The sequence below is a fragment of the Pedobacter sp. genome (assembly GCF_046462515.1).
Classification (GTDB): Bacteria; Bacteroidota; Bacteroidia; order Sphingobacteriales; family Sphingobacteriaceae; genus Pedobacter.
Genome location: NZ_JBKGVD010000006.1, coordinates 115,343 through 346,028, shown reverse-complemented (window position 1 = coordinate 346,028; position 230,686 = coordinate 115,343). Strand labels below are relative to the sequence as shown.

The window sequence follows — 230,686 nt, the reverse complement described above, 5'->3', positions numbered from 1 at the left end:
GATCTGTATTGCTGCTGCCAATGCCGGAGCTACATCTCAAGATTTAAAAACCGGGTATATTGTAGGTGCCACGCCTAAATATCAGCAGTTGGCTTTGTTTATTGGAGCCATTGTTTCTTCCATTGTAATTGGCGTAACGGTAAGGATTTTAGACACCCCTACTACTGAAATGCTTAACCAGGGCATTACTCACGCTATAGGCACAGAAAAATATGCTGCCCCACAAGCTACTTTAATGGCTACTTTAATTAAAGGCATGCTTTCTTTTAACTTAGACTGGCAATATGTATTGGTCGGTGTTTTTATTGCTATTACTATAGAACTTTGTGGCATTAACGCTTTGTCATTTGCTGTTGGTGCCTACCTCCCTTTATCTACTACACTTCCTATTTTTGCCGGTGGTGCTGTTAAGGGAATTGTAAACTGGAGAGAGAAGAAAAAAAACAAATCTGCCGAAGAAGAAGAAATTGCGCCTGGTAATTTATTTGCCACGGGTCTAGTGGCGGGAGGTGCTATTGCAGGAGTTATAGTGGCTATTTTAACCGTTATTCCTTCTGTAAACGATAATTTAGGTAAGGTAAATACAGAAACTATCCTTACTCAAACTTTGGGAGATAACGGTTACCAGTTGCTGGGTGTTCTCTTCTTTCTGTTCATGGCTTTTGTCTTGTACAGGATTAGCATGAAAAAACAGGAAGAGTTATAAATATATAGGCTATTATATACTAAACATTCAAAAGGTACAGTAATTATACTGTGCCTTTTTTATTGTTATAAATGCTACACCTATACATAACTGTGATGCTGGGTTTATTCTGGTATCTTTAAATCAATTTGCTCCGCAGCTACTTCGTAATCAGGGTAACGTAAATGAATGTGATAATAGAATTCCTACCGTCATGCTGAACTGGTTTCAGCATCTATTAAGAATAACAGAAAATCCCAAACCAAGTTCGGAATGATATAAGAGGCTTAAAACAAAGTAATACCCGCATTCCACCCTATCCAACCTTTATGGCCTTTTATATTTTTACTGTTAGCAGGTTCAATTTGTTGCTTATAACCCGTAGGGCTTACATAATTTGCAGGAGCATCACTTATATAATAATTGGCCACAGGCCCGCCATATATGCTCAATCCTTTAAAAATGCGCAATTGCAGATTAAGCTGAAATTTATTTAAAATATTGGCATAGTCCCAACGTCCTAAATAAAGGTGTTGCGCACTTAATTCTGTTGCTACTGAAAATAGTTTTCCTCCAAAAAAATCATGGCCAAAACCTAAACCAAAGGTTTCTATATTTTCGTCTTTAACAAAATTCTTTCCTAACATGAATATTGTATACAAATTGGCATTACCACTTTTAAAAGCCACATTAGCATTGACCAATTCATTTGCTGAAATACTAATTTTATGGTACCCATGTTTAACAAAATTAAACAAGCCTAAACTAACCCCTAATGAAGAATCAGCAGCATTGACCAGTCCAATCTGTAAGCCTTTATTTGATCTGGCATAGTTAAATACAGCCGCGATCTGTATTCCTCGCATTTTTCCCGAAACGATATTACTCAGAGCAGATATCTGTATGCCCCTTACATTTTTGCTTACAATATTGCCCAAACCTGTAATCTGTATCCCCTCCAGATCATTGGTTATGATATTGCCCATTGCTGATATCTGTACTGCCTTTGCTGAACGCCTTACATAATTTAAACCTGATACCTGTACACCTTCCATATTCCGCTGCACATTGTTAAAAGCGCCAGATATCTGAACACCTTTAACATCTTGTCCGTTTACGTTTAATGCGCCAGCTACCTGTACACCTTTAGTCAAACCTCCTACCACGTTAAACGCACCTGCCACCTGTACATACTGTACATTTCCTTTGTCAAGATTAAAAACTCCCGCTATCTCCATACCATCAACTCCGGCTGTATAACCACCTACAAGATTTAACGAAAATTTATTGACTACACTTGTACTCATTTTACCCTGTGAGCTCAAACCCGGTGTTAAAGAGGCCTGTACAGGCATATTGGCTAAAAAATTGGGTATGTTAATATTTTGAATACGTTGCTTTGAAGAAGTAAACCAACGTCCTATTCTAAAGTTATCCAGCATATCCGAGAAAAGGGTTCCTTTTTCTTTATCGGGATCGTCATAGCCCTGAGGTTTTACATCTATACTGGATAAAAATACAAGAGATGTATCTCTATAATTTTCTTTGCTTGCTGTAAGTATAATAGCTTTATGCTCTCCCTTAAATTTGAGGTTAAACGTACCTTCTTCATCTGTAAGTGCCGATTGCAATAAGCGTTTTTCATAAACACTTACATTTTTTACTCTTTTACCTGTCTGTATATCTACCACATAACCTGTAATGGCATAAAGATTTTCTGCCGTAACAATACTTTCTGCCTCAATAGAAAACCGATTTGCAGCATACCTTAGAATAATATATTCCTCGTTTTCTTTATAAGCTACTTTGCCATCAAAAAGCTGATCTAATACATCCCGAACAGGTATATTCTTTACATTGAGGTTAACGATACTATCTTGTTTAAACAAAGCTCCATTATAAGCAAAATAAAATTTCCCTGCATTGCTTATTTTTTGCAATACATCGCTTATACGGTTAGATTTAAGGTCCAGGGTTACTCTTTTAGCTAGATTGCTCTGGTTGTAATTTACAGCGGTTTGCGCCTGTGCTAAAAAACAGATAAAAAATAAAGTTAAAATGAATAGTAGTCTGGTTCTCATTTACGTTTTTTAGACAACAGAATCTGGTTTTGGTTACGTTCCATTTGCAGATCTAAAGCTTCACATATGTTATTCAGGTTTTTATCAAGGTTATTGAACGGAAGAGTGGTATATATCCTTAACGCTTTAACATCATCCGCAGGTACAATTTGCACACCATAAGCTTCATTAAGTATATTTACCAATCTGTAAAGCGGTGTATTACGGGCTACAAAAAGTTGTGTACGGTAATAATTGTACAATTCATCCTCATTAGCCCGTTTTACAAGCTGCGCTTGACTATCGGCACTTATCATTACCCGCTCCCCTTTTATCAAACTGATCTCACTATTGTTTCTTTTAACCTTAACTACGCCACTTTCTACAATTATTTCAATATGATCAGTATTTCGTTTGATATTAAAGGAGGTTCCTACCACCATTACATTTACCTGATCCATTGCAATGGTAAACGGATGCTTGCGGTCATGTGCCACATCAAAAAACACTTCTCCTTTTAATAACAATACTTTTCGGTTTTGCTTAAAATCATTTGCATAGCTTAACGTAGTGTTTTTGTTTAGCACCAGCTGTGAGCCATCTGGTAATACTTTGTTTACAACCAAGGCCTTACTTGAAACTTCTGTATAAGCGTTACCTAACAAACTGTAAACTAACCATACACCAGCCACGATAAAAAACGTTGCAGCTATGCTCAACCATTTAAAATTGCCGTTGCTGCGTTTTGCTTTTAATTGAACGGATTGTATATTTTCTTCTTTTTGCGCTACTCTTGTTTTAAATTTTTGCCAGGCCAACTCTTCATTTACAGAAGACTGAGTTGCCAAACCAGCACTCTCATTCCAGATCTGTTCAAGCTGCTTAAAATATTTTTCATTTTCTCCATCAGCACTAATCCAGTCCTGTACTTCGGCATTTTCTTTTTCAGAGGTTTCTTTAAGCAGAAACTTTATCAATAATTCGTCATTCATATCGTTTTGCTTAATTTAAATAATCATGATAATTTCCTAATCCCAATAACAACAGCACCATAAAATCAACCAGTTTTGAACGTAGAATTTTAAGTGCTTTACTCATCTGGTTTTCTACTGTTTTAACTGAAATATTTAGTTGTTCAGCTATTTCTTTATATTTTAACTCTTCGAAACGGCTTAACTGAAATATAGTGCGACATTGCTCAGGCAGCTCATTTAATGCTTTTTTCAATTGGTTTTGCAATTCCGAAAGCTCTATTTTATGTGATGCAGAAAGGCTGTGCGTATCCATGGTATGTACTGTAAAATCCTGGTATTTTACTTTAACTTTTTCATGTTTCAAAAAGTTAAGGCTATCGTTATAGATACACCTGTACAAGTATGCTTTTACAGAATTCTGGGTTTCTAAAAGATATCGTTTTTCCCATAGTTTTAAGAACATGGATTGTACAATTTCTTCGGCAGTTTCTTCGTCTTTTAGTATCATATGCGCATAAGCATGCAAGGCCTTATAGTTGGCTTTAAATAATTGCTCAAATGCGCTATCGTTATATGTTCCTGTAGTGGTATTCACATTAATTACGGGTTCAAATATATAGGTTTGCGAACTTTAGTTAGCCTGTGCTATGTTAATTCTTTTTAATATTTCATGTCCATTATCGCTATCCACCGTAAACAAATCTATATATTGAACTCTGGGAAACATAAAAGTATTTTTTTCTACTTTAACAAAAACACGTTTCAGCAACAAGTCTTTTCCTTCTTCTTTAATGTAAAGTTTATGCTGCAAATCTTCTTTAGACTTGAGTAGGTACATGGGTAATTTTTTATATGATACTAACCTTACTTCATAGGCATCGTTGCCTATATATTTGCATTGTACACCATAGGCCAGTTTCTTTTCTATATTGGTCAGATCCTTGTAAATCCCGTTTTCCTCGTATCTGATCCACGAAGCTTTTATAGGAAATTTAGTATCTAAGGTTCCATATTGGTTGTAGTTAAGCTGGTAAACTACCGTATTGGCATCGGGTGTACGCTGCAGAAAGAATAACAGATTTTTCAATTTAGGTTCGGGTAGTTTATCCTGTGCAAAAGCACATTGTCCTATGATCAAAAGGGTAAGCACAACTATGGTGGCATACAAATAATTTAATTTATGTGTTTTGCTACTTAGCTTCCCCACTTCTGAGGATTTATAACGATATATTTTTGTTGGGCTTGCAAACAGGAAAAACAAGACTTCTCTTAAACTGTTACTTTGTCTGATATCTTTAACAATGTCTCGATATTCATGAAAATTAAGTACAAAAGGGTTGCCTTTCTCGGCAAGGGGTGTGGTAAGTCCATATCTGGGTTTTTCTTCTTCGTATTGAAATGTGCCAAACCAATGATCCCAAATCATAAACGTAGCACCGAAATTCTTATCTATATATTTTTCCTGGCTACCATGATGTACACGGTGATTAGACGGTGTGCCCAAATACTTTTCAATAAACGGATGGAGCTTACCTATAGTTTCTGTATGCACCCAAAACTGATACAATGTACTTAACTGGCTCACTAATAAAAATATAATAGGATGAAAGCCACATAAAGCTACCGGAATAAAGAAAACGATTTTTACATGTTGTACCCAGCTTTGCCTGAAAGCAACAGTAAGGTTATAATGTTCGGCAGAATGGTGTACCACATGTGATGCCCAGAAAAAACGGTTAAAATGCGATATACGGTGCGACCAGTAGCTGCAAAAATCGTAAATGATAAAACATGGAATAAGGCTTAACCAGCTAAAATGTATACGCCAGGGCAATAAATTGTACAACCATACTGCCCCCATTAACAAAGCTGATTTCAGCAGTAAATTAACGATTAAGTTTCCTAAACCAACAAATAATGAGCCTTTTAATTCTTGCGCATGAAAATCTTCATGTTTAAATATTTTTGACAGTACAAACTCAAGTAGGGTAAATACAACAACCAAAGGTAGCGCATAAACCATGAGATTGGGAACGTTATTCTGCATATGATACAGTTCGTCTATCGCAAGCTTTTCGGCTCCAAAAACAGAACCTAAAACCGGCCAATTAAGCTGAGCAGTCATAAATCTATTATTAATGTTTAAAATCTGATTACTTTTCCGCTACCACTGATGTATTGCTCAATAAGCGGATTTCCGGCATAATATATTTTCCCGCTGCCACTGATACGGGCTTTCAATTTTTCTTCTACTTGTATGAAGGCATTACCACTTCCAGATATAGTTACATCCGCATACTTTACATTTAGCTTCTTAAAATCTGCTTTACCTGATCCCGAGATTTCTATGTCAACTTCTTGGGCATTGAGAGAGTGGTTTAACAGCACATCTCCTGATCCACTTATATTTACATTTAGAAAGGGTAAAGCGTAAAAACCATCTTCTATTTCAACTTTTCCACTGCCGCTTAATAAAATTCTATTAAAAGTTGGCATGGTAATCACTACTTCAATATCATCATGCCTGATATTAGCGTACTCCGCAAAACCTATATTGAGTTTATTGTTTACTACACGCGTAGTGAAATAAGGAACGATGTTAGCTGATCCTTTTACGCTTATATTATATGATCTTCCGTATCTGATCTGCACAGGTGTATTTCCACCTGAACTGATACCTGTAAACTGACCTACATTTCTATCTTCTGTAATCACGCGCCCATTTGCGGTGATGAGTTCTTTTTTACATGAGGTAAAGGTTAAAATCAAACTTAATGCCAGTACTATATTTAGATATAATGTTCTTTTCATATGTTTATATTTATGTGTTAAAAATTCTTTTAAAAAACCACTTGTAAACCAGCTTGATATCCTATGTATAAAGTTTGTCTATGATCAGACCAGCGACTGTTCCAGGTATGGAGAACGTTTCTGTTGCCTTCGGGATGAAGCAATAAACCTTCCGTACTGTTCGTTGAAACAAAATTCAAAGAAGGTCCTGCAAAAATTTCAAATAATTTAGTAACCTTAAGTGCTGGAAGTATTCTCAGAGCACTTTTGATATACTCTCCTTTTTCAAAACTTTCTAACATCCCCTGCACCAGCTCTGTATTTAACCTGAAATGCTTTGACTGGAAAAAATGTGCGCCTAAACCAGCTTCAAAGGCATAGACTTCTTCTTTATTTTTAAAATTATAGCCCACACCTATAATACCATACAGATATTTTCCGCCCGACCTGAACGTTAGCATAGACGTTTGGTCATCATCAATGGTTGCAGCTATGCTTTTCTCTCCATTTTTAACCAGATTGATGATACCTATCGGGAAGTCGCTGTTTTCAGCAATATTGATAAACCCTGCAGCTTGTATGCCTTTTACGTTCTTTGCAACGTTGATAAAACCGGCAAACTGGTTACCTTCTACATTTTTGGAGACATTAATAAAACCAGCAAACTGACTGCCTTTCAGATCTTTTACCGTATTGATAAAGCCTGCAAACTGTGCTCCGGTTACATTATTTTGGGCTACATTGGCAAAACCTGCAAACTGTACACCTTTTGCTGAACGGTAAGTGTTCAAAAAACCGGCGAATAAAGCACCGTCTGCTTCAGTTCCGATATGATTTGAAAAGCCTGCAAATTGTGCGCCTTTGGTATAATGACGGACTACATTAGATAAGCCCGCAAAAGAGCTGCCTTTTTCTGCCGAGGAAACACCTGCTATTAAATTAAGGGAAAGGTTGTTGGTATCTAAAGGGGCATGGGTTCCGTTTGTGCTTAAAGGATATACCAACCCAATATTGGCCTTAAATATTTTGGTTTCTTGTGCGCTTACATTTTTAACAATGCCTGCAAACGATAAGATAAATACCGCTGCTGCTTTAAGGCATTGTTTTGACATTTGTGTGTAGTATGATTTCTTCATCTTGTATCTTATTTAAATACAAGACAACAAAGTGTACACCTACCCCTACGTCCCCTGAAAAATATTTTAACTTTTTCGATTAAAACAAAAAGGGACTATGTAATACATAATCCCTTTTATATTTTCTTTTATCAAGAATTATCTGCTATAATTTGGTGCTTCTTTGGTAATGGTAATATCATGTGGATGACTCTCACGCATACCGGCTGCAGTAATCTGTACAAACTGGGCTTCTTGTAGTTTTTCTATAGATGCAGCCCCTACATAACCCATACTTGCACGTAAACCACCTATATACTGGTACATTACCTCTGCTAAAGTTCCTTTATATGGTACACGACCTACAATACCTTCTGGTACAAGTTTCTTAATATCATCCTCTACATCCTGAAAATAACGGTCTTTAGAACCTTGTTCCATAGCTTCAATAGAACCCATGCCACGATATGATTTGAATTTACGTCCTTCGTAAATGATGGTTTCACCCGGACTTTCTTCTACTCCTGCAAATAAAGAACCTGCCATAACAGTACTTGCACCAGCTGCAATGGCCTTAGCTATATCACCAGTATGCTTGATACCACCATCGGCAATTACAGGGATACCCGTACCTTTTAAAGCTTTTGCACATTCGTAAACAGCATATAACTGCGGTACACCCACTCCGGCAATAATACGTGTGGTACAAATAGAGCCCGGCCCAATACCTACTTTTACGGCATCGGCTCCTGCATCTGCTAAAGCTTTTGCAGCAGCACCTGTGGCTATGTTTCCAGCTATCACCTGTAAATCAGGATATTTAGTTTTTACTTCTTTTAATTTGTCGATAACACCTTTTGAATGTCCGTGTGCAGTATCAATAGCTATGACATCTACACCTGCTTTTACCAATGCATCTACACGTTGCATAGTATCTGCAGTTACACCTACGGCAGCACCTACGCGTAAACGTCCCATTTCATCTTTACAGGCTGTTGGGTAATGTTTAACTTTCTGTATGTCTTTAAAGGTAATCAATCCATTAAGTGCACCATCTTTGGTTACTACCGGAAGTTTTTCAATTTTATGATTTTGTAAAATTTCTTCGGCTTCTTTTAGCGTTGTACCTACCGGTGCGGTAATCAGATTATCTTTTGTCATGATTTGCGCAATAGGCTTTTGCATATCTTTCTGGAAACGCAAATCTCTGTTGGTGATGATACCTACCAATTTATTATCTGCATTTACTACAGGAATACCACCAATTTTATGTTCTTTCATGATCTGAAAAGCATCAGCAACAACTGATGTTTCCAATAAAGTTACCGGATCTTGTATCATACCGCTTTCAGAACGTTTTACTTTACGTACTTCTTCGGCCTGTCTTTCTATAGACATGTTCTTATGCAACATACCTAAACCACCATTTTGCGCAATGGCAATAGCCAGTTCTGCTTCTGTAACCGTATCCATGGCCGCAGAAACCAATGGCACATTAAGTTTTATTTTCTTGGTTAAATAAGTGCTGGTGTTAACTTCACGAGGCAGAATTTCTGAATACGCAGGTACCAAAAGTACGTCATCGTATGTTAAACCTAAAGCAAGAAATTTGTGGGGATCAAGTTGCATAGCAAATAAATTAAGATTTATTATTTGCCGGGCAAATATACGGAGTTAGCATTTTAAATTAAAATTAAATTTGTTGATTTTTTGTAAATCAACAATACTGCTCAATTCAAAAAGCCATCACAAAACAACTAAAGGTTTATGAAAAATAGAATGTAAAACTCTCAATATGTTAACAGAAAAAACATTCTCAAGTGCTAACTTAGTTGCTCATTAAACAAAACATAACGTGAAAAAATTAGTTTTATCCCTTATTTTATGTAGTGTTGCCTATTTAACATTTGCACAAAACTTTAAATATGCACATGTTACAGATACGCACGTAGGCACAACTACAGGCGAAGAAGACCTGCGCAGAACAGTTGCTGATATTAATCAACAAAATGACATCAATTTTGTGATTATAACCGGCGATATTACTGAGATGGGAACAGATGAAGAACTTAAATTAGCTAAAACTATTCTTGCCGACCTGAACAAACCTTATTATATCATCCCGGGCAACCATGATACAGGCTGGTCTGAATCTGGTGGTGTATCTTTTATTAAAAATTTTGGGTACGATAAATTTACCTTCGACTATAATGGATATCGTTTCATAGCTTGTGCATCAGGCCCCTATGTAAGAATGAGTGACGGGCATATACCTCGTGATGCAACAGTATGGTTAGATAATTTATTAAAAAAAACACCTAAAACCATGCCTCTAATCTTTGTAAACCATTATCCTGTTGATAACAGTTTGGATAATTGGTATGAAATAACAGATCGATTAAAAAAATACAATATACAATATGCTATTTGTGGGCATGGCCACCAAAATAAAGCTTACGATTTTGAGGGCATACCTGCTACAATGGGTCGCTCTAACCTAAGAGCTAATGATGCGGTTGGAGGTTATAACATTGTAACAATGGCTAAAGATTCTGTTTTCTTTGCTACCAAAAAGCCTGCAGGAGAGTTAGCACCTACATGGCGTAAAATTGCTTTAAAACCATTTATTGATAATGGAAAAACATACGATAGGCCAAGTTATGCCATTAACCAGTCCTATCCCCAAACTAAAGCGGCATGGACATACCATAGCAATGCCAATGTAGTAAATACACCTACTTATACAAATAATCTGGTTATTTTTGGTAACAGTTTAGGATATGTAGAAGCATTGAACAGAAATAATGGCAAACTGGTATGGACTTTCAAAACCAAAGGTGCCATTTATTCCTCTCCTGCGGTTAGTGAAAATTTAGTTGTATTGGGTTCTGGAGATGGCAATATTTATGCGCTGAACACTGTGAATGGCAAACAGATTTGGAAAATTACTGCCCAAAAATCTGTTCTGGGCTCTCCTGTAATTCATGAGGGTAAAGTTTACATTGGGGCAAGCGACAATACTTTTCAATGCTTGGATCTTAAAACAGGCAAAAGCATCTGGAAATTTAGCGAAGTAGAAGGAACAATTGTTGGTAAACCACTCATTTACCAGAGCAAGATTATTTTTGGATCATGGGGACGTTATTTATATGCTTTAGACCTAAAAACAGGCAGTTTAGAATGGAAATGGACCAATGGCAGCGCCAATCGCATGTTCTCTCCTGCCATGTGCACTCCGGTAGCAGCTAAAGGCACTGTATATATTGCAGCTCCAGATCGTGTATTAACTGCTATCAATGCCAATAACGGTGAAACCTTATGGCGCAATAAAGAGGCTACTGTACGTGAGTCAATCGGTTTATCTGCCGATAGTGCATTAGTATATGGCAAAACCATGAATGATTACATTGTTGCCTACAAGACATCAGATACAGATAATGGAATAGCCGAAAAAATCAATGTAGGGTATGGTTATGAGCATACGCCTTCTGATCTGATAGAAAAAGATGGCATCCTCTTTTTTGGCACAAAAAATGGAATTATATATGCAATTAATCCTAAAACCAAAGAAACCATATGGGCGCATAAAATTGACAACGCCATGGTTAACAGCTTTAAAGTGATTGATAAAAATACCGTACTGGCAAGTACAATGGATGGTATAGTAACCTTATTAAAGGTTAAATAATAGACACCTCCTTTTCAAGCAGAAGAATTATATAGAAATTATATATATTGAGGTTTTAATAGATTCTAAAACATCTAATGAAAAAAGTATTATTATGGATGATGATAAATAATATAGAATATTATACCTAAAATTAACATCACGATTAAACGGATTATATATTAGCTACTTAAAAGAGTAAATTAAAATTAGATTTTAATTTACTCTTTTTTTGTTTTTCTTTATTATCATTGCGTTTTAAAAGAACCATGAAAATTAACCGCCTTATTTACATGTTGGGCATTGTATGCCTATCTGTAACCGCTTACGCTCAAAAAAAAGAATTCAAGTTTGGAAAAATTAATCCTGAAGATTTTAATATAAAACCTAGTGGGCAAGATTCAGCCGCTGCCGCTGTGAAAATTTTTGATGTAGGTGATTGTTATTTTCAATATAATGAAAGAACCGGTTTTAATTTCGTATTTGAAAGACATGTACGTTATAAGATCATTAACAAGAATGCATATGACTTAGCTGATTTTAAAATTTCATTATATAGAAGCAATAACAGTAACAGAGAGGATCTATTGAAAATGGATGCCGCAACCTATAATATGGAAGCTGGCAAAATAGCTGTTACTAAACTTAGCAAGGATTCAAAGTTTACTGAAGAATTCAATAAAAATTACCAAATCAAAAAATATACTTTAGGGAATGTTAAAGAAGGCTCGATCATAGAGTACAAATATGCTATTATCTCTCCTTTCATATTCAACTTAAGAGGATGGACTTTTCAATCGGACATTCCCACCCTCTATTCAGAATACAATGTAAGAATTCCAGAATATTTTGTTTATAAGCCTTCTTATCAAGGTTATTACAAAATCAACCAAACTAAAAATGAAACAGTAAGCGCTAACTACATTATCGGCATTAATTCCAATGCCACTGATACTCAATATATACTGGAGAATATCCCATCTCTAAAAAAGGAACCTTTCATTACTACTATAGATGATTACATGACATCCATTGATTTTGAATTGATGGGGACCCGTTATCCTAATGATACTTACAGAGATCTTACGGGCAATTGGCCTAAAATTATTAAAGGTTTGGTTAGCGAAGAAAATTTTGGCTTATTTGTTAAAAAAAATGCAGCTGCCAAATCTCTTCTTCCTAGTATTATTAAAACAGAAACAGATCCATTGAAAGTTACCACTTTGATCTACAATTATATTAAAAGTAATGTAAAATGGAATGACAGTTATAACTTATATACCAGTGAATCTAATCCAAAAACAGTATTAGAGAAAAGAACTGGCAATTCAGCCGATATCAATTTACTATTGTTAAGCTTTCTTAAGGAAGCTAAAATTGATGCAAACGCTCTTTTAGTTAGCACAAGAAGTAATGGTATGCACCCTGGCTTTCCGCAAATAACAAAATTTAATAGTGTATTGGTACATGTTAAAGGTTTAGAAAAAGATTTGATTTTAGATGCTACCAATAAAGATCATTTTTTAGGTATGGTTTCATTTGAAAACCTCAATCACCAAGGTTTTTCTGTAGATATTAAAACAGAAACCGGAGCTTGGATTAATACAGAACCTGAATTTGGAGATGAGAAAATATACAGTTATGCACTAACCCTTGATAAAGAAAACAAATTAAAGGGAAGTATTTTACAATATTATAAAGGCTATGGAGCACTTTCCAGAAGAAACAGTTATCGTTCAAACGCAAATGAAGCTGAATTTATAAAGAACATCAAAAAAGATAAACAGGGCTTAGAAATAGATAGTTACAAACTCAACAACCTAGATAATTTTGATGAGACCTTAAATGAAGAATTAGTAGTAACCATTGAAGAAAATGTGGAAGAAGCCGGTAATTTAGTTTACTTAAATCCCTTGTTATATGAAAGAACCAAAGAGAATTTCTTTAAACATGAGACCAGAAATTTTCCGGTAGATTTTGCTTATCCTATGAAAGAAAGCATCAGGGCTTTCATTAACTTCCCTGCAGAGTATGACATTGAAAAATTACCACAAGGAGGTGTATTTAAATTACCAGAAAACAAAGGTTCTTTTAGTATAAGTTTTGTAAGTCAAGACAAAACCGTATTGGTTAGAAGTACAATAGAAATCAATAAAACGCTTTTCAGACCAGAGGAATATTTTGATATCAAAGAATTATTTAAGACGATAGTTGAAAAGCAGGCAGAGCAAATTGTATTTAAAAAGAAATCTTAACATGCAAAAATATATTCTTTTTACCTTATTTATAGGCTTAATTTCATTAACAGTACAATCGCAAAATAATTATGATGCGAGTAAAATTCCTGACAATTTAAAACAAGATGCAGTAGCTGTAGTTAGAAACGAAGAACAAATTTATGAGTACAAAACAATAGGATCAGGAACAATTAAATATAAAATTGTGATCACTATTCTTAGCAAAGCTGGTGATACGTATGCAGAATTTGCAGAAGTTTATGATCGTTTTTCTAATATTTATAATTTAAAAGGGATACTTTACGATGCTACAGGCAAAAAAATAAAGGACTACAAATCATCTGATTTTCGTGATAACAGTTTAGTATCTAATTATACTATTTTTCAAGACGACCGTGTTAAGCTATTGAATATCTCAAATACGACTTATCCTTATACAGTTGAATACAGTTATTCACAAGACTTTAATGGAATTTTGATGCTTCCTTCATGGAAATCTTTGAAAGGCTATCACATTGCAACAGAAAAATCAAGCTATGTATTTCAAAAAAATGCGGGGTTAAATGTACGTTTTTTAACAAGCGAAGGTCTGAAAACAGATTCTATTACCACAAACAATAAGACTATCTATTCTTGGGTTGCAGATAATATTCCTGCGACCATTCATGAACCTTTAAGTGTGGGTACAGATCAATTAGCTGCATGGGTTAAAATTGCGCCAAATCAATTTGAATTTGATAGTTTTAAAGGCGATTTAAGTACTTGGAGTAATTTAGGGGCCTGGATTTCAAAACTCAATGAAAATGGAGATATTCTGCCCGCTGCAACAAAAACTATAGTACAAGGTTTAATTAAAGATGCTAAAACAGATCATGAAAAAATGCAAATCCTGTATAATTATTTACAGCAAAACACACGTTATGTAAGCGTTCAATTAGGTATTGGGGGGTTTAAGCCTATCCTTGCAGAAAAAGTAGCCCAAGTAAATTATGGAGATTGCAAAGCATTGTCAAATTATATGAAAGCATTGCTTAAAGAGGCTGGCATTCAATCTAATTTAATTCTGATAGGCAATGGCATGCCCGAACTAAATAAAACGTACTCAAGTATGGGTCAGGCCAATCATATGATTTTGGCTGTACCATCGGCTAAAGATACTACGTTTCTGGAATGCACCAGTCAAAATTACCCAATGGGCTATATTGGCTATAGTAATTCAGATAGAACTGTATTAATGGTTACAGAAAATGGTGGTAAGCTTATCAGAACTCCAAAATATCAAAGTAAAGATAATTACCAATTTAGCAAAACCTCTGTTTTACTTGCTGAAGACGGCACCGCCAATATTTCTACTAAATCAAGCTATGGCAATGCTCAATACGAAGATAACCTATCAAATCTTCTATCTGAACCAACAGAGGTTCGTAAGAGAATTCTGCAAGGTTTAGATTTTGCAGATGCCGAACTTCTACAGGTTAAATTTGAGCAAAATGATAAAAAACTTCCCATAGTTAATGGAGAAATTAGATACATAACTAAACAGTTATTAACCAAGGGCGGAGATAAAATGTTTTTAGTAGTCAATCAAATTAACCGAAAAGAAAGTGTTCCTGAGAAGATTACCAATAGAAAAACCTCTTTTGCCATTCCTTTTGATTACAACGACGAAGACGAAATTACTTATACGTTACCGACAGGCCTAAAAGTTGAGTTTTTGCCAAAAGATGTTAAGTTAGTCTCAGAATTTGGTGAGTATACTGCTTCGTTTATTGCTAATGGAAATACCATTACTTACAAACGTACTCAAACCATGAATTCGAAAACTTATCCTGCTTCTAAATACAATGAGTATGTAGATTTTTACAAAAAGATCTATCAGGCAGATAAGGTAAAAGCTGTACTTAGCAAATAAAGAATAAAGGCTGTTTCACAAAGAAAGATTATTTTTTGAAACAGCCTGATCATAAGATTTATTTTTTACCGATTACTACTTTGATCATCTGATCAGAATTTAGATATTTATTAGCAATATTCATTAATTGAGCCGGTGTAATGGTTTTTACCGTATCAATATATCTGCTATAATAATCATAATCCATACCAGAGAAATAGATATTCTTAAATTTATCGGCATGCGAAAAAGCATTTTCCAAGCTACCCAACATTGAACCTAACATATAATTTCTAACCAGGTCTAATTCTTCTTCGCTAATTGGTTCTGTTTTCAACAACGTGATCTCTTTCTCTATTTCCTTAAGCGCATCAGCACATACATCCGCCCCTACTTCGGTAGCAATAAAGAAATAACCAGCCTGTTTTAATGAAGCCACGGCAGAACCTATGCCATAAGTATAACCCTTATCTTCTCTTATATTAGCCATTAACCTTGAGCCAAAATAACCACCTAATACGCAATTAAGCACTTGTAACGATGGGAAGTCAGGATGTTTCCTATCTATAGCCAAATTTCCCATTCTAATGGCCGATTGCAAAGCGTCTGGTTTTTCAACATATATTTCCTGACCGTCCTGTGCTACAAACGACAACTTATTTTTCTCAAAAGGTCCTTCATTTTTCCATGACTTTCCAAAAATCTGATCCAGCACCTCAAAATCCTTATTCACGAATTTACCAGAAACAATAATCACACAGTTTTTAGGTTGATAAGCACTTTGGTAATGCGTCAATAACTCTTCTCTTTTTAACTCATCATAATCAGCCATTTCAACATTTATGCCGTAAGGTGTATTGCCAAAAATTGCATGAGCAAAAGTTTTACGACCTAAGAAATCATTTTTCTGAAGATTAACTTGTAAACGCTGCTTTTGGTTCTGCTTATAAATGTCCAGTTCTTCCTGAGGGAAAATACTGTTGTTCAAGATATCATAAACCACAGGCAAAACAGCGTTAAGGTGTTTTGTAAGCGTAAACAAGGTTACATTGGTATAATCTGAAGAGAAGTCTGTTTGCAGAAAAGCACCATAATAATCTATTTTATCTGCAATTTCCTTAGCACTTAAACTGGCTGTACCCGAATTAATCAGGCCATTTACAGCCATAGCCAATAAAGGTTTGCTTGCATCCCAGTTTACATTCTCGAATATAAACTCAATGCGTACCAAATCTTGTTCACCTATATTTAAAATAAAAACATCAATACCATTGGCCAATTGCTGTTTTACGGGAGGTATAAATTTAATATTGTTAACCTGCCTAAATGCAGGTGCCTGTGTTCTGTTAAGCATTTGCCAAGTAATATAATGTTGACGATTTTTCTTTTTTAAAAGTTTCGCGGGCTGCTTCTTGTATCTCTGCAGCAGTAATTTTTAAGTACTTATCAATTTCAGTATTTAAGTTTGCTGCATCGCCCAATAATTCATAGTAAGCTAAATTCATTGCTTTATCCAGTAAATTCATTTCAGAGAATACCATAATTGACTCAGATTTGTTTTTAACCTTGGTCAGTTCATTTTCAGTTACCGGTTCAGTGGTTAATTTTTCAAGTTCTTTCCAAATGGCATTTTCAGCTTCTTCCATTTTAACCTCTTTAACCAGTTTTCCTTCAACAATAAACAAGCCCTGATCTATACTGGCAGTGATATAAGCATTAATATCGCTAAATAACTTCTGTTCTTTTAGCAAACTATTAAATAAACGCGATGATTGTCCTTGAGATAAAATATCAGACATCAGATCATAAATCTGATAAGACTTATCTAAACGTGCCGGCATCTTAAAGGCGATGTATATCGCGTTTAAAGGTACATTTGCTTCAACCGTTAATTTTCTCATTTCGGTCTGTACAGGTTCTTTTGGTAAATTTCTGTGGTATTTCTCCCCTGCTGGTATATCACCAAACCATTTTTCGGCCAATTGTTTAACTTCTTCTGTTTTCACGTTTCCGCCTACTACCATAATTGCATTTTGTGGGTTGTAATGCTTTTTAAAGAAAGCTTTAACATCTTCCATTTTTGCATTTTCGATCTGTGCGAGATCTTGTCCAATGGTAGCCCATCTGTACGGATGCTCCTGATAAGCCAAAGGCCTTAACTTTAACCATACATCACCATACGGCTGGTTCAAATAACGCTGTTTAAACTCTTCACAAACCACATTCCGTTGTGTTTCTAAACTTTTTTCAGAAAAAGCAAGGCTCAACATCCGGTCACTTTCCAACCAGAAAGCAGTTTCTATATTTACTGCCGGTAAGGTAATATAATAATTGGTGATATCGTTACTGGTAAAAGCATTGTTCTCTCCTCCTACCCTTTGCAAAGGCTCATCATAACTTGGTATGTTAACAGAACCTCCAAACATCAAATGTTCAAACAAATGTGCAAATCCGGTCCTTCCTTCTTCCTCATCTCTAGCCCCCACATCATATAAAATATTTAAAACAGCCATAGGTGTAGTATCATCTTCGTGCACCAGAACTTTCAGCCCATTGGCCAGTATAAAACGATTGAAATGTATCATATAAATCTTTAGATGGGTAAAGATAATCGTTTAGCTTTAAAATAAGGGCACATCAGCAATCGGGTTTTTATCTTCATGTATTAAAATTACACCCCGCTAACGCGAATACCACTAAACGTTCTGTGCTTTTTCTTTATCTTTGTTTTCATGAATACAAGCGATTTACTGACCAGAGCATTAAATTTCGATTTCTTAACTCAGGAAGAGGGTGTTTTTTTATACCATAACGCTTCAACAGCCGAGCTGGCTTTTGTAGCTAATGAGCTTAGAAAAATCCAGGTACCAAGTGGTAAAGTAACCTGGCAAATCGATAGGAATGTAAATACCACCAACGTTTGTATTGCCAATTGCAAATTCTGTAACTTTTTTCGTAGACCTGGACATGAAGAAAGCTATATTACCGATATTGAAACCTATAAAGTAAAGATAGAGGAAACCTTTAAATACGGTGGAGATCAGTTACTGCTACAAGGTGGTCACCACCCTGATCTAGGATTAGAATTTTATACAACGCTGTTTAAACAACTTAAAGAGCTCTATCCGGACTTAAAGCTACATGCTTTAGGGCCTCCAGAAATAGCACACATTGCTAAATTAGAAGATATTTCCCACACCGAAGTACTTAAAGCGTTACAAGAAGCGGGTTTAGATAGTTTACCGGGTGCCGGTGCAGAAATTTTAAATGATCGTGTTCGCCGTTTAATCTCTAAAGGCAAATGTGGCGGACAGGAATGGCTGGATGTAATGCGTGCAGCTCACCAGTTAGATATCACCACTTCTGCCACCATGATGTTCGGACATATTGAAACTATTGAAGAACGTTTTGAGCATTTGGTATGGATACGAGAAGTACAAAGCGAGAAACCTGAAAATGCAAATGGTTTTCTTGCATTTATTCCTTGGCCTTTTCAAGATGATGGTACCTTACTTAAACGCTTACGAGGAATCAGTAATAATGTTACCGGCGATGAATATGTAAGAATGATTGCACTAAGCAGAATTATGCTTCCTAATGTTAAAAATATACAAGCTAGTTGGTTAACTGTAGGTAAAACCGTGGCGCAACTTTGCTTACATGCTGGAGCCAATGATTTTGGTTCAATCATGATCGAAGAAAACGTAGTATCGGCAGCAGGAGCTCCGCATCGTTTTACAGCCAAAGGCATCCAAACGGCAATAAGAGAAGCTGGGTTTGAGCCCCAGTTACGTGGACAGAAATATAATTACCGAGATCTGCCCGAACACATGGAAGAACAGGTTATTACCTATTAAAACAGTATTATGAAAAAGCTATCGACACGAAATATAGTCTTAATTTTAGTTTTTTTATGCTTAAGTTCAATTACGTATGCCCAAGATGGGTGGTTTAAACAAAAAATCAACAATAAGATTACTGTCAGCTTCCCAACTGAACCAAAAAAATTAAATGAAACTAGCTATGCCTTAAATCAAGATAATATAATTTATGCTGCCTATTTTGTTGATTTACTAAAAGTAACCTCTCTGTCGCTGGAGACATTTAACAAAAGCATAATTTCACAAGAATATGCAGATGAATTTCTAAAAGGCTTAGCTCCTTCTTTTCCAAAATATGTTTTCGAAAAACCAAAAATTTACAACTTTCAAAACTGCACCTCTTATGCAATTTACGGTAAAAACTCTGCAGACAAATTAACAATTCAAATGAATATTGTATTTGTTGATGGCATAGCTTATACAGCAGGTTGTATTTTACCTGACAATAAAGAGTCTAAGCTAAAAGATCTTTTTTTGGCTAATATTAATATATCGAAATAAGTATTTTTTAAATATAATTTGTTAGCTCTTTAGGCAAAAACATCAATAATTTTCTTTAAGCCCTATTTTTTTGATAAATTAACCGAAAAAACATTTGTGTTAAAAGCTATTATTGTTGACGACGAAGAGTTTGCCCGTTCATCACTGTACTTTTTGCTACAGGAGAATTGTCCGGATATCCATATTTCGGGTATTGCAAAATCTGTAAAAGAAGCACGTACCTTACTTGCAACGCACGCCGTAGATCTTATCTTTTTGGATATAGCCATGCCAGGTGAAAATGGTTTTGAATTGATACCTGATGTACAACAGAGTAACGCTACTGTTATTTTCACCACTGCTTATGATCAATACGCTTTAAAAGCTATTAAAGCCAATGCTATAGATTATCTACTTAAACCCATCGATATTGATGACCTTAAAGATGCCGTAAACAAAGCCTCTAAACACCACAAATTAAACCAGCTGGATAAGCAAAGCCGTACCGAAAGTTTAAAAAATCTTGAGCATGATCTGAATAATCAACAAAACATCAATAAGATCACATTACCAGCCAGTCAGGGTTATCGTGTAATAGAACTTGATGATATTTTACATATAGAAGCCGATAGCAATTATTCAGTCTTTAATCTTGTAAATAAAGAAAAAATAACCGTTTCTAAGGTTTTAAAAGATTTTGAAGAAATCTTACCCGAGAACCGTTTTCTACGTATTCATAAATCAAGCATTGTTAACCTCACGCATGTTAAAGAATATTACAATAAAAACGGATTAACGGTGGCCTTACAAAATGGAGAGACTATAGCTGTTTCAAGGCGGAGAGCAGGTGATTTCTATGAAAAAATAAAATCATATACCATTAAGAATAGTGACAAATAGAAAGTTTACATACTATTTACTTTGGTTGATTTTAGCGGTTTTACCTTTAAGCACGTTAAAAGCACAGAAAATTTATTTTCCCCACTATACCACTAAGCAGGGTTTGCCCAGCAACAACTGCTTTTTTTCTATACAAGATAAGAAAGGTTATTTATGGATAGCTACCGATGCGGGTGTAAGCCGTTTCGATGGTACTGTTTTCGAGAATTTTACAGTTAATAATGGCCTTCCAGACAACCAGATCTTACAGTTAAGAGAAGATAGCAAAGGCCGTATCTGGTTTTTGTCGTTAAATGGGCAGCTCAGTTATTTCTATAATGGTAAAATTTATAATCAGGATAACAATTCACAACTTAAGGAACTGAATTTCAATACCGTTATAGTTTCTTTTTTTGAAGACAGCAAAGGTCGCATTTGGTTTGGTACAAATACCAATTTAATTGGATTATGGGATGGCAAATCTTTATCCAGGCTAAGTGCCTTATCTCAGTACAATAAATTTCAAAATGCTTTTATATATGAAGATAAAAACGGAAATATCTGGGCTTACAATGAAAATTCAACATTTTTATATACCAGAGGAAATTTTCTGTTAGTTGGCGATCATATCTTTCCTCAATCTTACAAAACGGTACAATACCATAATCACCATACTTTTTTGGTAGATAACACAGGACTAAATCTTAAAGAAGGACCTAATAACACGCTTCTTTTCACCGTACCTAAAGAACTTACCACAAGCAAGTTAGGCTATATTTTTTATGATGGAAATGAACTTTGGTTAAGCAATAATCATGGAGCCTATAAGGTAAATCAGCAAGGCAATACAGAACATTTTTTAGACAACGAAGATGTAAACCAAATTCTAAAAGACAAAACAGGAAATGTATGGTTCATTACTAAGAATGGCATTTATAAAATGCCCAATAAAAATGAGCAGCTGTTTATTTTAGATAAAGAACATGGTTTAACTGAAAATAACTTAAAAAGTATTTATAAAGACAATCGCAACAGGTTATGGCTTGGTACAGGGAATGCACAGATTAACATTTTAAACCTTGATAATAAGAAGATTGAGAATTTTAGTATACCTGAAAAAGATAAATTCAATGCTATAAAGCAGCTAAATCTTAATAAACAGGAGAACAAAATGTATTTTGCCTCCGATTATGGTTTGGGTAGCATAAATGTAAATTACCCTGCTTCAAAAAATATCAGTTATTTAAGAGAAAAAGAAAACCTATTTTTTGTTGTTAAGAACTTCACGTTTAATGAATTTAATAATTTAAGCATTGCACTTTCATCAGGTGTATTTACTTTAAATGATAATAATCTTAGTTTCTCCACTCAAAAATCAGATTTTCAGAAAAGCCTTAAAGGCAGGGCCTACAGGGTTTTTTATGATCATAATAATAATCTATGGTTCTCTAATATCAATGGTTTAAATGAAGTCAGGAACAAGTCTGTTTATCCCCATTACCAAAATCATCCGCTCTTAAAAAAACGCATTAACGATATACAACAATTACCAGATCAAACCCTGGTTCTTGCTACCGATGGTTATGGAATCCTGTACTATAAAAACAATAAAATTCTTAACCAGATTACTACGGTTAATGGTTTAAGTAATAATATTGTAAACCGATTGTTTGTAAAAAACAATGCCATATGGGCCATCAGCAACACTGGTATTAACCGTATTACTTTACATAATAATGTACCTGGTATTACTTCTTTTGATTATTTGAATGAAGTTCTCTCTGACGATCTGAACGATTTGTATATCGATACAGATACCGCCTATTTTGCTACAAAGAACGGCCTCCTGTATTTCGCATATAAACAGAGTATTCAAAACAATCCTGCTCCGCAGGTATATATCTCTTCTGTAAGCAAAAACCATCAGGATTTGGACTTAGGTATACCTAACTCTATTTTGCAACCTGATGAGCAAAATATAACCATTAATTACAGTGCTATAGATTTCAAAAATCGCAATATTATTTACAGATATCGTTTAAAAGCCGATGCTACATGGATAGAAACCAAAAGCAGAAGATTAGACCTTACCTCTTTAGAGCCTGGATCTTATGTTTTTGAAGTTTGTGCTAAAAGTCAGGATAGCGAATGGAGTAAGGCCTCTGCCTTTAGCTTCACTTTAAAAAAGTATTTTTACCAGACCTGGTGGTTTATCTGTATTATTATTGTTTTAGCAGCATGTTTACTTTATCTCATTGCTTCAGATATTACCAAACGCAAGAAAAATAAAGAACAGGAACAACTCTTGTTAAGAAATAAAGTACTCATGCTTGAACAGAAAGCTTTACAAGCTATGATGAACCCGCATTTTGTATTTAATGTAATGAACTCCATACAGCATTACATCAATACAAAAAATACTTCTTCGGCCAATAAGGTCTTAACCGGTTTTGCCAAACTTATCCGTAAAAATCTTGAAATCTGTACCAAAAGTTATATCAATTTAGAAGAAGAAATTGAATACCTAAACCTCTATCTGAGCTTAGAGAAATACCGTTTCGGCAATAAATTTAATTACCACATCATCATTAACGATGAAATTGATAAAGATGAGACTTATATCCCTTCAATGCTGTTACAGCCTTTTATTGAAAACGCCATATGGCACGGTATAATGCCAAAAGAAGAAGGTGGTACGGTTACGATAGAAATTGGTTTACTTGAAAAAGAAAGCGATTGTTTACTGATCAAAATTATAGATGATGGCATTGGCATTGAAAATTCACTCAAGAATAAACAAAAAAGTCATCAGAGCAAAGGCATGAGCCTTACTCTTGAACGCATCAACTTACTTAATAAGATTGAAGCAAAATCTATACGTTTTAAGGTACAACAGAACGGAAATTGGGGCACTACAGTTACAATTAACATCCCAATGAACTAAAACTTTACCGTTAACTCAAAAAAACCTACCATTTACTAAATAAGAAACCCAAAGCCCTGAGTTTTGTATTAAACTTGTTTTAGAAAAATAAACAAATCCATTAGTGATATTGTTGAATATACGTTCTTAAAGGATTGGTAAGATATTTTTTAACCTAACCTAAAATTATATCTCAATTCAGGTTTCATTTGTGTGTTAAAAGCGTCCCGATTAAACAATCAGGACGCTTTTTTATTTTAGCTATATTACTGTGTAACAATACACTAAATTGATTTCCTTTTTTCCTAACTTCGTGCTAACATGCCAGAATTATATGTAGATAGTCTTTATCATTATTTTAAAGGCCAAAATGTGCTTAACGGCGTACATCTGCAATGCAGCACTGGCGATATAAAAGGAATACTGGGCAGAAATGGTTGCGGAAAATCAACCTTGCTAAAATGTATGTTTGGAAGCATCAAAGCAAATCATATTTACCTTAAATTAAATGGAAAGATCATTAAAAAACCTGCATATCTTACGCAACAGTTAGCCTACCTGCCCCAACATCCTTTCTTACCACAGCAATTAAAATTAGAAACCATTATCAATTTGCTGTGCAACAGGTACAAAAAAGAACTTCTAAGTATTAAACTTATACAACATTATCTCAAAAGTAAGATTACTACTTTGTCAGGTGGTACGGTACGTTTAGTTGAAGCAATTCTTACTATTTACAGCGATGCAGCCTTTGTTCTTTTAGACGAACCCTTCTCTCAATTGTCGCCAGTTATGATACAGGAAATCAAAAAACATATTTTATTGCTGAAGCAGCAGAAAGCATTTGTGATTACTGATCATTATTACCGTGATATTATAGATATTTCTACTGAAATCATTCTGCTTAAAAACGGGTCTAATTATACCATTAACAGTATGGAAGATTTAAGTTTACATAACTATATACCTTATCATTAAGCACATATAGAAAAAGATAATTCTTCTCCAATTTTAAAATCTTCTTTTTTATTTCCGGCTATAAAATATTCTACATGAAAACCCGTTTTTAATGACATTAAATACCCTTTTAAAAATTTGAAAAAAAATTTCACAGAAGCGGTTTTTATTATAATTTTGGCACCCGTAAACGAAACAGGAAAAGAACTTTCTACTTTAGAAAAGATTTTCTTAATTTTAACTAAGCATACAACTTTCGAATATTTTAACTATTTTTTTGTGTTATGAAAACGCCTAAAAAATCTATTCCGAACAAACCTACAAGTAAGCCTAAATCAAAAGAGGACTTAGACGACGATTTTGATGATGATGTGACTGCGGACAAAAGTTATGACGATGAAGACGAAGACGACTTTGACATGCCGCTTGATGATTTAGATACCTTCGAAAGTTTTGATGACGACGATGATGATTATTAATCTAAAATCAGCATAAAATAAAAAGCATCCCTTTCAGGATGCTTTTTATTTTATTAACTTTTGCCATTCTAAAGTTTAAAACCGGAGTAAATGAGAATTACTGAAGTAAAAGACAGATCAGCACAGCAACGTTTCTTAAATATAGTTGAAGAGTTGTACAAAAACGACCCAAACTATATAAGACCTTTAGATCAGGATATAGAAAAGGTTTTTGATCAACATGCCAATCCTTTTTTTAAACATGGCGAATGCACCAGATGGATATTGGAAGACGGACAAGGAAACACCATTGGTCGTATAGCTGCATTTATAAACCAGAAAAAAGCGCATCTTTATGAAAAAACCACAGGTGGCATAGGATTTTTTGAAAGCATAAATCAACAAGATACTGCCAATATGCTCTTTGATACAGCGAAAACATGGTTAAAAGAAAGAAACATTGAGGTAATGGAAGGACCTGTAAATTTTGGTGAGAATGATTCTTTCTGGGGTTTGCTCGTAGAGGGTTTTACACCTGCTTCATATGGCATGAACTACCATCTGCCCTACTACCATAACCTGTTTACTAATTATGGATTTAAAACAGCTTATGAGCAATTAACCAATATCATTGATATTAAAATACCTTTTCCTGAACGTTTTACTAAAATTGCGCAATGGGTTGCATCCAAACCGGCTTACAGCTTTGAACATTTCAAAAAATCAAATGCCAGTAAATACATTTCTGATTTAATGGAGATTTATAATGATGGCTGGAAAGATTTTGAAAACTTCGTTCCTATAAAAAGGGAAACTCTGGAAGAGAGTTTTAAGCAGATGGAAGTGATCATGGACGAGAAATTGATCTGGTTTGCTTATGCAGATGGGGAGCCGGCTTCTTTTGTTGTAATTATTCCGGATGCCAACCAGATGATCAAAGGTTTTAATGGCAAATTAGGCCTGTTGCAGAAGTTAAAATTCGCGTACAGACGCTGGAAAGGCATTAACCGTATGCGTGCCATTGTAATGGGTACTAAACAGGCTTATCAGAAACATGGTCTGGAATCAGCATTATTTATTAAGCTTAAAGAATATGTGATACCCAAAAATCAGTATGATGAGCTGGAGCTTTCATGGGTAGGTGATTTTAACGAAAAAATGCTGGCTATACATGAAGCAACAGGAGCCAGGTTTGGCAAAAAGCATTTAACCTTAAGGGTAGATATTTAAAAGAAGCTGTTCAACTATTTTAATTTGTCATTATGAAATCGTTTCTTGATTTTCATCCCTATTAAATATAGAATGACACATAATAGTTGAACAGCCTTTTTTGCTTACATGTTGATTGTTATTCCTAAAAGCTTGTAGAATTCTTTTAAGATAGCGGGATGTCCAGGCCATGCAGGCGAAGTCACTAAATTACCATCAACTACAGCCTGATCTGCAGGGATATTTTTCCATGTACCTCCGGCCAGTTTAATATCAGGCCCCACTGCAACATAGGCAGTCAATGTTCTTCCTTTTAAAACTTCTGCTGCAGTTAAAACCTGTATGCCATGGCAAATCGCTGCCACTGGTTTATTTTCATTAAAGAAATGACGGGTGTATTCCAATACTTTCTCATTTAAGCGGATATATTCTGGGGCTCTGCCTCCGCAAACATATAGACCATCATAATCTGCAAGATTTACTTCATCAAAGCTCTTGTTCAACATGAAATTATGGCCTCGAAGCTCACAATAAGTCTGATTGCCTACAAAATCATGAACGGCCGTTGGTACTGTCTCTCCTGCTTTCTTATCCGGACAAACTACATCAACACTTAAACCCACTGATAATAAAGCCTGAAAAGGAACCATCACTTCATAGTCTTCTACAAAGTCGCCGGCTAACATTAAAATTCTCTTACTCATAATAATTAATTTTTAGCTAAGTAAATTTAAGGCTTTAATGAGTGAGAATTGTTAAATCAATGTTAATTAAATACCCAGTTTTTCATATAAAGAAATTACTTTTTGCTGTAGTTTCATTACTTCTTTATCCTTATCAATCAGTTTATTTTTCAACTGAGATAGTTCTTCTATCAAGTCTTGAGAAGCCCCGCTTACAATATCCTTAGATATTATAGAAACAACAGACACCTTGAAATATTTAGCAATCTGCACTAAACGTGAGATATTAAGATCTGTTAATCCAGATTCGATCTTTGAAAGTGCCGCAACCGAAATACCTAAAGCTTTTGCAACTTCTGTCTGGCCTTTACCTGCCTCTAAACGCAGTTGCCTAATGTTTTTGCCAATCTCTTTGACTAAAGGTGTTTGCGGCATTTTAATTATGATTTGATTTCGGCAGCAAGCTTTGGCAAATCCATCCCCGCATAGTTTCCTGAACTCATCAGTAAAAGATTTTTGTTACGAAAATCAAAGTTTCTTAAATAAGTTTCTACTTTCACCGGATCATTAAAGAACATAATAGATTTGTCATTAAATGCTGTTTGGATTTCATCTTCTGTTAAAGGCTCCATTCTTTTGATCAAAAATGTTTTGTCATCTATATAAACAATAGCTACATCTGCATCTTTCATGGCATCTTTATATTCCTTTAAAAAGTTCTTATTTAAACTACTAAAAGTATGCAATTCTATCATAGCCACAAGTTGTCTATCTGGAAATTGAGCTTTTACAGCCTGTATAGTTGCTTTCAGTTTTGAGGGCGAATGCGCAAAGTCTTTATAAACATTGGTGTGATTTACAGCATTTAACAATTCCAAGCGTTTAGCGGCACCTGTAAAGGTTGAGATTGCAGCATCAAATTCAGTTTCACTAATACCTAATTCCTTGCAAGCCATACGTGCGGCATTGAGGTTCATCAGATTGTGATCACCAAATACCTTTAAAGGTGTATGCTCAGGTAAAAGATAGGTAATTCCGCTTTTTACTTCATGTAGGGGAATTTGGTAAGGTATTTTAACAATATCTGCAGCAGAAGCCTCAACGGTTTGTTTCAGCACTTCATCGGTTTCGCAATAAATTACTTTTCCTTTAGGCTCAATGGTTGTTAAAAAATTGGCAAACTGCTCAACATAATTCTCAAAAGTTGGAAAAACATTGATATGATCCCAGGCTATACCACTTAAGATCGCAATATTAGCCTTATATAGATGGAATTTAGGTCGTCTGTCTATAGGAGAAGCAAGGTACTCGTCTCCTTCTATGATGATAACCGGAGCGCTATCGGTAATCTTTACCATGGTATCGAAACCAGCAAGCTGCGCACCTACCAAATAATCAAAATCTTTCTGATAATAATTGAGTACGTGCAAAATCATTGAAGTAATGGTAGTTTTACCATGGCTACCTCCTATTACCACACGGGTTTTATTTTTCGATTGTTCATATATGTATTCGGGATAAGAGTAGATCTTTAATCCCAGAGCCTGTGCTTTAAGTAATTCAGGATTATCAATACGGGCATGCATACCTAAAATTACAGCATCAATATCAGCAGTAATATTTTCTTCATGCCAGCCCATTTCCATAGGTAATAGGCCATATTTAGCCAATCTGCTGTTTGAAGGTTCAAAGATTACATCATCTGAACCCGTAACCAAAAAACCTTTTTTATATAGGGCAATAGCTAAATTATGCATAGCTGCTCCGCCTATGGCTATAAAATGAACTCTCATTATTATCTCTTTTTAAACAGAAAATTAAACCTTAATTAGCTTTAACAAATTGGGCTGCTACCCAATTGTTTAAGTTCTTATGATCAACATAGGCAAGTCCTAACTTTTCGGCTGCTTGTTTGATCATATCCAGGTCTGTTTCTTCGTAAAAACCACTAAAGAATATTAAACCATTTTTTGCCAGTACATTTACATAGGCATCCATTTGGTCTAATAAAATATTTCTGTTGATATTGGCCAAAATAATATCGTATATGTGTTGAGGAATAACTTCTTTACTTCCGCAAAGCGAAGTTAAATTGGTTACCTCATTTAACGCTGCGTTTTCAATGGCGCTTTGATAGCAAACATCGTCATAGTCTATGGCAGTAATATGTTTAGCTCCTCTTTTTGCAGCTAAAATTCCCAGAATCCCTGTTCCCGCTCCCATATCTAGAACATCCTTATCTGTAAAATCGGTTTCCAGTATATATTGCATCATCATGGTTGTGGTTTGATGATGACCCGTACCAAAAGCCATTTTAGGATCTACCACAATCTCATATTTGTAATGGGGCTGTGCCTCATGAAAAGTTGCACGTACATAACATTCATCTGTTATGATCAAAGGGCTAAAGTTTTTTTCCCATTCTTCATTCCAGTTCTGCGAAACTACTTGTTCAATCTGATAAGTAGTCTGAATCTCATTCTCGCTGATTACTTCAGCTAATTGCTCTTCTTTAAAGAGATCATCTGCAATAAAAGCATCAAAACCTGATGAAGTATCTTCAAAGCTATCAAATCCTATATCAGCTAAATCGGCCATAAGCAAATCTTTCTGATACTCCTCTATATCCTTAAACGTAAAACTAACTTTAGTATAATTCATTAGGCATTAAATGTTTTAACAATATCTACAAAATCACGAGATTTTAATGATGCACCCCCAATCAAACCTCCATCGATATCCTTTTGCGCAAAAAGCTCTGCCGCATTTTTAGGGTTACAGCTTCCTCCATATAAAATAGAGGTATCATCTGCAATATTGAAGCCGTATTTCACGTCTACTTTATTTCTGATAAAAGCATGGATATCTTGAGCCTGCTCTGGGGTTGCCGTTAAGCCCGTTCCGATTGCCCAAACAGGTTCATAAGCTAAAACAACATGAGCAAACTGCTCTGGCGAAAGATGGAACAAACCTTCTTCGAGTTGTTTTTCTATAACGTGAAAATAACTACCATTTTCTCGTTCATCTAAAGTTTCTCCTATACAAAATATAGGCTTAAGTTGATGTTTAAGTGCTATATTGGTTTTTTCTGCTAAAACTGCATTGCTTTCTGCAAAGTATTGGCGACGTTCTGAATGTCCGATAATGACATATTCAGCCCCGGTTGAGCTGATCATTTTTGCAGAGATTTCACCGGTATAAGCACCACTCTCGCTCTGATGACAGTTTTGTGCGCCAATTTTTACCACACCTGATGAAAGTTGTGCCAAGCTGTTTATATGTATAAATGGTGCGCATATTACAGCAACCTGATCGCCTTTTCGCTCGTCTCTTACCATATTTATAATCTCTGAAAATAGCGATACCCCTTCCTGGTAATCTAAATTCATTTTCCAGTTACCTGCAACAATATTCTTTCTCATAATTTAAAAACGTCTGTACGGTTGTGTACTATCAAAAATGTGTATTAATATATTTATTTCTGTTTCGTCTAAAACAACATTTCTTCTTTCAAATACCAGTTTGGCTGTTTCGAGCATTTTGTGAATAGTATAAATATCAAAACCATGCGCTCCGCCCCATGCAAAATCAGGGATAAAATTACGCGGAAAACCCGGCCCGAAAACATTAGCGCTAACACCCACTACAGTACCGGTATTAAACATGGTATTGATGGCACATTTAGCATGATCAGCCATAATTAAACCGCAAAACTGCAAGCCTGTTTTCCTGAAACTTTCCGCTGTATAATCCCATAAACGAACTTCAGCATAATTATTTTTCAAATTAGAGTTATTGCTGTCTGCGCCAATGTTACACCACTGACCTAAAACCGCATTACCCAGGTAACCATCATGCCCTTTAGAAGAATATCCCCAAATTACAGCATTGTTAATCTCACCGCCCACACGGCTAAAAGGTCCTATAGTTGTTTTTCCATAAATTTTAGCTCCCATTTTCACTTGCGAATCATTACATAAAGCAAATGAGCCTCTAATATGACAACCTTCCCACACTTCGCTGTTTTTACCTAAATAAACAGGTCCCTGTAAAGTATTAAAGGTAGAACACTCTGCAACAGCTCCTTCTTCTGCGAAAAACTGTTCGCCAAGAATTGTATTTGTGCCACTTATAGCAACAGAAGTTCTGCCCCGGGCAAGCAGATTAAAATCATTTACCAGCTCCTTATCATTAAAGCCAAATATATGCTCAGGATATTCTATTTTAAGAAAGTTATTTTCTACGGTTACAGGTGTCAGTTTTTCTTTAACCAATTGGTAGGCAATATTTTCCTTACATTTATAAGCAATAACACATAGATTGTGTGAGAGATATTCGCCCTCTTTAAGATTGGAAATTTTATCTAAGAGATAACTGTTTGGACAAACCGATCCATTGATAAAAAGCTCAGCCTCTATTGATGGGTATTTGATACTTAGATAAGACTGGGTACAATAGCCGTAAGAGCTGGCATTAAGATGTTTAGACCATTTTTCGGCAATGGTCAAAATACCTACCCTTAGGTCGGCAACCGGCCGCGTAAAAGTAAGAGGCCTTAACCGTTCCCAAGATTGATCATCAAAAAAATTGATTTTCATAGGTTACAAAAATAAAAAAAGTCTCGAGAGTATATATACCCGAGACTTTAAATATCTATCAATTAACAGCTGACTATTTTTTTGCGTAACGATTTTTGAATTTATCAATACGTCCGGCTGTGTCAACCAATTTCATTTTACCAGTGTAAAAAGGGTGAGAAGTATGAGAAATCTCTAATTTATATAATGGATATTCATTTCCATCTTCCCATTTAATTGTTTCTTTAGTTTCTACGCAAGATTTAGTTAAAAAAGCATAGTCATTAGACATATCTTTAAAAACAACAAATCTGTAGCTTGATGGATGCAAATCTTTTTTCATTTTAATTCTGTGTTTAATATTTATTTGTTGAAACCCCAAAAACATTAAATTGCAATTTGCTGGCAATAATATTGATGATCAGTTTCTAATTAGCAATTTGTTTTTCCTCTATCTTCTTTTTAGAGGTTGCAAATATCTTAATTATTTTTTTTAGAAACAAGTGTACAAAGAATAATTTTTGATTAAAAGTTCGTTTTATCTATACCAAAACAGAAATTGTAAAGCTAATTCATAAAATCGACTATCTTTGCCATACTAACCAATTTTATTTAAAGCAAAAGTAATTTAAAACTATGAAAGATGTAGTAATTGTTTCAGCTACCCGCACACCTATTGGTAGCTTTGGTGGTTCTCTTTCCGCATTTTCGGCTACCCAATTGGGTGCCATTGTCATAAAATCAGCTATAGAAAAAGCAGGTATCAAGCCAGCGGATGTACAGGAAGTTTATATGGGAAATGTGTTATCTGCAAATTTAGGACAGGCTCCTGCTACACAAGCTGTTAGATTTGCCGGCCTTCCTGATATTCCGGCTACTACCATTAATAAAGTTTGCGCATCGGGCACTAAAGCCATCATGTTAGCTGCACAAGCTATTGCCCTTGGCGATAAAGATATTATTGTTGCAGGCGGCATGGAAAGTATGAGCAATGTTCCTTATTATTTAGATAAAGCCCGCAATGGTTACCGTTTAGGTCATGGACAGATTACAGACGGCCTGATAAAAGACGGCTTGTGGGATGTTTATAACGATTACCATATGGGCTCTGCTGCTGAACTTTGTGCAGAAACCTGTCATTTTAGCCGCGAAGAACAGGATAACTATGCGATACAATCTTACCAAAGAGCACAAAAAGCACAGCAGGAAGGTAAGTTCACGAGCGAAATCACACCTGTTGAGCTTAAAAATAAAAAAGGAGAAACAACCTTATTTGAAAGCGATGAAGAGCCTGCAGCTGTTAAATTTGACAAGATTCCCGGTTTAAAGCCTGTATTTAAAAAAGATGGCACAGTTACCGCTGCAAACGCATCGTCTTTAAATGACGGAGCTGCTGCATTAGTATTAATGAGCGCAGATAAAGCAAAAGAATTAGGCTTAAAACCACTGGCTAAAATTTTAGCGTACGCAGATGCGCAGCAAGCACCAGAATGGTTCACTACCGCCCCTGCCAAAGCCATTCCATTAGCTCTACATAAAGCAAATATTGATATTAAAAATGTAGATTATTTCGAGATTAATGAAGCTTTCTCTGTGGTATCCTTAGCGAACAACAAAGAATTAAATTTAAGCAGTGATAACGTAAACATCAATGGCGGTGCGGTAGCAATTGGTCATCCCCTTGGCGCATCGGGTGCTCGTATTGTGGTTACTCTTCTAGCTGTTCTTCAACAAAACAACGGAAAAATTGGTGTTGCCGGCATCTGTAACGGTGGTGGTGGTGCAAGTGCAATAGTGATAGAAAATCTGCGTTAAGGAATTTACGCTAATAACTATGCTTAAGAACTTTGCAAGAATTTTATATTTAACCGGGTTAATCTTGGTTTGGGGCTCTTTTGTAAAGGCTCAAAATCAGCTTACACCGGCCAATCTGGCCTTACTAAATAAACTGCAGATCAGCTTGGCAGATATCAGCGATTCTACCTTTAACATCGAAAGTGATGAAGGAAAAATTGCCCAAAATACACATTTTGTGAAAGAATTGGTGAAGGCCTTAAAAACGCCTCATTCTTATGCTTTTAATTTCGATTCTTTAAAAAACATTAGCATCTTAAAAGCGCCAAACAATTCTTTTAAAATTTTTACCTGGTCTTTAGCGCTCAGCAACGGAACTTATAAATTTTACGGGACTATTCAATTGCCTACCAAAGATGGGCAATTGAAGCTTGTTCCGCTAAACGATGCCACATCACAGATTTCTGATCCCGACGCTGTTACAAACGCCAAAAACTGGTACGGCGCACGCTACTATGAGATTATACCTGTAAGTAGCTACAATAACCAGCCTTCTTATTTTATTTTGCTGGGGTGGAAAGGATATACTGATAAAACCACTCAAAAAGTAATTGAGGTATTAACCTTAGATAAAGATGAAGCTATTTTTGGCAAAAAAATATTCGAAACCGCAGTTAACAGTAATACGCTTAAGAACCGGGTTATTTTTGAATACAGCAGCAAAAATAGCATGACACTTACTTATAACCGGTCTGTAAGCATGATTGTTTTTGATCATCTGGCTCCTTATGAACCTTCTATGAAAGACCAGTTTGAATATTATGTATCCGACTCAAGTTTTGATGGCTATACAATCAATTACAACCGTTTCAAACTCAAAGAAAACATTGCATTAAAGAACGATCCCTCTGTACAGGATGAACATTATAAACCGCCTGTTAAAGCTACTACTCTTCTAAAAAAAGCTAATTAAATAGCTATAAATAACAAAACTCTCATTACATTCAACTATATTGCGAGCTTTACCTTTTTAACACACATAAACTAAATTTATATCTGATTAAAAATTATGCAAGTTACTACTGCAGAAAATAACAATGATCTTTTTAAAGACAAAGTTATAGGTCACCCTGCGGGGCTTTTTGTGCTATTTTTTACCGAAATGTGGGAACGTTTCTCCTACTACGGAATGCGGGCACTATTGGTTCTTTTCTTAACCTCTTCTATAACGGGTATGAATCCGGGCTGGGGCTGGCCCAGAGAAACCGCTTTGGCTATTTATGGTTCATATACCTCATTAGCTTACCTTACACCTATTTTGGGTGGTTATATTGCCGATAAAATCATCGGTTACAGAGCTGCCGTTATTGTTGGCGCCTCATTAATGACCTTAGGCCACCTTTCTATGGCTATGGAGTTCGATCCTATTTTTATGTACCTGGGATTAGGCCTTTTGGTATTGGGTAATGGTTTCTTTAAACCCAACATGACCTCTATCCTTTCTCATATGTATAAAAAACATCCTGAGAAAAAAGATGGCGCTTATACCATTTTCTATATGGGTGTAAATTCAGGTGCTTTCTTAGGTATGCTTTTATGTGGTTATATAGGCGAAAGTCCTGATTGGGGCTGGAGCTATGGCTTTGGTTTGGCAGGTATATTTATGTTTATAGGTATGCTTCAATTCTATTTCACTAGAAATATTTTTGGTAATATAGGGGTTAAACCCGAGAAAAATGAAGAAGTAGTTGAAGAAAATGAATCGCCGGAAGAAGCCAAAAGAAATCCATTCTCAAAATTTGATATTTCTATCATTGCAATCATTTCTGTCGTAGGGCTTTTATGGACTATCAACGACCCTCTTTCAAAAATTACATCGGTTAACTTTTTCAATTTTGAAGTTGCTGGGTTAACAGGCAGTAATTTTGCCATTTTAGCAGCATTGGTACTTTTTGTATTCATCCTGATCAAGAGAATTAGCCAATACACACCTGTATTACGCGATAAGATGATTGCGGTAATCATACTGGCATTTATTACTATTTTCTTTTGGGCATCTTTTGAGCAGGCGGGTGGGTCCATGACTATTTTTGCTAAAGATTATACGGCCAGAGTTTTAGAAGGTAACCAAAAATTATTGTTCAACATTGCCAATACTTTAATCACAGTAACTCCGCTCTTAATTATTTCATTTGTACTGATTAAATTATTCTCTAAGACATTTAAGCGTTTTGCTTTAGGAAATATCATTTTAGCCACCGGATTTCTAATTATATGGGGCCTTGTAATTTATATGTTAAGCGCTCAGTATAAAGATGTTAAAGCAGAAGTTCCAGCCACTTGGTTTGGGGTATTGAACTCTTTATTCATTATATCATTGGCTCCGCTTGTATCCAAATTATGGGAGAGCAAATATTCTCCTTTTGCCACTATAAAGAACGGTATCGGAATGATCCTATTGGGTATAGGTTTTGCTGCTTTAGCTTATGGTTCGCTTTCTATTCCATCGGGTGCAAAAACGGCTTCTGTAAGTATGATATGGCTGATTTTAGCTTATCTTTTCCATACTTTGGGCGAATTGTTCATCTCTCCTGTAGGCCTATCTTATGTAAGTAAACTTGTACCAGGACGTATGATTGCCATCATGTTTGGTATATGGTATCTAGCTATTGCCATTGGAAATAAAATTGCAGGAAAAATGGGTGGAATGATTGATGAGATTACAGCACAGTATTCTATGAAAACCTTCTTCCTGATCTTTACACTGGTACCATTTGCATTGGGTATATTTATTATGTTGCTTACACCGGTGCTAAAAAAATTAATGCACGGTGTAAGGTAACACCAGCTTATAAAGCCTTTGATAATTCAAAGGCTTTTTTTATTTTCAAAACGTTAACAAATATTCAACTAAACTAAAAATAAACGTGTCAGATAATTTAAATCAACAAGATCAGGAATTAGATCTTTATTTAGAGCGGTCGGGTATTGAGCAAGCTAAGCTTATTCAGCACCCTGTAGGCCTTTTTGTATTGTTTTTTACCGAAATGTGGGAACGCTTTAGTTACTATGGCATGCGTGCTTTGCTCACACTGTTTTTGGTAAGCGAAATCAGCAAAGGCGGTTGGGGCTGGACACGTCCTGAGGCACTCAACCTGTATTCTTGGTACACTGGTCTTGTTTACCTCACCCCTATTTTAGGGGGGTATATTGCCGATAGGCTTACTGGTTATCGCAAAGCAATTATCTTAGGCGCATTAATCATGACTTTGGGTCATGCTTCTATGGCATTAGAAGGTATTAATTCTAACTTTTTCTATTTAGGCCTGTTTTTAATGATTACCGGTAATGGTTTGTTCAAACCGAATATTTCTTCAATGGTCGGACAATTATATCCTGCTTCTGGCGAAAAAAAGAAAGATGCTGCCTACACCATTTTTTATATGGGCATTAACTCAGGTGCGTTTTTAGGTATTTTAATGTGCGGATATGTAGGTGAAAAAATTGGCTGGCACTGGGGCTTTGGTTTAGCTGGTATTTTTATGTTCTTTGGTATGCTGCAATTCTATTTTGGACAAAAAATCTTTGGTAAAATAGGCATCAATGTAATAAAGAACAACAACAAAGAAACCGCTATTGATGGCAATCTACCAAGTAAGGTAGTGAACCAACGCATGTGGGTAATTGGGGTACTTTCTATTTTTACCATCTTTTTTTGGATGGTATTTGAACAGGCCGGAGGTTCTATGACTATCTTTGCCAAAGATTACACCTTGCGCAACCTTACAGGTTCTACCGCAACCCTGTTTAAATGGTCTGATTCGTTACTAACCATATTCCCGCTTATAGCCGTTACAGTAGTTTTACTGGGCTTAGGCAAGAAAATATTCAGCAAATACCCTGCTACCATTATTTTTACTGGCTTAAGCTTTCTCATTATATGGATCTTGGCCATCTGGAAAATACAGAAAGAGTTTAATGCCGTAAATACAGAAGTTCCTGCTTCATGGTTTGGTATACTGAACTCGTTCTTTATTGTTGCACTTGCGCCTGTTTTTTCTAAATTATGGGAAACTAAAATCAATCCAAGCGGCCCTATTAAATTTGCTTTCGGTTTAATTTTTGTTGGTCTGGGTTTTGCCGGGCTAGCTTATGGTGGTATGAACATCCCTAAAGGTGCCACCACTGCCGAGGTAAGTATGTTCTGGCTGATATTCGCTTATTTATTCCATACCATTGGAGAACTTTGTGTATCTCCTGTAGGTTTATCTTATGTAAGTAAACTGGCTCCTGCTAAATTTGTAGGCCTGATGTTCGGCTTCTGGTTTACCTGTACGGCAATTGGTAACTGGCTGGCCGGTAAAACCGGTGGTTTGATAGATTACATCAGTTCTACGTATTCTATTTCGATTTTCTTCTTGATCTTCACGTTTATTCCTGTGGTAGCGGGATTGATACTTTTCTTGCTTAACCCTTTATTGCGTAAATGGATGCATGGCATACATTAATAGATTTTAACATCATTTAACTAAAAGCCTCGAATATTTGTTTGGGGCTTTTAGTTTTTAATAACTAATTTCGTCGATCAGAAATATAAATAGATCCCGTGTCAGACAGCCTTGTAATCATACCTACTTATAACGAAAAAGAAAACATTGAACGTATCATAAGAAAAGTTTTCTCTTTAAATGCCGCTATAGATGTGCTGATCATTGACGACGGCTCTCCAGACGGTACAGCCGCCATTGTACAAAACCTACAAAAAGAATTTACAGGCTTACATTTAGAGCAACGTAACGGGAAATTGGGTTTAGGTACAGCTTACATCCATGGTTTTAAATGGGCGCTCAGTCACAATTACGAATATATTTTCGAAATGGATGCCGATTTTTCTCACAATCCGGATGATTTGGTAAGGTTAAGAGAAGCCTGCATAAACGGAGCAGATGTAGCCATAGGTTCAAGATATGTAAAAGGCGTTAATGTAGTAAACTGGCCTATGGGCAGGGTATTGATGTCTTATTTCGCCTCAATGTACGTGAGATTTATTACAGGCATACAAATACAAGACGCTACTGCTGGTTTTAAATGCTACAAGCGTATTGTACTAGAAACTATCCCTTTAGATAAAATCAGGTTTGTTGGTTATGCGTTCCAGATCGAAATGAAATTTACAGCTATTAAATACGGTTTTAATGTAGTTGAAGTTCCTATCATTTTTACCGACCGCACAGAAGGCACTTCAAAAATGAGCACAAAAATTTTCAGGGAAGCTTTTTTAGGCGTCATACAAATGAAAATAAACAGCTGGTTCAGATCTTATAAGAGATAAACATAATCACTGATGAAAAAGGCAGAAGATTTTCTGGTTAAAAAGTTAGAAGAACGTAAACAATCTAACAATTTACGCCTCTTACCTGCTGTTACACCTAACCTTATCGATTTCTGTTCTAATGATTATTTAGGTTTTACCAGATCATCTTTACTAAAAGATAAAATCAAAATCTTTGAACAACAAATCGGTATTACTGAAAATGGCTCTGGTGGCTCCAGGCTGTTAAGTGGAAACAGAAAGTTTACCGAAGAAACAGAAGATTTTATTGCCCGTTTTCATGAAACTGAAAGTGCCCTGCTATTCAATTCGGGTTATGATGCTAATTTGGGGCTACTTTCCTGTTTGGGTCAGCGGGGCGATATCATTATTTATGATGAACTTATACATGCCAGCCTAATTGATGGTGCCAGACTAAGTTTTGCCGACAGACTGAAATTTAAACATAACGATATACATGACCTTGAGTTAAAGCTTCAAAAAGCAAAAGGCATAATCTATGTAGTAATAGAAAGCGTGTATTCTATGGATGGCGATACAGCTCCTTTAAAGGATATTTATGACATCTGCGAAAAATACGGTGCCAATCTCATTGTTGACGAAGCGCATGCCATTGGTGTTTTTGGTGATCATGGAAAAGGTCTGGTTCATCAAAACGGATTAAATAACAGAATATTTGCCTGTGTAGTTACTTTTGGCAAGGCTTTGGGTTGCCATGGTGCCGCTGTTTTAGGTAGTCACAACCTACGAAATTACCTCATTAATTTTGCCCGTTCTTTTATTTATACTACCGCAATGCCTCTACATGGGATTATGAGCATAAGAGCCGCTTATACATTATTAACAGAACAAGACCATCAGCAAGACCTGCGCCAAAATATATCTTTATACAGAAATTTAGCTTTTACGCTTAAATGGCCTTGTATAAATAGCTTAAGTGCAATACAGACCATTATTTTAAGTAGCGCAGAAAAGGCTAAAGATATTGCTCTTTATCTACAGAAATCAGGCTATGATGTAAGGGCTATATTAAGCCCCACAGTGGCCAAAGGTGCGGAACGATTGAGAATTTGCCTGCACAGTTTCAACACGTCTGAAACTATTGAGGGGCTTATTTTAAAATTAAAAACACATGAATAACAACTATTTTGTTACCGGAATTGGAACCGGTATAGGTAAAACTATAGCCAGTGCTGTACTGGTAGAAAAATTAAATGCCGATTACTGGAAACCTATCCAATCGGGAGATTTAGACCAAAGCGATAGCTTAACGGTTGAAAGTCTAATTAGTAATACTAAAACTATTATCCATCCCGAAACTTACCGTCTTACACAACCCTTATCTCCTCATCTTTCAGCTAAATTAGATGGAACAGAAATCACTTTAAACTCGTTTACTTTGCCCGAAACAACCCGTTCTTTAATTGTTGAGGGTGCCGGTGGGCTGATGGTACCCTTAAATAATAAAGACCTAATCTTAGATCTCATTATCCATCTTAACTTGGAAACCATAGTGGTAAGCAGCAATTATTTGGGTAGCATCAACCACACCCTACTTACCATAAATGTACTTAAACAATATGGTATAAAAATCAAAGGCATTCTTTTTTGCGGAGAAGAAAATACAGAAAGCCAAAGTTATATTTTAAACTATACAGGTTTACCTTTTTTAGGACGTATCCCCCAACTGAAAAACCTTGATAAAAGCAGTATCAAAGAAGCTGCTCAATATATAAACCTTGCTTAAAAACAGTTCATTTTAATTTTAAACGATTATAAGTCAACTATTAAAAGAAAATATTACATTTTTTCTTGCATGTGTTTTCAATAAATTCTATATTTGCACCTCGTTAATCAAAAACGATGATTCCGTAGCTCAGCTGGTAGAGCATTACACTTTTAATGTAGTGGTCCTGGGTTCGAATCCCAGCGGGATCACAGATTGTCAGAAAAAGCACACATATAGTGTGCTTTTTCTCGTTTAAATACGTCTTAAAAGCATTTCCTAGTAAAAAGTAAATCAAAGGAAACCATATTAATTCACAAAAAATGGTTACCAATTCGGTTACCACTTTAGTTTTTTAAATTGGGTAACCGAATTTTCTTGAACTGATGTAATGTGGGGTTTTAAGGAATTTCAATTTGTTTCGGCATAGCCGCTAAAAATTAATTGATAACTTAAAAATGAAGGAGATGAAAAACAATCAAAAACTTTCGATTCTGTTTTGGCTTTTTAGAGCCAAGGCAGCAAAAAAAGACGGGAAAGCACCATTGTATGCCCGCGTAACAATTGACAGCTTATATGAAGAAATATCGCTTCAAGCTAAGGTTCATCCCGACGACTGGGATGTTGGCCTCAAAAGAGACATATCGAATACACCGGAGTCAAAAAGAATTAACCGAATAATTGATGAAGCCGAAGTTGATCTCGGACGCTTTTTTACCCGATTGCAAGCAACTCACGAAAATGTTCTTCCAATCATGCTCAAAAATGTTTATCAGGGAAAAGACCCAATGGCACATTTAACCATTGATGGTTCGAGTAAGACCAGTACGATACTTGAAGCATTCGACCAATACATAAAACTGTTTGGGCTAAAAGTAGCAAAGAAAAAAAGATCAGAAGGAACCTATCGGCATTGGAAAACAGCACGAAACAAAGTCGCTGAGTTTATCAGATTTAAATATGGACTTGAGGACTTTGACCTAAGAAGAATCACTTATGATTTTGCAGAAGCTTTCTTTAACTATCACACGCTTGAAGCAGATGTTATAATCTCTGAAAATACAGCGAAAGGGTATGTTAAAAAGACAAGGCAAATATTAAAACGCTGTAAAAAAAGTGAGTTGATCAAATCTAATCCCTTTCAAGATTTTATTTGTACTGGCGAAGACCCGGAGGTTATCCCTCTTGAACTACCTCAAATAAAAAATATCTTAGAAAAAAAGATGCCAGCACAAGTATTAGAGGAAATCCGGGATGTTTTTATTTTTCAATGCTTTACGGGCTTTTCATATAAAGATCTCTATGAATTAACTAGGGACTGCGTAAAAGAGGTGGGAATCTACAATGAAAAATGGCTTTCAAGACAGCGTGAGAAAACCGACGTAAACGAAATGGTGCCCCTCCTGCCTATTGCCCTCCGAATAATTGAAAAATATGAAAACCATATATATTGTACAAAAAATGATCGGTTGCTACCCGTAAACAGTAATAGTCGTTATAATCGATATTTGAAAGAAATTGCCAATATCTGTGGACTAAACAAACGCTTACACACTCATCTAGCCAGACACACTTTTGCCGACCTTATGTTAAATAGTGATATGCCCTTGGAGGATGTAAGTAAATTGCTCGGACATAGAAGTATCCGCACTACTCAAAAGTATGCAAAAATCAGAAAGACACGTATAAGCCGAAATTTAAACCGAGTAAAAGAAGAACTGTTTACTCAATCTGGTGAACTTATCGCTGTTTAATGAAATTAATCCTCAAAATTTAAAAGAGCCGTTAGTATTGTAACTACGGCTCTTGCATTATATTTTGTTCCATATCCAGAACCAAGCATGGACTTTCCAATCCCTTATTTGATTCCCCCTGCGATTTTTCCATTTTTTGTCTGCATAATGGTTATAAAACTCTATCGCAGTCTCTCTACTCTCATTTTTTTGAAGAAAGTATATAATAACATGATCAAGTAAAGGAGGAACCTCTTCTCCGAACCCATTAATGAGAGGAGTATTCTTATCCACGATTTTTTATTTTGACCCGATTCCGCTCAAACATATCAACAATATCTTGTCTGTCATAATATATTGAACCGCCAATTCGAGCGAATTTTATTATTCCGGTATTACGCATCGTTTGCAACTTACCATGCGATAAGCCTAAAAGCTTCCTAACTTCATCTGATTTCATCCATTTTTTTTCAAAAGGTCCTTTATTAGCGAGTGCTTTCACTTCATGTAATAATTCCGTTTTAAACTTATCTAAGCTCAATAACAGTTCCTTTTTTATTAGAATCGTTGCTTTCGCAATAATATCTACTTGTTCATCCATAATCACACGCCCGTTAAATATTAATAAATTTTCAAACTCTATTCCGGAAAAAAGATCTTACTTGGCTTGTTACTATTAAAAGAGGGCAAATACTTAATATAACCATACCTGCTCAGATCTCGAACACATCTATAATAGGTATTTGCAGCAGATATTTTTGCAACATTCATAATTTGATAGCTAAAAACCTCGACCGGATTGGCATAATTACATGTTCTACGATATTCTAGCAAAGACGCATATATCCCAATATGAGTTGTATTTATTCGTGCGTCATTTGAAATCGCCGCAAAAAAATCATACAGAAGTTTTAGATTTTCCATATTATCTAATCTTAATGCCATTGCGCCTACTTGCTCCCTGTTTTATTGATTGCTTCTCTTTTACAACTTGTTCTGCTTTCTTAACCGTTACTGGTAAATTTGCTTTTCGACCAGGCACTTCCCTTAAGTAAAAATCACCCGATGCAGTCTTATCGTTAAAATCCAGCATCAAGGTTTTATCTCCTTTTTTGATAGTCCGACCTGAAAGCAGTTCATAAGCTTCCCTGTTGTTTACTTCCCATTTGTCCTTAACACTAAAAAAACGTCCCTTGGCTTCAGTGGGCTTTCTTATGTCACTTAGAACTGCATGAAACCCCTCAAACTGATAATTCCCCATATCATTTTTCCGGAATTGTAGTTGATGCACTTGCCTTTCAAAATTGTTGACCTCGATTTCGTAAGGAACCTTAAATTTTTGTCCTCCTTCTTCGATCTTAAAGCCAAGGCGTTTTGCATCGATTTCAAATCCAGCTTTTCTTACCTGATCTTGCAATGAGCGGATCTGTTCCTGAGCTTGACGTTCTTCACGGTGCGCACCAATTCTCACCCAGATTGCCGCAATAATTAGCCGACGGAGCCAACGAAGTAATCTGTTGGGGTACAATTGACGCTCTAAATTCCGACGCTCCTCCCTTAGCATCCTCAATGAAAAACGTTCTTCTTTATTCTTAGTTCCCGCATACTTATTCGCAATTTTATCGTAGTAAAGCAGTTTATCACGTTTTAACATCGTATTTGTCGATAGACTAAACGAAAAAATATTGGAAACCCTCCCCTCCTTTTTACGCCATTTTTCAATGGCATTTTCTACCCTGTTTGCTCCCATGGCTATTAATCTAATTATGTTAAACCTTCGGTTTGATTTCAGACGTTCAAATTGAACCTGACAGTCTTACCTTTTAACAATTCTCTCGTGCCTTTCAGATTATTCTCGTAGATATGAACATTCCCCAAGAATAATGTGATCGATTTTAACGGTATATCAATCTGCTTACTGATAAGGTACAAATGATATAAATCTGATGGTAGCCCTAAACTTGCATCACTACTGCGCTGATATGCCGTTATTATCAAGTGAAGACCAACAAGTTGAAATTGTATCAGCGACAAACACGGTGGTTGACTGCTTTCAATGTTATTTGCCCCAAGAAATAGAAGGTAATTTTTAGAACTTCTTTTTTCTTTATTTATCTTCTCGATAAGTGCAGGCAACTTTTCAAAGTAGGTGGGATAACTGTTGATCAAAATCGGGCCACAGTAGTCCCACCAAGAAATGCCTACCTCTCGATATCGCTCTATCAGCCTCTCGCCGGTAATAAACAAGTTCAGTTCGTCCTTTAGCTTTTTCCTTGCAACAGCATGATCTTCAAAAATATCCAGTAAATCGCCCTTTGATAACCGCAAGCTTTGATTTACCAGATATTTTATTTTACCTTTCTTCCCTTTCTGAACCTTACCTTGCTTAAGTAGCTTGTCTAATATTAAATGGTATTTGTTCATCACTTTTCACTTTCCAACTTCGCATTAAACAGAGGGGGTTTTACCCTTTCTCGCTCTTTTTTTTTCAGGTACATCCGGGTCCTCGGCTTCTTCGGTTCCCGTTACTATTCTGTTACTCCTCCCGGCGGCTTGGCCACCGACGTTTTCTTCTACGGCTCCATTGTCCAGAACTGGCGCAGTATTGCCAATGTTGTTCCCGTTAGATACATCCTGGACTTCGACACCTTCGGCTTCTTCCTGTTTATTTGCCTTTTTCCTTCCGAGTGGCTGTTTTTCGAGGTCATAAAAATTGATTGATTTAAACTGTACATCGGCAGAGATATATCTTTTTTCTTCCTGATCTCCTTTTAGATAAGTTATCAGTGCTAGATTTCCTTTTTGGAGTGACTCGAGCAAATCTCTTTTATGGTCCTCTCTTTCTAATTCCTTGATAGGGTGCTGATTTAATTCAACGTTAAGATTAAATCCATAATTTTCATTGTACGGCCTAACCTTATAGTTACCAGATGTATCAGTATCTTTAAAGTCAACTTTTAACCAGGCCATATATTCGTCACCTGTTTTGGTCGATAACTTTTTATAAACAGACCTTCCAGACATAAGATTATATGCCTCTCGCAGGGTGATATTGTTGTTTTTGTTGATATAGAAAGTTTGTTTGATACCTTCCTTACCCTCCTTTTGCAGTTGAACATTATATTTATTGAAAAAATACATATCACTCTCTTTTGACTTGCTAAAATTCAGCTCAACCTCTACCGAATCCTTATCAAACGCTTTTGAAAATTCAATTTTGAATTTCTCTTCTCCTGTTTTAACACCATCGGCGATTTTATTACTTAACTCATCGCCAAAACCTGTAAACTTTACCTGATCTTGCAGATATTCCAAATTGCTCTCATTCATCTTTTTTCCCTTTCTTAATTTTGATTATACCTTAGTTATAAAATCTTAACAGGTAGATCAATAGATTTGGATGCTTCGTAACCAAACACGTCCCAACCTTTGAAATCTAATTGTGAACTCTCCCTTGCGAATAGTTCTATCCTTTTCACTTTCCCAAAAAGTCTTACTATTCTTTTGCGTATTTCATCCGGCTTTTCCGAATGCCTTCCCCTCTTACTGATAAGCACCTGCTGAACATCTCTGTTCACGCGTTTTAAAGGCTTCCCTTTAGTGAACAGTAACACTATCTCGGCATTGGCACGTGTATAATGTCCCATTCCGACGAAAAGCGTATCACTCTTTATATTTTTTTTAACCCATGTAAAAGCAACCGTTTTATAGGTAAATCCCCAAGTCTGGCCCAAAGCTAGCGCCTGCTCCAAGCACGGAAAGGTCGCCCACATCAATAAAGCACAATCATCCTGGCTTATTGCTGGAATATCTAATCTTTTTAAGTAGTCAAGGCTTTGTGTCTGATAATGACGTTCTGCACTACGTCCCAATCCCTTTTTACTCCAAACACGATATTGCCACGGCGGATCGGCATAAATGACCGCATACTTCACAATTCATAATGATTTGAAAGTTATTTAAGCGGCCAGGCACTAACGATCTTCTTATTTTTCAACTGGATTTCCATGTGCCTACCTCCATTCTTTTCCATCAATTGAATGGTCAGGTATTTTTTGTCCGGAATGGTAAATTTGGGAACAGCTATCACCATGATTTCAATCGTTTCGGCATTGATTTTCTGTACTTCATTATGCACATACACCGGCATTATCTCAACCTCTTGCGAAGCAGTACGCATTGACTTTTTTTGGTCACGGATTAAGAACCGTATTTGGTCAATATCATAGCTGATATTAGAACGGTTTTGAAGTTTTACCCTCAGATACATGATGTCATCATGGATAAAGATACCGGTAAGCTCAAAACCAATACTATTTTTAAAATCTTTCATTCCGGTACTCCTTTCCCTGGCATACAAAGCGTAATCCGCATACCTTTTCACTTCTGCTTCGTTTAATGCTTCGGGCGACAGGAAAATTGAATTGCTTTTATAGGGATTAAGTAGCGAAATATTCAAAACTGCTGGTTCTTTAACGTAGTTGACAATAAATGATGTCAGTTTACCATCTGCCGTTACAACGGATAGATTTGTTTCTGCTATACTTTCTTTTGCAGCTTTGACCTGCAAAATATTTTCTGCACCTTTCGCTTTTTGCGCAAGAACATCTTTGCTCCCGCGATCCACGCTTATGATCGCAAATGGAAAAATAATGTTGCTTGTTTTATTATACGATACCTCAATCCTATATGGAGGTATTTCTGTCGCCTTAATCAAGCTCCTGCTCTGACCAAAGGCAATAACGGTGTTAAACATGAAAATGAAAATTCCCACTATCATCATCCCAACATTTCTCTCTCTTTTCATTTTTATTGTGTTTTAAATTAATATTAGTTGGTTAGGTTCTGCTTTTGCTTTTCATCCCTTAACAAGACCTGATAGCCTGCCTTTACGGTGACTTTTACAAGCTTTACCTTTTTACTCAACAGGCTCTTTGCCGCTTCGATGCCTGCTCCGGCCGCCTGCATTTCCCAAGATGGATCAAGGGAAGTAAGCCCGACCGTTTGCAACGAGCGGTCGGCGGACTGTTTGGCGACATCCCTGGTTATCGCTCCCGGTATATAAATACCATCTAAGCCGTCTAAGTCAAAGACCGTCAACTCAACCGGAAAAATGGAATTTCCAAAACGTATGTTCTCAATAGATATTCCCAGGCGTTCGCCATTTAATGATGCAATACCAAATAGAAAATTTCCTTTGGGAATGGTAATACCATTGACTTGTACGTCATTGACAAGTCGCAGTTTGATTGTCGATCCATTGACCAACGTTTGATTTTCATGCACGACTGCTTTAATGGCATTCTGTGAATTATCCGCTTCGATTTCTTCTAATGAGAAGAAGGCACTACTAACGTTATTTTTGTTTCCCCTTGCTGACTCCAGTACCGAAGCCGTTACTGTTTGTTTGGGATTTACTACCGGATAGACTTGTCCTTTCTTGACCTCTTTATTTTTTCTTAGGCGATCCTGCACACGGTCTGGATGCTGAATATCCAATATCCTTTCAAGCATGCCATTTAGCTGTTGCATTTCGGGATCTTCACCATTCGACTGGTTCATCATCTGCATCATCTTTTCCAACCTGTCAACATCATCGGTATTAACGGGCGAAGCGACTACTTTTGCCGTATTATAACCAGAGAGGTTATTATGTTCCGGTAATGACGAACCTGTACTATTGAGTACGCCATTTAGTTCAGCAAGCTTCCTGTAAATTTGCTGTTCATTTGGATTATTACCATACCGTCCATTCAAAGAGGTATTCAATCCATTATAGTTCCTTTCGTTGCTGTAATAATCAAAATCGTTTTGACGGCCGCTAAATGGTGCTTCCCTGTAATTAGGATCATTTTTGATCAGCTCCTGAAACTTTAGTGAATCCTGTTTGGCTTTATCATAGTAACTCATCTTATCCATGATCTTATCCTCTTTTTCCGCAGCATCCGGAAGCTTTAAGTTGAAACCTATTGGCTCATCTTTACTTTTTTCAGCCGCCTCACTTTTTCCGCCTCCCAATGCCCAAAAGAAGGCTGTTAGGAATGGTAACACAAGAATTGGTAACACCAACAGAAACCTGCGCTGTCTAATTGTTTTTTTTTCTCTCTCCATAATCTTTCCTATTTAATTTTTGCTCTGTGTAGTTGGTATCGCTTTTTCGATATGGTTCGCCGTCACCTGTTTTGGTACTATTTTCCGGCAACTCAATTCGTTTTACTTTTAATAATTGTTTCTCGCCCCTACTATTTATAGCTTGAACAATTAGGCTGATGTTATAAACAGAACCTATTATGACCAATAACACCGTTAGAAATATCCAGTTCTTAGCAGTCATTTCAGCCGTGGCGATTTTCATCCATCGTACCCACCATTCTCTTAAATAACTATAAGCTCTGCTGAATATACCCGGTGTTTGCTGTACTGCACTTTTGCTTTTTCTTTTAAATAACCTTACCATACTATTGCTTTCTTAATTCGGTTTTCAAATCCCTGTTTTCAATCGTAGCCCATTTTTCAATCAAAAATCCGTGCGGATTGTTGTCGCTACGACCTACGTTTCGCAGCGCTCCTTCGGTTGTCAGGCTTCTGGTTGTTATACTTGTTGGCCTTATAATTTGTTGCGTGGCATAGCACCTGAACTGGTATGGGTAATCGGTAATATTCACGACTACGCTATCAATCGCAATGGTCTGATTGACATTGCCAGAAATCAAAGCGGAGTAATAGCCCGTTTCTTTTAGATCGTCGTAAATCCTTTTCACGCTCCCATCGGATAGATAAAGCGCCTTTTTGATAGTCGCCGTTATTGCCTTATCATCCGGATCGAGCGTAAAAAACAAGGTATGGAACGTTTTTATATGGTCCCGTGCTTCAACCGGGATATTCTCCTTTCTATCGGCTGCAAAAGCCTCCAAAGCCTTTCCGTTGGATAGGATATACACTTTTTGTTGCATTTCCTTCACAAGTCCAACACTTTTGTAGATACTAAAGCACGTGATTGATGCACAAGCAATGATCATTGTCAAAGTGAATGTTCGCACAGCACGAAAGGCCGTATCGATATTTTTCATTTTCCTGAACATATCCCCAATTTTAGTTTCCTTTTAGCCTGTCTTTGTTGTAACCTGACGAGTTATCCTTATCATTAAAATATGGCGAAGTAGCACCAAAAGTTGCCATGTCATTCTGCAACCTGTTAAAAGCATTTCCTAAAGCATCGCCGGCTATTCCTGCGGCTTGCTGTCCTGTGCTGACCGCAGTTCGTGATGAGCTATTGAACATAGATGTTATTTTTTGTGTCAGGGCACTTCCACCTGCATGTACGATATAATTAGCCACCGACGGTACTGTAAAGTACCCTATTATTCCAATGATCATAAATATCAGATACCCTATATCGGTCCTACTGAAAAATGTATCGCCATCCTGGGCAATCTGGCTTATATCCACTTTTAGCATATTCTCCTGGATCTTACCAATGATACTACCGAAAATATTTGCAACTGGCAGCCACAGATAAACATTGATGTATCGTGCCAGCCATACCGTTAAGGTGTGCTGAAAGCCATCAAAAACGGCAAGTCCGAACACAATCGGCCCAAGTATGGCCAGCACCACCAGTTGAAATGTCCTTAATGTATCTATGCACAATGCCGCAGCTTCAAACAGAACCCTCAATACTTCACTCATCCATTCTTTTACCGAGTTCCGGAAACCATACATCTGTTTGTCCATAAAGAACTGAAGGTCATGTGAAATCCCATCTAAAAACCCTTCGCTTTGACCGGCTTGTTCAGGAAAGGTATATTTGCGCCATTTTTCGCGATCACCTGAACCCGTTTCTCCCACATACATTTTCCATTTGTCGCTACTTTTTATCGCCCGCTCCTTTTCCAAAAGCAAGGTAGCAATGGCCTTGTTGGAACCGGTTACCATGGCAGCGGTTCCGGTAACTGTGGGTTTCATAACACCATTGATGATCGCCAGTACACCTGGGAAAATAGCGATACATAAACCGATGGCAAACGGTCTGAACAGTGGATAAAAATCAATTGGTTCGGCATTGGCCAAATGCCTCCAAACCCTGGTTGCGATATACCACAAAGCCGCAAAACCTGCCAAGCCCTGACCAACCCCAATAAGTTGGCTGCACAATGGTATCATATCATCATATAAATTTTCCAGTACTCCATGTAAACTACCTATCTCATTTGCAACTCCGGCAGCGTGGCTACTCAATGGCAAAATCAAACATATTGCACAGATCGCACCTTTAATCCCTCTCTCCATAATCTTTCTTAATTATTTAATCCGTATATGTTCTTCATTGACCTTGCATCTTTACTTTCCTTAGCGCGTTGCAAAGAGAGTACTGATGTTTTTTCGTTGAAAGCCCGAAGAAAATTCACTTTTTCTTCCATATCGCTAAAAATATTGTCAATGGCTCGCAGACGTTCGTCATCGCTCATCCTTAGCTTGCCTGCTGTAACTACCGTAGCAAGATCATCAAGATTGCGCAAACTCTCCTTAAACAGGTTATCGTACACCTGCGCCAAATAGTTCAGCTCCTGCGACGTAAAATTCTCATCAACCTTAAAACGGTTGAACGCACGCTTGTACTCCCTGACCAATACTATTTGGTAATTCATAACCTCAGCTACCTTACGGTAATTTCGAACTGCAGGGCTTACCTGCATCAATCCATCGAGAAAGACTTTATGGATGTTGAAATTCCCTTCCGAAATACCTTTAATCGTATTGTAGCCCCCAGAAAGCACCTGATAACCTTTTTTCATATCCGAAAGTATTTGCTTGAATTGTGCCAACTTTTCGATATTTAATGCCAACTGTGCGCTTTCCGCTACCTGTGCTTTGCCCTTAACCATAATCAGTATGGTTAAGCATATTATGAATAGGATCTTTTTCATTTTTATTGATTTAAACCATTTCTCAATCTGCTATCCTTAACTTGGTTCTCTTCTCTGGCCCTACTGGCTATGAGCATCTTTGTGTCTGCGGTAAAATTTTCATAGAAACTCATTTTATCAACCATATCACGATGGATAACATCAATTCGCTCAATACGCTCACTATCTGTCATTTCCATACTTTGATTGCTAACGACTGCAATGAGCTCTTCAAGCACGTTTTCGCAATCCGCTATTAGCTTTTGGTAAACCTTTATCAGATAATCTTTTTCCGATGCCGATAGATGATGGCTACTATTTACTTTTGACCTTAGGGCTTCCCATCCACTGACAATATGTACCTGGATCGAAATTATCTCACGAACACGCCCGTAATTTTTCACACTGGGGTTAACTATTTTCAAAGAGTTAAAAAATGAGTTGTGAAGGTCAAATTCGCCCTTTGAAAGCTTACCGATAGTACTCAGTCCTTCCTTTGCTATCTTATACCCCTCTTTAGCGTAATTGATATAAACCTGCAAGGCTATAATCTGCTGCTTCAGGTACTTTTTCTGTGTAGAACTTTGATTGAACCACTCATCCCATGTCTGTGCTTTCAGTCCGGGATTGGACAATAGCATTATCAGTAAAACAAAGACAGTTTTTTTCATTTTGTTAAAGATTAAGTTTTCGCTGAAATTTCTTTTTCCCTTTGGCCATATCCATGACGTCTTTAAAGGGCGGCAATGAAGCGGCCGCTTCTCCCTTTAAATTTATTTCCTTCAGATTAGTTCCGTATCTCGAGCTTCTACTGATCTTCATTTCCGTAATATTGAAAGCATGCCCGTTGTACTTTACCTTCATGTAAGCCTCTGTATACGGCCTATCTTCGCCATTATACTCTAGGTATGTTCGCAGAGAAATTTCGTTTGCCAAGCCCTGTTCAAGCCCCAATAGAGAGGCTTCGAGATACTTGTTTACACTATCCCGGAGGCTTCCACTAAATCCTCCATTGGTCTGGAACGACGAAACATCGTATCCCTTGCCTTTAAGTCTTTCTATCAGCATTTCCAATGCCCTTTGTATATTTCCCATGTTCTTTTATTCTAGTCCATATAGCCTTTTAACCTGCTCTTTTTCTGCCAAGGTTTTTGAGCGCTGAATACTGAGTAGGGCATTTTGTTGATTGAACAACCTCAGATCATTGTAGTTTTCTTCCACCCTGTCGGCAGCAGCATTGATAATCTCCAATCGTTTTGCATCACTCATCGTAGTGGTAAATGACTGCACTATCCCGGTAATCTGATTGATATTCTTTAAGCTTTCACTTAAAATACCCGAGTACACTTCACCCATATAGGTAATTTCTTCTACCGTAAAATTGCCGTCCTGATTGAGCAGTACCCATACCCTATTGTACTCCTGTACCATTTTGACCTGCTTTTGCATGATCTCCCGGATTCGCTGGTAATAGGTAATGATACTCTTTACCTTGTGCAGTTCTTCATAGTATACTTTATACTGTTCTTTCTGTCTTTCGGTCCAATAGGCAATCTCCCTTAACTTTAATTTGGAAAGGGTATTTTCAATCGTTTTCTGCGCATTCTGAAGCCAGATAACCTTATTCTGTTCCCTTTGTATTTTAAGATCGATCGCCTTGATCGCCTTGCTAACGGCTGCACCCAATAAACCGAAAAGACCGGGGGCAGCGTGAGCCGGCTGTACCGGTACTATTGTTGTTGCTATCATCATAGCTACCAACCAAATACTAATGATTTTTTTCATAGCTTTTCAATTTGATTATTATTCCGTTGTTCCTTTTGAAAGAAGTTCTTTTGATCTCCATATTGATCCCAGCCCTTCCTTTTTTCTCTACTGAAAACATCTATTCTTGTTGCATCCGGGTACAAATTTTCGATGATTTCATATGCTATATCTGGTTTACGGCTGTGTTCTCGTTTCCGTTCAGTGAATACGGTTCCATGTCTACCACGCTGATCTTTTGCTATAGGCAATAGAACAGGCTTGTAAAACCATAATAGATATTCGTGGCAAAAGCGTATGGTATATGCAGGGGCTATTCCATTCAATTTATTCCAAATAAACCGACAATGCATTTTGTACCCTCGTGCACGCATTTGAAATTCACAATCATTTAAAAACTTTTCAATAGCCCATACAAATACATTATGTATTACCTCCGTGCTAATTAATATTTCCTTGTCCAGAAGGGTAAATATTTGTTCTGTTGACATCGTTTTATATGAAAAATTGGCCAACTGATTTGGCCGCACTTTTCGCTTTCCACTATTACACTGGTTCCACGGAGGATCGACCATCAAAACATCGTAACCTTTGCCCATACTATGCATTCTGTAATTTAGTTCTCATCTCTTCCGCCATTGCCTTAATACCTTTTAAAAGATCGCCTCCAAATTTTTCGGCATGTTTAAACAGCCTTACTTTTTCAGTCTGTTCGGTAGTGTACGCTAAATATTCTTCAAGACTAACTTCGGTTCGATATACCTTGGATAGCACTCCACCGAGAGAGATAAAAACTTCCTTGTATTTTTTAGCAGGATCATTGGCCTTGTTTACCGAAAGTATCAGTGCCTTTTCTTTCTCCGTTAAACCAAGCAGTTCCTGTATCTGTTCAAACTTGTTTTGGAATTTTGATTGATCTAACAAGATTTTACAGTCGGAGTTATTTACGATAGCTTGTTTCACTACCGGTGAGGAAATAATATCTTCTATTTCCTGAGTCACAACGATCGCTTCTCCGAAGAACTTTCTAACGGTCTTAAATAGGTACTTGATGTACTCCGCAAACCCTTCTTTCATCAATGCTTTCCATGCCTCTTCAATTAAGATCATCTTACGAAACCCTTTCATTTTCCGCATCTTATTGATAAAAACTTCCATAATGATGATCGTCACTACTGGAAATAAAATCGGGTGATCCTTAATATTATCCAGCTCAAATACGATAAACCGTTCTTGCAAAAGGTTTAGATTATCAGTAGCGTTGAGCAGGTAATCAAATTCGCCTCCACGATAGTATGGTCGCAAAACATAAAGGAAATTATCAATATCGAAATCCTTTTCCTTAACCTTGTCGCCAGAAAGAACTTCCCGATATTGGTCACGTAAAAACTCATAATAGGTATCGAAGCAGGGAAATAAGTCATTATTATTTTCCAGATAAGTATAATAGCCACTTATCGCATTTGATAAGGCCACGTACTCCGACCTTTTAAATTCTTCGTCGTCCTTTTTCCAAAGGGCAAGAAGTAACGTTTTAATGCTTTCCTTTTTCTCGGTATCCAGACTATCGTCCTCGCCTATATAAAAGGGATTGAACCGAATTGGGCTTTCTTCACTATAAGTAAAATAATAGCCTTTAACCATATCACAAAGCCCTTTGTAACTATGGCCAACATCCACAAGCACGATGTGCGTGCCCTGTTCATAATAGCTCCTAACCATGTGATTGGTGAAGAAGGACTTACCGCTACCCGAAGGACCAAGGATAAACTTATTCCTGTTTGTGCAGATACCCATCTTCATCGGTTCATCCGAAATATCCACATGCACGGGCTTACCGGTCAGACGATCTCCAAGACGGATACCCATAGGGCTTAACGAACTGCGGTAGCCAGTCTCTAAGTTTAGAAAACATGCAGCTTGCTCTGCAAACGTATCGAAGGTATCGTTCATCGGAAAATCGGCAGCATTTCCGGGAATACCTGACCAGAAGATTTGAGGAGCTCCAACAGTTTCCATTTTGGCAACGGCATCCATCTGGGCAAGGCCAGCAGAAACCATGTTCTTTAAATCCTTTAGCTTTTCCTTTTCATCGGTCCATACCAGCACATTAAAGTGCGCTTTTACCGGAAGCCGCTGCTGACTGATCGCCTCGTTAAGGAAATCGTTAGTTGCATCTCTGGCTATCGAATTTTCTCGACTATAAGCTGATAGGGATTGCAGGCGAAGTCGCTTACTTTCCAGTTTTTGAAGTGTTTTCTGGCTATCCTCTATGAAAATATATTGGTTATAGATGTGGTTACAGGAAAGCAATTGCCCCAAGGTGCTTGCGAATCCCACACTGAATTTGGTTCTGTCGGTACTATACCTATCATAATTTATCCGGCTGCCGCATAAGGCCGGCAGATCAACGGCATCTGCCAATGTATATAGTTGACAATGTTGGTCGCCAACTTTTATCCCTTCAGAAAAGTCTATATCCTTGACCGAGAAATTCTTGCTTTTTTCAGACAGGCTGCAATACCTTTCGATCAATCCTATCTCACGGCGATGGCTGATAATTTCTTCCCTTTTCAGGCGTCGCATCTTTACAAAGCCACCCTCTTGCAAAATGTGGGCAAACTGGCCAGAAACATCTAAAAAATCATGTAAAGCCCCGATGTTTAGATTTTCTTCCGGAACAATGCTTTTCCGGATAAGGTTTGAAAAAAGCGAACTGCCTACTTTTCGATTTGCCGGCTTCCTGGTCAGGAAAATATAACAGCTATGATTTAAAAAAGGGCGCTCATTAAAAAATTGCTCACTCGCCCGTGATAGAAAACTGGCGTCTTCCTTTGTAAAATCCGCTTTATAAGTGCCCTCGATAAACCAATCCTGCTTATGTAGAACTGTAAATTTTGGCAGTACTTTTATAGCTTTGATCCACGTCTGATGAAATGATTCATAATCAGTATCGGACATGGTAAATATCTCCGGCAATTCTACCCGGTATGCAACCGTAAAATCCCCTTGCTTTGAAAGGATGCAGTCGTGTTCTACATCCATAATAGGAATTCTTTCATCCATCATCACTTTCATCTTTCTCTCTTCTATTATGGAATATCTTCCGCTAAAAACATCGTTCTATCTTCCCATTCTCTTTCCCTTTTTACGGGACGGTTCCCCTAAATCATCTGGGGTTTTGTTTTTTTCCTTTTGTTTTTCAATATGGTGCCGATCATCCATTTTTTCAACTTCAGAATTGCCGGAACCATACATTTCATTTTGCTTAGCCCTTAGTTGTGCTAAGGACTGGCCTTCGCGATAACCTTTTAACATCCGAAAAGCAATCTGTCGATAAAAGTTTTTCTTCTCCTGATTTGTTTCATTAAGAATGTGATGCCTAACAATTTGACCAGCTACAAGTTTAGCCTCATGCGTTTCTTCTAAACGGTATAAGCCGCCAGTAATGTTATCATTAAAAATCAAGGCGACGCAAAATTGACCGTCTGACCGCCTGATCACGGGCTTTTGCATTATGATACCTATTTTGAATTGGCTTTTCATATCTCCTTCTCCAAACAACTTATCTCTGACAGCTTTATCAATAGTAATATCTACTGTTCTGTCATGCGGTTCGATAATACGCCCAAATGGCAATCGATCTTCATCTGGGAAGGGAAAACGAAACATAAATCCCTGTTCTATCTGAAGATAAAAAGGGATGTATTCTAAATCAGAAGTCCCATACCTTTCCCTTGCATAAGTCAGGTATTTATCATAACTAACATAATACAAGCATTCACATGTTCCTATTTTTACATCTTTGCCTCTATATCTTACATACTCTCCCATTATTCCCCTTTCCAACCATTTGGCGTTACCTAATTCCGCTCTATCTCTTTATGCTTGGTGTATCCCTATTCATTTCAATCCTTTGCCTTTTTTCCTTCGGCATCATTTTGGTTATTGCTTTAAGATTAAATTCATTTACTTTTTCCCCTACTTTTCCTGCTCTTTTTTCCCTGAACCTTTTTGTTTGGTTCTTACACCATTACATACTAATACACTTTCTATATCAGACCATTTTTCAACCTTGGCCTTAATATGTAGATTAACATTAGTTCCTTTCAACAAACTTTGCACAGGATCTTCAACCAAGATGTTATATCCTATCGGATCCAAACGGTGATAAAAGGGAATGATCAATGCAATCGTATCTTTTGGTATTGCATTTGTCTCTTGTATTTCAAACATATTTACCGGTTCAATTTCTTCTTTAGCCGTATTATACCCAATCATATACATCGTTTCAGCGTAACCTTTAACATTTACTATATCTAAATCATCAAAAGAAATCTCTGGTCTTATATCATCATCTTTAGGCACTAAACAATCTCGTTCAATATCTACATAGTAGGTATATCCTTTAATATCTACGACCGGCAATTCTCCCGACAGACGTTTTTGATACGCCTTCTGATCAACCATTACCTCAAAGTCAGTTTTCTTTTTGATTTCAGATAGTTTCATGCCGTACTTTTTAGCCATACCTACGGGATCAAGATCGACCATCTCCGGTACCCTAACGATAACATCTCCATCTTTCATCACTCTTACTTGTGAGATGCTTCTATTCGTCTTATCATAAACAAACTTGTACCCCCTGGTATTAGTCATTTCATCCATGTAAAAAAATGAAATTACGTTGACCTCATTTCCTTTCTCCCGTAACTCGCATTTGGCAACATCTACAAGAAAAGCAGTTCCTTGAATATTAAAAATCGGCAATTCTCTACCTATCCCTTCAGCTTTCATATCTCACTATCTTTATTTACCTCTACCCTTTTTAAATTTTCTTGCCACTCTTGTTATCAGAGGCACTTTCCAGATTTTATTATTGATCATCCGTCGAATTTCATTTTTCGATACACGAAGAACCTCGGCTGAAAGCTTGGGTATGATTGGGTTACTTGCTATAAACAATCGCTCATTAAGCCCGCTTTCCCTTGCTACACCAACCGGATCAAGGACTAATCCGCCCGGCAACTTGATGATGACGATATTCGAACGAAGTTTAAAATCGTCAATCTCCACAAACTCTTTTTTTTCAGTATCATATAAAAAATGATAACCGTCAGCGTAAAAGCCCTTTCCCTTTTCTCCAAATTTTAACGGCATCAAATCCAACCTGTCTTTTGGTCTTAATACCCTTTCTTTCCAATCTACAACATAGACCTGCCCCGGAAGCTCGATCTCTGGCAATACGCCTTTTTGCCTTTGTTTTAATAATTCTTCCTGCTCATCGCTCAGTTCCACTTTTACCTCCCTTGTCCAACATAAAAACCTTCCTGCTCCGGACAACCACCACTTTAGGGATGCGTTTCCTTGCAAGTTCCTTCATTAGTCCGTGCTCGCCATATTTATGGCTCATCCGATATACTTTCATTACCAGCAATACTCCACTGATGCCGATAACCACGAGACAAACCACTGTCGGCAACCCTATGATATACATAAGCGAATACAGGATGAGCAAGCCGACAACACCACCGCCCAAATACCAGATGTACTGTGCCTTTAATCCCTTGAACTCTATGCTCTGGTTAATGCCCTTGTTAATTTTATATACGCTGTTTGCCATCTTGCTCTTACTTAAATTCTGATACCACTATGTTTTGGAACAACCTTGGTTAGCATAACTTTATCTGCTTCATCGACTTTATCTGGCTCATTTGCTAGCTCAATGCCCACCGGAATAGATTGGTCTAATAGACCTTGATCCTTTAATACCCGTTCTTGCAATTTGACTGCAATTTTCCTATCCAGACTATCCAGTTCAATTCTTAATGCCTTTAATTCCTTTTCTTGTAAAAATGGACGGCTACATAACTTATCTAACTTTGTTATTTCCAAATCATACTTCTTTATATCCGAAACATATTTGCTCTCCAAATTCTCAACACGCTCAATAGCATTTAAGAAATGCCGAGCGGCCAATTTTGGATTGTCAGTATTTGGACGCCCCTGATTATACGTGTACTTTACACCATCTTCGTGGCGTAGTGCATAAAAACTGTTCGTGGTATCGAAGAACCCTTCGTTAGATTGTATGTATAAATCAAATCCGTAGAGTGTGCCTACTTTTTTTTCATTTAACCCTTCCTGTGCCGGACGCCAATTTTTAAATAGGTCGATAATGTGATTTCCAATAATTTCGGGGTTGTTGCTTTTACAACCTATCAATTTTACCGCATTGCTTGTGATCCCATTTTTATCAAAATGCACATTCTTTTGAAATACTGCTAAATCATCTTTTAGCTTTTGATAGGTAATCTGACACCTATCTCGATCTTTGTTTTTTCTTTCCAAGATAGATCTGTTCCGTAAAAGTTCTTTAACATGGGCAGACATCAAACCTTCCATTGCCGTAATCTTCTTTTCTAGCCTGCTTCTTTCTAGAAGTGTCGTATCTCCAGAGAGTATTGCAACATATTCGGCATAGTTCATTCCGCTATGCTCATCCATTGCCCCCTCATCCAATGTTCGGACGTTCAACTCATTATTTCGTAACTGGTATGAGATTAAGAATTTAATCTTAAGCAAATTAAAATTGTATATATCGAGCGACTCCTCTGATGCGTAGATATAATGTTTTACCTTGTTTCCGTAATGTTCCTTTGCCAATATGTTTCCTTGTCTGGCGCCGCGGCCAGCTTGCTGCTCCAATTCCGTAGGCTTCCATGGCTGTACGATCGTATGCAATGCTATCAATTTTTCCTGTACATTTAATGCTGTTCCGGCTTTACCCGTACTTCCCACCAAAATGCGAATTTCACCCGCATTCATCTTTTTGAACAGTTCTAACCGGTTTAAGCTATTGGACCATTGGCTGTCATGGATAAAAGAAATTTCTTGTTCAGCAATGCCGTAGTCCCTTACCAATTTGGTTTTAATGTCGTCGTACATATTAAAGCCCTTTGTTCCGGGGGTTCCCAGATCACAAAAAATAATCTGCGTCCCCTTGTTGGCAGTACTTTCCTTATAATGCAGCGCTACCTGCCTCAGACATGTATTTATTTTATTGTCGGGATAATCACTATATAGCTCGGAGTCAATCAATCGCATATCAACTGCCATTTTACGCGCATAATTGGTCGCAATAAGCATTCTACCTTTTTCCTCTTTGGGTGAAAGGGATCTCCTTCCCAAAATTGTGGCATCACCGGTCCTGGCAAAATCTATCAATTTAGAGCTAAATTCTCGCTGTTCAGGTGATGGCTTTATATTAACCAATACCTCATCAATATCAGGCTTATCAAGGTTGATATGCTTCGCTGTTTTATAATCAGTAATCTCATTATAAAACAATGCCAATTCGGGAACTTTGATAAAATGCCTGAATCTCTCTTTGGCTATAATTTCGTTGGTTACAGAAAACTCAAAATCAACAGATTTCTTAGCGTAAACCGCAGCCCAAGCATCAAAGTTCTCCATTTGCAGACGTTTAAGTTCCCTCGGACGCATATACTTAAAAAGCAGGTACATTTCCGTAAGACTATTGGAAAGAAAAGTCCCTGAAAGAAAAGTAGCACATAAATCCGCATTGAACTTGTCCTGAAGCGTTCGCATTGCAAAAAGCATATTGAGTGCTTTCTGACTTCCCTTAGCATTTCCTAGCCCTGCAACATTCATATGCCTGGTTACAAATCCTAAGTTCTTAAATTTATGAGCCTCGTCCACAAAATAGTGATCCAACCCCATTGATACGGCATCTACCTCTTTGTCTTTTTTATCCTCTATTTTTTGTTTGATCACACTTAATTTTGCCAAATGGTTTTTCTTCTGGATTTCCATGCCCTTTAGCATTTTTTTTGAAATCTTGCCTCCCAATTCTTTTACCGTATCGAGATTTAATTCAATATCTTCAAGTTCGCGTTCCAAAATCTTACCTTGTATGGCCAAAGATTGTGGAATACGCAAGAACTGATCATGTGTGATGAGAATGCAATCCCAATTGTTATTTTTAATCTCATGGAATAGACGGAGCCTGTTTTTAGGTTCAAAATCCTCGTCTGTAGGAAACAACAACCTATTTTTAGGATAAGCTTTCTGATAGGTTTCAGCAATCTGCGGAAGGCTATCTTTCAAACCCAGGATAACAGGTTTTTGCACCAGTCCCAATCGCTTCATTTCATGCGAGGCACAGATCATAGTGAGGGTTTTGCCCAAACCGACCTCGTGATCAATAAGGCCACCTCTGTTCTGGATAAGCCGCCAAATTGCATTTTTTTGAGAAATATACAGATCGTCAATTCCTAGAGCGTGCAGGTCAAGACCTTCAAAGGTCAAATGTTGCCCATTGTACTCACGCAGTACATAACAGTTATATTGATCATTATATAAATCTTCAATCTCTTTTTTATCGGTATCAGGCAGCTCACTGAGCCAATTGACAAAATTGCTTCTGATAAGTTCGATTTTCTGATGCGCAAGTTGTATTGCCTCATTATCGGTAACCCTGTACGTTACGTCATTTTGGGTAAACTCATAGGTAAAATGAGGAGTTGTATTTTCAAGCGCATGTTCCACTAAGGTATAACCGTACATTTTTCGGTTATTTTTCGGTACGATTGCAAATTCATGGTCAACTTTTGTATTGTGGTTCAAAATTACCTTGAAACTATCAAGCGATGAGAAGTAATGTACTTCCGCATCCTGCTCAAACAGCTCGTCAATGTATTTCTTGTAGTATTGTATGGGAAACCATCTCTCGCCAAAGTTAAAATCAAGCAGGTCAAAAGGGATTCGTTGCGGTTGAATTGCATCGATAGCCTCAAAACTTCTTTTAAAGTTGGCATTATCAGGTTCACGGCTTAGCGCTTCCTTGGCCTGGTTAAGTTTTTCAACTACATTTCCACTCAGATACATATCGGCAGTTTCCCATGCCTCGGCTTTGGGATTAAAATAGATATGATGACCCAATCCAGCGATAACCTCCTGCTGTGTAACCTGCATGGCTTTACTGATAAAATCAAGATCAAGACGACCAAGGTCATTAAGGCTACGGGCCAAAGCTTCAAAAGGATCGCTCGTGCGGAAAACTTCGCTTTTCTTTACGATTGGCATTGTTAAAATATCCGCCTTTACAAATGTCTGCCCATTCCTGCGTTCGATTGACGAAGTAATCGTAAGGCCATGTGCGCGATCCTCACTGATCAGCTTACGATTTTTAGCTTTGTTAAGCTGTCCATATTTGCCAACAAAATCGTTATAGTTACGTTCTAAATTATACCTTTGATCGTGCGTGATTTCGGTACCGGATAACTCACGTTCTGAAAGTTCAAAGTAATTATCTCTTAACCGAATATAATCTTCATAAAATGAATGGTTGCCAACCAGGTACAGGTCTTTAAAACCTGCTCTGTTGTATTCGTGATCAACGTTTTCCAAAATGCCGATTGCTCCCTCGAAACTAACCAATGTACCCTCCTTATAAAAAAGTTTAAGCGGTGAATAGAATGAAGAACGGTCTTGTTGAACACCAAAAAATTGCACCAAGCTGTTATCCCCTTGATAAACATAGGAATGATCAAACTCTGCTAACTTCCTCGATAAACTCCGCAGTTCGTGCGGCACTAATCCGCCAACCATCCAGTTTGCCGAGAAACCGTCTAACTCCTTTGCATTGGAGTAAAGTTTAAAAAGATACCTCTTCCTATCGTCTTTAGCCGTAATCAGGACTGCTATTTCGTGCGTGGGATTATCACTTGTCCTGATGGTACAAACCAATCGTGCTGTCTGTTTATCAACAACAGTCTCATCCAATTTATTGATATACGCAACTGCCCTGTTGATATTATCAGCAGGTACCATATCAAACAATCCAAGTTGGCCAACAAACTGATTGTTCACACCCTCAGGTATCGGCAGATATGTCAGCTTCGGTAGTTCTTCGTTCTTCGCCGTTTCTTGCAAGTGTTCAAGGGATTTTTTAAATGCATCCGCTCCATTCCATCTTAAAATTCCAACATCAAGCGCGTTCTCTAAATTTTTGGCGATACCTTCAATATTCCCCGATTGCGTAAAGCATAAGGTAGCTTTTCCATATTGGTTTTTCCCGTCAAACATCTCATCACTAACACGCAATTCTTCAAGGTTCTCCGATATGAATGTGTTCTGGTAGTATTTACCAAACGAATTTTCATGTTTATCGCAAACAATCAATTGTTGCTCTTCTTGCGATAAGATTTTCTTTTTAGTGTTTTTTTGAACGATAAGTAGATGACTTGGAGCCTCCGTATTGCCCGTTTCCTTCATCAAATTATCAGGCATCACAGCAAGGGCTACAAAATCAGCCCTTTCAAATAGATACTTACGTGCATCATTATTCGATGGCGTGCGTAAGAAGGCATCCGTTGTGATATAGGCCAGCAGGCCACCATCGGCAAGCTTATCCAATCCTTTTGCAAAAAAGTAGTTGTGGATGCGCCCGGTCAGATCGGCATTTTTAATCTGCGGATCATAAACCTTAAAATTTCCGAAAGGGATATTGCTTACTACCAGATCATAGGTTCCATTTTCTTTATTCGACGTTTCTTCTAAACCTACGATATGTGTCGTTGTTGGAACGCTGTTGTGAAAATTAATCGCAGTTAAGATCTTGCCGGTAATTATATCCTTTTCAACCGCTGTGATAGCTTCGAGTTCCGGAAATGATTTAATGGCCTCCTGTATGAATATACCCGAACCGGCAGAAGGTTCATAGAGCCGTTTTGGATTTACGTTATTTAGTTTTAGCACCTCAAACAGCGTTCTTGGCACTACCTCCGGTGTATAGAACGCGGTAAGTACACTTTCTTTTACAGATGTTACCACGGTTTTATATTCCGCTTCTTCAAACCGTTCACGTAACAGATCATGTAAAGAGCAAATGGCATCAAAGTGTTTCAGATCGCTATTAGTGGCTCCCAGATTGCTCCACTCATCCTTTGTTGTTGGAGGGTAAAGAATTGTCTTTATACCTCCAAAACCCGCGTACAGTTTTAGTTGCTCAACTTCACTTTCCGGTAGCCTGCTTACCCCATCCCAGGATAAGGCAATCCTTATAGCCGAAATATTATCAGCAAGCTTTTTTGTAATATTGTAAGCCATCCTCTATCCATCTTTTCATCCTACATCATCACTTCAATACTACACGAGGTAATCGTGTACCTCCGCTATTATGGCGTACCTCAAATGCCGACTATCTTCATTCTCGACCGAAAAATCAAAAGCTTCAAAGATTTCCTTGCAAGCCTGCATCATATTGATCACTTCGTAAGTAAGGGTTCCTGCCTCACGCATTGTTTCAAAATCATCCGGAAATTCCTCTTCTACCACATTTTTTATGTATAAAAATCTCGAGGGCTTTAAAGGCGCTGTCAGTTGTTCCAAACATTGCTCCTGTATGATATATTCGGGAACCTGCGCTTCGATCTGTTGCTCGATGAAAAGCGCCAACATGCCTACTTGTTCTTCCAGAAATTTGGAAACCGAATACGTTTCCTGAAGATCAAACATGAGGTCGGGGTTATGGTCAATTATGTATTGCCAAAACTTTTCTTTAAGGGCGGAAACCATGGCCAGAAATTTAAACACCGAAGAATGATTGTATCACAGTAGCAACCACTACAAGGAATACGCAACTACCAAACCAAGCAGCCGCAACTTTTCCCGTATCCTGATCTCCGGCATTCCATTTCTGGTACACCTTGATTGCACCGATTAAACCAAGTAACGCTCCGACTGCGTACATCAAATTGGTGCCTGCGGCAAAATAACTTCGTACTTTCTGGTTGGCCTCGTTGATACCGGCAATACCGTCCTGCGCATAACCAGAAAAGGCTATTAGAATAAGTGCAACAGCCAAGACAAGGCCATTGCGATTTGCTTTCGTTTTCACTCTACACTTTTTCATCTCACACGAAATATTAATTGATTTAAAAATCTTTGAAAAAGAAGTGGTTGCGCCTGCTCAATCACCGCAATCCTGTCACACACATACCATACCGCACCGGGACGACAGGGGCAACCAACTTCTTGGGAACCGTTAACCTCGCTTACCTACCACAACATCGCAACCTCATTATCGCTAAGTTTCACAGCTCCGTTTTTTGCGCACTCCGAAACGATCAATTCATTAACTGATGTTTTGAGTGCCGAATTTTGTATAGAAGGATATTCTTTTAAGGTCAGGCTAAGGTATTGCTTGAAATCCTCTGGATCAAGATTGAGGTTTGCTGTATTGTTGATTACGCCTTTGATCCTTTGTATCAATTCTTCCACATCTGCAAAGTCCTCATCTGTGGTGTTTATAAATGAATTTTCATTCGGTTCTATGACCTCATCCATTTGTTGTTCCTCCTGATCATCATAAAGGAAATCGGCTCTCGATAGATGATCCCTTTTCGATTGAAAGGCATTAGCCAGGTCATCCCTGAAATATTTTAGTGCTATCACTATGTAGTAGATGATCATCGTTGCAACAACGTAAGTGATATAATCCAACCAACTGATGTTTGTAAACATAACTCTTCATTTTATCGTTCTACATTCGATCGGCAGCGCCGACCTTTCCTATTGTTCGATAACAAAGTTGCAAATAGAACAAAAGCAGGACAAGACCAATTTTTATTGGTCCTTTTTTGGTCCTTTGGTTAGTAGCGGGTTTTGGGAGATTATTAAAAACAAAAAAAGCAAAAGACATAAAAAAATCTTTTGCTTCTAACATATAAAAAATTAATCCTTATCAAATCAATTCTAAGGCTTAACCTTTGTCCTTCTTAATGCTATTATTCTATCAGTAAGGTCACCACTCTATTTAGTTTCAGTAACGGCTTCTTTAAGTAAAAATCCCTCTTTTAGACCTGCTCCCCCTTTCACTTTGATAAGTCTATAAAAATTTGAACGTTCTTCTCCAATAGTTACTTCAATACCTTGTTGAAGCGAATCGATGACCCTGCTTGTCAAATCCGGAGATTCATAAACTTTTGTATTTTTAAGGATCTGGGCATTGGGCGCAAGTCTAGCCTGTTTTGTTTTATGATCGCTTGATGCTAGACCGTAGATTATAAATGAGAACACAAAGGTTCCTACGATTAGAAAAATAATTTGTCTCTTGTTTTGCATAAATCCGATTTTATAATTAATTATACTCGTATTCAATTACATCTGAGTTCCTGATAAAATCAAAATGATCTTTATGAAAGCTTAGGCTTAAGAAATATGCAAAAAATGCAAAAATTACAGAAACAGAAACTCCATCTGTCTGTAACATGCCACCAATAGCATAAGCTAATAAACCATAGATCATGGAAAACATGATCGTAATTACGTAGCGTATTATTGCCCACCTAAAGAATGAAAATGAGATCAAGGCCGTCAAGACCGGAAAAGTAACCAATGTCAGTGCCCAATGGTGATCCAACTTCTTACATAAAACAATAGTCAGTACAACCCCTAACAAAAAAGTTTCAAAATAAATAATACGATTGGTACGTTGTACCACTCTATATCCTCTGCTCATAAAATGTAAGTTTAAGTTTGTTTTTTGAAAATCGGCAATAATAAAAATACAAAAAAAATAACATAACAAACTGATTATTAACAAGAAATAATTAACAAAACAGGTCTAGCAATATACTTATGCTTCTAAATATTATACTGTAACAGACTTCTTAATAATCCCTGATCTTCTTTATAATCTTCTCCAGAGCCTCAATTGCAATTTCTTTGTCCCGTTCTTCGGCAACGTATGATTTGCCACGCATGGCATCATAAGATAGGTGCATTCTATTTGGTGTCGATAGGTGTGGGATGATTGTCTTGAATACCTGGCTCATTGACTTGGCTATAAAAATTCTGGCTTCATCTGCACCACGCAGTATCAATGAAATCTGATCGGCACTTAGATTGATTAATACCTTGCTTATATCTCCTTTTCCAGCTAATAACCTATTTTCGGGCTGTTCGTCCATTTTACCATGATCACTGCTCAACTCTAAATGCCTTTCCCAATACCCGATCTCCTCATCAAACCAGTTATCCAATACCATATCAAGATCGTGATAGTTTGGGTTCAATATAAATCCCGGTTTTCGGTGTAACTGCTTAAAACTTTTTCTGTGATACAGTAATCGATCATGCTTCTCCCTGGCAGTAGATAACGTATTTACATCTCCAAAAATTCTGAAGGTCAGGTCGTCGATATAGGTCTTGCTGTTATAATTGAGGTAGATCAACAGCTTATCAACTTCGGTAAAAATGTTTTCACTATCTTTCCTCATAGCTTCAATACCCATTTCTTCCAATCCTTCTATCAATTCCTTTTTAAAAAGCAATGTTCGTAAGGTAACTTCAAAATCCTCTTCTGCACGTTTTATAAAACGTTGCAGTCTTTTGAACAATAGTGGGAGCGGCGACCGCTCGTTAAGGGAAGCACGGTTAAAGCGTTTTTGTAACTGTGCCAGTTTTTGCTTCAATCGCTCCTTTGCCATAAGCAAATAAGTATTTGCAACTTTCTCCTCTGCACTAAGGTACTTTCCAAAACGACTTTCGATAAAAACCAGCAGATCGTTAAGCAGGTTTAACAAGCTATCATAAATCTGCTCGAGGTCATTATTTGGCGGTAACTTTTCCCTATTATCCACTACGATGTCAATGATGTTTATCGTTGACGTATAATAATGCCGTACCAGCAATTCGACCTCTTTCTTTTTATTTACCGTAAAAATATGGTTCTTCATTGCCGACTGGATGCGACAATTCTCTTCCTGCAAATAGGAATTGATCTTTTTAATCTCATTTGGCGTTAATTTGTCCAAATTCACATTGTTAGGGCTAAGGGTGATTGTAGCCAACAAATCAATGTACTCAAGGGGATAGTTGTGGTTAGTTTGCATGATTTGAGGGTTATATTAGACAACAAAATTTGTAGGTTCGCGGGTTTGTACACCACCCCTGCTAAATGTTACAAAAAATTCGCACTAAAATTCTATTGCAGAATAATTGCTATAATTGCAGAAATAAATTATGACTTTGCTCAAAAATTTAGTAATTTAAGGCAAAGTTCTACTGACCAAATGCAGATTTTAACGGCCACCGATGAAAAGGAACTTCTATTGAGATTAGGAGCCGGGGAAGAAACTGCTTTTAATACGCTGTACAAGCTGTATAGTAATAAAATATATAACCGTCTGCTAAAGCTTACGCAATCCGAGCAGATTGCGGATGAACTACTGCAAGACACTTTTGTGATACTCTGGAACAAACGGCACACCATTAATCCCGATCTTTCGATTAAAGCATGGCTGGATAAGGTTGCGCGAAACGAAGTCTATCATTTGCACCGCAAACTGGCGCATGACAAAAAATTGCAGGAACATATCCTTTCAACATTTATCGAAACCTACTCACACACCGAAGAAAATATCTATTTTAAGGAGAGCCACGAACTGCTCGAAAAAGCGATGCAGGAGTTAAGCCCACAACGCAAACAGGCTTTTAGACTATGCAGGTTAGAAGGTTTAAGCTATCAGGAAGCCGCAGAACAGATGGGCGTATCGGTTTCTACCGTAAGCAACCATTTGGTACAGGCTACCAGCATTGTGCGCAGTTACATACTCCGATCTCGCGAGCGCATGGCGATACTTTTATCTATTCTTCTTGTCAAAAATTTTTAAAAATTAAACCGCCACTTAATAAAAGGGGCGGTTTAAATCAACTCTTTCTGAATAAAGGGAAGAGTTGGAGAGCCTTTCACGCTCCTCTAAAACATCTACCTCGGACTAATGATAGTACCATTATCTATTACCGTTTTACTTTCCAATTTTCCATCTAACCACCTGTAAGTAAAAATCATATCGTTATCTTGCGAGTACCGATCGATGTCTCTGGGATAGGCTTTTAAATGGTTCACATTTGTTATTTCCGAATATTTGTAAAACACCAGTAAATAAGTAATGCCTTTTTCGCTATTTTTAACTTGTTCCATAGCAAACGCATCAATGGCTTTTTTTGCTTCTTCGCTATTACTGTAATCTTTTACAATAAAATTCAACTGCTTCGTAATAAATGATCTTCCATTCTGTTGTATGGTATCAACACTGTTAAATTGGTTCAGTGATTCAAATTTCGGATATTTCTTTTCACAAGAAACAAGCAGGCACGATACAAGAATTATTATCCAACAAATGTTAACAGCACATTTTCTATAAAGAGCCATATATCCTCCTTTTTACTACTACTTTGGTTTCAAATGGTCTATGTCCACGTTTATGTTGAAGTACCCACCACGAGGCGAAACCTTTATTTTTGCTTTGATATACTAAAGCATCATTCTTATCCAACCCAAAATGATCTTTAATTACAACTTCTACATCGGCTATCCATTCCTGCGTTGCGGGATCCATCTGATAATTTACTAAATTGATCTCGGTAAATTCTGTATCATTGATAAGTATCTGAAAGCCGGTCGTTAAATTATAAAGTCCGTTAAATATAGGTCTATAGTTTAAATTAATTGAAACATTGTCAATATTTCCTCCTGTACTTCTAAGCTGTGTTTTTAAATCAGCTCCAAATCTTCTGATAAAATTTCTGAAGGTGGGGCTTTCTGCAACCATTTGATTTAAACTGGCACTTTCATAAGTAGCACCGGAGTTATACTTAAATCGATCCAACATTTCTAATGCAACAACCCTTAACGTAGGACTCAATTTTGTGCAATACATAAACAAGACCGTCATATCTGTAAATAGCTCTGGCGACGATGCCAAAACCCTTGACTTCAGTATGCCTGTATCATCCCCATCTATACCATAGGTCATATCTTCGGTATTGTTTCTATTAGTTGTTTGTGCTATTTTTCGAATAGGGGCGCTATTTACATTATTAGGCATTTCAATGTCCGAAATCCCATTATTTATTAGTGGATCGGGAACAGCGGTATTCGGTAAATCGTTAAGAGCCGAAAAATCATTTTGCGCAAAGAAAATACTACCGTCAAAACTTATGTTCTGCTGTAAAAATTCGATTGCCCAATTTGCAAATTCATAGCTGTCGGCAGAATAATTATTAATGTTCAGGTAATTGCTAATTTCTGCTACCAATAATCCATTATAAGGATCTTTAAGAAAATCAATCAGCCTGATGTCCGTAATCTGTAACAGATTGATCAGTTGCTGTGCCTGGGTAAGTGGGATAATAGGGGGCGGAGGTTGATTACCATTACAATCAGGTACTTGGTGTACCATTAACTTGGCCCCCGTGGCTCCACTGTGTACAGATACCGGACCGATAGGTGGCTGGCCATCACAAGGTTCGTAATCTGGAGGTGGGGTTGGACTTGTGCCACCGCCCCCACCGCCGCCGGCATCACCACCGCCTCCACCACCCCCAATCCCGTCGTCGTAACTGTAGCAATCTGTAATATCAATGGATTCAACGCTCCATCCTGGCGACAACGGAGATATATTATCCGCATAGTCGCAATCCGCTGCCTGCCAAGGCCAGTGATGGCCTAGCCCTCCACATTGATAGGGTGCAAAATAATAATAGGTGGTGGTAAAACATTCTGTTTGGCGTAGCATTACCTTGTTGGCAATTGAGTTCTGCTGCGCATTGCCCATGACCTTGGCCTGCGTATTTTTTGTGGCGGCAGCCTTATCGTTGGCATTGCCCACCATTTGCGGAACTGGAGTACCTCCATTAAGATACGTAACACTGATCTCTCCCTCAAACTTGCCCGGCCTGCCCTTTTTCCAGTCGGCTATCCATTTTTTTGTGGGCGTATAGGTATTGATGAACGTTAAGGTGCGCTCTGGCGAAACCTCTACTGTTAGGTTCTGGAAAACAATTGACCTTGGGTTAGATAGCTTAACAGAAAAGATATAGCTCGTTCGGTTGCCATTCGTAACCACCGTCACGCTATCGGTATTGACCGAAAAACCAGAATAGGTTTCAGGGGTGACAACAGACATGGTCTTGGCCTTTGAGCTTGCCGAACTGATCATCTGTCCGATGCTGCCCAATCGGTTAAGGTCTGTTTGTCCCTTAAACTTATCAAAGCTCAGCTTATTCATTTGGGGGCCTTGCAAGTACCCGGCAATTTTTTTTGCTTGCACAGGGTCAACTGGCTCTCGTTTAGCCGTTTCAAATAGCTCTTTTTTACAAGAAAGGATTGTGATTGCAATAATAATTGCAAGAAAGGCTAAAAAGAGGCTTCCTCTTTTTCGGCCTAAAAGCGTGATTTTAGTCATCGAGCAGGTTTAGTTAGATTTTTAAGTTAAACTTTAAGTTACCTATTAAAAATCTACCTGTCAATACTTTAGCGTAATAAATCTTTTGGTACTACAAACCAAAAGATTGGTAAAAAATCAAATATTTTTAGTTAAATCCTGCCCGCTCTCCAACAGGTCCCTTAATTCTATGAGCCTATCGTACATTGGCCTGATGATAGCATTGTACGGCGGTTGTGTACCTCTTAGTTTGATAAAATGGCTTTCTAAAAAAAGGTCAACATCCAAAATTTTATGCGAAGGATTGAGGTTAAAGGGTGTTTCCGGTAATTTGGCCGTTCTAAAGTAAGCCTCTAATTGTGCAACTGTCATTAGGTAAGGTTTTATTTTACAGTATATGAAAAAGTCCCACCAAAGGGGGACTAAAACTTTCTGGTATTGACCAAGAGTTTTTTCACTAACTTGTAGATCCAAACAGTAAATGCTTTGGGTTCTCCTGCTCAAAGATATTCAATTTCTTTTAGCCCTGTTCATTCTGTTAGATATTTAGCCTCCAAAATTCTTTTACTTAACTTGCAAAGAACCCGTCTTGTTAATTTGTAGCTAATTCGTAAAAATTCTCTAAAATTCGAGTTGTTACTGCTCTAGTTCTTTCAATTATCTTATTTGCCTCGTCAGGATTGAGTTCTTTCCACCTATTGAATAAATTTGCTCCATCTTGTCCCCAATATGGAAGTTGATCATTAAACCATCGCTTCATTGCATCTCTATCATCTCTAACTCCATTTATATTATTCAAAAAAACACGCTTGGTATATTGATAAGTATTATTCCAGAATGGATCTTCGGGAGGTAGGCTTCTAAGAAAATCTGCAATAACATTTTCTGGTCGTACTGCGCCAGGTAATAATACAATGCTATTCAAGTCTGTTTCTCCCATTGTAGTACTAAAATCGCCATCTAAAACAACTACACTCTTATAAAATTCTTCAAAACCATTATCAATTAAAGTTTTATAAGTTCCGCAACTAATACTCATATTTTTGAAATCATTTTCGCAGCTAAAATCTTCTCCTTCGATAATACCTTTGTAAAAGCACATTGCTTCATAATCTTCGAAATAATAATTTATCTTTTTTGGCCTTATTGTTCTTACTGCTGCATGATTGAGATCAGCCAGTAGATTAGTTAATTCCGAAAAGCCTTGCCTTGCAGTAACTGTTCCCGAAGAATTTGAGAGGCTGACAAAATTAGTATGATGCTTAAATGCTGATCCATTTCGTGAATTCAAAAAATTTAGAATATCTGATGAATGGGTAGTAAATACAATCTGTAAATCTAATTCACGTCCAAGACGTAATAAAATTTTCAGCAAATTTATTTGCGAAGCAGGGTATAATGTTGCATCTAGCTCATCTATCAGCAATAGTCCTCCGTTATAGTTACCAGGATCACTTTGCTTTAAATGTTTGAAAGAAAGCAAAGCCAGAATTAAATGACCAATATTATCTTGACCAGCCGAAATGCCGTGCGCATCAAAATTACCTGTTGTCGGAGAAAAAGAATTTTTATTATTCGACTTGGTATGAATAGGGCTAATTGTTTCTAATGATGAAAAGACCTCATTATATAGATCAGAGTATTCCTGCTCTTGAGTACTTGTCAAAGTTTGAAGACCTATTTTAATATTTTGTAAACTCTCTTGAGCTAAAGGCAAAAGTCTTTTCAAGCTTAGAAAAATAACGGGTTTTGTGATTTTTCCACCGTGCCTTACTCGCCCACCCACATCTATCCGATGCCTAATAGTACCATTAGTATTTGTTATAACTCGAAGCTTCGCTTCTTTTTCAGATCCATCTGCAAAAATTATTTTGTATTGATAGGAGCCAGTCAGATCATGAGCAACTGAAAATCTAAATACAGACGAATACTTAGTTTCATAGCGTTCATTAAAAAGATTTTTGGACAAATTACCATACCTAAATATATGTCCGATTAATCCCAATAATGAAGTTTTACCTGTTCCGTTGCCTCCCGCAATTACGGTTATAACTTTTCCAAAATCAAAATTTAGGTTTGTAAGATGTCTAAATTGTGTAATCTCTATTTTAGAAATTTTCATACTTTACTCAAATTGATAAGCGTTTCCTTCTATCCATTTCAAATTTTAGAAATTCTAAAATGTATAATGGAAAAAATATATTTAAGTATCCAATATACTACTTTCCCTCCATCCCCACCCTACGCATTCGCGTAAAATCACATTTTTAAATATTTTTTTTATTTTTTCTCATTTTGCACTAGTGCGTTTTTCTTTTTCAAGCATATATATAAGAAAAGGCACATGAAAGTATCGCGCGATATAGAAGAACTGTTCCAAAGATTTTTGGACAAGCAGAGCACAGCAGATGAGCTGCAACAGCTTTTTCGCTTTTTTGGCACGGCCAATGAAAGCGAACTGCGCCGCCTTATAGAACGGGCAGAGGTAGATGAAGATGAAAGGGCAGATGATCCTGCCCGGATCAAGAAGCTCGACAGCCTATACCAAAACATTAAAGAGCAGCTTTTTGTAGAAAAACAAAAACCTGCACTTTGGAAATACTACGTAGCAATTGCCGCCATACTGTTGGCAATAGCTACCCCTCTAGCCTACTGGCTAAGCACTAAAGAAGTTGTAAACAAAGAAAGTGTAGCAACCATTACAGAAGATATTAAGCCCGGCAGACATGCCGCAACCCTTACCCTATCCAACGGTAAGCAGATTGTACTGTCAGATCAGGCCAACGGCCAACTGGCGCAAGAGGCCGGCATAAAGATCAGCAAAGCTGCAAACGGGCAATTGGTTTATGAGGTACAGGCCGATCATACAGCACCGCACACAACAAACACGCTAACCACAACGCGTGGCGAAACCTACGAGGTAATATTACCCGACCAAACAAAAGTATGGCTAAACGCCGCATCAAGTCTTACCTATTCTGCTTCGTTGGGGCTGCGTGGCGAGGCACGCACGGTAAAACTAAGTGGCGAAGCCTACTTTGAGGTTGCGCATGATAAAACCCGGCCGTTTATAGTGCATACAGCTACACAAGAAGTAAAAGTACTCGGTACCCATTTCAACGTAAACAGCTACGGCGACAACGGGCAGACCGTTACCACCCTTGCCGAAGGTTCTGTTCAGGTACAGCCGGCTGTTAATTCGTTATCCGCAAAAGTCTTAAAGCCAGGACAAAAATCGGTACTAGGTAGATCAACTATCAACATTTCCGCCGCCAACCTCGAAACCGACCTGGCATGGAAAAACGGACTGTTTACTTTTGAAGATGCCACAGTTCCGGAAGTGATGCAACAAATATCAAGATGGTACAACATAGAAGTAGCCTACAACGGGGCAATACCCAATGAGCGCATAAGCGGTGGTATATCGCGCCAGTCAGAACTAAGATCGGTGCTAAAGATGTTAGAACTTATCAAGATCAGCTACAAGTTAGAGAACACGCCAACAGGCAAAAAGATAATCATAAACCCGTAACGCTCAACATAACTAACCAAAATGTTTAACCCTAACCGTAAAGTATGAAGTAAGAAAAAATGGAATTTAATTTAGGTTATTAATAGCACGGGCAAAAAAAACCGGCAGGGTTGCGCTCACAATCCCTGCCGCTAACGCCCGGTGTTGAAACCAAATACTCACACCCGATTATCAACTAAACCGAAACACCCAAAAGTATGAAATTTTTAACAAAGGAAAAAAGCCGCGAGCATGGTCTGTTTGCAGGCTTACATCCTACGCCGCAAAACAACAGGCAAATGCGGCTAAAGACGTTGACCTACCTGTTCTGCCTGCTCATGGCATTTACCGCTACGCAGCTAAAAGCGCAGAACATCACGGTTAAGTACAGCAATGCCAATATTGAAGATGTATTTAACGCCATAAAAAAACAAAGTGGGTACCAGTTCTTATATACCAAGAGTATGCTCAAAGGAGCAAAAAAGGTAACTATCGATGTAAAGGCCAAACCTTTACAGGCCACCCTGAACGACCTTTTTAAAGACCAGCCCTTTACCTACGAGATATTAGATAAAACCATAGTGGTAAAGGAGCGCAAAGCTGAAAACAAAAAGCAGGTTCAATCTTCAATTGATGTACGCGGAACCGTTCTGGACGACCATGACAAACCCCTTATTGGGGCAACCATAAGGGTTAAAAGCACAGACATTGGCACCCAGACCAATAACAATGGCGAGTTTACCCTAAAAAATGTAAATGCCGGTGAAACCGTACAGGTTGCCTATGTAGGCTATACCCCGGTACAACTACCGGCAACTGCCGAAATGGGCAATATAAAGATGTTTACTGCCGTAGGACAGCTAAACACGGTTGAAGTTAGCGTTTCTACCGGTTACCAGACCTTGCCAAAAGAACGCGCCACCGGCTCATTTACGCAGCTAGACAACAAAACACTAAACCGCAACGTAGGCATAAACATCATCGATAGGCTCGAAAGCCTTAGCAGTGGCCTGTTACTTAACAGAAGCTTACCAAATGGTGAGTTTGCCAATAGTTCAAAAATTGCTATACATGGTCGTAGCACGATTTTTGCCTCGGCAGAACCCCTCATCATATTAGATGGCTTCCCTTATGAGGGCAACCTGGATCAGATCAACCCGGCCGATATTGAAAGTATTACCTTGCTTAAAGATGCCTCAGCGGCTTCCATCTGGGGAACCCGTGCCGGTAATGGCGTTGTGGTCATTACCTCAAAAAACGGCAAGAAAGACCAACCATTATCAATAAACATCAATTCTACGCTAACGGTAGCTGGTAAGCCTAATCAGGATGATTTGCCACAGGTATCATCAAGCGATTACATAGACCTTGAAACTTTTCTGTTCTCAAAAGGTTACTATAATAGTTCAATAAATAGCCAATACTCTCCTATTTCTCCTGCGGTTGAACTTTTGAAACAAAGACGAAATAATCAAATCACGGATGCACAGCTAACCGAAAGACTTGATGAATTAAGGACACATAATGTTCGTGCCGATCTTGATAAATATTACTACCGCCCATCGGTGTACCAACAGTATCAGTTAAGTTTAAACGGCGGTACTTCAAACAACTGGTACTATCTTTCTGCCGGGTATGACAAAAACCTTCAGAACACAGTTCCGGATAGTTATGACAGGCTCACCATATCAGCCCGCAATACCTTTGCGCTATTTAACAACCGCTTAAAACTATCGGGCGATCTTGGCTACAATGTTAGTAATATTTATAGTCAACCATATAAGTACATTCCATACACCCCATACGACCGCCTCGCCGATAATAACGGAAATGCACTATCGGTAGTGACCTTAACTACGTTGAGCGAATCCTACACCAGTTCTGCAGCGGTGGCTCCATTATTGGACTGGAAATACCGCCCTTTGGATGAGTTTTCAAGCAATGCCGAACGAAAGATTACCCAGTTTCGCGTTAATACAAGTTTAGATTTTGAGATTATTAAGGGATTAAACCTGACCGGAAGCTACCAATACCTTAACGAAGCTAACGATACGCAAACTATCAATAGTGCCGATAGCTTCTACACAAGAAACCTGATCAATAGTTACAGTACCATATCTAACAATGAGGTCAATCGCGTGATTGCGCTTGGCGATATTTATAGCTTGGGAAATTCCAAGACCATTTCAAAAATTGCCCGTGCGCAGTTAAATTTCACAAAGACCATTTTCAACGACCACGAAATTAACGCTATTGCAGGTTTTGAAGGTAGTGACAGGACAACCAACGTATTTGGACAAACGATGTACGGGTATTCAGATGCGACCAGAACAAACAGGAATGACCTGATTGATCCCGGTAAGCAATACCCTATTTTTTATTCCGGGAGTTTGGCACAGATAAACACTACGCCCAGTGCTTTGCAACAGATCAATATCAACCAATCCCTTTACGCTAACGCCTCTTATACTTACAAACAGCGTTATATCCTTTCAGGTAGCGCCAGACAGGATAAATCAAATCTCTTTGGGGTAAACACCAACCAAAAGGGAGTTCCGCTTTGGTCGGCAGGCTTGGCTTGGGTAGTAAACCGTGAAAGTTTCTTTCATGCATCATGGCTCCCTTCACTTAAATTACGTACAACTTTTGGTTACAGTGGCAATGTAGACAAATCAATTAGTGGTATTCTTACCTCCAAAAAATGGTCAAACGCAGATGTTTGGGGTAACCAATTTGCAACCATAAGCAATCCGCCAAATCCCGATTTGAGATGGGAACAAATAAAAACGTATAATGCAGGAATAGACTTTGCCTTAAAAGATAATAGGATAAGCGGCAGTATTGATATTTACCAAAAATCGGCTTTTGACCTTATCGGCAACAGCCCTATTGCTATGCAAAGTGGCCTTACCCAATTTAGGGGCAACAGCGCAAATTTACGCACACGAGGCATAGATATACTTTTAAATTCCCGGAACTTAACCGGTAAATTAGGATGGAATACGACGCTACTTTTTAATTATAATAACGATAAAGTTACCTCATATAAGGTTAAGCAGAGCAGCAATAACAACATTGTAAGCTTTAATTATCAAAACCCTTTAGAGGGTTACCCCTATTACTCCATTTTTAGCTATCCATCGGCAGGTCTGGACAATACAGGCTCACCACAAGGTTACCTAAACGGGCAGGTCAGCAAAAACTATGGCAGTATTACCAATCTCCTAGATCCTACCCAACTGTTTTATCATGGCACAGCCTCCCCTAAATACTTTGGCAGCGTGCTTAATTCCTTTAACTATCAAAACTTTGAGCTATCAATAAACATTACGTACAAATTAGATTATTACTTCAGGAAAAAGAATGCCTTTCTGGGAGAATATAGTAACGTACTAACCTCTTATGTTGATTATGAAAAGAGATGGCAAAAACCCGGCGATGAACTGATAACCACCGTACCAGCTTTATTTTATCCTGCTCCGGGCGCAATGACTTCATTTTACCGTAACAGTACCAATCTGGTAGAACCTGGCGACCACATTAGGTTACAAGATGTGCGTTTAAGTTATACAGCTTCTAAAAAGCAATTAAGCAGGTTACCATTCAAAGGTATTTCGGCCTTTTTGTATGCTAAAAATCTGGGCATACTCTGGCGGAAGAACAATGCCGGAATTGATCCCGATTATGGCACCACCTCTTTACGTGATCCTTTAAGTTTTTCATTTGGTATGAACCTTAAACTTTAAAGCAATGAAAAAAACATACATTTTAATATTATTGATCTTTGTTTTGGGTTGCAATAAAAAGCTTGACCTAAAACCCAATAGTTCACTGGTTATACCAACTACGGTTGATGATTTCGAAAATCTATTAGATAATGCAGAGATTTTTAATCTTTCACCTGCTTTAGCGCAAATGTCGGCAGATGAATATTATATCCCAACACAGGCAGACTTTCAATCTATTGTGCTAATACCATCACGAACCTGCTATTTGTGGGAGAAGGATATTTTTCAGGGTTTAACACAGGTTGCTGATTGGAGAAAGCCATACGCACAAATTTACTATGCCAATAGCGTACTGGATGAATTGAAAAGGCAAGATCTTGAAAATACCGATGCCTTTAAGCGCATTAAGGGAAGGGCCTTATTTGCCAGAGCCTATGCTTTTTATGAGCTGGCAAGCACTTTTGCGAAAGCTTACAACGCATCAACTGCCAACAGTGACTTAGGCATTCCCTTAAAATTAAGTTCGGCAATTACACAGATAGTTCCCCGTAGCACGGTTCAACAAACCTACGATCAGATTATTGCTGATGCAAGCGAGGCTGCAAGTCTTTTACAAACCGATGTGGTGCTCAACAAACGTAATCGTTCTTCCAAAGTAGCCGCTTATGCTTTACTGGCAAGAGTTTATTTGAGTATGCGAAAATATACAGAGGCTGAAGACAATGCGGATAAGGCTTTATCTATCTTTTCCACGTTAACTAATTACAACGCTTTGCCCGTTGATCCAACTTTATCCTCATTTTCCTTAAATAGTACTGAGGTCATATATTTTTCCCGCATCACCGATTATTCCGAAACTACCTTATCAAGAGGTACACTCTTTGGCATATTACCTTCGATTGTTAATTCATTCGAAGCTAATGATCTAAGAAAAACAGTTTGGCTCGCGCAAAATGCAAATGGTAATTGGTATAGTAAAGGTATTAATAATAATGGAAGAACCCCTTTTACAGGTTTGGCAACAGATGAACTTTTACTGATAAAAGCTGAATGTCTGGCAAGGCGTAACCAAAGTCAGGATGCTATGGATATGGTTAACCGCCTTTTAATAACAAGATGGAACCCTAATGCCTCTAATCCGGCAAAGCCATATCAGCCAATTACTGCCAGCAGTCCAGCCGACGCACTTGATAAAGTTTTACAGGAACGTAGAAAATCGCTGCTTTGGCGTAGCGTAAGGTGGACTGATTTAAAACGCTTGAATTTGGAAGGGCGAAATATCGTATTAACCCGAAACCTGAACGGTACTACATATACCTTGGAACCAAATAGCCCACGCTATGTGATGCCCATTCCGGATGATGAAATAGGTTTTACCGGCATACAACAAAATATTAGATAATGAAATTTATTAGGGTAATAACAATAGTCCTATTCTGGGCAATTAGCGTATCTGCACAAAATTCTATCCGGATATCAGGTCGCATTGATACTCCAATTGCTCGAGAATACCAATCAAATGAATTACTGGTAAGTATAAAGCAAGACGGAAGTAGAAATTCAATAGGAACTTTATTTAAAGCCCCCCTGAATAATCTGGGGGAATTTAATTTAGAAATTCCTACGGATGATAATCAAGTATATCTTGCCTTTGAATTTGAAGATAAAAGACCAACAAGATGGAAAGGCATGTATCGTAACATTTCTGAACCGAGCCGAACCAATACGCTAAGAGAAATCTATTTATTTTCAAAGGGAGATGAGGTTACCATAAATGTTAATCGAGACAATTCAATAATTTTTAAAGGTAAAGGAAGTGAAAAACTCAATTATCAATACTTAGCCTATACTCTATTCACGTCAACAAAATCAATTGATGGAAGGATACTTGATTTAGAGAACAAGGGCGAACTACAAAAAGCTACGGAACTTGAAGTCGAAATTTTTCGTTTTCAAATTCAACAGTTACAAACTTTATTGAAATCTTATAAAGCTGAAATCAGTGAAGAAGTTTATCAACTTTTGTTACTTGATGGCATCTCGCAAATAAAGCATCGCATATTAGAAAAGCTTCCCTTTTATTTTCTTCGTTTTCCAAATCAAGAACAGCAGAAAACAATAGCACAATGCTTTACAACATTAGAGGGGATAGACACAAATGAGGATACTATAAGTTTTAGGGCAAAACTACAATCTGCTTTTTATACCTCAATGCTATTGGAAAAAGAAGTTGTAAAGCTGATCCTATCTGATGAAAACCGGAAGAGCTATAATTATTTCTCTTTTGAGGAGCTATTCAATGTTATTACCGCAAAATATTCAGGCCAATTGCGTGACACACTAATATTGCTGGCTTTTAAAAATTATATCGTTAGTAAATCAGATGAAACAAAAGCGCAATATATGGCTGCGCAAAATACTATAAAGGACAATGCTATTAAAATGCAACTTATAGACCTGATGTCAAAATATATCAAAGACGCATTCCCTTTTGTTTTTTACGATGCTGATAACACCCCTCATAAACTACAAGATTATAAAGGCAAAGTAATTGTTATGGATTTTTGGTTTAATGGCTGCGTACCTTGTACGATGGTAGCAAAAGCGATGCATCCCATTTTTGAAAAGTACAAGAACAGGAAAGATATTGTATTTATTACCGTTGGTACCGACCAAAAGGGAAAATGGAGTGAAGCGGTAGCCTCAGGTCTATATACATCCAAAGGAATGATAAACCTGCACACCAAGGGTAAAGGCTTTAAAGACCCTATGATTGTATATTACAATTTTATTGGACTTCCTAGACAACTTATCATAGATAAACGTGGTAAACTGGTTACGGCATCTCCTCCTCGACCTGATGTAGGAGAAGAAAACGTATTAGCTTTTGAAAAATTAATCGAGACCAATTTATAGTTGTAGATATTGGGGAACAATGTTTGTTCCCCAATAATTAAACCTTATGGTTATTGCCACGAACCGGCGTCATTACCAGGTGTCACTGTCAAATTTGCATCCGATGTAGGAATGGCATCTTCCGAGAATGATACGGGAAGTTTACTTTGCTCACCATCAATTCGTACGGTGCAAAAATAATCGTCTAACGTACATTCCAACCCAGAAGGAGGATTTGACATTGGCACATAATTACCGCCAATATGGTAATACGTTTGAGTTGCCAGTACTTTTTTTACGGGTTTTGGCTCTCCGTTGAAATAAGCAAATGCGCTGCCTGCAACCAATACAACGATAGCAACAGCTAAAAATTTAAAATTTTTCATACTAAAAATGTTTGTGGTTAAATAACATGCCTACTCTAATCGTATAGGTTTTCGGCTACCCCTATTTTATTTTTTGGCTAATACACGCCCTTTCGGTGAAGGCGGTGCCTCACCAATATTGTACTTTGAAATACTATAAATGATTTTTTTTTTGCCTTTAGGTTTGGGCAAAAGAAAGCAGGCTGCATTTAAAAAATGCAGTTCTAACGGTTAACTCGCAATTAACAATAAATGATAAACGGTTATTCTCCTTTTAGAGATCAGGATCGTTTCGCCTGGCTACTGCGCCATCGAGTTACTATTGTACCGGTTTTAAGCCCGGTTTTTACTTTTTTGGTTGTAGGTTAAAATTAAGCCAAATAAAAATACGCCGCAAGCACACATCTTTTAAAAGCAGGATAACACTTACAGAAACACGCGAAACATGCAAAAAAACTCGCGAAACATACAAAAAAACACGTGAAAAAACATTCGTTTTGTACCTATATCGCATCAAAAAACTGCTTAAACTGCTCAATTTTATCTTTGGTAACCACTAATTTTTCGTCAATTCCGTCAAATTCTTGGTATTGTGGTTTAATGATCAATTGCAGGGTGTTTCTTTTTTCTCCGTTCTGATAGCCTTTTACAGCCGTAAGGTTAACCACTGTTGATCGGTTTATTTGGCAAAAGCCTATTTGGCCATAAGCATCTGTTATCTGCGTAAGCGTATAGGGCAGTTGGTAACTGTTGCCATTAACAGTAAGCACCTTAACGATATGATTGTTTCTCGTAAAATATAGTATATCGCTCGCCAAGTTTAAATTTACCGCCGTACCATTATAATGTACACGCAATAGATCGCTACAGGTCAGCTCACTTTCATTTTCCTTTATTAATGTATTCTTCTGCTGTAAACTGATTTGATTATGCCCACTATCCATATAAAAACGGGTAATGTAATAGGCATTCAATACCAAAATAAAACAGCAAATGAGCGGAAAATCCTGATCAAAAAAACCACTTGTGGTTATTTCCTGCCCTATGGATTGGAAATGCACCGTAAAAACGAATATATCAAATGCTATGGGTAACTGCACGCAAAGGGTAAACTGCAAAATTGCCCTTTCAGGTTTTTTGTCCGTCCACGGATCACGCCTATCTAACCAGACTGTAAACTGGTGCACGGTTTCTATCATTATGAGACTGATCACGCTGCTCAACAAAAAAATGGGATAAAATTCAGGCATACCAAATGAGCCGATAATATCCAGTGGTCTTCCGTAAAATAAAATGAACAATGAAGCTGCCACCGCAAGAGTAATGCGCTGCCACACGCGAGGGTATTTAATGACCTTCATACAATGATATGCTTTAAAGTAGCACAGCTACTATCAAAATCTTAATAAACAATCAACTCAATTTTTCACTATTTAAACAACCATTGTTTTTATGACAAAACAACCGTTAACGCCTACTGGCGTACAAGACCTGCTAACCGAATTGTACGGGTTAACCCCAACCGCAATCCAGGTAGAAGCTTTGGCTATCCAAGCCGATTTTAAGGCATGGGTAAAAGCTAATTTTACGCTCTCTACCAAACAGGAAGATTACCTTGATGATCTGGCCAAGCAAACAACAGATTACTTTGGCTCGCAATGTTCGGTATGCTTTAGCAACAAACTACCGATAGACCTGATCTACCCGGCTCCACCTACCGGCGAATATTCAAAATGGACAGGAACGGCCAACACCATGGCGGTAAAATCTGATGGCGAGGGCAAGCCCGTAGCCACCGGTACACTAACTTTTGAGTTTTCTTATACCAAACCGTAAGTAGTACTCAAAAAACATCCCTACAAGCAACTTTTAGTGCTTGTAGGGAATTTTAGTTATTGGGAGGAAAGTTCCTAATGATAAAATTAAAAGTAATGATTATTCTTTAATAGTTTAAGCGTATAAACACGTGATATTTATCCTACAAAGCAGGTAACAAAAAAGGGGCTTATAGCCCCTAATTGTTTTGCAGTTTTATAAAGATTTCATTCTTTTACCTTTTCTTCTGCCATATGTTTACGAAGCTTGGTAACATCAACGTCAATCAGATCATAAATACCTGATGGAGCTGCTGCTTCAAGCTTTCCATCTGTAAATTTGTCATCAAATTGCTGTCCTTTATTGAAATTTTTCAAGATCTCTTTTTTAGTAAACCTTTTAAGCTTCATAAAGAGCACAACATCATTTGCCCAATCAACACTAAAAGCTTGTTTATCTTTCCACTTTACCTCAAAATTTGCATTTGCTTCCACATTTAATTCCGTCCCTTGTATCCCTATTTTCGGTACATTAACATCAACCACTAATTCGCCTCCTTTAGCGCTTGATTGAAAAACCAGTGCCTTATCGCAAGTATAAACAGATGTTACGATATAATGGTTATCCCAATCAAAATCATGTACAACATTCAAAAGATTATTCTTCAACGCTATAAGATTCTCAATCCTACTTTCGGTTGGTTTTACGGCAAATAATAAAATTGAACCTTCCTTAGCAAAATTGAACTGAACGGTACCTTTAGTTACATTTGGTACATTTGCATTTACTTTACTGGAAAGCGTCACCTGATTTTGTGAAACGAAGTTATACGATGCGCTTGATGGATAATCTTTAACTGTTAAGTCGAAGTTGAACATAGCATCGCCAATTAAATTACCGACGACCGTAAATGAACCAACAGGATCATTGATTCCCCAAAAATCTGATCCAAATGATAAAATAGCTCCCGGTCTTATCTTGGTGTCTGGCAGATAAACCGGAACATAATCAAACTTATTGATTATGGACTTTGAGTAATGTTTTCCTAAATTCATAGTACTTATATTTTGGTTAAATTTATGCACTTAACGAACTGAAAATCAAACAGCAATATACACTAAACTCCAAAATAAAAACACCGTAAAAATACCTGTTTATCAACAAGAAAAACACCCAACATAAAAAGAGCCGGATTTTAAACCCGGCTCCTTTAAACTACTTACTGGCTAATAGTTTTAATTTCTCGCTCAACTCGTTTAAGCCAGCTTTGCTTAAACAATCGTTGGCAAGCGTTTTAAGTTCTTCTAAGTCGCCATGGGATAAGCTGTCCAACAATCCCGTCTTATCTTCGGCCTTGGCCGCAATACCCAATTCTATAACTTGGTTTAACAGCAGTACATTCTTTCTGCTCATCCTTAAATCAATCTTCACGGCTTCGCCCATACCCGGTATGCTCAAAATCGTATCAAACACTTTTGCCACATCGTTCACGTTCATACTTCACTTGTTTTAATACATTTCACAATACCATAAAATTAAGCATTTAAAGCTTTGGCACCCTAATCAAAATTTGCGTAGGGTATTTATATATTTTTAATCTAACTCTCGTTGTTCGTTTACTCTCGCTTCTATAAACTCCGCTTTCTTGTTATTTTTGTTCACTAAACCAGTTAACCAATTTACTCCCTGTTTAAAATTACTCTCTTTAGCAAAATATTTTTCATAGATTAAATATGAACCAATCATTACAACTATTATATATCTTCCCCAATCATATTCACCTAACCATTGTTCCCATTTATCTTCAATTTTAAAAATTCCATAAGCCACGGCAATATACATACATGCACAAATAAATACAGCTAACAAAGCACATTTTCTGCCATGATTAAAATGGTGGTTCCATTCACTTTCAGCAATTTCAGTATAATGCTGTTTCTTCTCTTGAGCAAGCTGCAATTGTCTTTGCTCCTCCTCTTTACGCTTATATTCTGAAAGTTCTTTGCTAACATCTATAAACTCCGTTTCCTTACGTTCGTATTCTTCTAATTTAATGCTAAGTTCATTGATTACTCCATCCTTACGCTTATTTTCACTTTTAATATGATCACTTTCATTTTTAACATACTCAATAAATTTATCATCAGCCAAGAAACTTAACGTATCATCAATATTGTATTCCGTTACTAATTCTGGTGCATTAGTTTTAGATCGAAGCTCAATATTCAAATGAATCATTTCTGCTTTCGTCAACTTCCCTGATTTAAATTCACTAACTGCATCCTCATATCTCTTAGCTATGTTATTGTTTGTATATGCACTAATTACTATCCTTGCTTTATTAATCAAATCGAAAGATTTTGGAATACGGCTATCTTGATGTTTGAAACCCTTTTTTAACTTAAACCAAAACCTTGAAATAATGAAATCTATATCCTTTGCAAATGCAATATCTTTGCTTTGAAACTTTACAGAATGTCTATGAGCTAAATATTTTGAAGTTGAATTTTCGGTTAAGTAGATTACACTAATTTTTTCAAACGGAACATTGTTTACTCCTCTCCTTCTATAATTTATCTTACTAAAGATATTTAACTGTGAATAACAAAAGTTAGGTTCAAATGGACGTTTTGCTCTTTGAGCCTCTTTTTCCAACTCATTAATAATTTGTTGATCTACCACATTGTACTGACTGTGTTTAGCAGGATCATAATCAATATCAAACTCATGGATACCTAAACTTTCCAGATTTAAGAAAAACTTAATTTGTTTAGCTTTTACGTCACTTATACTCTTTGCATTCTTAACTATTTCCTCCATTGCATTTTTTGTAGGAAGTAAGGTTTCTTTTCCTGCAACAATGCTTTCAGCTTTATAAAACATCTTTTTAACATCGGATGCAGCTTCAGGCAAGTAATATAATTTGATTTTTTTATCGCGATTTTTACCTGTCGGTTTATTTGCTTGGTTAATTTCCTTTACAAGCGTATAGAAATCCAAAAAAATTTCCTTGAATAACTCGCCATTGTAACCAAGTGCATGAAATAAATGCTCCGGTGCAAGGAATATATCTAAATCCGTCTCCCATTTCCCTAACTCATTTAAATTTGCTGTATATGATACACCTTGATATAAAATAATACCTTCACGAATAGAATTTAAATTACAAGTAAAATCACTATTACCACTGTTACTGATAATGAAAGCGCTTATCAGATCCGAATACTCGTCCTGATGACCATTGTCCATTGTAAACTGACTGAAGTTTTCAAAAATCTTACTCTTCTCTTCTATATTTAATTCTTTACCTTTTTTTTCAGAGATGTAATTATAAAGACTATTAAGCAATGCATTATTTACTTGGTTAACTTCACGCAGTTCTTTTTCAACCTTTTCAAAATCTTCTCGCAGGGATTGATCAAATGTGAACGTATTATAATTCTTTATATACTTTCCTTCAAATTTCACTTTTATTGTGGTCTTGATTACCGAATCAAGAATTTCGAAATCATATACATTTTTTAAAATTTCCTTTAATTCTTGTGATGTATAAATAAGTTTACCTTCATAAATAATGGCCCCTCTAATGAAGTCAGCAAGAATATCGTACATGTTATTATAGCCTTCATGGTCGTAAAGGTGTCTAAAGAGTGCTACCGAGGCTAATAGGTTGTTTGTTTTCATTTAATTGAGCTTTAAAATAAATTATATGGAATAAAATTGAATGCGAATAAAAGTTAAGGGGCAGCAACCAAATAATTCGCATCCTGTAATCGCTAAAATATTAAAAAAAAAATTCGCACAACCATTTGCGATATTATTGTTAATAAATTACGCACATATCAACATTAAAAGTCATCTTCAACAAGATTTTTATCACAAATAGCCATCAATATTTATAGATCAAAAAATCTCGCTAAAAAAAGCACACATTTCTGTGTGCTTTTGACTTTTGAATTATTCAATCAATGCAAATAGTACCTAATATTTTATGCCAACTATTTATTTCTTTACCCATTATTTACCCATTGCCACTTCATTCTGTGGCATAAATTTTACCTTCTTTTTCTTTACGTGACCAAAGTTATCTTTTACCGAAACCTCAAAAAAATGTTCGGTATCACTGTATGAGGTGTACCTTAATGTAAAGTTTCTATCGTTAAGATGATAGCCGATATTTTGACCTAAAAAATTATCTTCCATATCTTGTAGGATTCCGGTTCCCATGTACTGGATATGACTTACCGTATATTGGGTACTTGGCTCCTGACCTTGCGGCACGATACGAAAGTGTAGGTCAACGGAACCATACTTAGCAATGATTGATGTTGTCCCTTCCAATATCAGTTCAAAATCAAACCCGGTAACAATTGGCGCCGTTTGCGGCTTATAGATGCTCAACTCGTTTTTGTTACAGCCCAAAATTGCAAAACTGATGAATAAGGCTAATCCAAATAGTAAATTTTTCATTGTTTTTATCCTCCTGCTATTTAATTAAAAATCTTGTTCCGATACCTACCTGTCCGTTGAACTTATCCAATGATCCGAACAGTATGCGCTCCCTGCCCGTGGCAAAGATGATCAGCTTATCGCTCGGGAAAAACTCCACTTCCAATGTTGCCGCGCCCCCATAAATAAAATGATCCTGGTTAAGAAGGATGGCTTTATCGTACAGTAAATGCCTGCCCCAATTTATGCGCTCGTAACCGGCCAGTGCGCTCGCTCCTGCCGAGATGACCAGGTTCTGCTTACAATCGAACACCAAAGGGAAATAATGGCCTACCTCCCCGGTAAACTGTGCCAGTTTTAGAGAACTGTCCTTGTAGTCGTATTTTTTATGGTAGTACTCGCCACCGGCCACCCATTTGCTATCGATACCAGTATAGAGGTTTGCGGTCAGTCCGGCAAAATAGGCCGAGTTCTGGTACTTGCTAAAGAAATACCCATTGGCCAGTCCACTCCTTAATTCAATGGCAAGTTGCCCCTTTTCAAAACGCTGCGCCCATGCAACGTTTACCACCAGCATAAATGCCAGCGTAACGTAAAACATCACTCTTTTCATTTGATTTTATTTAATAGTTAAATCTTTGAGGTTGTCTAACTTTGTTGTGGTCTCTGATTTTTAGGCACTCTATTTTGTACCAACTGAAACCGGCTTGCAGAAAATTCCGGTCGTAGATTTTTAAGCTCATCCCCTCCCTCCTTATTTTATCGTTTGCACTTTAGCTTTTGCAAAAAACAAAATTAGCTTTCCGTTTTGAAACTATCCTAATCAAAATTTGCGGAGGGTTCCCGTATAGGAATGAAAACGATAAATAGTTACTTTTGATAAAACCAAACGCTATGCCATGAATGCAGATCATATCCACGAAATTTTTGAAAACTATATAAAAACACCTGACACGCAGTACGCCTTACTTATAAATGGTGCTTGGGGAAGTGGTAAGACACATTTTTTAAAAGAAAATTTATTTCCTTTGATAAGATCAAATGAACTTAAACCTATCTACATTTCTTTAAATGGCATAAGCAAAATTGAAAATTTAGAATACCAGATGCTGTTAGGGCTCATACCCTATCTTTCTAATGAGAATAAAGCTATTAACTCTTTTACAAAAGTTTTTGGTAATGCCGCAAATGCAGTCACAAAATTCTTTACCAGAACAAGCATATCAGACGTTTTTAAGGGTATAGCAATCGATCATATCTCTTATAAGGATAAGGTAATCTGTTTCGATGATCTTGAACGCTGTCAGATACCCATTGTAGAGGTGTTAGGCTTTATCAATAACCTTGTTGAGCATAAGTCGTCAAAGGTTCTTTTTCTCGCAGATGAGAACAGACTGGAAAGTGATAGCTATAATAAATCAAAGGAAAAAGTAATCCGTCATACCTTAACATTTGAACCTTCACTGGCAGAGGTTTTTCCTGCCCTTGCTGCAAAGTACAAAAATATAAATGGGTATTATTATGATTTCTTAATTAGTGAACAGAACACGTTCATAAGCTTCTTTGAAGAATATAAGGAAAACAATTTCCGTAACATTTCTTTTATCCTTGATTGCTTGGAGCGGGCATTTCCGCATATCTCCAATACTGCCAGAGAATATCAGATAGAAACCGTTTTGCTCATGGTTATTCTAACCATAGAACTAAAAAATGGCAGGCTCACTTCTTCCGACTATAAGGATAAAAAAGACCTCGACAAGATTAATCACAGCTTTGACATTCTTTTAAAAGATAAGATATTTAAAAATAAAAAGGAAAAAAAAGAAACATTGGAACTGACTTATGCTGAAACAGTTGTAAATTTTTATCTTCAGGGAACAAGGCTTGGTCAATATTACTTTTATGATGCGATATATGTTTTCGTCCTTTCGGGCTACCTTGATGCAGGGCATTTCGATAGAGAACTTGAACAGAGAAGACAAAAAGCTGTTCCAAAGGAAGTACTGGACTTCCAGATGGTAGTCAATCACCAATTTAGGAGACTGCCCCAGGAGCTTTTTAATGAGCTATCTCACAAGGTCTGGAAAAATGCAGTAAAAGGAATCTATAATATCTATGACTATGTCCATCTGGCAAATTTTTACTATTTCTTTGCCAAATATTCCCTAATAGAACTAAGCCAGAAAGACGTTAAAAAAGGATTATTGGCCGGATTGGAAATTGCAAGCCAACGTCGAGAGTTCGACGATTACCAAATGTCCAATCATCTGGCTTTCGAAAGTGAGGAGTTAGTACAGGAATTCAAGATGGAAGTATCAAAAGTTCATCTTAAAATAAAGGTGAGTAACTATAAAACACTAAGCGACCAGATAATTTCTGCACTGGTAACCAATAACGAGAATTCGTTCAATAGGATTATAGCTCAACTCAAAAAACAGTTGGACATTCAACCCTTTGCCGCAATTGATAAACATAAGTTTGCAGATGCAATACTTGGAGCTTCAAACAATCTTCTGTATGAGTTCAGAATGTTTCTACCCAAACGTTATCATGTGACGGATGTGCATGAATATTTGTCGAACGAAAAAGAATGTTTTGAACATCTCAAAAATGAAATCAAGAAGTACCTGTCAAATCCCGATCAGCACCAGCAGACCAAAAATCTTCTTCTTAAAGAACTATTGATAGAAGTAAACAAAACGCTCAATAGCCTCGAAAATAAACGGATGGCAACGCCTAGATAACCATTGACCCTACTCAAAATTTGCGTAGGTAGTGCTTTTTATTTTCAACCTCCCTAACTTCGTAGTTCCGTAAATGTTGAACGATTAGATGAAGAAGGGTTATGGATTTACAAAACAACAGGGTAACGATTGCCCAGGCCAAGGAAATAGATATGGTTCAATATCTTGCCGCGCAGGGGCATGAACCAACTAAGATAAGAGGGAACGACCATTGGTACCTCTCTCCTTTACGCGATGAAAAATCAGCTTCCTTCAAGGTAAATGCGAAGCACAATATCTGGTATGATCACGGCATGGGCAAAGGCGGAAATCTCATCGATTTCGGAACCCTCTACTTCAACTGCTCAGTATCAGATTTTCTAAAAACTTTAGCAGGCTCTTTATCTTTTCAGCCGCTACCAAAGAGCAACAGAAAAGTCATGCCGGATGCCCCAAAGATTATCATCGAAAAGGTTGGCGAACTGACCTCCCCTGCCCTTTTAAAATACCTCCGTGAAAGAGGGATTGACACTGATATGGCAACCTTGTTTTGTAAACAGGTGGCATACAGTTTTGATGACAAAAAATATTACGGCATCGGCTTTAAAAACAACTCCGGTGGGTGGGAAATCCGCAACCGTTTTTATAAGACCAGCAGCACCCCAAAAGACTTTACGATAATCAAAAATGGGAGTGAAAATATTACCGTCTTTGAAGGCTACATGGACTTTCTTTCCTTCATCGGTAACAACTGGGATAGCCACCTGCAAAGCGACTACCTCGTATTAAATTCCCTGTCATTTTTCGACCGGGCTTTACCTGGTATGAAAGGCTATGCCACCAAGCATCTTTACCTCGATAACGATGATAGTGGCCGCAAGGCAACCGTACAAGCATTAGCCATTGATAAAACCTTTGTTGACAATAGCAACCTTTACAAAGGCTTTAAAGACTACAATGATTGGCATCTCCGTAGGGAAAATCCAACCCTTCAGAGCAAGCCAAAACCTCCAAAACACCGCCGAAGCCCGTAAAGCGCCCTTAACCTCAAAGCAATCTTTAAACTTTAAAGGAACTGTAAAATTTAGCAGAAAACCTCAGGAGTTTGCCACGTACCTGCAAACGGCAAGATGTCCGGTTGTATCACAACCGATTTTTTAAGCCCTTTTACTCGGAACTCGTGGGCTTTGCCGATTTAACCTAAAAATGATGTTTGAACGAACGAAATGAATTTGTGAAGATGGAAGTACAAACAAAAACAAGATGGCTTCATGTAAGGCTCTCCGCAGCAGAATATCAATTATTACATGATAACTTTAAGAAAACGACTTGCCGAAAATTAAGTGAGTATGCACGAAACATACTTTTTCAAAGGCCGATGATCAAAGCCTACCGAGATAGGTCGCTTGATGATTTTATGGGCGAAATGATGCGCCTGCGAACAGAACTTAACCATTTGGGAAACAACTTTAATCAGGCTGTAAAAAAGTTGCATACCGCTAATGTTGATGCCGATTACAGGAACTGGCTTCGGACCTTCGAGATAGAGAAGCATACCCTGAACAATAAGATCGAACAGATCAACGGGAACATTCAAAAATTTGCCGAAAGATGGTTGCAATAATCAAGACGGGACACTCGATCCATCGTATTTTCAATTACAATGAGAACAAGGTCAAGGAGGGCGTGGCCGAATGTATCGGTCATGGAAATTACCCTTTTGATGTCGCTAAGATGTCAGTGGATATGAAGCTCAACAGGCTGCTTAGACAAGTGGAATTGAACCCCAACTGCAAGCGGAACAGCGTGCACATTTCATTAAACTTTGATCCTTCGGAAAACCATCTGGACAATGAAAAACTAATGCAGATAGCAGATAGCTATATGGTTAAGATTGGTTTTGCAGATCAGCCTTATTTGGTGTACCGCCATTATGATGCAGGGCATCCGCATATACATATCGTTTCGATAAAAATTGAACCGAACGGTAAGCGGATAGATATGCAGAACATCGGTCGTAACCAATCCGAAACAGCAAGGAAAACTATTGAAAAAGAACACGGTCTGGTGGAGGCAGAACAGCAAAAAAAACTTCCGTTCCACTCGCTACGTCCGGTCGATGCAAAGGTCGTTGACTATGGCCAGACAGAAACAAAAAAGGCCATTCAGAACGTTCTGGAAAACGTCCTTGAAAAATACCGCTATGCGAGCCTGCCAGAACTTAATGCGATACTAAATCTGTACAATATTCACGCCGATAGAGGGGTTGAAAATTCAAAGATATTTGAACGAGGAGGGCTACTTTATAGGGTACTCGACAAGGAGCGCAAACCAATTGGAACGCCCATTAAGGCAAGCCTTTTTTACAACAGTCCAACCCTTGCATTTTTGGAGAAACGATTTGAGCAGAACCGGTACAAAAGCACTACCTCAAAGGTCAGAGTTAAGAACGTTCTGGATCGTATTTTATCCGGAAAGCCTAATACGATTGAAGGCTTTTGCAAGCTACTAAAAAAACAAGGGATTGATACTGTTCTGCGGCATAACGAACAGGGTATCCTATACGGAATTACCTATATAGACCACACCACAAAAACGGTTTTCAACGGTAGCCTGTTGGGTAAGGATTACTCCGCAAAAGCGATCTTGGAACATTGTCAGGATAAACAGTTGCAACCTCAATTATTACCCGAAATCGCAACCGAACCGCAACCGCAGCAACAGTTTCAGGTTAACACAGAGCACGGTGGTATAAAACCTGTGGCGTTCGCTGAAAGCGACATCAAGAATGAGGATAATACCGGCGATATAGTGCAAACACTCTTTGATACCGAACACACCTCCGATTATATACCGAACCAGCTTAAAAAGAAAAAAAGACGAAAAAAAAGAAAAGGAAACCAGAACACTAACAACAGTTAAGTTTTACGCCTACCAGGGTAACCTCCAAACATCGCAAAAAAAGAAGTTAAAGACGGGGATATAGCAGGATAGCTGATCCCGTCCATTTATCAACTTAAATCAAAACAGTCATGCAAAAAAAAATTACTGGAGTTATTCTCCGGCAGTCGATCTATGGCCATAACTGCCGAGAAGATTGGCTATGAAACTTTTTCTATCGATTGGGTAAACTTCAATGAAGAAATGGATCTGGTCATCGACATCGAGTACCTGAAAACAGAAGATGTTCCCTTTGTTCCTGATGTAGTATGGGCCTCGCCAGATTGCACCACGTACAGTATAGCCGCGATCAGCACCCATAGAAATGGAACGCTCCCAAAAAGTGATTATGCAAAGAAATGCGACCGCGTGAACATGCACGTACTCGAACTGATATCCCAGTGGCTCGTATTAAATCCGGAACTCAAATTCTTCATCGAAAACCCGCGCGGGATGCTGCGAAAGATGCCTTTCATGCAGGGGCTTGACAGGCACACCATCTGGTATTGCCAGTATGGGGATGACCGTGCAAAACCAACGGACATCTGGACCAATAGCAAAGATTGGATACCACGACCGGTATGCCGGAATGGAAACAGGGACTGCCACCACCAACCGGCTCCAAGAGGTTCAAAAACAGGTACGCAAGGGAGAAAGAACTCCTACCTGCGATCCGTAATTCCACAGGAACTATGCTATGAAATATTGAACACGATTAAATAAAAAACTATGGCACATCAAACAGGCGAAAACGAACAGGCATTACGGAAGATACTGGACATGACCAGGCTGATCAGCATCGTGATACTGGTTATACACTATTATTTTTTCTGCTACGCCGCTTTTCAGAAATGGGGACTTATCAGTCCCCTATCTGATAAGATACTCGGAAACATATTTAAGACGGGGCTGCTCGATAATTTTTATAAATCAAAACTGATCGCACTCGGTTTCCTTGCAATTTCCCTGCTTGGCGCACAGGGCAAAAAAGACCAGAAGCTCAACCACAAAACAGCTTTTGCATATCTATTCTGCGGATTGCTGGTTTACTTTATTAGTTACTTTTCATTGTATATAAGCACGGAGGTTATGCTAACGGCAGTGGTCTATATTATATTGACTACCACAGGTTATCTGCTTATCCTTTCGGGAGGCACGCTCCTATCAAGGATCATCAAGAGCCAGTTCAATAACGGTGATATTTTCAACGCCGAAGCCGAAACCTTCCCACAGGAAGAACGGCTGATTGAAAACGAGCTATCTATTAATCTACCTGCCCGGTACAGATTGAAGAACAAGTACCGCCCTTCGTGGGTTAATATAATTTCGCCCGTTCGCGCAACGATAGTATCAGGTAGCCCCGGAGCCGGAAAATCGGCATTTGTAATCCGGCACTTTATTACCCAGGCATTAGCGAAACCTGATCCCTACACCCTCTTTGTCTATGACTTTAAGTTTCCGGATCTATCGCTCATTGCGTACAATCATTGGTTAAAGAATAAACATAGGTACAAAAATAAATCGGAATGTATTTTCATCAATTTTGATGATCTTTCGCGCTCTCATAGAGGTAATGTTTTCGATCCGCTTGGTATGACTGACATCACTGATGCGACCGAAAGTGCGCGAACTATATTGCTCGGATTAAATCGTGAATGGCAGAAAAAGACCGGGGAATTTTTCGTTGAAAGTGCCATTAATTTTGTCACTGCGATTATCTGGTTTTTAAGAAAATATCAGGATGGTTTGTTCTGCACCCTTCCCCACGTAATCGAGTTAATTCAATTGCCCTATGACGACCTGTTTACGCTGCTCCGGACTGAAAAGGAAATCGAGGTATTGATCAACCCATTTGTAAACGCTTATCTCAATGATGTGATGGAGCAATTGGAAGGACAGATTGCTTCAGCTAAAATAGCACTTGCAAGACTGGCATCTCCCCAACTTTATTACGTACTATCGGGAAATGATTTTACCATCGACCTTAATAATCCGGAAAACCCGAAGGTCATCTGTATGGGAAATAATCCTCAAAAAATCCAGACCTACGGGGCGGTGCTCTCACTCTACGTCAACCGTATGCTAAAGGTTGTAAACCAGAAGAACAAATTGAAATGTATGCTCGTATTCGATGAATTTCCAACCTTAACGACAGACATCATTCCAACGATCGTGACCGGAAGAAGTAATTTGATTTCTGTTTGTCTTGGCATTCAGGATGCCAGTCAGTTGAGAAAGGATTACGGCCGGGAACAGGCTGATGTGATACTCAATACCGTGGGTAATATTGTATCAGGTCAGGTTACCGGGGATAGTGCCAAACAACTTTCGGAACGTATCGGTAAGATCATGCAGGAACGTGAAAGTTTATCGATCAATAGTGGCGATACTTCGATCAGTAAGAGCCTTCAGTTGGAATACGCCGTACCTTCTTCGAAAATCTCCGCATTGAGTTCCGGGGAGTTTGTGGGTATGGTAGCCGATACCCCAAGCCAGAAGATAGACCTGAAAGCTTTCCATTGTCAGATCCAAAATGATTTTGATGCTATACAGAAAGAGGAAAATAACTATGAGCCTATACCTGTTATCAGGCAGGTAGATATGAAGATGGTTCAACAGAATTATTTGCAGATAAAACAGGACGTACAGGACATCATTAACCACGAAATAAACAGGATGTCAAACGATCCCGCGCAGGTACATTTGATTATAAGGAAGTAGATAAAACTAAAAACAAAGTATTATGAAAAAAAGAACCACCCACAAAGTCGAGGAGTTGACCAAAAACAAAATCGAAACTATCGATCAGGCACGTAGGTTTATATCGGAATGCTTCCATGAACTGAAGCTGAATTTTCATCCCGATACACCCTTTGAAGATTATAGGACATCACAAGGTAAAGCTCGCTTTAACGAACAGGAACAGCAGCTGTTGGAACGTTCTTTAGATGATTGTTTAAACGTATGCGAACGCGAGAAAGCAGATATTTACAAAGTCTGCCTGGAAGAATGGCGAAAAAAACCACGGCAAAGGCTAAGGATGTAAAGTTGGTTAGCCGTAAAAGTAAAAAAGACAGGGCATTTCATGCCCTGTCCAAACCATTTTTGAGTAATAATACCTAAAAACTCTGAACTATTTACTGTATAGCTATAAAACATCTATTAACTATAACTAACAATAGACCATTTGTGAGGACTTAACAACCCGGTAGTTTTTAATAAAATCAGTTTTTTATTTTTTATCATTTAAATGATAAAAAGACATCTTACTTCTTTTCATGTCTTCAAAAAATAAAATTTTATCTCCCTCTATTTTATCCAAATAAATAAGATTTTTTATATCTCCAATCATTTCGATATTCAAGGTTTCTAGATTTATCTTACATAATCTAAACCCTGAAATACAGAATTTCCTTATAAAAAATGGTATATATAATTTTTTATTATCGTGTAATATTGGTCCTCCAAATTTATAAGAGGATATCTCCTTACCGTCTATAGAAATTGTACCAACTTCAGGTCCCCCCTGAGATATTTCTATTAAATTCGAATAGACAAGTCGATAATTTCCAATTATTTTATTAATTGAAAAATCAATAGGTGTTTCTGAATTTATCATCTCGAAAACGTTTTTGTTGTTATAATAAATCCGCGCTATCAAGAACTACTATATTAGATTTAAACTTTCCAAAATAGGGTGTATTGAATCCTCATTTAATTCAACACTCTTTAAAATAGATATAACTTTATCGATATCTTTTTCTTTTACTGCTTTATCAAATTCTTCAATTTGACCACTTACGTAAAGTCTTTCATTTACAGTCATTCCTAAATATTTATTTTCCATATTCTAAAATTGTGGATTTACTCCTGATACTCTATTTATTTTAACATTTTTAGGGTCTATTATTAATTCAGGTAGACCTCCTTTATTTCCATCTAATGGTAGAGCAGCACGTGTTTTGATAATATTTTTATTTTTCACAGTTCCTTCAAGCACAAATTGCCCTGTATTTGTAGCTCCACTAGCACCACCTGATGGTAAACCCGCTGCATCTCTAAAATTTCATTATCCAGTCCGCGATAATAAATCGATAGCGACTGTTGGAACTTTTCTTCCCTATAAAACTCCAATAATCTCTCTTGCACGGATCGGTTAGGCATAAAACATCTGTTGACATTATACAATAGTCATCCTATGGTCGTTCTGACCATATTCAATAATCATAAAATTTTGGAAAGATATTGCAGCATAGCACTCATGCTGCAATATCATAAGGGAGAAAACTAAGAAAACTAACTACGGAAAAATCCTAGGTAAATTCCGATTAATCAATATGTAAGTTGCGTTTTGTGTATTCGATATTTTTATTGAACAGATTTTCAAGCAACTCCTTATCAGCTATAATCGACTTTAAATATTCCATTTGTTCCAGAATTTTACCAATCCATGCTATTGATAAATTTTCCTTACGTAAAGTACTTATAAAATTGTCTATAATCATTTCAGCATCGACGTTCTGGCTATAGATAGCTGAATAGACTAGTGCCTCAATCATTCGTAAATTTTTACCAGAATTCTCGAAATGATCATAAAACTTCTTAACACTATCTACTTGTTCAAAAAAGTTATCATTTTCATTAACCATTAATGCATGTAATTCAGCGAGCTCTTCTTTCGACGAGTTAATCCCTTTCAATTTCCACAATTTATCATTTAACCTTCTTCCAAAGCTTAAACTAATACTATCATTAGGAACGTACAAAGGCTGAATAAAAGACCAAACATACAATGAATCGTTTTCATTTTTTGACTTCTCAAAACAAAATCCTATCAGAAAATCTAAGGCTGGTATTTTATAGAAAATACTCTCCTTAAGCTTGAAGTTATCACCAATATTTTTAAAATTGGTATTAACCGTTTTCTTTAAATCTGAGTTTGTCATCGCTGTGATTTTATCTCCTTAACAGGTGATTTTTTGTTTATCAATTATTCCTATTTCTAACTTAAGAACTCTTCCATTCATTGAATCGTTTTGTAATTATTGCTCTACCCTACTGTAGTTATCCCAGCTATCTTCAACATGAAATAATGTTTCATAGTTATCAAAAACTTCAGCATAATCGTCTATATATTGACCATAATTATCACCATTGGCATAATAGAAACTAGCAAATTTGTTGCCTTCTTCATTTAAATCCTCTGGCCAAAATTTACTATCACATTCTTTGATTAAAAAATCCAAACCAGTAATAGTCCTATTTTTAACCTTTTCTATGGCCTCTAATGAATTTACCAAATGAAATTCTCCGATAAGATTATTATTAATAATCCATGAAAGAAACATACCTATATGAGTACCCCCATTTTTATTTGGTAGTCCTTTAGGAAAGTTATTCGATGTGTGCCAGTCTATTCTGTCGTAAGTCATATAATAGAATTGTATTTGATTCTCAATTTTAAACAAAATGTCGAATTTTCATTTCTTATCCTAATAGGATTAAGGAACTACATTTCTAACAATGTTCTATCCTCCCACACATCAACATAATTACCATTCTCCGCAATTAAAATACGAGATGCTGGTGGAAGACCGAGGTAGGGCAATATCAAGGGGCACCAGCTATCTAAATGGACTACATGGAGAGGCTGAAAAAAATCATCTGCGTCTGAATACTCGCCAGCCCATATATACCATCCAGTAGTATCTTCAGTACCTTGGTATCTTAAAGCATGTATAGGCTGTACGTTATCCTTAACATTACTGGAAATCCCAACTTTAAGATTCAAATCGGATGCTTCAAACTCGAAGCCATACTTATCGCAGATTTCTCTTTGCTTTCTGATTAACTCTGTTTGTTGACCTTTCATTTATTTTTTAAACTTTTATACGTTAAAATAAATAATATTATTTACTTGTTCTTTCTTGAATTATTGCCTTCATTTCTTTCGAATACTTACTCATTTGCGCTCCTTGTTGTGCTGAACATGTAGTGCATTGAGGCTGAACTGCATCTAACGACCGCATGTGGTCTAAATCAATACCACCTGTTTCATAATGTTCTTTCACTAATGGAAGCTTATGATCGGCAACCATTGGAATCGTCGTTTCTCCACAATCAACACATGCTTTTCCCTGCACGTACTCCCTCTGTTTCACTGTTGTCGCATTGCTCGGACGTTTATAAATTTCATTAGTTATCGGAGCTTTTAAAGAGGATACTTCGCTAGTTTCTACTGTTGCAATTGCAGTTGCTCTTGGTGATCCTGGTTTAACCGCCATTTTAGCCGTCGCAGCAGATACTGCAACAACTGCTGTTAAACTACCAATAGCCTCCATATCACCCTTGGCCGCATTTTTAACCGTGCTCGCAATACCTGGCAAGCCAGACTCATTGAGCATAGCTCTCGCACCGCCTTTTACGCCACCTGTATATGTACTTACTCCAACTCTGTTAGCTACATCAAACAATTTACCTGTAGGACCTAATCGTAAGTCATTGGCTAATGCCCTACCCATACCGGATATAGTATTGGTAAATCCGTTTACAAAACGTTGGACTTTACCCATCCATGCAGGATAAGGCCACATTCCATCTGGGTCTACAAAATAAACAGGATTGTTAAAAGCGTACGAGTAAGGAGACCATCTACGACCTTGCTCTGCAAGTGGATCAATGTTCATCCATCGACCAATTGCTGGCTCATAATTCCTAGCACCAAAGTCATAAATATTAATACCTAAATCATCCTGTAACTCTTTACCATGGTGCTTATATTTATAGAAATTGGTTGGCGTCCTTGTACCCTCCTGAACCAATTCAGCACGATAATACGAAGGACCACTTTCACTAGGTACAAAAACGTAAGATTGGTTATTGTAGGATTTATGTGGCTCTCCGAAAGGATAAAAATGATTTTCAGTGATTGCCTGTACTATTCCTGCCTTATCATCCCATGCCCAGCTACTACGAATATTACCAACATTATCTACATAATTGAATACATAATTAAAGAACGTATTTTCGGTTACATTAACATAACCTTCCGCATGTGGGAAAAACTTTAAGGACTGCGCTACATATTGAAAGCCCTGTTGGTAATCCGTTAATGTAATATTACCAGACGTAACTACACTTTTCTGTACTTTACCACCTCCGGCATTGTAAAGATACATAATTTTGTTTCCATCACTGAAGATAATTTCTGTAGGTAAGTTTAAATGATTATAGACGATATTAGTTATCGATTTATTTTCATCTTTGATCATATTACCATTTGCATCATAGGTATAATCATCATAAGTGTTTCCATAACCATTATCCTTAAATCCTTCCGGATTGTTGGTTGCATCTTCTACTCGAAGTAGTTTATTCCCATTATAGGTGTAGGTTAGATCGTCGATTTCTATAGGAAACAATGGATTATCAAGATTTCCATTTCGTTTTAAACTTGTAATGTTTCCGTTTTTATCATATTTAACCTCTTCATCATAAGACCTTGGAACCGGAACATTACTGACCGGTTTTTGGTAGTATGCTTTTCGTAGTCTGTTTAAAGGATCGTATTTATAACCGTACTTTCTGATTTGATTATCTGTTGATGACAACCAATAGGTTTCTGCAATATTTCCATTGTACAACGGTTTGACTTCACCGTTTACACTCGATCCCGAATAAACAATGCGAGCTGTTTCAGTTTCCGTTACCTGATTGTAATTGATCTTAAAGCCGAACAAATCACCACTTTCTAATTGGAACTCGGCAGTTCCCAGTGGTGCATTGTTGTTAATATCGGTTAACCAGCCCCGGATGTTATAGCGATAATCTACTTTTTGTAATCCTACAGCTCCGGTTATATCATTTCCGCCAACATTTTTAGAGACAAGCTGTCCTAATTCATCATAGGTATTTTTAGCAAGCAATTGCTCGGCTCCGCCATTAATCTTATGCTTGTGTAACAGCAAGCGATCTTCTTCAGTATAACTGTAGGTATCTACTACATTTAGTTCCGTTGCACTGCTGTTTAGCTTATGATACGTTTGGGTATATTGCACCTTTCCGCTAAAATCCAGCTTACTATCCACTCGGTGATAGCCCCCCAGATGATTTGTTGTATACGCACGGATCGGACGGTATTTCGGATCGTATAGGGTATAGCTTTGCTCGTTTAAGGTTTCCGATGCAGTGGTTAAAACGCGTACCCAACTTCCGGTCGGTTGCCCGGTTACCGAAGTAGCTACCGTTTGCCCTTCGACAAGCGATGGCGGTGTAACTGCATTTACATACTTATAATCATCATAATAACTTACAGTAAGTAATTTCATCCCACTAGTCGGGATTACCCGGTTGGTATAACTAATCGCAACATTATCAACCGTTTCCGTAACATTCACTTTAAGTCGTTCTTCCGATAAATTAAAGGCCGTATTGTATTGCCCTTGCAGGCTTGCCCGTGTAGCATTGCTCTGTAACCATCCGGTATAAACAGCCCTGTCTAATGCATCGTATTTGGTGATCAAATAACCGGTTTGCGAACCACCAAAAGGCGATAATACTGGCCCGGTGGCCACCACACGGTCAATCTTATCATATACGATAAACTCCCATTGTTTACCCGGTAGCTTCTTTTCGACCATACGATTACGGGAATCGTATTTATACTGGTAACACAAATCGTCCAACTGTGAAACCGGATTGGTCACTAATGGCGGAATGACATAGGTCAGATTTCCGTAGATATCATAAACATAATAAGTATCATGTGCTTCATTATTATAGGTACGCTTTAAAACCACACGACCATTTTTATCGGTAAACTCCTCGGTCGTATTATTGGTTCCCGAAGTCCAGTTCTCATCCTTGGTTACTGTTTTATACAAACGGTTTGCGGCATAATAGCCCTTATCCTGTAACTGTATCGTGTAAACACCATTGGCATTATCCCAGGTAGTTGCGGCAAAATAGTTTTTGACTTCATTGGCACTATTGGTCTGATAGTCCATTTTTATGGTATGGTCGGTATCAGCATTCGGGTTGACCTGCCAATCCGTACCTGGTGCGCCTTGTTTTAAGGTACGCGCCAATGGCGAGAGTTCTACTATTTTTTCGCTAAACGGATATTGTCCGCTGTATTGCGAATAACTTAAAGTGGCCGACTGCGCTCCAGTCTGGTAACTCATATCGTTGGTCGTGGCCGGATACGGCAGGTATTCTTTTAACTGACGCCCTAAATCGTATTCGATATGGGTGATCAGATCTTTTCCAGATCCGGATTGTTTGTTTCTATTTTGCTGTACTGGTCGACCTAAACCATCGTAGTAGGTCACGGTCGAAGCCGGTCGGCCGCTATTGATTTCCCGATAGGTGGTTTTCTTAGTCCAGTTTTGCGTATTGGTTTGTGCCACCATTAAAACCGGCGCACACATCAAGGCTATAAGTAATTTTTTCATACTGCTGGTTTTAGTTGGTTCGGTAATTGTTGTCGTACTCTTCGATAGTATTGCCGTCATGGTCTTTTATGCGTTTTAAACGCATTAGACTATCATACTCATAATACGTATTCCGACAATTGGTGTCCAGTGTTCGCGTTAATAAAAAGGTCGTAGCATCATAGTAATAATACGTCACAATAGACCCGGGAAAGGTTTGACTTATGGTACAAGGACCTCCCGGTATTGGTTCCGGTAGCGTCACTTCCTCATTTCCGTCAACGGGATCAGCTGGGGCATAGTTTTCAATTGTAAGCGTTACCTGATTACGACTGTTGTATTGGTAATAGGTAGGGGCACCATCCTTAAGCCGTACTTGCACCATGTTTCCATACGCATCGTATTTTTCGATCAGGATACGGTCTTCCAAAGCGCCGCTTCCCTTTGAAAAACGCACTAGCTCCGGTAAAATCCGGTTCGGATTGTTGTTCCAGCTTTTATAATACGTTATTTTGGTTCCGGTCAATGGCGGAATTCCATTAGCAAGTCCGTAGAAAGTTCGAACCGTAATCGGCTCCGATACTTTATTTAATTCAACTAATTTGTTCAGGGCTGCGATCTGTGCAGGTGTAGCATCTGGTACCAAATTGGTCTGATCGGCATACGTGTAATGCACGCGGCTTACCATCCCGTCTTCACTTGTGGTGGTTACAATCATGGTCGGTAAACCGATCAGCCCATCATACCAATAGTCAGTTGTAGTGGACAAATAAGCATCCTGGGTATTGTCAGGATTCACTGTATACAATACCGGTGTGGTAAAGTCATAGGCTTTCTCTTTGACTAACTGTACTTTTCGAGATAACAGTTGGTATTTACGAAGGTCAAAGTTGGTAATTCCACTTTGTTTGAACAAACAGTTAAAGTAGGCATATCCTCCGATAACACCAGTGATGTTCGCCTGATCTTCATAACGGTATTGCCAGTTTTTTTGGCGAACCTTATACAAGATGCTGCCGCGTTTTGTCAGGTCAATCTCTTCCAGTAAGGTGCCCTGGTAAATATCCCCGGCATTTCCTTTATAGCTGGCGCGTTCCTGTTGAAAAACACTCTGATGTATCGGCCATATATCCTGATTGATTCCCAGAACGGAGTTATTAAAGCGTTTGTATTTTCCACCCAGTTCAAAGTTATCGCCACCATAGCTGATCAGTACGTGCTCGTAGTTACGCTCCAGTTCGCTAATTGGGGTAAGCGGATTGGACGAAAACGTTCTAAAGTTGATCTCAAACTGTTGCTTTTGTTCCAGTGGCGCTTCGCCACCTCCATTACAACATTTGGTCAATTGCCAATCGGTAATATACTCGTGGTTCTTTTTAAAGGTTACCAAATCCAATGGGTTTTTAAAATAATCTTCCATGGAAGTATAGTAGTACCGTTTTACAAAAGCCTGCTCACTTGCGGCTGTATAATCCGTTGTACGCTTAACCCGTAACTTTCCGTCGTCTATTAGTTTGGTTCCTTTGCGATAGGTAAAATAAAGTTGGGCATCAAACTGAGTCGTGGATAACTGGTAGTTGTTATATAACTGAAAAGCATATTGATGGTCTTTTACAATATCAAAAGTAAATTCCTTTGAAAAATCATACCTACCGGTTCCAATCTCCTGATTGCCATCCGGCATTCGGAAGGTAATCTCTTGTATAGTGTTTGCAGACAAATCCGAAATTTTCAACACAATAACATCGGTATGTCCCATCTGACTAGTCGAAAGGACATTGATAATCCCTTTAATCGTCTGGTTTTCAAAAGCACCGGTAAAGCCAAAGGTTCCATCTGGATTTTGGTATAAATCTCCTGTAATAGCACCGTTTACCGATGTTTTGTTTACCGGGTTTCTCGCGGTATTGTTACGCCAGATATCCATTGTAAGGCCATCCGTAACATAGTCTTTGGATTTTTCCATTTCGTATTCAAATTCCGAATACCCTCCGGTCGGATAAATAATTTTCTTTAGTGCTCCTTTTACCGCGCTGGCAAAATCGGAACTTCTATCGGCCAGATTCGGATAGTAATTATGGAAGTACAAATCGTTGTTTTGTGGCAAGGCTGTCGAATTAAACGTTTTACCGTTATAATATCCTAATGCATCGCGCGCCGAACTCGTCCGGGTTGGTAATGCTAACGGATCATCGTATTCCATAGTATATTGTTCGTATTTACGTCCGTGGCCATAGTTATTGTTTTTATTGAACTCGACTTTGGTCAGAAAAAAACGCTCTGAAAAGGTTGGTAAACCCGGAAACAGATAGGTTAAGTTGATCGTATTGACCACTGTGGCTCCCTGTTTGATCTCAATACTGTTTAACACTTTTCGATAATGTAATGAAGAACCATTGGTACTGTTAAACGTAATTTCGGAGCCAGCTCCTTTTATCTTGGTTAAAGTCTTTCCATTAGCGGTAATCGTATTATTAACGGTGGTAGTATGATCCTGTTCAACCGTTGGCGGTCGAACACAGTCGCGGGTACTGGTATCGAATTCATACACTTTAACAGTCAGGCTTTCCACCTGATCCATACGGATCGTTTTGTTTACCGAATCCGAGTCGTATTCCAACATAATGGTTCCACTTTCCGGATGATCAATTCGGGTCAGATAATAGGCCGTTGGCACATAGGGGTTATCCATACGCGTCCCAACAAAGGTGGTTTCGGTGGCAGTAGCACCTCCAAAATAATATTTGATGCCTTCCGGGGTGATCAGACGAAATTCCTGCGACTGGCGGAAACGAATCTTATTATCGGGATCACTTCCCATTATTTCAATTTTAAGGTTGCTATCCGCTTTAGTCAGACGTGGCACAAAATCCACATCAAAGAAGAAGCTACCGGAATAGCCCGGAAAATTAAAATAAAACTGATCAGGCTTCACATCCCATATCCTGCGTAGCTTCGCAAAAATCCGGTTTAACCATATGGCATGAGAGGAACCGTTATACAAACCGGCCGGATCAATCATTTCGGCCGTCAGCCTTCCTTCCAGATAATCGGCTTCATCGGGTTTATCGTTTACCGTTCGGGTGATCACCCCTCCGGCACTAAGTGTCCAGTTAATTCCCGTCCAGGTGGCCGGTTGGCTTACTTTAACACCCGCAGCATTATAATTTAAAGTTATCGGTAAAGACAGATGCCCGGATTGCAGGGTATACAGCGGAATCGAAGCATTGACCATCCCGGTGTATTCATTAATCGGGATATCCCCGAATTTGGTTAAGGCAAAGGCGTCCACCGAAGGTTTGGTAACCTCGGGTACGACCATTGCAGTAGGGCTTGGTGGAGGTGTTTCCTGAGCCATAGTTGTCCCATAAAGCCCTAAAAGCAGTAAGGTGAGTAGTATTTTTTTCATGTGATTTCTTATTTAGGTTGGATACCCTTAATGACTTTTACCGAGTTGTGTTGTACGTTGGTACGAATTTCCACGATATAGATACCTTCCGGGTACGGACTTAAGTCTACCGGTACGGTGCGACTGTCGATCGAAAACTGTTGCAGTTGTCGGCCGGAAAGGTCAAATACGGAGGCCGTTCCCGTTTGGAAATCGTAACCCACAATGATGTTCGTGAATTGTTGTGCCGGGTTCGGAAGGGCTTCAATGGCCGGTTTGTCCAGTTCTTTTTTATAACGGTCTTTGAGTTTTACCACCCAAAAATCGCTACCACCATTGCCGCCGTTTTTATCACGCGAGGGTTTTCCTTTGGAGGTTCCTGCCAGTAAATAACCGCCATCGCGGGTTTCAATCAAGCGGCCTAAGATGTCTTCACCATCACTTCCTACGGTTTTACTCCATACTTCTTCGCCTTTATCGTTGATTTTTACCGCAATATAGTCGTTGATGTCTTTTTTATCTTTTTTGCCTTCGCCGACTTCCGTATGGGCATACCCACCAATCAAAAAGGTATGATCGTCATTCTCAATAATCGAAGTTAACAGGTCGGTTTTACCATAATTATAAGTTTCCTGCCAGATGGTTTGCCCGTCGGTGTCCAAACGTACTACCCAGAAGTCAGTTCCTTTACCATTGGCCTTACTTTTATCGTTCGACGGGTTGGAGTTGGAACTTCCGCCCAATAAATAGCCACCGGTTTTACATTGGATCAGTGCCGTCAGGTTATCATCACCATCACCACCTATGGTACGTTGCCATTCGATTGCTCCCTGTTTGTCGGTTTTAAGGATCCAGTAATCACCCGCACCGATGTTATCATTAAGCTTGTTACCTGAAGCGGGTGAATTGGAATACCCCCCAATGATATAGCCGCCATCCGAGGTTTGCTCTACCGTTTTAAGTTGATCCAGGTGTTTTCCGCCGTAGGTTTTTTGCCATTCGATCGTACCTTCAGCACTCAATTTGACTACCCAGTAATCCAGATTGCCAAAGTTCGCTTCCGTTTTGTCTCCGGTTTTTCCCGATGCGGACGAACCGCCTACAATATAACCGCCATCTTTGGTACGACGGATACAAGCCAGTTGCTCCTGACCATTACCGCCAATGGTACGTTGCCATTGTTCGGCTCCTTTGGCGTCGAGTTTTACAATCCAGAAATCGTCATGCCCTTTGGAGTCGTCTTTTTTTCCGGCACTTTTCGGGGAATCCGATACTCCGGCCAGAATAAAACCGCCGTCGGTTGTGAGTTGTACACTTTGTAGAAAATCCATACCGGAGCCGCCATAGCTTTTTTGCCATTCGGCCGATCCGTGTTCATCCATCTTCCAAAGCCAGTAATCGAAATTACCGCTTGAAACCATTTCTTTGTTTCCGTTTTTCTCGGATAAGGAACTGCCTGCCAGTAAAAACCCATAGTCGGGTGTAGGCAGAGCATCTGCTAAAAATTCAGCATGTTTTCCGCCATAGGATTTTTCCCATTGTATATCTTGGGAAAATCCTAAAAAGGGGCATGCCAATAGCAGGGACAGGCTATAAAACCTGAACATAAATGAGTAAGACATGATAAATGCTTTTTGAGAGTTTATGAACTCCAAACATATACCAAACGCCTCATACAAAGCAAATATTGACTAAAAAAAGGGTGTTTTTCCCCTTTTTGAAAAGCATTTTTTATGTATAAATCACACACTTTATCATTTTGATTAAGGGTTAATACGGACAATGTGTAAGGCATTTTAAAACCTGTAAGAAAAAAAATTAGTCACAGTTTACCACAAAATCGCTGCGAAAGAAGCTAAACCTCCTACTCTACTTCGTCAATGCGAAAAAGGACAAAAAGGAAAGTAAAATTAGCGTGTGTCGGGAAAGCGGTCGCATAATGGGATTGCGCACAATCCCACCCCACAAGGGGGACTTATAGCCCGCCATTCCCGAACCCACACGCTGGAGGAAAGACTTTCTTTTTTTCCGTTTTTTCTTTTGAGAAGCAGCTTTCGAGCAGGCGGTTGAAAAAAAAGAAAAGCAACAATTAAACAAGTATTAACCTAATTCTTTTTATCATGGCACACAACCTAAATTACAACAGAGAAACTGGACTTTATTCTTTTTTCAGTGTACAACAAAAAGCATGGCACGGACTGGGACAGATCGTAAGCGAGTATCCGACAAGTAGCGAGGCAATCCGCTTTGCCGGGCTTGATTATGAAGTGGCAAAACTACCTAACACGCATATTCTACCTAGTGGAATACACATCCAATCTGATAGTAGCTTCTATACGTACAGAACCGATAACGAGCAGGTTTTGGGGAGTAGTGTAGGTAAAGACTATACCGTAGTACAGAACCTTGAAGCCTTTGAGTTTTTCGATGCTATCGTAGGTGGAGAAAGCGGGATCATGTACGAAACCGCAGGAGCATTGGGCAATGGAGAACGGATATTCATTACCGCAAAACTACCTGATTACATCCGGGTTGGAAATGGGGATGATGTTACCGAAAAGTACATATTCTTGACCACCAGCCATGACGGTAGCGGAAGTATAACCGCAGCTTTTACTCCCATCCGCATAGTTTGTATGAATACCTTAAACGCGGCTATGCGTAATATGACTAACGTTGTCCGTATTAAGCACACTTCAGGCGCAAAACAACGTTTAGAAAATGCGCACAAGGTAATGGGGATGGCAAACCTAATGAGTGTCCAATTGGAAGATATTTTCAACAACTGGACTAAGGTAAAAATTACCGACCACGAGGTTAAAAAACTCATTCAGTTAGCACTTTGCCCAAACAAGGAAAGCCTTGAACTATTGAAAAAGGGAGCCGAAGATGAACTTTCAACGCTGTTTAAAAATACCGTTGAAGATGCCTTTTCCTATGCTATGCTAAGTGACACCCAACGGATGGGAACAACAAAAGGGACTTTGTTCGGGGCTTATAATGCCGTAACAGGATACTATCAGAATGTTCGCAAGTACAAAAACAGCGAAGCTAAACTGGATAGTATCATCATGGGCGGTACAGCTCAGCAGAAATCACAAAAGGCATTTGATCTATGTACCGCATTTGCCTCTAATGGCGCTGAAATCCTAAACCTTAACTAATCTAAAACAGGCTACCATCATTAATGGTGGTAGCCTAAACTAAAACTTAAAATTAACGATCATGGAAAATTTACAGCATAAAAATTTGACTAGGGATATTCTTGATTTGAAGAACCTAAATCAGTATAACCAAAACTATGTTTTATACTATGGTGGTCCGGTAAATGATGAGTTAATAGAAATAGATTTTCTATTGTTAGAAAGCTATACCATCGCCTATCAAAACACATACAATATTGAAAAGCCTATCGTTGGCGATTGCCTGCTCTTACCCGATGGTCAATATGTGTATTTCTGTCATATACACGAAAAATATGCCCAAACCTGTGGGGGAGGTTCTTTTCATCTGTGCTCAAGTGGTTTTATCTCATATTCGGGGGGACTTGATAGCGGTATTCAAATTAGCGACATCGAACTGACCCAAGAAAAACACGTATTGCCTATATGGTTCAATCATCGTGGTTATCTGTGCGCGGGTTGTGGCGTAAATGCCCGTATAGAATGCCGTGTCTGGAAAACAAAAAGCGGAGCTGATACCTCAGGTATTCCGCAGATTGAACGGTTTAGAAAACAGAAACTGAAAGAAAAAAGCGAAACCATTACCAAAATTGATGGCAATGGCAGGGAATACCAAGAGCACCTGCCAGAGATAGTTATCAAAAAAATGGGGTTATCCGAAGAACTGTTAAACAAAATCGCAGAAACAACCGGATTGCTATTTGAAGATAGCCATTTTTTTGTGCCTGTATTTTGGAGCCAACCAATGAAGTTGGAACAGATCGAGAAACTCAAAAAATTCGATCAGCTTAAAATGACAGAATCGCGTTCCTTCAGTACAAGCGAACAGATACTGGTATTTAGCCGACCTGACAATCAATAATTCTAACCAAAATCAGTGGTAGCCGTCACTAACGGCGGCTGCCTTTTAACAACCTAAAGAAAGACAAAATGAAAACTTTAATCCACATGAACAATGTTGAGAAAGGTAAGCTGTTAGCCGACCTTTTTCCTAACGAGCTATTGGGTGTTATAAACTACATACGAAGCACTTACGAAAACCTGAAAGAGAATGAAGAAGAAATACGGGAAAATTGGGAAACCAATTTAATTACAGTTGACCTCTGGTTTACATTAGCCGACGACGTCAATAGTGCCGTAAAAACTAATGGTAAGAAACTATTAAAAAGCCGCTGCTTTTCTGATCAATTGTTCGATGGCTACTGCGCCATTTTCACGATTGACTGTATAGCCAAATACGCTGAAAAAGAACGTAAGAATAGTAGCTTTTACCATTTGGTTAATGCCTTGTTCAATCTTGACATTTAATAGATCCGCCATGAAAACAAAAGGAATAAACGAACTAAGAGAGCAGCTAATTGGCTTTGAAAACGATGTTGCAGAAGCAATAGCAGCCGAACTAAAACGATTGGGGCGAATTGTAACAGCCGAAGAATTTACATTTAACCCGTTTCGCGAGGATATACAACCCTACATTGATGCAATTAGGCTAGACAATGAGAAAATCATAGTCGATACTTCTTTTGCCGATACGACAACAAAATACTTCTGCGACCTGATGTCAGATAATGAAATCGATCATTGGGGTATGATTGCTCTATTAGGATTATTACGACAAAAAGAGAAATAATTAAACAATTTAAAATTATTAGAAACTTAAATTGTTAAACCGAAAGCTAAGGCAATCAGGGTAAGCCCCCCTGTTGCCTTAGCTTCTTTTCTTTTAAAAGAAAAGAAGCAAAAGAAACGCCTTTTTAAGGTTTGCGTAAAACAAAGAGGACATAAGCACGATCTCATTTACTCTGTAGATTTCTATAAATATATTTTTATCAAAATGACAAAATTTTAACTTTTTTCTTGTTTTTAATTTAATACCTCTATATTTAGGTAACGTTTTACATTAACCTATCCTAATGAATGCTCTAACCACAAAATCTTTCTATTCTATTTTGATTAAGCCAGTACTGGCTTTTAAGGAAATTTTTTCTTTTCAGGGAAAAAAAAGCATTAATTCACTAATCCTGATTGGTTGCATCTGGCAAGCAATATCAGTCACGCTATCCTATGGCAGAGATACTACCGTATGGTCATCCCTGATAGCACAGATTTTTCTTTCAGTTACTATTGGCTGGCTTTTCTTTTATCTGTTTGCTCAGATCATTTATAAATCGCTTAATTTCTTCGGTGGAAAAGGAACTTATGAGGACACCAAAATAATAAGCGCTTGGGCGTTCGCTCCTGGAATTTTTAGTATCGCTTTGTACATCACATTAATTGTCTTTGCCGGAAGCGATTTTATAAATGGAGGAACCGCAAAAAACATTTTTACCTATATCAACATAGCACTGGGGATATGGTCGTTTTATATCCTGGTGAATGGTGCCGTTTTTACCCACAAACTCTCCATTGCCAAATCCATCGCTGGTATTATTCTTCCTTTTTTTATTTTCTATTTAGTATTGTTCTCACTTACATTCTTCATCTAAACTAACTAAATCTTTAATATGAAAATTAACACTTTTAGCAGACTGCTAGTCTTAGCAGCACTGGTGGGGTGCCTTTTATCCTGTACGAAGGAAAAAGTAAGCACAGAACCCATTCAACGACCATCCTTAAAAACCTTTACTTCCGTCACTAATGTAAGTAATCTGGAAGCCCGAAAGGTGGCTTATTCAAGTTTAAACGGAAACGAAAGGTTCCAGTTCTGGCAGGGAAGATTTGAAGTTGCCATTTCCAGTGGGGAATACAATGAAATCCAGATCAGCAAGATAAGGGAGCTTGCGAATGCCCTCTCCCCGGAGTACTTTACAAATTCAGATAAAAAGGAAATATTTAAGGCCGTTCAACTTCCCAAATGGATTGAATCGTGCAAAAATATCTTGTCGGATTACCAAATTTTTGATTTGATCTTTAGCATTAAATATGAAGCTTCAAGCTTGCTGGTAATGAAGGCAAATCAAACCGCTTCCGGAACTACCAATCAGGTTAATCTTGTTGCCCCCGGCGACGGGGGAGGAAATTGCACTTGCGCTTTGGGCTCAAGCTATACCTGTCCTTATTATTCTTCGATACCTCCTTTTATCAGCTACCATCCATGTAGCAAGGCATCATCAGTTGCTTGCTCCGAATCAGTTCGCGGATGTGGCGCATTGTTAGATGACGCCTGCGATGGCAATGTTTGTCCTATGTATAACTCTTAAACCAAGAACTATGAAAAAGTATGTTTATTACCTTACCATTGCAGTACTCTCATTATTATTTTCTGCTTGTCAGAAAAATGACCAGATCAGTACTACCGATACATTAGCAAATGGTAAACAATTGTTGAGCAGATTGACTGCGATACAAGATATTCAGAATACCCGCTTAGCCTATTCAACTTTAACGGCGCAGGAAAGACACGATGTTTGGATTGCCCGCTTTGATGAGAAAATAAAATCCGGCGAATGGTCGTCTCAGCAAATTGAGAAAATCAAAGAGTTTGCAGATCATTTAGCACTAAATGTATTTGTTAAAGGCGATAAACGAGAAATATTTTTCACCTCATTTTTCCCTACATGGATGAAATCGGCCAGTAAGGTTTTTAATGATGTAGAAATTTACAATCTTGTTTTTGCACTTAAAGATATTCAACCAACAAATACCACTTCCAATGGTCAGGAAACAAACTTAGTCGCACCAGGTGATGGAGGCGGAGGTTCTTGCTTTTGCGCACTACATTCCGGATTTACCTGTCCGCATTGGAGTCTGTCGCCATATCCTAATTTAAGTTGGGGCACGTGCCTGAAAAGTGGTGCTTGTACTCAACCTGCGGGAAATGGTTGCGGAGCTTTGCTTGATCAGGAATGCGATGGTAACTCATGCCCAGAGGATAGGGCGTAAATCTCTTCAAATCTAATTAAACTGAACATGAAACAACTTTCAACATTATTCTTATTCATCTTTATTTTATCCGCCTGCAATAGCGAAATCAAAAAAAATAGCACGGCATCAAATGACAGTACTACAAAAGTTCAGATTGCAGAAGCAAGTTTTTCCTTTGGAACTTTAAAACAGACGGACTCCGTTGTTCATGTTTTTAAACTAAAAAATGTTGGTGCTATTCCCCTACTTATCAAATCTGCCAAAGCTTCATGTGGATGTACTGTACCGGAATATTCACAAAAACCAATCCCTCCAAATGAAACAGCCTCAATAACTGTAAAATTTAAACCCACAGAGGCTATTGAGGGTATTGTTAATAAATCGATAGTTATACAGGCAAATACTGATTCTACTTTTCATGTCCTCTACGTAAAGGGACTGGTAACGAAATAAATCGAGATAGGCTCCCTTCGTTGGAGCCTATCTTTTTTAAAAACCACGTATAAACCCTTACTTATTTATTCTCAGCATCATCTACTTTCGTTAGCTATTTCAAAAGTAGTTTAACAAAATTATATTTGTTTTTGTAAAGCAAACCCTTGTTTTTTTTACAATACTTGTCGTTACCTTAGTGCAGAATATCGAAAATACATTTATTAATCTACTTGAACGTCATAAGGGCATTGTTTATCGAATAGCACATATATATGCTTTTACACAAGAAGATAAGCGAGATTTACAACAAGAGATCATCTTCCAGTTATGGAAATCCTTTCCTTCTTTTCGGGGCGAAAGCCAATTTTCTACTTGGATGTACCGTGTTGCGGTTAACACCGCCATTACACATGTAAAACATGAAAAAAGAAGAATAAAACCTCACTTCTCCGATAATTTTCCTGATATTAAGTATAATGAATACGATCCAACGCCAGATATACAAATGAAAGCTTTTTATTGGGCGGTTCAATATTTAAAACCAGTTGAGAAGGCAATTATCTTTTTATTCTTAGAAAATATACCCCATAAAGAAATCGCTGAAAATTTAGGAATTACCGAAGTTAACGCACGCGTAAAGCTTACTAGAATCAAAGAAAAAATCCAGTCAATTTTAAAAGATAATAATTATGAATTTTGATAAAATAAAAGATAACTGGAAACAGGATACTAGCAAGGAAATTGCAATTCCTAAAAAAATGGAGAAGCTAAAATCTTCCCATCGTTTCACTAAACTTCAAAGGAATATGAAGATTGAGTTTTACGCACAACTTCTAGCTATCTTTTTTCTGGCCTTTGTTCCTCAATTATACCAATTTGACCACCGGTTATATTTTTTATACTACATATCATACTCAACATTAGTTATAATATCAGCATATTATCTTTATAACTTCTATCTTTTTTACCGACAATTCCAACAATTTACTGACACTGCCAGAAACACGTTAAACCAGCTATATACTATACTTCGACTTAATATGGAGCGCTACAAAGCTTTTGCTTTTCTCCTGATCCCACATATTATAAGCTGTGTCCTTTTCTTTGCATACAATAAGCTTTTATCCAAAAATCAGGCTATCGATTCTCTAACAGAAAAACAGGTGGTGGCTTTGGCTATAGTTACACTTACATTAGTAATCATATATATAATCGCAATATTATTGTGGGTGGATAAATACTATGGAAGATACGCACGGGAAATAAAATCGATACTCCAGGAAATGGACGATGATAACAGCTAAATGTTCTTTAAATCAAAAACACATCTCAAAGTATAGAACAGGTTTTTGGACACATATTTTAACCTTCTATAATCTTGCTTAACAGCTTTAAAAACCGCATTAAAAGTTCCAACGAACTCCCTTCCCCATTACAGCAAATCACGCAAAAGTAGAATTTCTCTAAAAATATTTAGGCAGATTGCTGAACACTCTTGACAATAGGAAAATGCTATAAAGGATGGATTCAGAAAAAATGCTATGTTTTACTATATCATACTTAATTCTGAAGCGGTTTCTAATTATTCTGTTTGTAGAAAATGATGTGAGAGATTTTGATTAGAGATTTTGTAAGAAATTCTCATTACACTTAGCTGGATAGTTTACCTATTACTTTATGAACATTATCAAGCCTTATCAGTTTATAGTTAGAGGTTTCTAAATCTTCTATTAGAATATCTAAATCGATTTTTTCATCTCGCTCATTATGTAGAGGCTTATCAATGGAAGTGAAAATTATTGTTTGTTTTTCTTTAATCTCTGAGGAAGTTTTAAACAACGCTTTTAAACTACTAAGGTTTGTTCTATGTTGTCCGGGCTCATCAAACATAATTACTCCGGGATGATTGATGCCATTATTTAGCAAACTTAAGGTATAAGCCCATATATTTCTAACGAAGTCAGATGCGGAAGAATTAATTCTTATAGATTGTGGCAAAAAAATGCCATCTTTTCTGTTTATATAAACTGGTAAATATTTAAAAGGATCTTTTCTATTAATACATATCTGGTACTTTTCATTACTGTCATATCCAAAATCAAAAAGATAATTTTTATACGTAGTTTCGAAGGCTACTAGTTTTGCTTCATCTTCTTTTTCAGATTCACCTAAATTTCCAATTTGCACATTGTTATTATGATATTTATTTGCCAATACCTCCAATTCTTGCTTTACCTCTAAAACCGACTCATTTAGTAGTCGCAAACTTTCTATCTCTCTTTCAAGTTGAAGTTTTTTCACGACTTCAGATTCAGAAAAAGCCCTGTCATCTGCGATTAAATCTTTGGAAATAGATTTGATCAAAATTTCTTTTTGGCGCAATGAATTTTTAAAATATAGTAGAAGAGCTTCTTTTTCGTTAATAGTTTCGTTTAAACTACCGATAGATGATTCGATTATTTTCTTTTGACTTCTTAAGAAATTAGTGTTTTCTTCTAATGTTAATTGAGGTATTCTTATGTTTTTTGTAGAGATGAGGTTTATCGTTACCTGTTGCGAACAAGTTGGACATTGATTTGCTCCATTCTCATTAATAATGTTTTCGCTAAAAACTTTCTGAAGGTTAATATGATCTTTAATTTCAGATTCTACAACCATTATTTGGCTATTTAAGCTAGAAAATTGTTGCTTTTCTATTCTTAATTTGTTCTCAAATCTTTCAATATAATCTTTGAGTTTAAAATATTCTTCTTTCTGTTTGTTAAATTCTAAAATAGCTTGCTCTCTGTTTTCCTTTATTGTTGATATTGGCCTGTTCTCTAAATCCTTTACAGTTTCTAATTTTTGATTTAAGAACTGACTGAAATTGATTTTCTCGTCCTCTGAAGTAGAAAATTGAATATTAATTTTATCAATTTCAGCTTTATCTGTAGTAAGTTCTTCTGGAACATTAATAATTGTAGAATTTGTCTGTTTTTCTAAATAAGAAAAGGATTTTATTTTTCTTTTCCAATCTTCGGTAATTATGTTCTTCTCTTTATTAAGTACATCTTTCTTTGTAGATAGGACAATTTCATTTAGCCCTAAAATAAACTCAATTACTTTTTCCTTTGCTTTTGTAATTCCAAAAAAAGGCATTGTCGCGAAAAAATCAGACCAACCTTTCGTCTGTTCTACAAATAATGCTGAGAAGACTGTTTGTAAATAAAGTGGGCTATAGTTATCACTTCGAGAATTATTGCTTACCTGTGGTAATTGAATATTAATAAATTGACTTAACCAATTGTAAAAACCATTAGAATCTTCATTATTACCTCTAGAATTCACAAAAAATACCGCCTTATTAATAGTATTATTTATATCATTAATCTTTTCGAACGATGAATAATGGATAATGATATTAGATGTTTTTATATCTTCCGTACTTGTTCTAATATGCCTCTCTAAACAAACTATCTCTTTATTTTCATTTTCAATTTCTAGGATTATTTTAGATGAGATCACCTTATAAGTAATCCCTTCGCCATCCTCATTTATTTTGATTGTAAATTCTTCTTTAAGAGCTTTGTCTAATGCTTTTTCATTATGAGCCCCCAACAATTCCTCCATTCCTAATGCATAATAGATACAAGTATTTATAGTAGTTTTCCCTCTTGAATTCGGTCCGGCAATTATATTTAAACCTTGATCAAATAAAATATCAAAACCATACAGATCAGTTATATTTTCACTTTTGTCTGTAAGAATTTCAGCTCTTAATTTATTTATCTTAAACATACGAGTTATATTAATTTCCAGTTTTTATTTGCATTACTCAACCTGTTTTTCGGTATTATACCCAGTGCTTTTATTTTCTCTATTTCTTCTTGAAAAAGTTTGAATTGGTTAATTGCATTAATTATTTCAGTTCCTTTTTCTGTTATTTTAATTTCTAGGGTTTGAGTCACAATTATCTTTTCTATATACTCATTTATAAACCCCAAAGCTAAAACTTCGTCAATCCCATGTTCGAAAGTCCAGGGAACTAAAGTATTTCTTTTTTGATTTGACAAATCCAAAAGTACTTGATAATTAACCTCATTACGCAGGCTCCAAAAGACAACGTGAATAAGCTCCAAACTAGCTTTTTTAGCGTAGCCACAATGTTTAATAATAGCTAATAGTAATACAATTTTGTAATAACCATTATATCGAATAGATACCGATGTTGGCTTCTGGTCTAATTGTATACTAATCATTTTTAACAAAATTTAAAGTGCATATACCTAACCATTCTATAATCTGATATTCAGATAAATCTAACTTTGTAAAGTTTGGAAGAACTTCGAATTGAGTTTTTAATTGATTTTGAAGATCCATTTTTAAATTTATTGCTTCATTACTCTCCGTTACATTTCTGGAGTAATCATCTTCCACTTGGTCAACAAATCTCTTTACAATGTTTTTGAAATTTGAGTAAAGTATCGGATAATCATTTTCAATGGTTCGAATATTATCCTTCATTGCTAAGAATTTTCTTATTTGTTTAGCAGTCACAGAATTAGCTTTAGATACATCTGAATATAATACATTATTTTTACGATAGAGCTTTTGAAAAAAATCACTATTCTCTTTTTTAAAAGCTTCTATCTCTCTATCAGTCCGTTCTCTTTCCAGATTTTCGTTCCATTTTTTCAGACTTTCAAAATCGGATAAGTCCACATATTCAGAAATGTACTTTTCAATATGTTTTATCGAACAGCAATCAATATCATCATTCCAAGCTTTATCAGTAATAACCGAATTGAGTATTCCAATAAGAAATGGTGAATTGTGTCTATAAATAAAAACTCCACTACCAGATAATCCTTTAGCTAAATAATTTCCGTCCTCTCCACCTTGATCGAAAGTTTCTCCTGCCAAAGTGATTTTAAAACGTCCAATATCTTCACTTACAGACAAAATTTTTCCCGTGAAAGGTCGATATTGGTTAACACTAACTCCTTGATATCCGCAAAATTTCACTTCGTTTTCTGATAAGACGCCTCGTCCTAATTTATATTGATAAAGTAATCTTTCTTCATTATCAAAATCGATTTCTATAAGTGCAAAATCATGTTCGATATTAAATTCTTTAATTTCGATACTTGTTATCACTCTAAAATCTGATGTGTAATCATGTTGTTTTTCAATAACAATATCACTTATGTTAGGTAAAGTTTTTCCTAAGCAATGTGCTGCCGTCAAAACATAGAATGATTCTTTTCCAGGCAATAAAACTCCACTACCTGTATTTCCATTGCTTTTAATTCGAACGCAATATTTTTCTGCTAGATTATATGTCATTTTTCTAAAACCAATTTCTATTTATGGCATTCCAATTTCCTTCGTTAAAATCCATATCATATATAAAATCGCCAATTCGTTCTTTTAATTCTTCGATTTTGTAATTGAAATAAATATTTAAGTCTTCATCGTTCCTTTGAGAGTTAAAAATTATACGTGCAATAGTTTCCCTTGAAGGAAACTTATGATCAGCTGTCCCTCCGTTTGTTGATATTATAAAATTATTACACTTAATCAAGCCAAGCAGTTCTTGAGAAGTATTGTTTAAGCTTCCATGATGTGAAATTTTAACATAATCAACTTCCAACGGCTTAGTTTCACTAAAGCAATTTAATCTTAAACTCTCTGTTATAACTTCCGGTCTTGCATCAGCTAATAATAGAATAGAAATATCTAGGCATTTTAAAATAAAAGCGATGGAAGATGAATTAAAGATGTCGCTATTGATACTTTTATCCGGTGAGAATGATATTTTACTTAAATCTACTAATGAAGTAGAATACTCCTCTTTTTGAGAGGATATTTTTACATTATCATTATCTGTTTTTGGAAAATTAGACAATTTCCATTGTCTGTATAATTCATCTTTAATTTGTGGTGTTGGTGATAATATGACTAACTCAACTCCCTGCCTTAAAATAGATTCGTCTTTTGTACTTATTTCAAGAAGCTTTACATCCGGTTTTTTTAAGAGAATTAAGTCTTTTAGGGTATCTCCTTGTCTTGTACTTATTAACTCATCGCTATTAATTTCTACAATTTCAGGATGATTCATCCAAATTTCATTAACTATAATATTATCAATAAGACTACTTTTAAATAAACTAATTAAGCCTGCTATATGATCTGAATCAATGTGAGTTAGTATAAGTAAATTAATATGATTAATATCTTTCAACTCAGCTTTAAGACTATATTTAAAAGTTTGGGCAGTACCCCCATCGATAAGAATAATAAACTCTTCATTATTACTATCAAATGTTTTAATGAGGAGACAATCTCCGTGAAATGCTGGTAATATGCCAAATTCCGTACTATTTCTCTTCATTCAGTTAATGGAGCTTATTTAGTTGTAAATACAAAACAGCTAATATAACATATTTCAAAATTTTAACTGATATTCAGCACCAAATAATTCATCTAATCACTAAATTTTCAATACTCTTCGTTTTCAGAAACAACTTGATCTCAAAAGCCCCAAGGGGTGGGTTAAGGACAACAAACTAATGGAGTTACTATCCTTCTTGCTACAGAAGATTTAGATACATAATGGAAATCTCAAAGGTTAAAAAACGTGACTTCATCAAGAAAATTAATCTCTTGATGTTTTAAAATAGGTAAGCATTTTTAACAATTGGGTAACCGAAAATGGGGAAAATGGGTAACCTTGCATAAAAAAAATACTACAGAAAGTCAAACAAATCCTTTACACTTTAACAGTTAGACCTATATTTAATTTAACGTAAAAAGCGATATCCATTAGAATTCTCAAATTTGGCTACCCATTTTTATATCTTTAAAATAATATTTACCTTTACCTAAAGAAAGAAGTTCATTAAAATAGCACTAAATAGTTCAAAAAAAATGGTTACCAATTCGGTTACCCATTTTTACAACACTAGGAAAAACGTGCTTTTTGACAGTATAAAGTGACCCCAGCCGGGTCACGCTGAATCCCAGCGGGATCACAAAAACTATATAAAGCCTGCAAATTAAATAATTGCAGGCTTTTTGTTTTTTAGCACAGACCTCAAAATATAGTATATTCTCTTACAGGAGAAGCTTTAATTTCAATATTATTGTACCTGCAATATTTTATGAGTAGTTTTTTTCTTTTGTCCATGCTAACACGCATATATAAATTAAACCGTTTATATATTCTTTCTTTTTATAAGTTTTAAGAATTGGATCAAAACAGCCTCATCGTTTTTCAAAGCTTTCTTTTCATCTTCTTTTGTAAGACTAATCCGTTTTAAATAACGCTGTAAATCACCACGTTCAAAAGCCTCCAACAAAACTGGATATACATAAGCACTCTTACAAACAGCTCTGGTATTTCCTAATTTTGCAGCTACACAATCTAAAGCATTAACCACTAATTTCTTTGTTGAGATTTCCGGGTTTTCTCTGCTACATATGGCTAATTGCCGCATAGCTTCTAAAGTTCCGCCCCAGGTTCTAAAGTCTTTTGCCGTAAAATAGTCATTCGTAATTTCACGTATGTACTGATTAATCATTCCAGAATCTATTGTTTTCCTTTCGTTCTCGTTAGTATAGAACTGAAACAATTCCTGACCGGGTATATCCCTGCATTTTTTCAAAAGTTTGGTCAGGCGTTTATCTGTGAGCTTTATCTCTTGCTTTACTCCTTTTTTCCCCACAAAACATAAGAATGCTGTTTTATTTTTTTCTTTAAAATGTTTGTCTTTCAGAGTACTTAACCCGTAACTATTATAATTTTTTTCGTAGGCTGGACTTCCAATTCTGATTAATGTTTCCTGTAGCACCTTAACACAAATAGCAAGTACTTTTCTTTCATCTAAATTCTTGCGTCGCAGATCTTTTTCTACTTGTTTTCTTAAATTAGGGAGAGCCTTACCAAAGTCCAGCAATCTAAAATATTTTTCGTTAGCGCGTCTTTTTACCCAGTCTGGATGGTAGCGGTATTGCTTTCTGCCTGCTGTATCAACCCCTACTGCCTGTAAATAACCATTTTTTTTAGAAGAGATCCACACGTCTTTCCAGGCTGGGGGCAGTACAAGTTTTTGGATACGCTCTAAGGTAGATCTATCTGTGATCTTATTACCATCGCTGTCTTCATAACTAAATTTTCCTGATAAGCCTTTGCGATAAATCCCTTCTTTATGTGGACTTACAAAAACTAAATGACTATCGTTGATGATCTCAGTTGTACTTACCATAGCTTTTTACAACAACAAAAGGCAAAAAAAATAGTTTGGGTAATGCGCTCTGTAATTCCTGTTTTTTATAATTACAATGAACTAAGGACTATTAATTAAAGTAAAAATTTAAGATTTCAGTTAAAAAGAACAGATTATATAAGGAATACTATGTCTCCTTATCCTTCTAATCATCTTAGAATACTGAAGAAAAAGAATTTGCTCATTTTTACAATAAATATTTAATCATACCCTTTACCTTCTCATTTCCCGGGAAAGCTGTAAATTTATTGGCAAGTACTCCTTTTTTATCATACAACAAATATGATGGAATGGCATCGAATTCAAAATAATCCATGATATATTCCCACTGATCATCTGTGAGGTAATAATGTTCATCTCCTATTCCCTTAATTTTTTCTTTCCACAACTTTTTGGGAGAAGAACCATTTGTTAGATACACAAAAACCACATCTTGATTCAGGAGGTCTTTTTTTGCACTTTTAAACTGTTCCATTGCGTTTAAGCAAGGTACGCACCATGTCGCCCAAAAATCAATCAAAACAACTTTATTCTTATATTTTGATAAAATTGTTTCAATAACTTTATCTTTAGCTACCAAAGGTATTTCGTTAACCACCACCGGTATTTTGAACTTTTCTAATTCGGCAACCTTTTGGTTTTTTCGCAACAGTATTTTGGCAATTTCTCCATTTTTCCAATACTTGATAATATTCTCTTTTTGCTTTTCTGTTAAGGGTTTTACTTCTTCATTTAGCTGTTTAGCATAGACATTGGCTGCTAGAATATCATAATAAGGCCCATCTTTGAAACCCACTAAATCCGATAAGATAACTTTTACATTTGCTAACCAAATAGAGATGTCACTTTCTCCAATCTCAGGAAGGTTCAATACTTCATTTTGTAGAATTCTATTTTGAAATTCTAAAAACGTAGGGCATTGTAAATATTGCAGATCATTAAGTTTAAAATCTTTCAGGAAACCAAAATATGACCTATCTATCTTTTGGATATCAGGCTTTTTATTTTTATCTCCCCCTGTATTCCTGTAATTGACCATCATCTCCTCTTCATAATCAAAGACATGTAACTTATATAGCGTTAAGCGAAAATCTTTTGATAGTACTTCTTTTAATTCTTTTGATAGCAATGTATCATTATCTACAATTGTTAGTCTTTCCGATAAAATGTTTCTTGCGTAATTCAGAAAATAGTCTGTACTCTTATTATATAGAACTTCTGGTACCCTACCTGATTTATATCCGATCATTTTAAAAAAAACCTCATAACTTTCGGTTATATCGTTCTTATTCATTACCGGTATTGTCTCAATGCTTTTGATTCCATCATCTGAATTATAGGTAATATTAATATTGGTAAGCCCCCCACTTGTTAATTCAACGAAAAGCGACTTCTCCGGGTCTAAGCTTATTTTCATAATAACCAGCGAGATACGTGTTTCAACATCAACATCCACAGAAAATTTACCCGATTGGTCAATTAAGGCTTTGTATCTAACATATTCTCCGGAAATTGGTTGTGGAGCAATAACCTCAACAAAAACACTATCCTTATTGGTAATATTTGGGCTTTTTATACTCCCTGTTATCTTGGCCGCACCTGATTTTATAATCGGGATATCTATAATCTTATCAGCAGATGGACGGCTTGACAACAAGAACAAAAGGCAAAAAACACAATAAAAGTATAAGTGTATTTTTTTGAACATAAAAAGATTGATTTAAGTTTTAACAGGTCTTTGATAAACCTATTAGGATTAGTTTATTATTTATAACAGTGTTGAGCAATACAGCTCGGAGGCCATTTGCGAATTAAAACGCCCGGAGTATTCGATATTTTTATATGTGAAATGGCATTCATCATACCTCTTCTTACCATTAAGTAGTTATGAACATAAGTTTTAAGTTATTACTAACTTCGACATTTAAACATGGATATCCAAATATGTGAAATTTTAGCACATATAGTTCACTTTTCCTTATACACTAACAATAATCCCTTAAAGGGGATAATACTCCTAATCATTTGCTTTCTGATGCAACATTTCAAAAAAACACTTGTCTTTTCATGATATATCCCAGCTCGTAACAATAACTATTTAACTGAACATGAAAAAAACGATTATTCTTACACTCTTTGTACTGATTGGCCATACCTGCTTTTCACAAACCTTATCAAAAGCCGATTTTATAGAAGACCTTGAATTTCTCAAAAAAACATTACCCGTTAAGCATACCAACCTTTTTGCAAAAATCACGCAACCAAATTTCGAAACCAAGGTAGATACCATTATAAACAAAGCCGGCTCCTTAAATTATGAAACCTTTACTGCCGAACTTTTTAAGCTTATGGTAAGCATTGGAGATGAACATACTTTTGTTGAAGCAAAGTTCACTAAAATTCTTCCTATTCAATTCGAACTCTTTAAAGAAGGACTTTTCGTAACAGGTATAGATGAAGCCAATTCAAATCTTCTGCAAGCCAAATTAATCGCTATCAACAACCAAAGCACAGCTAATGTAACCTCTTTATTCAAAGAAGTTATTCAAAGCGAAAATCAGTCTTACTTTGATGACCATCTCCTTCATTACATTAATAATCCTTCTTTTTTAAAGGGTCTGGGTATCATTGATTCTGATGAGGAAGCAGAATTTACCTTGATTGATAAAAACGACAAGCAGGTTAAAATTAAATTGGCAGCTGTTCAAAGTAACAATATTGCCAATGTAAAATTAGTTTTTTCCCACTCTAACTTATTATCTAAAAAAGGTAAAGGAAATTACTGGTTTGATTATGATACAGACAAAAAAGTCCTTTATTTAAATTATAATAAATGCCAAGAAGAACAAGACCTCCCCTTCTCAAAGTTCAATGATGATCTGTTTGCCTTTATAACCCAGTATGCCCCAAAAAAAATCATATTGGACTTACGTTACAACAGCGGCGGAAATTCGGGGGTTTTAAGTCCGTTTATAGAAAAAATCAAAGATAGTTACCTCAACCAAAAAAATAAATTCTTTGTATTGATCGGCAAAAAAACCTTTTCTTCGGCGGTAATGAATGCCGTTAATCTAAAAAGAAATACAAATGCCTTTTTAATTGGCGAGCCTACCAGTGGCAACATTAACCATTATGGCGAGGTAAGAGGATTTAGCTTACCCAAATCTAAAATAGTGATGGCCTATTCTACCAGATATTGGGAAACCTGGAAAGGGAAAAAAGGGCCATTAAAACCTGATATTGCTGTGAATTATTCCATTAAAAACTACATAGAAGGAAAAGATGAAGCTCTGATGCAGGTATATAAAAAATAAAAGTGTAGTATTAGTATTATATGCTTTTCGCACTTCATGCTGGTATGAAAGATTTTTTGCATCTTTAAACATAAACCCAAAACAGTCCTGAACTAACAAATGCAAGAAACTGAAATATTTTATCCTGCAAGCATTGCGGCGTGGCGTGAATGGTTAACAAAAAACCATCTTTCAAAAAAAGATGTATGGGTTGTTTTTTATGTTAAATCATCAAGAAAACCATCTATTACCTGGAGCGACGCGGTGGATACGGCACTTTGTTTTGGCTGGATAGACAGCAAGAAAATCAAAATTGATGAAGAAACATCTCATCAGTTTTTCAGTAAACGAAAACCTAAGAGCACTTGGTCTAAAATCAATAAAGAAAAAATTAAGCGACTTATTGACAGTGGATTGATGGCGCAAGCGGGACTTGATATTATTGAAATTGCCAAACAAAACGGTTCGTGGACAATTTTAGACGAAGTTGAGGAATTGATCATCCCAAATGATCTGGAAGAGGCTTTCAGCAAATATGAGGGCGCTAAAGATTATTTTCTAAGCTTGAGCAAAAGCATCAAAAAAATGATGCTGCAATGGCTTGTGCTTGCCAAACGCCCCGAAACCCGACAAAAGCGCATAGATGAAATTGCCGAGCTTGCAGGACAAAGCAAAAAACCTAAACAATTTTAATCTAAAAAACAAGGCTTTCTTTTTAGATTTGTTCTCTTTTCTTCAATAGCTTATTATTGCTCTGAAAATGACACGGACAATAAAACTAAAAACGGTTTTACCTTATAGCCAAGAAAAAGTTTGGCAGGCATTAACATGCCCCGAGCTTTTAGGCGGCTGGTTTATGGAGAACAACATTGAACCAACGCCGGGACATTATTTCACGTTCAGGATGAAACCCCAAAAAGGTTGGGACGGAATAACACATTGCGAGATCATTGCCGTTGATCCACAGAAATACATTTCCTACACTTATCGTGGTGAAGCTACAGGCGAAAAAGCACTGGCCTGTGCCGGTATTCATTCTGATCAGGCGGACAAATTAACGAAAGGAATATTTACCCAATTAGATACCGTTTTAAGTTTTACTTTAGAGCCAACTTGTGGGGGAACAATACTATATTTAGAACATTCGGGCTACAAAGGGTTAAAACTTGTAATCGTTAGTTTGATCATGCAGGCTGGCTGGAAAAAACAGTTAAAAAAGAAGCTTCCAAAGGTTTTAGAAAGAACTTTTGGTTAAACCTCAGCACAATTGGCAGCTTATTTTTCAGGTTTATAACCTTAAAATATGAGAGACCAGTTCATCTTTTAAATCTGCTACCCTTTCTTGCCCAGTACTATCATTTACCAATATAATAACAGCTGTTTGCTGATCAGGATAAAGATAACATAACGAAGAAAAACCAAACCCATCCCTACCTGTATGCATGATAAAAGGCAGGCCATTGTCTTCCTTACCTAACATCCAACTCAACCCCATGCTCATGCCATCAGGTTTTGTAAACGTAACTTTATGGCTTAGGTTAATTGCAGGATTTTTATTATTTAAGTTAGCAGCAGCATATTTAAGCATATCAGCTGGCGTTGAAAACATTGAGGGTGCTGCTCTGAAACCATTATCAGGAATAAAGGTTAATGCTTTACCGTTTTCATCATGGCCTATTAAAAGTCGTTTTTCTTCATCTGCTGTTAGCCGGGTCTTGGTATGCTCTATTCCGATTTGCGTCTTCAAGAACAAAGCAATTAGCTGATCATAGGGCATATGGTAAACGCGCTGCAAAATAGCGATCAATACCATCATCGCATTTCCGTTATATCGGTATTTGGTCCCGGGAATGGTATCGAGTGTAAAGTGATGCATATCTTTAAATAAGCTATCGGCCGTATAAACGCTATAAAATTGTCTGAATGCCTTAGGTTCTAATTTAGAAATGCTATCCAAATATTTATCGCTGTAATCTCGCGACATGGCTGGCAATGCCGAAGTATGATTGGCCAGATCTACCAATCTTACCGGATGTCCTTGATACTGTAAATTAGGGTATTTGCCCGGCAAGTATTTCCTGATATCATCACTTAACTTTACTTTCTTTTCAACAACTGCCTGAGCAAGCATAATTCCTACAAAAGTTTTTGCAACAGAACCCAAACCAAAATAAGTATTACTCTGAATTAAATTACCTTCGCCACGATGGAAGCTGTATTGATGCTGTATTCCATTTTTCACTATTCCTATAGAAAGATCAACCGTTGCAGGAAAATTCAAATAACGTTCAGCTGCCCGCTGAACTAAACTATCAAGAGATGTCTTTAAAGGATTATTACTCTTAATTACTGATTTAGCTTCTGTCTGTTGAGCGCTGCAATACTGCGATAAAATGACAAATACTGTAAGGATTTTAAAATAATGTGACTTCATGTATATAACCATTTAAGGCTTAACACAATACTACATAAAAGCCTTTCTTTTTCAAAGTAAATTTACCTTTTTCGATTGCAATGATTTTGATATAAACCAATTGAAATCCTAAAAAAACAGTTGACTTAGTCAACATTTTTATTATTTTAGCTATAGTAATTATGATAAATCTTGCAAAATGGCAAAATCAAGCGTAGATAGTATCAGGGCATTTAATCGTTATTATACCCACATCATAGGTTTATTGGATAAAGGTTATCTTGAAACAGGTTATTCTTTAACAGAAGCCAGGATACTTTTTGAAATATCAATAGCAGAAAAAAAAGATACATCTGAAATCATAGATACTATGCTTATAGACAAAGGCTATCTGAGCAGAGTATTGAAAAAGTTTGAAAAAGACCAACTGATCACCCGCTCGAAGTCTCCAAAAGATGCGAGGGCCAGTCAGATAAAGCTTACAAAAAAAGGAATAACCGAATTGAATCTGCTCAATGCGCTAACAGATAGCAAAATAGAAGAATTATTAAAAAATCTGACTCGAGAGGATGTCAACAAACTTGTTCTGCACATGAATTCGATCGTTAAAATCCTCGATAAATAAATAAAACCTCATTAACATGATACGTTTAGCTACATTTAAAGATATCCCAGAATTGGAAAAACTGTTAAATCTTTCAGTAAGAGGCTTAAGTACAGAACATTATACATCTAATCAGATTGAAAGTGCACTTAAATATATTTTTGGCATAGATACGCAATTGATTAGAGATCATACTTACTACATTGCTGAAATCGATGGATCAATAGCCGGTTGTGGGGGCTGGAGCATGCGCAACACTTTATATGGTGGTGATCAGCATAAAGAATTGGAGGATCCTTTACTTGATCCTAAAACAGATGCGGCGAGGATCAGGGCTTTTTTTGTACACCCTGATTATGCCAGAAGAGGAATTGGCAGACAAATTATGGAATACTGCGAAGCTGAAGCTAAAAGGCATGGCTTTTTAAGTATGGAATTAGGGGCTACCCTGCCCGGTATGCCACTCTACAAGGCGATGGGCTTTTTGGAGGTTGAAGAGATTGTGGAACCACTATTTGATGGCGAAAAATTAGAAATTGTTAGAATGCGGAAAACCATCTAATTCATAGGTTTTGTTCACTTAACAATACCTCGAAATTATAACGTTACCCTGAGCTGGTTCCAGGGTCTATATTTTTTCGGTTAGATGCTGAAATAAATTCAGCATGAGGTGTGGAGGTTATGCATGACGGTTTCTTATTTCCCTTATAAAACAGAGCGTCACCCTGAATTTATTTCAGGGTCTATAATTTTCTTTGGGTAGATGCTGAAACGAGTTCAGCAGAATGTGAGGAAGTTCTGCATGACAAATAATTCTATGCTAAACAATTTCTTGGGTCTCAGCTTTGATCTGCATTATCCCTTCTTTATAGGTTGTGGTCTTAAATTCAGGAAATCGGTTTTTAAATTTAGAAACATCAAAAATATTATTGTGCGCATATCTTGGCAAAAGCTCTTGCAATTCTTTTGCACGTTGGCTAAAAAGAGCTCCGATACTAAATACAAACTTTGGGATAACCACATAGTTCAATTCTTTTCCATAAACTTCTGATGCCAATTTGATAAATTGCTGATAGTTTACCCTATTCTCATCAATTGGCAAGTGCCATGTTTGCCCGTAAGCATCGGGTGTATTGCCAATCAAGGCGGTTGCCCTACTGGCATCAGGTGTCCAGATCAGGCTTCTTAATTTATGATCACTTAAAGGAACTTTTAGTTTCTTGTTGGCTTTAATGGCATCAAAAATAAAGGTATTGGTAATACTCTGGGTTCTGCCCGGTCCGTAAAATTCTGGTGCACGACAAATTACTGCTTCAATATCTCCCTGCTCCATTTCTTGCAGCAGCATATTGGTTATTTTTTTCCTTACTTCTCCCTTTCTTCCTACAGGTTCAAATATGCTTTTTTCGGTTAATACTGCATCATTTTGCGGGTACATATAGGTATTGTCAAAAAAAACCAGCTTAGTACCACGCTTTTTACAGGCCGTTATTACATTCTGCATAATTAACGGAAATTGTTCTTCCCACATCTTGCTATCCATAGGCAGTCCCAAGGTAAAATAGGCTATATCACTACCCTTTATAGCTTCATCTGCTTGCTTACTATTCAATAAATTGGCAGCAAACAAAGTATCGGTATCGTTAACTTTTTTAGGTTTACGACTTACCAATCTAATATCTGATGTATAATTTAGTTTGAGTTCTTTGGCCAATTCTTCGGCTATCTGCCCGTTGGCGCCCAATATTGTTTGCATTTACCTGATCTATTTATGAAATTTTTTAAGTTCTTCTATTACCACCTTTGCCATTTCTTTTGAACTGAAAGGATTTTGACCTGTAATTAACTTACCATCTGTTAGTACTTTTGAGGTCATAGGAATAAAGGCTTTCTTATAATCAGCACCTCTCGCTTTTAAAGCTGCTTCTAAATTGAATGGCACTTTCTTTTTACGCCTTGCCAAACTTTCTTCTAACCAGCTAAAACCTGTTAAGATTTTAGCTTTAATCATGTATTCTCCATTTGATAATTTAACGTTTAACAATCCACCTACACCATGGCAAATGGCTGCTACAATTTTATTTTTTTCGTAATGATTTTTGATGATATGCTGCAACAGCACATTATCTGGAAAATCGTACATGGTACCATGTCCACCAGCTAAATAAACTCCATCAAATTCTTGGTCTGCTAACTCTTGTAAGCTCTTGGCATGTTGTAGCAAATCCCTAAAATTGGTATTGTTCCAATAACCTTTTGAAATATGATCCAGCACCAAAGGTTTCAAACTCTCGGGATCTATAGGCGTATCTCCTCCGTTTGGACTTGCAATGGTAATGTCGTATCCATTTTCTATAGCATTGTGATAGATATGAGTAAGCTCGCTTAACCACAATCCGGTTTTAAGCTTATGATCAGCATACGTACTTGCGCTGGTTACTACAATTAATAGCTTTAACATGTTCTGTTAACATTTTTTATATCATAAAGTTCGGTTGTTTTTAGGTAAGTGCAATTGCTTAACAATAGAATTTTAAAACAGAGGACCAAGCTCAAACAAATTTAGCCCATTATTAGTATAAAAATATACTAAAAATAAATATAAATAATATATTTGTATATAAAAATACAGAAATGAATTATGAACTTGCTAAAAATGTAATTGGTTTATTAGAGCAGTTTGAAACAGAAAACCCTGTTGAAGGCTTATATAAACATAATATTGAAGGATTTAAAAGTTGGATCGCACAGTCTCATCATAACTGCAAGAAACAAGAACCTTACTGGGAAGGAAAAGAAAACGGAAGAAGCGCAGAAAGTGTGATCAACACCTTGATTGTGCACATGAACAGGTATGCCAAATCATATTCCAAATCAGCCATACATGATTCTGATTTTTCTACACAAGAAGATTTTATCTACTTAATTAATCTTAAGGCATTTGGTTCAATGTCTAAAACGGATCTCATTAAAAAGAATGTTCATGAAAAGCCTGTTGGAATGCAAATCATCAATCGTTTAATCAGCCAAAAATGGGTTGAACAGACTGAATCTGCAACCGATAAAAGAAGTAAAGTTCTGTCTATTACAGAAAAAGGGTTAGAAGTATTAGAAAAACAAATGAACAAAATTCGTCAGGCTACAACAATTGTAACCGGAAATTTGACACATACCGAAAAAATGGAGTTAATAAGGCTTTTAAACAAGTTAAATGATTTCCATGAGCCTATTTATGACAGAAATATCGGACCGGAAAATCTTCTTTTTGAAGCTATTCAATTGACTAAAAACAGATAGTGGTCGAAAAGCACAGAAGTTTAAAATAAATAAAATATAAAAATGAAAAACTTTATTATCCTTTTCTTTCTCTTGTTTGCCAGCTCTAAACTTTTTGCTCAAAAGAATGAACTTTACCAACTTTCCAGTCATATTCTGGATATAACTACGGGTAAACCTGCGTCTGGTGTTACGATTAGATTAGAAAAATTTTCAGACAATAAGACTTGGCAAGTAGTGAGCCAAAAAACTACCAATTCAGATGGACGCGTAGGAGATTTCTTGCCTTATGGTAAGATGAATAATCAAGGTACTTACAAACTGGTTTTTGAAACCACAGCTTATTTTACTTCGCAGCACAGAGATAGTTTTTATCCTTGGATCGAAGTTATTTTTATAATCAAAGACAAGCAGCACTATCATGTACCTATTACACTGAGTTCTTTTGGTTATTCTACTTATAAAGGAAATTGATAATTAAAAATGAAAAAACGCATTGCTATAATTGGTTCGGGATTTTCCGGTCTCTCGGCTGCAGCTTACACTGCCCAGGCTGGTCATGAGGTCCATGTTTTTGAAAAACACTCCCAGCCCGGCGGTAGGGCCCGACAGTTTAACACCAAACAAGGCTATGTTTTTGATATGGGCCCTAGTTGGTACTGGATGCCTGATATTATGGAGGGTTTCTTTTCTGATTTTGGGCATCAAACATTTGATTTCTTTAGGTTAATTTCTTTAAACCCACAGTTTGAAATAGTGTTTGATGATGAAAAAATTGCTATACCCGAAAAATATGATGATCTAAAAAAACTGTTTGAAGAAACAGAGCGGGGATCTGGTGCAAAGCTAGATCAATTTATGCAATCGGCAAAATTTAAGTACGAAGTTGGCATGAAAGATTTTGTGAACAAACCATGCCACAACTGGCGGGAATTTATATCGCCTAAAATTGCAAAAAGTGCCTTAAGACTAGATTTGTTAAGCAATTTTAGAAGCTATGTTGCTAAATATTTTAAAAGCCAGAAACTAAGAACGCTAATGGAATTTCCGGTAATATTTTTGGGAGCTTCGCCCAAGAGCATTCCGGCATTGTACAGTTTAATGAATTATGGCGGATATGCACTGGGTACGCATTACCCTATAGGTGGATTTTATCAACTGGTTTTGGCAATGCAAAAAGTTGCCGAAAGCCAGGGAGCGGTTTTTCACTTCAACCATAACGTAGAAAAAATAAACACCAAAAACAATAAAATAACATCGCTCAGCATTAATGGGAAATATTATGAATTTGATGCAGTAATTGCCTCATCTGATTATCATCATACAGAAACACTTCTCCCAGAAAACTTAAGAAATTACAATGAAAGTTATTGGAAAAACAGAACCTTTGCCCCTTCTTGCCTAATTTACTACTTGGGTATTAAAGAAAAAATACCAAACCTTAAACATCATACGCTATTTTTTGAGCATGATTTAGACACACATATTGATTGCATTTACGGCAATAAGAAATGGCCTGAAAATCCACTGTTCTATTGTTGCTCTCCTTCTGTAACAGATCAAAGCACAGCACCAGAAAATTGCGAGAATTTATTTCTGTTGATGCCCCTGGCCACAGGAATAAATGATGAGGAGGAAATAAGAGAAAAGTATCTACATCAAATGCTTTCGAGGGTAGAAAGTCTTACGGGAGCTACAAAGCTTATTTCTAAAATTGAATATAAAAAAAGCTATTGTGTAAGCGATTTTGTTTCTGATTACAATGCTTATGGCGGCAATGCTTACGGACTTGCCAATACGCTAAACCAAACTGCGGTTCTTAAACCTAAAATCAAGAATAAGAAAGTAAATAATCTGTTTTATACCGGTCAGTTAACTGTACCGGGTCCCGGAGTACCTCCTTCTATTATTTCAGGTAAAATAGTAGCTAAAGAAATCGATAATCTGAAAATCAAAAACTATGAAAAAATTATTTGATGAACTTGCTTACGATGTAAGCAAGAAAACAACAAAAAAATACAGCACCAGTTTTTCGTTGGGCATATTGGCTTTAAAACCCTCAATTAGACAGGCTATTTATGCAATTTACGGATACGTAAGACTGGCAGATGAAATTGTAGACAGTTTTCACGATTTTGATAAAAAAGGTTTGTTAGCAAGGCTAAAAATTGAAACAGATATTGCTTTAGCAGAACATATTTCATTAAATCCCATCTTACAGTCATTTCAGGAAACGGTTAACAGGTATGGTATAGACAGGGAACTGATCGAACAATTTCTTCATAGTATGGAAATGGACCTGTACAATGCTCACTACAATTCAGAAATGTACAATGAATACATCTACGGATCGGCAGAAGTGGTAGGCTTAATGTGTTTGCAGATATTTACCGAAGGTAATAAAGAACTGTATGAACAGCTAAAACCTTATGCCATGAAATTAGGTTCTGCTTTTCAGAAAATAAATTTTTTAAGAGACCTAAAAGATGACTATCAAATACTGGGAAGAACCTATTTCCCTAATATTAACATGCACGTATTTGATAACCATGTAAAAAACCAGATTGAAAAAGAAATCGAAGCGGAATTTAAAGAAGCCCTGATCGGGATCAAAAAACTACCTAATTCATCTATGTTCGGGGTGTATCTGGCTTATAAATATTATCTTTCCCTATTTGATAAAATAAAGAATAAATCATCAAAGGAAATCTTAGAAAATAGAATCAGGATACCCAATTCGCAAAAGGTATTTGTAGCCTTTAAAAGTTATTTACGCTATAAAGTTGCTTTTTTATGATGAAAATTACCAGCATTTTAATGTTTATATTTCTAATTCAGGTGTCTGCCCAGGCAAACAGGATTGACCTTGATGAACTGAGGGATAATTACAAAATAGCTGTAACTGATAAAAAGTTGTGTTTGCAAATGATTGAAATTTTAAAATCACAAGATAATGACCCCATTTTTTTAGCTTATCTGGGTGGGTTCCAGACCATTTGGGCAAATCATACCTTTAACCCTATTGAAAAGCTGAGAACATTTAACAAAGGCAAAAAAAACATTCAAAAAGCAATTCTTAAGGATCCTGATAATGTAGAAGCTAGGTTTATAAGATTTTCAGTTCAGAAGAACGCTCCGTTTTTTTTAGGTTATAACCTAAATATTAAAGAAGATGAGGAATTTTTAAAAATACATCGAACAAAGATCAGCTCAGATGCCGTAATCAAAAACATAGAAACGCTTTTAAAAGATTGAGTGATGAAGTATCAATTATATAGAGAACAGCAATTGAATTGTGATATAGATACCGCTTGGGCTTTTTCTCATCGCCACAGAACCTTTCCAAGATCACACCAAAAGATATGGGTTTTACGGTTTTATCAAAATACAAGAATGAACCAATTTTTGAAGGAATGATCATTGACTATACCGTTTCTCCCCTATTAAGAATTCCACTGAAATGGAAAACACGTATCACTCAAGTTAATCATTACAAAAGCTTTACAGATTTTCAGGAAAATGGTCCATATAAGTACTGGAATCATTACCACGAATTTGTGGTAAATGAAAAAGGAGTATTAATGAAAGATACCGTAGATTATGAGCTGCCTCTAGGAATTTTAGGAACCATAGCCCATTGGCTTCTGGTAAAAAATAAGCTAGCTAAAATATTTAATTACCGTTATGAAATCTTAGAAGAAATATTTAACAAAAAATAGCAAAATGATCAACTTTTTAATTGTACTTGTTGTTTTTATATTAATGGAATGTGCTACATGGATTATTCATAAGTATGTTATGCATGGCTTTTTATGGGTATTGCACAAAGACCACCATGATCACAGCAATGTAGGCTTACTTGAAAAAAACGACTATTTCTTTGTGCTATTTTCATTGCCCACCATTGTTCTTATGTATTTGGGTTCATTAAAAGATTTCAATTATTTATTTTTTATCGGATTGGGAATTATGCTGTATGGAATGGTCTATTTTTTTGTACACGATGTTTTTATACACCAAAGAGTTAAATATTTTTCCCGTACCAAAAACCCCTATTTTTTAGCCTTACGCAGAGCACATAAACAACACCACAAACATACCGGCAAAGAGGATGGAGAATGCTTTGGTTTTTTAATTGTACCTATGAAATATTTCAGGTTATACTTTAGCGCAAAAAAATGATGGCATATACCTACTCCCTAATATTGTTTTTTACGGTTATTATTTGCTTCATTGCTTCTTTTGATAAGAGAATTCTGTTTAACAAACATTTTGGGGCTTTTCTAAAAGCGGCTATAATTGTAGCTATACCCTTCATAGCATGGGATGTTTGGTTTACCCAAAAAGGTGTCTGGTGGTTCAACACCAATTATACATTAGGAGTTACATTGATGGGCTTGCCCATAGAGGAGTGCCTGTTTTTCATATTCATTCCTTTTTCCTGTGTTTTTACGTATTTCTGTTTTGATCAGTTTTTCAAATTAGAATGGCTAAATGCTTTTAACAATATTATTGTTTTTGTAAGTATAATTATTTGTTCTGTTATAGCCTTATTGCATCATGATAAAATATATACACTTGTAACAGCAATCATTACAATAGCAACATTAATCTATCTGCACTTTATTGCCCGTGCAAACTGGATAGGAAAAGCTTCTTTGGTTTATACCGTATTAATGTTAGGTTTTTTTCCGGTTAATGGGGTACTTACAGGCACGGGATTAAATGCCCCTATTGTAAACTATAATCCTAATGATTTCTTAGGGATAAGAATACTTACTATACCCATTGAAGATGCCGTATATGGCTATAGTCAATTTGTATGGGTACTTTACTTTTTTAAACTCTTTCAACATAAACACTATGAAAACAAAGCATAAATTAGTTACCTCTATCGTTCTAATCGCAGGCATTGCAATTATATTAAATTCATGTGCATCTATACCCCAAAACGCAAAACCCGTCCACAATTTTAATGTTAATCGCTATTTGGGTATTTGGTATGAAATAGCACGATTTGATTTTCGTTTTGAAAAAGATTTAGACAATACCTCTGCGCAATATAGCTTAGATAAAAATGGCAATGTAATTGTGCTGAACAGCGGTTATAATTTTAAAAAAAACCAATGGAAAAAAGCCGAAGGCTTAGCAAAGTTTAGAGGCGATAAAAATATTGCTGCCCTTAAGGTAAGTTTTTTTGGTCCTTTCTATTCGGGATATAATGTAATTTCCTTAGATGATAATTACCAATATGCCCTGGTAGCTGGTAAAAGCCTGGATTATTTATGGATTTTATCGAGAGAAAAAAGTATTCCCGAAAAAATAAAGACTAAATACCTTCAGATTGCCAAGGAACTGGGTTATGATATATCAAAACTAATTTGGGTAGAACACAACAAGAACAATAATCCCTATCTTAATGAAAAATAAGGTTGCAGTGTTCTGGTTTCGCAGGGATCTACGGCTAGAAGATAATGCTGCATTACATCATGCACTCTCTTCAGGATTGCCCGTAGTACCCGTCTTTATTTTCGACCCTAATATATTGGCCAAATTAACAAGCAAAAAAGATAAAAGAGTAGATTATATCCATCAGGCATTATCTCACATCAATTCAGAACTAAAATTGTGGGGCTCAGCCTTAAAAACTTTCTACGGAAAACCACTTGATGTGTACAAAATCCTGATTGATGAATTTGATATTCGAGCTGTGTTCTGTAACCGCGATTATGAACCGTCCGCTATTAAACGTGATACAGAAATCTATCATTTTTTAAAAGAAAATAATATCTCTTTTAGAGCTCTCAAAGACCAAGTAATCTTTGATAGGAATGATATTTTAAAGAATGACGGAACGCCTTATACGGTTTACACCCCATATTCTAAAAAATGGAAAGAAAAGCTCAGTACAGAAAGCTATACATCTTTTAAAGCCGATTTCAGAAATTTCTATAAATCAATTTTTTCAGAAATTATTTCCTTGAAAGAAATCGGTTTTGAAAAAACAGATATGGTTTTTCAAAGTCCTAAATTAAACCCGGCTATTATAGACTTATATGATAAATTTAGGGATTATCCTGCAATGCAAAATACAAGTCAATTGGGCACAGCACTCAGATTTGGTACAATTAGCATTCGTAAGTGCGTTGCTTTTGCTGTAAAACATAATCAAACATGGCTTTCTGAATTGATCTGGCGAGAGTTTTTCATGCAAATTCTCTATCATTTTCCGTATGTGGTACATGAATCTTTTAAAAAGCAGTATGATTTTATCAAATGGCGAAACAACAATAAAGAATTTGAGCTGTGGTGCAATGGAAAGACAGGCTTTCCTATTGTAGATGCCGGAATGCGGCAATTAAACGAAACGGGATATATGCACAACCGTGCCCGTATGATTGCAGCAAGTTTTTTATGTAAGCATCTGCTGATAGATTGGCGTTGGGGAGAAAGCTATTTTGCCCAAAAACTGAATGATTATGACTTATCGGCTAACAACGGAAACTGGCAATGGGCTGCAGGTTCAGGATGTGATGCTGCTCCTTATTTTAGGGTGTTTAATCCTGCAATTCAAACCGAGAAGTTCGATAAAGACCTAAGCTACATTAAAAAATGGGTTCCTGAACTTGGGAGCGGTAATTATCCAAAGCCCATAGTTGAGCATAGTTTTGCAAGAGAAAGAGCGTTAAAAATATATGGAGAAGCATTGGTTAATACCAAAACAATCTAAAAATAATCCCCTCTAACACACAATAAAACCTTAACGATAATAATGGAAAGAAATAAAGTTATACTGGTAAACGAAAACGATCAGGTATTAGGCGAAATGAACAAATTAGAGGCTCATCAAAAAGGTTTATTGCACAGAGCGTTCTCAGTTTTTATTTTTAACAGCAAAGGAGAATTACTTTTGCAGCAACGGGCCGCCCACAAATACCACGGTGCCAAATTATGGACAAACACCTGCTGCTCCCACCCTCAGTTAAATGAAGATATGCGAATGGGTGCAGAAGAGAGATTAAAGTATGAAATGGGGCTAAAATGCAACCTAAAGTTTCTCTATTCTTTTATCTACAAAGCAGAGGTTGAAAATAATTTGATAGAAAATGAATATGACCATGTTTTTATCGGTTTATCGGATGATGAGCCAACTATCAATAAAGAAGAAGTTCAAGACTATAAATGGATGAACCTGAACAAAGTTCTTGAAGATATAAATCTCAATCCAGAGGTTTACACTTATTGGTTTAAAGCGGCTTTACCTAAAGTTATTTCTAACATTAAACATGAAATGTTATTAACAAAATATTGATTTTGATAAAATTTCTCTTTTATTATTGAATAAAAACTCTATAAATACAAGTTATAGAGCAAAATCTCTATATTTTCTAAATATAACGGCTATTTACTAAACTGAGGAACAAAAAAGCGATCCCAATTGTAAACTCTGGCAACACTGTTACAAATTTCGAGCATTAATTCCTGGCTATTACTATTGGTCATAACTACTACTCCATATCCTTTATCCAGGCTTCCGTAAGATGCACAGGTAAAACCTTCATTACCTCCGTTATGGTTAAAATAATAGGCTCCGTTTTTATATCGGTGAAATACCCCAAGCGCCACTTTGCTCTTATCGTAATCAACCACAGGCTGAAAGCGTTCTTCCATATATTTCTTAGACAGAACTTTTGCCGATTTGCCCTGTAAGGCCAGTTGACATTCGATCATATATTTTGCAAGGTCGGTGGGTGTGGTCCAAAGTCCGGCCGCAGCATACTCCGGGTATAAATGGTATTTCCCTTTTACTTTTTTTCCATCAGCGTAATAGCCTGAAGCAATATTTAGTGTATCATTTTTTACCGTATATACGCTATGGGCCATTTGCAAAGGCTCAAAAACTTCTTTTTTCATAAAATCCTCATATTTCTTACCAGCGGTTTCAATAAGGATAAGCTGGGCAATCACAGAGCCCCCACCCGAGTAATCAAAAGCAATTCCCGGCTCTTTTATAGCACGAACAGCTTTAGAATTTGCTGGGTAAGTTCCGTTTAAGACTTGTACAATATCAGGTATCGTGGCTGTTCTCTCATAACCTGCAAAACCCGAAACACCCAATCCACCTGAGTGGCTTAATAAATTTCTGGATGTAATGATCTTGTTTTTAGAAACACTGTCGTAAGGAAATTTCCAGCTTTTAAGATAAGTATTGATGTCTTTGTCTAGGTCTATTTTTCCGAGTTGCACCAATTTCATAAATCCAAGGCTGTTAATGCTTTTACTTATAGAAGCAGCCTGAAATAAGGTATTGATATCAGCCTTTCTGTTTTCTTCTTCATCTGCATAGCCATAGGCCTTTACCCATTCTATTTTATAATTATTGATTACGGCAATGCTCACTCCCTTTACATTAAGTTGTCGCATTCTATCAAGAATATTGTTATTGGGTACCTGATCGCTTCCTTTAATAACCGATGGGCTGAGAGCGTTTTCTACTTTTTCAATTTTAGCTTTAATACCCTTATCTGGCTGTTGAGCATACAACAAAGTTAAACAAAACGTAAAAAACAGGACTAAAACACCTTGTATAGTTTTCATTACCAATAAATTAAGTGATTTTGGTTTACAATTTAGTTATTTTGATCGAAATTAAAGTATGGAATTACCTGATCCTGTCATTTTCGTTCTTAAGAATCAAACCTTTCAATTCCTTGTTTTTATAAATCAAAAACACTATAAAATGCATTATAGAGCAAAAATACTATAATTTGCATTTATAGAACAAAAACTCTATATTTACAGTTATTTAAGCATTAAGCTGATGAAAACACAAGCTGTAATGACAGGAGATATTGTTAATTTTACCAAATTGTCTCCGTCCAAAAGAAAAGATTTGATTAGAGAAACTGAGGTATTGCTCAAAACCTGGATCAAAGAAAAGAGAAATGCAGAGATATTTAGGGGCGATAGCTATCAAGTGTTGTTTAATGATACGCTAGAAGCCATAACCAAAAGCATACAGCTCATTTGCTGGTTTAAGAAGCACTCAGACGAAAAGAATAAAGTATTTTTAAGCACAAGAATATCCATAGGTATTGGAGAAATTTCTTACCTCGGTAAAAATGTACTCAACTCAGATGGCGAGGCATTTCATCTTTCGGGAAGACATTTCGATACCATGAAGGATGAACAGTTTTTAGCTGTTCACACCAATGATGTTGCCAAGAATAAAGCAATTGAAATTATCCTTAACTTCGTTAATAGATATATAGCTAACTGGACAATTGCACAGGCAGAAGTTATTTTTCTGTTACTTGAAGGTAAAACCCAGCAAGAGACCGCAGAAGCGCTTTCTCTATCTCAACCTTCGGTTAACAGTAGATTAAAATCTGCGGGATGGAAAGAATTTGAACCTGCCATAAAATATATTGCCAACTTAGTACAATAACAAATGGAAATAAATTTACTTCTGAGATTGCTCGTTGCGCATCTGCTTACCGATTTTATATTACAACCTAAAAGTTGGGTAACCGACCGTGAAGAAAAAAGAGGCAGATCTTCAAAACTTTATCTCCATGTGCTCATTACTACGCTTATAGCTTATATCTTATCGGGGTTATACAGTAACTGGGTAATTCCCATAGTTATCTTTAGCTCTCATTTGCTTATAGACTACCTCAAATCAAGAACAGATAAGAATAAATTCAGTTATTTTATAGCAGACCAGATAGCCCATTTACTGGTGATTGTAATACTTTGGTTATCTATAGAAAACAAATGGACTGAAATATGCCCATTTATAGAGACGGTTACCGGAACTAGCAGATTCTGGATCATTACAGCCGGATATACTTTTGTGAGTTTTCCATTAGGTATCATTATTGGAAAAGCAACGCAGAAATGGCGAGACCAGATCGGCAGAGAAAAAAGGCAAGCAGCGATAGCCCGTCTGGAAAGTCAGGAAACAGAAAAATCAAATGAGGAGCTTACAGAAGAAATTTCTATCATTACCAAAAGTAATGAAGATCACGGCGTTGGATTAGCCAGTGCCGGAAAATGGATTGGCATATGTGAACGGGTGCTCATTCTAACCTTTGTGCTTATGCAACAATATTCTGCTATTGGTTTTCTCATGACAGCCAAATCAATTTTAAGATTTAGCGAAAAAGAAACCAATACTCAATTAAAGACTGAATATATTTTAGTGGGAACTCTGGTTAGTTTTGCTACTTCTGCAATGATCGGAGTTGCAATGAGGATGGCAATGGGCTAAAGAGATTCGTTCCAATAATAACGATCTGTTCATACGGCTATACTATTTTCTTTTTGCTCCCATTCTTCAATCAATATAGATTTTACTGCGGTATAGATGTAATCTTTGGCTTCGGCAAAAGAAATGGCATATTTACGTTGGATCTGCTGTACATTTTCAGGAAAAGGAGCCAGTAACTTATCATAATATTTATCTAAAACCGTATCATTTGGCATTTCAAACTGAATGCGCAATTGAAATCTTCTCAATAAAGCCACATCAATAATTTCGGGATGATTGGTAGCACAGATCAGTAAAGCATTAGCTGGAAAATAATCGATCAGCTGAATAATGGTATTAACCAATCTTCGCATCTCTCCTACATCTTTATCTTCACTTCCTCTGGCCTTACCAATCTGATCAAATTCATCTAAAAATAAAACCGACTGTTCTTTTGCAGCCTTATCAAATACCTGTTTAATATTTTGCGATGTTTCGCCAATGCGAGAGCAGATTACGTTACTGAGGTTGAGCACCAATATTTTTTTACCCAGTTTATGGGCAATAGCCTTAGCGGTCATGGTTTTACCGCAGCCTGAGTTCCCTTCCAATAAAATCTTATTATCTACAGGTAATCCATAATGCGTAAGCTCATTTAAATATTTATATTCTTTGATCAGTTGCGCAATGCTCAGTTGATTTTCCTTATGCAGAAAAACATCCTCTAAGGCTACTGTTTCTTTGTCGTTGATGATCAGGTCTAAAACATTCATTCTTTTAGGTCTTTAAATGCAGCAAAAATATCTATAAATAAGTGCTATCCCAAAGATTTGATTTGCAGGTTATATGTGGCCGTTACAAAAAAGTTTGGGAAGTGATTTAAAATAAAGCCTCTTTACTGTAAAGAGGCTTTAATGATCCTATGATTTTCTCTAACTATTCTTTGTTACAGTTAGAATGGAATTCTGAACATTGAAGTTAAACTTAAGAATAGTAGGCAAGTAATCTTTATTGTAATTACCATTTGCACCAGCACTTACCGAAGTCTGATAATTGACAGGGCCTCCAACATTACCACCTCCTGTTACCGTTGGAATAAAAGAACCTGGTGCGCCATACATAACCATTTTTGCATCATAAGTTTTTAATCCATAGGCCCCATATAAAATTCTGCTAGAATTTGATCTTGCCCTCACTTCAAAAACAAAGTCTTTTATATTAGGATATTGATTAACAATCTTTAATATGTTGAACTGAAATCTCCATTTTAAAGAGCTACCGTTATTAATATAATCAGAAGCCAAAATAAGGGCGTCATTTGGTGCAACATTTGCCGGTATAAAATTATTACCCGTATACGCCAATACCTGACCATTATTGACATTCGCATTTGCAATTAAAGCTCCTACATTTAAAGCACTTACATCAAAAATATCGACTACCAATACAGCAGGATATTTTTTGGTTGTATTTAATATGGTTAAATTTTTAGTTCCAGACACATTGTAAACCGAGGCTGTAACTATTGCATTTTTATCTTCAAAGCTGGCTACATCGTTATAAGTCGTTAACACATTAGAATCAAATATACCTCCGGTATTGATGCTAAAAGTTGCTTTATCTGTAACCCTTACTACTTCCTGATTTCCAAAATGAAGATAAGCCTCATAAGTGGCAACATCTCCCTCGTTCACGCTAACCGGACCTTCAACTACTAACAAATCAGGTGTAACATTTGTATAAAAATCATACTTTCTAAGACCAGACCACCCTAAATTATTTAAAACCCGTACACCTATAAAATGCTTACCAGATGAAGCTTTTGAGGTAATCTGATCTGATTTCTCATCTATCAGCAGAACATCATCCAAATACCATTCATAAGCGAGAATTCCGTCTTGGTCTGAGGGATTATCAAATTCCAAGATGAAACTAAAAATATCTTCTGGCAGAAACCTGTTCCCGATGATGCTGAATGGAGGTCCTAAAAAACATGTTGACATTGCGTATTAATATTTAGTTAAACTGATGGATGTACATTAATCATTTTATTTTGAAAAACCCGGAGGCATTTATTTAACCCAAACAGTCCATTTAAGTTCCGAACCAAATTCAGGGCCGACATTCTCACCAAAAACAACACTTACACCTGCTATGGTTATATCAATATTAGCACCATTGATTTTAGCAGAACTTGTTAAAGGAGCTCCTTTTTCTCCATTAAATGCAGTACCATCACTATTTGCCGTAACAACTACCATTGTTGGGGTATAAATCAAGCCATGAGGGAATGAATAGGTAATATTACCATCGGCTGTAGCTGTAACCACCATCATCTTAGGTATATCGGAAGTTGTAGCTATTGTTTCTGATGCTGGTAAATTCAACCAGTTAGCTACTTGTACTGTTCTATTTAATCCAGTAGTTATGGTAGGCAAATCTGCACTTGTGTACATCCTTGTTGACAGATAATCGTCGGCAGCGTTATTGTATTTATCATTATTAATGGTAATTCTTTCAACAATGATATTAAGTTCAACATTACTATAAGTATCAGTAACTTCACCTATTTTTATGATTGGCGTAAATGCCTTACCAGAATTTTCTGCAATCTTACCAAATATTACATTCTTATTTTTAAAGTCTGTTAATAAATGTCCATATCCATCAATAATAGTCGCATTACCTAATGCCCATGTTCCGTTAGCGCCCCAATTGTAACCATCAAGTTTCATTTTAATGAATGAATAATCTGAACCTGTTGCCGACCAATGCTCTACTAAAAGATCAATAGAAAACATCAGGTCATATAGAGGTACTTTTAACATGATAGCACCAGTGATTACGTTAGAACCAATTGCTTCGTAGCCATATTGCATATTTTTAGGATATGTCAATATTGTCGCTTGGTCTGGAAATAGTGTTCCAGCGGTTCTTCTAGTATCAAAGGTTCTGGTCCCCTGACCTAATTTTACAGCTTTTGTAAATGTTTTTACACCAGTAATTGTTTCATCTCCGGTTTTATGCATTACATCTGCATCATTAGCTTTTACAGCTAAGGCACTTGAAACTGCTTGAGTGGTTGGATATTTAACATCATCAGGACTAGTTAGATTTATAGCCTTGTTGGATTTATCCTCTTTGCCACTTATATCTATAGGAGTAGGTATATCGGATGTTAAGGCAATCGTTCCATTTTTTCTTTGTAATTTTTGGTCATATATATCATCAGGGTCACCATCTCCTGGTTGAAATACTGCATCGGTAATTTTAACAGCCTCAATCTGAATTGATTCAAATACCTTATTGCCAGTAATATATTCATCTCCGGTTTTATGCACTACATTAGTATCGGTTGCTTTATCATTATTTAATTGTTCCAAAGCATCAGTTATATAATATCCAAAAATGCTGGATTGATTAAGTATCTGATCTGAAGTGTAATCTCCGACAGCAGCTACCACATTTCCTATCCTTCCAAACACAGAAGTAACAGTATCTGAGTTTGATATTTTCTCCCAACCTGTCCCGTTAGATAAAATCCAGTCGCCCACATTATAGCTAACACTATTGTAAACACCTGCAGTTTGGGTAATATAAAAATGTCCTTTATTTTGTGCAGAAGCTGTTGGAATTACCGGTGTATTTGTAGAAGCATTCCATTGCGACTGAAATTGCAAAGATCCTAAAATAGCATCAGGTAACTGTGAAACAGGTACTTTTCCAGTATTATCTAATGTAGCCAATCCTAATGCCTGTCCTTTTTGATTAAGTACTTCGTCCAGTTTAATTTTTACCAGTTTTGATGTAGCAATTGAAGTATCAGTTTCTGTTAAACCCGATGCCGATGCATCTACATCTAACATCCCTTGAGATCCATCTGCTTTTTTTGCGTATAACTGAGTTTTAGCAGTTGAAGTAGTTATTTTATCTAGTTTACCCGATATATTTGGAATTTGAGAAGTCAATGCTAAAGTACCATTATTTTCAGGTAATGCGATTACTGATACATTAGTATTATTCTCTCCTTGAACTAGTTTTTTTGAACCAGTAGGATTAGTAAATTCTAAAGCATCAGAGCTTAATTTTACTTTTATATTATTACTGAAAATTTCTAGTTTTCCTTGACCAAAAAACAGACTAGCATTGTTTATATTATCTAATATCTCTAAACTTTTTTCTGTTAATTCTGAAGAATTACCCGAATTATCATCAACAACTGAAAATGATCTACTACTTATTAAGCTAACTTTTTGATCAATATTACTACGCAAAATTATATCGTTAGCTGTTATATTAATTGAATTAGAAGCCCCATCGCTAATCTTTTGATTACCTGTGAAATCATTTCCTCCAACCAAATTAGCTTTATTCGTTAATTCATTACTTACAGCTTGTGTGGTAGGATAAGTAATATCATTTGGATCAGTCAAAGTAGTTGCTTTATGACTAATATCTTCTTTTCCAGAAAGATCTATTTCAGCTATTAAGTTTTTTAAATCTTTAAACGGAGTTACACCATCTGCTATTTTCATCTGTGCTGGTACAATCTTTCCATTTACCTCTTCTGTAGCAATAAGCATCATATGTACAGGCTGTCCGTTGGTACCAAATACCTCATCAGGGTCGAAATTAGCCAATGGTCTAATGATAAAAGGCCTTTTAGAGTTTCCTTCTTCAGGCAGCTCTTTCAGAAAATCCTGAACTACGAAATCTGAATCGTTAATGAGATCAGAAGTTCTTTTAGGTATTTCCTGTTCAAAATAATCACGCAGCTTTTTAATCAGCTCGCGCAGTTTTATTCCCTGTGTTTTGTTTTTGGTCGCCACATAGTCGCCTGAAGATTTTATGACTTCATCAATATACTCATCTAAAATTGGTGGAATTTGTGCCATATGAATTATTTTAAAGCTTTTAGTTATAGATTTTTTAGTTTGCCTGGTTTGGTTGGATTATTTTTGTCTGGTTACCATCTCCTTAAATAATTATCCTCTGTTGCCTCATAAGTATAAGTACCATCATCATATCTCTGCCCCTTATACATGACCTTACTATTTGAAGGGGTGATATTGGCTCTATTTGAAGACCAACTGGCTCCCGTAATTGCAGATATTACATCACTATCATAAACCCATCTTTCTGTTATTTTAACCGAATTGCTCAGATCACCATATTGGTTAGACATTAAGATGTAATTGCCATCAGATTTTAAGAGTTCGTTATTATAAAGTTTAACTATTCTATTTACAATGGAATTTTCCATTAATTTCAATTCTCCTCCATTGTTCCATACATCTCCATTTACAGGAGAAGTAACGTCTGTAGCAGAAGGCGTTAGATTTACCTGCGATTTAGCTGTTGTGTTGGCAGCCAATTTTAAGAAAGAACTCGCAACTCCTGCTATACCAATTCCTATACCTACTGTAAACTGCCATAAAGCCGTGATATTATTTACAATACCCTTTAAATAACCCCAGTTAGCAGGTGTAAGATACTTGTTTGTAGCTGTACCTGTTTGCGCTTCAGTATCGGTAGCTGCGAGCTGAGCAGCTCTTCTTGCTATTCTTATTGGTGTTGTATCATTATAGAAATAATACCAGTAATTAACATCAGCATAAAATTGCATCTGGTATGCGCCTGTTATAGCTGTTCCCGTATATACATCAGAGGCGTTCCAGTTTGCGGCAGTGGTTAATTGTGTAATAATGGTAGCATTGCTAATAACCGGTGGGGTTATCTCATAGAAACTTTCAATTTCTTTAGTAGCAGAAAGTGAAAGTATGCGGTTACCTGTAAGGCTATCTAAAGCAGGAGTTTGCTGAAATGTCTTTTTACCCGTAATACTTTCATTTAGGTTACCTGTTTTATGTAATACATCCGCATCATTGGCTTTTCCACTTATATCAACAGGTGTAGGGATATCCGTTTTAAGAGCAAGAGTACCTGAAGTACTAGGTAGTGTTAAATCAACACTTGATGTAAGAGCACTAGCAGATAATGAAGCTCTTTTACTATTATTTTCAAATTCTATTTTATCTTCATATATCAATAGTGATTTATTAGAAGCATTGTTAACGATAGATAATGAATCATTACTTAAACGAGAGCCAGCCACAGGATTTTCAGTAATTATACTCATACCATTTCCTGTTACATGAGTAACAAAACCATCTGAATCTATTGCTACAATTCCGTATCCATCCACTTGTAACCCAAGAGGCTCATCTTCTCTAGACCAATATTTTCTTTCTGAAATAGTTTGCTCAGTATCTAGTGTTACAAAATTACCAGCAGAAGATCCTATTAAATTCTTTAAGTCTTTAAAAGCCGTAACACCGTCACTGATTTTTAACTGGGTAACTGTTTCCTTGCCCGCAATCAATTCTGTTGCAACCAACATCATATGAAGCGGCTGTGTACCTGTTCCAAAAACCTCATCAGGATTATAGTTAGCCAAAGGCCTGATTATAAATGGTCTTTTAGACCCATTCTCTTCTGGCAAACCACTGAGCAATGGGTTGGTTACATAATTAGAATCATTAATTAGTTGCGATGTGTTTTTGGGAATCTCCTGCTCAAAATAATCTCTTAACCGTTTAACCAGCTCACGCAGTTTAATGCCCTGAGTTTTGTTAATTGCATCAATATAAGGCCCATATGATTTAATGATATCATCAATATATGCATCGGAAATTGGTGGAATTTGTGCCATATAAATTGTTTTTAAAGCTTTATTATGAAATAAGATTTTAATTGTTAATTAAATATTTTTCTATCTGATTTTTAATTAATTCTTTTATCCTATTCTCCTCTATATCAAATAGATGATTAAAATTACTTCCTCCAGCTACCAACATAGAAGGAATATCAGTTCTTTGTTTTGATAAAAAAGGATAGGTTAAACCTACTTTTAATCTTGGTTGTACAAAACTTAAAAAGTCGTCAAAATAATTACATTCTTCTGCCTCCAGAATACGTTTATAAACTTTTTTGTAAATGACTAAAAACTGGGTACCTCTAAATCTCAATACATCCAATAAATCCGGATTGTTCAATTCATAACCGTATCCTTCCCAAGAACCAGTAGCTATAATATCATACTCTTTTTCGTATCCTAGTTTTATATAATGCTTCAAACGTTCCATACTAAATGTTTTCGCTAGTATCAGATCATCTTCTCCAAAAAGTATATGACCTTTATTAAAGTTGGCTTGGATAAGCATTTTTATACTTTTAAATGCACTATCATATCCATTTACAGTTCGCTTACCTATATAAAACTTAATTTCTAACCCGCTCCCTTCTAAATGACGAATTAAATCCATTTGCCGCTTTTGTCCCTCATTTTCGTTTACACTGATTATATTAATTACCATATATTAAGGTCTTTCAAATAATGGAATGGCTATAGGTGTGTTTGTATTTAAATCTACTGACCATGCAAAATCCCTAGTTTCTCCTGTGTCTTCACTTCTTACAGCTATAAGTGAAAAATGTAAAGGAATATTGTTATTGTTCCATTGAAACGGAGGTTGATTCCAGTTACCCATAAAATACTTATCTATAACAGTTAAGATGTCGTCGGACTGGCTTCCATCAATTGTTAGAGATCGGAGATAATTACTATCCGGATAATCGCATTTGTTAAAGCCATATATATACCTAAGCTTAGAACCGCTAATATATAGTGTAGGCTGACAAATTTCACAGCCTATTATCTCAGAATCCCATAACTGCCCAATTACAAAATGATGTCCTACTTTGACTGTTGAATTTCTGGCTATCTGATTAGATATTATCATAAAACTAGTGCCATAGTAATAGTCTTTTGCTATGATTTCTATATTGCTATTTGAAGAAAGGTTTATAGCCTGTTTTATTATGCCATTATGCTTATATCTTAATGCTACACAATCTATTGAAAATAGACTATTTCTCTGCAGGTCTTTCCTAAAAAGAATTGTCCCTTTATTTGAGGCCAAGACTTCCTGTAATAAATTATCTGTTGTATAAATAATTTCGTGGTATGGGTAAAGTGTAGAATATGCAACTGGTTCCAAAGCGTTATTTGTAGCAGCTGTGACTATTAAAGGTTCAACATCTCCTGAATAAACATTACCGGTAAAATTTAAGCTGTTAATCTTGGTAACATTATCATATAAAAGCTCACACTCATTAAATCTGCTTTGAAAATCATTGATAATATACTTTTGCCCAGGAATCAATAAAGAATTATCTTTTAAGTTTCTTAATTGAGTATAGGTTAAAGAAATAGACGGTTGTAATCCATTTTCGCCAGATCCGCCACTACCAATTAGATTTTTTAAATCTTTAAAAGACGTCACACCATCACTGATTTTTAACTGGGTAACTGTTTCCTTACCAACAATGAGTTCTGTGGCAACCAACATAACATGAAGCGGCTGGTTACCTGTTCCAAAAACCTCATCAGGATTGTAGTTAGCTAGAGGCCTGATTATAAATGGTCTCTTAGACCCATTCTCTTCTGGCAAACCACTGATCAAGGAGCTGGTTACGTAATTAGAATCATTAACTAGCTGTGAGGTATTTTTAGGGATTTCCTGTTCAAAATAATCTCTTAACCGTTTAATCAGCTCACGGAACTTAATACCCTGGGTTTTGTTAATTGTATCAATATAAGGCCCGTATGATTTGATGATATCATCAATATATGCATCTGTAATTGGTGGTATTTGTGCCATGATTGTTTTATTAAATGGTTAATTCATTTTCTATAATGTTCATTCTTCCCGATAGATTCTCTACCTGTACCTTAAAACGGTGATAAATCCTGTCTCCATCTTCATCCGTAAAATTTAAAGGATCCGGTATTTCATAATCCATCTGTTGATTGGTTAGAGGTGGTAATACAGAATAAATATGCTCCCAGTTACCCTTAATATTTTGTTTATACAGATAATAACTACCTGTATCTGTAGTGGCATTCCATGAAATCTTGTTTTGTTGTTCATCATATACCAGCAAAGGCGCATCTGGGCTTCTTAAATCAATAAGCTGTACTTCAAATAATTCTGAAGGATAAGACAAGATTTCTTCATTTTCTCCTTCTTCATTGTTTATGATCCTTATTCCTGCCACCTTATAATACATTGTTTTACCTAATGGAATATCTTCAATATCTGAGAAGTCATCTGTAATTCCATGGCTTTCTTCCTGCAACTGGTCTATATCAATATCAAAGCTATATTCCATCTGCGTTACAGACACTGTACGATCTAATTTAGGTGTCCTATATATTCTTAGTTTGCTTATATGCTCAACTTTTGGTATTACGGCAACTTTTATTTGTACTTTTATATCATTATCAGATAATACAGTAGCAGGTATAAAAGTATATGACTGAATTACAGGCGGAAGAGCAGGCGTTGTTTGAAGAACCTCTACTGGTCCCAAGAAAGGGCTTAAAGGACCATAATTTAATAAATTATTAATTTCAACTCCTGCATAGAAATACAGATCCCTGTAAGAAGAATCCAACAGATAATCTGTAAACCTAATGTATATAGCATTAACATCGGTATCTTTTGTGTAATACCTTACCATTGGAAAAGGCTTAAATCTTGGATCGCCAGGATCCAATAGATTACCATCAACATCTCTTATAACAGGAATCTGATTTGAAGTTTGCAAACCTTCTTCAAGATACCTTAATATGGGCAGTTGTTCAGTTAAAGGCAGCAATGTGCTAAAAACAATTGCTTGCAACTTCGCCATCTTTTGTTCTGTTGTATCCCCCTCTTCAATCAAACCTAATTTATCAGGAGAAGGAAAACCATAGGGTTGAGGTTCGGCATCATATACCTTAAACTGCAGTGTAGCCTGATTCTCAAAATCAAGATTAACCATATCCAGATAACGTTGATTGTAATAGAGATCACTGCTTAAAGATGCCAGATCTGCTAAGATCGCATTAATAGTTTGCGGTTCATACAAAACAGATAAAACCTGCTGATGAGAAGTACGGTAAAACATAAAACCAAAAGGTTTCCGGGCGGCTCCCTGTTCAGGAGGGATGCGCATATCAAAAGTAAAGGCTGCCTTCTTAGTTTCATCTGGTCTTACTTTTAATCCTGCTGCTACAGGTGTATCGGGTTGTTTAGGTTCGTATATATTTCTGGCCAGCAATACGGCAGGTGTTGAAACCGAAGATGTGTAATTTAATGAAGTACAAACTGTTTGTACGGCCATTAAAGTACGTTTATCATTGTCATCTCCTTCAGGTAAAATATGCTGTGCATTAAATTTATAATCAGGTTCTGGCTCTGCAAACAAATAAGCCCTGTAGCCCGGATGATAATTTACCTGTATATAATCTGTTTCCGTTGCTGAAAACTTTATCGGATTTGTAGCATAACCGGCATCATATACATATAATTTTAACGGATCGCTTTGTTGTAAAATAAGTACCTGCAAGAGTTTCTTTTCTGTACCTTCATTCGTATCAATACGCACTACTCCGCCATACCATTCAACATGCGGTGTATGCAAGGATCCCGGCTCATTCTGATCTGGTTGCTGTGGATCATATGGAATATTAACCTGAGGATGATCAGGTAATACGGTCTGATCGAAAGTTATTTCATAATAACCATCAAATGGTTCATTAACATTAGCAACCTTAGTAATGATAGCATTTCCATGAATTCCGCCCACCCAAAATCTGCTGTTTCCACCTTCAGCACTCTCAACTTCTATAACCGGATTTTGTTCATCTGCATAACTTACCAACTGTATTTTTTCATGAAGTTTAAACCAGTTATTTTCATTTGCTAGATTTTCTACCAGCGAAAATCTACTGCCTATAACCGGTACAGTATATTCTTTATAAGCTCCATACATGTGCTCCTCCTCGTCTTCTTCTGTTCTGATGAGTTTATAAAGTTTTTCAATGGTAATTACAGGTAAATCATTGGCATCATTATATACACTAAGTACTTTAAACTGCCCTTCGTTAGTAGATAAAATACTTCCTGTAAATCTATTCAAATCAGTATTACTGATCGTAGGTTTCTTTAACTCTCCGGTAATAAGCTGATAACCTGAAGTATATAAAAGAAGTTGATCTTCAGTTCCTGAAACCGGTCTGATATCTGAGATTATTCCTACTACTTCCTTCTGTAAAGTTGGTTTAAAAAAGATACTGGTTTCATTTGCCCGTACTACATCCTGTAAAGTTTGAGGTGTAATATCTGGTATTGAACTTATATCAACTATATCCAGCCAGTTGAAAGTTATCCTTGTGAGTCCTATATCCTGCTCCGGAAAACGCAACGCTCTTTTTTGATACCATTCCTGCTCAATACCGGTAGTAAAAATAAGTTCATCTTCTTTTTGAATATACTGAACAGCTAAATCTGTAGGCGGTACCAGCTGATTATTTGGCGTGAAAACTGTTTCATCTGTATGTTCTTCATCACTTAGTACAGATGATCTTGAAAACCAGTTTACACCGTAAATTGCATAATAATGTACGCCCGGATTTCTTTCAAAATGAACAAACAAACTGTAAGGATCATCTGGAAGAACCGTAACTTCTGGTATGCCCGTAACAGGGAAATCATTGTCATAAGCATAATAAACTTTTCCAAAAGCAGGGTCTTCTGTAGAGGTAATTTCTGGTTTAACATAACCTGTATTATTTGATGACCTGTATTCTATACCGTAAAAGACAGGTTTCGGCGCAAGGCAAAAATTTTCATTATTAAATTGTTGCAGATCGGCAAAGAAATCATATTCTTTTAATTCGCTGTTAAAGAAATCTCTGCCTATATTAACTACCCTTATCTGATCTAATTTACCATAGCCGTACTCATCAAAAGGAGAAACAAAATCACTGGGTTGTGCGTACAGATTATAGTTTACAGGTCTCATTACCGGTTTATCAGGTAGCCTCTTATCCTGCTTTGAAACCGGTAAGCTCATGTAATTAAACTGGGTTACAACAGTAGATCCTAACGTTTTCTTATTCTGATATGAAATTCTGTATATATACTGCTGATCCGGAGCTATAGCACCTGGTGTATCTATATGTCCAAGCCCAAGCATTCTGGCCATGTGATAATCTAAGGCCTGTAAATTTAAAATGTCAAGCAGGCTTACCTCTTGTCCCTGTGCAGGATCTGTTCCATCTTCAAAAATGCGGTAATAAGCACGGGGATCTGTTTCACTTTTTGTTAAATAAAGCTGAACCAGTTCTTTAACATTCTGATCTATCTGTTCGGTATAAGCACCAGACCATTTATCTTTATAATTATCAACTTTTACTCTGGTACCATCATTGTACTGTGGCCACAAATTATCAATAGGGTATGAAGCATTCTCCAGGCGTTCAAAAACCTTTGTATCTGTCAAATCCAATGCAAAACCATTACCTATTTCCTGCCAGTCGCTAAATGACCTGCTATTATAGAAATCATGGTAAGTTTCAAAACTTAGCTTACGTATTTTAACATCAGCAGATTTTTTAATTTTTAATAAAGAAATATTATCTCCTGTAATTAATGCACTTGTTGTTCCTTGATTTACATTTTGCGTAAGTCTGATCTGATCTGCATTTTCATTTAACTCATTATGGGCTTCTGCTTTAAAAACCGATGTTCCGTTTGTAGTTTTACCCAATTCAAAATTAAAGCTGAAACCTGTTTTCCCTATAATTTCTACTTCTATAACAGCATCGTAGTTATTGATAAAATTAAAGCTATCTGTGTTAGGGCTTAGCGTTGTTGCCTGCTGATAATATTTTTGCTGATCGGTAAAATATAATCTTACCTGATTGCTGAAAATTTTACCATTAACAGTTTGGTTAATGGTATAAGTCCAGTATAATCTGGCAGAATTAACCACCGGTCTTATAGTTTCAAAATCTAAAGTAGCAATTACCGGATCCTGATATGGGGTTCTGTAAACTTTAATAAAATCATTGCTTTTATTAAAGCCATTTGAATTTGTATTTTGTACAAAATAATCGCCTTTTGGTAAATGATTTTCTGCCAGTGCCCCTGCTAAACTCCATCTTAAATGGAAGCCTTCTGCGATATTGTCAAAACCGTCAGATCCTGCAACCTGTAAAAATATTTCTTTTGAATTGTTATAATATCTTGAGGCCGGATCTGTACATGGATTTATGCCCAAGCTTTCAAGCAAATCTTGCAATTCTGCAAAGGCATCTAAAAATGGTTGTAATGATGCATCAATCAACGCTTTCTCATACTCACCCAATTCATCCCTACGCATGCAAAACTCTTTGAAAATATTCAATATAGTTTGGAATACAGCAACATAATCATCATATCCGCTGTCCATAAACCCTACCCAGAAATCTAACTCAAAAAAGTCCTGTTTGAAAAAATCTCCAGAAATATTGGAGTCTGAAAATCCTACCCAAAAATCCAGTTCATCAAAATCCAGTTCATCAAAATCTCCATCTATTCTTACTTCAGGAAACCCTTCTTCTCCATTTAATATTCCAAGTATGGTAATTACCCTAAGGTAAAGCTTGCGCAGAAAATCACTATCTAAAGAATTAATACGCTGCAAAACTTCAGGATAATCATTAAAATCTCCATTTCTTGCTGCTAACTGAATAGCTACCAGACAGTTCTTAATAGAACTATAATCTGAACAAAAGGCGTTATTATTAGGCATATAATTTATCTGGCTTAATTCTTATTTAAAACAAACTGTGGAGTGGTGTACTCTTCATATTCGGTTTCGTAATTCTCGCCGTTAAACATTTTATATCTAAATGTTAACTGAGCTTCTCCAACAGGTAATTCCATAGCTGCATTTGTAATGAACACCGCAGCAGTATCCCTGGAGTGTATATACAGAAATTCGGCTGCTCCAATTACAGTATCATCATTCGCTGTTACCTGCATTTTTACCGTATTTTTTAGCGGATCTTCAGGTAATTTCGGATCATTAAATGGTTCAGGATTCCGAACTAACAAACCTAAAATGCGTTTATTTTGTGTATCAGGTTCTATATTAATGATGATATTAAATACCGAATGTTCTATGATTTCAGTATGCTTTATTTTTAATCCTCCATATATTATCCTGTCATATTTAACAGCATAACGCATTACCGCTTCAGGGGCGTTTGCCGGATCATTATTTAATAAAACCATTATCTCATTCGAAATCTCGTTGGCAGTATAAGCAGTATAAAGCGGATAAATGGCATAATTTTCTTCTCCTGGAGTATCATTTATAATAAAACTACCTGCCTGCTCTTCAAAACTCGAAAATCTCGATGTGATAAAACTAAACCTATGTACTTCTGCAACACTTTCTTGCAAGCCTTGCGGCTGATATTTTGCATTAAAGATTGCTGTATAAAGCTTGTTAGGGTATAAATCAGGCAATTGATAAGAGCCCTGTTTGGTACGCTTGTTTATGGTTAAAGGTTTTGCATTACAATTATCACCCGATGCAGCTAAATTCATCAGGAATATGATTTGCTGATCTGCAGGTAAAGAACGGTAATTGCCAATATTGATCTCTTTATCAGGAAGTTGCTCCCAGACCAGAGCCGGACTTAATACTGTACCAAAATTATCTACAACCTGCATTTCCAGACTGTTTTTTACTTCTGGAAGCCCCTGATAACTGTCAAAATCCTCATACATTGCATAGATATAAGGCTGATTAAACAACAATCTTATTTTTGGCTGGTGGTAAAATACAGGTTTACTTAAATCATGCCTACTTTGTGCATCAGGATAAGAGCGATCATAGTCTATGTAATTCTTTAAATTGATTAGTTTAAACTCATCTCCTCTATCTTCTGCCGCCAGTTTATCATATACTGAGCTCTGCTGGTGAAAATGACCAATTGGTCCCGCTGTTTTAAAACCGTATATCTGTGTATAGGTTATGGAACCATTTACATTTCCATTTACCACATCTCTGGTTTTAACCGCAACGGCATAGTTCGTATTTGGCCGCCATACAGGCTGTATAGTCTTGCTTAACCCATCGCTCATTAATTGTATTTCGTCAATCAATTTCTGCTCTGTAATCTCATTTTCTTCTTGTCTTCTCTGCAGCTCTTCTGTTAAGTAAGACAATTGCTTTAGCCGTGTAGATCTGATCTGCCTCTCTTCCTGTTTCAGTTCATCTGGTATGGCTATACTCAGTTTTTGCTCTTTATCTATAAATATTTCAAGCAAATCATTTTGCCTGTTTACAGAAATCAATACATTTTTATACTGCTTTCCTGCTATATATTGTGTATCACAATGTACCGTTAAAGCTGTAGATACTTTAAATCCTGAATGGCTTTGTCCATTATAACAGGTAAAACAAAAAGTACATACAGGTAAAGTATTTTCAGTATAAACTGTAAGATCATATACCGGGTCTTGCTGCAGCAAGTGTAAAGTATATCCTTTAAGATTACCTGTTAATTCATCTTTTTCTACTTTACTAAATAACGTGGCTATGCCTTTGTTAAACGGATTAAATACCACTGTGGTTTCCAGCGCAAAGTTTCCTTCTTCTACTTTTAATACAGGTTTGTAAGGTACAATCAGTGCATCTTCTTTTGAAGTATAGTGATAAACCTCGCTCATTTGCTCAACACCTTCCTGCTTTTTAAAATAACCCGGTGTTAAATCAGGGCTGCCCAACGGAATGGCCATTAAATTACCTGTTGTAGCGATATTGCTGTTGAATAACCAGCTGGCTACAACTCCCGGATTGTCATTATAGCTTTTAACAATAACTTCCTGAAGATCAAAAGCTTTATTAAACAGATTAAAGTAAACCAATGCTTTATCTTTCTCATTAACATGTTCAGATACTGCATAAGAAAGGGGTAACTGATAATATCTGCCTAAATTTAAGTCGCCTTCAAAATTAAGCTGTACAGCTTTTTCAAATGTAATTTCAACTCTGGTTATTGGATTATCTAAATCTGAATAAACAACTGTAGCCTGATCTTGATTTTTCTCTACATAAACCGGCTGCATATAAACATCTGTAGTCTCAATCCTGGTAAATCTGCTGTCAAAATCAGGTCTGCTGGTTCTTATTTGTTTTATAAAATCTACTCTGATCCTGTTTTCATTCGTACCGAATTCTATTTTAAAAAAGCTTACCGGAACAGGTATACTTATGGTAATTTTTCCGCCATAGGTTTCAATCAACAGGTCTTTGGCTTCGTAATCTGCATCATAACTTACTTTAGCATTTACACCCTGTAAACTAAATGAGCTGCCCCCTTGATCAAAATCAGTTTCATCAGGATAAACGGTATCTTCTGCAACTGTTTTCCATGAGATATAATGTTGTTTTACCAGGTTTTCAAAGCAGAAAAGATCTTTACGCCTAAAATTAAGACCATCTAAATCGCCCAGAGTTTGTACAGACTGGTTACTGAAACTAAACATGTTCTGTGAAAGCAGGCGTACCTTATTGTAGCGGTTGGGTTGTGCAAACTGCCAGTAACCAATTTTAAGGTTATTAAGATCAATTATTGGAAGACTGGTATGCGGATCTATGTTTTCTTTTACAATGGCGGTTACGGCCTCATAAATATTATAAGGTTTCCAGTGCAGAGCGCTTTCATCCCAGCAATAAATATCTATACCCAACAAATCATATTCATGACGTACCTGGGTAGATAAACCTCTTTGCGGAGGCATAAGTTCACTATAGCCTTCGGGTAGCTGGTTTCCACCCCCACCCAAACGGTTAAAAGAAGGTTTTACCGCTTTAAGCAACTCTATATCAATAAAACTGTCTAAGGGTACAGTAATCAGCTTAATTTTTTCAGGATCGGTAAAGCTATATTTCCAAGCAGGGTCTCCGAGTGCTGGTGGTTCGGTAAGAACTCCGGTAATTTGTTGGGTAAAATAGTTCAGAGTAAAGATATCACCAGAAAGGATATTGGTTGCTGCCATAGGCAAGTATCCATTGCCATCAGGTAAATTGATAACTCGTTGCGGCTCACGTAAAGGTGCATCATTAGAGCTGATGCGCCATGTAAGCTCAAGGTTAATATTGAATTTTACAAAAATTACCCTGAAACTGATACGTATGCTACCTTGTATCACAAACGGATGTGGCGCATCAACTGCCAAACCAAGCTGTACAGATAGACTTATTTTAGCTTTCCATACTTTTAGGTACACATAACCACCTACCTGTATAAAGGCACCTACCTGTATCGGTTTAAAGCTCAGTGAGCCTCCCATATCAAGCCATGCGCCTAAGCCTAATGCTACAGGGCCAAAGCTTCTGTTAAAATCAAAACGTGCGCCGGCACCAACTTTAAAACCTTTTGATGAAATCATCAGGTAAGCATAACCCTGGAAGAGGGTTAATATGCGTGCCCTGATCCGTTCGCTTTCCGGCTGATCTTTACCCAGGTTTAAATACCATCCAGAAGCATTATTAAAGAAGAAAGCCAGTTCCATTTTACCCGATAGGGATAAAATAGCTCCGTTTAAGCCCCCGTCTTCGGGCAATTTATAATCTACTCCCAAACCTGCGGCAAAGCCGTTACTGTCTATAGAAATAAATGCACTGAACGGGGGATCTGACGGATCTGTCAATCCAATTCTGGAACGAAGTATGGCGGCTTGTCCCTGTAATAAAAACACATCTGGAAGGCCTAGCAGTAAAAACAGTTTACTTGAAAAGATCTTACCCGAATCAAAAGCAGTGGCAATAGAAGCTCCTGCTCCTAATGAGAAGCCTGATTTACTGGCAAACTTATCAATTTCTATACCCTCTCGTTTTGTAACCGTACTTTTAGCTTTATAATATTGCCACCATGTAGCATTTTCTGCGAGCGGCGGTGTGGTAGCCTGTTTAGAAGGTAAATAATGCTGACCTATAAGCCCCCTGAAACCGTATATACCCAAACCTGTTGCCCCCAATAAAATTGGCGTAGGCAGTTCCATGCCTATATCTACAATAAATGCAGGTACAGAAGGATTTAAACGCATGCCCCCGCTTCCGGCCAAACGCATACGCGGCAAACTGAAACTGATTGCACCTGCATATTCTGTATTGGCCTGCGAACCTTCTACCGCAGGGTTTGCAGCGCTCAAATAACCGTTCAGTATAAAAGCAGCTTTTTCTTTCGATACATTTCCCGGTATGGTAAGGTCTATATTTAAACGATCTACACTTAAAAACGAATGGAAAACCCCATCATCAATGGTAAAGTAGTATTTAATACCATTACCAGAAGTATTGATACCTGCACGACCGGTATTGACCATACCATCGAAACTGAAGTATCCGTAACTGCGTTCTACACCATTATGTTTACCCTTATATGCCGCAACACTAATGTTACTTACTTCTAGTTTTACAGGCCCTATTTTCAGGAAGAAAGATTTAGACAGTTTAATACTGCCTCCTCCTTCAAATTCCATACTGCCATCATCCCATATCCGTAGCTTATTTATAGCTATACCTTTTGGCAGTACATCGCCCATTAAAGGTATGTTGGCTGTAAAATCCAAAATACCTGCTACCTCTGTATAATATCCTTTATCTTCTTTTCCTAATTGCAGGCTTGTGAGCTTAATCTCCAGCACATTAAGCAGGTTAATAGGCGGGATATCCTGCGATATTGCCGTTAAATTAAAATTACCATCATTTTTTATTTGTGCCTGTATATCTATAACAGCAGGTAAATCGCCCTGCTTAAATTTATTTAAAGTAAGTTTTCCTTTAATATCTGAATGTACAATGGAGCCCATTTTAAACTCCATCTGAAAGAGATTAAGCTCTGCTTTGAATTTACCAAAGTCTCTGCGCAGCAAACCATTACTTTCTAAAGCAAATGAACCCGATATGCCGCCTGTACCAATAAAAACATTTTCGGCCCTGATCTGCGCACTTCCTCCACCCGCACTCTCTGTGCCAAAACGATGCAAGCCTAAAACCACCTGCTTGGCATATAATCCTGTAAAATCAGCAGGGTAACCTGCCGCATCGGCCTCAGGAATGTTGGTTGTACGGCTCAGATCTAATTTAGCCGTATCAAAATTTAGGGTAAGACCAGTATTGCCTATCTGGTGCAAAGCCTCAGGATATGCAGGTAATAAAGATCCTGCCAAGGTAATATCTGAACCTATACCAGCCTCGGTATCTGCATAAAAAGTAGCCTCGGCAAATTTAAACAGCGATCTGGTATTGGGAATAGGTACACCTGCCTGCGTAACCGGTTTTAAAATATTGTTTGGAAATTCAATAGCTGCCGAAAGTGTTAAGGTGGTACGCAATTTGGGTTTGAGCAATTTCCTGATGTAATTCTCAATACCATCTGGCACCATTAAAGCATAAAACTGTTCCAGATTGCGTTTGGTTTCTGCAAGATCTGTACGCAGAACATACAGCAGAAACATAACCTGTGCAACACTATCTGGAATAGCGGGGCTATTGGCAATTAGATCAGCTACGATTTCTACCGTTGGTTCCTCACCCACAGGTAGGCTCAGGTTGGCAGCAGGATAATAATCATTAACAGCATCTATCAGTTCCTGAAACTTGCCATCTGTACCTTCATCACTTTCTACAAAATAGTTTAAGGTCTGCGCAATTACCTGAGCCTCGGTAATTTTAAATATACGCAGGCCCAGCTGGAAAAAAGCTTCGGGTGTAAAAGCGAAATTCTGTAATTTAAAAGAGCGTAAAAAAGCCAGTAACTCCCATTGGTACTGCAATGAAATAGGAAAAGAAGATATGTTTACATCATCTGCAGAGGGGTTAAGTACCAAACGCAAACCAAAAGGCAGATCCAAACCCAGGTTATTGGTTACGATTTCCAAACTATAAAACGCCGAATCGCCACGGGCACTTTTAGAGAACTGAAAGTTCTTGTAGTGAATGCGGTTCAGCAAGTTCTCCAGCCCGGTTTCTGCAAATTGCAAAAAATCTGGCAGGTCATCTACCGTAATCAGCTCTGAAAGAGCCGGGTAATATCTTGGGCTTACAGGTTTGGTTGGCATATTAATTATCTTAATTGGCGTTAAAACTTTAAATAGTTTGGTATTTCATTACAGTGCGTACATGCAGTTTACCAAGCAAAACTTACGAAGTACAAACCTTCCTTATTATGGAATTTGTATTTGCGGCTCATTTATATTCTGTTTACATTTTCATCTTCTAATTTTTATAAGCACACGCGGCACGCGTGCGCCAGCATAGGGGGTTAGAATGGATTTCTACCTTGTTTCACCCTATCAATTCCATGATTAATTAACCCTGACAAAGTAGGAGTTACCTGAGAAATCCAACCTTGATTACTAGCATAATAATGACCTTCATATGTTGGTGGATTATTACCCTCGTCCAGATAGACAAAAATGAATTGATCACCAAGGTTGTATACGTCAATTACAAAAAAAGGGCGAGATAAAGATTTGTTTTCTTCTACCATCTCACTTCTTACAAATTCTTGCATTTGTTGTTGATTTTCAAAAATTCCGTAATCTAATACATAACAAAATTGTCCCGCTAAAAAGAGTAATTCTTTTAATGCTATTGGAAAAGGGTTGCCATTATTATACAGTTGTTCTAATTGTGCAATTTCCTGTAATGAAATAGGTTTGATGGCCCTCAAAAAACTAGGGTCACTGGGATTACCAATTGGATTATGCCTTAATAAGGTTAAATATTTTATTTCCATGATATTGCTGCCTTAAGTCCTAATTAGGAAAATTCAAAATGGGTTCATTCCTTCCTTAACCCTGTCTATCCTTGACGTTATAAGGTCTGTTATAGTTCTACCAGTTGAAACTAACCACTCGTCTATGGGCTCCTCGTAAACTGCATTCCAAACAATCGGTCTCAGACCTATTTCATCTAGATATATAAACAACATCTGATCACTGGGATGGTAAACATCTATTGCATAAAAAGGACGATTTATAGATTTACTATTTCTTGCAAGGCGAGATCGGACATGCTCTTGCATTTGCTGTTGTGTTTCATTTCTTCCCATATCTATTACATAACAACTATTTCCTGCTAAAAAAAGCAACTCCCTCAATTCTTGGGGAAAAGAGTTTCCGTTATTGTATATGCTTTCTAGTTGTTCAATTTCTGCTATTGGAGTGGGCTGATTTATCCTTTCCATATCAAGCCCTCTTTTAATAGAATTGTCTCTTAAATACTTTAAATATTTGATTTCCATATCACTTAGTTTAATAACAAATTTAAATCTGGTATTGAAGTTGCCGATGGGTGAGATATAACTTTAATATTTAAAGTTTTACCTTCACTTTTAGCTAACATTTTAAGATAAGCAAAATAGCCACGGCAACTAGTACATATTTCTAATGTGGATTCTATTATTAATTCGATCTGGTCTCCTTGATGCCAATAGTCTTCCATAAGATTAAAAATCATCTTTAGCTCGGTATCGTAACTCCTCGAAACTCCAATAAGATCGAAAGCCTTTGTTTTAAAAATCTTGAATCTGGAGACATTATTAGGCTCTCTAACTAAAGATGGTAAAGAACCTGAAAACATATTGGATATTTTATTAGGTCCTCCAGAAATATAAACTTCTTCTAGAGAGTTAATCAGTGTATCCCCATTATACACTTTTCCTTTCACTAGAAGTTTATTAGCATCCATAAAATCGGTAAGGGCTTCTCCCGTTAAATTATCAAAAATCCCACCATATTCTAATGCTGTCCCTGTTTGTAGCGCTCTTAATCGCTCTATTCCAATCAATTCACTAGCAACCTCTTGGTCATAAATCTTATTTGCCTTTTTCAATAAAGTTTTACTTTTATTCGCCAGTATTTTTACGAGTTCCGGCACTAATGTAGAGGAAGCAATATCGATGAAATTTTCTACATCAAGTTCATCAGGATGCCCATATTTAACCCTATTTAAAACAGACTTCAAGATATCTAGCACCTCTGGCTTTGTTGAGACTTTTTCTATAAAAACAGTGTCATTATAAAGCCCCCTTTTTACAAATTCCTGTATTACTTTAAGGCGTGAATTGTCATCATAAGCTTCTAAAATTCTACGTATTGGAACTTCATCATATAAATTTATTATCGTATCAACATTTCGGCTTTTAGTCACAAAGTCAATATTCTTTGCTTCTACCATAATATTGTTATTAATTAACCTGAGCCAATTGTTCATCCCTGAGCCAGTATCACGATTAAGACGCAACAATATTATGTCGTTTGTTACCCCACCATAATGTTGATAAAAAATATACTTCTGTTTTGAGCTAAGACTACCATAAACCGTTATTACATTATCAATATCTAGGCCTCCTAGCTTTAGTTCTTGTAATTTTTGGCCTAATTGTGATGTTAATTGAGCCTGTTTTGATGCTAATGAATTTACCAGATTAACTAAATCAGGAGGGACACCGTGAGTTGTTCCGGGAAAATGGGATATCATTTCCAAAATTTCCTCTGCCTCCTTTACTGCTTTATATCTAGCATATGCTGTGGCACTGCCAGTGAAAAGCATTAATCCCAATATTAACATTTGTATCTTTTGATGATGAGCTTTCTTTGCTGGGTCATTTTCAGTTGTACTTAAATATTCCAGATAATTAGAAATGGCACCTGCGGTAAAAGTAACTATATCACCTCCTACATCAGCTGCTCTCCATACAACAACAGCCTCACTTGCTGTTAGCTCTCCTCTAATTGCTCTTCCTAGTTGTGTTATATATTTTAGATATTTTATATCGTTTAATACTGCTAATCCTCCCGAAGCAAAAAATAGTGTAAGATCTATGCTTAGGTTAATAGCTAATGAGATACCTGCGTCAAAATCTGCTAACTCATCATACTCCTCTGCAAAATAAAATAGAAATATAGGAATAGCTGTTCGCTGAGGGATATTCAAGTCAAGATTAGGTTGATACCCAGATAGAGTCATTGGGTGGTACAAGTGAATACGTCCGATTTCAAGAAAATCTATGTCATACCTTACACCATAACTGAATTTCATCGTTACAGCATCTTCTCTAATTATGCTAATATATTTGCCGTCTAATTGGGAATGGTATTTATTTACTCTCCTTATTTCAGTTGTGCCAAATGCATAGTTTGAAATTTGAGCCGTTCCAAATTCAAAAACATTTTTAGTAGTGCGTTCATTTGGGGTAGTTATAAAATATGAAGCAAGATTAATTATATCTGAGCCGGGAGGAGGGGGAGTTTGATCTGGAGGAAAATAATTCCAATTATATTTTGACTTCTTCCAAAGCTCATAAAGCGCATATGCATAATACTTCCTGTTTGGTTGCTCATCTACAAACCAATTCACTATTGTATATCTTTCTAATCTTGCATCGTCCAATAGCCGATAAAGTATTTCGAAGTATGTTGTTTTATCATTTTTCTCTAGTAAAAAATCTAAGAAGATATTTGCTTTTGATGAATCTATTGAAATCACCAGTCTTACTATAAACTGTTCTTCCTCTTCACTAACACTTCCTTTTGTTATAAAATCTAATAAGGTTTTCTCTATGAATTCATAAGGTATTGTCCTTAACGCGGAAACCGGTAGAATAGACAACAGATATTTCATCTTCTTGTCGTCATTCAGTTCTTTTAGTTTATCCCGTTCACGATAAGTCGTAAAGTAAAACTGGCAAAGACCATTATAATATCTGGAATATTCATAAAAATCTGGCTGTCCAGACATTATGGGGTTTAGAACGGTTTTGTATATATATTGAGGGTCATCCGTAGGGTTATAGAAATATCCCCAATTCCATAGTAGGGTAAAAACTAAGTTTTCTAAAGGACTAAGACCATTTGGGTCTGGGTCTGCATTGGTACCACTATTGGCGTTTCCATAAATGCGTGCGCGCGAGCTTACAGGAATAATATACTCAATTACATCTTCTACAATATAGTTAATTTTATATGCAGATAAAGTTGTAATCTTTTTATAAGTGCGCTTACCTCCATCAGTAACAGACCAATTTTCTACAAATTCTCCAAAGTTTTTCCTAAAGAAATAGCCCGTAGGCTTTTCCATTAGATTAACATTGTTAGGCGTAGGCGGAAATGAAGATGACGGCAGGTCTATTTCGAAACCTACCAAGGTATGATTGTCGTAAACACGTTTCTTGTATTTTTTTACGGCATTACCATCCAGTTCTATATTAAAAGTATATGTATTTTCTTTGTAATAATAATTATAAGGTTCCGAAAAATCGACCACTTTAACAGTAATTGGGTCGTCTTTTTGAGCTTCCAATCCTGCAAAAGGAAATTTTTCAATGGCCTTTATTTCTATTGGCGTCATTGGGGTATTATACATATTTGCAATATACTGGTGGATTACAATTTCTTTATAGTATCCCGATAGATCCACATCTTTTCCCCTATATTCGAAATCATCATTTTGAAAGAATTTATATATCTTGCTAGAATAGGTAAAACCAACAAGAAAGCCTTCACTGTCAAATTTAATCTGCGTGAATTTATCGTCTAAACGAACGGGTGTTCCATCAGTTTTTAAGATTACAACTTCCATTATATTACCTCATTAACAAATAAATAATTTATATCCAATAACAAATCCGGCATATATCTACTATACTCCTCCGTAAAATAATAATACCTATCCAGTGCATAAACTATGATCTCATCTGCAGGCATAAAAAGTTCTAAAGCACCACTTTCTTTTTCTGCCACTATGCCCAGTTTATATTTTTGGTAAAGTGTGCCTTCAGCCGAGATGAGTTCGTTTCCATCTTCAAACAGATCCAGCAAAAACAAACGGGCATTGTACATACCATTAACCAAAGCACTCAATGCAGTATGTTCTGCATCGGTCATACCTACCATAATTCGATCTGGCAAAGCGCCATTCGTAGCTTTGAGTTTTAAGCCTGTTATTGTAAGCACACCATCTGTAAACAACTGCCTTTCGTAATAAAAAGGCTCAGGCAGTTGGTAGGTATTGCTGTTGCTGGCACTGCTAAATGCAGATGAGCTTAAGGCCGCTCCGGTATTTACCCTTCCTCCGATCGCTATTGCATCAGTCAGGGTATCTACACTTTCGGCAATATAGGTTACTCTTTTTAGCAAGGGTGTAAGGGTATCATCAGTAGCGATCACATCTGTAACTTTGGTAGTCTGTACCGCTGCTATGCCATAATGGGTTTGGTTATAGTATTGGCTAATGAGTTTTAACCGCTGGTTGCTCAATGTACTGTATAAAGGAGTACCTGTAGGGTTTAATAAAGGCACTGCATCCAGCCCGTCAAACACTTCATCAAAATAGTTAGGTACGGCATAAACAGGCGTAGTTACGTCATCTTCATCGGTTTCTTCGCCTGCCTTGTAAGCATATTCCCTGCCTTGATAAAACAGCATGGCAAAAGAAGCAATATTGTATTTATTGCCACTTTCTTCTATAGCCGGAACGGTTAACTGTAAAGGTCTTGTCCATTCAGCAGGCGTTCCGTCCACATCATCGGGCAGCGAAAGATTTATCGCATCGCAAAAATTATTATGCTGTGCATTTACCACATTGCCAAGTTGCGCGTAAAACATGGCGTTGGGGTTATTGGGGGTTTTGGTAAACTGCAGGTACAAACTGTTGGTGTCTTCATTATGCACGCGTGCATCTTCATCAATCAGCACAGGCCATTCATCGGTACGGTAAATGGTTTCGCTAATGGCATTTGCAGTATATCCTTTTTTAAGATCATTGCTATTGGTATCGCTAATTGCATAATTACCATAAAAATTATAAGACCGTGTACGATCGCCCTGTATATAAATGTACCAACGGTGTTTGCTGTATAAAATACCCAGCAAATCGGTACAGATATCATTCGCGGTTTTATTGTACCACTGGCCAGAAATTCTGGCTTTTACAATACCACCTGCAGCATGAGCTCCGTAAAAAGCAACAATATCAATAAACTGCAGTACCTGTTCCATACGGCGCAGGCGTAACGCGCCGGTACCTATGGTATCCCAAATCTCAAGTTCTGCCCTCCATAAGCGGGCATAGTCAAGATCAAATACAAATCTGGTATGATCATTAGGTTCACGAAAGTCGCCATAATCCAGCACTACATCCATACCAAAATCACCATTATCTACAAAACGGCCAAGAGAGACACCTGCCGGTATTAAAGGCAGCTCAAAGGCCATACCCGGGTCTTCGGCATTATTGGTATAAGTAGCCTGTTTAAAGAAAAGATCATCCAGCAGCATGGTTCCGGGCTGGTTATCGGGATCGTAGCCCATGTACTTAGCCATAAAATCGGGTACAGCCTGCCCCCTACTGGTATAGAAACTGGCAAAACCGGCATTGATCTTATGGATAAAATCTGAGGTATTCTCGCCAGAGGCCAGTACCTTATTATCGTTATCAAAAAAATCTCCCTTACGCAATCCTCTATATACAAAATATTTTACCTTAACGCCAGGAAAAGGCTGATCAAAGGGGCGCAATATCAGATTTACCAGACCAGGGTTACCTGTTTGGGGTTGCACCAGCACTATACCCCTGCAAATAGCGTAAGCATTGGTCACATAATTTTCCCAGCTTCCAAAAACAGCAGTAAGGCTGAACTGGTTTGCTTTTTCTGTAGAGTTACTACCCCGCGGACCAAAAGCCTGCCACTCCTGCTGCGAGAAAGTCATAGGGTCTGCAAAAAAATAAGATATAGGTGCTGACTTGTCCATACGGGATCCTGAGTTATTTAGAGATTTTATACTATATTATGCAATAAGGGCAGAGAAACTCAAGCCCAATTTTTAAAGTTTAGCAGTTATATATAATCTGTGCTTATAAAAAATATCTGGCTACCGGTAAATCAATACCAGAAGTAAATGCTTAGATAAAGTTTCCGGAATTTTAGGAAAAAAAAAGTCTTATCCGTTAAAAAAAGACAGCTTGTTATCAGCGTGTTTTCTTTGAGCTTGCTTTGTCTTCATAGGAGTGCGTCTTGGTTTTTAATGAAAGAATAAATTATTTGGTTGTGTAAGCTCAAGATATAAACATTTATTGAATAAGCAAAGAGCTTATTTACTTTTTTCTCATATTTAATAAAAATTTTATATTTATACCTATTATATTTAAACTAAATTAAAGTATCTCATGGCAAATTTTAACATTAACGATGCTCTGATAAAGGATCTCATCCATATTAACCAGTACACTTTACCAGAAAACGATCTTATTTTTATCGGTATCAGAGGAGCTATCAGTACTACTCCAAACGATCAGGCTTTTAAAAAAGCCCAGACACTGAACCTAATGGATATCAATTATATCAATCCCAGATGTACCATATTGCAATGGGCTACCAAAACAAACCAACTGGCTTCATTCCCTGCCAGTACCGTACCCCATATCAGCAGTATAAAAGCAGCTTTGGTGCACCAGGGATTAGGCGCCAATAGTTTGTTTACCGGTATGTACACCGATTACCGCAAGGGTTGGCATAAAGCCGGAACAGCCACCGGGCATGAAGCATTTAGGCAAAATGCCATACGCCCCATCAGAAGAAGTGCAGATGATCTGGATTACGATAAAGACGATCGAATTGAATACGGTAATCCGCAGGATAACATGCATTGCGGGTGGTTCCAGAGCTTAGATTCTGCAAGTTATTCAAGTGCCGGATGCCAGGTTATTATGGGTTATCCTAAATGCAGCAGACCAGGCAGAGAAAAAAACATAGGGCCGTGGGCCGTTTTTCATAAAAATGCTTACAGTATACCACAAAATTCTTTCCCTTACCTGTTATTTACCGGAACTGAAGTTTTTCAGCTTGCGGCAGGTAATACACCAAAAACCTTTAAACTAAGATTTGGCTCTAAAGGTTTACTTGTATCTGCTTTGCAGGAGGCTTTAAAAACAAAATCATATTACGAAGGAAACATAGATGGCGATTTTGGCGAGAGAACTATGAGGGCTTTGGTAAATTTTCAGCTCAAAGTTTTTGGTAAAGATGGTGCTGATGGTATTGCCGGGCCTTTAACCGCTGAAGAGTTAAAGATTAATCTAAAATATAAAAAAATATAATGGTTCTATAGCGTATTTAAACAAAAAAGCACGTGTTTAATACGTGCTTTTTTGTTTAACTTAAAATACTAATTCTAAGCATATATATCCTCTGTATATTGAGCAAAAATAAGATCTTTATTGCTTTCTTCTGTTTGTATAAGCGGGCTGTTCTTAATGGTTTCGAGCATCATATCTGAATAATTTTTAGCATAAGGTTTAAATTCATTATCAAACCATAAAAATGACGACTGGATTTTAGAAAGCCCAATCAGAGGAATTAAGCCTTCTTCTGTAACCACTTTATAGCCGCTAGATTTTTGTGACTTAATGCTCAAACCTAATGAAGCATTAGCCAGATCAATAACCGGCACTTTAGCTGCCGCTTCCAGTGTTATCGAATAATCATTAGAAGTAGATATAACAATAAGTGCCCGTTTGGCCACTACCCTGTCTGTAACCAGCACATATTCTCTGCGCCAGATATTTTTATTTTTTTTATGAAGCTCAAGTAACCTCTGTCCAACCTGAAACTTATTTTCTATCATTTCAAACCTGCACTGGGCAGCATTAAAAAACACAGCATTTTCTTTTGAAAAACTGATTTCAATAGAAGCATTTACCGGAACATTCTGTACATTGGCTTTTACCTGCGGTTTTAACTCAAACTGTACCCCTGTTTTACTGGTAAAAAATTTTTCGTCAGAGCTGTTATCTTTACGTATTTTTATTTTAAGATCTTTAAGCTCTTCTATGTTTGCAATATTACCCTGCTGAACAAAGATATTGCCTTCCATAACACCAAAATCCCCTAATTTAACCGGAAATCCGGGCTCCCAAACTCCATAGAGAACTTTTTGGTTCTCTTTTACTGCGTCTGAGTAAACTTTTGCGATTGAATTTGCCATAATTTTTGGTTTTAGATAGATTAATATAATTTATAAACGGATCTCTCTAGTTGTAATTATTACCCCAAAATGTACCGACCAATTGTGTATTAAGAAAATAGAATGAAAAGAATAGCGAAAATTCATGAGGCATTAATTAACTGTAAAATAAAGACTTACAATAAGCAATATACCATAAAAGAATAAACAAAGCAAATCTAATTTAGGCAGTTCATTTACAGCAGATAAGCATCATAGAAAAACATCTGGAGGTTAAACATAAAAAAGCGCAACCCATTTTACCGGATTGCGCTTTTATAAAATTTCCAAAAAATTAAATCCCTAAAAACTTAAAAGCTTTGGTTTCTTTAAAATAGCCATTGGTTTTACCATTGTACGTAGCATAATTAGATAAGTCTAACTTCATCACCTTTCCCCTATTGCTCAGATCAAAATCTTTAAGGTTTACCCAGAATGTATTGGGTGTAAGAGCGGTTTCAAAGTAATAAACCATATTTTTTTGGTCTGCTACAGAACGCCAGCGGGTTGACGAGATATTGGGTTCAGTTTCTGATGAAATACCAAAAGGCACAGAACAATTTCTGATTACACTGAATACGCTGGCCACTGCAATTCTTGTATCCTCTGTTTGTGGTATGGCATTGATGTAATAAGAAGCTCTCACAAAACGATCGGCTGCCCTATTGGTTCCAGGCAATACCATTGTTCCGGGTACGCTTTTCCAGTAACTGTCTAGTGCAAGCTGCTCATTAAATAAAGGCGAGTTGGTCATTACCGTATATTTATTACTATGGTGCACCATCAGTTTGCCTTTAACGTATTCAAAAATGGCATTATCGCCTTTGGCATCAGATATAGACAAATGCAGAGTAGTAAATTTTTTGGTACCCGGCACATAATCACTCACAATTACAAAGGGTTCTTTTTTTAAAACCTGCACAGCCTCTTCAACCGTAGCGTAATTATCCAATACATATTGTGCCCAGGCCGAGATTGAAATTCCTTTTTTACTGCCTTTAGGATCAAACTTAGGGTATTCAGATTCTACCAGCCACAAAACATTGGCTACCAAACCTTTTTCATTTAAACCATCAACAGTGGCAATGTCCCATGCACTGCTAATTACACTTCCATACTTTGAAGTCCATTCTACCGATCGCGGGCCAACCTCGCCAGATCGCTGCATACCACGCGGAAAAGCCCAGATGTTTGCCTGGATTTCATCTTTCCAGTCCATTGACCGGGCAGTGATCACATTTCCGTTAGGTCCTTTATAAACCACTCTGGTACATGCAAATAAACTGTTTAAAGGTAAAAAAAAGCTGCTGCACGTTATCAATAACGTGAATAATGATTTTTTCATAAATATTTTTCTTTTAGTGATGTATGCTAAATATACATTTTAAAAATGAGCAAGCCAAAGTTTTCAGACTTCTAAGCATACTACATATACCTCTTTCGACAATACACATCGTTAAAAAGTGTTAAAACATTTTTGTTATTACGAATTATTCGTAGATTTACGAAAAACAAATAGAATGTTATGAAAAAACTTTATTTTTCCCTATTGGCTGTCGTAATCGGCATCAATAGCTTTGCCCAAAAGGCTGATAAAACTCTAGCCACCATTACTTATAAGCTTTCGCACGTTAAGGACACCACCCAGCGCGACTATGTAACACCAGAAGAAATGATTGTTTTTTTAGGTAAAAATACCGCATACTATACAAGCTATGATCGTATTAAAAGAGATCTGCAGGTTAGAAAATCTATCGAAGAACAGATTAAGAACCAAGGCGGCAACCCTACTTCAATTTCCATCAACAGAGCATCAACCACTCCAGTTACCAATGTAGATTTTTATTTTTTTCTGAAAGACAACAAGTTCTTTGAAAAAGAAAACCTCATTAACGATTATCTGATAGAAAACCCTCTGGATAAGCCCAACTGGACCATTACCAAAGAAACCAAACTCATAGCCGATATGAAATGTACCAAGGCTACAGCCCGTTTTAAAGGCCGTAACTGGACAGCATGGTTTAACCCTGATATGCCTTTTCAAGCAGGTCCATGGAAACTCAATAATCTACCGGGTTTAATCATGGAAGCTTATGATGATAAGAATGAAGTTCGTTTCGACTTCATCAGTTTTGAAAAAATGACCCCTGAAAAAATAGCAGAATTAAAAGGTACTGATAATTCTAACGCTGTTCCGGGTGTAAAAATGGTAGCATTGGGCAACTCCTCTACGCTACCTTTTGAAGAAATTAAATTACCTGAGAATGCCGCACAAATAAGCGCTAAAGAACTGGCAAGATTAAAAGAAGCCAGAGATAAAGATCCTCAAGGCTTTTATAAAACGCAAATGGCAGCACGCGGAATGGATGTAAATAATATGATTTTAACCGGACGTAAAATGACGGTAGCCGCTTCGGGTCCAGCAGCTAAATTCACCTTTAACAACCCTATTGAACTGCCAGAGAAATAGATTTTATTTAAAAACCAAACACACAATATAACATGAATAAGCCAATTTGTTTATGTTTCATCATTAACCTTTTAGTCTGCTTCAGTGCACTTGCGCAAAAGCAGCTAAAAGGCAAGGTGAGCGACTCTAATGGTAAGCCCGTTGATGCTTGCCTCATTAATATTAAAGATCAGGAAGATAACATTATAAGTTATACCAGAACTAACGATAAAGGTGTTTTTAGCCTAAACCTGCCCAAAGAAGAAGCAGGGTTAAAATTAGAGGCTAAAATACTGGGTTATGCAACCGAAACAATTGAGGTTTCGAGCCAAAAAGACACCTACAATTTTATACTGAAAGAAAAAGAGCTGGAATTGAAAACGGTTGAAATTAAAAACCGCCCATCGTTAAGTTATAATGGCGATACTTTAAATTACCGAGTATCTGATTTTAGCGATAAACAAGATCGTTCTATTGGCGATGTACTTAAAAAAATGCCCGGTGTTACGGTTGAAGAAAATGGAAAAATATCATACAATGGCAAAGATGTTAAAAACCTTTACATAGATGGTGATAATGTGCTAAATGACAAATATGGCATCGGCACGAAATCTATTCCGCATGGTGCAGTTGATAAAGTACAGGTTATAGAAAATGACCAGCCTATTAAAATGCTGCAAAAAAACAATAACAGCGATGATGTGGCCATTAACCTGCAAATAAAAGATGATGCCAAGCTAAAGATGATTGGTGATATTAAAGCCGGGCTGGGTACACCCGAAAAATTTGATGGCAGTTTTAACGGTATGTTATTTAAGAAGAATACCAAGTTTGTAAACAGCGTTAAAGGTAATAACGCAGGCATAGATGCCTCCGGCGAATTAACCAGTTTTGGTTTTGCGGCAAACCCTAAACCCAGTGCATTTTTATCTGCAGGTTCTGTAGGTGTGCCTACCCTGCCAGCAAACAGAACGCTGTTCAACAATTTAGGTATAGCCAATATCAATAACCTGTTTAAATTCAATAAAGACCTGCAATTAAGAGCTAATATGCACTACCTGTACGATAAGCAGAGTATGGCTTACAACCGTTTTTCTGAAACTTATCTGGGTAATCAGACCATTAGCTACCAAGAAACACAGTACAACACCTTACAGCCGCAACGCTTAAAAGGACAGTTTACCCTTAACCAAAATAAGGAAAACAACTACCTAAATAATGCACTTACCGCCGAATACAACCCAACCAAAACCATTTCTAATGTAGTCATTAATCAGGTTACAGCTAACCAGGTATTAAGACAGGAAATGTTCGATTTTTCTAACGATCTGAATTACCGCTTCAAAATCAGCAAAAACAATACATTAAATCTGTATTCTTTTATCGATAAAAGTACACAGCCCGAAAATCTGGGCATTAGTCCCGGTATTAATGCTGATATATTGAACAACAATCAACCCTATGCCGGACTTAATCAAAAAGTAAATATTCCTGCCTTTTATACCAATAATTATGCAGCCATCAGCTTCGCAAAAGGCCAGTTTACACACTCTTATAAATTAGGCTTGAATTACCAGAACCAAACACTTAACAGTAACCTGATCAAGAATTTGGATGGCAACACGCAAACTGAGGTTGATCAAAACATGAAAAATAACCTGAGCTGGAATAAACTAAGTTATTATGCAGAATCTTCTCTTGAGTACAGTACCAGTAGAACCAAGGCCAACCTTGCCTTACCACTTAGCTGGATAGACATCAATTATAAAGATGACCTGCAAAATGTAAACAGTGGTTTAGAAAAACTGATCTTTAATCCGGTGTTCAGATTACAGCAAAAAATTGGCAGAGAAAATGAATTCAATGTAAATTATGCGTTCCGTAATAATATTGGCAATATCACAGATGTTTACCACGGCACCATTTTAAAAAATTACCGTTCATTTTTCTCTAACAATGCCCCTCTTTCTGAAAGCAATGTACATAATTTTGGCGGATCTTTTAATTACAAAAAAGCCGTAAAAATGTTCTTTGCCAATTTAGGCGCAAACTATAGTATCATAAATAATAATACGATCTCATCCTATCAGTTAACCAATAGCACACAGGAAAGAATCGTGTTACCTTTAAAGAACACTGTAAGAAGTTTAAACACTACCGCAGGCATCAGCAAGTATTTATTTGATGTAAGCACTACTGTTAATTTAAACGCCTCTTATTCTAATTCTAGTTTTAACCAGCTACAGAACAACGTATTGCTACCTTACAGCAGCAATAATTATCAGTATAAATTTGGTTTTGAAAGCAGGTTTATTAAGTCATTAAGTATAACTTATGAAGGACTTTTTAATCAATCTTTCAATACCGCAAAACAAACACAGGTTAAAACCAGCTTTAATCAGTTTAAGCAAAACGCGGGTGTGAGATATAGCATAAAAGACATCAGTTTCTTCTTAAATACCGACTATCTTCTTACCTACCAGAAGGACCAGCCGAATCTGAGTTACGTGTTTGCAGATTTTTCTATACGTTACCGTATAGCTAAAATCAAAACTGACATAGATTTTGTAGTGAATAACCTGTTTAATGTAAAGAAATTCGAGGCTATCTATGTTTCTGCCAATAATTACTCTAATGGCAGTTATAATATTCCGGGCCGTATTGCTTTACTAAAAGCCACTTTCAATTATTAAGTAAAGTAAAAAGTAACAATTAAGTTTAAACCTCTCATTGTTACATGAAACTGTTATTGTCATATTGGGCTTGTCGAAATATAAAAGCCCTTACATATAGGCTTCGACAAGCTCAGCCTGACACAAAAAGCAACAATTTAGACTTCCTAGCTTTGCGTAGCCAACCTCACAAATCACTATTTACTTTGATCATAAAATTTACGTCACCCTGAACTCGTTTCAGAGTCTATATCAATAACCAATCAGAGAAAAAACATCAATTTAGAATAACACACAAACAAAAAAGGCTTCCTGTTCAGGAAGCCTTTTTTACTATTTATTTTTAATGATTTATTGCGGTTGCTTCGTTTCTATATAAATTCCACCAACTTTAACAGGTTCTTCTTTTTTAACCACAGTAACAGATTTAATATCTTCGATATTGAGCCTTTTAACTTCACCCTCGTTAACTTTAACACCCTTAACAAAAAAATCAACTCCTTCTTCTTTAATTATTTTTGCTATGGTATTTACTTTATCTTGAGGTACATTTTTAGAAGCCACAGCTATAATATTAACTTTATCTGGAACACCCTCTTCTTTGTTTACAGGAACTCTGTAGCCTTTAACCATTACAACCTTCTTCTCATCTGCATCATTCTTATCCTGCTCACCGTTGTTGTTACGTTCTTCGTTGTCATTAATGTATATAAGCCTTGCTTGAAAAGAAAGTATGCTGCTAATTTTCTGTACAGGTTTACGAGCGTTACCGTACAATTTCACCTCTTTCTGGTTTGGGGTTCCTTTCAATGAATCTGTTGTATTGAGATCTGTACGCAATGCTGCTAAAATTGTATGCCCAACTGCTTCTTGCACAGGTTTACTTGATTTTTTAGCTATAGCAGGTCGCAAATTATCTTTTACTGTTTGTGGTTGATCTAAAACGGGATTTAAATTGATCTGCTTGATCATATTGCTTACGGGAGCTAAAGACTTAACCATTTCTTTTTTAGATATGGTAAAAGCCAACGTGGTAACCAATATAACAGGTAATATCAGTACATACAGACTTAATTTCAGTTTAGACGATGGGCGTGCATTCATCATCTTAATCCTTTGTTTCAAATCTGACAAGTTAAAATTATTAACGAACTGCACAGAATGTTGCATTTGCCCCACATCAAGTAAGCTGTATTGGTAACGTTTACGATCTATACCGTTGCTAATGATCCTCTTATCGGTAATAAATTCAAGGTTTTCTTTTACAGCCTTTTTCATTAACCATACACCTGGGTTAAACCAGTAAAAAACAACGCTCAGCTCGGCCAGTAAAATATCAACCGTATGTAATTGCTTTACGTGTATATGTTCATGTGCCAAAATGGCTTCAAGCTGCTCCTTACGATGCAATTTTGGGTTTATGTATATGCTTTTCCAAAATGAGAAAGGGCTCACATCTTCAGCAAGTATTCTCACAGGATAATTATTTAGCATACCTTTATGGCTTTTACCATGAATTCTGTATAAAGAAAAAAGCTGTGCAGCAAAACGTACAGCCATTGCAAATACACCCACGAAAAATATCAGGCTCAATACATTCCAAAAATCGTTTATCCATGGCGTATGCTCAATTTTCTGGCCCACATTGCTTAAATTAGGAACATAATCCTGCAATTTACGATCGAGATTCTGCCTATAAAAAAATTCCGTCAGATCTACAAAAGGATATAAAGTAGAAAAAAAGATCCCGAATAAGAGAAATACACGGTTAATGACATAAAAAGTAAGCTTGCGCAACCAAAAATAATAAGTTGCAGCAAATACAAGCAGCACCAGATTTATTTTAACAAGCAAAAGGAACAAATGTGGCATAACTTATTGTTCAGATTTTTCAATTAATTCAATAATCTCTTTTAGCTCTTTAGCACTTATTTTTTTGTCTTTGGCAAAAAACGCAACCAGTTCTTTGTATGAACTTTGGAAATAGTTATTTACAAAGCCATTCATAAAGCGCTTTTTATACTCTGCTTCTTTTACTGCTGCACTGTAACGAATGGCATTGGCATAACGCTCACCTTTTAAAAAGCCTTTACGCTCAAGATTTTTAACGGTAGAAGCCAAAGTAGTATAAGGTGGTTTAGGTTCTGGCATTACATCCATAAAATCTTTGATAAAACCTGGCCCTACCTGCCAAACAGCCAGCATTGCTTCTTCTTCCTGTATAGTTAACTTTTCCATTTTTAATTACGAAATAATCGTAAATATAAAAATATCTTTTTAATAAAGATGCTTTTTAGCTGAAAATAAAAAAGCCCCAACATATTCAATGTCAGGGCTTATGCCTTTTATGGGTAACTAATTTTTACTAGATCTCTGTTCGGCTTCATTTACCATTTGCTCAACCAGCTTCTGTAACTTTATAGCTCGCTCCAGGTACACAGGGTTTTCATGATAATTACTCATAAAAACAATTTTCTTGTGCTGTTTTTCATATTTAAAATCCATTTCATAACGTAACACCTTATCGTTATGTACCGAATCGCCTTTATTTATCAAGGTATCCGGAATATTAAACAAGTCTTCCTGGTTGATTTTACTATTTAGATAAATGATATTATAACTTCTCAACTTAAAAACTTTATTAATTAAGCGGTCTCTTTGATCTAAGTAACGATATGTTCCACTAACAGAACTGTAATGATTTTGCAGGCTGTCTCCTATTCCCCAGCTATAATCTAATGAAATAAATGAAGCCGAAGTGTTGGCATTCTTCTTAATCTGCAAAAAGAAATAAATGGCCATAACAACAATAGCAAGTACAGATATGCCTCCTATTAACCGTAAATTGATCTTACCTTTTTTCTTTTCCATTACTAATCTACCTTACGTTCAGCATCATTTAACATTTGCTCCAGTGTTTTCTGTACCTGAACGGCAGCGCTCTTTAATTTAGGGTTGCCATTAAAATCGGGATAAAAAGTAACTTCTTTAGATTTTCTCTGGTAGTTAAATTTCATATAGTATTTTAAGGCCTTAGGATTTTTAAGATCATCTTCACCATTGGCTATCTGCCCAGGTAAATTCCAAAAACCCTGTATATGAGCTACGCTATCCAGATAATTAAAATCCTGTGTGTTAAATTTAATGTGTTTAACCACAACAGAGTCATTGTTATTTACATATCTGTAAACGCCTGTTGCCGAATTATAAGAATTTTCAAGGCTATCGCCTACACCCCATTTATATTCAAAAGACACAAATTCTTTTGCTTTGAACGGTGCATTCCTGATAATAGGTGCATAGTAGATAATACTGTAAATAATAAATGGTACAACTACCGATAAGATTAAAAATATTTTTTTCCCTTTTGTTGTCATTCTATCTGTATTAAGCAGCGTTTAGCGCTTCTTCATCAAACTCACCTTCCCATTTGGCTATTACCACTGTTGCCAAACAGTTTCCTATTACGTTAACAGATGTTCTGGCCATATCCATCAACTCATCAACGCCCAAAATGGCCGCAATAATATAAGTAGGCAGTCCAAACTGATCGGCCGTTGCAATTAAAATAATTAAAGATGCTCTTGGTATAGCAGCAACACCTTTACTGGTAATCATCAAAGTAAACACAATAATTAATTGCTGACCAAATGATAAATGCATGCCTGCAGCCTGCGCCACAAAAATTGAAGCTAAAGAAAGGTATAAAGTTGTACCATCAAGATTAAAGCTATAACCTGTTGGAATTACAAACGATACAATTTTACGCGGAACGCCAAATTTTTCCATAGCGCTCATGGCCTTAGGTAAAGCTGCATCAGAACTGGTTGTGGCAAATGCAATAGAAACCGGTTCTTTAACCGCATTGATGAATTTCAATACAGGTATTTTCAGGTATAAGGCAACAGGTAAAAGTACCAGTAATAAGAAAGCTATTAAGGCTAAATATAAGGTTGCTACCAACATAAAAAGGTGTTTTAAAATATCAACCCCCATATGCCCAACCGTATAAGCCATTGCCGCGCCTACGCCTATTGGCGCAAAATACATAATCAGGTTGGTAAACTTGAACATGGTTTCTGAAAGACTTTCGCAGAAATCTACCAAGGGTTTTCTTTTCTTTTCTTCAACCATAGCCAAGCCTATACCAAACAGTACGGCAAAAATTACAATCTGTAATACCTGTGCCTCGTAAACTGCTTTTACAATATTTTCAGGAAAAATATCCCTGAAAAAAGAGAAAGTTTTATACACCCAGTGTACCGAATCAGGTATATGCTCTAATAATTTAACATCAGCAGTATTTACAGGTGCTTTAGGCAATTCTTCGTGAGCCATTTTACTTACGTCCACGCCAACACCTGCTTTAGAAAGGTTAATGGCAGCCAAACCTATAAATAAAGCCATGGTAGTAGCACAATAGAAATACAGCATTGATTTCCATGCCATTCTACCTACCTGCTTTAAATCAGAATGCCCAGCAATACCATATACCAATGTTGCAAATAAAATAGGTCCTACAATGGTTTTAACCAGTTTGATAAAACCTTTACTTAATGGTTGGAAAGCAATGGCAAGACCAGGAAAATCTACACCCAGAAAAATCCCCAGCAGCATACAGGTCAAAATCCATGTGGTTAAGTTTTTCTTAACAAATGCATGCACAACCAAAATAATGGCCAGAACCCAACGGGTAGCCATCATCATTTGTTCAGGAACTGCTACCAGGCCAAATTCTTTTAATAAGGTAATGATGATCGCAATAGTAACGGCAATTAAAGTAATAAAACCGATCCGAGATTTTTTCATTTTTTAGTTTTAGTTAGTGTAAAGGGGCTTCTTCTTAATTGTCTGTCTTCTTTTTTATTCTTGCTGATAAAGATTTAATAGCTCAGTACCTGTGCAATGAATTTGACAAAAATAATTATTTGGCTTTAGCAAGCAAACATTTATTATATTAGACGGGCAATAAAGCTTGTAACAATTTATGTGAGCTTTATTCTAATGTATACACCCAATCCTATAAATGGACTTAAAAGATCAGCTTTTTAAAGAAATTTTTGACAAGAATTCCAAGAAGATTTTTCACCTCTGTTACGGTTATACCGGCGATAAGGATGCGGCTAATGACCTATTACAGGAAACGTTTTTAAAAGTTTGGCAGAACTTAGATAAATTCAGAAACAAATCACTGATATCAACCTGGATTTACCGTATTGCCGTAAACACATGTTTAACTTATCTGCGTTCAGAAAAAAGACAGTCTAAAGACGAATTAACTGATAATATTATTGAGAACAGAGTAGAAGAATATTCTGAAAAGAATGAACAGATAGCTTTATTGTATAAATCTATTGCTAAGTTAGAAGAGAATGACCGTTTAATTATTACCATGGTTTTAGATGAGCTGCCTTACAATGAAATTGCAGAAATATCAGGTATTAGTGAAGGCAATCTGAGAGTAAAAATCCATCGTATCAAACAAAAACTTACCGAAATTTATAATCAACATGCAAGAATTTGATCACATAGAAGCAATTTGGGCTCAGCATAACGTTGATGTTAAAATATCTGCCGATGAAATGCTGAAACAGGCTAAGAAAGAGGTAAACAGCATTAAGACCAAATCACTATTAACTATTGCAGGCATGACGCTTTCAATCATAGCTATTGCTGTATTATGGCTCTTTTTTGATTTTAAATCCATTACTACCCATATAGGCATAAGTATTGTAATTCTGGCCATAGCTATCTATACCTTTATCTTATACAGAAACTATAAAACTTTAACCAATACCGATTTTACCAGGCATCCGGCCGACTTTATTGCAGATCTAAAAAGTTACCAGATACAACGATATAAAATTTATAGTAAATTATACTGGTTTTATATGATAGCCCTATCAATTGGGATGATCCTTTATTTCTTTGAAATACTGATGATGATGAGCATACCGATGCAGATCCTTACTTGGGTAATTACTTTTGGATGGGTTGTGTTTTGCTCTACACTGGTAAGGAAAGCCGTTATCAAAAAAGATAAGGAACGCATTACTTTGCTCATAGATAAATTTGAGCGTATAAACAACCAGTTTAACGAACCAAAATAGTTTTTAGCCCGATATTTTTCGCTTTTAAAAGCAAATTAAAATTGCTATAACCCTGTGTTTTATAGCTACAATTATTATTTTTGCAAAAATTTTTATAGATGAGTTTAGGACTTTCAGAACAGGAGATATTACGTCGCGAATCATTAAAACAATTACGCGAACTGGGTATTAACCCCTATCCTGCCGAAGCATATGAAATTAATGCTTACGCCGCAGACATTAACGAAAACTACGAAAGAGATAAAACAGCTTATAAGAATATCAGCATTGCAGGCAGATTAATGACCCGCCGTATTATGGGTAGCGCATCTTTTGCCGAATTGCAGGATAGTACAGGGCGTGTTCAATTATATTTAAAACGTGATGATCTTTGTCCGGGCGAAGACAAAACTTTATACAATACTGTTTTCAAAAAGCTTTTAGACCTTGGCGATTATATTGGTATCAAAGGTTATGTGTTTACTACACAAACCGGCGAGATTTCTGTTCACGTTACTGCTTTAACTGTTTTAGCCAAATCATTAAAACCACTTCCGGTAGTAAAACGCGATGACGATGGCAATATATATGATGGATTTACCGATCCTGAGCTACGTTACCGCATGCGCTATGTAGATTTGACTGTTAATCCTGATTACAAGCAGATTTTCATCAACCGCTCAAAAGTGATCAACACCATGCGCAACTACTTTGACAGCCAGGGCTGGATGGAAGTAGAAACGCCTATTTTACAGGCCGTACATGGTGGTGCGGCGGCACGTCCATTTGCCACACACCACAATACCTTAGATATGCCTTTGTTCTTACGTATAGCTAATGAGCTTTACTTAAAACGTTTGATCGTGGCTGGTTTTGATGGGGTATATGAATTTGGTAAGATGTTCCGTAACGAGGGAATGGACAGAACGCACAATCCGGAGTTTACCTCAATGGAAATCTATGTGGCTTACAAAGATTATGTGTGGATGATGAAAATGGTGGAAGAATGTCTTGAAAAAGTAGCATTGGCCATTCACAATTCGCCAGTAGTAAAAGTAGGTAAACATGATATTGATTTTTCAGGACCATATGAGCGCTTAACGATGTATGAATCGATCCAGAAATATACAGGTATCGATATATCTAACATGAACGAAGCAGAACTGGCTCAAACCTGTAAAAATCTGGGTATTGAAATAGACAATACAATGGGCAGAGGCAAACTGATTGACGAAATATTTAGTGAAAAAGTTGAAGCCAACCTTATACAGCCTACTTTCATTACTGATTACCCGATTGAAATGACACCTCTTGCTAAAAAACACCGCAGCAAAGAGGGTTTGGTAGAGCGTTTTGAGTTATTTGTAAACGGTAAAGAAATAGCCAATGCTTATTCAGAATTGAATGACCCTATTGATCAGAAAGAACGCTTTGAAGAGCAATTAAAATTAGCTGCAAGAGGCGATGATGAAGCTATGGCTATGGACGATGATTTTGTACGCGCTTTAGAATATGGCATGCCTCCTACCTCAGGTTTAGGAATTGGAATAGACCGTTTAGTCATGTTAATGACCAACCAAAGTACCATACAAGAAGTATTGTTCTTCCCGCAAATGCGTCCTGAGAAAAAAGCTAAAATAACTACGGATCAGGATTTTGTAGATGCAGGTGTAACTGCAGAATGGGTGCCTGTAATCAGAAAAATGGGTTTTAACACCGTTGAAGAGTTAAAAGCAGGTAATCCTAATAAAGTATTTAATGATTTAGGTGGTATGCGCAAAAAACTTAAGTTAGAAATAGCCATGCCTACCAAAGACGAAGTAATGAACTGGTTTAACTAAGCCTTCATCACCTCAAACTCTTATTAAAAAGGGTATTCAAAAAGTTTCACCGTCATTCCGTACCCGGTACGGAATCTTATACCAAGATCCTGAAACGACTTGCTCCGGATTCACTCGGGAAGTTCAGGATGACGAAAAACGACTTTCTGAATACCCTTTAATTTTATATATTTAGTACAATCAAATTTAATCAGATGAAAATAAGAGAAGCCTTAATCAGCGATATTGAACAGATGCAATTTGTAAGAAACGCGGTTAAAGAAAATATGCTTTCTAATCCAAACTTGGTTACAGATCGGGATTGCGAAGAATTTATGACTATAAGGGGCAAAGGATGGGTGTGTGAAATAGATCACAAAATAGTGGGCTTTTCTATTGTTGACCTGAAAGACAATAATATCTGGGCCTTATTTGTGCATCCTGATTTTGATAAACAAGGCATTGGCAGACAATTGCATGATATCATGCTCAACTGGTATTTTTCACAAACCGACACTACGGTATGGCTAGGCACCGCTCCAAATACCCGTGCAGAAACTTTTTATCAGAGAAAGGGATGGAACGTTATAGGAACCCACGGAAAAGGCGAAATAAAATTTGAAATGACGGCACAAAGCTGGAAAGATATACAGAAAAACAAAGCCTGTTAACATTTGAAATACCAAACCTATAAACCACATACAGACCTTAGCGCATTTATAAAATGCTACTGGACACTTGAAAGCCCTAAAGAAGAAAAACCACAGAAACAAACCATCGTTCCAGATGGTTGCATGGAAATGATTTTTCATTATGGAGATCTGTATAGGCAATACATAGATAAAACAAAAAGTATTATACAGCCCCGATGTTTCGTTTTTGGGCAACTATCGCAATCTCTTGAAATAGAGCCTATGGGAACAACAGGTATTTTTGCTGTACGTTTTCATCCAGAAGGCTTTATACCATTTGCCACTATTCCCATAAAAACGATGGAAAATCGTGCTGTTCCTCTAACTGAATTATTTGGAGAGAAAGGCAATGAAATTGCCCAAAAAATATTAACGGCACCTATAACCAACCAACGAATTATACTGATAGAAACCTTTTTAAATGAATACCTAAAAAACACCAATATAATTAACAACATTGTAAAATCTGTAGTAGAAACCATTATTACAGCCAATGGGCAGCTTAGCATTCATGAGGTTTCTGAACGTCAAAAAATAAACCGTAGAAAATTGGAACGAAGTTTTGCTTCGGCTATAGGCTTAAGTCCCAAGCAACTTTCAAAAACCATTAGGTTACAAGCTACACTTAAACTACTATTGAACAAACAATTTACCAGTTTTACGCATCTGGCTTATGAAAGTGAATATTATGATCAAGCGCATTTCATCAAAGATTTTAAGGAATTTACCGGCTTAACACCTAAAGAATTCTATGGAGAAAATTTAAAGCTATCAGCCTTGTTCTATAAAGATTAAAAGAAGCTGATCATATTGTCGCATTTTTACAATTTCTAAAACAGCGTCATATCTTTCTTTGTAAAAAAGAAATCTAAAACCTGATCATTATGAAAAAAACAAACCACAGTGCAGTGCTTATAGGATTAATCATGTTATGCAGCTACAATGTATCCGCTCAATCGCAAATCAAAAAAGCAGAATGGCTTACGGGTACATGGGAAAACAAAACTTCGAGAGGAAATTTGTACGAAGAATGGAAAAAGATAAGCAATCATGAATTTATAGGTAAAAGCTATATGCTAAAAGAAAAAGATACAATAGTATTTGAGACTTTACGCTTAGCAGTTGAGGGCAATAATTTATTCTATATCCCAACGGTTAAAAATCAGAATGATGGCAAACCCATAAAATTTGCATTAAAAACCCTTTCAGATACACAGCTGGTTTTTGAAAATCCGCAACATGATTTCCCTCAGGTTATTACCTACACCAAAATCAAACCAGATTCACTCGTAGCTGAAATTTCGGGCACAAGAAACGGACAACATAGAAAACAGGTATTTCCGATGAGGAAAGTGAAATAATCTCAAACAAGATTGATTTACAACATATTGTTTTGTAAATCAATCTACTATGCTTATTTTAGAGAACATAAAGTATCTGGCAGCTTAGTTTAGTAAAAAATAAAAAGATTGCCGAACTGTACAGAGGTTATGCTAATTTTCAGTTTAAAGTATAGATTCTCCGTAACACACATACCGGAAGAATTGATCAACTTTCTAAAAAATTGTTTAAAGCAATCAATTACGCAATTCGGGTGTTTTATATCTGAAATAATTTAAACACATACTAATCTTATCCATCATCATGAAAGAACTTTTACAGGGAATTGACACCATAATTATACGTGTATCATCTATTAGAAAAGCAGCAACTTGGTACAAAGAAAAATTAGAATTAAACGCTTTATGGGAAGATGAAAACTTAAACTTAGTGGTATTAGATACCAACAGTCCAGTAAGCATTACCCTATGGCAAACTAAAGAACCGATAAGTATCAATAAGAAAACTGCCGCTTACCCTATCTTTAAAACACCAGATGCCGATCAGCTTAGAGAGGCGCTTAAACTTAAAGGTATTGAGGTTGATGAGGTTCTTCAGGATGACCATGTGAGGTATTTCTTTTTTTATGATCCAGATGGAAATGTACTCGAAGCCTGCCAGGTTATAGCTCATTAGCAACGGTTTATTAACACAATCATAACAAAAATATAAAGGCATGCTAAACTTACCATTGTATGCCTTTCTTAATTTTAAGCAATAAAAAAGAATGTTATGAACACTTCGAGCATAGAAATTACCGAAAAAGAATATTGTATAAAATTAAGTCGAGAAGCTTTTGACCTTTCCTTGATCAGACAATTGATTAAACGCATACAAGCAGAAGAGCTCTTCTTTAAAAAGAGCTACGAAGACGATGACATCATCAGCAAAGGGCATGACAGTCATTTTGAAGAAAATTTTGACAGGCTTTGCGATAAATAAAAAAACCGGTCAGATTTAAACTAACCGGTTTTAAATTCATTTGTGCTTAATATTATCTGTGGCTGTAACGCACCTGGGTTTGTCTGTCCAACATACCCAACTGGTCTTTCATTTGTTTAATCTGATCGGCCAATAATTTATTCTTATCCGCCTTTTTAGCATCTGCTAAATACATTTGAGCCTCACGTTTATTTCTTTTAGCCATAGCAATACCTGCTAAACTCAATTTAGCCAAGGCAATGTTATGATCCATATGCAATCCAAGATTTAAAGCAGCCTTAAAATATTTTTCAGATTTCATAGGAGCAGTTCTTGATTCTATTAAACCGATTAACAGGTTAAAATAACCATGTTGCATTCTGTTAAGCTGTGTTTCGTAATGGGTAATCCTGCCTAAAAATACAGCGGCTTTATCCATATTGTCTTTACGCAGATACCATTGCGCAATCAGCATGTTTTCATTATAGAAGTAGGTAATGAACAAACATATACTAAAAAATACTGCTAATAAACCCCAGCCCCAATGACCAAAAATAAACAATGCTACTGCAGCACCTACCAAAGCAAAACCAATAATTAGACGTACTAAATTTGACATAGTTTTTTAATATTTGTGCAAATATCGCTTTTCTGTTGCACATAATTGAGTTTTAATTGTAAATTAAACGAAAAAATAAAGATGAAAAACAAATTACTAATCCTCTTGTCTTTTATAGGCTTTACCGCCAGTGCACAAGAGTTAAATAAAAAAATTGAAGACCAGATTAAGCATAAAGAAGTGATGTTAAACCAATGTACAAGAGAAGGTATTATTAATTTTCCTGAATTTAAGGCCAGTTATGATGTTAATTACGAGAATTACAAAGTAGATTCTACTCAGTTAAAAGATCTTAAAAAATTAGCAGGTGATAAAAAAATTACCGTAGTAATGGGTACATGGTGTGGCGATAGTAAGTTTCAGGTTCCGCATTTTATTAAAATTGCCGATGCCTTACATATCGACAAAAACATCACTTTCATTTGCGTAGATGGTAATAAAAAAGCAGAAAACGGCTTGATAGACAACCTTAAAATAGAACGTGTACCTACTTTCATTTTCTTCGATAAAAAAGGACAAGAATTAGGAAGAATTACCGAATCCCCTAAAAAGTCGTTGGAAATAGACATGAAAGAAATATTAACCGCAAAAACCAAATAGTTTTGGCTGTAGAATTAGAAAGCAGCTGGTTAGCGGTACTTAAAAACGAGTTTGACCAGCCTTACATGAAAGAACTCAAGGCCTTTCTGTTAAGTGAAAAACAGAAAGGCTTCACCATTTTTCCTAAAAGTGCTGATATATTCAATGCTTTTAAACATACGCCTTTTGATAAGGTAAAAGTGGTAATCCTGGGTCAAGATCCTTATCATGGTGTAAACCAAGCGCATGGACTTTCTTTTTCAGTTCAAAAAGGCATCACACCCCCACCCTCTTTAAAAAACATCTATAAAGAGCTAGCAGATGAATTTCCTGATTTTAAAACCCCCGATCATGGCGATCTTACTTCATGGGCCGATCAGGGCGTATTATTGTTAAATGCCACCTTAACGGTAAGGGCAAATACAGCCGGATCGCATCAGAACAAGGGATGGGAACAATTTACTGATCAGGTAATCAGGGTTTTATCTGCAAAAAAAACAGGGCTGGTATTTATTCTTTGGGGAAATTATGCCAAACAAAAAGAAGCGCTTATAGATAAGAGTAAGCATTTTATCATTAAATCTGCACACCCCTCTCCTTTCTCGGCTTATAACGGATTTTTCGGATCAAAACCTTTTAGCAAAACCAACCAGATTTTAGAACAGGAAGGTAAAGAACCTATTAACTGGCAGGTTTAAATATCAATCGTTGCAATATAAAGCTTAACTAAGATAACTGAGAAAATCTAAGCTGGTAATAAGTTTAAACAAAATATTTAATCATATTACTTATATTTAATATCAGTTATGATTAGCAAGGATTTTCAAGATGAATTAGAATACAATGTAACCGGAACTTGCATTATTGAAAGTCCCAAAAGGGCTATTGATCAACTTTAATTGCACCAATATCATCCCAAACAGGTAAAGAACCGTTTATAAAGGAATATTATCGAGCTATCTTTAAAAAAGAACCCTTTTAATATATCTTAGAATTCTCAGGCAGTTAAAAACCAGAATTGACTGCTTAAAAACAATTAATACTCTAACGGAACAATAGGTTCTTTTTTGGTAGTTGACATAATCATCATGGTTTGAAAAGTCTTCACCACAGAAATCTTGCTAATCTTATCCATAATTAAGCGCTCATAAGCTTTAATATCGCTTACATACACTTTAAGTAAGAAATCAGCCTGTCCTGTCACGTGATGGCACTCGGTAACCTCTTTAATCTGGTTTACCTCATCCAAAAAAGTTTGTATCGTGTTATTCTTATGAAAATCTAACTGAATTTGTATAAAAGTTTTTATGCCTAAACCCAGTTTCTCCTCGTCAACCAAAGCATGATAGCTTTTGATATACCCTGCCATTTCAAGTTTACGCACCCTTTCTAAAGTAGGTGCAGGCGATAAACCTATTTCCTGAGATAACAATAAATTGGTTATTCTGCCATTTTCCTGTAATAGCTTTAAGATTTTAAAATCAATTTTATCTAATTCTGCTGCCATATGTTTGGTTAATATACTTTGCAAAAGTAGTATTCGGAACTATACAAACAAAATATTATTCTTAAAAACCTCTTTTATTTTATCATAAATTCTACAAACTATTTTTTAGATTTGTCTAAAATATAAATTAGATAAATAAAATGCAGTCTTTCACCGAAGAAAACTATCTTAAAATCATATATCACCTGTCGCAAGACCAAAATCCTGTACAAACCAATGCTATTGCGGATCGCATGCAAACAAAGGCTGCTTCTGTTACAGACATGATTAAACGCCTTGCCGAAAAAGAGTTGGTAGATTATGTAAAATATCAAGGTGTAACCTTAACATCACAAGGTGCTAAAACAGCTATAGATATTGTTCGCAAACACAGATTATGGGAAGTTTTTCTGGTGGAAAAGCTAAATTTTAAATGGGATGAAGTGCATGAAGTAGCAGAAGAATTAGAGCATATCAAATCTAATTTACTGGTAGAAAGATTAGATGCTTTTCTTGAATTTCCTAAAGTAGATCCTCATGGAGACCCAATTCCCGATAAAAATGGAAATTTTGCTGCCCTTTCGTTCATTAAGCTCACCAAATTAAAAGCTAATGATGAAGGTACAATAACCGGGGTAAGCGAACACTCCTCTCCTTTTCTAAAACATCTCGAAAAATTAGGGCTTACCTTAGGTAAACGCATTAAAATTATTGAAGTAATAGACTTTGACGGTTCAGTTGAGCTGCAAATTGAAGAGCAAAAAATTGTAATCAGCCGGGAAGTAGCTAAACATATCCTAGTTTCAAAATGAGCAACAAAAAATCATTAAGTGAAGTACATGAAAGCATCACCACCGAAAAGAAAGGGTGGAGAAAAATCCTGGCTTTTTTAGGTCCGGCCTATTTAGTAAGCGTGGGTTATATGGATCCGGGTAACTGGGCTACCGATATTGCCGGAGGTAGCAAATTTGGTTACCAGCTGATCTGGGTATTGCTCATGTCTAATTTAATTGCGCTTTTGTTACAGTCGCTCAGTGCAAGATTAGGCATTGTAAGAGGCTTAGATTTAGCCCAGGCTTCAAGAAATGCCTATCCAAAATGGGTCAATTTTCCTTTATTCATTTTAGCACAAACCGCTATTATTGCCTGCGATCTGGCCGAAATTATAGGTATGGCCATAGGTTTAAACTTGCTTTTTGGATTACCATTGATCTGGGGCATATCTATTACCATATTAGATACTATTTTACTTTTATTTCTCCTGAACAAAGGAATGCGCAAAATGGAAGCCTTCATTATAGGTATGGTATCTGTTGTAGGTCTTTCTTTTTTAGTAGAAATGTTCATTGTAGAACCTTCAGTTAAAGAAGTCATCAAAGGATTTGAGCCCTCGTTATTAAGTGGCGAAGCGTTGTATATTGCCATAGGCATTATCGGTGCAACAGTAATGCCTCACAATTTATACCTGCATTCATCACTGGTACAGACCCGTAAATTTGAAAGAGACCGTAAAGGGATTAAAGAAGCCATTAAATTCAATGTTATTGATACAGCGGTAGCGTTAAATCTCGCTTTTTTTGTAAATGCCGCTATATTGATATTAGCAGCCGCAGCATTCTATAAAAATGGTTTTCATGAAGTAGCAGAAATTCAGGATGCGCATAAGCTATTGACCAATATTTTTGGAAACGTAGCCCCCGCCCTGTTTGCCATTGCACTGATTGCTGCCGGACAGAGCTCTACCGTAACCGGAACGCTTGCCGGACAAATTATTATGGAAGGTCATTTAAATCTGCGTATTCAACCTTGGTTAAGAAGATTAATTACTCGCTTATTAGCCATTGTACCTGCCTTTTTTACCATCTTACATTTTGGAGAAGATTCACTCTCGGCCTTACTGATACTAAGTCAGGTGGTATTAAGTTTGCAGTTAGGATTTGCCATTATCCCTTTAATTCATTTCACTTCTGATAAAAAAGAAATGAAAGAATTTGCCATTAAAACCTGGGTAAAAATTCTGGCCTGGATCAGTGCTTTGGTTATTGTAGTCTTAAACATTAAACTGGTTGTAGAAGAAATCAGCACATGGAAAGCAGAAAATGACGGATGGTATATTTATGTAATTGTGATACCTATGGCTATTATCATTGCATTACTTCTGCTTTATATTTTTATTTATCCACTTACCAATCCACATAATCTTAAAGTGAAATTACCGCATGGTGATGCATTAGAGATTGCTACTGTAGAAAAAATAGATTATAAAAGAATTGGGATTGCCATCGATTTTTCTAAACACGATCGGAATACCATCAGACATGCCCTTATACAAGGTGGTAAACATGCTCATTATTATCTTATACACGTAGTAGAAACCGCTGCCGCACGCTACCATGGTCAAACTGTATTAGATCATGAAACACAGGCCGATATGGAAAACCTTAAAAAATACCAGGATAATTTGGCAGAACTGGGCTATCATGCTATGCCTCAGATTGGTTTTGGTGGTACAGCCAGGGCAATTGCAGAAATTAGCAATAAACAGAATATTGAGCTTTTGGTTATGGGTGCACACGGGCACAAAGGTTTAAAAGATATTATTTTTGGTACTACAGTAAATGCTGTGAGACACAAAGTTTCTATACCTGTATTAATTGTAAGATAAAATAGAGCAATTTTCGGATTTTATTCAAATTATATAATTACCAATTTTGCTTTAGCAAGAATAAAAATGAAAACACAGGAAGAAATTAATTACCAACGCATTGCCGAAGCCATTGACTATATTAAACAGCATTTTAAACAACAACCTAACTTAGATGAGGTTGCTGAAAAAGTACATTTAAGCCCTTTTCACTTTCAACGGTTGTTTAGCGAATGGGCTGGTACAACACCTAAAAAGTTTCTGCAATATGTAAGTTTACAGCACGCAAAAAGCTTGCTTAACAAGCAACAGACTACCCTGTTTGATACAGCTTTTGATACGGGTTTATCAGGAACCAGCAGATTGCATGACCTGTTTGTTAAAATAGAAGGCATGACTCCTGCCGAATACAAGAACGGCGGAAAAAATCTGGTAATCAATTACAGCTTTAGCCAAAGTATTTTTGGACAGATCATTATTGCATCAACACATAAAGGGATATGCTATATTGCTTTTTACGAAGATGAACACAAAGCATTCAATCTCTTGGTAGATAAATTCCCCAATGCTTCATTTATTGCAAAAAAAGATGATTTTCAGGAACAAGCACTATTGATTTTTCATAAAGACTGGAATAAAATCAATGAAATTAAACTTCATCTAAAAGGAACAGATTTTCAGTTAAAAGTTTGGGAAGCTTTATTAAAAATACCTCTGGGCAAGCTTTCAACCTATGGGCAATTAGCTATGGAGATTGGTAGTCCTAATGCATCAAGAGCTGTAGGTACCGCCATAGGGAGTAATCTAATTGCTTTTTTAATTCCATGCCATAGAGTTATACAAAGCAGTGGAAATTTTGGAGGTTATATGTGGGGCAATACCCGTAAAACAGCTATAATTGGTTGGGAGCAAGCACAGGCAGAAAATCTGAAATAATTCTTTACCATGAAATTATTTGAAGAAACTTATGACCATGAAAAAAATCTATTGCCTTATGACGGAACTGTGAACTATTACGGCAAGATTTTTACCGATAAAGAAGCAGACTTCTATCTTAATTATCTTTTAAAAAATATCGAATGGCAAAATGATCAGGCTTTAATATTTGGTAAGCTTTTAACCACTAAACGAAAAGTGGCCTGGTACGGCGAACAGGCATTTGAATATACTTATTCCAAGATTACCAAAAAAGCACTGACCTTTACGCCCGAACTTAAAAAACTAAAAAAAATCATTGAGTTGCACACTGGAGAAACATATAACTCCTGCCTGCTCAACCTTTATCACAATGGCAGTGAAGGCATGGCTTGGCACAGTGATGAAGAGATAGATTTGAAAAAACATGGAGCTATTGCTTCTGTAAGTTTTGGTGCCGAACGCAAATTTGCCTTTAAACATAAAGCCACTAAAGAAACCATAGCTTTAAATTTAGTTCACGGAAGCATATTGGTTATGAAAGGTTTAACTCAGGATTACTGGTTTCATCGCTTACCTTTAACCACCAAAGTGAATACTATGCGTGTTAATCTTACTTTCAGAACAATTGTAAGATAATCTAAGTTTAAACAATAGTTTATTGCTCCATAACTTCTTCATGCTGAAATTGTTAAGCATGCTTTATGATGTTTTTATAACAAAGAAGCCTTTTAAATCCTTGATAAATAAATTAACTTGCGCAAGTTAATTATGAACACAAGAAGAAACCGTTACCTTTTGCTGATCCTCATAGTGATTATTGCCATTGTGATGTTTAAAGATACCTTAACACAATCTGGTATTGAAGACTTAAAGGGAGGCTTTAAAGAAATAATCAAATACAGGAACGAAAACAATACCGGCCCAGTACAACGAATTTTTGTTGTTACGGTAAAAGACACTCTTAATGCACAGTATATTGATTATGGTAACTTGATGCCGCACAACAAATATGGCAATACTAAAGTTTATTTCTTTTTGGAAGGAAGACCCACACCTAATGAATTAATGCCGGGTAAAGTAAACTTTGAAGCAAAATACAATAACAGCTGTGTTGCACTTTACGAAAAAAGCGCTATGAGCAATTTTGGATTAGTTAAATATCCTTTCAGATAATCTGAAACTATTGTTTTATTTTCTTCAATTTTTCTATAGATAGAATTTTGATGGCATTACCCTGCTTTTCTATCAGTTTTTCATCTTTAAAATCGGCCAACATACGACTAACTGTTTCACTTGCCGTACCTACCAACGCAGCCAGGTCATCTCTTGATATTTTCAATAAAGATTCATCTTCATTATGGTTAGCCCTCAATTTCTCGGCAACTTGAATCAAGGCTTCTGCCACACGTTTACGCACAGAAAAATAAGCTAATTTAAGCATCTGTTCTTCTTTAAAACGCACATTACCCGAAAGTAGCTGAATAAAAGAATGAGCGAATTCATGGTGATTATGCAAGTAATCCATGAAATCGGCTTTAGGTATCAGAACCAATTCGGTATCAGTCATAGTGGCCGCATTATCAGCATAGTTCTCGCCACAGCACAGGCTCTCATAACCAAAAAAATCTCCCTCTTTAAATAACCCTGACGACAATTCTCTGCCGTTATCAAAACGTTTATAGGTTTTAACCTGTCCTCTGTGTACATAATATAGGTAATTCGGTTCATCATTTTCCAAATAAATTACCTGTCTGTTATCGTAATGACGCGTTTTACCTTTTGTTTTCAATTCTTGATATACGGTTTCCAGATCCTTGCCATTGCTTTTGTGCGTTGCCTGTAAACCCTTTTTCTTTAAGCGACTTTCTATAGCATTAAACAGTTCTACATCATCAAAAGGTTTGGTTATATAATCATCTGCTCCCATTTCCATTCCCTTGCGCATATCTGCCCTTTCGGCCTTAGCAGTCATAAAAATAAAAGGTATATTAGCCAGTTTCGGATTTTTACCCAACAAGTACAGCACGCCATAACCATCCAGCTCGGGCATCATGATATCGCATAAAATAATATCCGGTAATTCCTTACTCGCTAAATCTACACCTATCTTACCATTTTTGGCTGTTACAGCATGGTACCCGGCAAGTTCCAGAACCTCGGCAGTACCTTCTCTTATATCGTCGTTATCTTCAATGATCAATACCTTTTTCATCTGTGCTGATTAATTATTTAAATTAAAGCTGAGTGTAAATGTGGTTCCTTTGTTTTGCCGGCTCAGGCATTCTACCGTGCCATCCATCAAACCTACGTAGCGTTTTACAATATTTAACCCTAAACCTGTTCCGGGTATATCGCCCGTATTGTGCGCTCTAAAAAATGGCTCAAATAAACTGCTTTGATCCACATCGGGAATACCGATACCATTATCTGTTATTTCTATGGTTAGTTTATCCTTATCTAAAACACTATTAAATTGTATCATGGTATTTTCTCCGGAGTATTTTATGGCGTTCGAAATCAGGTTGATGATGCAATTCTTCAATAAATTCGGGTCTAAATATATCTGTGAGCTGGTTCCGGTATGCTGGTAAACAATCAGTTGATTCTGTTTGCTAATCAATTGCATTTCTTCAACAATTTCCTCTGCAAAAGCAATCAGATCAAAATTGCTGAAGGCAGCTTCAACTTTACCTGCTTCAAGTTTTTCTAACGAAAGGAAATCGTTAAGGATAGTAGTTAAATTATTGATTGCATTCTTTATTTTATAAGTATGTTTCTCAACATTTGTAAGATCATGTTTTTCAGCATATTTGTCTATCAAAGAAGCTGATAATTGTATAGAGCTTAAAGGCGTTCTAAACTCATGAGATGCCATAGATACAAATCTTGTTTTCAACTGGCTGAGCTCCTTTTCTTTCTCAAATAAAGCACTTACGTTTTCTTTAGCCAGTTCAAGCTCATTGATAGACCTTATGAGGTCTTCTGTACGTTCCTTGATCTTTTCTTCCAGTTCTTCAGTATAGCTCTTTATTTTTTGCTCATCTTCTTTCTGACGGCTCAAATCGTGAACAAAACCCGTAAAGATACGTCTGTCGGTAAATTTCACTTCACTAACACCTAATCTAAAAGGAAAAGTAGTACCATCTTTACGTTGCCCCGTAACTTCTCTGCCTATGCCAATGATATGTTTTTCTCCTGTTTTCCGGTAATTGGCAATATAACTGTCATGCAATCCTTTATCCGGTTCGGGCATTAAAACAGATACATTTTTACCAATCAGCTCTTGTTGGGTATAACCAAACAATTTTTGTGCAGATGGGTTGATATGCTCTATAATTCCAAATTCATCAATGGTGATGATCCCATCAATAGCATTCTCTATAATAGCACTCAGTAATTTGGCCTGGTTCATAAAAACGGGTTTTTACAAATATAACCAAGTTAGTTTTTGGCCATATAAATTTTTGTTATGTAAAACCAATACAAATAAAAAATCCTTAACCTATATAGGTTAAGGATTAGTAATATTTTAAGTTGCTGTTTCTAATTATTCAGCAGAAGCTTCTTCTTTTTTAGCAGCTTTTTTAGCCGGAGCTTTTTCTGCTTTAGGTGCAGCAGCTTTCTTAGCCGGAGCTTTCTCTGCTTTAGGTGCAGCGGCTTTAGCTTTTTTTACAGGTGCAGCATCTTCTACTTTAGGAAGTACTGATACGTATGATTTGTTATCAACTTTCTTTTTGAAAACTACGATACCAGGCACTAAAGCAAATAAAGTATGATCTTTACCTATGCCTACACCTTTATCTGGATGGTGTTTTGTACCACGTTGGCGAACAATGATGTTTCCAGCTATAGCTTCCTGACCACCAAAAATTTTAATACCTAAACGCTTGCTATGCGATTCGCGTCCGTTCTTTGAACTACCGGCTCCTTTCTTATGTGCCATTTTATTTTATCTTTAAAAGCTTAGTTAGCTAAACTTACAATTTAACAATAATTAATTACAGCGTAATGCTCTCAATTTGAATTTTAGTGAACGACTGGCGGTGACCATTTTTCTTTTTGTAACCTTTTCTACGTTTCTTTTTGAAAACGATTACTTTATCACCTTTTAAATGAGACACGATTTTAGCTGAAACCTTAGCTCCTTTTACTGCAGGTGCACCTACGGTAATTTTACCACCATTATCAACCAACAATACATTGTCAAATTCAATACTAGCGCCTTCATCTCCTTGTAAACGGTGCACAAAAAGATGCTGGTCTTTTGCAACTTTAAACTGTTGCCCTGCTATATTTACTATTGCGTACATTGTTAAATAATTAATTTATTTCTATTTATTTTTATTCGAGGTGCAAATATAGAACTTTTACCAGTTAAACACAAACATATAAACAAAATATTTTAACAATAAAATCTATACCTATCTGGTTTATTTCATTATAAGTCTGCTAAGCGCATTAATCCACTTTATTACCTCTAAATTGCGAGGGTGTCATCCCTGTGTGGAGTTTGAAAAATTTGGAAAAACTGGCCTGATCATAAAAATCAAGTTCATATACAATCTCTTTTACAGACAAACTAGAGGCTTTGAGCAAACGTTTGGCTTCTAACAGTACCCTGTTCTGAATTAAAGACGATGCTGAAAGCTGTAAATGTTTTTTACAAATAATATTGAGATAATTTGATGAAATATTTAGTTTACCTGCATAAAAAGCTACCGAATGTTCGTTTTTAAAACAACTATCTATAAGCAATACAAACTTAGCTATTAAAGGGTTAAAATGATAAGTTTGAGAATGACTGAATATTTTTTGGGCCTCTCTACTAATTAATAGCATCATGATCCTGATACGTGCATTGACAAGATCTTCAAAAATATTTTCTTCGCTCAGCTCTCTCTGAATATTTTTAAACTCATACAACAACCTGCCATAAATTTCGCTCGAAATATTGAGTACAGGATGTTGATGATAATAGGAAGCAGAAAAACGAAGTGAAGGCGATATGCTTTCAAATAACTCCCTGCTAATCATTAACTGATAGCCTATAGTCTGTGATTTGATATGCCATTTATGCACCTGATCAGGAAAAACAAGATGAATCTGATGATCAGTGATCCCGTGCTCAACAAAATCTATACTGTGTGTACCTTTTGCCTGCCCAAATAAGATCACCATAAAAAAATCATGCTTATGCGGTTTTTCTATGGTTCTTTCGCCATGTAGTTCATGAAACAACACATCCCGCTTTATCCTGCCTTCGTTAAACGCCTGTATATCTAAAACAGGAAAATAATCTGATTTATCATTTACATTTTCTACCATAGAAAAACAGAAGTCTAACGTCATACCGGCTTTCACTTAAAAATTAATGCCGGGCACTTTCCAAGATTTTAGCTATTTTATCATATTTCAGCGATCTGGCATGCTGTAAAGGTGTTACTCCATTTTTATCAGCAATATCAGTACCACATCCTGCATTGACTAAGATAGTAACTATTTGCTGATATTTCTCACTTCCATTTCCTAATATAACAGCTTCCATGAGAGCCGTCCAGCCTAAACGGTTAACATGGTCAATAGGGAAACCTGATGTATGGGTCAGAACTTTTACTGTTTCTAAATGCCCACTTTCACAGGCAGGAATTAGAGCGGTGCCATTGTAACGGTTAAACACATCGAAACGTGCACCGTTTGCCAAAAATAATTTCACAAACTCTGTTTGTCCCGAAGCGCCGGCATATAAAAACGGGCTATCTAACTGCTCATCCTGAAGGTTAACATCTGCCCCATAAAACACCAGTAGTTTAGCCATTTCAAAATAGCCTGCCTGTGTAGCTGTCAATAACAAAGATTGTCGGTGTTCATTTTGAACATCTACAGCAACCCCTTGCTTCAATAAGGCTTCTACCTCTTTTAAGCGGTTATTTTTTACCGCCTCTATAATAATCGATTTCTGGTTTTTATTCATGTTTACCGGTTTTGCCTGCCTGGAACAAGCATTTGCAAGTAATAAGATCAAAAATAAAGTTAGGCTCTTCATTATAAGTTAAAATACTTTATTTCCCTTGTAGATCAGCGATTTTACTTCTGATATACGTGACACGGCTTCAGCAGAGCAACTGGCATCTACCAGTACCATACTGGCATCATCACCTGCTTTTGGCCACTGCTGGTTACCTTTATCATCTAAAGGCAATATATTGTAAGTAGCCAGTTTTAAACTTCTTGAAAGATTAAACTCAGAACCATATCCATACAACTGGGCCATTAAATTGGCTTTGTGCAATACACTTCCGGTTCCCCAGGTATTCCAGTGATCTATAATACTGTCATTACCAGTTGCCACATTTACACCATGTTTATATAACAAGGGTACAGGCATAATCAAACTACCAAAAGGTATGGTAGATACAATACCTATCCTGGTATTGCCCAGTTTAGCAATCACTTCCTCTTGTTTATTTTTATCTAAACGACCTAATACAAAGCAATGGCTTAAAAACGTTTTTTCTTTTAAGACAGGATTTTCATTTACCTTATCAATTAAGTATTCAACTGTTTTTAACCCCGAATCTCCTGTTTCATGAAGATGGATATCTATGCCTTTATGGCTGTCTAATGCCAGTTGTACAATAAAATCTATTGTCTTCTCAACACTACCATCAATCGTATAAGGATCAACACCACCTATGTAATCTACATCCATTGTAGCCGCTTCTTTCATCAGTTGCGCAGAATCTGTATAAAAAATACCGTGTTGGGGAAAAGCGACCAGTTCTGCGCCAAAAGTGTTCTTCTTATTTTCAAGTGCTTTCTGAAGGTTCTTTAACGAATCGAGTTTAGAAGTAGGCTCTATATTTACATGGCTTCTGGCATAACCCGAACCATGTTTTTGTAGAAGTTCTATCAATTTTTCTGCACGATAGGTAGAAGTCTTCAGCATCTCAGGCAAAATTTGCTGCTCTAAAGCAATCATGCCTTTTACTCCACCTTGTCTTTTTCGCACCGCTTTCCATGGCCCACCGTAAAATGTCTTATCTAAGTGGATATGCATATCTTTAAAAACAGGTAACATCAAAAAACCTTTTGCATCTATAGCATTGGCACTCGGATTATTCGCATATATTTTTGTGATTTTTCCATTCGCAATTTCTACGCAGAACAAATCAGTTTTGGTAGCTACAACTTCTTCTCCATCATATTCAAAACCCGTTTCTAAACGAACATTTTTTAAAACCATATCTTTTTTATCTGAATAAAAGCTGATTAAGCGTTCCTTCTTTGGCAATTCACTGGCAGAAAGCATATCAGGTATTGCGGCCATTCCTGCTACCGTCAATGCCGAATTTCTGATAAAAGCCTTACGTGATAATTTTGTTGAATCTGGCATGTGTACTTCTTTTTTCACAAAGATAATTTCCATTACATATGCTTTTGGGTAGCTTTTATAAGAAGACTTGTAAAAATTATAACTCTTTTATCAAGTCTCTTTATTCATTGAAATGTATGTTATTTATTTACAATATGGTTAAAGATATAGCTTAAATTTAAGCATCACTGTTATTTGTAAAAAGCATCTGTACTTCTATTTATCTGTTTTATAAATCTAATCTATATACTCAGAAAAATACCTATTAATAGGTATTTATGTACCTCCTATAATTGAGTACTTTTATAGTAAAGGCAAAAGATATTCCGGTCGTTTCATTTATTTCTGCGCTTGTTTTCAACCGCCAATAAATCAATAAATGTTAAAGCCATGCAAATAAAATTAACTTTTATAGGAATTTTACTGATCAGTACATTTTCCTATGCGCAAACAAAAATCTTAGATACCGCTAAAAAAGATACCGCAACACTTATCAATGTAAGTTATCAGTTTAAATATGATCTAAGTGGGCTTCCTTTAGAACAGTTATTTTATGAAAAGAATAAGGAGAAAAACTTAGTAGATCAGGAAGTACCTACTGGTGGATATAAAGTAAGGGCACTTTACGAAAAGCAAGGATATGTATATTATAAATACTGGGATTTTAAGGATAGCACCTTAAAATCTAAATATAATGACGATAAAGTCTTTAAAATGAAAAAAGAAGACTTTAAGACTGTAGCCGACAGGTTATACCGAAGATACAAAGGTGCGAAAGTAGGTGCTTATACCATACCTTTTAGATTAAGGGGCATAAATAGTGGAGATTTCGATTTTGAAACCGCACTTTCCTTACAAGCCAATGTGGTATTTGGATTTGGGCAGCAAACAAAACAGGAATCATGGCTCGACCTGTCGTGGGGATTGGGGCTTACAAGAATTAATTTAGATAGTGATAACAGTAAGGTTACAGAAAATCGTACCGCTTCGGCACTGACAACCTCTTTAGGTGGCGTAATCAAACCTGATAAATATGTAAATCTTGGACTTTTTGTAGGTTGGGATTTCTTAGGAAAGAAAGACAAAGAAGCAGAATGGATCTATAACAAAAAACCTTGGTTAGGTATTGGTATCAATATTAGTTTTGATGGCATTAGTACCACTAAAACAGCTGCTAATGGCACTCAATAATGATCTGTAGATATTTTATTTTAATTAATTTTAATAACCGATTAACCAATAATTTTTACGCTTATGAAAATAACATTTAATCATTTCAAAATCCTGTTACCAGCAACTTGCCTGCTGGCTACATTAAATGGTTTTGCGCAAAGCAAAGAACCAGAAGTTTTTAAGGCCCGGATAATTACTCCTGATAAACCTGCTACCCCAGTTCAGAAAAATACGCCGCCTGTTACAGCTTCAGTCCATACTGCAAGTAATCTGAATAAATTCTATGGAACTTATTATTATTGGGTTCCAGGCACTTCTTATGTTGTACCTGATTATAGTCGCAAACAGGATGTAATCCACAATTCTGCCGGAACAGGTGTATTGCCCGGAAGCATAAAAATCAACGCCGATGGTACTTATATCTGGAACAGCAGCTGGGAGCAAAAAATAATCAAAGGAAAATGGCAGCTTACAGGTGATAAAGACTACCCTATTGAAATGATAAACGCTCAGGAAAAGAAAAACTGGAAAGTAGGCTTACATGACCGACCAAAAGAAGCTGACCTTTATATTAAAGATGGCAACACATGGTACAGTGCCAAGAAAGTGAAGTAAATCCTAAGTATTTTATCAAGAGGTTGTTTCAAAAATCTTGAGTTTCGTCATTCTGAACTCGTTTCAGAATCTCAGACAGAGACTGAATTTGAAACAACCTTATTTTTAACTTAATGTATTTTTATACAAATTATTTTGGGTTTATTTCAGTTTCAGCTATATCAGCGTTAACATGATCTTCTTGCTTGGTTTTTTGGCTTAATGATATACCGGCAGCTAAAAGTTCTTGCGTAATGTTACGGGTATAATCCAAAATCTCGGCCTTGAATTGTTGCACAGAAGCCCCCGAACGTATTTCTTCCAGTCGTTTTTCCCATTGCCCGGTAAGTTCGGCCTGTGCAATCTGCTTATCTTTTACCACCTCATATACCGCCAAACCTTTTGTGGTAGGCACTAAATTTCTTTTTTCCCTAATGATATATTCACGGGTCAGTAAAGTTTCTATAATAGCTGCACGGGTTGCGGGCGTACCTAAACCGCTGTCTTTCATTGCATCTCTTAACTCCTCATCTTCAATATCTTTGCCGCAGGTTTCCAGAGCCTTTAACAAAGATGCTTCATTATACATGGCTTTAGGTTTGGTTTGTTTTTCTAATAATACTTTATCTGCAAGAGGTAATTCCTCTCCTTTTTTTACTTTAGGTAGAGCGGCATTGTCTTCATCTTTTTTATCGTCTTCTGTATCATTAAAAACCGAACGCCATCCGGCACTTCTTATCACTGTACCGTTAGCTATAAACAGGATTTCAGATTCTACCGTAATTTTAGTAATCTCTTTAATGCACTCCTGATGAAAAGCTTCCAGCATACGTCCGGCTACCAGATCATAAACGGCCTGATGGTCTTTGCCTAAATGCGAAGGTTTTACACCTGTAATCAATATGGCATGGTGATCTGTTACTTTTTTGGCGTTCACACTGCGCTTGGTTAATTTAGCTTCTTGCAGGTTACCTGCATGCTTACCAAATGCGGGATGCTCCAGTAAACTGCTGATCAATTGCGGAACGGTAGCAAAAATATCATCACCTATGTAACGACTGCCCGTACGCGGATAAGTAACCAGCTTACTTTCATAAAGATTTTGTAAGAGCCCTAAAGTTTGATCGGCTGTGTAACCATATTTTTTATTGGCTTCCTGCTGTAATGAACTCAAATCATGCAATAAAGGAGGTGGCTCTTTTCTTGGTTTAGCTTCTACATCAACAATATGTGCTCCTGTTACAAAACCCGATGCTACGTCCTTAACCTTTGCAAATAATTCTTCCCCGGCTTCTTTAGTATCAAAACTATCAGTTGATAGGGCCTTAAAAAGCTGTCCGTCTTTATCTACCTGTATGGCAATCTGATAATATATTTTTGGGACAAAGTTTTTAATTTCAAGATAACGGGCACAGATCATGGCCAGCGTAGGCGTTTGAACCCTACCTAACGACAATACATCTTTTCCTCCGGCCGACAAGCTCAATGCCTGGGTGGCATTCATCCCAACCAGCCAGTCCGAAACCGATCGGCAATGAGCCGAACTAAATAAGGTGTCATAATCACTGCCCGGCTTCAAGTTCCTGAAACCTTCTTTTATAGCCTCATCAGTTTGTGAAGATATCCATAACCTTTTAAAAGGTTTTTTACATTTCAGATAAGAATAGATATACCTGAAAATCAATTCTCCTTCCCTCCCGGCATCGGTCGCTACAATAATTTCAGATGCTTCATCAAACAATTTTTGAATAATATCCAATTGTTTTCTTACACCCGGATCCTCAATAAAACCATCTTTAGTTTTTACTTTACGGATAGATAGCTTGAACTTTTGAGGTAACATAGGTAAATTAGTTTTACGCCAGCCATAATAGCCATATTCTTGTGGCGGCGCAAGTTGGAGCAAATGCCCAAAAGCCCATGTAAATGAATACCCCTTACCTTCAATATACCCGTCTTTACGGGTATTTGCGCCAAAAACTTTTGCCAGTTCACGCCCAACCGATGGTTTCTCTGCTATGATAACTTTCATGCTTCCCTTTCACAAATGAAACGTTAAATATCCGAAAAAATATAGTTTTTGAGCATCACTCAACCCGATAGACGATTTATCTATTTGTATTTTAATCAGATAAAAACAGATTTAGATTATAACCGTATTTACGTAGTCGTTAATCATGCTATCAAATACGTTAAAAATCCGGATACAAAGCTTTTAAAAACCAATGAGATGAGCTATATCCATAAACATTTACAACTTAAAGGGGTTAATCTTAAAACTTTAAGTTCTGATAATTATATTTGGATGAGGCTCTTTGCCCATATTACATCTTTCAATCATTCTAAGAAATGGAAAAAAACCTGAAAAACACCAAATCTTTTAAACGTATTATTATTGCTGCAATGGCAATTATTGCGATAACCGCAGCCGGCTTTTATTTCTTTGGCAGAAAAAAAGCAAAAGATAAACAAGCTTATGCAAAATACATAGATGCTTATACCTCAGGAACCATTTCCAAAAAAAGTTTCATAAGAGTACATCTGGCCAGTGTAATACAGTCTGTTAACGATTTAGGTAAACCCGATGATCGTAAATTACTGGATTTTTCGCCCAACATCAAAGGAAAAACCTATTGGATAGATGCCCAAACCATAGAGTTTAGGCCCGACGAACCTTTAAAACCCGATCAGGAATACACGGCTACTTTAGATTTAGAAAAGTTAACTCCGGTTGAGAAAGGCCTCGAAGAATTTGAGTTTGACTTTAAGATCATGAAACCGGGAATGATGGTCACACAAAACGGCCTGGTTTCACAAAACAATACCTCGTTAAACTATATGAAGCTAACGGGTAGTGTATATACTGCAGATGAAGAAGATCAAAAAGAAATTGAACAGACCTTAAGCATCGATTTTGGGCAAAAATTAAATATCAAGTGGTTTCACAACCCTGAAAAACACAGCTCTTCTTTTCAGATAGACAGCATAAAAAAAACAAATCAGGAACAAGAAATTAGCCTCAAATGGAATGGAAAAGCTATAAAAGCCAGTGAGAGCAAAGGCGAAATCAAACTGAACGTGCCAGCATTGAGTATCTTTAAAGTCTTAGATATTAAATCTGTACAAGAAACGGATAATTATGCTTTGGTGCAATTTAGTGAACCTGTAAATGTGGGTCAGGATTTAAATGGATTAATCAGTTTAGGCAGTTTAGAAGATTTACGTTATACCATAGATGGCAGCCAGGTAAAGGTTTATGCAGCCGATGTACTTGAGGGCAATTATAATATTGTAGTAAGCACTGGCATTACAAATATTAATGATAAGAGTTTAGAAGCGGCCAAAACTGCAAATATTATTTTTGAGAACAAGAAACCTTCTGTAACAATAGCGGGTACGGGTAGTATCATGCCCAATTCCGGCAAATTGGTTTTGCCTTTTGAAGCCGTTAACTTAAAAGCTGTTGATGTAACCATTATTAAAATATATGAAAACAATATTCCTCAGTTCTTCCAATCGAACAATTACAAAGATGAAAACGAGCTGCGCAGGGTAGCCAAACCAATTGCACAAAAAACCATTCGCTTAGATGAGGATAAATCTGTTGATCTCCATAAGAAAACCCGTTTTACTTTAGATCTCGATAAAATCATAAGAACCGAACCCGGTGCCATGTACCGGGTAACTATAGGTTTTAGACAAGCCTACAATCTCTACAATTGTGATGAAAAAGGAGAAAAATCAGATAACAACAATCGAGAAGAAGAAGATTATTATGGCGAAAAAATTGATGAGGATGATGAATTTTGGCAAGCGTATAACAGCTACTACCCTTCTAATTACCGTTGGGATGAACGTGATAATCCTTGTACACCTTCTTACTACACCCGTGAAAAATGGGCCAGCCGTAATCTAATTGCCTCTAATATTGGTTTAATTGCCAAAAGAGGGAATGATAACAGCATGCTGATTATCGCTACAGATTTGCTTACTGCCAAACCCATGGCCGATGTAAACATAGAATTGCTCGACTACCAGAAACAGGTACTGACCCAAGTAAAAACAAGTAGCGACGGTATGGCCACTTTTGACTTGAAACGTAAACCTTTCTTACTGGTAGCTAAAAAAGATAAAGAACGGGGTTACTTGCGTTTAGACGATGCCAACTCCTTGCCTTTAAGTCGTTTTGATGTAGGTGGAGACGTGGTACAAAATGGCGTAAAAGGCTTTATTTACGGAGAACGTGGTGTATGGCGACCGGGCGATAGTCTATTTGTTTCTTTTATTTTAGAAGATAAGCTCAATAAATTACCTCAAAACTATCCGGTTACCTTTGAATTGTATAATCCTAAAGGACAATTAGACAAAAAAGTAATCAGTTCGCAATCATTAAACGGATTTTACACTTTTAAAACAAGGACAGAAAGTACGGCACCTACCGGCAATTGGCTGCTCAAAGCCAAAGTGGGCGGTTCTACATTTACAAAAGACTTAAAGATTGAAACCGTAGTACCCAATCGGCTTAAAATCAATTTTGATTTAGGTGGCCGTAGCTACTTAGGAAACGGTGCGGCAGCCCCTGCCAAATTAAACGCAAAATGGCTGTTTGGTACACCGGGCAAAGGGCTTAAGGCTAAGGTGGATGTAAATCTAAACACCACCACAACAACTTTTAAAGGCTTTGAGGCTTACAGCTTCGACAATCCTACGGTTCATTTTCAATCGCAGGCCAAAACTATTTTTGAAGGCACGTTGAATGAGAATGGAGATGCAGCTATAAACACCAATTTAAGCGAAAATGGAGAAGCTCCCGGCATACTAAGAGCTAATTTCACGACTAAAGTTTTTGAACCGGGTGGCAATTTCAGTATCGACAATTTTAGTATCCCTTACCATGTATATAGCAGCTACATCGGCATAAGGGCTCCCGAAGGAGAAAAACTTAGCGGTATGTTATTTACCGGCAAATCTCACAATATTGACATTGTAAATGTAAACCGTGATGGCAAGTTACTGGCCAGTAATAAAAACGTACGTGTAGAAATGTATAAGGTACAGTGGCGATGGTGGTGGGAACAAGATAACCAAGATACTTATGCCAATTTTACGCAGAACGAATACAATAAGCTCATTAAATCGCAAACCGTAAAATTGATAAACGGTAAAGCCAGCTGGAGTTTCAGAATAGATGAACCTGAATGGGGAAGATACCTTATCTTGGTAAAAGATGGTAATGGCGGGCACACAGCTGGAAAATCTGTTTATATCGATTGGCCGGGATGGAGCCAGCGAGAACAAGGCAGCAATCCAACAGAAGCGGCAATGCTTTCTTTTACAGCCAACAAAGCTAAATACAATGTGGGCGAAGATATTACCCTTACCATACCCACAGGCGAAAACGGAAGAGCGCTCATTTCTATAGAAAATGGCAGTAGGGTATTAAAGACCTTTTGGATTGACACAAAAAAAGGACAAACTCAATACAGTTTTAAAGCCGAAAAAGATTGGGCACCAAATGTATTTGCCAATATTACTTTGCTGCAACCTCATGCACAAACTGTAAATGATCTGCCTATACGTATGTACGGTGCTATTCCTTTGAATATAGAAAACCCACAAACCATTTTAAAACCTGTAATAAAAATGGCTTCGGTACTAAAACCGGAAGTAGAAAGCAGTGTAACAGTAAGCGAAAGTAATGGTAAAGAAATGACCTACACATTGGCAATGGTTGATGAAGGTTTACTCGATCTTACTCGTTTTAAAACACCGCAACCACATCAGGCTTTTTATGCACGTGAAGGACTGGGTGTTAAAACCTGGGATTTATTTGACTATGTTTTAGGTGCATGGGGAGGCAATTTAGAACGTCTGTTAAGTATTGGTGGCGATGGTTCTATCAACCGTAATCTTAATCCTGCAAAGGCCAACAGGTTTAAACCAGTAGTTAAATTTATGGGGCCATTCCATATCAGCAAGGGAGAAAATAAGACCCATAAATTCAAATTACCTCAATATATTGGTGCTGTAAGGGTAATGGTTGTAGCCGGGCATGACGGTGCTTATGGAAATGTTGAAAAATCGGTAGAAGTTAAAAATCCTTTGATGTTGCATGCTACTTTACCAAGAGTAATAGGTGCAGGAGAAAATTTTGTACTTCCTGTAAATGTATTTGCGACCAATAACAACATTAAAAATGTATCGGTACAAATTCAAAGCGATAAATTAACCTTGAGTTCTGGTAATACTCAACAACTTAATTTTGCACAGGCTGGAGAACAGATGGCATACTTTAACGTAACAGCCCCTGAAACAGTTGGCGTGGCAAAAGTTAAAGTCATTGCCCGCAGCGGAAAAGAACAAAGCGTATATGATGTAGAAATAGAGATCAGAAATCCGAACCCCTATATTAGCAATGTAGTTTCTTACACCCTCCACCCTAACCAAAGTCAGCAAATCAACTACAAAGCCATAGGTATGGCAGGAACAAACTCAGGTGTAATAGAAATTTCTTCCATCCCTCCTATAAATCTGCAAAAAAGACTGAATTATCTGATCCAGTATCCGCACGGTTGTGTAGAACAAATTACTTCCGGAGTTTTCCCTCAACTATTCTTAGACAGGCTTACTCCTTTAAACGAGCAGAAAAAAGCTGAGATAGAACGCAATATTAAGAAAGGCATAGCCAAGCTTAAAGGTTTCCAAAGTACCGAAGGTGGTTTAAGTTACTGGCCAGGCGAAGCCAAAGCCGATGAATGGGGAACCAACTATGCATCGCATTTCTTGATAGAGGCTCAAAATGCAGGTTATACCCTACCTGTTGGTATGTTAGATGAAATTTTACGCTACCAAAAACGTAAGGCAAATAATTGGACACCAAATGCAGATAATTTTTACGGAGGCGATTTAAACCAAGCTTATCGCTTATACACGCTTGCTTTAGCCAAAAAACCCGAAATGGCCGCCATGAACCGTCTAAAAGCTTTCCAATATTTAAGTGTTGCCGCTAAATGGCGTTTAGCTGCTGCTTACCAACTGGCCGGGCAAAACGGAGCAGTATTGAGCTTAACACGCGGACTGGACAAAACGGTTAAACCTTACCAGCAATTAGGAGGTACTTATGGCTCTACCCTACGTGATGAAGCCATGATCATGGAAACCCTTAGCCTAATGGGACAAAAAACTGAGGCTGCCAAGCTGATGCAGAGTGTTGCCGCAAAGATAGGCGAAGACACCTGGTACAGTACGCAAACTACTGCTTATGGCCTACTCGCCATTGCCAAATTCTGCGGACAAAATAAAGCTGGAACGCGGTTAAGTTACAGTTATACCATAGATGGAAAGAAAGGAAATGCCAGCAGCAACGAATTCATGAATAGCCAAGCATTGAGTTTTAAGTCTAATCAGGCTGTAATAACCAATACGGGCAATAACATTCTGTATGTTAGATTGGTCTTACAGGGACAACCTGCTAACGGGCAAAATGATTTTCTGCCTAACAATACTGAAAATCTAAACATGAGTGTAAGTTATAAAACACTTAAAGGACAAGATATAGATCCTGCTGTAATTAAACAGGGTACTGATTTTTATGCCGAAGTAACCCTAAAAAATCCTGGAAATATGGGTTATTATGAACAAATGGCACTTACACAGATCTTTCCTTCTGGTTGGGAAATCATCAATACCAGATTAAATGATAATGAAGGCTTCTTAAGCTCTTCGCCTGCCACTTACCAGGATATAAGAGATGACCGTGTATTTACTTACTTTAATATACGTGAGCGCGAAACACTTACTTATAAAGTGCTGCTCAACGCATCATATGTAGGGCGTTACTATTTACCAGCTGTATATTGTGAAGCTATGTACAATAATAGTATCAGTGCCACGCAGGCAGGCAAATGGGTTCAAGTGGTAAAATAATTAAAGCCGGGGCCAAACGTTGATAAAAATAAAACGGATAAAGCCCACCGAAAAACGTATAAATGCATAAATCTTTTCCATAGCAACTGTTTTTATAACAAATCAGTTGCTATGGAATTTTGTTACCCTTAAAAATGAAGAAATTGAAAAAGACGTTGATCATTACTGATTTGATTTGTCTTTTGTTGTTTTTATGCTTTGTATTTTCACTGCCAAAACATCTGTTTAAATCGCCTACTTCATATGTTGTAGAAGCCGCTAATGGCGATTTGTTAAGTGCAGCCATCGCCAAAGACGGGCAATGGCGTTTTCCGCAAAGTGATACCATTCCAGATAAATTTGCAAAGTGTATTGTTGCATTTGAAGATAAACGTTTCTACAATCACTTTGGCGTAGATTTTATGGCATTAAGCCGTGCCATTAAACAAAACTTAAAAGCACATAGTGTAGTTAGTGGTGGCAGCACTATTAGTATGCAGGTAATACGGCTTTCAAGAAAAAAAGACCGTACCCTATGGCAGAAAATAATAGAAATTTATTTAGCATTCAGGTTAGAATCTACCCATAGTAAACAGGAAATTTTAGCATTATATGCTGCAAATGCGCCATTTGGCACAAACGTAGTTGGGCTCGAAGCCGCAAGCTGGCGTTATTTTGGTCGAGATGCGGGCAGTTTATCATGGGGCGAAATGGCAACTTTAGCTGTTCTGCCCAACTCGCCATCACTGGTACATCCCGGAAAAAATACAGCACGTTTAACCCAAAAGCGGAATGATCTGCTTGATAAAATGGTAACCCTGAAGTATATAGATCAGGAAACTGCAAACTTAGCCAAAACAGAACCACTTCCCGGACGCCCAATCCCATTACCCCAATATGCACCTCATTTACTCAATAGATTCAAAGAAGAGAACCACACCGGTAACACACGATTAAAATCGACCATTAATTACAATTTACAATTAGAGATCAATAATATCTTAAAAAGATACCATAATCGATATAAGGCCAATGACATTAATAACATTGCTGCCTTAGTTATTGAAGTAAAAACCGGTCATGTAATAAGCTATGTAGGTAATTATTTTCAACCAGAAAATAAAGAGCTCGAAAGTCATGTGGATATGATCAAAGCGCCCCGTAGTCCCGGCAGTACCTTAAAACCTTTGCTGTATGCCAGTATGTTAACCGATGGCTTGATTTTACCGCACACCCTTATTCCAGATGTACCTACCCAAATTGCAGGGTATAAGCCTCAAAATTATGATTTAGGCTATGATGGTGCCATTGCCGCAGATAAAGCGTTGAGCAGATCTTTGAACATACCTGCCGTAAAAATGTTGCAGCAATACAAATACGAACGCTTTTATGATAAATTGAAGAAGCTACATTTTAGTACGTTAACCCAGCCTGCAGATCATTACGGATTGTCTTTGATTTTAGGAGGCAGCGAAGTTACCATGTGGGATCTGTGCCGGGCTTATTTAGGCATGGTCCGTACCTTAAACCACTATAATCTTTACCAAGGTAAATACAACGCAGCCGATTACAGTATGCAAAGCTACAAATTTGAAGAAAAAACAAAGGAACATGAAGCCGAACCCAACTCCATATTAGATCATGGCGCCATATGGGCTACTTTTAATGCCATGCAGGAAGTAATGCGCCCAGGCGACGAAGGTTTATGGGAGCAGTTCTCTTCTTCACAACGCATAGCATGGAAAACAGGAACGAGTTTTGGATTTAGAGATGCATGGGCCATTGGTTTAACTCCTAACTATGTGGTATGTGTATGGGTGGGCAATGCCGATGGTGAAGGCAGACCAGGTTTGACCGGAATTGAAGCCGCTGCTCCGGTTATGTTTGATATTTTTAGATTGTTGCCTAACAACAAATGGTTTACAGCACCACAAACCAAGCTCAAAAAAATAGAGGTCTGTAAACAAAGCGGATATAAAGCAGGAGAATATTGTACAGAAAAAATAATAGAGCAAGTATCTCCTTCAGGAGAAAAAACGGCTATATGTCCTTACCATAAATTAATACACTTAAACCCTCAGGGTACGTTCCAAGTTACCGATGTCTGTATGAGCCCAACACAAATGCGGCACGAAAAATGGTTTGTATTACCCGCTACCATGGAATATTATTATAAAGTAAAACATGCCGATTATCGCCCTTTACCCCCATATATGCAAGGCTGCAATGAAAGTGGAGAAAACGGTATCATGGAAATGATTTATCCTAAAAATAATGCCTTGGTTTATGTTCCTTTAGAACTGGATGGTAGCAGGGGCAAAATGATATTAGAAACCGCACATCGTCGCGCAAACGCTACTATTTACTGGCATTTAGATGAAGAATACATCGGCAGCACCAAAACATTCCATCAAATGGCCGTAAACCCGCCAGCAGGTAAACACACGCTTACATTGGTTGATGATAACGGAGAACGACTGGTGCAAGTGTTTACTGTAATGGACAAATCGAAAGGCAAGAATTAATTCTTCTTTACGTACTTACGTTCTACAGTACCTGTAGTAATTAAAAATTGTGCCCCCATATAGGTTACCATAATTATCAACGGAGCATAATTTACCTGTGCAACAAACTTATTGTAGGCAAGTATCGTATCAGAAATAATGAAAAGTACCGATCCCCAGCAGATCCATTTAAAACTCCTGAAATTGGTCTTACCATAACGCAATGCAGCCATGATCCCCATCATTGTAATCACAAAGCAATACACCATTATCGGGATTTTTAAAGCACCTAAATATGGACGCAGGTATAAAAAAACAGATACGCAAAAAGTCATGTAAACTAAAAAGACAGGCAGCACATTTCTATGTTCTACCTTAACTTTGTTAGATGCATCAACGTAAAAAGCAAATATGTAGAACAGGTGCGCAGTTAAAAACGCTGCCATTCCACAAATAAAAAATGTATCCGTATGAATGGGTAACATCAGAAAAATATCGCCCAATAAAGAAAAAAACAAACCACCTATGATCCGCTTGGTAAACCTACCTTTACGCTTTACCGAGAAAATAATGAAAATAATGAGCGAGATACAGATTGCCGACTTAGTAAGATATCTTAACTCATCAAAACCGTTTACAATGGCAAAAAGCTCGGCAAATGCAATAATGGCAAAGCCGAAACTAAATTGAGGATAATTTTTGATCATGGTTCAAAGAACGTTTGAGAAATATAAACAAGATTACAGAGAGCAATAAAAGCACAACAGAAAGATACACAACCTGATTTGGAAAACCTGTTTGCGTAAAATGGTAAACAATAAGTGCCCCCAATATAAAGCGAAGATATTCAGCCGGGTTTAACCATCTTTTTTTCTCGAGCAATGCCCCACAGGTAAGTAAAGTAAATACAGTGAATACAGCCAATAAAACATTGGTTAACCATCCAAACTTAGCAAACATAAATAGCAGCACAGAACCCGTTCCTAAGGCAATTAAAAACTGGAATACCACATACAATACTACAGATGTAGTTCCGTTGGCATCAAATTTTCTGTAATTAGCCGCATCTATTTCAAGTGCAGATTTAAATCCACCCAATTTTTCTGGAAACCAGCCCGGAGGTTTAATAAATACCCTGATCTTATCTCCTATCCCATCTGCTTTTTGAGCGGTTTGCCACAACTCAACCCAATAATGCACATTTGCCCACACCGGATTCCAGCTGGCCAACGGAGTGGTTATTCCGTAATAAACTTCCTCTTCTTCTTTTTGAAAAGTACCAAACATCCTGTCCCAGATAATTAAAGTACCTGCATGGTTTTTATCAATGTATTTAGGATTTGAGCCATGGTGCACACGGTGATGTGATGGCGTGTTAATAATGTACTCCAAAAATCCCATATTTTTAATGGCACGGGTATGTATCCAGAATTGATATAGTGTATTAAAGGAACTGAGCGTTAAAAACATAATAGGATCAAACCCAATAAATGCCAAAGGCAAATAAAACACCCATGAAAACCAGCCCTGAAACCACGATTGGCGTAAAGCCACCGTAAGATTATATTCTTCAGATTGATGATGCACAATATGCGCAGCCCAAAGCGCATTAATCTGATGGCTCATGCGATGAAACCAGTAATAAAAGAAATCAACCCCAATAAAGAGAATGATCCAGACCCATATATTATGAGGTAGATCAAACAACCGCCAGTGTTCAAAAATGTACTTGTAACCAAAAAACAGGATAGTTTTCATGAACAATCCTACAATCTGAGAGCCTATACCTTGACTTAGATTTGCTATAGAATCGTTTAGTCTGTAATAATTGAGTTTTTTGTAAAAGGTGTAAGCCAGTTCAATACCTATCAGGATAAAAAAAATAGGTACCGATAACGCTATATAATCAACTTTCATAATCTCTGAATATTATTCTCTTGTAGCCGATCTGATCATCTCTGCTGCCAGTTCTTTACCTAAATAATTATCTATGGCCACATGCATAAGGTACAGAATTGGGGTCATAGCCAAGGCAATAATAAATTTATACGTATAACCTACCAAACCTATAGCCGCCACCATTTGCCAGCTCCAGTTAAACTGAGGATTTAAATAAAAAGCAATAAATATAACCACAAAACTATCTATCAATTGTGATACGACTGTAGATCCGGTAGCTCTTAACCATAATGCCCTGTCGCCTGTAATCTTTTTAATCCTATGAAAAATTAGTACATCAGCCATTTGCCCAATAATGAAAGCCGTAATTGAACCTACAATAATCCACATGCCCTGCCCAAATATAGCCTGAAATGCTCTTGGCATATCTACTTCTTTCCCATCAATATGCTGCGTAACCCAAAAATCTGAAGGCTCTAACCACATAGCTGCAGCCACAATTACAAAAGCGCCACCAATAAGTACAGCCGTTAATATAGAAAGAAACCTTACCTGTTTTACCCCAAAATATTCATTGATAATATCTGTCATGATAAAAATAACAGGCCATGTAATTACGCCAACAGACATGTTAAACGACAGGTTTGGAACACCAAACAGGTTAATATCAAACTTATTGATTCCTAAACTGGCTTCAACACTAAATATCTTTACCCCAATAAATTCAGAAATAATGGCATTAGCCACAAAAAAGGAACTCAATACCAGTAGTAATCGGCTTTCTTTAGTCTTAAAGGTCATAAAACTAAAAGTACAAATTTTTAACAAATAAGAAAGTGCTCTTTAAGCAAAACCGGGTATATCAATTTAATTGTTAATTTCGCAAAGATGATCAACCTTAATTCAAAGCTTCCTACTGTCGGTACCACTATATTTTCGCTCATGTCTAAAATGGCAGCAGATTACAATGCCATTAATCTTTCACAGGGTTTCCCTGATTTTATGCCAGATGCCCGTTTAATCGAATGCATTACTGAAGCCATGAAAAGCGGACACAACCAGTATGCACCACTGGCTGGTAACATGCAATTGCGTGAGCATATTGCCGAAAAAGTGGAGAGTCTGTACAAAGCAAATTACAATCCCGAAACAGAGATTACCATTACAGCAGGAGGAACTCAGGCAATTTTCACCGCTTTATCTGCTATTATTCATCCGGGCGATGAAGTCATTGTATTTGAACCGGCTTATGATTGTTATGCACCCACCGTAAAGCTGTTAGGTGGCCTGGTAAAACCTTTTGAGCTTACTGCTCCCGATTATAAGATAGACTGGGAAATGGTAAAAAAACTTTTTACGGCTAAAACCAAGCTCATTATCCTCAATACCCCACACAATCCAACAGGAACTATATTAACACCGAAAGACATTGCGGCCTTAATCAAATTAACAAAAAATACTGATATCCTCATTTTAAGTGATGAGGTATATGAACATATTATATTTGACAACGAAGCACATCAAAGTGTTGCAAGATACCCTGAATTGTTTGAAAGAAGCTTTATTATCGCATCTTTTGGTAAACTGCTGCATACCACTGGATGGAAAATCGGTTATTGCATAGCACCTGAGAGATTGATGAATGAGTTCAGAAAAATTCACCAGTTTAATGTATTCAGCGTAAACACACCTGTGCAGGCTGGAATAGCTAATTATTTGAATATGGAAAATATTTATCCTGAAATATCCGTTTTCTTTCAAAAGAAAAGAGACTTTTTCAGAGATTTAATAGCACAAACCAGATTTAAACTTCTACCCTGCAAAGGCTCCTATTTTCAATGCGTAACATTTGAAAATATAAGTAACGAAAAAGATCTTGATTTTGCTAAACGACTGGTCAAAGATTTTGGTGTGGCAGCTATACCGGTTTCGGCATTTTACAGCAAAAACCCCAATGAAGGAACTCTTAGATTTTGCTTTGCAAAAAAAGAAGAAACTTTACAAAAAGCCTTTGATAAACTCATAAAAGTTTAATTTTATAAAATAAGATATTGATATGGAACCACATTACTTAAATATCCAAAATCTGAAAATAACCATATTTCAGGCTTATTTATTTTGGGAGAATATCGAAAAAAACCTGCAAAATTTAGCCTTACGACTATCTATTGGTTTACGCGAAAAAACCGATCTGATTGTACTGCCCGAAATGTTTAATACCGGCTTTACCATGAATGCGGAGCAGCTTGCCGAAGAAATGGACGGCAATACTATGCAATGGATGCACCAAATGGCACGCAAATACGATTGTGTAATTACCGGAAGTCTTATCATAAAAGAGAACAACAATTATTATAACCGCATGATCTGGATGCTTCCCGATGGAAGTTATCAGCATTATGACAAACGTCATCTTTTTGGCTTAGGGAGTGAAGACAAACATTATACTGCCGGAAAAGATGAACTGATTGTAGAGCTCAAAGGCTGGAAAATACGTTTAGCAATCTGCTATGATTTGCGGTTTCCAGTATGGTTGCGCAACAAAAATGCCGAGTATGATTTACTATTGATCATTGCAAGTTGGCCTGATAAAAGATCTGCGCATTGGCGTACATTAATACATGCCCGTGCCATTGAAAATCAAAGCTATGTGATCGGTGTTAACCGTGTTGGTCATGATGGTGATCAGGTTTACCATAGCGGACATTCTATGTGTATAGATCCTTTAGGGAATACCGTTTATTATAAACCTGAGGATGAGGACCTTTACACTTTCAGCATCAATTACACAGATTTAGAAAAAACAAGACGTCAGTTTCCGTTTTTAAAAGATGCCGATACCTTTAATTTGAATTAACATGATCAACCGTAGAAAATTTATACAATCAACTGTTTTAGCTTCTGCTGCTGTTGCTTTAAATAATAAAACAACCTATGCTGCATCTTCTGGCAAACCAATTGTAATTTCAACCTGGGATTTTGGCATAGCGGCTAATAAAGATGCCTGGAAAATATTAAGCAAAAATGGAGCTGCTTTAGATGCCGTTGAATTGGGTGTACAGAATGCCGAAGCCGATGTAACCAACCAATCTGTAGGTTATGGCGGTTTACCAGACCGCGATGGTATTGTTACTTTAGATGCATGTATTATGGATGATAAGGGAAATTGCGGCGCTGTTTTAGCATTAGAAAATATCAAACATCCTATTGCGGTGGCAAGAAAGGTAATGGAAAAAACACCTCACGTAATGCTGGCCGGAAATGGGGCTTTACAGTTTGCATTAGAACAAGGCTTTAAAAAAGAGAACCTTCTTACCGAAAAAAGCAAAAAAGACTGGCAGGAATGGCTTAAAACAGCCAAATACGAACCAGTTATGAATATAGAAAACAAGCTCTACAACACTACCCCTACTAAATTACCCGGAAATCAGTACAACCACGATACAATTGGTATGCTGGCATTAGACAGTAAGGGAAATCTTTCTGGTGCCTGTACTACAAGCGGCATGGCTTATAAATTACATGGCCGTGTAGGCGATAGTCCTATTATTGGTGCTGGTCTTTATGTAGATAATGAGGTAGGCGGAGCAACATCAACCGGGGTTGGCGAAGAAGTGGTACGAAACGTAGGTTCGTTTTTGGTAGTAGAACTGATGCGTCAAGGCTATTCTCCTGCCGAAGCCTGTAAAGAAGCTGTTATGCGTATCATCAAGAAAAAACCCGAAACAGCAAAAAAAATACAAGTAGGTTTCTTGGCATTGAATAAAAAAGGCGAATATGGAAGTTATGCCATACAACAAGGCTTCAGCTACGCAGTTTGCGATAACGAAAAACAAGACCTGCTGATTAAATCTTTAAGCTACTATTAATGCTACTTGAAGTTTGTGCAAATTCTTACGCCTCTGCTTTGGCTGCGCAGCAAGGTGGGGCAAAGCGTGTTGAGCTTTGCGATAATTTAGCCGAAGGCGGAACAACACCCAGCTATGCGCAGATCAAACTTTGCATAGAAAACCTGTCTATAGAAACCTGGCCTATCATAAGACCAAGAGGGGGCGATTTTTTATATGATGACATAGAATTTGAACTGATTAAAGAAGATATCAGACTTTGCAGATCCTTAGGTTGCCATGGAGTAGTTACTGGAATACTCAAAGCCAATGGTGATATAGACAAAGAACGTATCCATATTTTAAAAACAATTGCAGAACCTATGCCTATTGCTTTTCACCGGGCTTTTGACATGAGCAATAATCTCTCAAAGTCTTTAGAAGATCTGATTGAATTAGGCATTGTAAGGATATTAAGCTCAGGTGCAAAACCTACTGCTATTGCCGGAGCTAATAAACTTGCGCAATTGGTTAAACAAGCAGATAAAAGGATAGAAATCATGCCTGGCGCCGGAATTAATACCAACAACATCAAAAAGCTAATTGAAACTACAGGTGCTCCTTGTTACCATGCATCTGCAAAAGACGTTGTGCGCAGTAAGATGATGTTTAAAAATCAACAAGCTAAAATGGGGAACATTGAAGATGAATATGCTTATGAACTCACTTCACCTGTAAAAGTTGAGCAACTCGTTACAAAAATTAATAAGTACAGTAAGAATATATAAACCCAACTTCAAATGATCAGAAATACAATGCTGTTTTTCAGTTTTCTTCTTATTTCTTTATCCATATTTGGTCAGAATGCGAGAAAAGCTCCTGCATTTGCCATTGGCAATTTTACTGACGATTATGGCTTAAAGTATGAAGTGAACGATACAGTATGGATACAAAGCCGTAATATTAAATACAATATCATTAAATGGGTACCTGAAAAGCAATATCTGATTGCAAAAAATGCATCCACCAATAAATTCGATGCAGGCAAATATACCCGTATAGATTATATGACCTTTGAAAATATGGGCGATTGGAAGTGGGGATTTTGCCTTACGGCTTATAAAGCTGAAACCGATGAGATAGCTGAAAAAACTGCTGCCGCCGATCGGGAAAAACCTAAAAAAGGTTGTAATGGTTATCCTTTCTCTAGAATGAAAAGAGCTGAGTAAATCAATTATTGCAACGCTCCATATTTAGTTTACCGTCATGCTCAACTCATTTCAGCATTTTTTCATAATAAATTAAATCCTGAAATAATTTTACGCTTTGTTTCAAATCAGGTTCACTAAAAAAATTCTAACTTATTGTTTAGAAGCCCTGATCATCTGCCCAAAATCATATTTCTTGGCCATAGCATCAACAATCATCACCAAACGTTTGGTACGCGTGGTTTCTGTCTTAGCAGAATTGAGCCAATTGATGTAATAATTTTGATGCGATTTGGGCATTTTTAGAAAAGTACTCAAAAATTCAGGCTCATCAGAAAGACACAGTTCAAGATCATCGGGCATCTCAATTTTAAAATCTGCATCAAAAGCCAACTGCAACAATACTTTAGCACCCTCTTCTTTTTTTAGCTTTTTACGCAAACTGCTTTTTAAAGCTAAAATAAAATCGCCCTCTCCCATCGGTACCAAAGACATGCCGCTAACTTCAACCTGATCAATCTTCCCTTTAACTCTAAAGCTTTTTCTATCTCCGGCTTTAATTTGTTCAGCTACAGCATTTGGAATAAAAACATAGCTCCAGCCAGTTTTTTCTCCTTTTTGATCAAATTTTTCAATTTCAGCCTCAAAACTTACCATGTCTAAAATTAAAACTTTTCTTCCACACCTATGCCAAAAAGTGCGAAATCATATTTAACAGGATCTGCCACATCAAATTCTTTAAGCTTATTGGTTAATTGCACAGCAGTTTGCCAATCGGTTTGTTTTCTATTGATTAGTCCTAAATTTCTTGCTACCCTATCCACATGCACATCGCAGGGACAGATCAATATAGAAGTATCTATATTGTGCCAGATCCCAAAATCTACTCCACAATTATCTTTTCTTACCATCCATCTTAAAAACATATTTAGACGTTTACAAGTAGATTTTTGCAAGGGAGAAGAAATATGCTTTATGGTTCTTCGAGGGAAATCAGGAAGGCTGAAAAAGTATTGCCTGAAATGATTTAAAGCGGCTTCTATAGTTAGATTTTGCTTAATTAACTTGTTCTGCATACAAGCAGAAGAACTGAACGTAAATTCTTCATTATCGGCTTCAATATCTAAATATGCAAAGTTAAATTCACTCTTTATGGGCAAAAAGGCATCTTCCAATGACAAAAATTTCTGGTAGTGTTGTTTAAGAAATTCAACAAAATACAGCAGATCGGTATCATTAAAAGTACGGTGCTTAAATCCCAGCAAAGCTTTCAGGTCACTATCTGAGTGATTTAATATGAATTGATAAGGTTGGTTATCCATTCTTGAAAACAATTCATTGCACTTATTGATAATTGTTTTCCGTTGTCCCCAAGCTAAAATTGCCGCAAAAAATGCGGCAATTTCGATATCCTGTTTCAATTTATACTGATGTGGAATGCTAACTGGATCATTCGCAATAAAACCAGGTTGATTATATTGCAAAACCTTAGCGTCCAAAAAATCTTTAAGATCTGTAATTTGCATATTTTGCTTAATTGTAGAAATCGTTGAATTGATTAATAGTTACAAGCTTATAACCAGCTCAAAACAGTTAAACGATTAAACCCTATGCCAGAGCTTGCTCTAAATCCGCAATTAAATCATCAATATCTTCAACTCCAACACTTAAACGCAATAAATTATCGGTTACACCTACCTTTTCACGTTCTTCTTTTGGTATAGAACCGTGGGTCATAGTTGTTGGGTGATTTACCAAACTTTCTACCCCTCCCAATGATTCGGCCAATGAAAAAACCTTAAAGCGTGAAGCCACACGGAAAGTTTCCTGCAAATCCGCATCTTTTAAAGTGATAGAAACCATACCTCCAAAACCACGCATCTGCTTTTTAGCGACATCATGGTTAGGATGATCCTCGAAACCAGGCCAGTAAATTTTATCAACTTTAGGGTGATTCTTTAAATATCTAGCTACTTTTTCACCATTCTCGCAATGTGCTTTCATGCGTAAATGTAGCGTTTTAATACCTCTTAAAACCAGAAATGAGTCTTGTGGTCCCGGAGTTGCACCACATGCATTATAGATAAAGAACAAGTCTTTATACAATTGTTCATTATTGGTTAGCAATGCGCCCATTACCACATCAGAGTGACCACCGATATATTTGGTAACTGAATGCATAACCAGATCAGCGCCTAAATCTATCGGGTTTTGTAAATAAGGTGAAGCAAAGGTATTATCAACAGTGAGTAAGATACCATGTTGTTTGGTTATTTTGGCCATTCCTTCAATATCAATGATACGCATAGTGGGATTGGTTGGTGTTTCTATCCAAACCATTTTGGTATCTGCATTGATATATGGAACGATATTCTCTGGTTTTGACAAATCCAAAAAATGAAATTTAATCCCATATTTCTCATAAACCTTTGTAAAAATACGGTATGAACCACCATACAGGTCATTTCCAGTAATCACCTCATCACCCGGTTTAAGCTGGCGCAGAACACAATCTGTGGCACCCATGCCGCTGCTAAAAGCTAAACCATATTTACAGTTTTCAAGTGCCGCCAAACAATCTTCCAGAGCTTTACGCGTAGGGTTTGTTCCTCTTGAGTATTCGTAACCTTTATGATCGCCGGGCGATTTTTGCCAGTAAGTAGAAGTCTGGTAAATCGGCGTCATCACTGCTCCCGTTGTTGGATCAGGCTCTTGACCTGCATGAATAGCTTTCGTTGCAAATTTCATCTTATTGATTATTATTTTGTTGTGTTTCTGATTTAAATTGATAGCCTAATCTTTTTCCGGTAGGATAACCACTGGCCGCCATGATAGATTGTTTCTGGTGCAGGGTCACGTCTTTAACCTGTGCATAAGGAGGTAATTGCAGATCGTTACTTAGGCACAAAAGAATAGCTCTTTCAAGTATATCTGTTAGGGTTTCCTCATTGATTACATCATCGCCAAACACTTCATACAAGAAACCAAGTGCCCCCTCGCCCTCAACTATAAAACGTTTCTCTTTATTTACAAGAATACGTGCAACTAACATGCCCTCATCAGCCAATCGATTATATTTAATAGAATCAGCTAAAAAATTATGAAGATAGATTACCCCGCAATAACTCAGAGTTGGATCTGCTTTTACATAACTGGTCTGAAAAATAGAATGCCCGGGTTCAAAGTTAAAAACATTGCTATGCATAGAAAGCATTAACATATCGCCCGAAAACTTGAGTTCTGCTTCAAACTGGTTGGTTTCTCTGTAAAATACTTCTACAGAAGGGTCTTTAACCGAGTAATCCTGATGTAAACGTGAAGCTGTTTTTGAAAGCACTTTTTTTGCAAGTGCAAAAACTTCAACTGTATTTCTATATATCTGTTGCTTAATTGAAGCCTTGCTTTCTAACTTTTCAAGTATCTGACTGTAATTATTGTTTTCTTCTTCCATAATTAATAGGCCTTAGCAAATAATACGCGTTGTTTAGAAGGCTTACCTGTTAAGATACAAACACCATCTTCCAATTTATTGTTTAAAGGAATACATCTTATCGTAGCTTTAGTTTCTTCTTTAATACGTTTTTCTGTTTCTACGGTTCCATCCCAATGAGCAGCAATAAAACCGGTTTTGGTCTCTAAAAGTTCCTTAAACTCTTCGTAACTGTTCGCTTCAGTAATATGCTCGTCTCTAAATTTCAATGCTTTTTCAAACATACTGGTCTGAATGTTATTTAACAGATCAGCAATATACATTGCCAGGCCTTTCTGAGCAACTGTGTTTTTTTCTTTTGTGTCTCTCCTGGCAATTTCAACCGTTTGATTTTCCATATCTCGTGCACCTATAGCGATACGTACGGGAACTCCCTTAAGTTCATATTCAGCAAACTTAAACCCAGGACGCTGACTGTCTCTATCGTCATATTTTACAGATATGCCCAAAGCTTTAAGCTGAGGCATCAGTTCATCTACAAAATTGGTAATCTTATCCAACTCTTCCTGTCCTTTATGTATAGGTACGATAACCACTTGTGTAGGTGCCAATTTAGGAGGAAGAACCAGGCCATTGTCATCACTATGCGCCATAATTAAAGCCCCCATTAAACGGGTTGAAACGCCCCATGAAGTTGCCCATACATGTTCCAGTTTACCTTCTTTACTGGTAAATTTAACATCAAATGCCTTAGCAAAATTCTGTCCTAAAAAGTGCGATGTACCTGCCTGTAAAGCTTTTCCATCCTGCATCAATGCTTCAATGCAATATGTATCTAAAGCTCCTGCAAAACGCTCATTTTCAGTTTTTCTTCCTCTTACTACCGGCACAGCCATCCAGTTTTCTACAAAATCTGCATAAACATGCAGCATTTTCTCCGTTTCTTCAATAGCTTCTTCTTTTGTAGCATGAGCAGTATGACCTTCCTGCCATAAAAATTCTGTAGTACGTAAAAATAAACGGGTACGCATTTCCCAACGCACCACATTAGCCCATTGGTTAATCAATAATGGCAAATCACGATAAGATTGTATCCAGCCTTTATAGGTGTTCCAAATAATGGTCTCAGAAGTAGGGCGAACGATCAATTCTTCTTCTAATTTAGCTTCTTCATCCACAATAATATTTCCATTTCCATCGTTTTTTAAACGGTAATGTGTTACTACAGCGCATTCTGTAGCAAAACCATCTACGTGAGCAGCTTCTTTGGAAAAATACGATTTGGGTATAAATAAGGGAAAATAAGCATTTTGATGACCTGTTTCTTTAAATTTATAGTCCAAAACAGATTGCATTTTCTCCCAAATTGAATAGCCGTAGGGTTTAATTACCATACAACCTTTAACCGAAGAATGTTCTGCTAAATCTGCTTTTATAACAATGTCATTATACCATTGTGAATAATCGTCATTTTTACTTGAAATGCCTTTGCTCATAATTAAATTGGAACGTTTTTTGTGTTAAATTTCTTGTATATTGCTATGCAAAGCTATAAATTTATAGTGATTATTTAAGCAGAACACACTTAAAACTCAATAATATGAAACCTAAACAATTATTAGTTACTGTATTTGCATTTACGGCATTATTTGCTGTTTCATGCTCTACATCTAAACTTGCGCAGCAGGCTGCTTTGCAGGATGATGTATACAACAGCACAGCTCAGGCTAAAGAATACAAGCCTGCACCTCCTGTGCAGTATGACGAGTACCGCAGATTAAACGACTCAACTTATGTTTCAAGTGATCCGAATTATGATATGGATTACTATTCTAGGATAGATCGTTTTTATTACGGAAATCGTTTAAGATCATATTACGATGATTATTACAACTATTATGGGTACAATTCATGGTATGATCCATATTATAGGAGTTACTATAACGGCATGTATGATCCTTGGTATTCACCATACTATAGCTGGTACTCTCCTTATTACAATTGGAGATATTATGGTTCACCGTATTACTGGAGCACCTGGGGCCCTTATTCTTATTACAACCCATGGTATGGAGGATACGGCTGGGGAGGTGGTTACTGGGGTAACGGTTATTGGGGAGGCGGTGGCTATTGGGGCGGTGGTGTTATCGTAAGAAATAACGAAAACTACAGGGCAAGACCCGGACGTGGCGGAGACAACGGAATAGGTTACAGACCAAACGGAACTGTTATTGACAGAACCGGTGGAGCAGGAGGCCGAACTGGTGGTATTGTAGATAATGGAAACTACGGACGTACCGGTGGAAGACCTGAAGCGTATAACCCTACTACAAACGGTACTTCAACCAATAGAAATACACAGAGCAGACCAAGCAGAGGTCCTGAGACCAGACCTTCTTATACGCCTGATCGTCCTACTTATACTCCTCCACCAAGCAGTAGCAGTAGTGAACGCACAGGAGGCTCAACAAGTAGTGGTAGCAGTAGCAGCGGTTCGTCTACAGGTGGTGGCGGAGGTAGACCATCAAGAGGTGGGGGCAGATAATCTATTAACGTAATCAATAAACACACATGAACAAGATATTTTCTATGCTTGTAATAGGCTTGGTAGCCTCTGCAAGTGGCGTATATGCACAATATGGGAGCGATGGCTTACGCTTCTCGCAATTAAATTATGGTAGCACTGCCCGTTTTAAAGCAATGGGTAATGCACAGATTGGTGTAGGTGGCGATATGAGCTCTCTGAGTGGAAACCCAGCCGGATTAGGATTATTTACGCGGTCTGAATTCTCTTTAACTCCTGAATTTAACCAGACTGGGGTTGAGGGCAATTACTTAGGCACAAAGAGCAGAACGAACAAAGGAACGCTGAATTTGAACCAATTAGGTGTAGTATTGTATGCACCTTCGTATAAGAAAAAAGGGGAAGATACTAAAAAAGGACTGATCAGTTCCGTTTTCGGACTGGGTTATGCAAGAAATAACGATTATGCTTTAGAATCGAGTTATGCAGGCCAGAATACCAATAATTCTATCAGGCATTTTTTTGCTGATCTGGCTAACCGATATAAAGATCCTAATAATTTTACCATTTCTAAAAATTCATTGGAAGGAATGGCGTTTGATAGTTATCTGATTAATTTTAATACACCGGGAAATGCCAATATGTACACTGCATCGAGTGCGGGAAATGCATTTTCGGCAAACAACCAGCAGAAAAATGAAACAAGATCGGGTTCTGTTTCTGAATTTAATATTGCAGGAGCCTTAAATTTTTCTAACCAGTTTTATATTGGCGCAAATGTAGGCCTTATTAATCTGCGATATACCAGCGATGCTGAATTTATTGAAGCCGGAAGTCTGAACACTTACGACCCTGTTGATGGCTATGGACCAAGGGAAAATTACAGATTGAGCTACATACAAAACCAAGAAACCAAAGGTTCAGGTATCAATGCCCGTTTAGGATTGATTTTCAGACCTGTAAGTAACTTTAGAATTGGTGCCACGCTGCAAACCCCAACCTGGTTTGTAATAGACGATAGTTACTCTGAAAAAATTGACAATAAAATTTCTAATGATGTGATTACCAATAAAGCTCAGATATATGATTTCAGATATAACCTAAGAACACCTTTAAAAGGATCTTTGGGTGCAAGTTATGTAATAGGTAACAAAGGTTTAATCTCTGCAGATGTTGATTTTGTAGATTATTCAAGCATTCGCTTCTCTTCTAACGATGGCAGAACTTATGAAGAAATTACAGGCAGTAATGCTACTGTAAAAAACAGTTATACCAGTGCTATAAATTACCGTATTGGTGCAGAACTTAAAGCTGTTGATAACTTAAGCATCAGAGCTGGTTTTGGTATAAATGGTTCACCTTATAAAAATGACAGTAACAACGATTTTGACACCAAATTTTACAGCGGAGGTTTAGGTTACAGAATTAACAATTATTATTTTGATCTTGCTTACCAACGCGTTGAAAGTAACGGAACCAATATCCCTTATACTTTAAACAACGGTAATGAGCCTGTGGCAAACCTAAAGACTACCAATAACAATGTGTTTCTTACTTTTGGTATAAAATTCTAAGCAGCATATTCCAGATAAACAAAGAGGGTTGAGCAATGCTCAACCCTCTTTGTTTTATAGTATACCATACAATGAACCACCTGGCTCCATTAAACGCTTTATACGTTTCTCAACTAACTCATCTTTAACCAGTTCAGGTGCATGGTGCGGTTTTTTTCGTGCATCTATAATCAAACTCCCATTACAACCCCAATGTTTATTCTCTATAAAATCATGAACTCCATCTATATCTGTCGCAGGATTACTTCTGGTAAAAGTAACCCAAACCAAATTATTGATATTGGCAGCTGTAAAATGTGCATCATCACATAACACAATTAGGGGAAATCCTCTCAAATCAAATTTTTTCAATTCTTCTTTTAAAGCGCCTATTCTCTTTTTCTCTTCCGCAGCTTCTTTGTAGACTTCCGGTTGCAAAACTAACACACCCGGCATAGCTACAGCGGCAGCTCTAACCGTGTCCAATTTAAAATGATCTGGCAGTTCTTTCTCTAATTCTCTTTTCTTCTCTCCTGCTGCTGCCCATACCACCTTAGAACCCATATTTAAGCCCTCTCCTGAATAATCAAGCGTATCAATAGTAGTATTGGTATAGAAATGCAGATCTTTACTAAAATCAATACGTTCAAGTATATGCTGTAAGAAACTTGCTATATTTTGGGTGCTCAGTTGCTCATTGTCTTGTCTGGCGGCAATTAACAGATATTTAGCTAAACTTAGCTGATTTTTACCTAATATCTGATTGGCTATAGTTAAAATTTCCTGCGGTTTAAGTTCTTTTAGATATGGCGTATAACGTTCGCTTCCTATTGCAAATAACAAAGGATGTACCCCGGCAGCATCTACCGCATTTACTTCTTTTAAGCCCGCTATTTCCTGAGGCATGGCTGCTCCGGTTATCTCATGTATCAGGGCACCAAAGCTGGTATCTTCTTGGGGCGGCCTGCCTACTACCGTAAAAGACCAAATAGCATCCTTTTTATGGTAAACATTATGCACTTTCATTACCGGGAACGGATGGGTTAGACTGTAGTAGCCTAGATGGTCACCAAAAGGTCCTTCGGGTTTATTATCATGTGGGTAAACAGTACCTGTTATCACAAAATCTGCGTCAGCAGATATACAAAAGCCTTCATCATCATAAAAATACCTGAATCTGCGATTTCCTAAGGCCCCCGCAAAAGTAAGTTCAGATAATCCTTCAGGAAGCGGCATTACTGCGGCCAAGGGATGTGAAGGTGGACCTCCTACAAAAACACTTACTTTTAAAGGATTTCCTTTAGCATTGGCTTTAGTCTGGTGTACACCAATTCCTCTATGTATCTGGTAGTGCAATCCTATTTCCTTATTTGGTATGTATTCATTACCGCTCAACTGAATTCTGTACATTCCCAAATTGGCGTTCATTACACCCGGCTTATCTATGTCTTCTGTATAGACCTGTGGCATTGTAATGAATGCTCCGCCATCCATAGGCCAGTGTACAATCTGAGGAATCTGATCTATTGTGGTTTTTTGAAATACATTTTTAAAAAGTGATTGCTTAAGTGGTAAAGCCTTAAAAGCCGTTAATCCGGCACCTGCATATCTTAAAGGGTGTTTTAAGGCTTTCATTGGATCAGCACGTAGCGCAACCAGTTCTTCTACACTTTTTAAACTGTCTCTGAACATAAATTTAGAGCGTTCTAAAGTACCAAATAAATTAGATACAGCTTTAAATGGCGATCCTTTTACATTTTCAAATAAAAGTGCAGGGCCATGCTTTTCGAAAACACTCAAATGTATAGCGGCCATCTCTAAATAAGGATCTACCTCTTCCTTAATTCTGATCAAATGACCATTTTTTTCTAAATCAATTATACATTCTGATAAACTTTTATACCCCATGTGTCAAAGATATGAATTACCGCTTATACTAAATAAAAAGGCCACAGATTTAAATCTGTGGCCTTTTCGGAACGCTCATTTCAAAATTATTTTTTACCTAAAAAAGACTTAAGCATCCAGATATTTTTCTCTTTAAACTGCATAAAACGGTTAACCATATCATTTGAGCCATCATCACCTACTTTATCTGTTTCTTCCAGCAGAGACCTTTCAAATTCTATTAATCTGGTCATGTCTTTCAGCAGTTCTTCTACCATATCCATATCATTCATGCCAATGGTATTCACTTCTTTTATACTCGATTCTTTAATGTAATCAGCAAAGCGGCTGTGAGGTGGTTTACCTAAAGTTAACACACGTTCCGCAATTTCATCAATAGTAAGTTGTGCATTGGTATAAAGTTCTTCGAACTTTATATGTAATGTAAAAAAATGCGGGCCTTTAACATTCCAATGACATCCTCTTAATTTTTGATAATGCACATGATAATTTGCCAAATATTCATTTAGCATATCTACTACAGGCTTAACCTGCTTTTCTGTTAAATCGATTTCTTTAGCTGCCATAATTTGTATTTATTCTTTGCTTACTAACAAATATTAGTCATTTTAGTTTTAAATAAAAGCAAAATCGTACAATAGCATGCTTATGTTTCCGTTTTTGATTAAGTAACGTAGTTAATCTATATTATTTGTATTATTGTAGGCTCAAAAATTGAAATGTTAATGATTAAAAAATATATCTTTCTCGCCACAATTTGTCTTAGCACATTCATAGTTCGGGCAACAAACCCGGTCGATTCAATCGGTGTAGAAAACATCAACGGTAAAAAAGTTATTATCCACAAAGTAGATCCAAAAGAAAGCTATTATTCTATCTCAAGAAAATATAATGTTAATGTTAAGGATGTAATCAGTTATAACGAAAACAAAAATCTGCAAATCGGAACCATCGTTAAAATACCCACAGAGTTAGCATTTAATGTAGTGACTAAAAATACAGGAAAATCAGCTGAAAATGCCGGTTTTTTTGAACATACTGTGATAGCTAAAGACAACCTAAATATGCTTGCCGAGAAGTACGGCACCACAATCAACGAAATTAAACAGCTTAACAATTTAACTTCAAGCAATTTACAGATAGGTCAAATCTTAAAAATACCCTTTGTTAAAACCAATATTGCTGCAGCAAATGTTACGGCAGAAAATACCACTAATACTCCTACTGTTAAAGAAGCTGCACAGGGGAATGTTATTGAACATACCGTAAAAGCTAAAGAAACACTTAATCTTTTATCTAGTTTATACGGCACCACTGTAGAAGACATTAAGAAATTAAACAATTTAAACTCGAGTAATTTACAAATCGGGCAAGTTTTAAAAATTCAGAATAATAAAGAAGAAGGTATTGTAAATAACCCCGTTGCTGCTGAAAAAACAAAAAACATACCTGAAAAAGCAGTAAATATTACAGAGAGCAAAACAGACGAACCCAGCTTTAACTATACTGTTAAGGATAATGAAACGATTTATAATATAGCGGCACGTTATAATCTAACAACTTACCAACTAATCCAGTTTAATAAATTAACTTCTTATAATTTAAAACCTGGTCAAACAATCAAAATTCCGGGCAATAAAGAAACTTTTACAGAGGTAGAAAAAACCCCGTCTGCATCTGTTCAGAAAAAAGCTGAAGCAGAAAATGCAACTATGGTCAAACCTGTTTCTACCAACGAAAAAAGTTTTGA

The 230,686-nt window shown here is 36.8% G+C and carries 202 protein-coding genes and 1 tRNA gene (2 of these 203 cut by a window edge); 91 read left to right on the top strand and 112 right to left on the bottom strand.

Annotated elements, in window-relative coordinates; genetic code table 11:
- Positions 1–706 carry the end of an OPT family oligopeptide transporter gene (locus tag ACLHG9_RS07280; protein WP_410220837.1) on the top strand. The gene continues 1,349 nt to the left of window position 1, outside the view, so 706 of the gene's 2,055 nt are visible here — the last part of the coding sequence; its start codon lies off the left edge, out of view; its stop codon occupies positions 704–706.
- Between the two features lie 266 nt (positions 707–972).
- Here the strand turns inward: ACLHG9_RS07280 and ACLHG9_RS07275 are convergent, their stop codons facing one another.
- From ACLHG9_RS07275 to guaB, 7 genes are all read right to left on the bottom strand, one after another.
- On the bottom strand, positions 973–2,766 hold the full coding sequence (locus ACLHG9_RS07275; protein WP_410220836.1) for an STN domain-containing protein: 1,794 nt from the start codon (positions 2,764–2,766) through the stop codon (positions 973–975).
- Positions 2,763–3,737 (bottom strand): FecR family protein, encoded by a 975-nt coding sequence (locus ACLHG9_RS07270; protein WP_410220835.1) that lies wholly within the window; start codon positions 3,735–3,737, stop codon positions 2,763–2,765. The genes ACLHG9_RS07275 and ACLHG9_RS07270 overlap by 4 nt, the downstream gene beginning before the upstream one ends.
- Before the next feature lie 10 nt (positions 3,738–3,747).
- Positions 3,748–4,314, bottom strand: coding sequence for an RNA polymerase sigma-70 factor (locus ACLHG9_RS07265; protein ID WP_410220834.1), 567 nt, complete (start codon positions 4,312–4,314; stop codon positions 3,748–3,750).
- 36 nt (positions 4,315–4,350) lie between these two features.
- Positions 4,351–5,844 (bottom strand): DUF4833 domain-containing protein, encoded by a 1,494-nt coding sequence (locus ACLHG9_RS07260; protein WP_410220833.1) that lies wholly within the window; start codon positions 5,842–5,844, stop codon positions 4,351–4,353.
- 17 nt (positions 5,845–5,861) lie between these two features.
- Positions 5,862–6,530 (bottom strand): GIN domain-containing protein, encoded by a 669-nt coding sequence (locus ACLHG9_RS07255; RefSeq protein ID WP_410220832.1) that lies wholly within the window; start codon positions 6,528–6,530, stop codon positions 5,862–5,864.
- 29 nt (positions 6,531–6,559) lie between these two features.
- Positions 6,560–7,645, bottom strand: a complete 1,086-nt coding sequence (locus tag ACLHG9_RS07250) for a hypothetical protein (RefSeq protein ID WP_410220831.1) — start codon at positions 7,643–7,645, stop codon at positions 6,560–6,562.
- Between the two features lie 138 nt (positions 7,646–7,783).
- A complete protein-coding gene (guaB, locus tag ACLHG9_RS07245) occupies positions 7,784–9,253 on the bottom strand; it encodes an IMP dehydrogenase (RefSeq protein ID WP_410220830.1) in 1,470 nt (489 codons plus the stop codon).
- A gap of 226 nt (positions 9,254–9,479) precedes the next feature.
- Here guaB and ACLHG9_RS07240 point away from each other — a divergent pair, with 226 nt between their 5' ends.
- From ACLHG9_RS07240 to ACLHG9_RS07230, 3 genes are all read left to right on the top strand, one after another.
- Positions 9,480–11,312: a PQQ-binding-like beta-propeller repeat protein gene (locus ACLHG9_RS07240; protein WP_410220829.1), complete on the top strand. Its 1,833-nt coding sequence runs from the start codon at positions 9,480–9,482 to the stop codon at positions 11,310–11,312.
- Positions 11,313–11,560: 248 nt separating this feature from the next.
- A complete protein-coding gene (locus tag ACLHG9_RS07235) occupies positions 11,561–13,546 on the top strand; it encodes a DUF3858 domain-containing protein (RefSeq protein WP_410220828.1) in 1,986 nt (661 codons plus the stop codon).
- A gap of 1 nt (position 13,547) precedes the next feature.
- Entirely contained in the window at positions 13,548–15,440 is a 1,893-nt protein-coding gene (locus ACLHG9_RS07230) for a DUF3857 domain-containing protein (RefSeq protein ID WP_410220827.1), read from the top strand.
- Between the two features lie 58 nt (positions 15,441–15,498).
- Here ACLHG9_RS07230 and ACLHG9_RS07225 read toward each other — a convergent pair whose 3' ends face one another.
- Positions 15,499–16,773 (bottom strand): M16 family metallopeptidase, encoded by a 1,275-nt coding sequence (locus ACLHG9_RS07225; protein WP_410220826.1) that lies wholly within the window; start codon positions 16,771–16,773, stop codon positions 15,499–15,501.
- Positions 16,766–18,004 (bottom strand): M16 family metallopeptidase, encoded by a 1,239-nt coding sequence (locus tag ACLHG9_RS07220; RefSeq protein ID WP_410220825.1) that lies wholly within the window; start codon positions 18,002–18,004, stop codon positions 16,766–16,768. The genes ACLHG9_RS07225 and ACLHG9_RS07220 overlap by 8 nt, the downstream gene beginning before the upstream one ends.
- A gap of 147 nt (positions 18,005–18,151) precedes the next feature.
- Between ACLHG9_RS07220 and mqnC the strand changes: the two genes are divergently transcribed.
- The 7 genes from mqnC to ACLHG9_RS07185 all read left to right on the top strand — a co-directional run bounded on the left by mqnC (position 18,152) and on the right by ACLHG9_RS07185 (position 26,227).
- Entirely contained in the window at positions 18,152–19,276 is a 1,125-nt protein-coding gene (gene mqnC, locus ACLHG9_RS07215; protein ID WP_410220824.1) for a cyclic dehypoxanthinyl futalosine synthase, read from the top strand.
- 9 nt (positions 19,277–19,285) lie between these two features.
- Positions 19,286–19,801, top strand: a complete 516-nt coding sequence (locus tag ACLHG9_RS07210; RefSeq protein WP_410220823.1) for a hypothetical protein — start codon at positions 19,286–19,288, stop codon at positions 19,799–19,801.
- A gap of 96 nt (positions 19,802–19,897) precedes the next feature.
- The gene (locus ACLHG9_RS07205; RefSeq protein WP_410220822.1) at positions 19,898–20,680 is read left to right on the top strand and encodes a LytR/AlgR family response regulator transcription factor; all 783 of its coding nucleotides are present in this window, start codon (positions 19,898–19,900) and stop codon (positions 20,678–20,680) included.
- Positions 20,670–23,603, top strand: coding sequence for a two-component regulator propeller domain-containing protein (locus ACLHG9_RS07200; RefSeq protein ID WP_410220821.1), 2,934 nt, complete (start codon positions 20,670–20,672; stop codon positions 23,601–23,603). The genes ACLHG9_RS07205 and ACLHG9_RS07200 overlap by 11 nt, the downstream gene beginning before the upstream one ends.
- Before the next feature lie 300 nt (positions 23,604–23,903).
- Positions 23,904–24,560, top strand: coding sequence for an ATP-binding cassette domain-containing protein (locus ACLHG9_RS07195; RefSeq protein ID WP_410220820.1), 657 nt, complete (start codon positions 23,904–23,906; stop codon positions 24,558–24,560).
- 263 nt (positions 24,561–24,823) lie between these two features.
- On the top strand, positions 24,824–25,018 hold the full coding sequence (locus tag ACLHG9_RS07190; RefSeq protein ID WP_410220819.1) for a hypothetical protein: 195 nt from the start codon (positions 24,824–24,826) through the stop codon (positions 25,016–25,018).
- Positions 25,019–25,108: 90 nt separating this feature from the next.
- The gene (locus ACLHG9_RS07185) at positions 25,109–26,227 is read left to right on the top strand and encodes a GNAT family N-acetyltransferase (RefSeq protein WP_410220818.1); all 1,119 of its coding nucleotides are present in this window, start codon (positions 25,109–25,111) and stop codon (positions 26,225–26,227) included.
- Between the two features lie 104 nt (positions 26,228–26,331).
- Here ACLHG9_RS07185 and ACLHG9_RS07180 read toward each other — a convergent pair whose 3' ends face one another.
- From ACLHG9_RS07180 to ACLHG9_RS07150, 7 genes are all read right to left on the bottom strand, one after another.
- Complete coding sequence (locus ACLHG9_RS07180; protein WP_410220817.1) at positions 26,332–26,910, bottom strand: DJ-1/PfpI family protein; 579 nt, start codon at positions 26,908–26,910, stop codon at positions 26,332–26,334.
- 66 nt (positions 26,911–26,976) lie between these two features.
- Positions 26,977–27,324 (bottom strand): helix-turn-helix domain-containing protein, encoded by a 348-nt coding sequence (locus ACLHG9_RS07175; RefSeq protein ID WP_410220816.1) that lies wholly within the window; start codon positions 27,322–27,324, stop codon positions 26,977–26,979.
- Positions 27,325–27,329: 5 nt separating this feature from the next.
- On the bottom strand, positions 27,330–28,682 hold the full coding sequence (gene murC / locus ACLHG9_RS07170; protein ID WP_410220815.1) for a UDP-N-acetylmuramate--L-alanine ligase: 1,353 nt from the start codon (positions 28,680–28,682) through the stop codon (positions 27,330–27,332).
- 31 nt (positions 28,683–28,713) lie between these two features.
- Positions 28,714–29,550 carry a 50S ribosomal protein L11 methyltransferase gene (gene prmA, locus ACLHG9_RS07165; protein WP_410220814.1) on the bottom strand — a complete coding sequence of 279 codons (837 nt, stop codon included), beginning with the start codon at positions 29,548–29,550 and terminating at the stop codon, positions 28,714–28,716.
- Positions 29,550–30,311 (bottom strand): triose-phosphate isomerase, encoded by a 762-nt coding sequence (gene tpiA / locus ACLHG9_RS07160; RefSeq protein WP_410220813.1) that lies wholly within the window; start codon positions 30,309–30,311, stop codon positions 29,550–29,552. Before tpiA ends, prmA begins: the two co-directional genes overlap by 1 nt.
- Positions 30,312–30,314: 3 nt before the next feature.
- Entirely contained in the window at positions 30,315–31,487 is a 1,173-nt protein-coding gene (locus ACLHG9_RS07155; RefSeq protein ID WP_410220812.1) for a putative sugar nucleotidyl transferase, read from the bottom strand.
- A gap of 73 nt (positions 31,488–31,560) precedes the next feature.
- On the bottom strand, positions 31,561–31,809 hold the full coding sequence (locus ACLHG9_RS07150; protein ID WP_138721706.1) for a type B 50S ribosomal protein L31: 249 nt from the start codon (positions 31,807–31,809) through the stop codon (positions 31,561–31,563).
- 293 nt (positions 31,810–32,102) lie between these two features.
- Between ACLHG9_RS07150 and ACLHG9_RS07145 the strand changes: the two genes are divergently transcribed.
- The 9 genes from ACLHG9_RS07145 to ACLHG9_RS07105 all read left to right on the top strand — a co-directional run bounded on the left by ACLHG9_RS07145 (position 32,103) and on the right by ACLHG9_RS07105 (position 42,072).
- A complete protein-coding gene (locus tag ACLHG9_RS07145; protein WP_410220811.1) occupies positions 32,103–33,281 on the top strand; it encodes an acetyl-CoA C-acyltransferase in 1,179 nt (392 codons plus the stop codon).
- Positions 33,282–33,300: 19 nt separating this feature from the next.
- Positions 33,301–34,233, top strand: coding sequence for a hypothetical protein (locus ACLHG9_RS07140; RefSeq protein WP_410220810.1), 933 nt, complete (start codon positions 33,301–33,303; stop codon positions 34,231–34,233).
- A 96-nt stretch (positions 34,234–34,329) separates the two neighbouring features.
- Positions 34,330–36,102 (top strand): peptide MFS transporter, encoded by a 1,773-nt coding sequence (locus ACLHG9_RS07135; RefSeq protein ID WP_410220809.1) that lies wholly within the window; start codon positions 34,330–34,332, stop codon positions 36,100–36,102.
- A gap of 85 nt (positions 36,103–36,187) precedes the next feature.
- A complete protein-coding gene (locus ACLHG9_RS07130; RefSeq protein WP_410220808.1) occupies positions 36,188–37,768 on the top strand; it encodes a peptide MFS transporter in 1,581 nt (526 codons plus the stop codon).
- Between the two features lie 98 nt (positions 37,769–37,866).
- Positions 37,867–38,592 (top strand): polyprenol monophosphomannose synthase, encoded by a 726-nt coding sequence (locus tag ACLHG9_RS07125; RefSeq protein ID WP_410220807.1) that lies wholly within the window; start codon positions 37,867–37,869, stop codon positions 38,590–38,592.
- A 12-nt stretch (positions 38,593–38,604) separates the two neighbouring features.
- Positions 38,605–39,732, top strand: coding sequence for an aminotransferase class I/II-fold pyridoxal phosphate-dependent enzyme (locus ACLHG9_RS07120; protein WP_410220806.1), 1,128 nt, complete (start codon positions 38,605–38,607; stop codon positions 39,730–39,732).
- The gene (gene bioD / locus ACLHG9_RS07115) at positions 39,725–40,339 is read left to right on the top strand and encodes a dethiobiotin synthase (protein WP_410220805.1); all 615 of its coding nucleotides are present in this window, start codon (positions 39,725–39,727) and stop codon (positions 40,337–40,339) included. Before ACLHG9_RS07120 ends, bioD begins: the two co-directional genes overlap by 8 nt.
- 118 nt (positions 40,340–40,457) lie before the next feature.
- Positions 40,458–40,530, top strand: a tRNA-Lys gene (locus ACLHG9_RS07110).
- A gap of 255 nt (positions 40,531–40,785) precedes the next feature.
- On the top strand, positions 40,786–42,072 hold the full coding sequence (locus tag ACLHG9_RS07105; protein ID WP_410220804.1) for a site-specific integrase: 1,287 nt from the start codon (positions 40,786–40,788) through the stop codon (positions 42,070–42,072).
- A 265-nt stretch (positions 42,073–42,337) separates the two neighbouring features.
- Here ACLHG9_RS07105 and ACLHG9_RS07100 read toward each other — a convergent pair whose 3' ends face one another.
- The 27 genes from ACLHG9_RS07100 to ACLHG9_RS06970 all read right to left on the bottom strand — a co-directional run bounded on the left by ACLHG9_RS07100 (position 42,338) and on the right by ACLHG9_RS06970 (position 67,642).
- Positions 42,338–42,652, bottom strand: a complete 315-nt coding sequence (locus ACLHG9_RS07100) for a helix-turn-helix domain-containing protein (protein ID WP_410220803.1) — start codon at positions 42,650–42,652, stop codon at positions 42,338–42,340.
- A gap of 324 nt (positions 42,653–42,976) precedes the next feature.
- Complete coding sequence (locus tag ACLHG9_RS07095; RefSeq protein WP_410220802.1) at positions 42,977–43,801, bottom strand: hypothetical protein; 825 nt, start codon at positions 43,799–43,801, stop codon at positions 42,977–42,979.
- A 38-nt stretch (positions 43,802–43,839) separates the two neighbouring features.
- On the bottom strand, positions 43,840–44,475 hold the full coding sequence (locus tag ACLHG9_RS07090; protein ID WP_410220801.1) for a thymidylate synthase: 636 nt from the start codon (positions 44,473–44,475) through the stop codon (positions 43,840–43,842).
- Positions 44,476–44,499: 24 nt separating this feature from the next.
- Positions 44,500–45,381, bottom strand: coding sequence for a hypothetical protein (locus ACLHG9_RS07085; RefSeq protein ID WP_410220800.1), 882 nt, complete (start codon positions 45,379–45,381; stop codon positions 44,500–44,502).
- A 35-nt stretch (positions 45,382–45,416) separates the two neighbouring features.
- On the bottom strand, positions 45,417–45,986 hold the full coding sequence (locus tag ACLHG9_RS07080; protein ID WP_410220799.1) for an MT-A70 family methyltransferase: 570 nt from the start codon (positions 45,984–45,986) through the stop codon (positions 45,417–45,419).
- A 20-nt stretch (positions 45,987–46,006) separates the two neighbouring features.
- Entirely contained in the window at positions 46,007–46,858 is an 852-nt protein-coding gene (traN, locus tag ACLHG9_RS07075) for a conjugative transposon protein TraN (RefSeq protein WP_410220798.1), read from the bottom strand.
- Positions 46,859–46,881: 23 nt separating this feature from the next.
- Positions 46,882–48,162: a conjugative transposon protein TraM gene (gene traM, locus ACLHG9_RS07070; RefSeq protein WP_410220797.1), complete on the bottom strand. Its 1,281-nt coding sequence runs from the start codon at positions 48,160–48,162 to the stop codon at positions 46,882–46,884.
- The gene (locus tag ACLHG9_RS07065) at positions 48,137–48,508 is read right to left on the bottom strand and encodes a hypothetical protein (RefSeq protein ID WP_410220796.1); all 372 of its coding nucleotides are present in this window, start codon (positions 48,506–48,508) and stop codon (positions 48,137–48,139) included. The genes traM and ACLHG9_RS07065 overlap by 26 nt, the downstream gene beginning before the upstream one ends.
- A gap of 1 nt (position 48,509) precedes the next feature.
- Positions 48,510–49,121 (bottom strand): conjugative transposon protein TraK, encoded by a 612-nt coding sequence (traK, locus tag ACLHG9_RS07060; protein WP_410220795.1) that lies wholly within the window; start codon positions 49,119–49,121, stop codon positions 48,510–48,512.
- Positions 49,122–49,143: 22 nt separating this feature from the next.
- Positions 49,144–50,340: a conjugative transposon protein TraJ gene (gene traJ, locus ACLHG9_RS07055; RefSeq protein WP_410220794.1), complete on the bottom strand. Its 1,197-nt coding sequence runs from the start codon at positions 50,338–50,340 to the stop codon at positions 49,144–49,146.
- Between the two features lie 8 nt (positions 50,341–50,348).
- Positions 50,349–50,978, bottom strand: a complete 630-nt coding sequence (locus tag ACLHG9_RS07050; protein ID WP_410220793.1) for a TerB family tellurite resistance protein — start codon at positions 50,976–50,978, stop codon at positions 50,349–50,351.
- Positions 50,979–50,980: 2 nt separating this feature from the next.
- Positions 50,981–51,628, bottom strand: coding sequence for a hypothetical protein (locus ACLHG9_RS07045; protein WP_410220792.1), 648 nt, complete (start codon positions 51,626–51,628; stop codon positions 50,981–50,983).
- Between the two features lie 4 nt (positions 51,629–51,632).
- Positions 51,633–52,052 carry a hypothetical protein gene (locus ACLHG9_RS07040; RefSeq protein WP_410220791.1) on the bottom strand — a complete coding sequence of 140 codons (420 nt, stop codon included), beginning with the start codon at positions 52,050–52,052 and terminating at the stop codon, positions 51,633–51,635.
- A 6-nt stretch (positions 52,053–52,058) separates the two neighbouring features.
- On the bottom strand, positions 52,059–52,742 hold the full coding sequence (locus tag ACLHG9_RS07035) for a conjugal transfer protein TraI (protein WP_410220790.1): 684 nt from the start codon (positions 52,740–52,742) through the stop codon (positions 52,059–52,061).
- Positions 52,739–53,320 carry an MT-A70 family methyltransferase gene (locus ACLHG9_RS07030; RefSeq protein WP_410220789.1) on the bottom strand — a complete coding sequence of 194 codons (582 nt, stop codon included), beginning with the start codon at positions 53,318–53,320 and terminating at the stop codon, positions 52,739–52,741. Before ACLHG9_RS07030 ends, ACLHG9_RS07035 begins: the two co-directional genes overlap by 4 nt.
- 1 nt (position 53,321) lies before the next feature.
- The gene (locus ACLHG9_RS07025; protein WP_410220788.1) at positions 53,322–55,799 is read right to left on the bottom strand and encodes a TraG family conjugative transposon ATPase; all 2,478 of its coding nucleotides are present in this window, start codon (positions 55,797–55,799) and stop codon (positions 53,322–53,324) included.
- Between the two features lie 45 nt (positions 55,800–55,844).
- Positions 55,845–56,555 carry a hypothetical protein gene (locus tag ACLHG9_RS07020; RefSeq protein ID WP_410220787.1) on the bottom strand — a complete coding sequence of 237 codons (711 nt, stop codon included), beginning with the start codon at positions 56,553–56,555 and terminating at the stop codon, positions 55,845–55,847.
- A gap of 147 nt (positions 56,556–56,702) precedes the next feature.
- On the bottom strand, positions 56,703–57,518 hold the full coding sequence (locus ACLHG9_RS07015) for a hypothetical protein (RefSeq protein ID WP_410220786.1): 816 nt from the start codon (positions 57,516–57,518) through the stop codon (positions 56,703–56,705).
- 12 nt (positions 57,519–57,530) lie between these two features.
- Positions 57,531–58,019, bottom strand: coding sequence for a hypothetical protein (locus ACLHG9_RS07010; RefSeq protein ID WP_410220785.1), 489 nt, complete (start codon positions 58,017–58,019; stop codon positions 57,531–57,533).
- A complete protein-coding gene (locus ACLHG9_RS07005; protein WP_410220784.1) occupies positions 58,003–58,344 on the bottom strand; it encodes a DUF4133 domain-containing protein in 342 nt (113 codons plus the stop codon). Before ACLHG9_RS07005 ends, ACLHG9_RS07010 begins: the two co-directional genes overlap by 17 nt.
- Before the next feature lie 11 nt (positions 58,345–58,355).
- Positions 58,356–63,854 (bottom strand): Eco57I restriction-modification methylase domain-containing protein, encoded by a 5,499-nt coding sequence (locus tag ACLHG9_RS07000; protein ID WP_410220783.1) that lies wholly within the window; start codon positions 63,852–63,854, stop codon positions 58,356–58,358.
- A gap of 39 nt (positions 63,855–63,893) precedes the next feature.
- Positions 63,894–64,322 carry a hypothetical protein gene (locus tag ACLHG9_RS06995; protein ID WP_410220782.1) on the bottom strand — a complete coding sequence of 143 codons (429 nt, stop codon included), beginning with the start codon at positions 64,320–64,322 and terminating at the stop codon, positions 63,894–63,896.
- A 10-nt stretch (positions 64,323–64,332) separates the two neighbouring features.
- On the bottom strand, positions 64,333–64,659 hold the full coding sequence (locus ACLHG9_RS06990; RefSeq protein ID WP_410220781.1) for a DUF4134 domain-containing protein: 327 nt from the start codon (positions 64,657–64,659) through the stop codon (positions 64,333–64,335).
- A 146-nt stretch (positions 64,660–64,805) separates the two neighbouring features.
- A complete protein-coding gene (locus ACLHG9_RS06985; protein WP_410220780.1) occupies positions 64,806–65,270 on the bottom strand; it encodes a hypothetical protein in 465 nt (154 codons plus the stop codon).
- Between the two features lie 288 nt (positions 65,271–65,558).
- Positions 65,559–65,870, bottom strand: coding sequence for an SH3 domain-containing protein (locus ACLHG9_RS06980; RefSeq protein ID WP_410220779.1), 312 nt, complete (start codon positions 65,868–65,870; stop codon positions 65,559–65,561).
- 16 nt (positions 65,871–65,886) lie between these two features.
- A complete protein-coding gene (locus ACLHG9_RS06975; protein WP_410220778.1) occupies positions 65,887–66,267 on the bottom strand; it encodes a hypothetical protein in 381 nt (126 codons plus the stop codon).
- Positions 66,268–66,418: 151 nt separating this feature from the next.
- Positions 66,419–67,642, bottom strand: a complete 1,224-nt coding sequence (locus ACLHG9_RS06970; protein ID WP_410220777.1) for a hypothetical protein — start codon at positions 67,640–67,642, stop codon at positions 66,419–66,421.
- Positions 67,643–67,822: 180 nt separating this feature from the next.
- On the opposite strand from ACLHG9_RS06970, the gene ACLHG9_RS06965 reads away from it, so the two are divergent.
- Positions 67,823–68,422, top strand: coding sequence for an RNA polymerase sigma factor (locus ACLHG9_RS06965; protein ID WP_410220776.1), 600 nt, complete (start codon positions 67,823–67,825; stop codon positions 68,420–68,422).
- Between the two features lie 95 nt (positions 68,423–68,517).
- On the opposite strand, the gene ACLHG9_RS06960 is transcribed toward ACLHG9_RS06965, so the two are convergent.
- The 4 genes from ACLHG9_RS06960 to ACLHG9_RS06945 form a co-directional block, all read right to left on the bottom strand.
- A complete protein-coding gene (locus ACLHG9_RS06960; RefSeq protein WP_410220775.1) occupies positions 68,518–68,799 on the bottom strand; it encodes a hypothetical protein in 282 nt (93 codons plus the stop codon).
- Between the two features lie 151 nt (positions 68,800–68,950).
- Positions 68,951–70,999: a DUF3289 family protein gene (locus ACLHG9_RS06955; RefSeq protein ID WP_410220774.1), complete on the bottom strand. Its 2,049-nt coding sequence runs from the start codon at positions 70,997–70,999 to the stop codon at positions 68,951–68,953.
- Between the two features lie 117 nt (positions 71,000–71,116).
- A complete protein-coding gene (locus ACLHG9_RS06950; protein ID WP_410220773.1) occupies positions 71,117–71,350 on the bottom strand; it encodes a DUF6965 family protein in 234 nt (77 codons plus the stop codon).
- Positions 71,351–71,570: 220 nt separating this feature from the next.
- Complete coding sequence (locus tag ACLHG9_RS06945; RefSeq protein ID WP_410220772.1) at positions 71,571–73,100, bottom strand: ATP-dependent nuclease; 1,530 nt, start codon at positions 73,098–73,100, stop codon at positions 71,571–71,573.
- Between the two features lie 222 nt (positions 73,101–73,322).
- Here ACLHG9_RS06945 and ACLHG9_RS06940 point away from each other — a divergent pair, with 222 nt between their 5' ends.
- The 4 genes from ACLHG9_RS06940 to ACLHG9_RS06925 all read left to right on the top strand — a co-directional run bounded on the left by ACLHG9_RS06940 (position 73,323) and on the right by ACLHG9_RS06925 (position 81,133).
- On the top strand, positions 73,323–74,510 hold the full coding sequence (locus tag ACLHG9_RS06940; protein ID WP_410220771.1) for a FecR family protein: 1,188 nt from the start codon (positions 73,323–73,325) through the stop codon (positions 74,508–74,510).
- Positions 74,511–74,707: 197 nt separating this feature from the next.
- Positions 74,708–78,235, top strand: a complete 3,528-nt coding sequence (locus ACLHG9_RS06935) for a SusC/RagA family TonB-linked outer membrane protein (protein WP_410220770.1) — start codon at positions 74,708–74,710, stop codon at positions 78,233–78,235.
- A 4-nt stretch (positions 78,236–78,239) separates the two neighbouring features.
- The gene (locus ACLHG9_RS06930) at positions 78,240–79,619 is read left to right on the top strand and encodes a RagB/SusD family nutrient uptake outer membrane protein (RefSeq protein WP_410220769.1); all 1,380 of its coding nucleotides are present in this window, start codon (positions 78,240–78,242) and stop codon (positions 79,617–79,619) included.
- Complete coding sequence (locus ACLHG9_RS06925) at positions 79,619–81,133, top strand: TlpA family protein disulfide reductase (protein ID WP_410220768.1); 1,515 nt, start codon at positions 79,619–79,621, stop codon at positions 81,131–81,133. Before ACLHG9_RS06930 ends, ACLHG9_RS06925 begins: the two co-directional genes overlap by 1 nt.
- A gap of 50 nt (positions 81,134–81,183) precedes the next feature.
- Here the strand turns inward: ACLHG9_RS06925 and ACLHG9_RS06920 are convergent, their stop codons facing one another.
- Both ACLHG9_RS06920 and ACLHG9_RS06915 read right to left on the bottom strand, forming a co-directional pair.
- Positions 81,184–81,498 carry a hypothetical protein gene (locus ACLHG9_RS06920; protein ID WP_410220767.1) on the bottom strand — a complete coding sequence of 105 codons (315 nt, stop codon included), beginning with the start codon at positions 81,496–81,498 and terminating at the stop codon, positions 81,184–81,186.
- A gap of 482 nt (positions 81,499–81,980) precedes the next feature.
- A complete protein-coding gene (locus ACLHG9_RS06915) occupies positions 81,981–82,838 on the bottom strand; it encodes a LytTR family DNA-binding domain-containing protein (RefSeq protein WP_410220766.1) in 858 nt (285 codons plus the stop codon).
- 91 nt (positions 82,839–82,929) lie between these two features.
- Between ACLHG9_RS06915 and ACLHG9_RS06910 the strand changes: the two genes are divergently transcribed.
- Positions 82,930–83,313 (top strand): hypothetical protein, encoded by a 384-nt coding sequence (locus tag ACLHG9_RS06910; RefSeq protein ID WP_410220765.1) that lies wholly within the window; start codon positions 82,930–82,932, stop codon positions 83,311–83,313.
- 206 nt (positions 83,314–83,519) lie between these two features.
- On the opposite strand, the gene ACLHG9_RS06905 is transcribed toward ACLHG9_RS06910, so the two are convergent.
- The 5 genes from ACLHG9_RS06905 to ACLHG9_RS06885 all read right to left on the bottom strand — a co-directional run bounded on the left by ACLHG9_RS06905 (position 83,520) and on the right by ACLHG9_RS06885 (position 88,354).
- On the bottom strand, positions 83,520–84,347 hold the full coding sequence (locus tag ACLHG9_RS06905; RefSeq protein ID WP_410220764.1) for a hypothetical protein: 828 nt from the start codon (positions 84,345–84,347) through the stop codon (positions 83,520–83,522).
- A gap of 160 nt (positions 84,348–84,507) precedes the next feature.
- A complete protein-coding gene (locus ACLHG9_RS06900; protein WP_410220763.1) occupies positions 84,508–84,789 on the bottom strand; it encodes a hypothetical protein in 282 nt (93 codons plus the stop codon).
- Positions 84,790–84,885: 96 nt separating this feature from the next.
- Positions 84,886–86,976: a hypothetical protein gene (locus ACLHG9_RS06895; protein ID WP_410220762.1), complete on the bottom strand. Its 2,091-nt coding sequence runs from the start codon at positions 86,974–86,976 to the stop codon at positions 84,886–84,888.
- Positions 86,977–87,309: 333 nt separating this feature from the next.
- Positions 87,310–87,762, bottom strand: a complete 453-nt coding sequence (locus ACLHG9_RS06890; protein WP_410220761.1) for a TraQ conjugal transfer family protein — start codon at positions 87,760–87,762, stop codon at positions 87,310–87,312.
- Positions 87,763–87,778: 16 nt separating this feature from the next.
- Entirely contained in the window at positions 87,779–88,354 is a 576-nt protein-coding gene (locus ACLHG9_RS06885; RefSeq protein ID WP_410220760.1) for a conjugal transfer protein TraO, read from the bottom strand.
- Between the two features lie 286 nt (positions 88,355–88,640).
- On the opposite strand from ACLHG9_RS06885, the gene ACLHG9_RS06880 reads away from it, so the two are divergent.
- From ACLHG9_RS06880 to ACLHG9_RS06850, 7 genes are all read left to right on the top strand, one after another.
- Positions 88,641–90,485 (top strand): P-loop NTPase fold protein, encoded by a 1,845-nt coding sequence (locus ACLHG9_RS06880; protein WP_410220759.1) that lies wholly within the window; start codon positions 88,641–88,643, stop codon positions 90,483–90,485.
- Positions 90,486–90,586: 101 nt separating this feature from the next.
- Positions 90,587–91,498, top strand: coding sequence for a toprim domain-containing protein (locus ACLHG9_RS06875; RefSeq protein ID WP_410220758.1), 912 nt, complete (start codon positions 90,587–90,589; stop codon positions 91,496–91,498).
- Positions 91,499–91,704: 206 nt separating this feature from the next.
- Positions 91,705–92,088: a plasmid mobilization protein gene (locus ACLHG9_RS06870; RefSeq protein WP_410220757.1), complete on the top strand. Its 384-nt coding sequence runs from the start codon at positions 91,705–91,707 to the stop codon at positions 92,086–92,088.
- On the top strand, positions 92,076–93,386 hold the full coding sequence (locus ACLHG9_RS06865; protein ID WP_410220756.1) for a relaxase/mobilization nuclease domain-containing protein: 1,311 nt from the start codon (positions 92,076–92,078) through the stop codon (positions 93,384–93,386). The genes ACLHG9_RS06870 and ACLHG9_RS06865 overlap by 13 nt, the downstream gene beginning before the upstream one ends.
- A gap of 153 nt (positions 93,387–93,539) precedes the next feature.
- The gene (locus tag ACLHG9_RS06860) at positions 93,540–94,127 is read left to right on the top strand and encodes a DNA cytosine methyltransferase (protein WP_410220755.1); all 588 of its coding nucleotides are present in this window, start codon (positions 93,540–93,542) and stop codon (positions 94,125–94,127) included.
- A 6-nt stretch (positions 94,128–94,133) separates the two neighbouring features.
- Positions 94,134–96,125, top strand: a complete 1,992-nt coding sequence (gene mobC, locus ACLHG9_RS06855) for a conjugal transfer protein MobC (protein ID WP_410220754.1) — start codon at positions 94,134–94,136, stop codon at positions 96,123–96,125.
- 22 nt (positions 96,126–96,147) lie between these two features.
- Positions 96,148–96,450: a hypothetical protein gene (locus ACLHG9_RS06850; protein ID WP_410220753.1), complete on the top strand. Its 303-nt coding sequence runs from the start codon at positions 96,148–96,150 to the stop codon at positions 96,448–96,450.
- 186 nt (positions 96,451–96,636) lie between these two features.
- On the opposite strand, the gene ACLHG9_RS06845 is transcribed toward ACLHG9_RS06850, so the two are convergent.
- From ACLHG9_RS06845 to ACLHG9_RS06805, 9 genes are all read right to left on the bottom strand, one after another.
- Complete coding sequence (locus ACLHG9_RS06845; protein WP_410220752.1) at positions 96,637–97,023, bottom strand: hypothetical protein; 387 nt, start codon at positions 97,021–97,023, stop codon at positions 96,637–96,639.
- A 48-nt stretch (positions 97,024–97,071) separates the two neighbouring features.
- Positions 97,072–97,251 carry a hypothetical protein gene (locus ACLHG9_RS06840; protein WP_410220751.1) on the bottom strand — a complete coding sequence of 60 codons (180 nt, stop codon included), beginning with the start codon at positions 97,249–97,251 and terminating at the stop codon, positions 97,072–97,074.
- Between the two features lie 3 nt (positions 97,252–97,254).
- The gene (locus tag ACLHG9_RS06835) at positions 97,255–97,404 is read right to left on the bottom strand and encodes a hypothetical protein (RefSeq protein ID WP_410220750.1); all 150 of its coding nucleotides are present in this window, start codon (positions 97,402–97,404) and stop codon (positions 97,255–97,257) included.
- 328 nt (positions 97,405–97,732) lie between these two features.
- A complete protein-coding gene (locus tag ACLHG9_RS06830) occupies positions 97,733–98,350 on the bottom strand; it encodes a hypothetical protein (protein WP_410220749.1) in 618 nt (205 codons plus the stop codon).
- Between the two features lie 96 nt (positions 98,351–98,446).
- Entirely contained in the window at positions 98,447–98,836 is a 390-nt protein-coding gene (locus ACLHG9_RS06825; protein WP_410220748.1) for a hypothetical protein, read from the bottom strand.
- A gap of 77 nt (positions 98,837–98,913) precedes the next feature.
- Complete coding sequence (locus tag ACLHG9_RS06820) at positions 98,914–99,276, bottom strand: hypothetical protein (protein WP_410220747.1); 363 nt, start codon at positions 99,274–99,276, stop codon at positions 98,914–98,916.
- Between the two features lie 37 nt (positions 99,277–99,313).
- Entirely contained in the window at positions 99,314–102,856 is a 3,543-nt protein-coding gene (locus tag ACLHG9_RS06815; protein ID WP_410220746.1) for a DUF6443 domain-containing protein, read from the bottom strand.
- A 10-nt stretch (positions 102,857–102,866) separates the two neighbouring features.
- The gene (locus ACLHG9_RS06810; RefSeq protein WP_410220745.1) at positions 102,867–105,926 is read right to left on the bottom strand and encodes a hypothetical protein; all 3,060 of its coding nucleotides are present in this window, start codon (positions 105,924–105,926) and stop codon (positions 102,867–102,869) included.
- Between the two features lie 326 nt (positions 105,927–106,252).
- On the bottom strand, positions 106,253–107,845 hold the full coding sequence (locus tag ACLHG9_RS06805; RefSeq protein ID WP_410220744.1) for a T9SS type A sorting domain-containing protein: 1,593 nt from the start codon (positions 107,843–107,845) through the stop codon (positions 106,253–106,255).
- A 498-nt stretch (positions 107,846–108,343) separates the two neighbouring features.
- Between ACLHG9_RS06805 and ACLHG9_RS06800 the strand changes: the two genes are divergently transcribed.
- The 10 genes from ACLHG9_RS06800 to ACLHG9_RS06755 all read left to right on the top strand — a co-directional run bounded on the left by ACLHG9_RS06800 (position 108,344) and on the right by ACLHG9_RS06755 (position 115,008).
- Positions 108,344–109,387: a DUF932 domain-containing protein gene (locus ACLHG9_RS06800; RefSeq protein WP_410220743.1), complete on the top strand. Its 1,044-nt coding sequence runs from the start codon at positions 108,344–108,346 to the stop codon at positions 109,385–109,387.
- 61 nt (positions 109,388–109,448) lie between these two features.
- Positions 109,449–110,267 carry a hypothetical protein gene (locus ACLHG9_RS06795; protein WP_410220742.1) on the top strand — a complete coding sequence of 273 codons (819 nt, stop codon included), beginning with the start codon at positions 109,449–109,451 and terminating at the stop codon, positions 110,265–110,267.
- Positions 110,268–110,335: 68 nt separating this feature from the next.
- Positions 110,336–110,713 carry a hypothetical protein gene (locus ACLHG9_RS06790; protein ID WP_410220741.1) on the top strand — a complete coding sequence of 126 codons (378 nt, stop codon included), beginning with the start codon at positions 110,336–110,338 and terminating at the stop codon, positions 110,711–110,713.
- Positions 110,714–110,723: 10 nt separating this feature from the next.
- Positions 110,724–111,035 carry a hypothetical protein gene (locus ACLHG9_RS06785; RefSeq protein ID WP_410220740.1) on the top strand — a complete coding sequence of 104 codons (312 nt, stop codon included), beginning with the start codon at positions 110,724–110,726 and terminating at the stop codon, positions 111,033–111,035.
- 283 nt (positions 111,036–111,318) lie between these two features.
- Complete coding sequence (locus tag ACLHG9_RS06780; protein WP_410220739.1) at positions 111,319–111,891, top strand: YIP1 family protein; 573 nt, start codon at positions 111,319–111,321, stop codon at positions 111,889–111,891.
- 63 nt (positions 111,892–111,954) lie between these two features.
- Entirely contained in the window at positions 111,955–112,605 is a 651-nt protein-coding gene (locus tag ACLHG9_RS06775; protein WP_410220738.1) for a bacteriocin fulvocin C-related protein, read from the top strand.
- Between the two features lie 10 nt (positions 112,606–112,615).
- Positions 112,616–113,287, top strand: coding sequence for a bacteriocin fulvocin C-related protein (locus tag ACLHG9_RS06770; protein ID WP_410220737.1), 672 nt, complete (start codon positions 112,616–112,618; stop codon positions 113,285–113,287).
- A 27-nt stretch (positions 113,288–113,314) separates the two neighbouring features.
- Positions 113,315–113,722, top strand: coding sequence for a DUF1573 domain-containing protein (locus ACLHG9_RS06765; RefSeq protein ID WP_410220736.1), 408 nt, complete (start codon positions 113,315–113,317; stop codon positions 113,720–113,722).
- Between the two features lie 178 nt (positions 113,723–113,900).
- Positions 113,901–114,404, top strand: a complete 504-nt coding sequence (locus ACLHG9_RS06760) for an RNA polymerase sigma factor (protein ID WP_410220735.1) — start codon at positions 113,901–113,903, stop codon at positions 114,402–114,404.
- Between the two features lie 340 nt (positions 114,405–114,744).
- Positions 114,745–115,008 (top strand): hypothetical protein, encoded by a 264-nt coding sequence (locus ACLHG9_RS06755; RefSeq protein WP_410220734.1) that lies wholly within the window; start codon positions 114,745–114,747, stop codon positions 115,006–115,008.
- A 346-nt stretch (positions 115,009–115,354) separates the two neighbouring features.
- Here the strand turns inward: ACLHG9_RS06755 and ACLHG9_RS06750 are convergent, their stop codons facing one another.
- From ACLHG9_RS06750 to ACLHG9_RS06725, 6 genes are all read right to left on the bottom strand, one after another.
- On the bottom strand, positions 115,355–117,481 hold the full coding sequence (locus tag ACLHG9_RS06750) for an AAA family ATPase (protein WP_410220733.1): 2,127 nt from the start codon (positions 117,479–117,481) through the stop codon (positions 115,355–115,357).
- A 5-nt stretch (positions 117,482–117,486) separates the two neighbouring features.
- Entirely contained in the window at positions 117,487–117,942 is a 456-nt protein-coding gene (locus ACLHG9_RS06745; RefSeq protein WP_410220732.1) for a hypothetical protein, read from the bottom strand.
- A complete protein-coding gene (locus ACLHG9_RS06740) occupies positions 117,935–119,029 on the bottom strand; it encodes a hypothetical protein (RefSeq protein ID WP_410220731.1) in 1,095 nt (364 codons plus the stop codon). The genes ACLHG9_RS06745 and ACLHG9_RS06740 overlap by 8 nt, the downstream gene beginning before the upstream one ends.
- Positions 119,030–119,033: 4 nt before the next feature.
- On the bottom strand, positions 119,034–120,077 hold the full coding sequence (locus ACLHG9_RS06735) for a ComEC/Rec2 family competence protein (RefSeq protein WP_410220730.1): 1,044 nt from the start codon (positions 120,075–120,077) through the stop codon (positions 119,034–119,036).
- An 823-nt stretch (positions 120,078–120,900) separates the two neighbouring features.
- Positions 120,901–121,950 (bottom strand): DNA topoisomerase IB, encoded by a 1,050-nt coding sequence (locus tag ACLHG9_RS06730; RefSeq protein ID WP_410220729.1) that lies wholly within the window; start codon positions 121,948–121,950, stop codon positions 120,901–120,903.
- 208 nt (positions 121,951–122,158) lie between these two features.
- Complete coding sequence (locus ACLHG9_RS06725; RefSeq protein ID WP_410220728.1) at positions 122,159–123,679, bottom strand: TlpA family protein disulfide reductase; 1,521 nt, start codon at positions 123,677–123,679, stop codon at positions 122,159–122,161.
- A 400-nt stretch (positions 123,680–124,079) separates the two neighbouring features.
- Here ACLHG9_RS06725 and ACLHG9_RS06720 point away from each other — a divergent pair, with 400 nt between their 5' ends.
- The 3 genes from ACLHG9_RS06720 (at position 124,080) to ACLHG9_RS06710 (ending at position 126,519) form a co-directional block, all read left to right on the top strand.
- Complete coding sequence (locus ACLHG9_RS06720; protein WP_410220727.1) at positions 124,080–125,285, top strand: hypothetical protein; 1,206 nt, start codon at positions 124,080–124,082, stop codon at positions 125,283–125,285.
- Positions 125,286–125,384: 99 nt separating this feature from the next.
- Positions 125,385–125,957 (top strand): YdeI/OmpD-associated family protein, encoded by a 573-nt coding sequence (locus tag ACLHG9_RS06715; protein ID WP_410220726.1) that lies wholly within the window; start codon positions 125,385–125,387, stop codon positions 125,955–125,957.
- A gap of 67 nt (positions 125,958–126,024) precedes the next feature.
- Positions 126,025–126,519: an SRPBCC family protein gene (locus ACLHG9_RS06710; protein ID WP_410220725.1), complete on the top strand. Its 495-nt coding sequence runs from the start codon at positions 126,025–126,027 to the stop codon at positions 126,517–126,519.
- 33 nt (positions 126,520–126,552) lie between these two features.
- Here the strand turns inward: ACLHG9_RS06710 and ACLHG9_RS06705 are convergent, their stop codons facing one another.
- Complete coding sequence (locus ACLHG9_RS06705; RefSeq protein WP_410220724.1) at positions 126,553–127,698, bottom strand: serine hydrolase domain-containing protein; 1,146 nt, start codon at positions 127,696–127,698, stop codon at positions 126,553–126,555.
- 178 nt (positions 127,699–127,876) lie between these two features.
- On the opposite strand from ACLHG9_RS06705, the gene ACLHG9_RS06700 reads away from it, so the two are divergent.
- Both ACLHG9_RS06700 and ACLHG9_RS06695 read left to right on the top strand, forming a co-directional pair.
- On the top strand, positions 127,877–128,302 hold the full coding sequence (locus tag ACLHG9_RS06700) for a MarR family winged helix-turn-helix transcriptional regulator (protein WP_410220723.1): 426 nt from the start codon (positions 127,877–127,879) through the stop codon (positions 128,300–128,302).
- Positions 128,303–128,318: 16 nt separating this feature from the next.
- Positions 128,319–128,843 (top strand): GNAT family N-acetyltransferase, encoded by a 525-nt coding sequence (locus ACLHG9_RS06695; RefSeq protein WP_410220722.1) that lies wholly within the window; start codon positions 128,319–128,321, stop codon positions 128,841–128,843.
- Positions 128,844–129,101: 258 nt separating this feature from the next.
- Here ACLHG9_RS06695 and ACLHG9_RS06690 read toward each other — a convergent pair whose 3' ends face one another.
- On the bottom strand, positions 129,102–130,037 hold the full coding sequence (locus ACLHG9_RS06690; protein ID WP_410220721.1) for an NAD-dependent epimerase/dehydratase family protein: 936 nt from the start codon (positions 130,035–130,037) through the stop codon (positions 129,102–129,104).
- A gap of 9 nt (positions 130,038–130,046) precedes the next feature.
- Positions 130,047–130,742: a type 1 glutamine amidotransferase domain-containing protein gene (locus ACLHG9_RS06685; protein ID WP_410220720.1), complete on the bottom strand. Its 696-nt coding sequence runs from the start codon at positions 130,740–130,742 to the stop codon at positions 130,047–130,049.
- A gap of 173 nt (positions 130,743–130,915) precedes the next feature.
- Between ACLHG9_RS06685 and ACLHG9_RS06680 the strand changes: the two genes are divergently transcribed.
- From ACLHG9_RS06680 to idi, 11 genes are read left to right on the top strand one after another with little or no spacing between them, the layout of a single operon-like run.
- Positions 130,916–131,578 carry a MarR family winged helix-turn-helix transcriptional regulator gene (locus ACLHG9_RS06680; RefSeq protein WP_410220719.1) on the top strand — a complete coding sequence of 221 codons (663 nt, stop codon included), beginning with the start codon at positions 130,916–130,918 and terminating at the stop codon, positions 131,576–131,578.
- A 42-nt stretch (positions 131,579–131,620) separates the two neighbouring features.
- Entirely contained in the window at positions 131,621–132,031 is a 411-nt protein-coding gene (gene uraH, locus ACLHG9_RS06675) for a hydroxyisourate hydrolase (RefSeq protein ID WP_410220718.1), read from the top strand.
- 9 nt (positions 132,032–132,040) lie between these two features.
- Complete coding sequence (locus ACLHG9_RS06670; RefSeq protein ID WP_410220717.1) at positions 132,041–133,534, top strand: phytoene desaturase family protein; 1,494 nt, start codon at positions 132,041–132,043, stop codon at positions 133,532–133,534.
- Complete coding sequence (locus ACLHG9_RS06665; protein ID WP_410220716.1) at positions 133,518–134,354, top strand: phytoene/squalene synthase family protein; 837 nt, start codon at positions 133,518–133,520, stop codon at positions 134,352–134,354. The genes ACLHG9_RS06670 and ACLHG9_RS06665 overlap by 17 nt, the downstream gene beginning before the upstream one ends.
- Complete coding sequence (locus ACLHG9_RS06660; protein WP_410220715.1) at positions 134,351–134,812, top strand: hypothetical protein; 462 nt, start codon at positions 134,351–134,353, stop codon at positions 134,810–134,812. Before ACLHG9_RS06665 ends, ACLHG9_RS06660 begins: the two co-directional genes overlap by 4 nt.
- 56 nt (positions 134,813–134,868) lie before the next feature.
- A complete protein-coding gene (locus tag ACLHG9_RS06655) occupies positions 134,869–135,276 on the top strand; it encodes an SRPBCC family protein (RefSeq protein ID WP_410220714.1) in 408 nt (135 codons plus the stop codon).
- 4 nt (positions 135,277–135,280) lie between these two features.
- Positions 135,281–135,739, top strand: a complete 459-nt coding sequence (locus ACLHG9_RS06650) for a sterol desaturase family protein (RefSeq protein ID WP_410220713.1) — start codon at positions 135,281–135,283, stop codon at positions 135,737–135,739.
- Complete coding sequence (locus ACLHG9_RS06645) at positions 135,736–136,437, top strand: lycopene cyclase domain-containing protein (protein ID WP_410220712.1); 702 nt, start codon at positions 135,736–135,738, stop codon at positions 136,435–136,437. The genes ACLHG9_RS06650 and ACLHG9_RS06645 overlap by 4 nt, the downstream gene beginning before the upstream one ends.
- Positions 136,421–136,987 (top strand): lipocalin family protein, encoded by a 567-nt coding sequence (locus tag ACLHG9_RS06640; protein ID WP_410220711.1) that lies wholly within the window; start codon positions 136,421–136,423, stop codon positions 136,985–136,987. Before ACLHG9_RS06645 ends, ACLHG9_RS06640 begins: the two co-directional genes overlap by 17 nt.
- Entirely contained in the window at positions 136,977–138,287 is a 1,311-nt protein-coding gene (locus ACLHG9_RS06635; protein WP_410220710.1) for a cryptochrome/photolyase family protein, read from the top strand. The genes ACLHG9_RS06640 and ACLHG9_RS06635 overlap by 11 nt, the downstream gene beginning before the upstream one ends.
- Positions 138,288–138,329: 42 nt before the next feature.
- Positions 138,330–138,869, top strand: a complete 540-nt coding sequence (gene idi, locus ACLHG9_RS06630; RefSeq protein WP_410220709.1) for an isopentenyl-diphosphate Delta-isomerase — start codon at positions 138,330–138,332, stop codon at positions 138,867–138,869.
- A gap of 89 nt (positions 138,870–138,958) precedes the next feature.
- On the opposite strand, the gene ACLHG9_RS06625 is transcribed toward idi, so the two are convergent.
- Positions 138,959–140,155: a serine hydrolase domain-containing protein gene (locus ACLHG9_RS06625; protein ID WP_410220708.1), complete on the bottom strand. Its 1,197-nt coding sequence runs from the start codon at positions 140,153–140,155 to the stop codon at positions 138,959–138,961.
- 223 nt (positions 140,156–140,378) lie between these two features.
- Here ACLHG9_RS06625 and ACLHG9_RS06620 point away from each other — a divergent pair, with 223 nt between their 5' ends.
- Positions 140,379–141,005, top strand: coding sequence for a hypothetical protein (locus ACLHG9_RS06620; protein ID WP_410220707.1), 627 nt, complete (start codon positions 140,379–140,381; stop codon positions 141,003–141,005).
- A gap of 3 nt (positions 141,006–141,008) precedes the next feature.
- Positions 141,009–141,830 (top strand): DUF3307 domain-containing protein, encoded by an 822-nt coding sequence (locus ACLHG9_RS06615; protein ID WP_410220706.1) that lies wholly within the window; start codon positions 141,009–141,011, stop codon positions 141,828–141,830.
- 29 nt (positions 141,831–141,859) lie between these two features.
- On the opposite strand, the gene ACLHG9_RS06610 is transcribed toward ACLHG9_RS06615, so the two are convergent.
- The 12 genes from ACLHG9_RS06610 to ACLHG9_RS06555 all read right to left on the bottom strand — a co-directional run bounded on the left by ACLHG9_RS06610 (position 141,860) and on the right by ACLHG9_RS06555 (position 168,520).
- Positions 141,860–142,582: an AAA family ATPase gene (locus ACLHG9_RS06610; RefSeq protein ID WP_410220705.1), complete on the bottom strand. Its 723-nt coding sequence runs from the start codon at positions 142,580–142,582 to the stop codon at positions 141,860–141,862.
- A 159-nt stretch (positions 142,583–142,741) separates the two neighbouring features.
- A complete protein-coding gene (locus ACLHG9_RS06605) occupies positions 142,742–143,812 on the bottom strand; it encodes a hypothetical protein (protein WP_410220704.1) in 1,071 nt (356 codons plus the stop codon).
- A gap of 69 nt (positions 143,813–143,881) precedes the next feature.
- Positions 143,882–146,704, bottom strand: coding sequence for a hypothetical protein (locus ACLHG9_RS06600; RefSeq protein ID WP_410220703.1), 2,823 nt, complete (start codon positions 146,702–146,704; stop codon positions 143,882–143,884).
- Positions 146,705–146,775: 71 nt separating this feature from the next.
- Positions 146,776–148,521 (bottom strand): hypothetical protein, encoded by a 1,746-nt coding sequence (locus ACLHG9_RS06595; protein WP_410220702.1) that lies wholly within the window; start codon positions 148,519–148,521, stop codon positions 146,776–146,778.
- A 37-nt stretch (positions 148,522–148,558) separates the two neighbouring features.
- Positions 148,559–149,185 (bottom strand): hypothetical protein, encoded by a 627-nt coding sequence (locus tag ACLHG9_RS06590; RefSeq protein WP_410220701.1) that lies wholly within the window; start codon positions 149,183–149,185, stop codon positions 148,559–148,561.
- A 3-nt stretch (positions 149,186–149,188) separates the two neighbouring features.
- On the bottom strand, positions 149,189–150,532 hold the full coding sequence (locus ACLHG9_RS06585; protein ID WP_410220700.1) for a hypothetical protein: 1,344 nt from the start codon (positions 150,530–150,532) through the stop codon (positions 149,189–149,191).
- A gap of 10 nt (positions 150,533–150,542) precedes the next feature.
- Positions 150,543–155,495 (bottom strand): hypothetical protein, encoded by a 4,953-nt coding sequence (locus ACLHG9_RS06580; protein ID WP_410220699.1) that lies wholly within the window; start codon positions 155,493–155,495, stop codon positions 150,543–150,545.
- 14 nt (positions 155,496–155,509) lie between these two features.
- Positions 155,510–161,824, bottom strand: coding sequence for a hypothetical protein (locus ACLHG9_RS06575; protein WP_410220698.1), 6,315 nt, complete (start codon positions 161,822–161,824; stop codon positions 155,510–155,512).
- A 203-nt stretch (positions 161,825–162,027) separates the two neighbouring features.
- On the bottom strand, positions 162,028–162,504 hold the full coding sequence (locus ACLHG9_RS06570) for a hypothetical protein (protein ID WP_410220697.1): 477 nt from the start codon (positions 162,502–162,504) through the stop codon (positions 162,028–162,030).
- A gap of 33 nt (positions 162,505–162,537) precedes the next feature.
- Positions 162,538–163,011 carry a hypothetical protein gene (locus ACLHG9_RS06565; RefSeq protein ID WP_410220696.1) on the bottom strand — a complete coding sequence of 158 codons (474 nt, stop codon included), beginning with the start codon at positions 163,009–163,011 and terminating at the stop codon, positions 162,538–162,540.
- A gap of 5 nt (positions 163,012–163,016) precedes the next feature.
- The gene (locus tag ACLHG9_RS06560) at positions 163,017–166,349 is read right to left on the bottom strand and encodes a hypothetical protein (protein WP_410220695.1); all 3,333 of its coding nucleotides are present in this window, start codon (positions 166,347–166,349) and stop codon (positions 163,017–163,019) included.
- Positions 166,349–168,520, bottom strand: coding sequence for a hypothetical protein (locus tag ACLHG9_RS06555; protein WP_410220694.1), 2,172 nt, complete (start codon positions 168,518–168,520; stop codon positions 166,349–166,351). The genes ACLHG9_RS06560 and ACLHG9_RS06555 overlap by 1 nt, the downstream gene beginning before the upstream one ends.
- Positions 168,521–168,935: 415 nt before the next feature.
- Here ACLHG9_RS06555 and ACLHG9_RS06550 point away from each other — a divergent pair, with 415 nt between their 5' ends.
- Complete coding sequence (locus ACLHG9_RS06550; protein ID WP_410220693.1) at positions 168,936–169,865, top strand: peptidoglycan-binding domain-containing protein; 930 nt, start codon at positions 168,936–168,938, stop codon at positions 169,863–169,865.
- Between the two features lie 74 nt (positions 169,866–169,939).
- Here the strand turns inward: ACLHG9_RS06550 and ACLHG9_RS06545 are convergent, their stop codons facing one another.
- Entirely contained in the window at positions 169,940–170,752 is an 813-nt protein-coding gene (locus ACLHG9_RS06545) for a hypothetical protein (protein WP_410220692.1), read from the bottom strand.
- A 313-nt stretch (positions 170,753–171,065) separates the two neighbouring features.
- Positions 171,066–172,115 (bottom strand): linear amide C-N hydrolase, encoded by a 1,050-nt coding sequence (locus ACLHG9_RS06540; RefSeq protein WP_410220691.1) that lies wholly within the window; start codon positions 172,113–172,115, stop codon positions 171,066–171,068.
- Between the two features lie 180 nt (positions 172,116–172,295).
- On the opposite strand from ACLHG9_RS06540, the gene ACLHG9_RS06535 reads away from it, so the two are divergent.
- Together ACLHG9_RS06535 and ACLHG9_RS06530 are read left to right on the top strand one after the other, a co-directional pair.
- The gene (locus ACLHG9_RS06535) at positions 172,296–173,240 is read left to right on the top strand and encodes a GLPGLI family protein (protein WP_410220690.1); all 945 of its coding nucleotides are present in this window, start codon (positions 172,296–172,298) and stop codon (positions 173,238–173,240) included.
- Positions 173,241–173,272: 32 nt separating this feature from the next.
- The gene (locus ACLHG9_RS06530; RefSeq protein ID WP_410220689.1) at positions 173,273–175,912 is read left to right on the top strand and encodes a carboxypeptidase regulatory-like domain-containing protein; all 2,640 of its coding nucleotides are present in this window, start codon (positions 173,273–173,275) and stop codon (positions 175,910–175,912) included.
- A gap of 330 nt (positions 175,913–176,242) precedes the next feature.
- On the opposite strand, the gene ACLHG9_RS06525 is transcribed toward ACLHG9_RS06530, so the two are convergent.
- The 5 genes from ACLHG9_RS06525 to ACLHG9_RS06505 form a co-directional block, all read right to left on the bottom strand.
- A complete protein-coding gene (locus ACLHG9_RS06525; RefSeq protein WP_410220688.1) occupies positions 176,243–177,763 on the bottom strand; it encodes a M56 family metallopeptidase in 1,521 nt (506 codons plus the stop codon).
- Positions 177,764–177,766: 3 nt separating this feature from the next.
- Positions 177,767–178,129, bottom strand: coding sequence for a BlaI/MecI/CopY family transcriptional regulator (locus ACLHG9_RS06520; protein ID WP_410220687.1), 363 nt, complete (start codon positions 178,127–178,129; stop codon positions 177,767–177,769).
- Positions 178,130–178,246: 117 nt separating this feature from the next.
- Positions 178,247–178,762 (bottom strand): hypothetical protein, encoded by a 516-nt coding sequence (locus tag ACLHG9_RS06515; protein ID WP_410220686.1) that lies wholly within the window; start codon positions 178,760–178,762, stop codon positions 178,247–178,249.
- A 2-nt stretch (positions 178,763–178,764) separates the two neighbouring features.
- Positions 178,765–179,268 carry a hypothetical protein gene (locus tag ACLHG9_RS06510; RefSeq protein WP_410220685.1) on the bottom strand — a complete coding sequence of 168 codons (504 nt, stop codon included), beginning with the start codon at positions 179,266–179,268 and terminating at the stop codon, positions 178,765–178,767.
- A gap of 10 nt (positions 179,269–179,278) precedes the next feature.
- Positions 179,279–180,700, bottom strand: coding sequence for a dicarboxylate/amino acid:cation symporter (locus tag ACLHG9_RS06505; RefSeq protein WP_410220684.1), 1,422 nt, complete (start codon positions 180,698–180,700; stop codon positions 179,279–179,281).
- Between the two features lie 217 nt (positions 180,701–180,917).
- Between ACLHG9_RS06505 and ACLHG9_RS06500 the strand changes: the two genes are divergently transcribed.
- The 8 genes from ACLHG9_RS06500 to ACLHG9_RS06465 all read left to right on the top strand — a co-directional run bounded on the left by ACLHG9_RS06500 (position 180,918) and on the right by ACLHG9_RS06465 (position 186,814).
- The gene (locus tag ACLHG9_RS06500; RefSeq protein ID WP_410220683.1) at positions 180,918–181,415 is read left to right on the top strand and encodes an RNA polymerase sigma factor; all 498 of its coding nucleotides are present in this window, start codon (positions 180,918–180,920) and stop codon (positions 181,413–181,415) included.
- A complete protein-coding gene (locus tag ACLHG9_RS06495) occupies positions 181,402–182,001 on the top strand; it encodes a hypothetical protein (RefSeq protein ID WP_410220682.1) in 600 nt (199 codons plus the stop codon). The genes ACLHG9_RS06500 and ACLHG9_RS06495 overlap by 14 nt, the downstream gene beginning before the upstream one ends.
- 98 nt (positions 182,002–182,099) lie before the next feature.
- Positions 182,100–183,821, top strand: coding sequence for a lysine--tRNA ligase (lysS, locus tag ACLHG9_RS06490; protein WP_410220681.1), 1,722 nt, complete (start codon positions 182,100–182,102; stop codon positions 183,819–183,821).
- 194 nt (positions 183,822–184,015) lie between these two features.
- Positions 184,016–184,471, top strand: a complete 456-nt coding sequence (locus ACLHG9_RS06485; protein WP_410220680.1) for a GNAT family N-acetyltransferase — start codon at positions 184,016–184,018, stop codon at positions 184,469–184,471.
- A gap of 3 nt (positions 184,472–184,474) precedes the next feature.
- A complete protein-coding gene (locus ACLHG9_RS06480) occupies positions 184,475–185,287 on the top strand; it encodes a DUF6597 domain-containing transcriptional factor (RefSeq protein WP_410220679.1) in 813 nt (270 codons plus the stop codon).
- 89 nt (positions 185,288–185,376) lie between these two features.
- Positions 185,377–185,853 carry a DUF6265 family protein gene (locus ACLHG9_RS06475; protein ID WP_410220678.1) on the top strand — a complete coding sequence of 159 codons (477 nt, stop codon included), beginning with the start codon at positions 185,377–185,379 and terminating at the stop codon, positions 185,851–185,853.
- A gap of 283 nt (positions 185,854–186,136) precedes the next feature.
- Positions 186,137–186,508, top strand: a complete 372-nt coding sequence (locus tag ACLHG9_RS06470; RefSeq protein WP_410220677.1) for a VOC family protein — start codon at positions 186,137–186,139, stop codon at positions 186,506–186,508.
- Between the two features lie 96 nt (positions 186,509–186,604).
- Positions 186,605–186,814, top strand: a complete 210-nt coding sequence (locus tag ACLHG9_RS06465; protein ID WP_410220676.1) for a hypothetical protein — start codon at positions 186,605–186,607, stop codon at positions 186,812–186,814.
- Positions 186,815–186,866: 52 nt separating this feature from the next.
- Here the strand turns inward: ACLHG9_RS06465 and ACLHG9_RS06460 are convergent, their stop codons facing one another.
- The gene (locus ACLHG9_RS06460; protein ID WP_410220675.1) at positions 186,867–187,412 is read right to left on the bottom strand and encodes a DUF2892 domain-containing protein; all 546 of its coding nucleotides are present in this window, start codon (positions 187,410–187,412) and stop codon (positions 186,867–186,869) included.
- An 81-nt stretch (positions 187,413–187,493) separates the two neighbouring features.
- Between ACLHG9_RS06460 and ACLHG9_RS06455 the strand changes: the two genes are divergently transcribed.
- Positions 187,494–188,012 carry a thioredoxin family protein gene (locus ACLHG9_RS06455; protein WP_243362140.1) on the top strand — a complete coding sequence of 173 codons (519 nt, stop codon included), beginning with the start codon at positions 187,494–187,496 and terminating at the stop codon, positions 188,010–188,012.
- 2 nt (positions 188,013–188,014) lie between these two features.
- Complete coding sequence (gene ung, locus ACLHG9_RS06450) at positions 188,015–188,689, top strand: uracil-DNA glycosylase (protein WP_410220674.1); 675 nt, start codon at positions 188,015–188,017, stop codon at positions 188,687–188,689.
- Between the two features lie 338 nt (positions 188,690–189,027).
- Here ung and ACLHG9_RS06445 read toward each other — a convergent pair whose 3' ends face one another.
- A complete protein-coding gene (locus tag ACLHG9_RS06445; protein ID WP_243362137.1) occupies positions 189,028–189,498 on the bottom strand; it encodes an Lrp/AsnC family transcriptional regulator in 471 nt (156 codons plus the stop codon).
- A gap of 140 nt (positions 189,499–189,638) precedes the next feature.
- On the opposite strand from ACLHG9_RS06445, the gene ACLHG9_RS06440 reads away from it, so the two are divergent.
- The 5 genes from ACLHG9_RS06440 to ACLHG9_RS06420 all read left to right on the top strand — a co-directional run bounded on the left by ACLHG9_RS06440 (position 189,639) and on the right by ACLHG9_RS06420 (position 194,212).
- Positions 189,639–190,289, top strand: coding sequence for a metal-dependent transcriptional regulator (locus ACLHG9_RS06440; protein ID WP_410220673.1), 651 nt, complete (start codon positions 189,639–189,641; stop codon positions 190,287–190,289).
- On the top strand, positions 190,286–192,142 hold the full coding sequence (locus ACLHG9_RS06435; protein ID WP_410220672.1) for an Nramp family divalent metal transporter: 1,857 nt from the start codon (positions 190,286–190,288) through the stop codon (positions 192,140–192,142). Before ACLHG9_RS06440 ends, ACLHG9_RS06435 begins: the two co-directional genes overlap by 4 nt.
- A 66-nt stretch (positions 192,143–192,208) precedes the next feature.
- Positions 192,209–193,057, top strand: coding sequence for a methylated-DNA--[protein]-cysteine S-methyltransferase (locus tag ACLHG9_RS06430; protein ID WP_410220671.1), 849 nt, complete (start codon positions 192,209–192,211; stop codon positions 193,055–193,057).
- 9 nt (positions 193,058–193,066) lie between these two features.
- On the top strand, positions 193,067–193,675 hold the full coding sequence (locus ACLHG9_RS06425) for an alpha-ketoglutarate-dependent dioxygenase AlkB family protein (RefSeq protein WP_410220670.1): 609 nt from the start codon (positions 193,067–193,069) through the stop codon (positions 193,673–193,675).
- A 132-nt stretch (positions 193,676–193,807) separates the two neighbouring features.
- Positions 193,808–194,212, top strand: coding sequence for a hypothetical protein (locus tag ACLHG9_RS06420; RefSeq protein ID WP_410220669.1), 405 nt, complete (start codon positions 193,808–193,810; stop codon positions 194,210–194,212).
- 7 nt (positions 194,213–194,219) lie between these two features.
- Here the strand turns inward: ACLHG9_RS06420 and ACLHG9_RS06415 are convergent, their stop codons facing one another.
- The 7 genes from ACLHG9_RS06415 to ACLHG9_RS06385 all read right to left on the bottom strand — a co-directional run bounded on the left by ACLHG9_RS06415 (position 194,220) and on the right by ACLHG9_RS06385 (position 200,465).
- Positions 194,220–195,251: a response regulator gene (locus tag ACLHG9_RS06415; RefSeq protein ID WP_410220668.1), complete on the bottom strand. Its 1,032-nt coding sequence runs from the start codon at positions 195,249–195,251 to the stop codon at positions 194,220–194,222.
- A gap of 9 nt (positions 195,252–195,260) precedes the next feature.
- A complete protein-coding gene (locus ACLHG9_RS06410; protein WP_410220667.1) occupies positions 195,261–196,451 on the bottom strand; it encodes a PAS domain S-box protein in 1,191 nt (396 codons plus the stop codon).
- A gap of 135 nt (positions 196,452–196,586) precedes the next feature.
- The gene (rpmA, locus tag ACLHG9_RS06405) at positions 196,587–196,982 is read right to left on the bottom strand and encodes a 50S ribosomal protein L27 (protein ID WP_410220666.1); all 396 of its coding nucleotides are present in this window, start codon (positions 196,980–196,982) and stop codon (positions 196,587–196,589) included.
- Positions 196,983–197,037: 55 nt separating this feature from the next.
- Positions 197,038–197,349 (bottom strand): 50S ribosomal protein L21, encoded by a 312-nt coding sequence (gene rplU / locus ACLHG9_RS06400; protein ID WP_243362127.1) that lies wholly within the window; start codon positions 197,347–197,349, stop codon positions 197,038–197,040.
- A 148-nt stretch (positions 197,350–197,497) separates the two neighbouring features.
- Positions 197,498–198,388 (bottom strand): helix-turn-helix domain-containing protein, encoded by an 891-nt coding sequence (locus ACLHG9_RS06395; RefSeq protein WP_410220665.1) that lies wholly within the window; start codon positions 198,386–198,388, stop codon positions 197,498–197,500.
- Between the two features lie 19 nt (positions 198,389–198,407).
- On the bottom strand, positions 198,408–199,010 hold the full coding sequence (locus ACLHG9_RS06390; protein ID WP_410220664.1) for an ankyrin repeat domain-containing protein: 603 nt from the start codon (positions 199,008–199,010) through the stop codon (positions 198,408–198,410).
- Between the two features lie 78 nt (positions 199,011–199,088).
- Positions 199,089–200,465 carry an amidohydrolase gene (locus tag ACLHG9_RS06385; RefSeq protein ID WP_410220663.1) on the bottom strand — a complete coding sequence of 459 codons (1,377 nt, stop codon included), beginning with the start codon at positions 200,463–200,465 and terminating at the stop codon, positions 199,089–199,091.
- A 336-nt stretch (positions 200,466–200,801) separates the two neighbouring features.
- Between ACLHG9_RS06385 and ACLHG9_RS06380 the strand changes: the two genes are divergently transcribed.
- Together ACLHG9_RS06380 and ACLHG9_RS06375 are read left to right on the top strand one after the other, a co-directional pair.
- On the top strand, positions 200,802–201,602 hold the full coding sequence (locus ACLHG9_RS06380; RefSeq protein ID WP_410220662.1) for a hypothetical protein: 801 nt from the start codon (positions 200,802–200,804) through the stop codon (positions 201,600–201,602).
- 63 nt (positions 201,603–201,665) lie between these two features.
- Positions 201,666–202,199, top strand: coding sequence for a hypothetical protein (locus ACLHG9_RS06375; protein ID WP_410220661.1), 534 nt, complete (start codon positions 201,666–201,668; stop codon positions 202,197–202,199).
- Between the two features lie 130 nt (positions 202,200–202,329).
- Here ACLHG9_RS06375 and ACLHG9_RS06370 read toward each other — a convergent pair whose 3' ends face one another.
- Positions 202,330–204,210, bottom strand: a complete 1,881-nt coding sequence (locus ACLHG9_RS06370; protein ID WP_410220660.1) for a DNA topoisomerase 3 — start codon at positions 204,208–204,210, stop codon at positions 202,330–202,332.
- Between the two features lie 317 nt (positions 204,211–204,527).
- On the opposite strand from ACLHG9_RS06370, the gene ACLHG9_RS06365 reads away from it, so the two are divergent.
- Complete coding sequence (locus ACLHG9_RS06365) at positions 204,528–210,104, top strand: alpha-2-macroglobulin family protein (RefSeq protein ID WP_410220659.1); 5,577 nt, start codon at positions 204,528–204,530, stop codon at positions 210,102–210,104.
- A 134-nt stretch (positions 210,105–210,238) separates the two neighbouring features.
- Positions 210,239–212,608, top strand: a complete 2,370-nt coding sequence (pbpC, locus tag ACLHG9_RS06360) for a penicillin-binding protein 1C (protein WP_410220658.1) — start codon at positions 210,239–210,241, stop codon at positions 212,606–212,608.
- On the opposite strand, the gene ACLHG9_RS06355 is transcribed toward pbpC, so the two are convergent.
- From ACLHG9_RS06355 to ACLHG9_RS06345, 3 genes are read right to left on the bottom strand one after another with little or no spacing between them, the layout of a single operon-like run.
- The gene (locus tag ACLHG9_RS06355) at positions 212,605–213,294 is read right to left on the bottom strand and encodes a lysoplasmalogenase (protein WP_410220657.1); all 690 of its coding nucleotides are present in this window, start codon (positions 213,292–213,294) and stop codon (positions 212,605–212,607) included. The genes pbpC and ACLHG9_RS06355 overlap by 4 nt on opposite strands.
- Positions 213,269–214,504 (bottom strand): sterol desaturase family protein, encoded by a 1,236-nt coding sequence (locus ACLHG9_RS06350; RefSeq protein ID WP_410220656.1) that lies wholly within the window; start codon positions 214,502–214,504, stop codon positions 213,269–213,271. Before ACLHG9_RS06350 ends, ACLHG9_RS06355 begins: the two co-directional genes overlap by 26 nt.
- A gap of 12 nt (positions 214,505–214,516) precedes the next feature.
- Positions 214,517–215,287, bottom strand: a complete 771-nt coding sequence (locus tag ACLHG9_RS06345) for a queuosine precursor transporter (RefSeq protein WP_410220655.1) — start codon at positions 215,285–215,287, stop codon at positions 214,517–214,519.
- 87 nt (positions 215,288–215,374) lie between these two features.
- On the opposite strand from ACLHG9_RS06345, the gene ACLHG9_RS06340 reads away from it, so the two are divergent.
- From ACLHG9_RS06340 to ACLHG9_RS06320, 5 genes are read left to right on the top strand one after another with little or no spacing between them, the layout of a single operon-like run.
- Positions 215,375–216,520 carry a methionine aminotransferase gene (locus ACLHG9_RS06340; protein ID WP_410220654.1) on the top strand — a complete coding sequence of 382 codons (1,146 nt, stop codon included), beginning with the start codon at positions 215,375–215,377 and terminating at the stop codon, positions 216,518–216,520.
- 22 nt (positions 216,521–216,542) lie between these two features.
- Positions 216,543–217,343 (top strand): amidohydrolase, encoded by an 801-nt coding sequence (locus tag ACLHG9_RS06335; RefSeq protein WP_410220653.1) that lies wholly within the window; start codon positions 216,543–216,545, stop codon positions 217,341–217,343.
- Position 217,344: 1 nt separating this feature from the next.
- On the top strand, positions 217,345–218,355 hold the full coding sequence (locus ACLHG9_RS06330; RefSeq protein ID WP_410220652.1) for a N(4)-(beta-N-acetylglucosaminyl)-L-asparaginase: 1,011 nt from the start codon (positions 217,345–217,347) through the stop codon (positions 218,353–218,355).
- Positions 218,355–219,101 (top strand): copper homeostasis protein CutC, encoded by a 747-nt coding sequence (locus tag ACLHG9_RS06325; protein ID WP_410220651.1) that lies wholly within the window; start codon positions 218,355–218,357, stop codon positions 219,099–219,101. Before ACLHG9_RS06330 ends, ACLHG9_RS06325 begins: the two co-directional genes overlap by 1 nt.
- 12 nt (positions 219,102–219,113) lie before the next feature.
- A complete protein-coding gene (locus ACLHG9_RS06320) occupies positions 219,114–219,542 on the top strand; it encodes a hypothetical protein (RefSeq protein ID WP_410220650.1) in 429 nt (142 codons plus the stop codon).
- Between the two features lie 132 nt (positions 219,543–219,674).
- Here the strand turns inward: ACLHG9_RS06320 and ACLHG9_RS06315 are convergent, their stop codons facing one another.
- The 5 genes from ACLHG9_RS06315 to proS all read right to left on the bottom strand — a co-directional run bounded on the left by ACLHG9_RS06315 (position 219,675) and on the right by proS (position 224,447).
- The gene (locus ACLHG9_RS06315) at positions 219,675–220,178 is read right to left on the bottom strand and encodes a YdeI/OmpD-associated family protein (protein ID WP_410220649.1); all 504 of its coding nucleotides are present in this window, start codon (positions 220,176–220,178) and stop codon (positions 219,675–219,677) included.
- A gap of 8 nt (positions 220,179–220,186) precedes the next feature.
- The gene (locus ACLHG9_RS06310; protein ID WP_410220648.1) at positions 220,187–221,047 is read right to left on the bottom strand and encodes a TIGR02757 family protein; all 861 of its coding nucleotides are present in this window, start codon (positions 221,045–221,047) and stop codon (positions 220,187–220,189) included.
- 82 nt (positions 221,048–221,129) lie between these two features.
- Positions 221,130–222,269, bottom strand: coding sequence for a cystathionine gamma-synthase (locus ACLHG9_RS06305; protein ID WP_410220647.1), 1,140 nt, complete (start codon positions 222,267–222,269; stop codon positions 221,130–221,132).
- 1 nt (position 222,270) lies between these two features.
- Positions 222,271–222,972, bottom strand: coding sequence for a hypothetical protein (locus tag ACLHG9_RS06300; RefSeq protein ID WP_410220646.1), 702 nt, complete (start codon positions 222,970–222,972; stop codon positions 222,271–222,273).
- Positions 222,973–222,974: 2 nt separating this feature from the next.
- Positions 222,975–224,447 carry a proline--tRNA ligase gene (gene proS / locus ACLHG9_RS06295; RefSeq protein WP_410220645.1) on the bottom strand — a complete coding sequence of 491 codons (1,473 nt, stop codon included), beginning with the start codon at positions 224,445–224,447 and terminating at the stop codon, positions 222,975–222,977.
- A gap of 104 nt (positions 224,448–224,551) precedes the next feature.
- Here proS and ACLHG9_RS06290 point away from each other — a divergent pair, with 104 nt between their 5' ends.
- A complete protein-coding gene (locus tag ACLHG9_RS06290) occupies positions 224,552–225,496 on the top strand; it encodes a hypothetical protein (protein WP_410220644.1) in 945 nt (314 codons plus the stop codon).
- 26 nt (positions 225,497–225,522) lie between these two features.
- Positions 225,523–227,049, top strand: coding sequence for an OmpP1/FadL family transporter (locus ACLHG9_RS06285; protein WP_410220643.1), 1,527 nt, complete (start codon positions 225,523–225,525; stop codon positions 227,047–227,049).
- A 54-nt stretch (positions 227,050–227,103) separates the two neighbouring features.
- Here ACLHG9_RS06285 and ACLHG9_RS06280 read toward each other — a convergent pair whose 3' ends face one another.
- Entirely contained in the window at positions 227,104–228,936 is a 1,833-nt protein-coding gene (locus tag ACLHG9_RS06280; protein ID WP_410220642.1) for a UbiD family decarboxylase, read from the bottom strand.
- Positions 228,937–229,022: 86 nt separating this feature from the next.
- Positions 229,023–229,502, bottom strand: a complete 480-nt coding sequence (locus ACLHG9_RS06275) for a Dps family protein (RefSeq protein WP_410220641.1) — start codon at positions 229,500–229,502, stop codon at positions 229,023–229,025.
- A 159-nt stretch (positions 229,503–229,661) separates the two neighbouring features.
- Here ACLHG9_RS06275 and ACLHG9_RS06270 point away from each other — a divergent pair, with 159 nt between their 5' ends.
- On the top strand, positions 229,662–230,686 hold the 5' portion of the coding sequence (locus tag ACLHG9_RS06270; protein ID WP_410220640.1) for a LysM peptidoglycan-binding domain-containing protein. Its footprint extends 532 nt past the window's final position; only the first 1,025 of its 1,557 coding nucleotides appear in the window; the start codon lies at positions 229,662–229,664; its stop codon lies beyond the right edge, outside the window.

What these genes read in the sequence shown, in the direction of transcription:
- ACLHG9_RS07275 (WP_410220836.1), bottom strand. Translation starts at nt 2,766, where the DNA reads ATGAGAACCAGACTACTATTCATTTTAACTTTATTTTTTATCTGTTTT.
- ACLHG9_RS07270 (WP_410220835.1), bottom strand. Translation starts at nt 3,737, where the DNA reads ATGAATGACGAATTATTGATAAAGTTTCTGCTTAAAGAAACCTCTGAA.
- ACLHG9_RS07260 (WP_410220833.1), bottom strand. Translation starts at nt 5,844, where the DNA reads ATGACTGCTCAGCTTAATTGGCCGGTTTTAGGTTCTGTTTTTGGAGCC.
- ACLHG9_RS07255 (WP_410220832.1), bottom strand. Translation starts at nt 6,530, where the DNA reads ATGAAAAGAACATTATATCTAAATATAGTACTGGCATTAAGTTTGATT.
- ACLHG9_RS07250 (WP_410220831.1), bottom strand. Translation starts at nt 7,645, where the DNA reads ATGAAGAAATCATACTACACACAAATGTCAAAACAATGCCTTAAAGCA.
- guaB (WP_410220830.1), bottom strand. Translation starts at nt 9,253, where the DNA reads ATGCAACTTGATCCCCACAAATTTCTTGCTTTAGGTTTAACATACGAT.
- ACLHG9_RS07235 (WP_410220828.1), top strand. Translation starts at nt 11,561, where the DNA reads ATGAAAATTAACCGCCTTATTTACATGTTGGGCATTGTATGCCTATCT.
- ACLHG9_RS07230 (WP_410220827.1), top strand. Translation starts at nt 13,548, where the DNA reads ATGCAAAAATATATTCTTTTTACCTTATTTATAGGCTTAATTTCATTA.
- ACLHG9_RS07225 (WP_410220826.1), bottom strand. Translation starts at nt 16,773, where the DNA reads ATGCTTAACAGAACACAGGCACCTGCATTTAGGCAGGTTAACAATATT.
- ACLHG9_RS07220 (WP_410220825.1), bottom strand. Translation starts at nt 18,004, where the DNA reads ATGATACATTTCAATCGTTTTATACTGGCCAATGGGCTGAAAGTTCTG.
- mqnC (WP_410220824.1), top strand. Translation starts at nt 18,152, where the DNA reads ATGAATACAAGCGATTTACTGACCAGAGCATTAAATTTCGATTTCTTA.
- ACLHG9_RS07210 (WP_410220823.1), top strand. Translation starts at nt 19,286, where the DNA reads ATGAAAAAGCTATCGACACGAAATATAGTCTTAATTTTAGTTTTTTTA.
- ACLHG9_RS07195 (WP_410220820.1), top strand. Translation starts at nt 23,904, where the DNA reads ATGCCAGAATTATATGTAGATAGTCTTTATCATTATTTTAAAGGCCAA.
- ACLHG9_RS07190 (WP_410220819.1), top strand. Translation starts at nt 24,824, where the DNA reads ATGAAAACGCCTAAAAAATCTATTCCGAACAAACCTACAAGTAAGCCT.
- ACLHG9_RS07185 (WP_410220818.1), top strand. Translation starts at nt 25,109, where the DNA reads ATGAGAATTACTGAAGTAAAAGACAGATCAGCACAGCAACGTTTCTTA.
- ACLHG9_RS07180 (WP_410220817.1), bottom strand. Translation starts at nt 26,910, where the DNA reads ATGAGTAAGAGAATTTTAATGTTAGCCGGCGACTTTGTAGAAGACTAT.
- ACLHG9_RS07175 (WP_410220816.1), bottom strand. Translation starts at nt 27,324, where the DNA reads ATGCCGCAAACACCTTTAGTCAAAGAGATTGGCAAAAACATTAGGCAA.
- murC (WP_410220815.1), bottom strand. Translation starts at nt 28,682, where the DNA reads ATGAGAGTTCATTTTATAGCCATAGGCGGAGCAGCTATGCATAATTTA.
- prmA (WP_410220814.1), bottom strand. Translation starts at nt 29,550, where the DNA reads ATGAATTATACTAAAGTTAGTTTTACGTTTAAGGATATAGAGGAGTAT.
- tpiA (WP_410220813.1), bottom strand. Translation starts at nt 30,311, where the DNA reads ATGAGAAAGAATATTGTTGCAGGTAACTGGAAAATGAATTTAGATTAC.
- ACLHG9_RS07155 (WP_410220812.1), bottom strand. Translation starts at nt 31,487, where the DNA reads ATGAAAATCAATTTTTTTGATGATCAATCTTGGGAACGGTTAAGGCCT.
- ACLHG9_RS07150 (WP_138721706.1), bottom strand. Translation starts at nt 31,809, where the DNA reads ATGAAAAAAGATTTGCATCCATCAAGCTACAGATTTGTTGTTTTTAAA.
- ACLHG9_RS07145 (WP_410220811.1), top strand. Translation starts at nt 32,103, where the DNA reads ATGAAAGATGTAGTAATTGTTTCAGCTACCCGCACACCTATTGGTAGC.
- ACLHG9_RS07140 (WP_410220810.1), top strand. Translation starts at nt 33,301, where the DNA reads ATGCTTAAGAACTTTGCAAGAATTTTATATTTAACCGGGTTAATCTTG.
- ACLHG9_RS07135 (WP_410220809.1), top strand. Translation starts at nt 34,330, where the DNA reads ATGCAAGTTACTACTGCAGAAAATAACAATGATCTTTTTAAAGACAAA.
- ACLHG9_RS07120 (WP_410220806.1), top strand. Translation starts at nt 38,605, where the DNA reads ATGAAAAAGGCAGAAGATTTTCTGGTTAAAAAGTTAGAAGAACGTAAA.
- bioD (WP_410220805.1), top strand. Translation starts at nt 39,725, where the DNA reads ATGAATAACAACTATTTTGTTACCGGAATTGGAACCGGTATAGGTAAA.
- ACLHG9_RS07105 (WP_410220804.1), top strand. Translation starts at nt 40,786, where the DNA reads ATGAAAAACAATCAAAAACTTTCGATTCTGTTTTGGCTTTTTAGAGCC.
- ACLHG9_RS07100 (WP_410220803.1), bottom strand. Translation starts at nt 42,652, where the DNA reads ATGGATGAACAAGTAGATATTATTGCGAAAGCAACGATTCTAATAAAA.
- ACLHG9_RS07095 (WP_410220802.1), bottom strand. Translation starts at nt 43,801, where the DNA reads ATGGGAGCAAACAGGGTAGAAAATGCCATTGAAAAATGGCGTAAAAAG.
- ACLHG9_RS07090 (WP_410220801.1), bottom strand. Translation starts at nt 44,475, where the DNA reads ATGAACAAATACCATTTAATATTAGACAAGCTACTTAAGCAAGGTAAG.
- ACLHG9_RS07085 (WP_410220800.1), bottom strand. Translation starts at nt 45,381, where the DNA reads ATGAATGAGAGCAATTTGGAATATCTGCAAGATCAGGTAAAGTTTACA.
- traN (WP_410220798.1), bottom strand. Translation starts at nt 46,858, where the DNA reads ATGAAAAGAGAGAGAAATGTTGGGATGATGATAGTGGGAATTTTCATT.
- traM (WP_410220797.1), bottom strand. Translation starts at nt 48,162, where the DNA reads ATGGAGAGAGAAAAAAAAACAATTAGACAGCGCAGGTTTCTGTTGGTG.
- ACLHG9_RS07065 (WP_410220796.1), bottom strand. Translation starts at nt 48,508, where the DNA reads ATGGTAAGGTTATTTAAAAGAAAAAGCAAAAGTGCAGTACAGCAAACA.
- traK (WP_410220795.1), bottom strand. Translation starts at nt 49,121, where the DNA reads ATGAAAAATATCGATACGGCCTTTCGTGCTGTGCGAACATTCACTTTG.
- traJ (WP_410220794.1), bottom strand. Translation starts at nt 50,340, where the DNA reads ATGGAGAGAGGGATTAAAGGTGCGATCTGTGCAATATGTTTGATTTTG.
- ACLHG9_RS07050 (WP_410220793.1), bottom strand. Translation starts at nt 50,978, where the DNA reads ATGAAAAAGATCCTATTCATAATATGCTTAACCATACTGATTATGGTT.
- ACLHG9_RS07045 (WP_410220792.1), bottom strand. Translation starts at nt 51,628, where the DNA reads ATGAAAAAAACTGTCTTTGTTTTACTGATAATGCTATTGTCCAATCCC.
- ACLHG9_RS07040 (WP_410220791.1), bottom strand. Translation starts at nt 52,052, where the DNA reads ATGGGAAATATACAAAGGGCATTGGAAATGCTGATAGAAAGACTTAAA.
- ACLHG9_RS07035 (WP_410220790.1), bottom strand. Translation starts at nt 52,742, where the DNA reads ATGAAAAAAATCATTAGTATTTGGTTGGTAGCTATGATGATAGCAACA.
- ACLHG9_RS07030 (WP_410220789.1), bottom strand. Translation starts at nt 53,320, where the DNA reads ATGGGCAAAGGTTACGATGTTTTGATGGTCGATCCTCCGTGGAACCAG.
- ACLHG9_RS07025 (WP_410220788.1), bottom strand. Translation starts at nt 55,799, where the DNA reads ATGAAAGTGATGATGGATGAAAGAATTCCTATTATGGATGTAGAACAC.
- ACLHG9_RS07020 (WP_410220787.1), bottom strand. Translation starts at nt 56,555, where the DNA reads ATGGGAGAGTATGTAAGATATAGAGGCAAAGATGTAAAAATAGGAACA.
- ACLHG9_RS07015 (WP_410220786.1), bottom strand. Translation starts at nt 57,518, where the DNA reads ATGAAAGCTGAAGGGATAGGTAGAGAATTGCCGATTTTTAATATTCAA.
- ACLHG9_RS07005 (WP_410220784.1), bottom strand. Translation starts at nt 58,344, where the DNA reads ATGGCAAACAGCGTATATAAAATTAACAAGGGCATTAACCAGAGCATA.
- ACLHG9_RS07000 (WP_410220783.1), bottom strand. Translation starts at nt 63,854, where the DNA reads ATGGCTTACAATATTACAAAAAAGCTTGCTGATAATATTTCGGCTATA.
- ACLHG9_RS06995 (WP_410220782.1), bottom strand. Translation starts at nt 64,322, where the DNA reads ATGGTTTCCGCCCTTAAAGAAAAGTTTTGGCAATACATAATTGACCAT.
- ACLHG9_RS06990 (WP_410220781.1), bottom strand. Translation starts at nt 64,659, where the DNA reads ATGAAAAAGTGTAGAGTGAAAACGAAAGCAAATCGCAATGGCCTTGTC.
- ACLHG9_RS06985 (WP_410220780.1), bottom strand. Translation starts at nt 65,270, where the DNA reads ATGTTTACAAACATCAGTTGGTTGGATTATATCACTTACGTTGTTGCA.
- ACLHG9_RS06980 (WP_410220779.1), bottom strand. Translation starts at nt 65,870, where the DNA reads ATGCAAAACAAGAGACAAATTATTTTTCTAATCGTAGGAACCTTTGTG.
- ACLHG9_RS06975 (WP_410220778.1), bottom strand. Translation starts at nt 66,267, where the DNA reads ATGAGCAGAGGATATAGAGTGGTACAACGTACCAATCGTATTATTTAT.
- ACLHG9_RS06970 (WP_410220777.1), bottom strand. Translation starts at nt 67,642, where the DNA reads ATGCAAACTAACCACAACTATCCCCTTGAGTACATTGATTTGTTGGCT.
- ACLHG9_RS06965 (WP_410220776.1), top strand. Translation starts at nt 67,823, where the DNA reads ATGCAGATTTTAACGGCCACCGATGAAAAGGAACTTCTATTGAGATTA.
- ACLHG9_RS06955 (WP_410220774.1), bottom strand. Translation starts at nt 70,999, where the DNA reads ATGACTAAAATCACGCTTTTAGGCCGAAAAAGAGGAAGCCTCTTTTTA.
- ACLHG9_RS06950 (WP_410220773.1), bottom strand. Translation starts at nt 71,350, where the DNA reads ATGACAGTTGCACAATTAGAGGCTTACTTTAGAACGGCCAAATTACCG.
- ACLHG9_RS06945 (WP_410220772.1), bottom strand. Translation starts at nt 73,100, where the DNA reads ATGAAAATTTCTAAAATAGAGATTACACAATTTAGACATCTTACAAAC.
- ACLHG9_RS06940 (WP_410220771.1), top strand. Translation starts at nt 73,323, where the DNA reads ATGAAAGTATCGCGCGATATAGAAGAACTGTTCCAAAGATTTTTGGAC.
- ACLHG9_RS06935 (WP_410220770.1), top strand. Translation starts at nt 74,708, where the DNA reads ATGAAATTTTTAACAAAGGAAAAAAGCCGCGAGCATGGTCTGTTTGCA.
- ACLHG9_RS06930 (WP_410220769.1), top strand. Translation starts at nt 78,240, where the DNA reads ATGAAAAAAACATACATTTTAATATTATTGATCTTTGTTTTGGGTTGC.
- ACLHG9_RS06925 (WP_410220768.1), top strand. Translation starts at nt 79,619, where the DNA reads ATGAAATTTATTAGGGTAATAACAATAGTCCTATTCTGGGCAATTAGC.
- ACLHG9_RS06920 (WP_410220767.1), bottom strand. Translation starts at nt 81,498, where the DNA reads ATGAAAAATTTTAAATTTTTAGCTGTTGCTATCGTTGTATTGGTTGCA.
- ACLHG9_RS06915 (WP_410220766.1), bottom strand. Translation starts at nt 82,838, where the DNA reads ATGAAGGTCATTAAATACCCTCGCGTGTGGCAGCGCATTACTCTTGCG.
- ACLHG9_RS06910 (WP_410220765.1), top strand. Translation starts at nt 82,930, where the DNA reads ATGACAAAACAACCGTTAACGCCTACTGGCGTACAAGACCTGCTAACC.
- ACLHG9_RS06905 (WP_410220764.1), bottom strand. Translation starts at nt 84,347, where the DNA reads ATGAATTTAGGAAAACATTACTCAAAGTCCATAATCAATAAGTTTGAT.
- ACLHG9_RS06900 (WP_410220763.1), bottom strand. Translation starts at nt 84,789, where the DNA reads ATGAACGTGAACGATGTGGCAAAAGTGTTTGATACGATTTTGAGCATA.
- ACLHG9_RS06895 (WP_410220762.1), bottom strand. Translation starts at nt 86,976, where the DNA reads ATGAAAACAAACAACCTATTAGCCTCGGTAGCACTCTTTAGACACCTT.
- ACLHG9_RS06890 (WP_410220761.1), bottom strand. Translation starts at nt 87,762, where the DNA reads ATGAAAAATTTACTATTTGGATTAGCCTTATTCATCAGTTTTGCAATT.
- ACLHG9_RS06885 (WP_410220760.1), bottom strand. Translation starts at nt 88,354, where the DNA reads ATGAAAAGAGTGATGTTTTACGTTACGCTGGCATTTATGCTGGTGGTA.
- ACLHG9_RS06880 (WP_410220759.1), top strand. Translation starts at nt 88,641, where the DNA reads ATGAATGCAGATCATATCCACGAAATTTTTGAAAACTATATAAAAACA.
- ACLHG9_RS06875 (WP_410220758.1), top strand. Translation starts at nt 90,587, where the DNA reads ATGGATTTACAAAACAACAGGGTAACGATTGCCCAGGCCAAGGAAATA.
- ACLHG9_RS06870 (WP_410220757.1), top strand. Translation starts at nt 91,705, where the DNA reads ATGGAAGTACAAACAAAAACAAGATGGCTTCATGTAAGGCTCTCCGCA.
- ACLHG9_RS06865 (WP_410220756.1), top strand. Translation starts at nt 92,076, where the DNA reads ATGGTTGCAATAATCAAGACGGGACACTCGATCCATCGTATTTTCAAT.
- ACLHG9_RS06860 (WP_410220755.1), top strand. Translation starts at nt 93,540, where the DNA reads ATGGCCATAACTGCCGAGAAGATTGGCTATGAAACTTTTTCTATCGAT.
- mobC (WP_410220754.1), top strand. Translation starts at nt 94,134, where the DNA reads ATGGCACATCAAACAGGCGAAAACGAACAGGCATTACGGAAGATACTG.
- ACLHG9_RS06850 (WP_410220753.1), top strand. Translation starts at nt 96,148, where the DNA reads ATGAAAAAAAGAACCACCCACAAAGTCGAGGAGTTGACCAAAAACAAA.
- ACLHG9_RS06845 (WP_410220752.1), bottom strand. Translation starts at nt 97,023, where the DNA reads ATGATAAATTCAGAAACACCTATTGATTTTTCAATTAATAAAATAATT.
- ACLHG9_RS06840 (WP_410220751.1), bottom strand. Translation starts at nt 97,251, where the DNA reads ATGGAAAATAAATATTTAGGAATGACTGTAAATGAAAGACTTTACGTA.
- ACLHG9_RS06830 (WP_410220749.1), bottom strand. Translation starts at nt 98,350, where the DNA reads ATGACAAACTCAGATTTAAAGAAAACGGTTAATACCAATTTTAAAAAT.
- ACLHG9_RS06825 (WP_410220748.1), bottom strand. Translation starts at nt 98,836, where the DNA reads ATGACTTACGACAGAATAGACTGGCACACATCGAATAACTTTCCTAAA.
- ACLHG9_RS06820 (WP_410220747.1), bottom strand. Translation starts at nt 99,276, where the DNA reads ATGAAAGGTCAACAAACAGAGTTAATCAGAAAGCAAAGAGAAATCTGC.
- ACLHG9_RS06815 (WP_410220746.1), bottom strand. Translation starts at nt 102,856, where the DNA reads ATGAAAAAATTACTTATAGCCTTGATGTGTGCGCCGGTTTTAATGGTG.
- ACLHG9_RS06805 (WP_410220744.1), bottom strand. Translation starts at nt 107,845, where the DNA reads ATGTCTTACTCATTTATGTTCAGGTTTTATAGCCTGTCCCTGCTATTG.
- ACLHG9_RS06800 (WP_410220743.1), top strand. Translation starts at nt 108,344, where the DNA reads ATGGCACACAACCTAAATTACAACAGAGAAACTGGACTTTATTCTTTT.
- ACLHG9_RS06795 (WP_410220742.1), top strand. Translation starts at nt 109,449, where the DNA reads ATGGAAAATTTACAGCATAAAAATTTGACTAGGGATATTCTTGATTTG.
- ACLHG9_RS06790 (WP_410220741.1), top strand. Translation starts at nt 110,336, where the DNA reads ATGAAAACTTTAATCCACATGAACAATGTTGAGAAAGGTAAGCTGTTA.
- ACLHG9_RS06785 (WP_410220740.1), top strand. Translation starts at nt 110,724, where the DNA reads ATGAAAACAAAAGGAATAAACGAACTAAGAGAGCAGCTAATTGGCTTT.
- ACLHG9_RS06780 (WP_410220739.1), top strand. Translation starts at nt 111,319, where the DNA reads ATGAATGCTCTAACCACAAAATCTTTCTATTCTATTTTGATTAAGCCA.
- ACLHG9_RS06770 (WP_410220737.1), top strand. Translation starts at nt 112,616, where the DNA reads ATGAAAAAGTATGTTTATTACCTTACCATTGCAGTACTCTCATTATTA.
- ACLHG9_RS06765 (WP_410220736.1), top strand. Translation starts at nt 113,315, where the DNA reads ATGAAACAACTTTCAACATTATTCTTATTCATCTTTATTTTATCCGCC.
- ACLHG9_RS06755 (WP_410220734.1), top strand. Translation starts at nt 114,745, where the DNA reads ATGGAGCGCTACAAAGCTTTTGCTTTTCTCCTGATCCCACATATTATA.
- ACLHG9_RS06750 (WP_410220733.1), bottom strand. Translation starts at nt 117,481, where the DNA reads ATGTTTAAGATAAATAAATTAAGAGCTGAAATTCTTACAGACAAAAGT.
- ACLHG9_RS06745 (WP_410220732.1), bottom strand. Translation starts at nt 117,942, where the DNA reads ATGATTAGTATACAATTAGACCAGAAGCCAACATCGGTATCTATTCGA.
- ACLHG9_RS06740 (WP_410220731.1), bottom strand. Translation starts at nt 119,029, where the DNA reads ATGACATATAATCTAGCAGAAAAATATTGCGTTCGAATTAAAAGCAAT.
- ACLHG9_RS06735 (WP_410220730.1), bottom strand. Translation starts at nt 120,077, where the DNA reads ATGAAGAGAAATAGTACGGAATTTGGCATATTACCAGCATTTCACGGA.
- ACLHG9_RS06730 (WP_410220729.1), bottom strand. Translation starts at nt 121,950, where the DNA reads ATGGTAAGTACAACTGAGATCATCAACGATAGTCATTTAGTTTTTGTA.
- ACLHG9_RS06725 (WP_410220728.1), bottom strand. Translation starts at nt 123,679, where the DNA reads ATGTTCAAAAAAATACACTTATACTTTTATTGTGTTTTTTGCCTTTTG.
- ACLHG9_RS06720 (WP_410220727.1), top strand. Translation starts at nt 124,080, where the DNA reads ATGAAAAAAACGATTATTCTTACACTCTTTGTACTGATTGGCCATACC.
- ACLHG9_RS06715 (WP_410220726.1), top strand. Translation starts at nt 125,385, where the DNA reads ATGCAAGAAACTGAAATATTTTATCCTGCAAGCATTGCGGCGTGGCGT.
- ACLHG9_RS06710 (WP_410220725.1), top strand. Translation starts at nt 126,025, where the DNA reads ATGACACGGACAATAAAACTAAAAACGGTTTTACCTTATAGCCAAGAA.
- ACLHG9_RS06705 (WP_410220724.1), bottom strand. Translation starts at nt 127,698, where the DNA reads ATGAAGTCACATTATTTTAAAATCCTTACAGTATTTGTCATTTTATCG.
- ACLHG9_RS06700 (WP_410220723.1), top strand. Translation starts at nt 127,877, where the DNA reads ATGGCAAAATCAAGCGTAGATAGTATCAGGGCATTTAATCGTTATTAT.
- ACLHG9_RS06695 (WP_410220722.1), top strand. Translation starts at nt 128,319, where the DNA reads ATGATACGTTTAGCTACATTTAAAGATATCCCAGAATTGGAAAAACTG.
- ACLHG9_RS06690 (WP_410220721.1), bottom strand. Translation starts at nt 130,037, where the DNA reads ATGCAAACAATATTGGGCGCCAACGGGCAGATAGCCGAAGAATTGGCC.
- ACLHG9_RS06685 (WP_410220720.1), bottom strand. Translation starts at nt 130,742, where the DNA reads ATGTTAAAGCTATTAATTGTAGTAACCAGCGCAAGTACGTATGCTGAT.
- ACLHG9_RS06680 (WP_410220719.1), top strand. Translation starts at nt 130,916, where the DNA reads ATGAATTATGAACTTGCTAAAAATGTAATTGGTTTATTAGAGCAGTTT.
- uraH (WP_410220718.1), top strand. Translation starts at nt 131,621, where the DNA reads ATGAAAAACTTTATTATCCTTTTCTTTCTCTTGTTTGCCAGCTCTAAA.
- ACLHG9_RS06670 (WP_410220717.1), top strand. Translation starts at nt 132,041, where the DNA reads ATGAAAAAACGCATTGCTATAATTGGTTCGGGATTTTCCGGTCTCTCG.
- ACLHG9_RS06665 (WP_410220716.1), top strand. Translation starts at nt 133,518, where the DNA reads ATGAAAAAATTATTTGATGAACTTGCTTACGATGTAAGCAAGAAAACA.
- ACLHG9_RS06660 (WP_410220715.1), top strand. Translation starts at nt 134,351, where the DNA reads ATGATGAAAATTACCAGCATTTTAATGTTTATATTTCTAATTCAGGTG.
- ACLHG9_RS06650 (WP_410220713.1), top strand. Translation starts at nt 135,281, where the DNA reads ATGATCAACTTTTTAATTGTACTTGTTGTTTTTATATTAATGGAATGT.
- ACLHG9_RS06645 (WP_410220712.1), top strand. Translation starts at nt 135,736, where the DNA reads ATGATGGCATATACCTACTCCCTAATATTGTTTTTTACGGTTATTATT.
- ACLHG9_RS06640 (WP_410220711.1), top strand. Translation starts at nt 136,421, where the DNA reads ATGAAAACAAAGCATAAATTAGTTACCTCTATCGTTCTAATCGCAGGC.
- ACLHG9_RS06635 (WP_410220710.1), top strand. Translation starts at nt 136,977, where the DNA reads ATGAAAAATAAGGTTGCAGTGTTCTGGTTTCGCAGGGATCTACGGCTA.
- idi (WP_410220709.1), top strand. Translation starts at nt 138,330, where the DNA reads ATGGAAAGAAATAAAGTTATACTGGTAAACGAAAACGATCAGGTATTA.
- ACLHG9_RS06625 (WP_410220708.1), bottom strand. Translation starts at nt 140,155, where the DNA reads ATGAAAACTATACAAGGTGTTTTAGTCCTGTTTTTTACGTTTTGTTTA.
- ACLHG9_RS06620 (WP_410220707.1), top strand. Translation starts at nt 140,379, where the DNA reads ATGAAAACACAAGCTGTAATGACAGGAGATATTGTTAATTTTACCAAA.
- ACLHG9_RS06615 (WP_410220706.1), top strand. Translation starts at nt 141,009, where the DNA reads ATGGAAATAAATTTACTTCTGAGATTGCTCGTTGCGCATCTGCTTACC.
- ACLHG9_RS06610 (WP_410220705.1), bottom strand. Translation starts at nt 142,582, where the DNA reads ATGAATGTTTTAGACCTGATCATCAACGACAAAGAAACAGTAGCCTTA.
- ACLHG9_RS06605 (WP_410220704.1), bottom strand. Translation starts at nt 143,812, where the DNA reads ATGTCAACATGTTTTTTAGGACCTCCATTCAGCATCATCGGGAACAGG.
- ACLHG9_RS06600 (WP_410220703.1), bottom strand. Translation starts at nt 146,704, where the DNA reads ATGGCACAAATTCCACCAATTTTAGATGAGTATATTGATGAAGTCATA.
- ACLHG9_RS06595 (WP_410220702.1), bottom strand. Translation starts at nt 148,521, where the DNA reads ATGGCACAAATTCCACCAATTTCCGATGCATATATTGATGATATCATT.
- ACLHG9_RS06590 (WP_410220701.1), bottom strand. Translation starts at nt 149,185, where the DNA reads ATGGTAATTAATATAATCAGTGTAAACGAAAATGAGGGACAAAAGCGG.
- ACLHG9_RS06585 (WP_410220700.1), bottom strand. Translation starts at nt 150,532, where the DNA reads ATGGCACAAATACCACCAATTACAGATGCATATATTGATGATATCATC.
- ACLHG9_RS06580 (WP_410220699.1), bottom strand. Translation starts at nt 155,495, where the DNA reads ATGCCTAATAATAACGCCTTTTGTTCAGATTATAGTTCTATTAAGAAC.
- ACLHG9_RS06575 (WP_410220698.1), bottom strand. Translation starts at nt 161,824, where the DNA reads ATGCCAACCAAACCTGTAAGCCCAAGATATTACCCGGCTCTTTCAGAG.
- ACLHG9_RS06570 (WP_410220697.1), bottom strand. Translation starts at nt 162,504, where the DNA reads ATGGAAATAAAATATTTAACCTTATTAAGGCATAATCCAATTGGTAAT.
- ACLHG9_RS06565 (WP_410220696.1), bottom strand. Translation starts at nt 163,011, where the DNA reads ATGGAAATCAAATATTTAAAGTATTTAAGAGACAATTCTATTAAAAGA.
- ACLHG9_RS06560 (WP_410220695.1), bottom strand. Translation starts at nt 166,349, where the DNA reads ATGGAAGTTGTAATCTTAAAAACTGATGGAACACCCGTTCGTTTAGAC.
- ACLHG9_RS06555 (WP_410220694.1), bottom strand. Translation starts at nt 168,520, where the DNA reads ATGGACAAGTCAGCACCTATATCTTATTTTTTTGCAGACCCTATGACT.
- ACLHG9_RS06550 (WP_410220693.1), top strand. Translation starts at nt 168,936, where the DNA reads ATGGCAAATTTTAACATTAACGATGCTCTGATAAAGGATCTCATCCAT.
- ACLHG9_RS06545 (WP_410220692.1), bottom strand. Translation starts at nt 170,752, where the DNA reads ATGGCAAATTCAATCGCAAAAGTTTACTCAGACGCAGTAAAAGAGAAC.
- ACLHG9_RS06540 (WP_410220691.1), bottom strand. Translation starts at nt 172,115, where the DNA reads ATGAAAAAATCATTATTCACGTTATTGATAACGTGCAGCAGCTTTTTT.
- ACLHG9_RS06535 (WP_410220690.1), top strand. Translation starts at nt 172,296, where the DNA reads ATGAAAAAACTTTATTTTTCCCTATTGGCTGTCGTAATCGGCATCAAT.
- ACLHG9_RS06530 (WP_410220689.1), top strand. Translation starts at nt 173,273, where the DNA reads ATGAATAAGCCAATTTGTTTATGTTTCATCATTAACCTTTTAGTCTGC.
- ACLHG9_RS06525 (WP_410220688.1), bottom strand. Translation starts at nt 177,763, where the DNA reads ATGCCACATTTGTTCCTTTTGCTTGTTAAAATAAATCTGGTGCTGCTT.
- ACLHG9_RS06520 (WP_410220687.1), bottom strand. Translation starts at nt 178,129, where the DNA reads ATGGAAAAGTTAACTATACAGGAAGAAGAAGCAATGCTGGCTGTTTGG.
- ACLHG9_RS06515 (WP_410220686.1), bottom strand. Translation starts at nt 178,762, where the DNA reads ATGGAAAAGAAAAAAGGTAAGATCAATTTACGGTTAATAGGAGGCATA.
- ACLHG9_RS06510 (WP_410220685.1), bottom strand. Translation starts at nt 179,268, where the DNA reads ATGACAACAAAAGGGAAAAAAATATTTTTAATCTTATCGGTAGTTGTA.
- ACLHG9_RS06505 (WP_410220684.1), bottom strand. Translation starts at nt 180,700, where the DNA reads ATGAAAAAATCTCGGATCGGTTTTATTACTTTAATTGCCGTTACTATT.
- ACLHG9_RS06500 (WP_410220683.1), top strand. Translation starts at nt 180,918, where the DNA reads ATGGACTTAAAAGATCAGCTTTTTAAAGAAATTTTTGACAAGAATTCC.
- ACLHG9_RS06495 (WP_410220682.1), top strand. Translation starts at nt 181,402, where the DNA reads ATGCAAGAATTTGATCACATAGAAGCAATTTGGGCTCAGCATAACGTT.
- lysS (WP_410220681.1), top strand. Translation starts at nt 182,100, where the DNA reads ATGAGTTTAGGACTTTCAGAACAGGAGATATTACGTCGCGAATCATTA.
- ACLHG9_RS06485 (WP_410220680.1), top strand. Translation starts at nt 184,016, where the DNA reads ATGAAAATAAGAGAAGCCTTAATCAGCGATATTGAACAGATGCAATTT.
- ACLHG9_RS06475 (WP_410220678.1), top strand. Translation starts at nt 185,377, where the DNA reads ATGAAAAAAACAAACCACAGTGCAGTGCTTATAGGATTAATCATGTTA.
- ACLHG9_RS06470 (WP_410220677.1), top strand. Translation starts at nt 186,137, where the DNA reads ATGAAAGAACTTTTACAGGGAATTGACACCATAATTATACGTGTATCA.
- ACLHG9_RS06465 (WP_410220676.1), top strand. Translation starts at nt 186,605, where the DNA reads ATGAACACTTCGAGCATAGAAATTACCGAAAAAGAATATTGTATAAAA.
- ACLHG9_RS06460 (WP_410220675.1), bottom strand. Translation starts at nt 187,412, where the DNA reads ATGTCAAATTTAGTACGTCTAATTATTGGTTTTGCTTTGGTAGGTGCT.
- ACLHG9_RS06455 (WP_243362140.1), top strand. Translation starts at nt 187,494, where the DNA reads ATGAAAAACAAATTACTAATCCTCTTGTCTTTTATAGGCTTTACCGCC.
- ACLHG9_RS06445 (WP_243362137.1), bottom strand. Translation starts at nt 189,498, where the DNA reads ATGGCAGCAGAATTAGATAAAATTGATTTTAAAATCTTAAAGCTATTA.
- ACLHG9_RS06440 (WP_410220673.1), top strand. Translation starts at nt 189,639, where the DNA reads ATGCAGTCTTTCACCGAAGAAAACTATCTTAAAATCATATATCACCTG.
- ACLHG9_RS06435 (WP_410220672.1), top strand. Translation starts at nt 190,286, where the DNA reads ATGAGCAACAAAAAATCATTAAGTGAAGTACATGAAAGCATCACCACC.
- ACLHG9_RS06430 (WP_410220671.1), top strand. Translation starts at nt 192,209, where the DNA reads ATGAAAACACAGGAAGAAATTAATTACCAACGCATTGCCGAAGCCATT.
- ACLHG9_RS06425 (WP_410220670.1), top strand. Translation starts at nt 193,067, where the DNA reads ATGAAATTATTTGAAGAAACTTATGACCATGAAAAAAATCTATTGCCT.
- ACLHG9_RS06420 (WP_410220669.1), top strand. Translation starts at nt 193,808, where the DNA reads ATGAACACAAGAAGAAACCGTTACCTTTTGCTGATCCTCATAGTGATT.
- ACLHG9_RS06415 (WP_410220668.1), bottom strand. Translation starts at nt 195,251, where the DNA reads ATGAAAAAGGTATTGATCATTGAAGATAACGACGATATAAGAGAAGGT.
- ACLHG9_RS06410 (WP_410220667.1), bottom strand. Translation starts at nt 196,451, where the DNA reads ATGAACCAGGCCAAATTACTGAGTGCTATTATAGAGAATGCTATTGAT.
- rpmA (WP_410220666.1), bottom strand. Translation starts at nt 196,982, where the DNA reads ATGGCACATAAGAAAGGAGCCGGTAGTTCAAAGAACGGACGCGAATCG.
- rplU (WP_243362127.1), bottom strand. Translation starts at nt 197,349, where the DNA reads ATGTACGCAATAGTAAATATAGCAGGGCAACAGTTTAAAGTTGCAAAA.
- ACLHG9_RS06395 (WP_410220665.1), bottom strand. Translation starts at nt 198,388, where the DNA reads ATGACGTTAGACTTCTGTTTTTCTATGGTAGAAAATGTAAATGATAAA.
- ACLHG9_RS06390 (WP_410220664.1), bottom strand. Translation starts at nt 199,010, where the DNA reads ATGAATAAAAACCAGAAATCGATTATTATAGAGGCGGTAAAAAATAAC.
- ACLHG9_RS06385 (WP_410220663.1), bottom strand. Translation starts at nt 200,465, where the DNA reads ATGGAAATTATCTTTGTGAAAAAAGAAGTACACATGCCAGATTCAACA.
- ACLHG9_RS06380 (WP_410220662.1), top strand. Translation starts at nt 200,802, where the DNA reads ATGCAAATAAAATTAACTTTTATAGGAATTTTACTGATCAGTACATTT.
- ACLHG9_RS06375 (WP_410220661.1), top strand. Translation starts at nt 201,666, where the DNA reads ATGAAAATAACATTTAATCATTTCAAAATCCTGTTACCAGCAACTTGC.
- ACLHG9_RS06370 (WP_410220660.1), bottom strand. Translation starts at nt 204,210, where the DNA reads ATGAAAGTTATCATAGCAGAGAAACCATCGGTTGGGCGTGAACTGGCA.
- ACLHG9_RS06365 (WP_410220659.1), top strand. Translation starts at nt 204,528, where the DNA reads ATGGAAAAAAACCTGAAAAACACCAAATCTTTTAAACGTATTATTATT.
- pbpC (WP_410220658.1), top strand. Translation starts at nt 210,239, where the DNA reads ATGAAGAAATTGAAAAAGACGTTGATCATTACTGATTTGATTTGTCTT.
- ACLHG9_RS06355 (WP_410220657.1), bottom strand. Translation starts at nt 213,294, where the DNA reads ATGATCAAAAATTATCCTCAATTTAGTTTCGGCTTTGCCATTATTGCA.
- ACLHG9_RS06350 (WP_410220656.1), bottom strand. Translation starts at nt 214,504, where the DNA reads ATGAAAGTTGATTATATAGCGTTATCGGTACCTATTTTTTTTATCCTG.
- ACLHG9_RS06345 (WP_410220655.1), bottom strand. Translation starts at nt 215,287, where the DNA reads ATGACCTTTAAGACTAAAGAAAGCCGATTACTACTGGTATTGAGTTCC.
- ACLHG9_RS06340 (WP_410220654.1), top strand. Translation starts at nt 215,375, where the DNA reads ATGATCAACCTTAATTCAAAGCTTCCTACTGTCGGTACCACTATATTT.
- ACLHG9_RS06335 (WP_410220653.1), top strand. Translation starts at nt 216,543, where the DNA reads ATGGAACCACATTACTTAAATATCCAAAATCTGAAAATAACCATATTT.
- ACLHG9_RS06330 (WP_410220652.1), top strand. Translation starts at nt 217,345, where the DNA reads ATGATCAACCGTAGAAAATTTATACAATCAACTGTTTTAGCTTCTGCT.
- ACLHG9_RS06325 (WP_410220651.1), top strand. Translation starts at nt 218,355, where the DNA reads ATGCTACTTGAAGTTTGTGCAAATTCTTACGCCTCTGCTTTGGCTGCG.
- ACLHG9_RS06320 (WP_410220650.1), top strand. Translation starts at nt 219,114, where the DNA reads ATGATCAGAAATACAATGCTGTTTTTCAGTTTTCTTCTTATTTCTTTA.
- ACLHG9_RS06315 (WP_410220649.1), bottom strand. Translation starts at nt 220,178, where the DNA reads ATGGTAAGTTTTGAGGCTGAAATTGAAAAATTTGATCAAAAAGGAGAA.
- ACLHG9_RS06310 (WP_410220648.1), bottom strand. Translation starts at nt 221,047, where the DNA reads ATGCAAATTACAGATCTTAAAGATTTTTTGGACGCTAAGGTTTTGCAA.
- ACLHG9_RS06305 (WP_410220647.1), bottom strand. Translation starts at nt 222,269, where the DNA reads ATGAAATTTGCAACGAAAGCTATTCATGCAGGTCAAGAGCCTGATCCA.
- ACLHG9_RS06300 (WP_410220646.1), bottom strand. Translation starts at nt 222,972, where the DNA reads ATGGAAGAAGAAAACAATAATTACAGTCAGATACTTGAAAAGTTAGAA.
- proS (WP_410220645.1), bottom strand. Translation starts at nt 224,447, where the DNA reads ATGAGCAAAGGCATTTCAAGTAAAAATGACGATTATTCACAATGGTAT.
- ACLHG9_RS06290 (WP_410220644.1), top strand. Translation starts at nt 224,552, where the DNA reads ATGAAACCTAAACAATTATTAGTTACTGTATTTGCATTTACGGCATTA.
- ACLHG9_RS06285 (WP_410220643.1), top strand. Translation starts at nt 225,523, where the DNA reads ATGAACAAGATATTTTCTATGCTTGTAATAGGCTTGGTAGCCTCTGCA.
- ACLHG9_RS06280 (WP_410220642.1), bottom strand. Translation starts at nt 228,936, where the DNA reads ATGGGGTATAAAAGTTTATCAGAATGTATAATTGATTTAGAAAAAAAT.
- ACLHG9_RS06275 (WP_410220641.1), bottom strand. Translation starts at nt 229,502, where the DNA reads ATGGCAGCTAAAGAAATCGATTTAACAGAAAAGCAGGTTAAGCCTGTA.